This window comes from Cohnella cholangitidis (assembly GCF_014107495.1).
In the GTDB taxonomy this organism is placed as follows: Bacteria; Bacillota; Bacilli; order Paenibacillales; family Paenibacillaceae; genus Cohnella; species Cohnella cholangitidis.
The window spans coordinates 2,545,004-2,775,689 of sequence record NZ_CP041969.1; the positions used below are offsets into that span (position 1 = coordinate 2,545,004).

The 230,686-nt window shown below is 52.1% G+C and carries 197 protein-coding genes, 4 pseudogenes and 3 riboswitches (1 of these 204 only partly in view); of the genes and pseudogenes, 60 read left to right on the top strand and 141 right to left on the bottom strand.

Features of this window, described 5'->3' with window-relative positions; translation table 11 throughout:
- Positions 1–238, bottom strand: the start of a protein-coding gene (gene def / locus FPL14_RS12105; RefSeq protein WP_182303172.1) for a peptide deformylase. The gene continues 281 nt to the left of window position 1, outside the view; only the first 238 of its 519 coding nucleotides appear in the window; the start codon lies at positions 236–238; its stop codon lies beyond the left edge, outside the window.
- A 124-nt stretch (positions 239–362) separates the two neighbouring features.
- The gene (locus FPL14_RS12110) at positions 363–1,571 is read right to left on the bottom strand and encodes a helix-turn-helix domain-containing protein (RefSeq protein ID WP_182303173.1); all 1,209 of its coding nucleotides are present in this window, start codon (positions 1,569–1,571) and stop codon (positions 363–365) included.
- Between the two features lie 271 nt (positions 1,572–1,842).
- Here FPL14_RS12110 and FPL14_RS12115 point away from each other — a divergent pair, with 271 nt between their 5' ends.
- The 4 genes from FPL14_RS12115 to FPL14_RS12130 are packed head-to-tail and all read left to right on the top strand — an operon-like array spanning position 1,843 to position 5,675.
- Complete coding sequence (locus FPL14_RS12115) at positions 1,843–2,898, top strand: sulfonate ABC transporter substrate-binding protein (protein WP_182303174.1); 1,056 nt, start codon at positions 1,843–1,845, stop codon at positions 2,896–2,898.
- Positions 2,899–2,941: 43 nt separating this feature from the next.
- Positions 2,942–4,129: an FMNH2-dependent alkanesulfonate monooxygenase gene (ssuD, locus tag FPL14_RS12120; protein WP_182303175.1), complete on the top strand. Its 1,188-nt coding sequence runs from the start codon at positions 2,942–2,944 to the stop codon at positions 4,127–4,129.
- On the top strand, positions 4,101–4,880 hold the full coding sequence (ssuC, locus tag FPL14_RS12125) for an aliphatic sulfonate ABC transporter permease SsuC (RefSeq protein ID WP_182303176.1): 780 nt from the start codon (positions 4,101–4,103) through the stop codon (positions 4,878–4,880). Before ssuD ends, ssuC begins: the two co-directional genes overlap by 29 nt.
- A 21-nt stretch (positions 4,881–4,901) precedes the next feature.
- A complete protein-coding gene (locus FPL14_RS12130) occupies positions 4,902–5,675 on the top strand; it encodes an ATP-binding cassette domain-containing protein (RefSeq protein ID WP_182303177.1) in 774 nt (257 codons plus the stop codon).
- Between the two features lie 557 nt (positions 5,676–6,232).
- Here the strand turns inward: FPL14_RS12130 and FPL14_RS12135 are convergent.
- Positions 6,233–8,521 (bottom strand): ATP-dependent DNA helicase, encoded by a 2,289-nt coding sequence (locus FPL14_RS12135; protein WP_229263887.1) that lies wholly within the window; start codon positions 8,519–8,521, stop codon positions 6,233–6,235.
- A gap of 632 nt (positions 8,522–9,153) precedes the next feature.
- Between FPL14_RS12135 and FPL14_RS12140 the strand changes: the two genes are divergently transcribed.
- Both FPL14_RS12140 and FPL14_RS12145 read left to right on the top strand, forming a co-directional pair.
- On the top strand, positions 9,154–9,507 hold the full coding sequence (locus FPL14_RS12140; protein WP_182303178.1) for a hypothetical protein: 354 nt from the start codon (positions 9,154–9,156) through the stop codon (positions 9,505–9,507).
- A gap of 119 nt (positions 9,508–9,626) precedes the next feature.
- Positions 9,627–10,984 (top strand): IS1182 family transposase gene (locus FPL14_RS12145; protein WP_182299851.1). Its coding sequence is split into 2 segments (ribosomal slippage): positions 9,627–10,197 and positions 10,197–10,984, totalling 1,359 coding nucleotides; the frame shifts between segments, so codons are not numbered across the junction.
- Between the two features lie 117 nt (positions 10,985–11,101).
- Here FPL14_RS12145 and FPL14_RS12150 read toward each other — a convergent pair.
- Both FPL14_RS12150 and FPL14_RS12155 read right to left on the bottom strand, forming a co-directional pair.
- A complete protein-coding gene (locus tag FPL14_RS12150; protein ID WP_182303179.1) occupies positions 11,102–13,372 on the bottom strand; it encodes a glycoside hydrolase domain-containing protein in 2,271 nt (756 codons plus the stop codon).
- A 153-nt stretch (positions 13,373–13,525) separates the two neighbouring features.
- Positions 13,526–14,239 (bottom strand): hypothetical protein, encoded by a 714-nt coding sequence (locus FPL14_RS12155; RefSeq protein ID WP_182303180.1) that lies wholly within the window; start codon positions 14,237–14,239, stop codon positions 13,526–13,528.
- 267 nt (positions 14,240–14,506) lie between these two features.
- Here FPL14_RS12155 and FPL14_RS12160 point away from each other — a divergent pair, with 267 nt between their 5' ends.
- Positions 14,507–14,773, top strand: a complete 267-nt coding sequence (locus tag FPL14_RS12160) for a BhlA/UviB family holin-like peptide (protein WP_182303181.1) — start codon at positions 14,507–14,509, stop codon at positions 14,771–14,773.
- A 291-nt stretch (positions 14,774–15,064) separates the two neighbouring features.
- Here FPL14_RS12160 and FPL14_RS12165 read toward each other — a convergent pair whose 3' ends face one another.
- Entirely contained in the window at positions 15,065–15,469 is a 405-nt protein-coding gene (locus FPL14_RS12165) for a hypothetical protein (RefSeq protein ID WP_182303182.1), read from the bottom strand.
- Between the two features lie 148 nt (positions 15,470–15,617).
- Here FPL14_RS12165 and FPL14_RS12170 point away from each other — a divergent pair, with 148 nt between their 5' ends.
- Together FPL14_RS12170 and FPL14_RS12175 are read left to right on the top strand one after the other, a co-directional pair.
- Positions 15,618–16,169: a hypothetical protein gene (locus FPL14_RS12170; protein ID WP_182303183.1), complete on the top strand. Its 552-nt coding sequence runs from the start codon at positions 15,618–15,620 to the stop codon at positions 16,167–16,169.
- A 72-nt stretch (positions 16,170–16,241) separates the two neighbouring features.
- Positions 16,242–16,832, top strand: a complete 591-nt coding sequence (locus tag FPL14_RS12175) for a hypothetical protein (protein WP_182303184.1) — start codon at positions 16,242–16,244, stop codon at positions 16,830–16,832.
- A 406-nt stretch (positions 16,833–17,238) separates the two neighbouring features.
- On the opposite strand, the gene FPL14_RS12180 is transcribed toward FPL14_RS12175, so the two are convergent.
- The 6 genes from FPL14_RS12180 to FPL14_RS12205 form a co-directional block, all read right to left on the bottom strand.
- Positions 17,239–18,546, bottom strand: coding sequence for a 6-phospho-beta-glucosidase (locus FPL14_RS12180; RefSeq protein WP_182303185.1), 1,308 nt, complete (start codon positions 18,544–18,546; stop codon positions 17,239–17,241).
- 50 nt (positions 18,547–18,596) lie between these two features.
- Positions 18,597–19,571 (bottom strand): N-acetylglucosamine kinase, encoded by a 975-nt coding sequence (locus FPL14_RS12185; RefSeq protein WP_182303186.1) that lies wholly within the window; start codon positions 19,569–19,571, stop codon positions 18,597–18,599.
- A 28-nt stretch (positions 19,572–19,599) separates the two neighbouring features.
- Positions 19,600–20,592, bottom strand: a complete 993-nt coding sequence (locus FPL14_RS12190) for a LacI family DNA-binding transcriptional regulator (RefSeq protein ID WP_182303187.1) — start codon at positions 20,590–20,592, stop codon at positions 19,600–19,602.
- A 113-nt stretch (positions 20,593–20,705) separates the two neighbouring features.
- A complete protein-coding gene (locus FPL14_RS12195) occupies positions 20,706–22,049 on the bottom strand; it encodes an ABC transporter substrate-binding protein (protein ID WP_229263888.1) in 1,344 nt (447 codons plus the stop codon).
- 42 nt (positions 22,050–22,091) lie between these two features.
- The gene (locus FPL14_RS12200) at positions 22,092–22,973 is read right to left on the bottom strand and encodes a carbohydrate ABC transporter permease (protein ID WP_182303188.1); all 882 of its coding nucleotides are present in this window, start codon (positions 22,971–22,973) and stop codon (positions 22,092–22,094) included.
- Positions 22,970–23,866 carry a carbohydrate ABC transporter permease gene (locus FPL14_RS12205; RefSeq protein WP_229263889.1) on the bottom strand — a complete coding sequence of 299 codons (897 nt, stop codon included), beginning with the start codon at positions 23,864–23,866 and terminating at the stop codon, positions 22,970–22,972. The genes FPL14_RS12200 and FPL14_RS12205 overlap by 4 nt, the downstream gene beginning before the upstream one ends.
- 315 nt (positions 23,867–24,181) lie before the next feature.
- On the opposite strand from FPL14_RS12205, the gene FPL14_RS12210 reads away from it, so the two are divergent.
- From FPL14_RS12210 to FPL14_RS12220, 3 genes are all read left to right on the top strand, one after another.
- Positions 24,182–24,946: a DeoR/GlpR family DNA-binding transcription regulator gene (locus tag FPL14_RS12210; protein WP_182303189.1), complete on the top strand. Its 765-nt coding sequence runs from the start codon at positions 24,182–24,184 to the stop codon at positions 24,944–24,946.
- Between the two features lie 131 nt (positions 24,947–25,077).
- On the top strand, positions 25,078–25,860 hold the full coding sequence (locus tag FPL14_RS12215; RefSeq protein WP_182303190.1) for an HAD-IIA family hydrolase: 783 nt from the start codon (positions 25,078–25,080) through the stop codon (positions 25,858–25,860).
- Positions 25,861–25,881: 21 nt separating this feature from the next.
- On the top strand, positions 25,882–26,982 hold the full coding sequence (locus FPL14_RS12220) for a sn-glycerol-1-phosphate dehydrogenase (protein ID WP_182303191.1): 1,101 nt from the start codon (positions 25,882–25,884) through the stop codon (positions 26,980–26,982).
- Between the two features lie 391 nt (positions 26,983–27,373).
- On the opposite strand, the gene htpX is transcribed toward FPL14_RS12220, so the two are convergent.
- The 9 genes from htpX to FPL14_RS12265 form a co-directional block, all read right to left on the bottom strand.
- The gene (gene htpX / locus FPL14_RS12225; RefSeq protein WP_182303192.1) at positions 27,374–28,252 is read right to left on the bottom strand and encodes a protease HtpX; all 879 of its coding nucleotides are present in this window, start codon (positions 28,250–28,252) and stop codon (positions 27,374–27,376) included.
- Positions 28,253–28,436: 184 nt separating this feature from the next.
- Positions 28,437–28,892 (bottom strand): hypothetical protein, encoded by a 456-nt coding sequence (locus FPL14_RS12230; protein WP_182303193.1) that lies wholly within the window; start codon positions 28,890–28,892, stop codon positions 28,437–28,439.
- Positions 28,893–28,920: 28 nt separating this feature from the next.
- Entirely contained in the window at positions 28,921–29,610 is a 690-nt protein-coding gene (locus FPL14_RS12235; protein WP_182303194.1) for a TVP38/TMEM64 family protein, read from the bottom strand.
- Positions 29,611–29,776: 166 nt separating this feature from the next.
- Entirely contained in the window at positions 29,777–30,892 is a 1,116-nt protein-coding gene (locus tag FPL14_RS12240; RefSeq protein WP_182303195.1) for a glycoside hydrolase family 88/105 protein, read from the bottom strand.
- Between the two features lie 24 nt (positions 30,893–30,916).
- Positions 30,917–31,792: a carbohydrate ABC transporter permease gene (locus FPL14_RS12245; protein WP_182303196.1), complete on the bottom strand. Its 876-nt coding sequence runs from the start codon at positions 31,790–31,792 to the stop codon at positions 30,917–30,919.
- A 21-nt stretch (positions 31,793–31,813) separates the two neighbouring features.
- Positions 31,814–32,782: an ABC transporter permease gene (locus FPL14_RS12250; RefSeq protein WP_182303969.1), complete on the bottom strand. Its 969-nt coding sequence runs from the start codon at positions 32,780–32,782 to the stop codon at positions 31,814–31,816.
- A 113-nt stretch (positions 32,783–32,895) separates the two neighbouring features.
- A complete protein-coding gene (locus FPL14_RS12255) occupies positions 32,896–34,449 on the bottom strand; it encodes an extracellular solute-binding protein (protein ID WP_182303197.1) in 1,554 nt (517 codons plus the stop codon).
- Positions 34,450–34,680: 231 nt separating this feature from the next.
- Positions 34,681–35,757: a hypothetical protein gene (locus FPL14_RS12260; RefSeq protein ID WP_182303198.1), complete on the bottom strand. Its 1,077-nt coding sequence runs from the start codon at positions 35,755–35,757 to the stop codon at positions 34,681–34,683.
- Between the two features lie 101 nt (positions 35,758–35,858).
- Entirely contained in the window at positions 35,859–37,382 is a 1,524-nt protein-coding gene (locus tag FPL14_RS12265; RefSeq protein WP_182303200.1) for an extracellular solute-binding protein, read from the bottom strand.
- 133 nt (positions 37,383–37,515) lie between these two features.
- Here FPL14_RS12265 and FPL14_RS29895 point away from each other — a divergent pair, with 133 nt between their 5' ends.
- Positions 37,516–38,850, top strand: a complete 1,335-nt coding sequence (locus FPL14_RS29895; RefSeq protein WP_229263890.1) for a cache domain-containing protein — start codon at positions 37,516–37,518, stop codon at positions 38,848–38,850.
- On the top strand, positions 38,805–39,821 hold the full coding sequence (locus tag FPL14_RS29900; protein ID WP_229263891.1) for a helix-turn-helix transcriptional regulator: 1,017 nt from the start codon (positions 38,805–38,807) through the stop codon (positions 39,819–39,821). The genes FPL14_RS29895 and FPL14_RS29900 overlap by 46 nt, the downstream gene beginning before the upstream one ends.
- Positions 39,822–39,981: 160 nt before the next feature.
- On the opposite strand, the gene tnpC (FPL14_RS12275) is transcribed toward FPL14_RS29900, so the two are convergent.
- Positions 39,982–41,454: an IS66 family transposase gene (gene tnpC / locus FPL14_RS12275; protein WP_182303157.1), complete on the bottom strand. Its 1,473-nt coding sequence runs from the start codon at positions 41,452–41,454 to the stop codon at positions 39,982–39,984.
- A gap of 358 nt (positions 41,455–41,812) precedes the next feature.
- Positions 41,813–43,672, bottom strand: a complete 1,860-nt coding sequence (locus FPL14_RS12280; RefSeq protein ID WP_182303202.1) for an LTA synthase family protein — start codon at positions 43,670–43,672, stop codon at positions 41,813–41,815.
- A 245-nt stretch (positions 43,673–43,917) separates the two neighbouring features.
- On the opposite strand from FPL14_RS12280, the gene FPL14_RS12285 reads away from it, so the two are divergent.
- Positions 43,918–44,367, top strand: coding sequence for a MarR family transcriptional regulator (locus FPL14_RS12285; RefSeq protein WP_182303203.1), 450 nt, complete (start codon positions 43,918–43,920; stop codon positions 44,365–44,367).
- Positions 44,368–44,423: 56 nt separating this feature from the next.
- Here the strand turns inward: FPL14_RS12285 and FPL14_RS12290 are convergent, their stop codons facing one another.
- From FPL14_RS12290 to FPL14_RS12365, 16 genes and pseudogenes are all read right to left on the bottom strand, one after another.
- Positions 44,424–44,699: an alpha/beta-type small acid-soluble spore protein gene (locus FPL14_RS12290; RefSeq protein ID WP_182303970.1), complete on the bottom strand. Its 276-nt coding sequence runs from the start codon at positions 44,697–44,699 to the stop codon at positions 44,424–44,426.
- A 102-nt stretch (positions 44,700–44,801) separates the two neighbouring features.
- The gene (gene abc-f, locus FPL14_RS12295; protein WP_182303204.1) at positions 44,802–46,724 is read right to left on the bottom strand and encodes a ribosomal protection-like ABC-F family protein; all 1,923 of its coding nucleotides are present in this window, start codon (positions 46,722–46,724) and stop codon (positions 44,802–44,804) included.
- A gap of 99 nt (positions 46,725–46,823) precedes the next feature.
- Entirely contained in the window at positions 46,824–46,967 is a 144-nt protein-coding gene (locus FPL14_RS12300; protein WP_182303205.1) for a hypothetical protein, read from the bottom strand.
- Positions 46,968–47,168: 201 nt separating this feature from the next.
- Complete coding sequence (locus FPL14_RS12305) at positions 47,169–47,516, bottom strand: ArsR/SmtB family transcription factor (RefSeq protein WP_182303206.1); 348 nt, start codon at positions 47,514–47,516, stop codon at positions 47,169–47,171.
- Entirely contained in the window at positions 47,503–47,928 is a 426-nt protein-coding gene (locus FPL14_RS12310; RefSeq protein WP_182303207.1) for an SRPBCC family protein, read from the bottom strand. Before FPL14_RS12310 ends, FPL14_RS12305 begins: the two co-directional genes overlap by 14 nt.
- Before the next feature lie 64 nt (positions 47,929–47,992).
- A complete protein-coding gene (locus FPL14_RS12315) occupies positions 47,993–49,234 on the bottom strand; it encodes an MFS transporter (protein WP_182303208.1) in 1,242 nt (413 codons plus the stop codon).
- A gap of 128 nt (positions 49,235–49,362) precedes the next feature.
- Positions 49,363–49,974: a flavin reductase family protein gene (locus FPL14_RS12320; RefSeq protein ID WP_182303209.1), complete on the bottom strand. Its 612-nt coding sequence runs from the start codon at positions 49,972–49,974 to the stop codon at positions 49,363–49,365.
- Positions 49,971–50,591, bottom strand: coding sequence for an alpha/beta hydrolase (locus tag FPL14_RS12325; protein WP_182303211.1), 621 nt, complete (start codon positions 50,589–50,591; stop codon positions 49,971–49,973). The genes FPL14_RS12320 and FPL14_RS12325 overlap by 4 nt, the downstream gene beginning before the upstream one ends.
- Complete coding sequence (locus FPL14_RS12330; protein WP_182303213.1) at positions 50,588–51,538, bottom strand: ring-cleaving dioxygenase; 951 nt, start codon at positions 51,536–51,538, stop codon at positions 50,588–50,590. The genes FPL14_RS12325 and FPL14_RS12330 overlap by 4 nt, the downstream gene beginning before the upstream one ends.
- A gap of 28 nt (positions 51,539–51,566) precedes the next feature.
- A complete protein-coding gene (locus FPL14_RS12335; RefSeq protein WP_182303214.1) occupies positions 51,567–52,193 on the bottom strand; it encodes a nitroreductase family protein in 627 nt (208 codons plus the stop codon).
- Between the two features lie 117 nt (positions 52,194–52,310).
- A complete protein-coding gene (locus FPL14_RS12340) occupies positions 52,311–52,754 on the bottom strand; it encodes a MarR family winged helix-turn-helix transcriptional regulator (protein ID WP_182303216.1) in 444 nt (147 codons plus the stop codon).
- A gap of 155 nt (positions 52,755–52,909) precedes the next feature.
- Entirely contained in the window at positions 52,910–53,365 is a 456-nt protein-coding gene (locus tag FPL14_RS12345) for a Dps family protein (protein WP_182303218.1), read from the bottom strand.
- Between the two features lie 244 nt (positions 53,366–53,609).
- Positions 53,610–54,104, bottom strand: a complete 495-nt coding sequence (locus tag FPL14_RS12350) for a hypothetical protein (RefSeq protein WP_229263892.1) — start codon at positions 54,102–54,104, stop codon at positions 53,610–53,612.
- A 403-nt stretch (positions 54,105–54,507) separates the two neighbouring features.
- A complete protein-coding gene (locus tag FPL14_RS12355) occupies positions 54,508–55,665 on the bottom strand; it encodes a Ger(x)C family spore germination protein (protein WP_182303221.1) in 1,158 nt (385 codons plus the stop codon).
- Positions 55,649–56,763 (bottom strand): annotated as a pseudogene (locus tag FPL14_RS30755) (GerAB/ArcD/ProY family transporter). Before FPL14_RS30755 ends, FPL14_RS12355 begins: the two are co-directional and overlap by 17 nt.
- Positions 56,760–58,307, bottom strand: a complete 1,548-nt coding sequence (locus tag FPL14_RS12365) for a spore germination protein (RefSeq protein ID WP_182303223.1) — start codon at positions 58,305–58,307, stop codon at positions 56,760–56,762. Before FPL14_RS12365 ends, FPL14_RS30755 begins: the two are co-directional and overlap by 4 nt.
- A gap of 170 nt (positions 58,308–58,477) precedes the next feature.
- On the opposite strand from FPL14_RS12365, the gene FPL14_RS12370 reads away from it, so the two are divergent.
- The 10 genes from FPL14_RS12370 (at position 58,478) to pepT (ending at position 71,951) form a co-directional block, all read left to right on the top strand.
- Positions 58,478–60,778, top strand: a complete 2,301-nt coding sequence (locus FPL14_RS12370; protein WP_182303225.1) for a helix-turn-helix domain-containing protein — start codon at positions 58,478–58,480, stop codon at positions 60,776–60,778.
- A 214-nt stretch (positions 60,779–60,992) separates the two neighbouring features.
- The gene (locus FPL14_RS12375; protein WP_229263895.1) at positions 60,993–61,847 is read left to right on the top strand and encodes an ABC transporter permease; all 855 of its coding nucleotides are present in this window, start codon (positions 60,993–60,995) and stop codon (positions 61,845–61,847) included.
- Positions 61,848–61,861: 14 nt separating this feature from the next.
- A complete protein-coding gene (locus FPL14_RS12380) occupies positions 61,862–62,758 on the top strand; it encodes a carbohydrate ABC transporter permease (RefSeq protein WP_182303226.1) in 897 nt (298 codons plus the stop codon).
- A gap of 31 nt (positions 62,759–62,789) precedes the next feature.
- Entirely contained in the window at positions 62,790–64,466 is a 1,677-nt protein-coding gene (locus FPL14_RS12385; RefSeq protein ID WP_182303231.1) for an ABC transporter substrate-binding protein, read from the top strand.
- A gap of 87 nt (positions 64,467–64,553) precedes the next feature.
- Positions 64,554–65,831 (top strand): alpha-L-fucosidase, encoded by a 1,278-nt coding sequence (locus FPL14_RS12390; RefSeq protein ID WP_182303232.1) that lies wholly within the window; start codon positions 64,554–64,556, stop codon positions 65,829–65,831.
- A 14-nt stretch (positions 65,832–65,845) separates the two neighbouring features.
- A complete protein-coding gene (locus FPL14_RS12395; RefSeq protein WP_182303234.1) occupies positions 65,846–66,883 on the top strand; it encodes an asparaginase in 1,038 nt (345 codons plus the stop codon).
- Entirely contained in the window at positions 66,880–68,391 is a 1,512-nt protein-coding gene (gene pepV / locus FPL14_RS12400; protein WP_182303239.1) for a dipeptidase PepV, read from the top strand. Before FPL14_RS12395 ends, pepV begins: the two co-directional genes overlap by 4 nt.
- A 6-nt stretch (positions 68,392–68,397) precedes the next feature.
- Positions 68,398–69,894, top strand: coding sequence for a leucyl aminopeptidase family protein (locus FPL14_RS12405; RefSeq protein WP_182303241.1), 1,497 nt, complete (start codon positions 68,398–68,400; stop codon positions 69,892–69,894).
- The gene (locus tag FPL14_RS12410; protein ID WP_182303243.1) at positions 69,884–70,582 is read left to right on the top strand and encodes a copper homeostasis protein CutC; all 699 of its coding nucleotides are present in this window, start codon (positions 69,884–69,886) and stop codon (positions 70,580–70,582) included. Before FPL14_RS12405 ends, FPL14_RS12410 begins: the two co-directional genes overlap by 11 nt.
- Positions 70,583–70,718: 136 nt before the next feature.
- Positions 70,719–71,951: a peptidase T gene (gene pepT, locus FPL14_RS12415; protein ID WP_182303245.1), complete on the top strand. Its 1,233-nt coding sequence runs from the start codon at positions 70,719–70,721 to the stop codon at positions 71,949–71,951.
- Positions 71,952–71,955: 4 nt separating this feature from the next.
- Here pepT and FPL14_RS12420 read toward each other — a convergent pair whose 3' ends face one another.
- The 11 genes from FPL14_RS12420 to FPL14_RS12465 all read right to left on the bottom strand — a co-directional run bounded on the left by FPL14_RS12420 (position 71,956) and on the right by FPL14_RS12465 (position 81,574).
- Positions 71,956–72,261 carry an MGMT family protein gene (locus FPL14_RS12420; protein ID WP_182303247.1) on the bottom strand — a complete coding sequence of 102 codons (306 nt, stop codon included), beginning with the start codon at positions 72,259–72,261 and terminating at the stop codon, positions 71,956–71,958.
- A gap of 82 nt (positions 72,262–72,343) precedes the next feature.
- Entirely contained in the window at positions 72,344–73,294 is a 951-nt protein-coding gene (locus FPL14_RS12425; RefSeq protein WP_182303249.1) for a helix-turn-helix transcriptional regulator, read from the bottom strand.
- Positions 73,291–73,833, bottom strand: coding sequence for a DinB family protein (locus FPL14_RS12430; protein WP_182303250.1), 543 nt, complete (start codon positions 73,831–73,833; stop codon positions 73,291–73,293). Before FPL14_RS12430 ends, FPL14_RS12425 begins: the two co-directional genes overlap by 4 nt.
- Positions 73,834–73,920: 87 nt before the next feature.
- A complete protein-coding gene (locus FPL14_RS12435) occupies positions 73,921–74,493 on the bottom strand; it encodes a DJ-1/PfpI family protein (RefSeq protein ID WP_182303252.1) in 573 nt (190 codons plus the stop codon).
- A 65-nt stretch (positions 74,494–74,558) separates the two neighbouring features.
- Positions 74,559–74,637: riboswitch (ZMP/ZTP riboswitch) on the bottom strand.
- A 37-nt stretch (positions 74,638–74,674) separates the two neighbouring features.
- The gene (locus FPL14_RS12440; RefSeq protein WP_407644671.1) at positions 74,675–75,682 is read right to left on the bottom strand and encodes an MBL fold metallo-hydrolase; all 1,008 of its coding nucleotides are present in this window, start codon (positions 75,680–75,682) and stop codon (positions 74,675–74,677) included.
- A 245-nt stretch (positions 75,683–75,927) separates the two neighbouring features.
- Positions 75,928–77,199 (bottom strand): PD40 domain-containing protein, encoded by a 1,272-nt coding sequence (locus tag FPL14_RS12445; protein WP_182303256.1) that lies wholly within the window; start codon positions 77,197–77,199, stop codon positions 75,928–75,930.
- A gap of 169 nt (positions 77,200–77,368) precedes the next feature.
- The gene (locus FPL14_RS12450) at positions 77,369–78,385 is read right to left on the bottom strand and encodes an HD-GYP domain-containing protein (protein ID WP_229263896.1); all 1,017 of its coding nucleotides are present in this window, start codon (positions 78,383–78,385) and stop codon (positions 77,369–77,371) included.
- A 113-nt stretch (positions 78,386–78,498) separates the two neighbouring features.
- Positions 78,499–78,951, bottom strand: a complete 453-nt coding sequence (locus FPL14_RS30510; RefSeq protein WP_324617907.1) for a ChbG/HpnK family deacetylase — start codon at positions 78,949–78,951, stop codon at positions 78,499–78,501.
- Between the two features lie 20 nt (positions 78,952–78,971).
- Positions 78,972–79,415 (bottom strand): ChbG/HpnK family deacetylase, encoded by a 444-nt coding sequence (locus FPL14_RS30515; protein WP_324617908.1) that lies wholly within the window; start codon positions 79,413–79,415, stop codon positions 78,972–78,974.
- Positions 79,405–80,691 (bottom strand): MFS transporter, encoded by a 1,287-nt coding sequence (locus tag FPL14_RS12460; protein ID WP_182303260.1) that lies wholly within the window; start codon positions 80,689–80,691, stop codon positions 79,405–79,407. The genes FPL14_RS30515 and FPL14_RS12460 overlap by 11 nt, the downstream gene beginning before the upstream one ends.
- Before the next feature lie 169 nt (positions 80,692–80,860).
- Complete coding sequence (locus FPL14_RS12465) at positions 80,861–81,574, bottom strand: DNA alkylation repair protein (RefSeq protein WP_182303262.1); 714 nt, start codon at positions 81,572–81,574, stop codon at positions 80,861–80,863.
- A 175-nt stretch (positions 81,575–81,749) separates the two neighbouring features.
- On the opposite strand from FPL14_RS12465, the gene FPL14_RS12470 reads away from it, so the two are divergent.
- The gene (locus tag FPL14_RS12470) at positions 81,750–82,205 is read left to right on the top strand and encodes a hypothetical protein (protein WP_182303264.1); all 456 of its coding nucleotides are present in this window, start codon (positions 81,750–81,752) and stop codon (positions 82,203–82,205) included.
- A gap of 42 nt (positions 82,206–82,247) precedes the next feature.
- Here the strand turns inward: FPL14_RS12470 and FPL14_RS12475 are convergent, their stop codons facing one another.
- The gene (locus FPL14_RS12475; protein WP_182303266.1) at positions 82,248–83,411 is read right to left on the bottom strand and encodes an iron-containing alcohol dehydrogenase; all 1,164 of its coding nucleotides are present in this window, start codon (positions 83,409–83,411) and stop codon (positions 82,248–82,250) included.
- A 236-nt stretch (positions 83,412–83,647) separates the two neighbouring features.
- Positions 83,648–84,877: an MFS transporter gene (locus FPL14_RS12480; protein ID WP_182303267.1), complete on the bottom strand. Its 1,230-nt coding sequence runs from the start codon at positions 84,875–84,877 to the stop codon at positions 83,648–83,650.
- A 176-nt stretch (positions 84,878–85,053) separates the two neighbouring features.
- Here FPL14_RS12480 and FPL14_RS12485 point away from each other — a divergent pair, with 176 nt between their 5' ends.
- Positions 85,054–85,953, top strand: coding sequence for a LysR family transcriptional regulator (locus FPL14_RS12485; RefSeq protein WP_182303269.1), 900 nt, complete (start codon positions 85,054–85,056; stop codon positions 85,951–85,953).
- A 90-nt stretch (positions 85,954–86,043) separates the two neighbouring features.
- Here the strand turns inward: FPL14_RS12485 and FPL14_RS12490 are convergent, their stop codons facing one another.
- Both FPL14_RS12490 and FPL14_RS12495 read right to left on the bottom strand, forming a co-directional pair.
- Positions 86,044–87,801, bottom strand: coding sequence for an ABC transporter ATP-binding protein (locus FPL14_RS12490; RefSeq protein ID WP_182303271.1), 1,758 nt, complete (start codon positions 87,799–87,801; stop codon positions 86,044–86,046).
- Between the two features lie 47 nt (positions 87,802–87,848).
- Positions 87,849–89,591 (bottom strand): ABC transporter ATP-binding protein, encoded by a 1,743-nt coding sequence (locus FPL14_RS12495; protein WP_324617929.1) that lies wholly within the window; start codon positions 89,589–89,591, stop codon positions 87,849–87,851.
- A gap of 214 nt (positions 89,592–89,805) precedes the next feature.
- Here FPL14_RS12495 and FPL14_RS12500 point away from each other — a divergent pair, with 214 nt between their 5' ends.
- Entirely contained in the window at positions 89,806–90,897 is a 1,092-nt protein-coding gene (locus tag FPL14_RS12500; protein ID WP_182303280.1) for a lipocalin family protein, read from the top strand.
- A 60-nt stretch (positions 90,898–90,957) separates the two neighbouring features.
- Here the strand turns inward: FPL14_RS12500 and FPL14_RS12505 are convergent, their stop codons facing one another.
- From FPL14_RS12505 to FPL14_RS12535, 7 genes are all read right to left on the bottom strand, one after another.
- Positions 90,958–91,254: a DUF6509 family protein gene (locus FPL14_RS12505; RefSeq protein ID WP_182303282.1), complete on the bottom strand. Its 297-nt coding sequence runs from the start codon at positions 91,252–91,254 to the stop codon at positions 90,958–90,960.
- Between the two features lie 215 nt (positions 91,255–91,469).
- Positions 91,470–93,197 carry an S-layer homology domain-containing protein gene (locus FPL14_RS12510; protein WP_182303284.1) on the bottom strand — a complete coding sequence of 576 codons (1,728 nt, stop codon included), beginning with the start codon at positions 93,195–93,197 and terminating at the stop codon, positions 91,470–91,472.
- Positions 93,187–93,771, bottom strand: a complete 585-nt coding sequence (locus FPL14_RS12515) for a cadherin-like beta sandwich domain-containing protein (protein ID WP_182303286.1) — start codon at positions 93,769–93,771, stop codon at positions 93,187–93,189. Before FPL14_RS12515 ends, FPL14_RS12510 begins: the two co-directional genes overlap by 11 nt.
- Positions 93,768–95,543 carry a cadherin-like beta sandwich domain-containing protein gene (locus tag FPL14_RS12520; RefSeq protein WP_182303288.1) on the bottom strand — a complete coding sequence of 592 codons (1,776 nt, stop codon included), beginning with the start codon at positions 95,541–95,543 and terminating at the stop codon, positions 93,768–93,770. Before FPL14_RS12520 ends, FPL14_RS12515 begins: the two co-directional genes overlap by 4 nt.
- Positions 95,544–95,555: 12 nt before the next feature.
- Entirely contained in the window at positions 95,556–96,158 is a 603-nt protein-coding gene (locus tag FPL14_RS12525; RefSeq protein WP_182303290.1) for a TetR/AcrR family transcriptional regulator, read from the bottom strand.
- A 178-nt stretch (positions 96,159–96,336) separates the two neighbouring features.
- Positions 96,337–96,783, bottom strand: coding sequence for an NUDIX hydrolase (locus tag FPL14_RS12530; protein ID WP_182303291.1), 447 nt, complete (start codon positions 96,781–96,783; stop codon positions 96,337–96,339).
- 15 nt (positions 96,784–96,798) lie between these two features.
- The gene (locus tag FPL14_RS12535; protein ID WP_182303292.1) at positions 96,799–98,304 is read right to left on the bottom strand and encodes a DUF4153 domain-containing protein; all 1,506 of its coding nucleotides are present in this window, start codon (positions 98,302–98,304) and stop codon (positions 96,799–96,801) included.
- 112 nt (positions 98,305–98,416) lie between these two features.
- On the opposite strand from FPL14_RS12535, the gene FPL14_RS12540 reads away from it, so the two are divergent.
- Positions 98,417–100,102 carry an ABC transporter substrate-binding protein gene (locus FPL14_RS12540; protein ID WP_182303293.1) on the top strand — a complete coding sequence of 562 codons (1,686 nt, stop codon included), beginning with the start codon at positions 98,417–98,419 and terminating at the stop codon, positions 100,100–100,102.
- Positions 100,103–100,416: 314 nt separating this feature from the next.
- Positions 100,417–101,889 carry an IS66 family transposase gene (gene tnpC, locus FPL14_RS12545; RefSeq protein WP_182303157.1) on the top strand — a complete coding sequence of 491 codons (1,473 nt, stop codon included), beginning with the start codon at positions 100,417–100,419 and terminating at the stop codon, positions 101,887–101,889.
- Between the two features lie 169 nt (positions 101,890–102,058).
- Here tnpC (FPL14_RS12545) and FPL14_RS12550 read toward each other — a convergent pair whose 3' ends face one another.
- Both FPL14_RS12550 and FPL14_RS12555 read right to left on the bottom strand, forming a co-directional pair.
- Positions 102,059–102,967 (bottom strand): carbon-nitrogen hydrolase family protein, encoded by a 909-nt coding sequence (locus FPL14_RS12550; protein WP_182303294.1) that lies wholly within the window; start codon positions 102,965–102,967, stop codon positions 102,059–102,061.
- A gap of 16 nt (positions 102,968–102,983) precedes the next feature.
- Positions 102,984–104,522, bottom strand: a complete 1,539-nt coding sequence (locus tag FPL14_RS12555; RefSeq protein WP_182303295.1) for a bifunctional GNAT family N-acetyltransferase/carbon-nitrogen hydrolase family protein — start codon at positions 104,520–104,522, stop codon at positions 102,984–102,986.
- Between the two features lie 223 nt (positions 104,523–104,745).
- On the opposite strand from FPL14_RS12555, the gene FPL14_RS12560 reads away from it, so the two are divergent.
- Both FPL14_RS12560 and FPL14_RS12565 read left to right on the top strand, forming a co-directional pair.
- Positions 104,746–105,270: a MerR family transcriptional regulator gene (locus FPL14_RS12560; RefSeq protein ID WP_229263975.1), complete on the top strand. Its 525-nt coding sequence runs from the start codon at positions 104,746–104,748 to the stop codon at positions 105,268–105,270.
- 202 nt (positions 105,271–105,472) lie between these two features.
- Positions 105,473–106,354 (top strand): polysaccharide deacetylase family protein, encoded by an 882-nt coding sequence (locus tag FPL14_RS12565; RefSeq protein WP_182303297.1) that lies wholly within the window; start codon positions 105,473–105,475, stop codon positions 106,352–106,354.
- A 40-nt stretch (positions 106,355–106,394) separates the two neighbouring features.
- Here FPL14_RS12565 and FPL14_RS12570 read toward each other — a convergent pair whose 3' ends face one another.
- On the bottom strand, positions 106,395–106,991 hold the full coding sequence (locus FPL14_RS12570; protein WP_182303298.1) for a class I SAM-dependent methyltransferase: 597 nt from the start codon (positions 106,989–106,991) through the stop codon (positions 106,395–106,397).
- 39 nt (positions 106,992–107,030) lie between these two features.
- A complete protein-coding gene (locus tag FPL14_RS12575) occupies positions 107,031–107,759 on the bottom strand; it encodes an SDR family oxidoreductase (RefSeq protein WP_182303299.1) in 729 nt (242 codons plus the stop codon).
- A gap of 227 nt (positions 107,760–107,986) precedes the next feature.
- Between FPL14_RS12575 and FPL14_RS12580 the strand changes: the two genes are divergently transcribed.
- Entirely contained in the window at positions 107,987–109,003 is a 1,017-nt protein-coding gene (locus tag FPL14_RS12580) for a MerR family transcriptional regulator (RefSeq protein ID WP_182303300.1), read from the top strand.
- Entirely contained in the window at positions 108,996–109,682 is a 687-nt protein-coding gene (locus tag FPL14_RS12585) for a class I SAM-dependent methyltransferase (RefSeq protein WP_182303301.1), read from the top strand. The genes FPL14_RS12580 and FPL14_RS12585 overlap by 8 nt, the downstream gene beginning before the upstream one ends.
- A 302-nt stretch (positions 109,683–109,984) precedes the next feature.
- Here the strand turns inward: FPL14_RS12585 and FPL14_RS12590 are convergent, their stop codons facing one another.
- The 4 genes from FPL14_RS12590 to FPL14_RS12605 form a co-directional block, all read right to left on the bottom strand.
- Positions 109,985–112,081, bottom strand: coding sequence for a glycoside hydrolase family 36 protein (locus tag FPL14_RS12590; protein ID WP_182303302.1), 2,097 nt, complete (start codon positions 112,079–112,081; stop codon positions 109,985–109,987).
- Positions 112,082–112,177: 96 nt separating this feature from the next.
- Positions 112,178–113,500, bottom strand: a complete 1,323-nt coding sequence (locus FPL14_RS12595; RefSeq protein WP_182303303.1) for an ABC transporter substrate-binding protein — start codon at positions 113,498–113,500, stop codon at positions 112,178–112,180.
- A gap of 131 nt (positions 113,501–113,631) precedes the next feature.
- Positions 113,632–115,272 (bottom strand): response regulator transcription factor, encoded by a 1,641-nt coding sequence (locus FPL14_RS12600; RefSeq protein ID WP_182303304.1) that lies wholly within the window; start codon positions 115,270–115,272, stop codon positions 113,632–113,634.
- Entirely contained in the window at positions 115,265–117,103 is a 1,839-nt protein-coding gene (locus FPL14_RS12605) for a sensor histidine kinase (protein ID WP_182303305.1), read from the bottom strand. Before FPL14_RS12605 ends, FPL14_RS12600 begins: the two co-directional genes overlap by 8 nt.
- Before the next feature lie 172 nt (positions 117,104–117,275).
- Here FPL14_RS12605 and FPL14_RS12610 point away from each other — a divergent pair, with 172 nt between their 5' ends.
- Together FPL14_RS12610 and FPL14_RS12615 are read left to right on the top strand one after the other, a co-directional pair.
- Positions 117,276–118,166, top strand: a complete 891-nt coding sequence (locus FPL14_RS12610; RefSeq protein ID WP_182303306.1) for a carbohydrate ABC transporter permease — start codon at positions 117,276–117,278, stop codon at positions 118,164–118,166.
- Positions 118,166–118,996: a carbohydrate ABC transporter permease gene (locus FPL14_RS12615; protein ID WP_182303307.1), complete on the top strand. Its 831-nt coding sequence runs from the start codon at positions 118,166–118,168 to the stop codon at positions 118,994–118,996. The genes FPL14_RS12610 and FPL14_RS12615 overlap by 1 nt, the downstream gene beginning before the upstream one ends.
- Positions 118,997–119,065: 69 nt before the next feature.
- Here the strand turns inward: FPL14_RS12615 and FPL14_RS12620 are convergent, their stop codons facing one another.
- From FPL14_RS12620 to FPL14_RS12630, 3 genes are all read right to left on the bottom strand, one after another.
- Positions 119,066–120,073 (bottom strand): HD-GYP domain-containing protein, encoded by a 1,008-nt coding sequence (locus tag FPL14_RS12620; protein ID WP_182303308.1) that lies wholly within the window; start codon positions 120,071–120,073, stop codon positions 119,066–119,068.
- A 54-nt stretch (positions 120,074–120,127) separates the two neighbouring features.
- Entirely contained in the window at positions 120,128–121,966 is a 1,839-nt protein-coding gene (locus FPL14_RS12625) for a FapA family protein (RefSeq protein ID WP_182303309.1), read from the bottom strand.
- 77 nt (positions 121,967–122,043) lie between these two features.
- Positions 122,044–122,130, bottom strand: a riboswitch (cyclic di-GMP riboswitch).
- A gap of 158 nt (positions 122,131–122,288) precedes the next feature.
- Complete coding sequence (locus FPL14_RS12630) at positions 122,289–123,356, bottom strand: branched-chain amino acid aminotransferase (protein WP_182303310.1); 1,068 nt, start codon at positions 123,354–123,356, stop codon at positions 122,289–122,291.
- A 127-nt stretch (positions 123,357–123,483) separates the two neighbouring features.
- Between FPL14_RS12630 and FPL14_RS12635 the strand changes: the two genes are divergently transcribed.
- Positions 123,484–124,380 carry a LysR family transcriptional regulator gene (locus FPL14_RS12635; RefSeq protein ID WP_182303311.1) on the top strand — a complete coding sequence of 299 codons (897 nt, stop codon included), beginning with the start codon at positions 123,484–123,486 and terminating at the stop codon, positions 124,378–124,380.
- A gap of 3 nt (positions 124,381–124,383) precedes the next feature.
- Here the strand turns inward: FPL14_RS12635 and FPL14_RS12640 are convergent, their stop codons facing one another.
- The 9 genes and pseudogenes from FPL14_RS12640 to FPL14_RS12680 form a co-directional block, all read right to left on the bottom strand.
- Positions 124,384–125,235 (bottom strand): helix-turn-helix domain-containing protein, encoded by an 852-nt coding sequence (locus FPL14_RS12640; protein ID WP_182303312.1) that lies wholly within the window; start codon positions 125,233–125,235, stop codon positions 124,384–124,386.
- Between the two features lie 137 nt (positions 125,236–125,372).
- Positions 125,373–126,425, bottom strand: a complete 1,053-nt coding sequence (locus FPL14_RS12645; RefSeq protein ID WP_182303313.1) for a glycoside hydrolase family 53 protein — start codon at positions 126,423–126,425, stop codon at positions 125,373–125,375.
- A 34-nt stretch (positions 126,426–126,459) separates the two neighbouring features.
- On the bottom strand, positions 126,460–127,302 hold the full coding sequence (locus tag FPL14_RS12650; RefSeq protein WP_182303314.1) for a sugar ABC transporter permease: 843 nt from the start codon (positions 127,300–127,302) through the stop codon (positions 126,460–126,462).
- Positions 127,302–128,618, bottom strand: coding sequence for a carbohydrate ABC transporter permease (locus FPL14_RS12655; RefSeq protein ID WP_182303315.1), 1,317 nt, complete (start codon positions 128,616–128,618; stop codon positions 127,302–127,304). The genes FPL14_RS12650 and FPL14_RS12655 overlap by 1 nt, the downstream gene beginning before the upstream one ends.
- 50 nt (positions 128,619–128,668) lie before the next feature.
- Positions 128,669–129,942 (bottom strand): annotated as a pseudogene (locus FPL14_RS12660) (sugar ABC transporter substrate-binding protein).
- A gap of 165 nt (positions 129,943–130,107) precedes the next feature.
- Entirely contained in the window at positions 130,108–130,890 is a 783-nt protein-coding gene (locus FPL14_RS12665) for a CAP domain-containing protein (protein WP_182303316.1), read from the bottom strand.
- A 142-nt stretch (positions 130,891–131,032) separates the two neighbouring features.
- Positions 131,033–131,488, bottom strand: a complete 456-nt coding sequence (locus tag FPL14_RS12670; protein ID WP_182303317.1) for an SRPBCC family protein — start codon at positions 131,486–131,488, stop codon at positions 131,033–131,035.
- Positions 131,489–131,520: 32 nt separating this feature from the next.
- On the bottom strand, positions 131,521–133,164 hold the full coding sequence (locus FPL14_RS12675; protein ID WP_182303318.1) for an FAD-binding protein: 1,644 nt from the start codon (positions 133,162–133,164) through the stop codon (positions 131,521–131,523).
- A gap of 42 nt (positions 133,165–133,206) precedes the next feature.
- Entirely contained in the window at positions 133,207–133,959 is a 753-nt protein-coding gene (locus FPL14_RS12680; protein ID WP_182303319.1) for an SDR family NAD(P)-dependent oxidoreductase, read from the bottom strand.
- Between the two features lie 270 nt (positions 133,960–134,229).
- Here FPL14_RS12680 and FPL14_RS12685 point away from each other — a divergent pair, with 270 nt between their 5' ends.
- The gene (locus tag FPL14_RS12685; protein WP_182303320.1) at positions 134,230–134,883 is read left to right on the top strand and encodes a TetR/AcrR family transcriptional regulator; all 654 of its coding nucleotides are present in this window, start codon (positions 134,230–134,232) and stop codon (positions 134,881–134,883) included.
- 57 nt (positions 134,884–134,940) lie between these two features.
- Here the strand turns inward: FPL14_RS12685 and FPL14_RS12690 are convergent, their stop codons facing one another.
- The 8 genes from FPL14_RS12690 to FPL14_RS12725 form a co-directional block, all read right to left on the bottom strand.
- Positions 134,941–136,614, bottom strand: a complete 1,674-nt coding sequence (locus tag FPL14_RS12690) for an interleukin-like EMT inducer domain-containing protein (RefSeq protein WP_182303321.1) — start codon at positions 136,612–136,614, stop codon at positions 134,941–134,943.
- Entirely contained in the window at positions 136,604–137,545 is a 942-nt protein-coding gene (locus FPL14_RS12695) for an interleukin-like EMT inducer domain-containing protein (RefSeq protein WP_182303322.1), read from the bottom strand. The genes FPL14_RS12690 and FPL14_RS12695 overlap by 11 nt, the downstream gene beginning before the upstream one ends.
- Positions 137,542–140,220 (bottom strand): LTA synthase family protein, encoded by a 2,679-nt coding sequence (locus tag FPL14_RS12700; protein WP_182303323.1) that lies wholly within the window; start codon positions 140,218–140,220, stop codon positions 137,542–137,544. Before FPL14_RS12700 ends, FPL14_RS12695 begins: the two co-directional genes overlap by 4 nt.
- A gap of 14 nt (positions 140,221–140,234) precedes the next feature.
- Positions 140,235–142,973 carry a glycosyltransferase gene (locus FPL14_RS12705; protein ID WP_182303324.1) on the bottom strand — a complete coding sequence of 913 codons (2,739 nt, stop codon included), beginning with the start codon at positions 142,971–142,973 and terminating at the stop codon, positions 140,235–140,237.
- A gap of 4 nt (positions 142,974–142,977) precedes the next feature.
- Complete coding sequence (locus FPL14_RS12710) at positions 142,978–143,826, bottom strand: MerR family transcriptional regulator (protein ID WP_182303325.1); 849 nt, start codon at positions 143,824–143,826, stop codon at positions 142,978–142,980.
- 18 nt (positions 143,827–143,844) lie between these two features.
- The gene (locus FPL14_RS12715; protein WP_182303326.1) at positions 143,845–146,793 is read right to left on the bottom strand and encodes a glycosyltransferase family 2 protein; all 2,949 of its coding nucleotides are present in this window, start codon (positions 146,791–146,793) and stop codon (positions 143,845–143,847) included.
- 90 nt (positions 146,794–146,883) lie between these two features.
- Entirely contained in the window at positions 146,884–147,579 is a 696-nt protein-coding gene (locus tag FPL14_RS12720) for an S-layer homology domain-containing protein (protein WP_182303327.1), read from the bottom strand.
- 365 nt (positions 147,580–147,944) lie between these two features.
- Complete coding sequence (locus FPL14_RS12725; protein ID WP_182303328.1) at positions 147,945–149,936, bottom strand: outer membrane protein assembly factor BamB family protein; 1,992 nt, start codon at positions 149,934–149,936, stop codon at positions 147,945–147,947.
- A 278-nt stretch (positions 149,937–150,214) separates the two neighbouring features.
- On the opposite strand from FPL14_RS12725, the gene FPL14_RS12730 reads away from it, so the two are divergent.
- Positions 150,215–151,834 (top strand): helix-turn-helix domain-containing protein, encoded by a 1,620-nt coding sequence (locus tag FPL14_RS12730; protein WP_182303329.1) that lies wholly within the window; start codon positions 150,215–150,217, stop codon positions 151,832–151,834.
- Here the strand turns inward: FPL14_RS12730 and FPL14_RS12735 are convergent.
- Positions 151,820–153,147, bottom strand: a pseudogene (locus FPL14_RS12735) (MFS transporter). The gene FPL14_RS12730 and the pseudogene FPL14_RS12735 sit on opposite strands and share 15 nt — an antisense overlap.
- A 148-nt stretch (positions 153,148–153,295) precedes the next feature.
- Between FPL14_RS12735 and FPL14_RS12740 the strand changes: the two are divergent.
- Complete coding sequence (locus tag FPL14_RS12740; protein ID WP_182303330.1) at positions 153,296–154,831, top strand: copper amine oxidase N-terminal domain-containing protein; 1,536 nt, start codon at positions 153,296–153,298, stop codon at positions 154,829–154,831.
- 94 nt (positions 154,832–154,925) lie between these two features.
- Here the strand turns inward: FPL14_RS12740 and rpiA are convergent, their stop codons facing one another.
- The 4 genes from rpiA to FPL14_RS12760 all read right to left on the bottom strand — a co-directional run bounded on the left by rpiA (position 154,926) and on the right by FPL14_RS12760 (position 158,413).
- Positions 154,926–155,624, bottom strand: a complete 699-nt coding sequence (rpiA, locus tag FPL14_RS12745; protein ID WP_182303331.1) for a ribose 5-phosphate isomerase A — start codon at positions 155,622–155,624, stop codon at positions 154,926–154,928.
- Positions 155,625–155,799: 175 nt separating this feature from the next.
- On the bottom strand, positions 155,800–156,492 hold the full coding sequence (locus FPL14_RS12750) for a sensor histidine kinase (protein ID WP_182303332.1): 693 nt from the start codon (positions 156,490–156,492) through the stop codon (positions 155,800–155,802).
- A 637-nt stretch (positions 156,493–157,129) separates the two neighbouring features.
- Positions 157,130–157,618, bottom strand: a complete 489-nt coding sequence (locus FPL14_RS12755; protein ID WP_182303333.1) for a hypothetical protein — start codon at positions 157,616–157,618, stop codon at positions 157,130–157,132.
- A 132-nt stretch (positions 157,619–157,750) separates the two neighbouring features.
- Positions 157,751–158,413: an aspartate/glutamate racemase family protein gene (locus FPL14_RS12760; RefSeq protein ID WP_182303334.1), complete on the bottom strand. Its 663-nt coding sequence runs from the start codon at positions 158,411–158,413 to the stop codon at positions 157,751–157,753.
- A 129-nt stretch (positions 158,414–158,542) separates the two neighbouring features.
- Here FPL14_RS12760 and FPL14_RS12765 point away from each other — a divergent pair, with 129 nt between their 5' ends.
- Positions 158,543–159,073: a Crp/Fnr family transcriptional regulator gene (locus FPL14_RS12765; RefSeq protein WP_182303335.1), complete on the top strand. Its 531-nt coding sequence runs from the start codon at positions 158,543–158,545 to the stop codon at positions 159,071–159,073.
- Here the strand turns inward: FPL14_RS12765 and hmpA are convergent.
- Positions 159,031–160,254: an NO-inducible flavohemoprotein gene (hmpA, locus tag FPL14_RS12770; RefSeq protein WP_182303336.1), complete on the bottom strand. Its 1,224-nt coding sequence runs from the start codon at positions 160,252–160,254 to the stop codon at positions 159,031–159,033. The two genes, FPL14_RS12765 and hmpA, sit on opposite strands and share 43 nt — an antisense overlap.
- 164 nt (positions 160,255–160,418) lie before the next feature.
- The gene (locus FPL14_RS12775; protein WP_182303337.1) at positions 160,419–160,682 is read right to left on the bottom strand and encodes a hypothetical protein; all 264 of its coding nucleotides are present in this window, start codon (positions 160,680–160,682) and stop codon (positions 160,419–160,421) included.
- Between the two features lie 201 nt (positions 160,683–160,883).
- On the opposite strand from FPL14_RS12775, the gene FPL14_RS12780 reads away from it, so the two are divergent.
- Positions 160,884–161,765 (top strand): pirin family protein, encoded by an 882-nt coding sequence (locus FPL14_RS12780; protein WP_182303338.1) that lies wholly within the window; start codon positions 160,884–160,886, stop codon positions 161,763–161,765.
- 79 nt (positions 161,766–161,844) lie between these two features.
- On the opposite strand, the gene greA is transcribed toward FPL14_RS12780, so the two are convergent.
- From greA to pdxR, 3 genes are all read right to left on the bottom strand, one after another.
- Positions 161,845–162,330: a transcription elongation factor GreA gene (greA, locus tag FPL14_RS12785; RefSeq protein ID WP_182303339.1), complete on the bottom strand. Its 486-nt coding sequence runs from the start codon at positions 162,328–162,330 to the stop codon at positions 161,845–161,847.
- 95 nt (positions 162,331–162,425) lie between these two features.
- Positions 162,426–162,986 carry a pyridoxamine 5'-phosphate oxidase family protein gene (locus FPL14_RS12790; RefSeq protein ID WP_182303341.1) on the bottom strand — a complete coding sequence of 187 codons (561 nt, stop codon included), beginning with the start codon at positions 162,984–162,986 and terminating at the stop codon, positions 162,426–162,428.
- Positions 162,987–163,014: 28 nt separating this feature from the next.
- On the bottom strand, positions 163,015–164,430 hold the full coding sequence (gene pdxR / locus FPL14_RS12795) for a MocR-like pyridoxine biosynthesis transcription factor PdxR (RefSeq protein ID WP_182303343.1): 1,416 nt from the start codon (positions 164,428–164,430) through the stop codon (positions 163,015–163,017).
- Between the two features lie 115 nt (positions 164,431–164,545).
- On the opposite strand from pdxR, the gene FPL14_RS12800 reads away from it, so the two are divergent.
- A complete protein-coding gene (locus tag FPL14_RS12800; RefSeq protein WP_182303344.1) occupies positions 164,546–165,100 on the top strand; it encodes a pyridoxamine 5'-phosphate oxidase family protein in 555 nt (184 codons plus the stop codon).
- Between the two features lie 132 nt (positions 165,101–165,232).
- On the opposite strand, the gene FPL14_RS12805 is transcribed toward FPL14_RS12800, so the two are convergent.
- The 14 genes from FPL14_RS12805 to FPL14_RS12870 all read right to left on the bottom strand — a co-directional run bounded on the left by FPL14_RS12805 (position 165,233) and on the right by FPL14_RS12870 (position 182,209).
- Positions 165,233–167,221, bottom strand: coding sequence for a methyl-accepting chemotaxis protein (locus tag FPL14_RS12805; RefSeq protein ID WP_182303345.1), 1,989 nt, complete (start codon positions 167,219–167,221; stop codon positions 165,233–165,235).
- Positions 167,222–167,308: 87 nt separating this feature from the next.
- Complete coding sequence (locus FPL14_RS12810; protein ID WP_182303346.1) at positions 167,309–169,204, bottom strand: methyl-accepting chemotaxis protein; 1,896 nt, start codon at positions 169,202–169,204, stop codon at positions 167,309–167,311.
- A 118-nt stretch (positions 169,205–169,322) separates the two neighbouring features.
- On the bottom strand, positions 169,323–169,613 hold the full coding sequence (locus FPL14_RS12815; protein ID WP_182303347.1) for a response regulator transcription factor: 291 nt from the start codon (positions 169,611–169,613) through the stop codon (positions 169,323–169,325).
- A 163-nt stretch (positions 169,614–169,776) separates the two neighbouring features.
- The gene (locus FPL14_RS12820; protein WP_182303349.1) at positions 169,777–170,856 is read right to left on the bottom strand and encodes a protein-glutamate methylesterase/protein-glutamine glutaminase; all 1,080 of its coding nucleotides are present in this window, start codon (positions 170,854–170,856) and stop codon (positions 169,777–169,779) included.
- A 13-nt stretch (positions 170,857–170,869) separates the two neighbouring features.
- Complete coding sequence (locus FPL14_RS12825; RefSeq protein ID WP_229263899.1) at positions 170,870–171,661, bottom strand: CheR family methyltransferase; 792 nt, start codon at positions 171,659–171,661, stop codon at positions 170,870–170,872.
- Positions 171,658–173,664 (bottom strand): chemotaxis protein CheA, encoded by a 2,007-nt coding sequence (locus FPL14_RS12830; protein ID WP_182303351.1) that lies wholly within the window; start codon positions 173,662–173,664, stop codon positions 171,658–171,660. Before FPL14_RS12830 ends, FPL14_RS12825 begins: the two co-directional genes overlap by 4 nt.
- 8 nt (positions 173,665–173,672) lie before the next feature.
- Positions 173,673–174,107: a chemotaxis protein CheW gene (locus FPL14_RS12835; protein ID WP_182303353.1), complete on the bottom strand. Its 435-nt coding sequence runs from the start codon at positions 174,105–174,107 to the stop codon at positions 173,673–173,675.
- Positions 174,108–174,111: 4 nt separating this feature from the next.
- Positions 174,112–175,977 carry a methyl-accepting chemotaxis protein gene (locus FPL14_RS12840; RefSeq protein WP_182303355.1) on the bottom strand — a complete coding sequence of 622 codons (1,866 nt, stop codon included), beginning with the start codon at positions 175,975–175,977 and terminating at the stop codon, positions 174,112–174,114.
- 15 nt (positions 175,978–175,992) lie between these two features.
- A complete protein-coding gene (locus FPL14_RS12845; protein WP_182303357.1) occupies positions 175,993–177,591 on the bottom strand; it encodes a methyl-accepting chemotaxis protein in 1,599 nt (532 codons plus the stop codon).
- Positions 177,575–177,835: a hypothetical protein gene (locus FPL14_RS12850; protein ID WP_182303359.1), complete on the bottom strand. Its 261-nt coding sequence runs from the start codon at positions 177,833–177,835 to the stop codon at positions 177,575–177,577. The genes FPL14_RS12845 and FPL14_RS12850 overlap by 17 nt, the downstream gene beginning before the upstream one ends.
- Before the next feature lie 24 nt (positions 177,836–177,859).
- The gene (locus FPL14_RS12855; RefSeq protein WP_182303360.1) at positions 177,860–178,222 is read right to left on the bottom strand and encodes a response regulator; all 363 of its coding nucleotides are present in this window, start codon (positions 178,220–178,222) and stop codon (positions 177,860–177,862) included.
- 14 nt (positions 178,223–178,236) lie between these two features.
- Positions 178,237–178,689: a chemotaxis protein CheX gene (locus FPL14_RS12860; RefSeq protein ID WP_182303361.1), complete on the bottom strand. Its 453-nt coding sequence runs from the start codon at positions 178,687–178,689 to the stop codon at positions 178,237–178,239.
- A gap of 212 nt (positions 178,690–178,901) precedes the next feature.
- On the bottom strand, positions 178,902–179,561 hold the full coding sequence (locus tag FPL14_RS12865) for a response regulator transcription factor (protein WP_182303362.1): 660 nt from the start codon (positions 179,559–179,561) through the stop codon (positions 178,902–178,904).
- Between the two features lie 32 nt (positions 179,562–179,593).
- Entirely contained in the window at positions 179,594–182,209 is a 2,616-nt protein-coding gene (locus FPL14_RS12870; protein ID WP_182303363.1) for a PAS domain S-box protein, read from the bottom strand.
- A gap of 214 nt (positions 182,210–182,423) precedes the next feature.
- Positions 182,424–182,611, top strand: a riboswitch (cobalamin riboswitch).
- 140 nt (positions 182,612–182,751) lie between these two features.
- Between FPL14_RS12870 and FPL14_RS12875 the strand changes: the two genes are divergently transcribed.
- The 6 genes from FPL14_RS12875 to FPL14_RS12900 all read left to right on the top strand — a co-directional run bounded on the left by FPL14_RS12875 (position 182,752) and on the right by FPL14_RS12900 (position 187,312).
- Positions 182,752–183,519 carry an energy-coupling factor ABC transporter permease gene (locus tag FPL14_RS12875; RefSeq protein WP_182303364.1) on the top strand — a complete coding sequence of 256 codons (768 nt, stop codon included), beginning with the start codon at positions 182,752–182,754 and terminating at the stop codon, positions 183,517–183,519.
- Positions 183,516–183,818, top strand: a complete 303-nt coding sequence (locus tag FPL14_RS12880; protein ID WP_182303365.1) for an energy-coupling factor ABC transporter substrate-binding protein — start codon at positions 183,516–183,518, stop codon at positions 183,816–183,818. Before FPL14_RS12875 ends, FPL14_RS12880 begins: the two co-directional genes overlap by 4 nt.
- Positions 183,811–184,560 carry a cobalt ECF transporter T component CbiQ gene (gene cbiQ, locus FPL14_RS12885; RefSeq protein ID WP_182303366.1) on the top strand — a complete coding sequence of 250 codons (750 nt, stop codon included), beginning with the start codon at positions 183,811–183,813 and terminating at the stop codon, positions 184,558–184,560. Before FPL14_RS12880 ends, cbiQ begins: the two co-directional genes overlap by 8 nt.
- On the top strand, positions 184,542–185,390 hold the full coding sequence (locus tag FPL14_RS12890) for an energy-coupling factor ABC transporter ATP-binding protein (RefSeq protein WP_182303368.1): 849 nt from the start codon (positions 184,542–184,544) through the stop codon (positions 185,388–185,390). The genes cbiQ and FPL14_RS12890 overlap by 19 nt, the downstream gene beginning before the upstream one ends.
- A 267-nt stretch (positions 185,391–185,657) precedes the next feature.
- Positions 185,658–186,317, top strand: coding sequence for a response regulator transcription factor (locus FPL14_RS12895; RefSeq protein ID WP_324617930.1), 660 nt, complete (start codon positions 185,658–185,660; stop codon positions 186,315–186,317).
- Positions 186,314–187,312 (top strand): sensor histidine kinase, encoded by a 999-nt coding sequence (locus FPL14_RS12900; RefSeq protein WP_182303372.1) that lies wholly within the window; start codon positions 186,314–186,316, stop codon positions 187,310–187,312. The genes FPL14_RS12895 and FPL14_RS12900 overlap by 4 nt, the downstream gene beginning before the upstream one ends.
- 77 nt (positions 187,313–187,389) lie before the next feature.
- Here FPL14_RS12900 and FPL14_RS12905 read toward each other — a convergent pair whose 3' ends face one another.
- The 4 genes from FPL14_RS12905 to csaA all read right to left on the bottom strand — a co-directional run bounded on the left by FPL14_RS12905 (position 187,390) and on the right by csaA (position 191,586).
- Positions 187,390–189,357 (bottom strand): ABC transporter permease, encoded by a 1,968-nt coding sequence (locus FPL14_RS12905; RefSeq protein ID WP_182303374.1) that lies wholly within the window; start codon positions 189,355–189,357, stop codon positions 187,390–187,392.
- Positions 189,354–190,100, bottom strand: coding sequence for an ABC transporter ATP-binding protein (locus tag FPL14_RS12910; protein WP_182303376.1), 747 nt, complete (start codon positions 190,098–190,100; stop codon positions 189,354–189,356). Before FPL14_RS12910 ends, FPL14_RS12905 begins: the two co-directional genes overlap by 4 nt.
- Positions 190,101–190,251: 151 nt before the next feature.
- Positions 190,252–191,238 carry a TlpA family protein disulfide reductase gene (locus FPL14_RS12915; protein WP_182303378.1) on the bottom strand — a complete coding sequence of 329 codons (987 nt, stop codon included), beginning with the start codon at positions 191,236–191,238 and terminating at the stop codon, positions 190,252–190,254.
- Positions 191,239–191,256: 18 nt separating this feature from the next.
- Positions 191,257–191,586, bottom strand: a complete 330-nt coding sequence (gene csaA / locus FPL14_RS12920) for a chaperone CsaA (RefSeq protein ID WP_182303380.1) — start codon at positions 191,584–191,586, stop codon at positions 191,257–191,259.
- A gap of 83 nt (positions 191,587–191,669) precedes the next feature.
- Here csaA and FPL14_RS12925 point away from each other — a divergent pair, with 83 nt between their 5' ends.
- On the top strand, positions 191,670–192,332 hold the full coding sequence (locus FPL14_RS12925) for a lysoplasmalogenase (RefSeq protein WP_182303381.1): 663 nt from the start codon (positions 191,670–191,672) through the stop codon (positions 192,330–192,332).
- Between the two features lie 11 nt (positions 192,333–192,343).
- Here FPL14_RS12925 and FPL14_RS12930 read toward each other — a convergent pair whose 3' ends face one another.
- On the bottom strand, positions 192,344–193,318 hold the full coding sequence (locus FPL14_RS12930; RefSeq protein WP_182303383.1) for an aldo/keto reductase: 975 nt from the start codon (positions 193,316–193,318) through the stop codon (positions 192,344–192,346).
- Positions 193,319–193,320: 2 nt separating this feature from the next.
- Positions 193,321–194,394 (bottom strand): dual-specificity RNA methyltransferase RlmN, encoded by a 1,074-nt coding sequence (gene rlmN / locus FPL14_RS12935; RefSeq protein ID WP_182303385.1) that lies wholly within the window; start codon positions 194,392–194,394, stop codon positions 193,321–193,323.
- 337 nt (positions 194,395–194,731) lie between these two features.
- On the opposite strand from rlmN, the gene FPL14_RS12940 reads away from it, so the two are divergent.
- From FPL14_RS12940 to FPL14_RS12950, 3 genes are all read left to right on the top strand, one after another.
- On the top strand, positions 194,732–195,712 hold the full coding sequence (locus FPL14_RS12940; protein WP_182303386.1) for an iron-hydroxamate ABC transporter substrate-binding protein: 981 nt from the start codon (positions 194,732–194,734) through the stop codon (positions 195,710–195,712).
- A 70-nt stretch (positions 195,713–195,782) separates the two neighbouring features.
- Complete coding sequence (locus FPL14_RS12945; RefSeq protein WP_182303388.1) at positions 195,783–196,790, top strand: FecCD family ABC transporter permease; 1,008 nt, start codon at positions 195,783–195,785, stop codon at positions 196,788–196,790.
- A complete protein-coding gene (locus FPL14_RS12950; protein ID WP_182303390.1) occupies positions 196,787–197,794 on the top strand; it encodes a FecCD family ABC transporter permease in 1,008 nt (335 codons plus the stop codon). Before FPL14_RS12945 ends, FPL14_RS12950 begins: the two co-directional genes overlap by 4 nt.
- Before the next feature lie 59 nt (positions 197,795–197,853).
- On the opposite strand, the gene FPL14_RS12955 is transcribed toward FPL14_RS12950, so the two are convergent.
- Positions 197,854–198,507 carry an NADPH-dependent F420 reductase gene (locus FPL14_RS12955; protein WP_182303393.1) on the bottom strand — a complete coding sequence of 218 codons (654 nt, stop codon included), beginning with the start codon at positions 198,505–198,507 and terminating at the stop codon, positions 197,854–197,856.
- A gap of 165 nt (positions 198,508–198,672) precedes the next feature.
- Between FPL14_RS12955 and FPL14_RS12960 the strand changes: the two genes are divergently transcribed.
- The gene (locus tag FPL14_RS12960; RefSeq protein WP_182303394.1) at positions 198,673–199,539 is read left to right on the top strand and encodes a LysR family transcriptional regulator; all 867 of its coding nucleotides are present in this window, start codon (positions 198,673–198,675) and stop codon (positions 199,537–199,539) included.
- Between the two features lie 6 nt (positions 199,540–199,545).
- Here FPL14_RS12960 and FPL14_RS12965 read toward each other — a convergent pair whose 3' ends face one another.
- A complete protein-coding gene (locus FPL14_RS12965) occupies positions 199,546–200,280 on the bottom strand; it encodes an SDR family NAD(P)-dependent oxidoreductase (protein WP_182303973.1) in 735 nt (244 codons plus the stop codon).
- A gap of 128 nt (positions 200,281–200,408) precedes the next feature.
- Between FPL14_RS12965 and FPL14_RS12970 the strand changes: the two genes are divergently transcribed.
- A complete protein-coding gene (locus FPL14_RS12970) occupies positions 200,409–201,287 on the top strand; it encodes a LysR family transcriptional regulator (protein WP_182303395.1) in 879 nt (292 codons plus the stop codon).
- Positions 201,288–201,341: 54 nt separating this feature from the next.
- A complete protein-coding gene (locus FPL14_RS12975; protein ID WP_182303396.1) occupies positions 201,342–201,698 on the top strand; it encodes an SDR family NAD(P)-dependent oxidoreductase in 357 nt (118 codons plus the stop codon).
- On the opposite strand, the gene FPL14_RS12980 is transcribed toward FPL14_RS12975, so the two are convergent.
- The 4 genes from FPL14_RS12980 to FPL14_RS12995 form a co-directional block, all read right to left on the bottom strand.
- Positions 201,695–202,480: a hypothetical protein gene (locus tag FPL14_RS12980; RefSeq protein ID WP_182303397.1), complete on the bottom strand. Its 786-nt coding sequence runs from the start codon at positions 202,478–202,480 to the stop codon at positions 201,695–201,697. The genes FPL14_RS12975 and FPL14_RS12980 overlap by 4 nt on opposite strands.
- A 154-nt stretch (positions 202,481–202,634) precedes the next feature.
- Entirely contained in the window at positions 202,635–204,158 is a 1,524-nt protein-coding gene (locus FPL14_RS12985) for an MDR family MFS transporter (RefSeq protein WP_182303398.1), read from the bottom strand.
- Between the two features lie 188 nt (positions 204,159–204,346).
- A complete protein-coding gene (locus FPL14_RS12990; RefSeq protein WP_182303399.1) occupies positions 204,347–204,988 on the bottom strand; it encodes an NAD(P)-dependent oxidoreductase in 642 nt (213 codons plus the stop codon).
- 104 nt (positions 204,989–205,092) lie between these two features.
- Positions 205,093–205,530: an Rrf2 family transcriptional regulator gene (locus tag FPL14_RS12995; RefSeq protein WP_182303400.1), complete on the bottom strand. Its 438-nt coding sequence runs from the start codon at positions 205,528–205,530 to the stop codon at positions 205,093–205,095.
- Positions 205,531–205,709: 179 nt separating this feature from the next.
- On the opposite strand from FPL14_RS12995, the gene FPL14_RS13000 reads away from it, so the two are divergent.
- Complete coding sequence (locus tag FPL14_RS13000) at positions 205,710–207,653, top strand: sensor histidine kinase (RefSeq protein ID WP_182303401.1); 1,944 nt, start codon at positions 205,710–205,712, stop codon at positions 207,651–207,653.
- Here FPL14_RS13000 and FPL14_RS13005 read toward each other — a convergent pair.
- Complete coding sequence (locus tag FPL14_RS13005; RefSeq protein WP_182303402.1) at positions 207,630–207,866, bottom strand: NHLP leader peptide family RiPP precursor; 237 nt, start codon at positions 207,864–207,866, stop codon at positions 207,630–207,632. The genes FPL14_RS13000 and FPL14_RS13005 overlap by 24 nt on opposite strands.
- 69 nt (positions 207,867–207,935) lie before the next feature.
- The gene (locus tag FPL14_RS13010) at positions 207,936–208,895 is read right to left on the bottom strand and encodes a hypothetical protein (RefSeq protein WP_182303403.1); all 960 of its coding nucleotides are present in this window, start codon (positions 208,893–208,895) and stop codon (positions 207,936–207,938) included.
- Between the two features lie 217 nt (positions 208,896–209,112).
- Here FPL14_RS13010 and FPL14_RS13015 point away from each other — a divergent pair, with 217 nt between their 5' ends.
- Positions 209,113–210,891 (top strand): methyl-accepting chemotaxis protein, encoded by a 1,779-nt coding sequence (locus tag FPL14_RS13015; RefSeq protein ID WP_182303404.1) that lies wholly within the window; start codon positions 209,113–209,115, stop codon positions 210,889–210,891.
- A gap of 77 nt (positions 210,892–210,968) precedes the next feature.
- Here the strand turns inward: FPL14_RS13015 and FPL14_RS13020 are convergent, their stop codons facing one another.
- The 13 genes and pseudogenes from FPL14_RS13020 to FPL14_RS13075 all read right to left on the bottom strand — a co-directional run bounded on the left by FPL14_RS13020 (position 210,969) and on the right by FPL14_RS13075 (position 226,717).
- Positions 210,969–211,760, bottom strand: coding sequence for an ABC transporter permease (locus FPL14_RS13020; RefSeq protein ID WP_229263900.1), 792 nt, complete (start codon positions 211,758–211,760; stop codon positions 210,969–210,971).
- 22 nt (positions 211,761–211,782) lie between these two features.
- Positions 211,783–212,571 carry an ABC transporter permease gene (locus tag FPL14_RS13025; protein WP_182303405.1) on the bottom strand — a complete coding sequence of 263 codons (789 nt, stop codon included), beginning with the start codon at positions 212,569–212,571 and terminating at the stop codon, positions 211,783–211,785.
- A 3-nt stretch (positions 212,572–212,574) separates the two neighbouring features.
- Complete coding sequence (locus FPL14_RS13030) at positions 212,575–213,561, bottom strand: ABC transporter ATP-binding protein (protein WP_182303406.1); 987 nt, start codon at positions 213,559–213,561, stop codon at positions 212,575–212,577.
- 176 nt (positions 213,562–213,737) lie between these two features.
- A complete protein-coding gene (locus tag FPL14_RS29920; protein ID WP_229263976.1) occupies positions 213,738–214,148 on the bottom strand; it encodes a DUF5110 domain-containing protein in 411 nt (136 codons plus the stop codon).
- 27 nt (positions 214,149–214,175) lie between these two features.
- Positions 214,176–215,171, bottom strand: a pseudogene (locus tag FPL14_RS30325) (glycoside hydrolase family 31 protein); the annotation flags it as partial.
- Entirely contained in the window at positions 215,144–216,187 is a 1,044-nt protein-coding gene (locus FPL14_RS30330) for a TIM-barrel domain-containing protein (protein ID WP_267875419.1), read from the bottom strand. The pseudogene FPL14_RS30325 and the gene FPL14_RS30330, both read right to left, overlap by 28 nt.
- A 252-nt stretch (positions 216,188–216,439) precedes the next feature.
- Positions 216,440–216,994, bottom strand: coding sequence for a histidine phosphatase family protein (locus FPL14_RS13045; protein ID WP_182303408.1), 555 nt, complete (start codon positions 216,992–216,994; stop codon positions 216,440–216,442).
- Positions 216,995–217,006: 12 nt separating this feature from the next.
- Entirely contained in the window at positions 217,007–217,726 is a 720-nt protein-coding gene (locus FPL14_RS13050; protein WP_182303409.1) for an HAD family hydrolase, read from the bottom strand.
- 46 nt (positions 217,727–217,772) lie between these two features.
- Positions 217,773–220,844, bottom strand: a complete 3,072-nt coding sequence (locus FPL14_RS13055; RefSeq protein WP_182303410.1) for a hybrid sensor histidine kinase/response regulator — start codon at positions 220,842–220,844, stop codon at positions 217,773–217,775.
- A 194-nt stretch (positions 220,845–221,038) separates the two neighbouring features.
- Positions 221,039–223,480: a glycoside hydrolase family 31 protein gene (locus tag FPL14_RS13060; RefSeq protein ID WP_182303411.1), complete on the bottom strand. Its 2,442-nt coding sequence runs from the start codon at positions 223,478–223,480 to the stop codon at positions 221,039–221,041.
- A gap of 93 nt (positions 223,481–223,573) precedes the next feature.
- Positions 223,574–224,872: an ABC transporter substrate-binding protein gene (locus FPL14_RS13065; RefSeq protein WP_182303412.1), complete on the bottom strand. Its 1,299-nt coding sequence runs from the start codon at positions 224,870–224,872 to the stop codon at positions 223,574–223,576.
- A 127-nt stretch (positions 224,873–224,999) separates the two neighbouring features.
- Positions 225,000–225,836 carry a carbohydrate ABC transporter permease gene (locus FPL14_RS13070; protein ID WP_182303413.1) on the bottom strand — a complete coding sequence of 279 codons (837 nt, stop codon included), beginning with the start codon at positions 225,834–225,836 and terminating at the stop codon, positions 225,000–225,002.
- The gene (locus tag FPL14_RS13075; RefSeq protein WP_182303414.1) at positions 225,836–226,717 is read right to left on the bottom strand and encodes a carbohydrate ABC transporter permease; all 882 of its coding nucleotides are present in this window, start codon (positions 226,715–226,717) and stop codon (positions 225,836–225,838) included. The genes FPL14_RS13070 and FPL14_RS13075 overlap by 1 nt, the downstream gene beginning before the upstream one ends.
- A 138-nt stretch (positions 226,718–226,855) precedes the next feature.
- Here FPL14_RS13075 and FPL14_RS13080 point away from each other — a divergent pair, with 138 nt between their 5' ends.
- A complete protein-coding gene (locus tag FPL14_RS13080; protein ID WP_182303415.1) occupies positions 226,856–228,646 on the top strand; it encodes a cache domain-containing sensor histidine kinase in 1,791 nt (596 codons plus the stop codon).
- Positions 228,643–230,256 (top strand): response regulator transcription factor, encoded by a 1,614-nt coding sequence (locus FPL14_RS13085; protein WP_182303416.1) that lies wholly within the window; start codon positions 228,643–228,645, stop codon positions 230,254–230,256. The genes FPL14_RS13080 and FPL14_RS13085 overlap by 4 nt, the downstream gene beginning before the upstream one ends.
- Positions 230,257–230,287: 31 nt before the next feature.
- Here the strand turns inward: FPL14_RS13085 and FPL14_RS13090 are convergent, their stop codons facing one another.
- The gene (locus tag FPL14_RS13090) at positions 230,288–230,644 is read right to left on the bottom strand and encodes a nucleotide excision repair endonuclease (RefSeq protein ID WP_182303417.1); all 357 of its coding nucleotides are present in this window, start codon (positions 230,642–230,644) and stop codon (positions 230,288–230,290) included.
- Positions 230,645–230,686 lie beyond the last annotated feature (42 nt).

The window sequence follows — 230,686 nt, forward strand, 5'->3', positions numbered from 1 at the left end:
TCAATTCCACGATTTCCGGATTTATTAGCTCTATCAATCCAGTGCCGCAATCCATCACGATTACCCGGCGCAAGATGCCTACTTGAGGCGAGGCCAGACCGGCACGACCTTCGGACGCGTAGAGCGTCTCCGCCATATCGTCCAACAGCTTAACGATTTTCGGCGTAATCTCCTCGACGGGTTTAGCTTTCTTACGCAAGATGGATTCTCCGAAAGGTACGATATTCAATACGGACATTTGGCGTATATGCCCCTTTCCCCTGTAGCATGCCCCGAAATTGCAATTCCGCGCCTACTATAACATATTTTCGAATCCTGCCTCAATGACTTTTCCTGAATAAAAGCGGACTTGGAGAGCAACTCTAATAGATCATGTCCCTCGACCAATCTCCCTGCAAGGGCGTATCGGGAAGGATAGGAAGCTTCAGTTCTTCGACCGCGGTCTGCAAATATTGTTTGCCAAAAGCAAACCCATCCCCTTGCCGCTCCGGCTTAGCCGCCGCGGGCAATTGCCCGGATTGCTGTTCGCTCAAGCGATTTAACGTCTGAAGGTCCCTTTGGTACAATGAAGCATCCCACCGAATTTGCGACAATACGCCCGCCACGATCGCTACCGGGAAACCGCTCGCTTCGGAGACGACGGCGGCCGCCCTGTCAGGCTGATTGCGGATGAATTCATGCGCTCTTAAGTGGGCTTTCAAATAAGCAATCACGACCTCCTCATTGCCTTGAACCCAATTTCCGTCGGCCAACAATCCGGTCAGATAGTCTCCGCCCACCCCTTCGGAGAGAACAGGTACGCCTGCCCCTATGGACTGCACCCAGCTTAGGTAAGGCTCCCACAGTACGCTTGCCGCTACATCCCCTTCTATGATTCCGTTCAAGCAATCTCCCATCGTCCGATGGACGACCGGAGCCGATTCCAGCCCGAAAGTGCTCGACCAATCCTGCAGCCGGTACGAAGCGCTCGAATTGCCGACGGTCGAGATCGCGGCGCCGTTCAAATCCTCCGGTCGATGGATAACGCTGCCGGTCGGAACGACCAGCGAGATGCCGCCCCCATTGCGCGTCTTGCCGTCGAAAGCCAGAAACAACGGTTTGAACCGCGGCAAAACGTGGCTGAGCGCCCGGCTGGCCATGATCGGATAATCCCCGATGGACGCGATATGCAGGTTGCCGCCGATCAGTTCCTCCACGAGCTCCATCCCGTTGGGAGCATTGACCCACTTTACCTTGTAGTCCGCCGAAGGAGCTATTCCGCGAAGCTCCTCTTCGAATAAGCCTAGCCTCTTGATCACTAGGGTGCTCCACAATAACGCCGCTCCGCTCTGGTAACCGACCGTAATGACCCGCGAGGAGGAGGAGATTTTAACCGTTCCTTCTTGTTCTTGAGCGCGGGCGTGCAGATGGACCCAAGCTTGCAATTTATTTTTATCGATCCAGATTTCTTTCCCGATCTTAATATGAGGCAGCTTCTTGTCTTTGCGCCAACGGTCGATGGTCGCCCGGCTAACGCCCAATATATCCATCGCTTCCTGCAAGTTTAACAAATCGAAACGTTCGTTGGGCATTCTCATCACACCTCCGCGGCAAACGTTTAATTCAAACTATTATTATAGGAATTATAAGTTATTCTTATCTTAATCGAATCGCGCGCAAACTTCAACGAAAATGGAAGTTTATGGGTTGCTTCCTCATTCCTCCTCATTGCTCCTCATATCTCCGCTATGTATTGACACTTATTAAGCAGGGTGATAATTTCTTGTTAATAAATTCATAGTAAGTTTATTGGAATTATTAGTTTTTCTAAAAAATATTATTAGTCGAGGGGTAGTGAAGAGAATGAAAAACACGATTCAGAAAAACAACAAACTGGTTAGCGGGGTTATCGTCCTAGCATTGGTATTCGCATTGACGCTGCTGTCGGCGTGCGGTTCCAAAAACAACGAAGCTGGTTCTCCGAGCGCGAAAGCAAGCTCAGCCAGTCCGAGCGCGGCATCAAGCCCGAGCGAAGAAGCGGCTAGTCCTTCCGTAGAAGCGAATAAAACGATTCGCATCGGATATCAGAAGTACGCTTCCATCAATATTTTGAAGGAAAAAGGCGGCTTGGAAGACAAGCTGAAAGAAATCGGCTACAAAGTGGAATGGACGCAGTTCCCGGGCGGTCCGCAGTTGCTGGAAGCCGTGAACGTAGGTAGCATCGACTTCGGCAACGTCGGCGAAGCGCCTCCGATCTTCGCGCAAGCAGCCGGTACGCCTCTCGTCTACCTGGGCCACTCGCCTGCCAGCCCGAAGGCGGAAGCCATTCTCGTTCCGGAGAACTCCCCGATCAAGACGGGAGCCGATCTGAAAGGTAAAAAAGTCGCCTTAAACAAAGGCTCCAACGTCCACTATCTGCTCGTGAAGTATTTGGAAAAGGAAGGCTTGAAATATTCCGACATCGAAGTCGTGTTCCTTCCTCCGGCGGACGCAAGAGCCGCATTCGAGAGCGGCAACGTCGATGCTTGGGTCATCTGGGAGCCGTTCTACTCCGCCGCCCAATTGGCAACGAAAGCGCGCGTGCTGGCCGACGGCGAAGGGCTTGTCGACAACTATGAATATTATTTGAGCACTCGGAAGTTCGCGGAGAACGATAAAGCAGCCGTCGACGTGCTGCTCGAACAATTAAACGAATCCGACAAGTGGGCCAAGGAAAATCAATCCGAGGTGGCCAAACTGCTCGCACCCGCGCTCGGGCTCGACATCCCGTCCTTGGAGCAAGCTCTGTCCCACCGCGGTTTCGGCGTAGAGCCGATTACCGACGACATCATTGCGGCGCAACAGAAAATCGCCGACGTCTTCTTCGAGCTCAAATTGATCCCGACCGCTATCGATATCAATGACGCCATTCTGAAATAAAAGATCCAAACCATACCCTGCACGGGATTGAGGAGACAAACATATGGAATTATTCTGGTTCATCCCACTGCACGGCGATGGCAGATATTTAGGAACCTCGGAGGGAGCAAGGGCAGTCGATTTCGACTACACCCGGCAAATCGCCCAAGCGGCGGATCGGCTAGGCTATCACGGCGTACTCGTGCCGACGGGCAAAGCCTGCGAGGACGCGTGGATCGCGGCCTCCTCCCTGATCTCCGCGACTAGCAAGCTTAAATTTCTGGTCGCCGTTCGGCCGGGGCTTATGTCTCCATCCACCGCGGCGCGAATGGCTTCGACGCTCGATCGTTTCTCTAACGGCAGACTGCTGGTCAACATCGTTACGGGAGGGGATCCCCATGAGCTAGCCGGGGACGGAATTTTCCTCTCTCACAAGGAAAGATACGAACAGACCGACGAGTTCATGACGATCTGGCGACGCCTCATGCAAGGGGAGCAGGTCACTTACAACGGCAAATACTTGCGGACGGAGGAAGGGCAACTGCTCTTCCCTCCTCTGCAGAAGCCGTATCCTCCGGTTTATTTCGGAGGCTCGTCTCCGGCGGCGCAACGGATCGCTGCGGATCATGTCGATTTCTACTTGACTTGGGGCGAGCCTCCGGAAGAAGTCGCCAAGAAAATCGCCGAAGTACGCAAGCTTGCGGAAGCAAGCGGCAGAACGGTTCGATTCGGCATTCGGCTTCACGTGATCGTCCGGGAGACGAACGAAGAGGCTTGGGCGGCGGCCGACCAACTGATCCGTTATGTGGATGAGGATACTATCGCCGAGGCGCAGAGCATTCTTGCGCGATACGATTCCGTCGGACAGAAACGGATGGCCGACCTGCACAAGGGCGACAGATCCTCGCTCGTCATCGGGCCTAATCTATGGGCGGGAATCGGGCTCGTCCGCGGCGGCGCGGGAACCGCGCTGGTCGGCGATCCGCAATCGGTGGCGGCCCGGATTAAGGAGTACTACGAGCTTGGCATCGAGACGTTCGTTTTCTCCGGGTATCCGCACCTGGAGGAAGCCTATCGGGCAGCGGAATTGCTATTCCCGCTGCTTCCGTTGAAAGCCCGGAGCGCGCTGGATCAATCATCGGCCATCGAAGCTTACGGAGAACTTGTAGCCTACAACAAACGCCCGGGTAAAGTGACGGGCCCGCAAGGTGGAGGAACGACGCATGAACTTGTTCAACAAACTCGTCAATAACCGGTTCGCGCCGGCCTACGTGCCTATTCTCGTCATTGCCGTATGGCAGCTGCTGGGCCAGCTCGGATATATTTCCACCCGTACATTGCCGACTCCGCTCAAAGTAGCGGAAGCCGGCGTTTCTCTCGTGAAGTCGGGGGAGATTTTCAACTATACGCTCGACAGTACCCGGAGAGCTTTTATCGGTCTTGGCATCGGCGGAGGAATCGGCTTCTTGCTAGGGCTGCTTAACGGGATGTCCCATTCCGCCAATCGGCTGTTAGACAGTACGTTGCAGATGGTTAGGAACGTCCCCCATCTGGCCTTGATCCCTCTAGTCATCATTTGGTTCGGGATCGACGAGAAAGCGAAAATTTTCCTGGTCGTTCTCGGCGTCTTCTTCCCGATCTACATGAACACGCTGCACGGCATCCGTTCGATCGACCCCGGTCTGATCGAGATGGCAAAGGTATACGGCCTTAGAGGTTTCGCGCTGTATCGCGAGGTCGTCTTGCCGGGAGCTTTATCCTCCATCCTTGTCGGCCTGCGGTATGCTTTGGGCTTCATGTGGCTGACGCTCATCGTCGCCGAGACGATCTCCGCCAACTCCGGCATCGGCTACATGGCCATGAACGCCCGGGAGTTCATGCGAATAGATATCGTCGTCTTCGCCATTATTATCTATGCCGTTCTTGGAAAGTTGTCGGACTCCGCGGCCAAATGGATGGAGCACAAGCTGCTTCAGTGGAATCCGAATTATGCCAAACGCTAGCGAGAAGAGAGGAACCTGTTCATGAGTAAAATAGTAGATAAAGGGGCCCGCCTTCTCGTTCGCGGCGCATCCAAGGGGTTCGGGGACAAGTCGGTATTGAAAGGCGTAGAACTCGATATCCCCGCCGGCCAATTCGTTGCCATCGTCGGTCGAAGCGGCTGCGGCAAAAGCACCTTGCTGAGGTTGATAGCCGGGCTCGATCGCCCGACGGAAGGCACGCTATCCGTTGACGGAGCGGAGATTCAAGGGATTCGCGAGGATACGAGAATGCTATTCCAAGACGCGCGGTTATTGCCGTGGAAGAGAGCCGTTTCGAACGTGCAGGTAGGCATCAAATCGAGGGACAAGGAGCAAGCGCTGGAGGCGCTCGCGCAAGTCGGACTAGCCGATCGCGCCAACGAATGGCCCGGCGTATTATCCGGCGGACAGCGCCAACGCGTCGCTTTGGCCCGGGCGCTCGCCGGTTCTCCGAGGCTTCTGCTGCTCGACGAACCGCTGGGCGCGCTGGACGCCCTTACCCGCATCGATATGCAGGAGCTGATCGAGAGTTTGTGGGCGGAGCAGCAATTCACCGCCGTGCTCGTCACCCACGACGTCAGCGAAGCGGTTGCGCTCGCCGATCGCGTTATCCTGATCGAGAAAGGGCGCATCGCCTTGGACGTGAACATCACCCTCGATCGGCCGCGCGAACGGGACAGCGGCTTCGCCCATTTCGAGAAGCTGATCCTCGATCGGATTCTAGAGCGCAACGAAAGCGACTATACTCGGAATAAGAAGTTGTCCTATTCGATATAGGCCGGGGCTCGCCATAGTCGCTTTTTGCGACGATGAGAGCGAGTTTCGCGGACCGCGGCTCGCCATAGTCGCTTTTTGCGACGATGAGAGCGAGTTTCGCGGGGTGGGGCTCGCCATAGTCGCTTTTTGCGACGATGGGAGCGAGTTTCCGGGACCGGGGCTCGCCATAGTCGCTTTTTGCGACGATGGGAGCGAGTTTCCGGGACCGGGGCTCGCCATAGTCGCTTTTTGCGACGATGGGAGCGAGTTTCCGGGACCGGGGCTCGCCATAGTCGCTTTTTGCGACGATGGGAGCGAGTTTCCGGGACCGGGGCTCGCCATAGTCGCTTTTTGCGACGATGGGAGCGAGTTTCCGCGGACCGCGGCGCTCGCCATAGTCGCTTTTTGCGACGATGGGAGCGAGTTTCCGGGACCGGGGCTCGCCATAGTCGCTTTTTGCGACGATGGGAGCGAGTTTCCGCGGACCGCGGCTCGCCATAGTCGCTTTTTGCGACGATGGGAGCGCGTTTCGCGGGGTGGGGCTCGCCATAGTCGCTTTTTGCGACGATGAGAGCGGATCAGCCCAGCCACTCCTCCGGCAGCAAGCGCGCATACTGAGGCTGTAAGTAGCGGTCGTCAACGAGCATAAGCGCTCCCCGGTCCCGTTCCGAACGGATCAACCTTCCGCCCGCCTGCAGCACTTTGTTCATGCCGGGGTAAACGTACGCGTAGTCGAAACCGTTGCGCCCTTCGTCGTCAAAATAGCTCTTGATCAGATTTCTTTCCAACCCGATCTGCGGCATGCCTACTCCGATGACCGCGACTCCGCTCAGGCGGTCGCCCGCCAGGTCGATGCCCTCGGAGAATATGCCGCCCATGACCGCGAATCCGACCAGCGTCCGAGTATTTCCCGCGTCGAATGCGGCCAAGAAGCTTTCCCGCTCTTCCTCCGGCATATCGGACGTCTGCAGTAAGGTGCGAATATCCCCCTCGGCCGCGACGAAATCCCCATATACTCCGTTCATGTATTCGTAGGATGGGAAAAAAAACAGATAATTGCCCGGACGTCCTCGCACCAACTCCAATAGCGTACTGACGAGCCGGGGCTTCGTCCGTTCCCGGTCCGCGTACCTCGTAGAAAGCGGAACGATAGAGACCTCCCATTGCTCCCTCGCAAAAGGAGAGCCAAGCGTAACCGAATAGTCCTCCTCGTCCGCGCCCAGCATGTCCATAAAGTAATTAAGGGGAGACAGCGTAGCCGAGAAAAACACATGCGCGCGATACCCTTTCCCCATCTGCCTAAGCAAATGCGACGGATTCAAGCAGAACATTTTCAACCGCACGTCGTTCCGAACGACTTCCGAATAGGTAATGTATCTCTCATCGTACAGCTTCCCGATTCGAATGAAGCTGACCGCTCGGAAGTAAACCTCCAGCAGCTTCGCGCTGCCCGATCCCGAACCGCCTCCGGCAAGCACTCTCTCTGCCTCGGAGACGAAAGCTTCCACCATTTCCATTAGATCGGCCGGTCGGTCCTTCGTCATCGTTGCTTGTCCGTCCGATCGCTTCTTCCGCTCGATGAACCACTTATTCACCGCTTTGGCAGCGGAATGAATATCCGCCTGAACTCCCTTGAACTCCCGCTCCAGTTCGAGAAAATCCCTTTTCTCCAATTCGGCCGAATACATCTCTCGGGCCCGATCGATCAAATTATGCGCCTCGTCCGCCAACAATACGGTTTGATGCTTCTGTTCCCCCGTCATCCTTTTCAAGGAAACGCGCGGATCGAAAATATAATTGTAATCGCAAACGACCGCGTCCGCTCCGTATGCCGCATCGAGGGACATTTCGAAGGGACAAACCCTATGTTTCCGGGCATACCTCTCGACGACCTCGCGATTCATCAACGTTTCGTTGCCCAGCATATCCAGAATCGCGCCGTTTATCCGATCATAGTATCCATCCGCGTACGGACATTTGTCTCCCCGGCAATCGACTTCCTCTTGAAAACAAATCTTGTCCTTAGCCGTTACCGTAACCGAACGAAGGTTTAGCCCGTGGGCTTTCATAAGGGACAACGTATCCTCGGCCGCCGTCCGCGTGATCGTTCGGGCCGTCAAGTAGAACAGATGCTGGATCTTCCCGAGGCCGATCGCCTTGATTGCGGGATACAACGTCGAGATCGTTTTGCCTATGCCGGTCGGAGCTTTGGCGAACAATTTCCGCCCTTCGTCGATCGACTTATAGACGGCGCCTACGAGCTTCCGCTGCCCTTCCCGATAATCCGCGAACGGAAATGCCAAACCCGCGATGCTCTCGTCCCGGGCGCGTTTGTTGCGATGAAGCAGACGCGCATAAGGAGCATAACGTTCCACGACTTCCCGCACGAACGCCTCTAGCTCCTCCAAGGAGACTTCCTGCTCGAAACGCTTCTGTTCCTCCGTGTCCACTTGAACATAGGTTAAGCGAACGCGCATTTGCCGCATGCCGTTGTCCACGGCGTACATGTACGCATAGAACTTCGCTTGCGCCCAATGGACGGGCTGCGAGTCCTCCTCCGTCATCGCCCCGATGTCCCTCGACGTCGATTTGATTTCGTCTACCGTAACGCCGCCATCCTCGGCAAGAAGAAGACCGTCGCAACGTCCGTCCACGGAGAAAAGGAGATCCTCATGGAGAACCTCCGCGCTTACGTACACTTCCTTCTTGTCTTGCTCGCCGTATTGCTTCTGGATTTTCTGATGGGCTTTCGTCCCTTCGGACAGCGCGCTTACCGCCCGGAAACCGGAATCGATGCTCCCGCTTAGGTAAACATATTCGACTAGCGCTCTCACCGACAGGGCAATCTTATCCGGCAACGGCAACATGAACAACCCTCCGACCACAGAACGTTTGTTCTATTGTAGCACATACTACCGGATAAAGCCTGCTGAAGGTCGGTATCGAGGTTGCTTCTCAATTCAGATCATAGAGAGAAGAAGCGGCTTTCTTCGCAATTTGTCGCTCGACTCCCCGGCATTTGCATTCATATCAGCAACGTATCACGAAGAAGCTAGCCTTTACGCTTACCATATCGCCCGATAGCGGTACCGACGCCCCGTTCCCGACCGCCAACCCCCGTTAACCCCCACATTCGGCTCTATAAGCGACTGCCGTCCCGAATACTTTCTTGCTTATATATTAAAATTTGTTTTATGATCTAGGTAAATTATGAAGTTATTGGATATAACCAAGAATGCGGGGATGTAGATTGAAAATTATAATTAAGCAGATGAATAGCGTAAAGCCTTACGAGAAATACCTATTAGTTGGTATAATCCTCTTCTATACGATTGCACGATTATTTATTGGTTATCTGAATGGTTATAGAAATGAACATATCTTTATTTATACTTTATCAGATCATTTTTTCATCTCATTCATGCATGTTTTCTTAATTGGTATTACGATCCTGATTCTAATCAACATTATGACCTCTCAAAGATTTGGGGGGCTGTTTATGCTGATTGTCATTTCTCCCTTTTTGTTGATTGCCTCCATTTTTCTTGCATGGAAGATCCATTTGTCCGACGGAGATTTCAACTATTATCTTCTGAAACGTCAGACCCAATTACAGTTTGTTGCAACTCTTCACAATAATCAAAAGGAAGCAATACCTCGATCCATCACATTTTTTGAACAAAGATATCCATTCATTTACCGCAAGTTAAATACCGTTTCAATCAATGACCAAGATAAATATATAGCGAGCAATTTATCAAACGGTGCATATAGATTGGAGCCATCAGCTGATAATAAAGAAGTGCTTTTAACCTTAAATGAGGGAGGAGCTTATAAGATTCTAAGGGAGTAATGTGAGATCTTTTTTATTACTTAAAGTCTCGACAGCTTTTATTATATCTAAATAGTTTAATACGACACCGCGTTAATTTGGTATAATAGATTTAACTATACCGAACGGATGGTGTTTCCATGCTTCGTTCTAATCGCGATAAACAACAGAACTATGAATTTGTTTCCATCGAAGATCTTGTTCCCGCCGATCACATGCTTCGAAAGATCGATAAATATATCGACTTCTCTTTCATCGATGATAAGGTACGCCCACTTTATTGCGAAGACAATGGTCGTCCCGCTGTTGATCCGGTCGTACTCTTTAAGATGATTTTTCTGGGCTACTTCTATGGCATTCGGTCCGAACGGCAGTTGGAGCGAGAAATCCAGACTAATCTTGCTTATCGCTGGTTCCTCGGCCTCGGATTGACTGACCGCGTGCCGGATCATACGACGATTAGCTGGAATAGAAGAACACGGTTTAAGGATACAACTGTATTTCAAGATATCTTTGATGAAATCGTCTTACAAGCGATCTCACACCGGATGGTCGGCGGAAGAGTCCTTATTTCCGACTCGACTCACATCAAGTCCAGCGCCAATAAACATAAGTACACCAAAGAACAAGTACAGCAAAATACGAAGGCGTATGTGGACGAGCTGAACGCCGCTGTTGAAGCTGATCGGAAGGCGCATGGAAAAAAGCCCTGAAACCTAGAGAGGAGGTGAACGAAGACAAGGAAGTGAAGGTTAGTACCACCGATCCCGATAGCGGGTATATGGTTCGGGACGGCAAGCCGGAAGGCTTCTTTTATCTGGACCACCGCACGGTTGATATGAAGTACAATCTCATTACCGATGTCTTTGTCACGCCAGGTAACGTACATGATTCGATGCCCTATCTCGAACGATTGGACCGTCAACGCGAAAGATTCGGTTTTCAGGTAGAAGCAGTAGCATTGGATTCAGGTTACCTCACAGCACCGATCTGTAAGGGGTTGGACACGCGGAAAATCTTTGGCGTTATTGCTCACCGCAGATTCCATCCTACACAAGGCCTGTACCACAAACATGAATTTAAGTATGATGACGAGCGAGATCTTTATATTTGTCCGCAAAAGCAGGAGTTACCGTACAAAACGACAGACCGACATGGTTACCGACACTATGCTTCTGATCCGCAGCAATGCGCGTCATGTCCGATGTTAAACAAGTGTACCCGGTCACAGAACCGCCGAAAAGTCGTGACTCGGCACGTGTGGGAAGAGAGCAAAGAGCGCGTGCGACTTAACCGGCTGAGCAAGTCGGGCAAGAAGCTATACCGCAAACGAAAAGAAACGATTGAGCGAAGCTTTGCGGACGCCAAAGAGCTCCACGGGTTTCGCTATTGCCGTTTGCGAGGACTGCGAAATGTGACCGAGCAAGCGCTTATGACTGCTGCTGTACAGAATATGAAGAAGATTGCCCTCCATCTGGACAGGAGGGAAATGGGGTAATAATCTCCCCAGATCCCCCCTCTTCCAGGCACCTAAATAAAAAAAGAAACCCAATGTCTAAAAAGACGTGGGTTTCTCGACGATCTGAGAGGGGTATCCCCCTCTATTTTTATTTTTTTAGATCTTCGATTCGATGATCTCGCGGTATGCTTGTGCAATTTCTGCTGCCTGACTGTTACTATAATTTACAACGTTGAAGGCTGGTTTGAAAATCAAGTCTCTTACATTAGCATATGCTAAAGGGATTTCGGTTGTAAGAAGATAGTAGGCGTTCTCCTCAAGCTGATTAAGATGCCCGTAGCGGAGCGTAAAGTTAGCGAATCTGTTTTTGTAATGATTTATGTCAGTATAATAGGTCTTGAAAATTTCTGGTAATTTGCGGCTGTAATTACTGTTCATCATAACAGATACAAGGTACGCATCAATGTCTGAAAGTAAATCGGAATTACTGAAGGTGCTTATACCTACTTCAGAATTAATGAGAGCCTTCGCTGCTAGATAAACTGAGGGATATAGACCATTATTATAGGCTTTCACTGAATCTCCGGCACAAGTGATTAAATCTCCAATCGCCCCGGATAGTTCAGCCCATACAACATCATCAAGGAGGTAAGTATAACTATTTGCTGTAGCTGCCCAATGCGGAATATCGATTTCAATTCCGGTTTCAGGATCATAAAACGTTTCCAATGGAGGGTTATTCATAGTTGTTTTGACATGATTGATAAAATTATCATCAGTATTACCCGCAACAGTATCCCAAAGAAGTCCATCATAGTTAACATGGCGCAAATAGTGCAAGGTCTTCTGATTAGCCATGTAAATGTCGTTATTTGTATAATCCATTGCTAACTGATGGATATCTTGAAGATGAGATATAAATACTTCGTTTTGCATTTCTTTGCTCAAAGGCGGCTCATATCCTGTATCAACCTCATTTACAGCTGGATCTCGTCCGGAAGCAATATTTTTGTCAATTTCAATTAATCCATCCCCTGACCCAACTGAAATTGTGGTGATTTGATCGAAAGCCCAGTTACTAGGAAGAGGATAGCCCATATTTCCGCTAAATCCTGACGACATATCGCTCACAAAGCTTGTAACTGCCAGTCCCTCGTTCGATACGCGAGTACATACGTTTCTTGGCCCGTATATTCCGATTTTATACTTTGCGCCTCCACTTACCATAGTGTTAGATAAGGCTCGGAAGTAAGGTAGAATATTCGATGTAACTTGCCCATCTGAACAATCAAAATCGACAGCAAAGTAGATAATGGCATTTGTCTTAAATCCATATGACGAGGCAGCATTTTTAGCCGCTACCGCATCTCTTGCACCTTGGTAGGCTGTGAAGTAATTAACACTGCTTCCTGACGATTGATAGATCGGAAATACTTTCAGCCCAGCATTGAATATCGTTTCCAGCTCACCTGGCTTGATTTTTTTCCAATCACCAACGATATATCGGCCAATAATTCTATACCCGCTCGAAAATAAGGTTTGCGCTCTCGCCGGTGTAATGGTGGTTACGCAGTCACATGCAGTCCCCGCTCTATTTTTATCACCATAACTGATAAATAAGGAGGCTAATGTTTGTTTTCCCGCTATTCCATCAGCTGTTAACTTAACGAAACTTTGAAAGTTTTTAACTATGCCTTTCAATGCAGCATCAAAGACTCCAGTAAAATAGTACGGATAGAAGTTGTTAAGGAATAGCCCATATCGAAGTAGCTTAATAAAGTCTGCCTTCGTGCTACCCTCAGATAGCGTAGGTAAAAGGGATAAGGTTTGAGGTCCAAACGTACCATTGGGAACCGGAATCCCTTCTTCGACCTGTACGCCATATATAAGAGCTTTAGCTAAAGTTCTTGAGCGCAATCCATCACAAGGAACAAGCCCAATATCCGGACCAAATACGATGCCATATTTGCGATTAAGATTTTGTTGAATTGTCCGAAGTTCGGAATCTCCGAGATTCACAAATGCATCCATCGTAAGTAGAGCTTTCATAAATAAAGGAGTAGTAACGCCATCAGGATTTTCGAAACCGGCATCGGACTGAAATGACTCTATTGCCGCCTTTGTTCCATTTCCATAAGTGCCAGTAAAACCTGTCGGATTGTAGCCTTTACAGAAGAGTGCCCCTTGGACAATCTTCACAAGATTAATATTCGTGGATAACTCGGATATTGTAGGACATAAACTAAAAGTTTGCGGTCCGAAGGACCCGTTGGGTGCAGAAACTCCGATCTCGATCTGTAATGCAGTAATAAGGCCTCTAATTGTTCCCCAACCTGTAATTCCATCTTCAGCGACCGGGGTGAAATTTGAGTTGTTTTCATATGTGTCATTCAACCAACCTTGAACGGCATGTACCATTTGATCCATCGTAATTCCTTCTTTCTTTTTATTTTTTCAAAAATAGAGCTTCATGTATATCGACCAGGCGATCCTCCCTTAAATGGAAAGTATCTATGTTAAAACTGTGGCCAACTTATTAAGCACAGTTATTACCCCGTTCCGATTGCATAAAATTCGAATCTATTTGTTTTTTTCGTCGATATAGTTAAGGAAATACGCTTTAGAGCGTTGTACTAATTTGCGAACCTTGTTATTGTAATTTCCCTCACCGAGAGCATGAGCAAGTTCATTATTACTTGTTCCACGATCAAGTAACGAAACCACATTTGCGTATCGCGAGTTAACTTTCCTGAACTCAGCTAATAAATTCTGAACTTCAATTTTTTCGAAATATTCTTGTTCTGCTGATGGTGAATGAGGAAGAACTGCCTCTCCAAGGGTTATTCCCTCATCATCAAATGCAATTTTTCGATCAAGAGAATCAAGTTGTGCCTTGTAGTATCGAATACCTCCCCGATCTTGATCATTACATTTTGTTTGATATGAACGCCAAACATCAGCTTCTCGGAGTTTAAGATAACTTTGAAAGCGAGGCATGAAATCACCAATCGCGAGATCATAACCAATCGTAGATTGATATAATGCTTGTCCAAAATGGGATTCAAAGTCCTCTTGTGGTATATAAATCCCCCATTGCAGAGCTTTTGCACTTGATCGAACAGCCCAAAAATGCAGAAATGGATATATTTCAAAAAAAAGATCTCTAAAAGTTGTCTGATTTCTTGTTAGTGAGAATTCGTAAGCTAAATCATTAATTTTTTTCCATTTATTTTGATCGCCATGTTTATATTCTCCTCTCTCCGTTCTGTTTATCTTTATGTCGAATAGGAACATATGTTCGTGACATAGTAAAAAAATATCATTACCAAGGTTAATTATCAATGAATTATTTATAATTTTTGGATTAAAACCCAGATCATAACATGTTTATCGCATCTAGCACCTCATACTTCGCACAAAAAACGTATCCAAATTTTGGATTATTAGGAATCCCGCTACGATCAATCAGACCACTCATTAATAAGAACATGGACAAGTCACGGATAAATGACCTCTTACGACATAATAGTTTGAGTCTAATTAAAGGAGGGGATTGTATTCATGGAACAATCGATGATTGAAAGTGCAACCCAACAGGGTATTTGGGCGGTCTTATTTATCTCTTTATATCTCTATCAACTGCGTGAGGGTAAGCGAAGAGAGTCAGAAAGCAAAACGCGTGAAGAAAAACTTACCGACTTTATTAGTGAAATGTTGAAGCAATTCGAGGGGTTATCGAGACAATATGAAAACATATCTGACGATGTGCAAGAAATAAAAAGTGAACTCATAGGAAAAAGTAAGAAAGCGGTGGTACATCGGTCCTGAGTTCTGACGGATTTATCTCTTTTATTTATTCAGAACAAGAATCCCCCGACTTAAAACACTATCCAAAAAAAGAAAGAGAAACCCACGTCAAAAAAACGACGTGGGTTTCTCGATCAAAAACCTTCTCTTCATGTATTATTTTATTCCCACCAAAGGTCGAAGGCAGTAGTAGTCATGAGCCTAATAGAAGTCATAGTACGTAAGGTGTAGCAACACCCCCTGAAGAGCCGAAACAAGGGATTCGGGATGAGCGATCTCTTCTTATAGTAGAAAGTAAATTCAGCAAAAGCTTTATAAATCTGGAGGCGTTAGCGGTAGTTCCCGGAAATGCGCGATAACTTGGATTAGAACGTCGTAGGCTTCTTGAAGTGTTTTTACCCCCGCTCCGTCGTTGAATTTCGTGATGAGTTCGGCGGCATATCGCAGGTCGTTCGCGGTACCGTAATCGGGCGCGTCTGCGGCTGCGTCTGTGTAAATTTGCGGATTAAAATCGGTGGTAATTACTTGGAGTGGCGATAATGAAGTGTAATTATCTAAAAACGTGCCTAAGCGTTCGGTGGAATCGACTATATTCATATAGGACTTAACCGGTCCAACCTTAACCGTCGCATTTACCCAATTTGCGCTGAAGACAATTCCCAAAACAATTACTATTAGAACCAGCGCGGTGACATCACGTTTTAAGTTGTTGGTCATTGGAAGAACCTCCCAAAAAAATCTAATTATATATCATGATAATACTTTGCATCACGAGTCACAACCTAAAAATAAAAACGACATACCTAAGCGTAAGGTAATGGCGGATGAGGCGTCAACCTTAACAAAACTACTAGGAGGAATTTGAATGCCAGTTATTGGGTATATCGGTCCAGGCGACGCTTTTATTATGGAGGTTATGAACCAAGATACGGCACCATTGGCTTATTGGGTAAGTACCTATCCTTTAGGAGACGTTCCCGTTTATAGCACACTTGGTGGAGACCCTAGCGGATTCGCAGTGGACTTTGTTAGATTTCGTCAGGATAACGGTACTTGGGGTACTGGTTATATCGACTATGAGTCAAACGACAATAATCTGTGGAGACTAGAAGAAAAATCTGATTTAGGTAGTCTTACTATTGGAGGTAATTCTTGTCGGATTGCAGGGGTTAGGCGTGCTGCGAAAGTCGTTAATGAATTAGGTACAACAGTATTTGCTTCGTTGACTACGTCTAAAGTAGCTTTTGCCACTGAAGCATTCAGACATGATACGCTTTACAATTACGTACAAATTGCGTACTACTACGACGATACGAATAGCACTTGGAAAAGCATTTCGGGTCACGATATGTACATTGATACGCAGATTCTAGCGAGCGGCGACGGGAAAAGCGTATTTAACATCAAGCACAATTAAGGAACCTTTTTCTTGGGGCGTAGGTTTTTTCCTGCCCCCAAGTTTTTACTAAAACAAATAGGGGGAATCTAAATGGCAGGATCATGGGTTTATGTATATGGTGGGGAAACTGGATATATTAAAGATACTGCGGGCGGTTTTAATATATGGATGGTAAAGGGGCAACTAATTTTTGTCGAAGGTATTACAATGCGTACGTATACAACGGCGGGACAATGGCTTTACCCTGCGAATACCTCTCTCGGTACGGATTACATGTACGAGGTTGTACGTCAAGGTTCGGGCGGTACAAATGAATACGTAAACATTTACCGGTTGAACTATTTCAACTGCAAAAAATACGGTTCTAGCTTTTGTCACTTGCCCGGAAACGGCTCTGTATACTCGTTAAGAAATTCCGTAAATATTTATAACTCTACCCAAACAAGTATTATTTACACGATCCCAACTACGGAAAAAATCGTTTTCGACCCTGGAGTTTCCGAACCAAATGTGTATGGATTCACCAGAGGTTCTAACGTTTTCCAAACTTATGATTTCCGTTTTATTCGTGTATGGGGCGTTAAGAAAGCAGATGGAACATATACGCAATTTTCACAACCTGCCTATGTTGATTTCGATATTATTAAAAATCCTTCTAACTACGATATTAACACGATCTAAATATAATCGCCCTCCCCTTCGGGGTCGGGCGTTTTCCATAGCAAAAATTTATCTTAGAATGGTTACTTTACAAAAAATTAAAGAGCATCCCTTTCAGTTCGTACAATGTATACTTCACGATACCTTCAACGAGGGATGGCATAGTCCCGTTCTCCGCACAGTGCCGGAGGAATTCGAAGGGGCAGGGTAGATCAACACAGTGGAACTCATCCAATTGGTGTTGTTGATCTCCAAACCGCAACAAAGCACCAACTTACCAGAATCAAATGACCGACGATCGGACCGATCATCCTGCTGTATCCGATGCTCCGGCGTTATTTCGTCAAAGGGCTAACTATCGGTTCGGTTAAGGGGAAAGGACAAAAAAAGCAGAGCCTCTCGGCTCTGCTTTTTCGATGACTGCGACTTATTTGAAGAAAGCGGGAAGGTACGGCTTATTCTGCTCCAGCATCTCGTCCAGCAGCGCTTTGGCTACTTTCACCGAAGGCACGAGCGGATGGCTCGCCATCGCTTGCAAGGCAATCGCCCTATCGCCCGTAATCGCCGCTTCGATCGTTAATCTTTCGTACGTTTTGACCGCGTGGATCAAACCTTTCGCTTGCTCCGGCACGTTAGTGACCGGGAGCGGGATCGGACCCTTGCCGGTAACGACGCAATTGACCTCGATAGCGGCATCCTCCGGAAGAAAGTCGAGAATTTTGCCGTTCGTCACGTTCAGCGTCTGGATATCGCGCTTGTCGTTATACAACGATACCATAAGGTTAACCGCAGCTTCGGAATAGTAGGCGCCGCCGCGTTGCTCCAATTGTTTCGGCTTTTCTTGCAAATCCGGGTCCCGATACAGTTCGAACAATTCGTCTTCTACCCGTTTCACGACTTCCGCTCGCGTTCCGTTCGCTTTCAACGATTCCAACTGCTCTTCCAGCATAACGTCGGTTAAATAGAAATATTTCAAATAGTAGGACGGGAACCCTCCGAGACCGCGCAGGAAATCAAGATCCCACTCCGTCGCCGGTACGTTCTTGCCGGAATACTCTTCCCGTTTATCGAGCAGTTCCGTCAATTTGTCCTCGCCTTCTACTTCGATCCGCGTTACCCAGTGCAAATGGTTAAGCCCGACGAACTCGGTGTAAATATGGTCGGACGTCGTATCGTATTTCTTGCTCAGCCATTTATGCAGACCGATCGGGGCATTGCACAGACCGATGCTCTTCACCTTGGAATGGCGCGCGATCGCCTCGGTGACCATCCCCGCCGGATTCGTGAAGTTAAGCAGCCAAGCATTCGGAGCCAGCTCTTCGATATCCTTGCAAATATCGAGCAGGACCGGAATCGTGCGAAGAGCCTTCATCATGCCTCCGGGACCCGTCGTCTCTTGGCCGATGACGCCGTATTTGTTCGGAATGTGCTCATCGTATTTGCGCGCTTCAAGCAAACCGACCCGCATTTGCGTCGACACGAAATCCGCTCCCGCGATCGCCTTCCGACGGTCTAAAGTGAGATGCACGTCGATCGGCAGCCCGGATTTGGCGACCATCCTCTTGGCAAGCTCCCCTACGATCTCTAGCTTATGCTTGCCCGCCTCGATATCGACGAGCCATAGTTCCCTGATCGGCAATTGCTCATAACTTTTAATGAAGCCTTCCACGATTTCCGGAGTGTACGACGAACCTCCGCCAATGACCGCGATTTTCAAACCTTGTGCCTTTGTCATCCCTTGTCCATCTCCTTGGTAAGTCATGTATGTTTAAGATAGCATCCAAATTAAACCGAGCTATATTCGGAAACCGTGCGTAATCGATCATAAATGAGTTCCGGGAGCGGGATCCCGCTCGCTTCCACGGCGAGCCATACCGCGCCGACTACCGGCTCCACCTGCAGCTTGACGACCTTCGCTCCGGGAGCGGCTTCTTTCACGGCTTGCCTGATAGAGGCATGCACGAAATCTCCCTCGCCGCGGGTAACGATGCTTCCCGCCAGGACGACGTCGAAACTATCGTTCTCCATGCACAGACGTCTGATGACGGCTTTGGCGGAGCGGCCAAGCTCCTCGCCCTGGTGACGAAGAATGGCTTGGGCAACCTCGTCTCCCTCGCCCGCGGCTTGGAACAATAGCTTCGCGACGCGAATCGGCGGCACCTTGTTGTGATCCAGGTAATCGTCGAACATCGCCTGCACGTTGTCGTAACCGAGATCGTCCAGCAGCAGCCGCGTTAACATCGTCGGCCGCTCGCGGCCATCCCAAGCCCGGATGACCGAGCGGAATACCTCCACGCACAACGAGCCTCCTCCGCCGAAGTCACCGTACAAATAAGTGAATCCTCCGCATTGAAAGAACTGCCCCTTCGCGTTAACTCCCGCGCTATTGGAGCCCGTGCCGCAGATCAGCACGACGCCGTACGGGCGGTCGGTCCCCGCTCTTAGCGCGATCATCGTATCGCAATTGATCTCATGCCTTGGAAAACCGAGCTCCGCGATCATAGGACGCAAGATCCTGTAGTCGATCTCCCTGTCCGCGCCCGCAAGTCCGAAATAGGCGAACTCGATATCTTCGCGCTTCAACCCCGCTTCCGCCAAAGCCATCTCCACGGATTCGCGGATGTTCCGCTTGGCCGTTTCGTATCCGGTTTGATGATTCCCGTTGCCGCTATTTCCTTTGCCGACTATCGTTCCAAGTTCATCGACGATTAGCGTATAAGTCTTGCTGCCGCCTCCGTCTACGCCCAAATAGTACTTCATTTGACTCACCTCGTAGTTATGCCGAATCTTATGTTTTACGAGCGGTGGACTCCCTGATAATCAATTCGGGTTCAACCTGCATCGTTACGTTCCGTTTGGCCGAATCGTTAATCGCGGCTAACATGAGCTCGACGCCCGCCGCTCCGATTTTATCCGCAGGCTGCCTAACCGTTGTAAGCATCGGACGAAACTCCGTCGCGAATATTTGATCGTCGAAGCCGACGATCGACAGGTCGCGAGGGATGCTTATCCCTTCCTGCAAACAGGCATTAATAACGCCAAGCGCAATATAGTCATCCGCCGCGAATATCGCCGACGGCAGTTTTCCGGTACGGATCCACTGCATAGCAATGTCATACCCCGAGGCGATATCGAAAAAACCCCGTTCTATGCAGTAAGGCTTCAATCCGGCTTCCTCCAACGCGGCCGCGAATCCCCGCTCCCTCTCCCTGCTGCTCAGATAGGCGAGCGGGCCGGCAATATGCGCGATTTCCGTATGTCCGAGTTCGATCAGATGCTTAGCCGCTTCGTATCCTCCCTTAAAATTGTCCACGATGATGGACGTGACGGAAGGGTTCTTCTTCGAATTATCGATCAAAATAAACGGAATTTTCTTCTTCTTGAGCTCCATGACGTATTCATCCTCGTCCACCGGCGACAGCAGGATGACGCCGTCGACGCGGTCTTCTTGGAACAAGGAACGATGGAAGGCATCCTCATAGCTCTTGGAGATCGATAACGCCAAGAAATAACCATGCTCCGCGAGCCGATCGTTAATCTCCTTTACGACCGTGTCGAAGAAAGAGTCATGCAACGTCGTAATCGTTAAGCCGATAATTCCTGTTTTGCCGCGTGCCAGGCTCCGAGCGGAGGCATTCGGATGATAGTCCAGCTCCTTCATGGCCTGCAGCACTTTTTCTCTATTCTTATGACGCACGGAAGAGGAATTGTTCAACACCCTCGACACCGTAACCACGGACAAGCCCGATTTTCTCGCTACATCAAAGATACTAACCTTCATCGCCTAACGCCCCTGTACGATAAAATGATATGTCATTAACGTACCATAGTTGGCGCAATATTCATTGCCGGAGGGGCAGTGGAGTTCCGCCTCCCCACTGCCCCGGCGACTCTTTACTTGTTCACCCGTTCGAGCAGGCTCTTCAGCTTCTCCTCGATGCCGGGAAGCGCTTCTTCTACCTTCTTGTCGCCGTTCTCGACGCTTGCGAGCTCATTGATGAACAATTCGTTAATCTGCGAATAGTTGGAGATCAGATGGTTGTAAGATTCGAAGCCGTATTTGTACGCTCCCTCGAACACTTGCTTGATTTGCTCGGGATCGATGCCCTCGAAGTTGCTGTAATATTTCTCAGCGGCCTTCTGGTTTACCGGCGGATTGCCCCCGCTCAGCTCGATCGATTTCTCTTGCACCTCGGTCGTGATCAAATACTTAATCCATTCCAAAGCTTCTTTGGGATGCTTGGAGTCCTTCAGCACGAAGAGCGGATCGACGTACAGAACGCTTCTGACCTTCTCGTTCGGGCCTTGCGGAACCGCGGCTACGCCGACGTTAAAGCTGAAGTCGCTCGATGCGGCCAAGCTCCATGAACCGACGACGGACATGGCGATCTTGCCGGAAAGGAACGGATCCCCGAACTGTCCCGATACGGACTTGGAGAACGCCGGCGTAGGAGAAACCTTCTGATCGTAGATGAGTCCATAGATTTTCTTGTACGCCTCTACGACTTCCGGCTTGTTCAGATTGATCTCGGAAGGCTTGCCGCCATTGGTCCACGTGTCATCGGAATAGACGTCGGCGCCGAAATATTGCGGACGTTGATCCCGTTCGCCGAAACCGAAGTCGACGCCATACTGCGCTTCCGCCAGGTCCGTGGAATCTACCGTCATTTTTTTCGCGTAATCCACCATCTTATCGAACGTCCAGCTCTTGTCTTCGTAGTCCGTCGGAGGATACTCGAGTTCGGCTTTATCGAAAAGATCTTTGTTATAGAGCATAACCGTAACGTAGCTGTTCAGCGGGATGCCGTAAGTTTTGCCATCTACCTTATAGATGTTCATGACATCTTCGGGGATGTTGTAATCGGCACCGCTGAAGCCGTCAAGATAAGGAGTCAAGTCCGCCAGCATGCCCTTGTTGTAGTACTCCATAAATCCGCCGTATCCCCAATGGGACGTGACATCCGGCGCGTTCTTGGCGGCGATGGAGGACTGGAGCTTGGAATCGAATTGCTCGTAAGGCGCCTTTGTAACCTTGATCTTGATGTTCGGATGCTTAGCTTCGAAATCCGGGATGAGCTTCTCGACGAACGTGCGATCCGGCGAATCGATGGTATAATGCGTGATCGTGACCGTTTCCCCTTCTTTCCCTTCCTTGCCTCCTCCGCTTGAACATGCCGTCGCGACCAATCCGAATGCCACCGTTAAGGCGAAAGCCAACTTACCCTTCTTCATCCTCATGTTTATCCCCCTTAATATTGTTGGTACGGAATATGTGAGCGATTACTTGATGCCGGTAAGAACGATGCCTTGGACGAATCGCTTTTGCGCGATCGCGAAAAGGACGACGATCGGAAGGACGGACAGCAGAGAAGCCGCCATCATTAAGTTCCAAGGAGCGATCCGAAACTTGGAGCTCAGCATCGCCGCCATCCCGATCGGAAGGGTAAAGTTTTCTTGCGAATCCAGATAGAGAACGGGCGCAAGCAGATCATTCCAGCTCCAGATGAAGGAGAAGATCGCCACGGTCGCGAGCACCGGACCGGACAGGGGCAAGGTCAAGCTCCAATACAAACGCACTTCCCTGCAACCGTCCATCCTTCCGGCATCGTATAACTCGTTCGGTATCGTGGCGAAAAACTGCTTTAGCAAAAAGATCATGTAAGCCGACGCGAAAAAGGAAGGCAGAATGAGCGGCAGCAAAGAATCATGAAGGCCTAGCTTCGTGAAGAGAAGAAACTGCGGAATCATGATTGCCGGATAAGGCAGCATCAGCGTACTGAGCACGAGCACGAACAATAACTGGCTCCCTCTCGCCCGATACCGGGCGAAGCCGAACGCGACGAACGAGGAGGAGAACACCGTTCCGATGACCGTCGCGATCGCGACGATCAAGCTGTTCATGTATTGCCGGCCGAATTTGATCTCCGAGTTGACGAACAATTCCTTGAAATTCTCCCAAGCGAAATGCTCCGGTATGACCGTTGGCGGGAATACGAGCATCTCCTTGGTCGTCTTGAGTGATGTCGATAACATAAAACCTAGAGGCATAATCATAGCTACCGTTACGATCAACAAAACGAGAAACCCGATGATCCGAGCAAGCTCTATCTTCGCCTTTTTCCGTTTGACGGGTTGTTGCTTCGCAAGCGCGACTTGACTCATCTCTCACGCCCTCCTTCGTAGTACACGTAACGATTGGACATCTTCATAATGATGAAGGTGATGATCGTGACCGCGATCAGGAGGATCCAAGACATAGCCGAGGCATACCCGTACCGGAAATTCTTGAACGCATTAATGTAAATGTTGTACACGTAGAACCATGTCGAGTAATTGGGCCCGCCCTGAGTAATCGTGTAGGCCTGCGTGAAGACTTGGAACGATTCGATCAATCCGATGATCAACTGAAAAAGGAACACCGGGGAGATGAGCGGAAACGTAACGTTCCAGAAGGTACGAAGCCGTCCGGCGCCGTCCAGCTTAGCGGCCTCCAGCAAATGAGCCGGAACGCCCTGCAATCCCGCCAGGAAAATCAACATCCCTCCGCCCAGCCCCCAGAACGACATAACGATGAGCGCCCACATCGCGTATTTCTCGTCCAGGAACCAGTGGATCGGATCGATTCCGAATAGCGAAAGCCCGTAATTGAACAGCCCCGCCTGAGGGTTGAATACCCAGAACCATAACAACGCCATCGACACGCCCGAGATCATGCTCGGAAAATACATCGCCGTCCGGAAGAATCCCCTGAGCGGAATTTTCTGATTGATCAGGATCGCGAAGACCAAAGACAGGAACAGCGTCAACGGAACGCTAATGAACGTGTACTTCAGCGTGACTTGAATGGAATTCCAGAACTGCTCATCGCGGAATAGCTCGTTGTAGTTGCCGAATCCGATAAATTCGGGCGCATGGATGATGTCGTACTCCGTGAAGCTGTAATACAAGGAAGCCATTACCGGAAATAATGCGAATACGATAAATCCTATTAGCCACGGAGACACGAAAAAATAGAACAATCTCCCTTCGCGGCGGCTTTCCCTTGTCGACTTCAATCCATGGTCCCCCTTCGTTGACGGGTAGGCTATGATTCCACTTCCAAAAGTTAAACCGCTTAAACTTTTTAGATAAAAAATTTAGCATAATAGCATTGCGAGCATAATTATGCCAGGTCCTGATTGCTATTCAATTTTCAAAAGTTAAAGCGATTAAACTTTATACAATGATTATAGTATGGGATGAAAGCGATGACAAGATTATTTTTTTCGGGATGATCCCTTCATCGTTAAGCTCCAATAATTCCATCGATAATTGTTGTTTGTCATCGTTTTGTATAAAATGACGATAAACGAAGGGGGAGATCGCAGACCATGTTCGCTTCTCATAGGAGAGACCAGATATTAGAGTTGCTGCATCGCGACAAGCAAGTATTGGTGAAGGACTTGGCGCGATTATTTAACGTTTCCGAAGGGACGCTGCGCATCGACTTGAGAATACTCGAAGACGAGGGATTGCTGGAGAGAACTCACGGGGGCGCCGTGCCCGTGAGGAACCCGGCCTCCGTGCGCGATTCGCGCGATCCGTCCCGCAGCGGGGTGAATTACGAAGAGAAGCGCATGATTGGACGGAAAGCAGCCCATCTAGTGACGGCGGGACAGTGCATCATCTTGGATGCAAGCTCTACCGCGCTGGAGCTGGCCAAAACTTTAACCGAGCATAACTATTTAACGGTCGTCACGAACGGCTTGGAGGCCGCAATGACTCTGAATCAGAATCCGCGCAACAACGTCATTCTGATCGGGGGCGTGCTGCGGGTAGGTTCGAAAACCGTCGAAGGCGTGCTGGGCAAAGACATCCTGGCGGGAATCCACGCGGATCTGTTTTTCACTTCCGCGGAAGGAGTCAGCTTTCAAGAAGGGATGACGGACTTCAGTTTGTACGAGGCGGAATTGAAGAAGCTGATGGCGGGCAATGCCCGCAGAACGGTCGCATTGGCCGATCACACCAAGCTCGGACGCAGATCGATCGCGACTTCCGTTCCTTTCGACGAAATCCATACTCTGATTACCGACAAACAAGCGGATAAAGATTTCCTGAAGCAGATCAAAGGTACGGAACTGCTCATTGCCGATTGAATAACGCAACAAACGAACGTTCATCTGCAAATGAATACGAACGCCGACATACGCATTCAATTGTTGACAAACAAACGCAAACGAACGGACAATTAAAGAGAGGATAGATGCGGCAGGAGGATAGCGACAACATGTTATTAGACACAATAGACGGCTTCATTATCGATTTGGACGGTACCGTATACCGAGGAGCGACGGCTATCGAAGGTGCCCGCGAGACGCTTAGCTATATCCGTTCACGCGGCAAAAAAGTCGTATTCCTCACCAATCGGGGAAACTACTCCAGGAGGATGTGCCGGGAGAAGCTTAACGCAATGGGGATTCAAGCCGCGGAGGATGAGATTATTCTGACTTCCACTGTCACGGCTGATTACCTAAGGAACGCAGCGCCCGCCAGTAAATGTTGGCTGCTCGGGGACGAGGGCTTGCGCGAGGAGTTGTCCGCTCACGGCATCGGGCTTGCGACGACGCCTGAAGAAGCAGAGTGGCTAGTCATCACGCTTCACGAGAAACTTACCTATGCGGAACTCAATTCGGCATTCCGCGCCGTTCGCAACGGCGCCCGAATCATCGCCACGAACGAAGATAAAACATTCCCCGGCGACGATGGGGAATCCATCGACGTAGGAGGTTTGATCAGCGCCATCGTGAGCACGACGGGGCAAGAAGTGTCCGTGGTCATCGGCAAACCTTCCGCGTATATGTCGAACGCGGCATTACGTTCATTGGACCTCCCTCCCGAGCGCTGCCTCGTGATAGGAGATAGCCTTAACTCGGACATTCGGCTGGGCAAGCAAGCCGGCATTCGTTCCGCGCTCGTGCTAAGCGGTTCGACAACTCGGGCAATCGGGGAAGCCTCGGAGATCAAGCCGGATTATATATGGGAATCGATCGCCGATCTACAACATTTTTAGGACAACAGGGAGGAATAGCAGATGTCATTCAACGGTCCAGTTCGGATTGAACCGGGAGCGATTCAAGGCGTCGTTCCGTATTTGAAGGAAAACGGTTATCGCAAAGCGGCCATCGTCGCGGATGACCGCACCTACGAAGTCGCAGGCAAACGTATCGGCGATGCCGCCAATTCTGCCGGGATTAGCGTTACAACAACGCTAATCTTACCGGATCGGCAAGGCGACGTGATCGCCGACGAGGCTTCCCTCATTCAACTGATTCTCGAGCTGCGCCAAGAAGCCTCCGAGATCGTGATCGCCGTTGGTTCAGGCACGCTGCACGACATCGCCAGATTCTCGGCCTACGCGGTCGGAATCCCGTTCGTATCCGTTCCTACCGCGCCATCGGTGGACGGGTTCAACTCCGTGGGCGCCCCGCTGATCCTCCGCGGAGAGAAGAAAACGATTGGCGCGATAGGGCCTTCCGCCATCTTCGCGGATCTCGATATTCTCACCAAAGCTCCAAGCGAGATGATCGCGGCCGGATTCGGCGACATGCTCGGCAAATACACTTCCTTGTTCGATTGGAAGTTCGGCAGCCTCGCGGGCGGCGAGCCTTACTCGGAGGAAGTAGCCGACCGCACGAGACGCGCCTTGCAGCAATGCGTCGATCACTGCGACGAGATCGGCAGCAGAAGCTTGCAAGGCATTGAAATCCTGACTCGCGCGCTGATCGAATCCGGGTTCGCCATGCTGCAATTCGGACAATCGCATCCCGCTTCCGGCGCCGAGCATCACCTCTCCCATTATTGGGAGATGGAGCTGTTGCGCTCCGGACGAAGGCAAGTGTTGCACGGAGCCAAAGTCGGCATCTCTTGCGGGGTCATCTCGGACCTCTATCATAGGTTGGCCGAGGAAGAGCCTTCTTTGTTTCCGGTCGAGCATCGCGAAACGATTTTGAAAGCCATCCGGGACATTCCCGACGGCAATCGGCTTCGCGAGCTGTTAGCGAAAGTCGGGGGACCGACAGAGCCCGATCGGTTAGGCATCGAACCGGAACTGTTGGAGAGAAGCCTTCGGGAAGCTCACCATATTCGCCCGAACCGTTTCACTTTGCTTAGAGCTTATAACGAACGCCGTTAGCACTGAATGCCCCGCCACAGAATTATGGACGGTCTTCATACGAAAGCACCCCGCCATAGTCCCTGTTTCCGACCTTGGCGAGGTGTTTTTGCGTTTTTTCGCCATACCCGATCAAATAACGTTACGCCATCACCTTATAGCCCTATTTACGCACGTCCCCCCTCGCTTAGCGCTATGCCATCACCTTATTCCCTTCTCACACCGCAAAATCCAAGCAATTCGGAACAAATAGCGTTATCCCGTCACCTTATCCGCCTCGCCCTGCTCGCTCCCCCATCATTTAACACTTCGCCGTCACCTTATTCGCAAAACAGACCCGTCGACCGATGAATAAAAAAGCCGTCCCTTAAGCCAGCAAATCGTCGGCTTTAGGGACGGCTTTTTATTCGAATTAGCTGGCTTGCAAACGACGAATTCTCTCTTCCAAATCCGGGTGGGTCGAGAATAGCCCGCTGCGTTTTTTGCCGCTGATCTGCAACGTAGAGATAGCGGTTTGCTCGCTGCCTCTCATTCTGTCTTGGTAAGCCTGCAGCCCGCGCAAAGCATGAATCATCTTGTCTTTACCTGCCAAGTGCGCTCCGCCCGCGTCGGCGTGGAACTCGCGATATCTCGAATACGCGAGGACGACCATGCTGCCGAGAATGGAGAATACGATTTGAAAGACGATAACCGCGATAAAATGAACGATCGGCGCAATCTCTTCTTTCACGAAACGGGATACCGCCCAAGCCGCGATACGGGAAAGGAATACGACGAACGTATTCACAACGCCTTGGAGCAACGTCATCGTCACCATATCGCCGTTGACGATATGAGCCACCTCATGGCCGATAATGGCTTCTACCGCGTCTTCGTCCAACTCGTTCAGCAAGCCGGTGGATACCGCGACGAGCGAACGTTTCTTCGAAGGTCCCGTAGCGAAAGCGTTGACCTCGTGGGAATCATAGATCCCGACTTCCGGCATGTGCATGAGACCTGCCGCGCGGGACAGCCGATGAACCATCTCGACGATTTGACGCTCGCCTTGCGAGAGGTGATCGTTCGGCTTCAAGACGCGAACGCCCATCATCCACTTGGCCATCATGCGGGACATCGCCAGCGAGATGAACGCTCCCGTGAAACCGACGATCGCGCTGAAGATCAACAGCGACATCATATCGATTCCGCCGGATTCGTTAATGTAAGAGCCCACTCCGAACACGGTGAGGATAATGCCGATGGTCAGCATGACCAATAAGTTGGTTAAGATAAACAACAAAATACGTTTCATTGTTTTCCTCCTAAATTTCAATAGAGTAGGATACCTTTATCTTCCTACGCCTATTTTAGCTTGATCTTACTCTAGAATCTACGGAAGGAATAAACAATTCGTTTCAGTAAATTTACGGAAATCGAAAAAAAGGCCAAGCCTGCGACGGCTCGCCCCTCTTATCGACGGTTTGACGCTCTGATTTTTACAGCCGATTGAAACCCTCTTCGCTTAGGTAGTCCCTTGCTTCGTCATAGGTTTCGAAAGCCATCTCGAGATTGAGACCGGAGAAAATGTACCACATCTCGTCCTCGAACTTGAGAACAAGAATGTTGCGATCGGAGTCGAACCACTTCTCCTCCTGCCCTTCCTCCCAGGAAGAATCCCCCGTCAACGATTGAATCGACCGCTCGACGAGAGAACGAAGCTCCTCCGCGCCGTAATCCCGCACGTTAACGAAGCCTTTTTCATCCGTCTCGACGCCTTCAATTTCCCCTGCGAAAATATAGCCGTTGCCGTTCGGGTGAAAATGAAAGCCGACGTTCTTCTTCTCGATAACGCTTCGGTCATAATGAAAATTTACGCGCCCCAGGGATACGTCTCTCCGCTCTAGTTGGGGAAAAGACTCCATAATCGCGATCTTCTCAGTGAAACTTAACATAGGTTTATCCGCCTCTCGTTTTATCCGTTTATTCCGCTTTGCGTCCGGTTGTCGTACTGCTATCCAAGCTTAACTGGTCACCTCGGTCAGGCTGCGCAAGCGATTGCGGTTGCGGCACGCCCTTCGCGTCGCGCGTAAAGCGAGACTCGATTTTTTTGCTCACCCACAACGACGCGCCTACGAAGAGGACGACGTAAATCAACTCGAGCGGGCGCTCGATGAACCGGCCGAAATCGTGACCGATGATCGATACCGACATGACCATGATCGCCTTGCCGAATACGATCGCGATGAAAAAAGAACGCAGCCGCATCTGCGCGATGGCCGCGGCCATGTTAATGACCACGAACGGCCCGACCGGAAAAATGCTGAGCAGGAACACATAACTGAACGCGTTGCGCCGTACCCATACTAAGCTCTTCTGCACCTTCGGCTTCTTCGCCCAGCGCAGGAAGTACGGATGCCCGGCGACTTTCCGCACGACCATGAACGTCACGAGGCATCCGCTCACGATTCCTAACCAGGAATAGAGGAACCCGAGCCATAAGCCGTAGACCGCGGCGTTCACTCCGACGATCAGGATCGTCGGCAACGGCGGCACGAACGACTTCATGAACGTCAACGCAATGCCGGGAAAAGGACCGAAAGCCCGGTATTGCTCCAACAAACTTTTCAAATTTTCCTCTGTCACGTTGGACAGAATATCCGATATGCTCATCGTTTACTCCTGCACCTGTTCCCGCATGGTCTGCTATTTACATCATTATAGCATTAGTTCGAGTCCTCTTCCCGTTTAGGCCAAATTGCGAACAAACTAAAGAAGCGACGAATCAGAGACCTCATCTCTGCCCGTCGCTTTAACTCCGTACCGTTACTGCCCGAATTCAGCGTCCCGCTTCCAACGAACCCAAATCATTGATCGCCACGCATGCCATGACGAAGGCTCCGACCCCGTGCAGGTCATTGCTGCTCGTCGGCCGAGTCACGTAATTCTCGTAATCGCCCGCGGACGTTCCGATGCAAATGTCCGGAAGCACGATTCCCCCGGCGGCGTCGAATTCGAGCCTTCCGATCAAGCCCTCGTATCCTTTAACCGCCGCTCCAACGCAGTCCCGCTCCACGACTCCTTGTTTGACCGCCTTCGCGATCGCATAGACGAACAAGCTCGTGCAAGACGTCTCCAGCCAATTATCCGCGAGATGCCCCTTGTCGACCACTTGATACCACAGTCCGCTTTCCCGGTCCTGATAACGGATAAGCGCATGGATGAACTCCTTCTGTACTTCCGCCAGTTCCGAACGCTCCGGACTTCCTTGAGGCAACAAGTCCAGGAATTCCGCCAACGCTAGTCCGTACCAGCCAAGCGATCTGCCCCACAACTCCGGCGAGCAGCCCGTCTCGGCATCCGCCCACGGCATCTTCCGCAACTCGTCCCATGCATGGAACAATAGCCCCGTGCGGTCGTCCTTCATATATTTACGCATCAATCGCTCCTGATGCAGCGCCAACCCGATTAAGCCGTCGTCCCCGTAGGCGGCCGCATATTTCAGAGCGAAGACGCCTCCCATATACAGCCCGTCTAGCCACATTTGACCGGGATACTTGTCCTTGTGCCAGAAGCCGCCCTCGGAAGTCCTGTTCAAGGTGTCGAACAACGACCGCAATTTATCGGCCGCTATCCGGTATTTGCGCTTCCCGGTAAGCTTGTCGAGCCGAAACAGCAACAGCCCAGCCTGTATCGCATCGAGCTCATCCCTGGCGAAATAAAAGTTGCCGTGCCCGTCGACCAAGCCATCAACGTAATCCTGAATATAGCGCTCGTATCTTCGGTTCTTGCCCGCTTCCAGCAGCAGCTCCATTCCGCATAGGAATACGCCCTGATGATAGTGCCAGCGATGAGCCGGAGGAAGCTCTCCCGCGGCGTAGGCATCCATCAAAGTATCGCAAGCAGCCGCGGCCCACTCCAAAGGCGCGCGGGAGATCGTGTTCGATATCAGCATGTAATCCCCTCTCCTCTCTTTCTTTTACCCTTTGATCGAGCCTAGCAAAGCGCCTTTGGCAAAATGCTTCTGCAAGAACGGGTAGACGATCATGATCGGAAGCGTCGCCACGACGATAACGGCCATCTTCACCGTCTGATCCGGCGGAGGCACTTCGCCGTCCAGGCTGGAGCCGTACTCGATTCCGCTGGCCAGCACGACGATCTGTCTTAGCAGCACTTGAATAGGCCACTTATCGCTGCTGTCCAGATACAGAATGGCGTTCAAATAAGTGTTCCAGTACGTTACGGCGTAGAACAGGGAAATCGTCGCCAGCACGGGCATGGAGAGCGGAAGCACGATCCGGAAAAAGATCCCGAAATCCGTGCACCCGTCGATCTTCGCCGATTCCTCCAGCCCTTCCGGGATGTTCTGAAAGAAGTTCTTGAGAATGATCAGATTAAACGCGCTGATCGCGATCGGCAATATAAGCGCGGCGTAGCTGTCGATTAAATTCAGTTCTTTCACGACGAGGAAAGTCGGAATAAGCCCTCCGTTGAATAGCATCGTAAAGACGACGCTGAACATAATCGCCTTCCTGCCGTCCAAGTCTTTCCGCGACAAGCCGTAGGCCATCATCGAAGAGATGAGCATGCTGAATAACGTTCCGATCAGCGTCACGAGAACGGATACCGACATCGCCTTAAATATCGTATTGGTTGAAAAAATAAACCGATAAGCGTCCAAGCTCCAGATCTTCGGAACGATCACGAACTTGTTGACGGCCAGTTCCGCGCTCGTCGTGAACGAGCCTGCAAGCACATGAATGAAAGGCAGGAACGATACCAGGGCAAAAGCGAACAGTATCGAATAATTGAAAACCGAGAATATTCTTCCGCCTAACGTACGATCCTCTACCATCTGTTGTCCTCCTCCCGCCGATTAATAAACGCCGTCTTCCCCCATTTTACGAGCGAGCCTATTGGCAGCCATAACCAGCACGATTCCGATGAACGATTTGAAAAATCCGATCGCGGCGCTATAGCTGAACTGGCCTTGTCTTAACCCGGCCGTAAACACGTAAGTATCGATAATTTCGGCTACGTCGCGGTTCATCGAATTGAGTAGCAAGTATACATGCTCGAATCCTAACTCCAGCACGTCGCCGATCTTCAGGATCAACAGCACGATAATAACGCTTCGGATAGCCGGCAGCGTAATATTCCAAATTTGTCTAAGCCGATTCGCCCCGTCCATTCGGGCGGCTTCGTACTGTTCAACGTCTATCGAGGCAATCGCCGCCAAATAAATAATCGTTCCCCAGCCCGCTTCGCGCCAGATGACCTGAATGATGTAAGTCGGTCTGAACCACTCCACGTTGAGCAGAAAATTAATTTTCTCGAACCCCAAATAAGCGATTAACTCGTTGATAATGCCGCCATCCTCCGTCAACATTACGAAGCTGATGGAAGCGATAATGACCCACGACATGAAATGCGGAATGTAGATCAGGGTCTGCACCGTTTTCTTGAACGCGGAAATCCGAACTTCATTGAGCAGCAACGCCAGAATGATCGGAACAGGGAAGAAAAACAACAAGTTCATGCCGAACAAAATAAGCGTATTGCTTAGGATTTGAAGGAAATCCGGTTCGTTGAACAACCTCTCGAAGTGTTTAAAGCCCACCCATTCGCTGCCGGCGATGCCTTTGAACGGTTTAAAGTCCTGGAACGAGATGACAAGCCCGTACATGGGCGCATACTTGAAAATCAAGAAATACAAGAGACCGGGGAAAATCATCACATAAAGCCACTTATTCCTCTTTAGGCGCCTGCTTAATTCGCTGCTTCGCTGCTTGCGTATCGGCGACGGCAAAGCTGCCTTGCCTTGTTGAACGCCCGCTTCCTGCATAACATGCATCCTTTCCCGCGAAAGTCGAAGTTGGAACATTGGAAGGGCTCCCCCGCCCATGCGGGCGAGGGTAAGCCGCTATTAAAACCTGATTCGGGTATCGGGCCGGTCCGTTATTTCTTAGCCGCCGCGTTGATTTCCTCGATGATTTTATCCCCGCCGCGCGACTTCCAGTCGTCCACCATCTTCTTGAACCCTGCCAAATCGATGCTGCCGTACATGTACTTGTAAGTCGCGTCTTTAATGATCTCTTGCAACTGCACGCCTTGCGCCGTGTTGGTAGCGGAATCCAATGCGGCCGCCGGATCGGCGATCGCGATCTTCGCGTTCTCGATCGTGAATTGCTCCGCGCGAATTCTAGCTTCCAAAGTGTGGTAAGCTTCCAACTGGCCGTTCGTTTCCGGTTCTCCGATGAGGCTGTCTTTGAAGCCCTTGACTTCGCGTTCGATTTTTTCCTTGTCGTCGAGCTCCTTCGCTTTGCCGTCGACTACCTCGTAGTGGGTGCCCTCGATTCCCCAGAACAGCGTGTTGGCCACTTCGGGAGTCATCATTTTGTCGTAGAAAGCGAGAATTTTCTTCAGCTCGGCTTCGTCTTTGACAGCGGTTTTCGGGAACAGCAAGACGTTGTTATAACCCGGGATCGACCATGAGGTCGCTTGCCCGCTCGGTCCTTTGATAAGGGCTTGCGTATCGACTACGGCTTCCGGTACGTTTTTGACCAAGTCGCGCTGCAGTTGATTCACATCCGACATCGCGCCGATATAGATACCCGCTTCGCCGCTCGTGAACAGGCTGACTTGGTCGGTTTTGCTAGTGGCCGCGAAGTCTTTGTTCATATATCCGCCGTCGCGGAACTTCTTGATGTAGTCCATCGTGTCGATGTACTGCTGGAACATGAACTCAGGTTGCAGCTGGCCGTCTTGCTCGCCCCAGTTATTCGGAGTGCCGAACCAGGAAGCGACCGTTTTGAAGGCTCCGTAGATCAGATCGTTCCGATCCGCGAGCCCGATCGTGTCGTCCTTTTTGTCGCCGTCCGGGTCTTTCTCCGTGAATTGCTTAGCCATCTCGAGCAGATCGTCCACGGTTTCCGGCGCTTTCAGCCCCAGCTTATCCGCCCAGTCTTTCCGGTATATAATCCCTTGGCGGGCGAGCGGCCTACCGATGTACAGCGTATACAGCTTGCCGTCGACTTTCGTATTGTTAAGGGTAAACTCTTTTAACTTGCTTAAGTTCGGGAACTCGCCGAGATAAGGTCCGATCTCCCAGAACTGTCCGTCTCTGATCGCATCCTTCATCAGCAGGAACGTCGCTTGGTTCTTCAAATAAGTGACCTGAGGCAACGAGCCCGTCGCGAACGAAGCGTTTAATTTCTCTTCATACGTGTCTGCCGGGAAAAACTGATACGTCAGTTCGGTGTTCGTCAATCTTTCGATTTCCTTCTCTACCGTATCCGGCGGGGTTTCGGCAATGTTAAGAGGCAGCATGATCGTAATCTTCGTCGGTCCCTCCGCCTCCGGCGCTTTCGACTCCGCGGCCTTAGACGCGCTAGGGCTGCTATTCGAGGATGATGCCGCAGGCTCTTCCTTGTTTTTGCTTGCGCATGCCGCAAGCGCTAAGCTAAATACCAACACCAGGCTAAGCAGGACCGATACGCTTTTTCTCTTCATACCGCTATGACCTCCAAAAGGGATTTGTGTGCTACAACTCCGACTTTAGAGGCAGCCCGAAATTACGTATACAATCATTTGCTCACTTCGCCGCGCTCCCGGGCGGCATCTAACATAATGATTATTTTTCGGCCGGATGACACGACAACCGGGAATACGAAAGGCCCATGCGAATGCGCACGGGCCTCGAAGATAATCCTTTGCAAAACTATTTTGCCGGAAATCCGCCCTCTACTCCGAAACCGTTATCCGCAATTCCTCTTCCACGTCCGTCTTATAGTCGTGTTTCGCGTAGACGAGTTCGGAATCGTTGTTCCATTGTACGGGAGAATAGTCCGTATGATCGTCGGCTTGAATCAACTTACGTTCGGTGAAATCGGACAAATCCATTACCCATAGCTCTAGCGTTTCGCCGACTTCGTAGTCGTTCTTCTGTTCCGAGCTTATTCCGCTCGTTCGCGCGTACGCGACCCGCTTGGAATTCGGAGAAATCAACGCCTCGTTCGCGTAGCCGAAATACTCGCTTAGCTTTCCCGAAGCTACCTGATACAGTTGTCCGCCCCTTAAGACGCTTGTACCCGAATCGAGCAGCAAAACCTTCGAATCGGAAGCCCATTGAAAGTAGTAGGTGTCCGGTTCCACGGGAATCTCGACCGCGGATTCGTCGCTTGCTTTCCAAGCGTAAACTTTAGATTCATACTCGATTCCTTGGCAGTACGCAATGGTTTGATAGTCCGGCGACCACTCGATATTATAAACATTCTCTAGAGCATACAGCTTTCGCTCCAACCCATTCATTTGCTTCAGTCGCGCCGGATCGACGGGATCGCCGGGCGGCGCCTCAGTAGCCGCAGGATAGGTCGCGGAGTCAAACACGTTATAATAGAGGACCTGACCGTCCTCTCCGTTCACGTATACGTCCCCGGTTTCGTAATCGTAATAACGATAGTCGCGGGCATAATCGTCCGAAGGCAACGGAGTATAATAAATGATCCGCTTGCTATCCGCCAATTCCCCGTCGTACGCCCCTCCTTGAAACCCTTCGATCTCGCGAATAAGCGCCAGAACCGGATAAGGCGTCGGCTTGTCGCCTTTTTTCAATTCATCCAACGGATTCTCCCCGCCCGGAGCCGCTTCGCCTGACGGTCGTACCGTCTCCGATGGCGATGCGGCCTCGCTCGTCTCGACCGCGGTTGCGACGGCGAGGCCGCCGGAGTCGACGATGGCGTCTCCGTTGACGCGGTCGCCGCATCCGATCAATGCAATAAGCAAGACCACTATCACGGTTAAAGCAATCCAGTGTTTCAACTTCGTCCCCCCCATTGCCAAAAATATCCTATATGCAAACCATAATACCACACGGCGCGAATAGAGCTCCCCCTCTCCATAAAAAAACAGCAACGCAGGAGTTACCCCGCGTCGCCGTTGCCGAAATAATCTTGCGTATACTCTTGAATGACCTTGCTGCCTCCGCTTCTTTTCCACCGTTCGATTTCTTGCCGGTAACCGGCTTCGTCCAGATGACCGAGCATGTAATTGTATGTCGCGTCCGATATGATTTTATACAACTCTACGTTTTTCTCGTCATAGGTTTTCGATTTCAAACCCTCAGTCGGATCGCGCACGATAAACTTCTCGTTATCCTCGCTCAATCGTTCGGCCGTCTCGGTTAGGCTGTCTTGCTTAGCTACTTTCATGATGTTCGGGTTACTCAAATCGGCGATCATCAGAGTATAGAGGACGCTCAACTCGTTCGCCCTCAGCTCTTGGCTATCTTCCGGCAACACGACCTGATTACCTTCGAGCTTATAGTGGCGTCCCTCGAAACCATACTTCATCAGATTGGCAACGTCCTTCTCCATCGACCGATCGAAAAATTCCAAAGTTTGCAACAGTTCCTCTTCGGTCTTAATCGCTTTCTTGGAAAAGAGATATAACCCGTTGAAATTGGGGATCGACCATATTCGATAGCCGAGCGGACCCTCTATTCGGTTGACCAGCGCAAAGCGCGCCTCCGGATTCACGAGCTCTGCCGCATCCGCTAGCCGCTGGACATCCAGCATGCTTCCGATATAGACGCCCACTTGCCCGCGAATGAACAGATTTCTCTGAACCTCCTTGCTGGTGACGGCGAAGTCCTGATTGATGATACGCTGCTCATACAATTTCCGCATGAAGTTCATCGTATCCATGTATTGCGGAGTCGCGAATTCCGGAATAAGTTCATGTCCGGAAACGAGCCAGTTGTTCGGAGTCCCGAAATAAGAGCTTAGCGTCTTGAATACCCCGAAAATCAGATCGTTGCGGTCCGCCAATCCGAACGTATCCGCCTTGCCGTTGCCGTCGGGATCCTCGTAAGTAAACGCCTTCATCACCTCGTACAGCTCGTCGATCGTCCGCGGCTTGCCCAGCTTCAACCGTTCGAGCCAATCCTCCCGGATAATAATCCCTTGCCTGGAGGAAAGCCTCTCCGTATATAATCCGTAAATCTTGCCATCCAACGCGGATTGATTAAGAATATCCTCGTCCAGTTGCCTTAGGTTCGGGAATCGGTCCAAATACGGCCCGATCTCCCAGAAGGCGCCCGAGCGTACCGAATTTTTCACCAAATTGTAATCCGTATATTTAACGAACGTCGCTTTCTTCAATGAGTTGGTCATCAAGGACGTATTCATTTTGTCCGAGTAGATGCCGTCAGGCACCCATTCGATGTCCAATCTCGTATTCGTCAGCTTCTCTATTTCGTCGATAATGGCAGGATCTGGAGCATGAGGAAAATGCAATGGAGCCATGATGCTGACGACGGGACGGTCATCGAGGTCCCCTGCGGCCTCCTTCCGACCCATGCACGAAGATAACAACAGAGTCGCTAACAACAAACCGAGCAACGAGCGAGTTTTTCTGGAGAAGCCTTTCGGATCGCCGGATATCATCGTAAACCCCCTTCAGCTAGCCTGATTACGCGTAATTCTAAGAAGATGATTATAGACGAGCGAGATGATTATTGTCCCGATCGGATCGGAAGATTACAATTAAGCTATCTTCGAAGATAAGGTGTTGGCTCTTATGCGCTCATTCAGTTTCCTGACCAAAATGACTATCTTCGGATTTTTGTTAAGTACGCTTCCGGTTCTTTTCATCGGTATTTTTTCCTATGCGACTTCTTCCAGCGAAATTCAAAATCATGTAAACAAAGGAAAATTGCAACTCCTCTATCAAATCAATGCCAATGTAGAACAAATTCTAACGACTGTCAACCATACGTTAAACCAGACGATCAACTCCACCGTGCTCAAAAAAGCGATGGGCAACCCGTTAACCGTAAACGATTTCATGATCTACGACAACATTCGGACCGAGCTTCGTCACATGCAATCGTTCGATACGAAGGTCGAGGACGTGATTCTCGTCAACGAGCGTCAAAATTGGATGATTAAAAACTCCGGACTATACGCGTTCGACCAATACGAGCATTACGACGCTTTGAGCGAGCTAGCGCAAATAAACGACATGAGCAATTGGACGCTTAACCCGACTCGCTGGTTCTACAGCGAGGAGAACTCGGCCAACGTCATCTGCGAGTATAGCATCAGCTTGATCAAGAAGCTTCCGTTGACCGGCTTAGAGAAACATGGGTTAGCGATCGCCAACATTCCGACTTGCGGCCTTCAGGATTTGTTGAACAACGACCCGGAGCAAGAAGACCGGATCATGATCGCGGACGAGAATTATCGCGTTCTCATCCATCCCGACCAATCCTTAATCGGCAAACCGCTCACGGCGACAGGCTTCCAATCCGCGGATGAACTGAAGAACCCTTCCGGGCAGTTCACGACGAAGATCGATCAAAGCTCTTATTCCGTCGCCTATTACCGCTCCCCGTTTAACGGTTGGATCTACCTATCGTTCACTTCGATCGCCAGCCTGACGCAGGAGTCCAACAAAATCGGCATGTATACGCTGATCGTCTGCGTATTCATGCTGCTTGTGACGATGTTGCTTGCCTGGCTCGGCTCCCGTCGCATGTATTCTCCGATCCAAGTTCTGCTCCAGCAGATCGATAACGGACTTCCGGGCATCCGCAAGCGCAAATCGAATGAATTCCAAGTGATCGGGGAACAAATGCAGCATTTATTCCAATCCAAGTCCCGACTCGAGAAGGAAGTCCATCAACATATCGACCAAGTTCGAACCTTCTTTCTCATCAAAGCGTTCCAAGACAACGTTAAGCGCGGCGACTTGCCGGAGCAATTGCAGCGGTTCGGATACGGCAACCAGCTTCGGGAATGGAGAACGATGGTCGCGCTCGCGCTGCAGATGACACGTTGGAGGGCACCCGATACGAGAAAAGGGACATGGACCTTCTGCTCTTCGCCATTCACAACATCATCGAGGAGATGATTCCTGCCGCCCGAAGATTATCGCCCGTCACGATCGATTACACGGTCGTTACCTTGCTAGGCAGCTCGTCCGACGATTCCGGGGAGTTCAACGACTGGTTGTATTCGATCACCGAGCGGTTGCAGCAAAATATCCAGAGCTATCTCGGCCTGCAAGTCAGCATCGGGATGAGCCTTACGTTCCATTCCTTCTCCAGCCTTGCCATCGCTTACCGGGAAGGCTTGGAAGCCTTGAAACACCGGCTTAAGCTGGGCAAAGGCATCATCATCCAGTACGAGAACATCAATTCCGGCAATCATTACTTGAACATGAACTACCCTAACCATCTCGAGAACGAATTAATAGACGCGATCAAACTGGCGGAAAAGGATAAAGCCAAGGAGCTGCTCGGGCAATTCCTGCTGCCCGTGTTTTCGGCGGAAATGTCGCCGCAGGAATACCAGCTCCCGTTGGCGCGGCTGCTGAATAACCTGCTGATCGTCATGCAGGAATCCGGCATCAGCCTTAATCAAATCCATCCGGCCAAAGGCTCTTTGTACGAAGAATTGTTGGATCTGAACACGGTACCCGAAATTCAGGACTGGTTCTGGACGAATGTCATCTATCCGATGGTCCGGGTATTCCGGGACAGGCAGGAAGCGCAGTATCATAATATTTCCGAGAAGGTCATCGACCTTGTCCAACATTATTACGATACCGATCTGACGCTGGAGGATTGCGCGTCGCGGCTGCACTACAACGCCAATTATTTAAGCAGCGTATTCCGTAAGGAAACCCAGATTTCCTTTACCGAATACTTAACCTCCTACCGGTTCAACATGGCTAAGAAATGGCTGGCCGAAACCGACATGCCGATCAAGGACATCGCTTCCCGGCTCCGGTACAACAACCCGCAGAACTTCATTCGCTCCTTCCGCAAGCAAGAAGGAATGACTCCCGGCCAGTATCGGGATCGGAAGCTGAACGGCTAGAAGCTTCGTCGCCAATCGACCGCACACTCACTTTATAACGGCACGACGTGCCGTTATTTCCATCAATCTACCGCCCGCTCGCCCAATAACGGCACCCCGTGCCGTTAATTCCATCAATCTACCGCCCGCTCGCCCAATAACGGCACCCCGTGGTTACTACTTAGGTAGTCCTAAACCGAAACTGTCCACGAAGAACGGATATGAGTGAATCATGCAAAGGAAGAGATTGTTTCAGAAGTGTGGAAATAAACCCGCGAATACTGGCAAACTGCTTTCCGCCAAGAGCCGTCCGAAAGCATCCGGATATTTTCTGTTTCACTTTGGACATGCGAATATCGCGTTCTGCCTGGTTGTTATCGAAAGGAATACGCACATCATAAAGAAAGCGAAGAATCGCCCCTTTGTGTTTTATGAACCGATGTCCAAGATTTGCCGCTTTGCTCTTGCATTTTCGTCCGCGAGGCCCTGTTTTCTCAGGCACCAGATCTTTGGCCCATTCCGTTTTCCCTAACGCCAAAATGTCGTCGTATTGCTGGTCGATCTCGGCGAGGACTTTATCCGACAAAGGGATACCAGCAATTCGTGCCTCTTTGGCCAACCCCCAGCTTCGACGAAGCAGCTCTTTCATGTCGACGGGCCACTGGTGCTTATCGTGATCAGCAATCCCCTGGCATTCCCGCATGAGATGCGCGTTACACAAAGCGTGGGAATACTTGAAGTCTGATTTGAAATAGGCCGTGCAACAGTCATGAACCACAATTCCGGTGTAAGTGGGCAATACACCCATTTCTACGATTGCTGGCCCGCATCGCTTCTCGTTCATATGCAGCAACGTCCATTTGGCGCTCGAATGCGTATGAAGATGCTGCTGTTTCCCATTCAAACGCATGGGCGTTTCATCGCAATGGATGAAAGGCTCGTTGCGAAGATGCGCTTGAATCAACGGCTCCTGTTCTGCTATACAGTTTGCCATGCTCTTCAGTTGTTCAAGCAAGGTCTTTTGGCTAGGGCGATACCCGGTCAGATCGAAAAAGAATTGTGTAATGCGTTGCAAGGGCAGCAATTGATAGCCGCTCAAATAAGCCGTCCATGCTGCGAAGCTATCCCCATACTGTACAGGTGCCTTCACCGCAGCAGGAAACTCGGCCCGTTGCAACGTGTGGCAGCACGGGCAGCGCTTTTCTTCTACGCGATGTTCGGTGGTAACAAGCGGAGTGAGAGGTAAGTCAAGTACTTGTCTTTTGATCCAGCCTTGCACAGGCACATCCGCTAAGGAGAGCTTGCAGTTCTTGCAAGCAGGCAAAGCATGAACGATGACTTCGTCAGGCACCAGGCTAAAACGAAGCGTGTGGCCTTCGTGCCCCTTGGGCGCTCCTTTGTTACCCCCAGGCTGACGCAGATTGTTCTTTTTTCGCAGTCCGTCACTCGATGGCGGTTTGCTGCTGTTATTGCTATTTTGACCAAGCTGTCGTTCTAACTCGTGCACACGCTTCTCTAATTTATTAATTTGAACAGCTTGTGTTTCTACCATTTCGGTCAGTTTCTCATTTTGTGCCAGAAGCGCAGAGATGAAGCCTGCAATCTCGGTATCCCCTTTACTCACATGTAATACCTGTTGCGGAGTTAGCTTCATTGTTCTTGCTCCCTTCACAGATTCTATATAAGAAATACTTCTACATGCAGCACCAAAAATCCTTTAAAACAGAAAAAAAGTCTCCTTTGGATTAAGGAGACCTAAGTAGTAACCACCGCGTGCCGCTATTCCACGTTCATCCACCCAAAACCCTGAAATAACGGCACCGCGTGCCGCTATTCCACGTAATCTACCGCCCGCTCGCCTAATAACGGCACCCCGTGCCGTTATTTCCGCCAATCTACTGCCCGCTCGCCGCTGAACTTCTCCCTATGTTCTGCCAACCCGCTCCACAAATAAAAAAGCTACCCACCGGTCGCATAGACCGAATGGGTAGTCCCTAGTAACTGCGCTATGGTTATTGTTTATCCTTATCCGGAAGCTGCTTAACGTAACTGTCGGATAGATTAAGCAGTTTTAGCGCATGATCATACTGCTCCTGCGTTGCCCCGCCCGGCGCGTCCGCTTGAGGATCAAACGGGTAATTCGTTCCATCGTCGTACGCGATTCCCGGAACGAATACTTCGCGATCCGTCACGATCGATCCCGACGGAAGGAAGTGCCTCATCGGCAATACGTTCGCGGTTTGATTCAACAGGTCTTGCCCGAAATGAATCTGGTTCGCGATCGACACGCCCGTCAAGTTGGCCACCGTCGGCAAAATATCGATCTGCCCGCCCGTCTTCTCGATCACCGCAGGAAAAGTGACTCCCGGCGCGTGCATGACCAGAGGGATATTGAACATATCGGCATAGCCATAGTCGTGGCCGAGAAGCTTCTTCATCGCTTCATGCTCGTTGTCATCCAACGAGTACACGGGAAGACCTTGATGGTCCCCGTATAGCAGGACGATGCTGTCCTCCCATAGCCCGCTCTGTTTCAAGTTGTCGATGAATACTCCCAACGCCTTATCAGAGTAATTCTGAGCTTGGATATACCGTCCGACCAAAGTGTCCTCCAGATTGTCGGGAAGCTTGAAGCTTACTTTATCTGCCGGAATGTTATACGGATGGTGCGAGCTCATGCTAATAACCTGGGCGTAGAACGGGCGACCGCTCGCGCTGATGTTTTTCAGCTCCTCGAACGTTTTCGCGTATAGAATCTCGTCCGACGCTCCGAATGCGACATGGTCTCCGTCGCCGAAGAAGCTTTTGTCGTAGTACCGTTCCCAGCCGACCGCATCGTACAGCTCGCGGCGGTTCCAGAACTCGACCTCGTTCGTGTGGAACGTAGCCGTCGTATACCCCGCTTCGCCCAGCAGCTTAGGCAAGCTAGGCAAATCTTTTTTCACGTTGTCCTTAGTCGCAGGTTCATGTTTAGGTACGTATAACGACGTATTCACCACGTATTCCGCATCGGACGTCGTGCCTTGGCCGACCATGGTGTAGAAATGATTATAATGGAAGTTTTCGTTAGCCAGCTTGTTCATGTTCGGAGTCACTTCTTGACCGTCAACCTTCAGGCCGATCAGGAAATTCTGGAACGACTCCATCTGAATGATGATGACGTTTTTCCCTTTGTTCGCTCCGAAAAACTGCGGATTAGACACGCCGTTAACGCCTTTGAGTTCATCGATGGCAGGCTGCGTAATATCCTCCATCTCCACCATTTCCGCATCATCCGTGCTGTCGGCGAATATGGTGTACACCTCGTAATTCAGTATACCCATTTCCTCCGCTTGCTTGATCTCGTTCATGCTCGCCCGATTCGGCCAAATGCTGAAGAAGCACAGCGCGACCGATACGATGAAGAGCACGGACAGCGCGGTTCTGCTGATCGGCTTCAAGCTCATTTGGATTTTTTTGGATTTCTTGTTCATCCACAAAGGAATGGCTATGAGGACGATAACGTCCACGAAAATCAGCAAGTAATAGGGGTCCATGAGCGAATAAGTACTGTTGCCGACCTTGGTCACTTTATCGGCTTGGCTGAGCGCATGGTAAGTGACGATTACGCCATAATATTTGTAATACATAAGTACCGTAAAATAGAGAAGCGTGAATAGTAGATTAGCAATCGTATAATAAAGAAGCTTCCTCTTCTTGGCGAACCATTCGATCATGCAGAATACGAGCCAGAAAAACGGGATCTCCGTCAGCATCGTCTCCCAGGACGGTCCGTCTTCGAATACGACGAACCACGCTAAACTACACTTAAATAGTAGAAGCAAAGTAAAAAGCATAAACCGCCGATTACCTAGCTTGATCAATAAGCCCATTGTTTCATCCCTTTCCGTGAACCGTCACCTTACTCTATAATCTACTAAAAATATACGCCGGAGTTCCTAAAGATTTTCTTAAAAACGACAAACAATCCGCGATTTATTCGCGGAAGCGGGCCGTAAACGATTCGTATTCGCATATTAGTTATATAATCATAACAATTATATGTCAATATCTATTCTCGAACGACCCATGTTATACTTAACCTAACCACTACACCAAGGTAACAGAGGGTGAGCGTATGAGAACGGAATTGCTGGACACGGTATCCGAATGTTTTATGACCGCAGTTCCTTTGATCAAGAAGAAACTGTTTCGATCTTTTTCCCTGGATAACATCCCCTTTCAATTATCCCGTTCGAATTTGGAAGTATTGTTATCCTTATATGAATTGCGCAGCGCAAGCGTAACCGAGCTATGTAACCAATTGCGCATTTCGCGTCCGAACATGACTCCCTTGATCGATAAGCTGGTGTATCACGAACTCGCCGAGCGAACGACGAGCACGGAAGACCGCAGAGTCGTGAAGATCGCGATCACGTCCGGCGGGGATCAATTATGCAAGGACTTGCAAAAGAGGCTTACCGAACAAATCAGATTAAAGTTGGATTCATTGAATGACGACGACCTGCTTGAATTGAGGAAGTGCATGGCCTCTCTGCAGTCCATCGCTTCCAAAATACAATGGTGACCGTCCCCGACGACAAAGAAGCGAAGAGCCTGTGAACCTTGGCCCTTCGCTCCTTGTCATTCCCGCTTGGCCAGCTTCTCCTGCGCCAGCCTGATCATCTCGCGCACCATCGCGCCCCCGATCGTTCCGCCCACCTGCCCGGCTTCTTCGGTCGTCAATTGGCCGTTGCGGCCTCGTTGCAACGGGACGCCCAGCTCCTCGGCGACTTCGTATTTCACGTCGTCCGGTCTTGCCGGATTAACGGAGTAGCCTTCCTTGCTCATCACTTCCGCCTTGAAAGCACTCACTCCTTCTTCGGCGCCCGGCACTACTAGCTTCCGTCTTCTTGCCATCATCCAGCCTCCTCATCCGTTCGGATCATCGTCGGGATTACTTCGCGTTTCGATCCTATCGTACCCGGATATGCCGGAAATATTCGATTTTGCTCGTACGCCCTAATCTCCGTATTCCGTTACCCACTTCTCGTACATCAGGTCGAGCTCGGCTAGGATAACTTCGCGCTCCGCCCATTTTCTCTCAAGCTCCATCGAATCTTGTTGTTCCGCCAACTCGCTCAACCGGACTTCCAAATGAATCAAGCGCTGTTCCAAAGCGGCGATCTCTTTTTCCAGCATCGGTTGTCCCGGCTCGGAGTTTTTCTCGTTGTCGCGTGACGATTTCTTCCGGAAGGAAGTTTTCTTCGAGGGCGAACTCGTTTCCCTCGACAGTTTCCCTTCCGTTGCGTCCTTCCGCCTGCTCTTGGCTTTATAATCATCGAAATTGCCCAAATACAGGTTGATGCGCCCTTGATCGAGCTCCCAGATTGTCCGGGACAACCGGTTAACCAAGTAACGGTCGTGGGTAATCGCCACTATCGTTCCCGGAAATTCCTCCAGCGCTTCTTCCAAAGCTTCCCTGGACGCGATATCCATATGATTCGTCGGTTCGTCCAAGATCAAGAGGTTCGGCTTGCGAATGACGATAAGCGCTAGCCTAAGCCGCGTCCACTCTCCCCCGGACAATAAGCTCAGCGGTTTAAAGACTTCAGCGCCGTAGAAAAGGTAGGCTGCAAGCCGCGATCTCGCTTCCCCCTCTTCCATGCCGGCCTCCTGACGGAAAAATTCCAGCACGGACAGTTTCGGATCGTCCGGGTATTGCTGCTGGGCAAGATAACCGATTTGGACCCGCGCTCCTAACTCCACTTGCCCCTCATCCGCTTTTTCTTGGCCTAGAATAATTTTAAGCAGCGTCGACTTGCCCGAGCCGTTGCGCCCGATCAGCATCACTCTTTCTCCATATTCCACGCTGCCGGATACCTGATCCAGCACCGTGGAATTCCCGAACCTTTTGCTGACCGACTCGAACTCGATCACGCGCTTCCCCGACCGATCTAGCGGCTGCAGCCCGAACTCGGCTTCCTTGCGGTCGATAGCCGGGCGCTTCAATTTCTCTATCCGATCCAACGCTTTCTGCATGGAAGCCGCCCTGCGGAAAAATTTCTCGTTGCCGCCGACCTTCCCCCATTCCATCAACTGCTTAATCGTTTCCCTCATCTTCTTAAGCTTCTTTTGCTGTTCTTGATAATCGGCGAATTCCTGCAGCAATCGGACTTCCTTTTCCTTTACGTATTTCGTATAGTTCGCATGGTAGACGGAGGATACCCCGTCCTCCAGCTCGAGGATCTTCGTAACGACCCGATCCAGGAAATAACGATCGTGCGATACGATCAAGCAAGCTCCTTCGTATTTGGCCAGAAACTCCTCCAGCCATTCGACTCCGTCCAGATCCAAATGGTTCGTCGGCTCGTCGAGAAGCAGCAAGTCGGGTTTGCCGATCAACTGCGAAGCTAAGCCGACCTTCGTCTTCTCTCCTCCGGACAAGGAGCGATACTCTCGCGCATACCAATCCCGCTCGATTCCCAAGCCGTTAGCTACTTGCTCGATACGCGCGTCCAACTCATAGCCGCCCTCACGCTCGAACAATTCCTGAAGCGCCGAGTATTGTACCAGCAACGCCTCCAACCTTTCCGGTTGGGTCGCGGCTTCCGGTTCCGACATTTTCCCCTCTATTACGGTCATCTCGGAGCGGCAATCAAGAAGCTCCCGATAGCTTAGCGCCAATACGTCATAGACGGTCCTGTCGGCCGCTTCCGCAGGGATCTGCTCCAGATAGCCGATTCGGGCGTCTTTCCGGACGGTCAGCATCCCGGCATCGGGAGTATCCAACTTAGACACCATGCGCAGCAGAGTCGATTTACCGCTTCCGTTGCGGCCGACGAGCCCTATCTTCTCTCCATAGCGAAGCTCGAAAGTCACGTTCTCCAAAATAAGCTGCGCGCCGTTGTATTTTTTTACGTTTTGACAATTTATCGTTAACATGATGGAACCTCCAATATTGGAAAGGACCCACCTACCTGCAAGCACAACAAAAAGGACGCAGGGAAAATTCCCTACGCCCGTTCGGATTATCCGCTCTGGTTAAGGTAGGAGCCTTTTCTCGAGTTGTGAAATCGTATGGTTGGCAGCGGACAGACTTCTCCCGTCTTTGAGCAAACCATGAACGATGCCAGCCATCGCGATGGGCAGCCGGCTAACTTGGTTATTCACGAACTCTCGATTCATCCTACCTTCACCTCCTTAAAAGTCATTACCCCGAGGATACCATTTAACGCTTATATATCGCAAGTCCGCAGCTCTAATATCATTAAATCTTTATATGATTATGTTACGATTTACATCCTTATAAATGAAGCTGTCCGGTGTGGGAAGAGCCGGTCCAGAGCGGACGTACTCGCGCATTTATGAGGGAGAGGAGAGAGGATGTTAAGGCGTCGGATCATCGGACTCCACGTAACGTTTAAGAGCATCCAGCTTATTCTCCCAATACCGCTCGTAGAAAGCGAGCCAGCGCTTCAGTTCGAGAAGAGGGTCCGCATCCAACCGGTATCTCGTTTCCCTGCCGACCTTCCTTTCCTTCACGAGCCCCGCGTCGGCCAGAATACGCAGATGCTTGGATACCGCGGTACGGGTCATCGGAAAATGGCCGCTGATGGCGGTCACCGGCATCTCCTGATCGACGAGCAAACGGAGCAGCCCCCGACGAGTAGGATCGGCGATCGCTTGGAAAACGTCATGCTTCTGCGGAGATACCGCCGCGTTATTGTTGGACATATGCTCCCAGCTTTTGCACCAAGCCGACCCAGCCCTGATTCATCCGATCGCGAACGACGTCGTGCGGTTCTCCGAATTCCGTTGCCCCTTCCGCGGACCAACCGCCATGGATCAACGTGAATTCCGTTTGTCCTCCCCGTTCGATCAATTCGAACGTAAGCGTCCAATCTTTGCCCCAGTTAAAAGAAAGACGGTTAGGCGGATCGATTAAAGTCACTTTGCAAGGCGATTTGCCGAACGGACCTGCGTTGATATGAAATTCATGGCCCAGGACAGGCTCGAAGTCGTTCGGCATGAACCAGGCCGCAATTCCTTCCGCGGTGGCGACGGCTGCCCATACCTTCTGAATAGGAGCATTGAACAATTGGGTTTGATGGATATCGGGTAATGGATTCTGCGTGGTATCGGACATTTTGTTTACCTCCCATTATAGGAAACCTTTTGGTTTCGTATTGATTATATGACACCGTTTGGTTTCACGTCAACCTTCGCCTATTCCCGACTCGCGCGAACACATGACGCATGAACAACCAACTCAACAACGGCGAACTGCCTACGAAGAGCAACAGCACGTTCATGACTAACGGCTCTCGGCTTATATAGATCGTACACATAAAGATCGCCATTCCCGTCATTCTGCCCAAGTTCAGCGCCAACTCCCTGACAACGACGTACTCGACCCGCTGCCGGACGCTGTCGTCGTCTTGTCCGATGAGATCGAATGCCGTAGAGGTCATCGGAAGCATATAGAGCGGCAAGAACAGCGCGGCGCCCACTCCGAATATAAGCAGCGTCGTAAAACTGATACCGAAGAAAAGAGGGAAAATAGCGGCAATCAGAGCTATCGCGCCTATCCTCATTCCTTGATTGCGCCAAGCGGGCTTCAACCATTTCCCTACCGCGAAGAAACTAACGAACGACACGACGGACGTGATCAACGCGAAATTCCCTAGCTGCATTTCGCTTCCCGTTTGAACGTAGACGAGAATTCCGATCATGATCCCGAAGACGCTCTCCCGTATTCCCTGGCTGGCAAGCGCTCCTAAAGCAGGTCGCCATACCGTATTCAGATTACGCAGGAGACGATACGGCCATTCCCAGTCGTATTGTCCTTCCGTCTTCCGATTGCGGAGAAAGAAGCTTACCGCGATCCCTACCACGAAGATGCAGAACGAGAGGATGAATATTGCTCTATAACCGCTTTCTCCCCCCATGCGCGAGATCAAGTAACCGGAGCTCCAGGGAACGATCATGCCGACGAGTGCTCCAATTACGCCCGACAGTCCGTTAAACCTGTCCCTGTTGCCGGCATCCGTGATTTCGAAATAAACGACGTTAAAAGCGAGCCAGAACATCCCGTTCGCTACCCCCTGAAGCATTCCGAGCAGCCATACGTAGTGGATGGCCTGACTTCCGAGCAGCAGCACCGAAGCATAGAACACGGCCGAAAACCCGATTCCCAGCCTCAACACGATCATTTTGTTGCCTTCTTTCACGCTGTTGCCGGCGATCCAGAACGTCAATCCCATGAAGAGATGGCTGAACAGCGAAAACCAACCGATCCTTAGAAAATCATTAGCCGCTTTCCATATGTATACTCCGAAGTAAGTGCCGGATAATGCGCTAGCCGTAATGAAGAGACCGTTGACCGCAAGCAGCAGCAGCGTCTGTCGATCTAATTTTCCGGAACGGCTAGCCGAACGTCGTGCTTTAACCATATGCGCCTCCTCTGTCCCAACGGCTTCGTGCCACCGTAATAACCTACCCAAAAAAGCCGCAAAAAAACAACCAAGGAGGATGCCGTATCAAAAGGCATAACCTTGGTTGTTCTCGATTAATCGCGATTTCATTCGGGACGTTCGATGGCGAAAACATCGCCTAGCTTGGCGTAGGAGCTGCCGGCAAGCCGGCTGACCGGCGCTAGCTTACCGGGGTCGATATGCCCTCTATCGTATAATGTGTCATCTACGTGAAAACATACGATCCGACCGATCAGCAGGTCGCATGCCGGAGATCGTCCGTCGCCGCCGAGCGGAATAGCTTGCTCCAGTATGCATTCCATGCGGATTCTGGCTTCCGCAACTCCCGGAACGGTTATTTTCTCGCTGGCAACCGGCGTCAGTCCGGCTAGCGAAACCTCGCTCTCTTCCGGGGGAAGATTGGCTGCCGTAACATTGATCTGACTAACATAAGACTCATCCGAGATATGAACGACAAATTCGCCAGTCTCGATTGCATTTCTCGAAGTATCCTTGCGTTCCCCGTTTTTCCTCTGTACGGATATGGATACCATGGGCGGATTAGCCGTCACGATATTGAAATAGCTGTAAGGAGCCGCGTTCAATACGCCATCGGACGACAAGGTGGTAACGAAGGCGATCGGCCTAGGGATGATGCTTCCGATCATAAGCTTGTAATTGTCCCGTTCGCTCTGGTCGGCGGGATCGATCGTTATCATGACTGCTCCTCCTCGAACCGCGTTCGGAACCAAGCAGCGGCTGCATCTACTTCGGTAGAGGTTAACCGGTGACCGAACTTCTCCCAATGAACGGTGACGTCCGCTCCGGCACCGTTCAGTAACGCTTTGAGCTCGCGCGTCTCTTGAGGCGAGCAGATCGGGTCGTTGTCTCCCGCGCCGATGAAGATAGGAACCCCCGTAAGATCCGGCAGCTTCATGCCCCTGATAGGGACCATAGGGTGATGAAGAATCGCGCCTTGCAACGCCCCTTTGTAATGGAACAGAAGACTTCCAGCAATATTAGCTCCGTTGGAATAACCGACGGCCACTAGGCGATGACGGTCGAACCCGTATTCAGCCGCGGCTTGATCCAGGAAGTCGTTAAGCTCCTTCGTTCGGAAGACGAGATCCTCGATATCGAACACTCCCTCGGCCAATCTCCGGAAATAACGCGGCATGCCGTTCTCCAGCACGTTGCCTCTCACGCTCAGAACCGAAGACTCCGGCGATATCGCATCTCCTAATTGGAGCAGGTCATGCTCCGTACCGCCCGTTCCGTGCAATAGAACGAGCGTCGGCGCATTCGGGTTAACGCCTTGCTTGAAGATGTGCTTCACCGTTGATCAGCCTCCAATACGCGTACTTGAATAGGGGGCAGCCCTTGCTCGATCTGTTCGCGATGGGCCTCGAACCATTCGGGCAGCATCAACTTCTCGCCCATCGTCTCTGCCGGCTCATCCCGCGCGAATCCCGGAGGATCGGTTGCGATCTCGAACAATATTCCGCCTTCTTCGCGGAAATAGATCGCGTTGAAGTACTGCCTGTCAATGAACGGCGTCGGATGGAACCCGCCCTCTTCTACGACGCTTCTCCAGCGCGCGTGATCCTCGTCGTCTTTCGCCCGCCAAGCGATATGGTGAACCGTACCCGCCCCTCCGATTCCCTGCGCCATCGGGGACACGTTAACGTCGATGATATTGCCTAAATCTCCGGTCGCTTGGAATCTTGCAAAGTCGCCTTCCTCGGCGATTTTCTCCAATCCCATAACCTGTTCCAGCACCGCTGCCGTCCGCGCCGGAGCCGTACTGAACAATACCGCTCCGCCGAAGCCTTTAATCGCTTTGTCGGCAGGCACCCCTCCGAATGCCCATTTGCTTGCCGGACCTTGATCCCGCTCAACGATCTCGATCCGCAATCCGTCCGGGTCGCTCAATTGAACAAGCTGTTCGCCGAATCTCGTCGTTAACGTTACCGGAATATTCAACTTCTCGAAACGCGCTTTCCAGAAATCCAAGCTTCCCGCGGGTACGACGTAAGAAGTGATCCCTACCTGCCCGCCTCCTATGCGTCCTTGGCGCGACGTCGGCCACGGGAAGAACGTAATAACCGTCCCAGGGCTCCCCGCATCATTGCCAAAATACAGGTGGTACACTTCCGGCGCATCGAAATTGATCGTTTTTTTCACGAGCCGCAGTCCGAGTACGCCCGAATAGAAATCTACTGTCTCCTGAGCATTCCTTACGAATGCCGTTACATGGTGAATTCCTGATGTTTGTTGTCTCATTTTTATCGTCTCCTTTAATGATATCGGTTCAAAACGCGTTATAGCTTACGAATTCGCCAACGGGCTTGCGATAGCCGCGCGGTCTTTGATTCGTCGTGTCTTCCTTGCCTATCGTAATCATCATAGCCGGCACGTAAGCGTCGGGAATATTCAACTCCGCGCTAACGGCGGCAGGGTCGAAGCCGATCATCGGGCAAGTATCCCAACCCTTCTCTTTGGCGACCAGCATGAACAGCATCGCCGACAGGCTGGCATTGCGAACGGCTTCGTCCCGCTTGAACGTATCGCCTCTCGATTCGTAAAAGCCGAGCACCGATTCGACGGTCATGTCGTACTCCTGCTTGCTCATTACGCCTAAGTTCAACAAACCTTCATTAATCGGGCCAACGTCCAGATAGGCGTTAGTATTGCCCAGTACAAGGATGACCGCGGATGCCGTCTGCACTTTATATTGCTTATTAGCCGCTTCATACAGCTTGCTTTTCTTTTCGGGATCTGTGACCACGACATAATGGGCGTGCTGCAAGTTAAACGCCGAGGGAGCGTATTTGGTCAGATTGAACATTTCGTTCAGCTCTTGTTCCGGGATTTCTATGTTCGGCACGAACTTCATCGCCGATCTGCGTGACTTCAGAAGGGGTATAAAATCGCTCATGGTTGTGTCTCCTCTTTCTATATTTTACATTAAATTAAAGAATCTCAAAATTAAGATATATGGGATGAGATTAGCGGTTGCGTATGACCGAACCAGCTTGCTTGCCACCGCAACTCGCTATCTGAAACCTTCTTGCGCGTATTTACCCAGCTTCTTGAGCAACAGATTGGCGACTTCCTTCTCCTCGTCCGACAATCCGTTTACGGCTTGATGAATGACTTCGGCATGTTGAGGGAATACGTCGTCGATCAGCTTTTGGCCGTCTTCGGTTAAGTCGGCGTAGATGAGTCGCCGATCTTCCGAGCATGACCTGCGTTGCACGAAACCCTTCTGCTCCAGCTTATCCACGACGTAGGTGATATTGCCGCTGCTCATAAGCACCTTGCCGCCGATCTGCTGCAGAGGCTGGGATCCCTTATGGTAAAGCAACTCGAGAACGCCGAATTCGGTCCGGTTCAGTCCATAGCGCTTAATGTCCCGATCCGCGTGAGCGTTCACCCATTGGCTCGCCCGGCTTAAGGCAATATAGAGATCGAGCGAAACATCGCGTTTGCTTTCCATCCCGTTCGCCTCCTTTCTAAGTTAGCCGTTCTCTCAATTTCATTTATCTTAAATTTAAGATAATACAATTTAAAGGGAATGTCAATACCTTAATAAAAAAAGAAAAGGAGTCCTCGAGAATTCCAGGCTCCTTATCTTCGACGCGTGATACGGGATTATTGTCCAACAAAGGCGTTAAGCATCCAGATATGTTTCTCCAATCCCGTCTTAATGCCGAGCAATAGATCCGCGGTATCCTCGTCGTCCAGCGATTCCGCGATCTTGATGCCTTGCCGAAGTTCTCCAACCAGATGCGAGAAGTCTTCCGCAACCGCGGAAGCCATCCGTTCCGCCGATTCCTCGCCCGTCGCTTCCTTAACGGTCGACAAGCGAAGGCTGTCCGCGTGAGTCGCTACCGGATGGCCGCCAACGGCAAGCAACCTTTCGGCTAACACATCTATATGCCCGGCAGCCTCGGTGTACAGTTCCTCGAATTTCGCATGAAGCGTAAAAAATTGCGGCCCTTTCACGTACCAATGGAAATTATGAAGCTTCATATGAAGAACGTTCCAGTTGGCAATCTGTTGGTTCAAGACGGCGCTTATCGTGATCGTGTTTGTGTTGGTGGTCATGTGAATTGTGAATCCCTCCGCTTAATTTATACTTAATTTATACTTAATCTAAATATAAATTAATGATAACATGGGAACGGAATCCCTTCATGAACTTACCATGAAGGTTCGATGAAGATTCGATGAAGGTCCGGACAAGCCGTAAAGCGCCTTATAGGCACCTCTGTAGGTTTCCCGGGTTTTCGCCGCCCCATACAGATGCGCGATCTGAATCAGTATCGCAAGCGCGAAGGGAGCCTGTCTATTAGTTGAAGTAGCCGACCTCGCATCGATAACCGAGCGGTATGATCTCGGACACGTATCTGCGGATAAGCTCTCTCTCGATTTCCGTAAGGACGGTTCTCGTATGAACGTTGAAATGCAATATCCCCGTATTTAAGTCGTACCTGCTGAAAGCCATCCCGCCGCTCGCGAGCATCGTGTTAATGATCGCCACGATTCCGTATTGATCCAACTCCCGCGTCATTGCCGTCTGCACGATGCTCTCCGGCAGTTCATACGCTTGCGGAACCCGATCCTCTTGAATCTTGGAATATTCCTTGACCTGGTAGCAAACGTATGATGACAAGTAACCCGACGCAAACGACTTCAGCGAGGCGGACTCCTGCTCGGACAGCTTCAAATCATCGTTCCATGCATATATCGTGGCCATGTTTTTCCCGCTTGTATGGGCTCTTACGTATCTCAGCTGCGGATTATGCTTTTTAATCAAGTACTCGGACATCAAACGCGTTCCCATCGCCATCTCTCCTTATTGATCGGGATTAGGAATCTTTCCTCGCGGCATGTTTGCGCTTTCATTTTAAGTGTCGCCTTATATATGTATTCGCCTATTCGAACTTTCAGACAATACTCCGCAGGATTTCAGGTTCCTCTTTTACAATGACCTCGCGGGCTTGCAGAAGCACGTTACCCTATGCGAGACGGCGAAGCCGATACTCGGCTAACGGCGGCGGATCGGAATAAAGCTTGCCCACATCCTCAGCCGCCACCTATCACTTCTTTTTCCAAGGAGGATCCCCTTGTCGATGCAGTGCCTGATTAATACTATAGATGCCCCATGGAACTATAGCGGACAAAACCGCAAGGAGCAAGAGCGATAAGGAAGGCATCCTGCCCGCCAACATTTCCCACAACTATGGTCACCTCTTTGGCTGCGAGTTCTCGATAGAACCGATGATTCTGAGCTTCGTTTTGACGTGAATATTGACCCGCGCACGCGAGAAGAGATTCTCCCCGTGATCCCAATTGTCGTGGATTTTCATCCACGCGCGGTGATGGTTTTCGTTGAGATGCTCTCCCAGCCCAAGAATATCGGACCGGTACTCCTTCTGCGCCTTGTTCAGAACGTCATCCATCGCTTCGGCGATTTTCGCGCTCACTTTGGCCTCGATATCGGCCATGATCTTCGGTTTGAGCAAATCCGCCTGCGTATAGGATTCTCCTACATTGCCGCTGACGGCGACATGGATATCGAATACCGGATGTTCGGGATCGGATACGCTCGCCTTCATTTTGCGACTGGCGCTCTTCAATTCGAACGCGACAAGCTGATTCTCGACGACGATTTCCACGGTCGCCGTCTTGACCGTACCTCTGAAAAAATTTCTCCCCGAAGTCAGATCCGCGCTCAGAAATCCCCTCAGCCTATTGTCGTATCCGTTAAATACGGCAGCGCCGCTAACCTTTATTTTAGTGCCTTCGGCAGAAATCTTGGGCAAGGCATAGCTGTATTCCTCCAGCAAAAACCTGTGCACTTCTCCGATCTTTGTCGGCGGAGTAATCGATTCGCTCTTCTTGGGGTTCTCCGCGGTGGCGTTAATATAGAGGACGGGCAATTTCTCGATTCTGGGCTTTAACTCCAGCAGTTTTCTCGCTTCGCCTTCCGCGATCATAACCTTAGCCGCCCTTCTCATCTCATGATCCCTCAAGAACAGATCCAGCACTTCCTCCAATTTCCCTTCTTTAGCCAATCTTTCCGACACGAGGATGATCTTATTATGCTCCAGATAGGGGGAACGGCTCGATTCGTTGGACATCTTTCTTGCTGCCCGGAACAGCGTGCGGCCTTGTTCCATAACGTTAAGAAATGCCTCCCCCTTCTTCCCGTCCATGTCCGACCCCCCGGTGAAAGCGCTAGGAACCGCATATTGAAAAGTAAGAACGAATTGATTGTTGGCCGCGGCATCGATGGCCGTTCCGATCACGAAGCCCCTCTCCTCGATCTCCACTCTATCCCAGCATCCCGTCAGGATCGCTAAACCGAACAGCCAGCTTATTCCCTTACACGTTCTGCCCATCGCCCTTAACCCCCCGTAGTTTGGCCAGCAACAGCAAGAGGATCGGGAAGCCCCATCCGATCACGATTCCCGCATAACTAATCCACTGCCCGAAAATTTCGAGTTCCTTTACGTTCCGCGGCTGCATAGACAAGAGATAAATAACCGGGCAGAGAAAGACAATCCAGGTTATCCGCTGCGTCTTGGGGAAGACGGAACGCGCGGCCACGATCGTCACGTCGAAGGCCATCGCCGCCGTATTGAATAGGGTCATGACCCATATCGTGAAAAAAATCGATTCGAATCGTTCGAAAAACCCGCCCGGAATTTCCACCTGCTTGGCCAATTCCGCCGTAGGATACAACGTATTCTGCGTAACCGAAGACCCGAAAATGCCAATGACGCTAATAAACACGACGATGTATAAGACAAGCGGGAGCAGCAAACCGGACATAACCGCCCTCACCGTTCGATTCGGCTTGTTGATCCAGATGTTATAGAACAATACGATTTCAAAGCCCAGAAAAGAGAACACGGTACCTTGAGTCGCGAATAAGATATCCTTCCAATCCGTTATGAACATAGGCTTCAGATTATGAAAATTGAAAGCGCCGATATTCATGCCGAATACGACGAGCACCATCAACAGCACGGCCGGCAGGAACAGAAGATTCAAGCGCAGCAAAGAAGCGCTCGAACCTATGACGCCGTAAGCAAGAACCCATAAAAAAACAAACTTATCGCTTCCACGGGCGTTCTGTCGAACAAATACAGCTTCGAGATACTGGCGACGCCTCTCGCCTCGTAGCTGACGAAGAGCATCATATATATCGCGAAAAGCAACGTCGTCATATTCGCGACGGTCTTGTTCGTTACGGCCGCGGCCATATCCCGAAAGCCCTGTTTGGGAAACCGGGTGGTCAGCTTAGCGATCGCCCACCCCATGAACAGCGCGACCGCACCGCCCAGAACGATAGACATCCAGCCGTCCGAGGATTGCGTCATATTGGCCATCGTACGCGGAAGAGTCAGTACGCCGAAGCCGATAACCATGTTGCTTACCCCGAAGGAAACCTCCCTCGTTCCGATCTCGCCATCCCCGTATTCAAAGGATTTCATGATCCGTTCCCTCTTTTGTTAGCGCGGTTAACGTTCTTGGTTTGCATATATTCGGGTCGTTTGGTTAAGAAGGTAATCGGCGCCCGGATGAGCAAGTCTCTCCAGTCATGGGCAAACAACGGAGCGAACGGCGCGGAATAGGGAATGCCGAAGCTCGTCAACCTCACGAGATGAAGGCTGATCATGATAAAAGCGAGAATGATCCCGAAGAGACCCAGAACGCTCGCCGCCAGAATGATCCCGAAACGCAGAATACGAAAAGCAATGCCGGCGCTGTATGAAGGAATTGCAAACGACGCGATAGCCGTAACGGCAACGACGATGACCATGATCGGGCTGACTACCCCCGCTTTTACGGCCGCTTCTCCTATAACCAATCCCCCGACGATACCGATCGTTTGGCCGATCGGCTTAGGCAAGCGTACCCCGGCTTCGCGAAGCAGCTCCAGGGTACCTTCCATGAGCAAGGCTTCGATTAACGCCGGAAAAGGAACCCCCTCCCGCGCGGCGGCGATGGAAAATGCAAGTTTAAATGGGATCATCCCTTGATGAAAAGAAACCAACGCCACATACAACGCCGGGAAAAACAAAGAGATGAACACGGCCAAATATCTAAGCAAACGGATGAGCGAGCCGATGATCCAGCGCTCGTAATAGTCTTCCGGAGACTGAATGAGCGACACGAACGTCGTAGGCAAGAGGAGCACGAAGGGAGTGCCGTCCAGAAGGATCGCCGCTTTGCCTTGTAACAACGCGGCCCGTACTTTATCCGGCCGCTCCGTATGCAGAATTTGCGGGAACGGGGACAGAAAACTGTCCTCGATCCACTGCTCGACCGTCCCGGACTCGGGCGCATCGTCTATGTCCAATGACGCTAATCTTCTCTTCACTTCCTCGACCAAATCGGGATGCATTACCCCTTGAATATAGGCGAGGACAAGGGATTTGCGAGAACGCCTTCCGATCGTGTAGGTATCGAAGAGAAGGTTAATATCCCGAATCCCTTTGCGGACGAGCGCGATATTCGTAGCGATCTCCTCCGTGAAGCCTTCGCGAGGTCCGCGGACCAACGCCTCGGTCGGCGGTTCTTCGACGGACCGTCCCGCCCACATCTGCGTTCCGATAAGCAGCGCGCGATCCTCGCCTTCTATAAATAGAACGGTGTTGCCGGACAGCACGCCATCGATAATCTCATGCCACTTCTCGGTCCGGCTGATTTGATGCGCCGCCAGAATCCCCTTCGACAACTCGGTAAGAATATCTGACTTCTCTCCCGAATCCGTAGTCTGTTCCCGAATCGTCTCCCTATCATGCTGGAGGTTATAGATAATCTGTTCGTGAATGAATTGTTTGTCCGATAATCCGTCGATGCAGATGACCGCGCACATGCGCGGCCCGCCTCCGACCGTCAACACTCTCGTAACGAGATCGCTAGGCGTATGCAGCATGCGTTGCAGGTATCCGATGTTTTCTTGTAAATTGTCGAAAACAAAAGGTTGTGGCCCCGATTTGATCTCGTTCTCGCCGCTCGTCCTGTCGCTCATGCCGAACCCTCTTCCTTACTCTAGGATGCATCTCCTTATCTATGTCCAAAAGCTTTCGCAATAAACGCTAACATCCTGACATATCCATACCGAATCCGTGCTTTTTTTGTTATGATCGAGTAAGCGTTTCCAGATTGCCAACCAGATTCAAACATCAAGGAGTGTTTAGCATGCCAAGAGAAGGCCGAGGAAGCATCAAGGTCTGGATCCACTTTTTCATCCCCTATGCGATATTGCTGGCGGGTTTTCTAACCGTCGGCTTATACGCTTACGATAAAACTTCTTCCTTGGTAGAGAACCATACTAAAGAAACGGCTTATGCCGTAATGGAACAAACTAAGGAGATCATGGACCGGCGCTTCGAGGAGCTGGAGACGATCGCGGAGCAGGTCGCCAACGGCACGAAGGTTCAGTCTTTTCAATTCGTGGACAAACCCTTCTTCGGGACGAATCCGATTCGAATTCTCGAGTTGAAGAAGGATCTGTTCGACTATTCGCTGTTCAACCACTTTATTCTGGACTACTACGTCGTGTACCCTCGGAGCGAAGTAGTCATTTCCCCCCGCAGTTCTTACTCGCTGCGCCAATTTTACGATCTGGAGTTCCGTTACGACGGGCAATCCTACGAGGAATGGCTCGACGAGCTGACGAATCGGCCAAGCGCGAAGACGTTCTCGCCCGGTCAACCCGCCGTCTATAAAGGCAAAAACCATTCCGTCATCTCCTATATGCAATCTTTCGGTAAACAAGGTCGCTCCGGAATGGTTCTCATGCTTATCGACAATACCCAGATTCACAGCTTGCTTCGCAAGCTGGATTCGAGCAACGGCGGCTTCGCATTCGTTACGGACGACAAGGGTCAGATCATCAGCCGTACCGGAACCAAAACCGATATCGCATGGGCGGCCGACCTGAAAGACGGATTCACTCCGCTCGATATCGACGGCAATCGCATGCTCGTTACGAAAACGACTTCCCACTTCAACGGATGGACTTATTTGTCCGCCCAACCGGAAGCGTACGTGCTGGAGAAGGTACAATACTTCAAGCAACTCATTCTCACGATTATTCTGCTCAGCCTCGCTATCGGTCTGCTGGCAGCCTTGCTATTCTCTTATCGCAACAGCCGTCCGCTGTGGATGCTGCTTCGCGTACTGCCTTCCCAACGCGCGAACGCGGAAGCGGCTCCGAACCGCAAGGTGTGGGATTACGTGCGCTCGTCCGTTACGAACCTGATTCATAGCCATGATTTTCTGTCGGAGAAAATGGAGCAGCAAGTTCCGCTCATTCGGAGCGGATTCTACGATCGCCTGCTTAGAGGTCACTACTTGTCCAATAAAGATATCGCGGTCGCCATGGAGCATTCCCGCCAAGCGTGGGAAGGCGACTATTTCGCCGTCGGCATTCTAGTCATTGCGGGTTATGACGGCACCTACAACGAGGAGATGCTGACCGAACTCGATTTCCGCAAAATCGCCATTCGGGACGTCATCTCCAAAGCTTACGGCAGAACGATCTCGACGCATGATCTCGGAGAGAACCAGATCGGCCTGCTCATTAACGGAGATTCGGAATCGACGTCTACGTTCTTGGAGGATATTCGCCATACGCTCAAGGAGCTTCACGGCCGGCTTGCCCACTCGCTGAACGTGCTCACGTACATGCCTGTCGGCGGCTGCTACCTGCAAATGACGGAAATCAGCCGCTCCTATGAAGAAGCTCGTTTGCTGTTGCATAGAGAAAGCTGGTCCGAAGACCGTCCTATTATTTTTCACGACGACGAGAGCTCCGCTCTCCCCGCGTACTATTATCCGCCGGACGTCGAGCTTCGGTTGATCAATCTGGTGAAATCGGGAAGCTTGCCGGAAACCGAGGCGTTGTTGGAGCAAATCCGGGACAATAACCTGCATCAGAATAACCTGCCGACCGCCGTGTACAAAATTCTCGTTAACGAAATCACCGGAACGCTCCTGAAATGCTGCGAGCAATCCGGCGGCGATTCCGACAGGCAGAGCGAGGAGGTCGAAGCGGCGCTGCTCGCTTCCGAATCCGGACGCTCTCCGAAAGCGGCGTTCGAGCAATTAACCGCCGCCTTCCTGCAACTGTGCCGCAAGCAGCATGACCGGAAGAAAAGCCATAACAAACAATTAAAGGACGATCTCATTCGTCATTTGGAAGAACAATATATGCAAACCGACTTAAGCCTAACGACGCTTGCCGACCGGTTCAACACTTCGGAAGCGTATATTTCCTATTTTTTCAAGGAACAGACCGGGGTCAATTTCTCGGAGTACCTGGAGAACGTCCGAATGACTCACGCCAAACGCATGCTGACCGAGAGCGACATGCCTGTCAACGAAATTTCCGCATGGGTCGGATATTATTCCTTAAACTCGTTCAGCCGCGCTTTCAAAAGAGCCAACGGCCTTAGTGCCACGGAGTTTCGCAGAAATTCGCGCAGCGGAATCTAAACAAATGAATAGCATCTGAATACGGAATAAAAGCGCTTACATGTCATTCTAAAATTGTGAATAGTCCTTGAATCTGTCTGATTTACGAAAACGCTTACACCCCCTATACTTCGAATCACCGGCCGGATACACCAAGTCATACGCCGAGGGGGGATCGCAGCTGAAAACTTTAAACGATGTACGGAAAGGTTGGCAGTTATATGCGCTGTTCGCGTTGCCGCTTCTGTATATCATCTTATTCAAGTACGTGCCGATGTTCGGAAGCGTAATCGCGTTCAAGCAATTCACTGTCACGAAAGGCATGTTCGGAAGCCCGTGGGTAGGATTCGCGCACTTCGAGCGCTTCTTCAATTCCTATGAGTTCTGGCGGTTGCTGAAGAACACGTTGTCCATCAGCTTCTACACGTTGGCCGCCAGCTTCCCGTTTCCGATCCTGCTTGCTCTAGGATTGAATTACGTGAAGAACGAGCGATTCAAGAAAACGGTACAGATGGTCACTTACGCGCCTTATTTCATCTCTCTAGTCGTCGTGGTCGGGTTGCTGTTCCAGTTCCTTGACCCTCGGACAGGCATCGTGAACACGGTGCTCGGATGGTTCGGAGTAGACGCGATCAATTTCATGGGAGAAGCGTCGATGTTTCAATCCATCTACGTCTGGTCCCACGTCTGGCAGAATGTCGGCTTCGCCTGCATTATCTATTTGGCCGCGCTTGCCGGCATAGACCCGTCGCTTCACGAAGCGGCCGTCATGGACGGCGCGAACAAGATCCAACGGATGCGGCACATCGATATTCCGGGCATCATGCCTATCGCCGTTATTCTATTGATCCTCAATACGGGTCAAATCATGGAGACGGGATTCGAGAAAATCCTGATCATGCAGAACGCCCTGAACCTGCGGGCATCCGAGGTTATAGACACTTACGTCTATAAAGTCGGACTGGTTTCCCAAGCCCTTAACTTCTCTTATGCGACTGCCATCGGCCTGTTCAAAGCCGCCATCGGATTCATCCTGCTCATCATCGTGAACCAGACGGCCAAGAAAGTCGGGCAGGAAAGCCTATGGTAAGGGGGACGAAAACCATGAACAAGTCCGTTATTCGGGAGTCGGGCAGCGACCGCGCGTTCAACATCGCGAACTACATCCTGCTCTCGATCACGCTGATCGTCGTTCTGTATCCGCTCATCTATGTCGTCAGCGCTTCGTTCAGCTCAAGCTACGCGGTGCTATCGGGCAAAGTATGGCTATGGCCGGTAGATCCGTCGTTAGACGGCTACAAGGCCGTGTTCAAAAACAAAAACATTCTTACCGGATTTCAGAACACGATCTTCTATACGCTGGCGGGTACGCTGATTAACGTCATCATGACGATCATGGCCGCTTATCCGATGTCGCGGGGAGATTTCCGGGGACGCAACGCGTTCATGCTGCTCTTCGTCTTCACGATGATGTTCAGCGGCGGCCTCATCCCGACGTACTTCGTCGTGAAAGACCTGCATTTGATCGACACCGTCTGGGCGATGCTCATTCCGACCGCGCTCTCCGTATGGAACGTCATCATTATGAGGACCTATTTCCAAACGACCATCCCTCACGAGCTATTGGAAGCTTCGCAGCTGGACGGCTGCAACGATTTCCGCTTCCTGCTCCGGATCGTCATCCCGTTATCGGGACCGATTATCGCCGTCATCGCGCTATTCTACGCGGTCGGCCACTGGAATCAATATTTTAACGCGATGATCTACTTGAAGGACCCGCACTTATATCCATTGCAGTTGATTCTAAGGGACATTCTTGTCCAGAACGAAGTGAAGATCGACATGCTGGGCGACGTCAAATCGGCCGCTGCCCGCCAAGGGCTTCGCGAGCTGTTGAAGTATTCCCTTATCGTCGTATCGTCCGTGCCTTTGCTTCTGATCTATCCGTTCGTTCAGAAGTTTTTCGTGAAAGGCGTCATGATTGGATCCATTAAAGGTTAACCCACTTCGCAACCACTATTGGAGGGTCTATATGAAAAAATCATGGTTCACCCTAATCGCGGCAATCCTCATGCTTTCGGCGGTATTATCCGCTTGCTCCAGCTCGGACAACGGGAATAACGCCGCTTCCAGCGCTCCGGCGGGAAGCGCCAGCGCCGAGAACGGCCTGCTGACCGAGCCGGGAACTTATCCGATTACCAAGGAAAAAGTAACGCTTAAAGTCATGGTCCGCGGCAACCCGCTCGTAGAGGATTTCTCCACCAACGAATTCACCAAATGGTATGAAGAGAAAACGAACGTCCATATCGAATGGGAAGTCGTTCCCGAGCAAAGCATGCAGGAGAAGCTGAATCTCGTGCTGGCGAGCGAAGATTATCCGGACGTGATTTTCGGAATGAACGTGTCTCCGGCTCAAGAGATGATCTACGGTTCCCAAGGCGTATTCCTGCCGCTCAACGATCTGATCGAGAAGCAAGGCACGCAGACGAAGAAGCTGTTCGCCGATCGTCCGGACATCCAAGACGCGATTACGGCGCCGGGCGGCAACATTTACTCCCTGCCTGAAGTCAACGAATGTTACCACTGTTCCCAGAGCCAGAAGATGTGGATCTACAAGCCATGGCTCGATAAGCTGAACCTGAAAATGCCTACGACGACCGAGGAACTGTACAACGTGCTGAAAGCCTTCAAGACGCAAGATCCTAACGGCAACGGCAAAGCGGACGAAATTCCGCTGTCCATCTCTCCGAAATCGTGGAGATCTTCCATCGACGCTTTCTTAATGAACTCCTTCGTCTACAACCCGGTATACGGCACGACCAAGCATCTGTACGTTCAAGACGGCAAGCTTGACGTTTCCTTCACGAAGCCGGAGTGGAAAGAAGGCTTGAAATACTTGAATAAAATGTACGCCGAAGGCCTTATTTCTCCGGAATCGTTCACGCAAGACGACAACCAGCTCATTCAAGTCGGGGAAAATCCGGACACCGTTCTTCTCGGCGCATCCACCGGAGGACATCAAGGCGTATTCACTCAATTGCTCGGAGAAAGCGGACGTTGGAGCGAATACGTAACCGTTCCCGCATTGAAAGGCCCTTCCGGCGTTCAATACGCGCCGACCGACGCGACGAGCTTGACGACCGGTTCCTTTCTCATCACGAACAAAGCCAAAAATCCGGAAGTCGCGCTTCGTTGGGCGGACGGATTGTACGAATACGAACATACGCTTCGCAGCAACTACGGCCGTCCCGACCAAGAATGGCGCAACGCGACCGACGGCGAAGTCGGCATTAACGGACAACCGGCGAAATGGTCGGAGCTCAAATCGTTCGGAGAAGTCCAGAACGTGAACTGGGCGCAAACGGGTCCCGCCCTTCGATCCAACGACTTCCGCCTGAGCGCGGTCAGCAAAGGCGCAGACGATCTCGAAGTCATTCTGTACAACGAAACGAAAAACAACTACGAGCCTTACAAAGCGACGAACATCGCTACCGTTCCTCCGCTTTTCATGACGAACGAGCAAGCGACCGAAGTCGCCGATCTTTCCAAAACCGTTAACGACTACGTAGACGAGATGCTTGCCCGTTTCGTCATCGGAGACGCGGACGTCGAGAAAGAATGGGATACGTACGTGAAGACGCTTGATAGCATGAACCTCAAGCATCTGCTAGAGATTTACCAAGAAGCTTACGACGCGCAAACCAAATAAATAGGTCGAGGGGGACTCGTGACATGGGCGACATGGACGGGTCCCTCCGATTCATCACGAGCTTAATCACTTGGGAGGCTGCTAGTTATGAGTACAAGAGAAGAGAGAACGCGGTTATTCTTGCAAGATCGGTTCGGCATGTTCATCCATTGGGGATTATACTCGATTCCGGCCCGGGGAGAATGGATTCGGGGCAACGAGAAAATGACGTTCGAGCAATATAAAGTGTATTTCGACGAATTCGACGCGGCCCGGTACGATCCTCGGGCTTGGGCGCGGGCGGCGAAGGCAGCCGGGCAGAAATACGCGGTGTTGACGACGAAGCACCACGACGGCTTCTGCTTGTTCGATAGCCAGCTTACCGATTTCAAGGCGACGAACACGCCGGCGAGCCGCGACCTCATTCGCGAATACGTGGACGCGTTCCGCGAGGAAGGCATTAGCGTGGGACTCTACTATTCGATCATCGACTGGAACCATCCCGATTATCCGGGGTACGGCGACCGGATTCACCCGGATCGCGACAACGAAGCGGCCAAAGACAAGCCGATCGACTTCGATCGTTATTTGGAATACATGCACGGACAAGTCCGCGAGTTGCTGACGAACTACGGCAAGATCGACATTATGTGGTTCGACTTCTCCTACGACAACATGACCGGGGAGAAATGGAAGGCGACCGAGCTCATTCGCATGATCCGCTCCATTCAGCCGGACATCATCATCGACAACCGTCTGGGCGGCGACATCCGCGCGGCGGAGCCGGAAGTATACGCCGGAGACTTCTATTCGCCGGAACAGATTATCCCGCCGGGCGGCATCGTGGACGTGAACGGCGTTTCCATACCATGGGAAGCCTGCATTACGTTGAACGACAACTGGGGCTACCACTCGGGCGACCGCGAATATAAATCGGCGGCGCAAGTCATTCGCACGCTCGTCGAATGCGTCAGCAAGAACGGCAACCTGTTGCTTAACGTCGGACCGGACGCCAAAGGCGAGATTACCCGCGAGTCCTTGGACGTATTGGCCGAGGTCGGCGAATGGCTGCGGTTGAACGGCGACAGCATCTATGGATGCGGAGCTTCCGGGCTGGCGAAGCCGGAATGGGGACGTTACACGCAAAGAGGCAACAAGCTGTACGCGCACGTATTCGACCGCGGCATCGGACCGATCTATTTCGCGGGCTTGAAAGGCAAGATCAAGCGGGCGCGCTTGTTGAAAGACGGCACGGAGCTTAAAGTGGAGCTGCCATGGATGGCCGAGCAATACTCGGACATCGACAGCGGCGCTTTCATTACCCTCAAAGGCGCGAAGCTGGCCGACGAACGCGACACGGTAATCGAATTGGAGCTGCTCCCATGACGAGGGGAGGCACTATGCGCGGGAACGAGTCGACGGGCGGCGCTGAGCCTCTCGTTCTAGAATATCGAGGCGGCTATCTAGAGAACGTGCATTATGGACATGTATGCGGCGTCGACGAAACGGGCGGTATCGCTTATCGCTCCGGCGATCCGGAATGGGTCACGTTCATGCGGTCCGCGGCCAAACCGATCCAAGCAATCCCCTTCTTCTTGGAAGGGTTCGACGATCGGTTCGGCTTCACTCCCGAGGAGCAAGCGATTATGATGGCCTCGCACCGGGCGCTCCCCTATCACGTGGAGGCGCTCGAAGGGATGCTGAGCAAGCTGGGCTTGGACGAGCGATCGCTCGTCTGCAAGCCTACTTATCCTCTGGACGCGGATGCAAGAGACGCCCTGGTCGCGGAGCATAAGCCGCAACGGCGGATCTACCACAATTGCTCGGGCAAACACCTCGGCGTCCTCTCCTACTGCATCGGAATGGGGTATTCGCTGGAAGATTACTATTCCGCGGACCATCCCGCGCAGAAGCGAATCGCCGCGATCGCGGCCGAGCTCTCGGAATGTCCCGTGGAGGATATCCGTATCGGAACGGACGGCTGCGGCTTCCCGGTATTCGGCATGCCGCTTCGGAACATGGCGATCGCCTTCCTGAAGCTCGCCTGTCCCGATCTCATTCCGGACGAGCGGCTGCGGCAAGCCGTCGTGAAGATCACGTCGCTCATGAATGCTTATCCGAAGATGATTTCCGCGGATTATTTAATCTGCCCGAACCTATTGATGGACGACAATATCGTCGCCAAGGGCGGCGCCAAAGGCATCTACTGCTTCGCGCTCAAGAAGGAACGGTTGGCGTTCGCTCTGAAGGTAACGGACGGTTCCGAGGACGAATGGCCGATCGCCGTCGCCTCCATCCTTGAGCAGATCGGTTACGGCAATCAACAAACGATCGACCGGATGTACCGAATCGGTTCCCCGAATATTCGCAACGATAACGGTCTCGTGATCGGCGAGAATCGCAGCATATTTACGTTGCGTCAGGAGAAGATGGGATGAACGACATCGACTGGAACTACGAAGTCCGGCGACGGCAAGAAGCGCTTCTGCGCGACTTGTCGTCGCTTCTTGCCATTCCGAGCGTGAAGGATGCCGGAACGGCGGCCCCCGGAATGCCGCTCGGAATCGAATCGGCCAAAGCGCTCGCCTATGTACTGGATATCGCCGGTCGGGAAGGGCTGCGGACCGTGAGTCTCGACGGGATTGTCGGTTACGCCGAGTACGACGGCTATGGGCGGGCGGCGAAGGTGAACGACAATGAGGATACGAACGATTACATTGCGATTCTGTGCCATGCGGACGTCGTTCCCGCCAGCGGAAGCTGGACGACTCCGCCCTTCGAGCCGACTATAAGGGACGGACGTCTTTACGCCCGCGGCGCGCTCGACGACAAAGGGCCGGCGATCGCGGCGTTATACGGGTTGCTTATCGTCAAGGAGCTGGGCTTGCCGCTCCGCCACAGGGTTCGTTTCATCGTCGGGACGGACGAGGAAACCGGAATGAACTGCATGGACGCCTATAATCGCCATGAAAGGCCGCCTATAGCGGGCTTTACGCCGGACGCGGATTTCCCGATCGTCCATGCGGAGAAGGGACAAGTCAATTCCCGGATGACCCTCCGTTGGACCGAAAAGATGGAAGCCCGCGAGGAAGTCGGGCCGGAACCGTTCAAACTGCGGAGCTTCATCTCCGGAACCGCCGCGAACATGGTTCCCGATTCCGCGGAAGCGATCGTCCAAGGGAGCCCGGACCGGCTTGGGGCGCTCATCTCCGGTTTTTGGTCTTACTGCGCTAAAAAAGCTCTGGCGGGCGAGATCGCCTCCGATTTGACCGCGGACAACGGCGTCGCGGTATTCCGGTTAACGGGCCGATCCGCTCACGGCATGGCGCCGGAAACCGGAAACAACGCGGGCTTGCGCCTTTTGGAGTTTCTATATACCCATCCTTTCGCGGGAAACGATGAGCGATTTATTAAGGGAGCGGTCGAGTGCCTCGCGGGAGACACCGCCGGAGAGGCGCTTGGCATCGCCTGCCGCGACGAGATAACGGGTCCATTAACGGTCAACGTAGGCTTGCTCCGATACGAACCGCATTTAGCCGAAGCATATTTCCATCTGAACATTCGCTTTCCGGCATGCACGAGCGGAGATGCCATCGTGTCGAAGCTCGAATCGAAGATCGGAAAGTACGGCTTCGAGCTGACTCCGCCGATCGTCAAAGCGCCGCATCAAGTACCAGCGGATCATCCGATGATTACGAAGCTCCAAGCGCTATATATGGAGCAGACCGGACAAGAAGCGACTCTCCTCTCCACCGGCGGAGGGACTTATGCCTGCAAGCTGGCCAACTGCGTTGCCTTCGGGCCGCTGTTTCCCGGAGAAGCCGATACCGCCCATCAACCGGACGAGTCGATTTCTATCGATAGCCTGCTTAAGGCAACCGCTCTGTACGCACAAGCCATATACGAGCTTGCTAATTTGGATTACTCGGATCGGAAGGCAAGGTGAGCTGACATGGAAGTTAAGATTATAGGTCGCAAGGATAACGCCGCCGAAGAGGCCGATTTGCTGCTCTATCTCGCGTTCGCGGGAGATGAGGCAGCGACCGGGCTGGAGATTGACCTAATGCCAACTATGACTGCGGGGGGAAAAGTTACGTTTTTGTACGGCGCCCGCGGCAGCAGGCACCGGGCGCTCGTCGGCCTGGGATCCCAGGATCGTCTCGATACGGAACAATTGCGACGGGCTGCCGGCTGCGCTTCGCGCGCCATTGGCCGAGAAGGCTATCGCTCCGTCGCCGTAGCGTTAGATGCTTCGGCGTCGCGGCTGACGGCCTTGGGCTTAAACGCGAAGTCTATCGCGGAATCTTGGGTGGAAGGTTGGCTGCTCGGGGCGTATACTTTCGATAAGTACAAACAAAATCGACGGCCATCCTCGATCGAGAAGTTGTCTCTCGTTCTCGGAACCGAAGAAGCTACGGATTGGCCGCATGTGATTGGACGGGCGCGCCTCCGCGCGGAATGCGCGTCGCTGGCAAGGGACTGGTGCAACGAGCCGGCCAACGTCATGACTCCGGAACGGCTGGTCGCGCAAGTTGAAACGTTGTTTGCCGGGCGGACGAGCGTCGGTATCAAGATCTACCGGGGGGCTGAGCTGGAGAGGCACGGAATGAACGGCCTTCTGGCCGTCGGTCAAGGCAGCCGGCATAGTCCTTCGCTGGTCGAGCTGACTTACGCGCCGGATCCATCGCGTCCCCTGCTCGCATTGGTCGGCAAAGGGATGACCTTCGATATGGGCGGCATGAACGTGAAGACCGGACGCGACTTAAGCGAAGCCCGATACGATATGGGCGGCGCTTGCGCGGTCATTGGCGCGTTCGACTACCTTGTCCGCAGCGAGGCTGACGTCAATGTCGCGGCGCTAATCGCCGTTGCCGATAACGTTCCCGGAGCCGGAGCTCTTCTGCCCTCTTCCATCATACGATATCCGAACGGATTAACCGTTCAAGTCGGCAACACCGATGCGGAAGGCAGGCTGATTCTCGCCGATGCGTTGCTCCACGCTCAGCGCTTGGGCGCGGAAGAAATCATCGATATCGCAACTTTAACCGGGAGCGTCGGCCATGCGCTAGGGCTGCGGGTAGCGGGCGTATGGGGAGATAAGGATAGCGCGGAGCTTCTGCGAAGTCTTGGGCAACAATGCGGCGAGCGGATATGGCCGATGCCCTTGGTCGACGATGACGAGGAACTGTTGCATAGCGAGTATGCCGATCTTAACAACATCAGCTCCAGCCCCTATGGCGGAGCTAATGCCGCCGCGTTGTTCTTGCGGCGTTTTGTCGGAAGGGACATTCGCTGGTCGCACATCGACATGGCCAATACCGTCCAAGCGCCTGCCGACCGCGGATATGAAGCGGCGGGCGCTACGGGATTCGGAGTCCGCTTGTTAGCCGATTACGCCATGCAACAAAGCCACAACCTGCACAAGGGAGGGTCTAGTCATGATTCTTGAAGTCATCGCGATTAATGCGGCCGATGTCAAAGCAGCGGCACGGCTCGGGGCCGACAGGATCGAGCTGGTGACGGGCATCGCCGAAGGAGGGTTGACCCCGAGCGTCGGCTTGATCGAAGCGGCGGTAGCTGCCGCGAATATTCCCGTGAACGTCATGGTACGTCCGCACAGCCAGTCGTTCTGCTATAGCGACGAAGATCTTGGCGTTATGCTGCGGGACATCGAAGCGATCCGGCGCGCCGGTGCCGCGGGTATCGTGCTTGGCGCGCTTACTTCCGCCGGGGGCATCCATTTCCCCGCGCTGGAGAAGCTTCTCGCCGCCGCGGAAGGTTTGGACGTCACGTTCCATCGCGCGTTCGACGAAGTGCGGGACCAGTTAGGGGCTTTGCAAGCGCTCACCGCCTATTCGCCTATCAGCCGAATCCTCACCTCCGGCGGACGAGCTCCCGCTCCGCGGGCGATCGCTCGCCTTCGCGAGTTGAACGAGTCGGCGCGGCATACGAACCTGCGCATTCTAGCCGGCCATGGTCTGACCCCGGATACGCTGGATGAAGTGCTTAGGGAAACCGGCGTCCCGGAAGTTCACTTCGGTTCCGCCATCCGCGAGGACAATACGTTCGCTAGTCCGATCTCCGCTGTTAAAATGCAGGTTGTCCGGAAGATCATCGATTCTCACACCAGCGCTTGAGTCGATTTTTGCCGCTATCCCGCTCGCTCAGGCGGGCTTGTCCGAAGAATTCTGAGCAAACGGGATAACGCGGGCGGCCGAAGTTTCATACTCGCTCAGAACTTTGGTAAAATAGGTTCAAGGAGTTGAGCGAAACGTGAAAAACGAAATCATAGCGAGATTTAAAACCTACGTGCAAGTGGATACGCAGTCCGACGAGAGCAGCCAATCATGCCCCACGACGGAAGGCCAGTTAACACTTGGGCGGATGCTGGTGAAGGAATTGAAGGGGATCGGCATGCAGGATGCGACGATCGACGGCAACGGCTACGTCATGGCGACTTTGCCCGCGAACACGGACAAGGAAGTGCCGACGATCGGCTTCCTCGCTCACATCGATACGGCGACCGATTTTACCGGCAAAGGCGTTAACCCCCGGATCGTCGAGAACTACGACGGTAACGACATCGTACTGAACGAAGCGCAGCGAATCGTCTTATCTCCTCGGGATTTCCCCGAGCTTGCGGGCTACAAGGGCCAAACCTTGATCACGACCGACGGGACGACATTGCTGGGCGCCGACGACAAAGCCGGCATGACGGAGATTATGACCGCGATGGCTTACTTGATTCAGCACCCGGAAATTAAACATGGACGCATCAGAGTCGCTTTCACGCCGGACGAGGAAATCGGAAGAGGACCTCACCGTTTCGACGTCGCCGCATTCGACGCGAGTTACGCCTATACGATGGACGGCGGACCGTTAGGCGAGCTGCAGTACGAGAGCTTTAACGCCGCCGTGGCACGGATTACTTGCACGGGGAAAATCGTTCATCCCGGCACGGCCAAAGGGAAGATGGTCAACTCCGCGAAGATCGCGATGGAGATTAACCGCCGGCTGCCCGCGGAAGAAGCGCCGGAGCATACCGAAGGCTACGAAGGCTTCTTTCACCTGATCTCCATCCAAGGCGACGTAGAAGAAACCAAGCTGCACTACATCCTTAGAGACTTCGATAGGGAACGGTTCATCGGGAGAAAAGAGCAGTTAACTAGCATCGTGGAGGATCTGAAGGCGATTTACGGGGAAGAGCGAATCGTGCTGGAAATCAAAGATCAATATTTCAACATGCGCGAGAAGATCGAACCGGTAAAAGAAATCGTCGATATCGCCCACCAAGCGATGGTCAATCTTGGCATCGAGCCGATCGTGCGACCGATTCGCGGCGGGACCGACGGCTCCCAGCTCTCTTATATGGGCTTGCCTACCCCTAATATTTTCACGGGCGGCGAGAATTACCATGGGCGGTACGAATACGTTTCGGTGGATACGATGATCAAGGCCACTAACGTGATTATTGAGATCGCTAAGCTCTTCGAGCAGAGGGCATAGCAGCCTACGGGTTATAGCGATAGACTTCGAGGTCGATGACATCGTTCAAGCCGAACTCGACTCCTTCGTTAGCCAGATAGTGCTTCTGCATATACTTAGACTCGCCCTCCTGAATCGCGATTTCACCTTTCGCGTTCACGACTCTATGCCAAGGCAGGTCATGCTTCGCGGTAAGCGAATGCAGAATCCTAACGACCTGTCTGGCCCCTCTCGGGCTTCCCGCGTTAGCCGCGATTTGTCCGTAAGTCATGACATATCCTTCCGGAATTCCTCTAATAATCTCGATTACCCTTGCGGTAAAAGGCTGCATGCTTCCCCATCCTTCCCTATATACGTAAGCCAATTGTAGCACATTATTTTGCCGGGAAACTCGTTCCTACGCCCCGTCTTCTTTAGCATCGCTCAAGCATTCTCATGGCTTCTTCCCGTATTTGGCTCCGAAGGCTCTCGGGCTCGAGCACCTTGGCTTCCGCTCCCCAGCCCAGCACCCAATGAAGTACGTCCTCGGGATCCCTTACGCGCAGAGTAACGAGCACCCCCTCGGGCACCTCCTCCATCGACGCAACGAAATAAAATTTCGATTCCTTCACCCGATCCGCGATCGCCGGACTCGCCAGAACGCGCACCTCAATCGAGCGATCGTTCGCGGGAACATATTTGCTCATGCTAAAATCCGGAGGCAACGAGAACGTTACCTCCAGATCCTGTAATTCCGTCATCCGGGAAAGCCGAAAATGCCGAATCTCTTGGCGAAGCTCGCAGTACCCTACCAACAACCATGAACCGAGGATGAACGATAACCCGTACGGCCGAACGGTACGAACGCTTCGCCGATCGTCCACCGTTCCCGCTGCCGCTTTAAGATAACCGAAGGCGACTTTGCGTCGTTCCAATATCGCCCGTCGAAGCCGCGCTACGCTCGCTCTCTCCGCCTCATCGACGATTTTTTCCCTGGCCATAACGAGAAGCTTCATCGTTTCCCTAACCAGCTCCGCTTCCTTGCGGACATCCGAGGGAAGGACGCCTTCGATCTTCTCGCGGGCGGTTCGCGCCCGCTCCCCGTATTCCCGATCGAATCGCTGTTCGATGAAATCCGCGCCGATCATCAGCGCCACGGCTTCGTCGGCCGAGAAGCTTACGGGAGGCAGAAAGTACCCTTCCATCAGCGAATATCCCGTGCCCGGGGCGCCGAAAATCGGGACGCCCGCTTCGCTAAGCGCTTGAACGTCCCGGTAGATCGTCCTCACGCTCGTCTCGAAAGTGGTCGCCAAGTCCTCGGCGCGTTGAATGCCCTTGCGCTGGATTTCCAGAATAATGGCTAGCATTCGGTCTGTTTTGTTCATGAAGCTCCTATTCCCGCAAACTGCTGCAATCTATGCAGTTGCTTCAGATGATGGCGGAAATGCATTTCGACGAGCTGAAACCATTCCTTGGCGGTAAGCGCTCCGAGACGGGGATGGTTCGCCGCATTCTCGGGCGATATTTCTCGCAACGTCGGCTCGATGTCTCGCATCTGCCGGACGATGCCAAGCAACCCTTCGGACAACTCTTCTTTGCCGTTCGGTTGCCGAGGCGTGTACTGCGGCGACGGAGGTACGGAGATCTTCGCATCGGGAAAACCGCCGTTCCGAAAAACCGCCTCCCCCGCTTCCGATTTGGCGCCGCCGACGACAATCGTTTCCTTATCCCCTTCCCGGCAAAGTCCGATATTGCGCAAGCTCATATACTGAGTCGCGCCGATCAGATGGTTGTACAATTGGCCAAGCGACCATTCTTCTTCGCTTGGCCGGAGGCTCAACTGCTCCTCGCCGATCCGTTGTAATTGCTCCAAATAATAAGAGACCGTTTCTTCCAATGCGCTCAAGCTTGCCTGCGTGTTCATTGACCGTTCACCTAACCTTCCGTTGAATTATTTTAACTATAAACGAACGCTACTGACAACAGTATGTCAGTAGCGTTCGGGCTTTTTTTATTTCTCCTGACGATAGTAAGGATAATCCATCTTCTTCTGCACTTCCCTGGCAACGTCCGCGTTCGTAAGAGACTCGATCAGGAACAGACCCAAATCGATAGAGGCCGATACCCCGCCGCCGGTAAATACGTTGCCGTCGCGTACGTAACGCTCTTTTACTACCTCCGAGCAGTAGGGCGCCAAGAGATCATAAGCCGATGGGTTCGTCGTAGCTTTTTTTCCGTCTAGAAATCCGGCCGCGCCAAGGATCAACGCCCCTGTGCACACGGATACCTTAATCTCAACCTCCAGGGAAGTTCGAATCCATGAAATAAACCCGGTATCGTATCTAAGCTGTCTCGTGGAGAAACCTCCGGGGATAAAAACCAAGTCGTAAACCGATAAATCCGGATTCACGCGATCGATATGAATCGACAACCCCCGATCGTCCGTAATCCTGTCTTTGTTGGAGCAGAAGTCCCAAGAAACATTTTCCTTTACGCCGAGGATCCCCATCCATGTCACCGCTTCGTAAAACCCGGTAAAATCCAAAATCGTCATCCCGTCAAACAGAATAAATGCCATTTTCATCGCGCGACACCTAACCTCTCTTGGGTTATTCGGATAAACAAAAAAGCGCTCGATCCAATGATCAAGCACTTTGCCCAGGCGTACGGCCGATATCTGCCCGCTCCCTCATGGTTATCCATGTTTACGCCAGTAACGCGCAGTTTAGTTATTGCTAAAATATTACATCCGTTGCCGCGCACGGTCAAGATTGATTTATCGCATTCCTCCACCAAGCATCGGAAGGGCGATCCGGCGCGCCAATGGAGACGACCTCGCCGATTCTGGGCGTCGCTAGAGCGACATCGCGTTCTTTCGCCGCTTTCGACGCGCGCTCGATGGGGTCGGTCCAATCGTGAAGAGCAAGCGTGAACGCTCCCCAATGGATCGGGATCAGGACGTTCCCCTTTACGTCGATATGCGCTTGGACGGTCTCTTCCGGCAGCATGTGGATCGCGGACCATCTCTTGTCGTATTGGCCGCACTCCATGAAGGTAAGATCGAATGGTCCGTACTTCTCGCCGATTTGCGCGAAATGCGGCCCGTAGCCGCTGTCGCCGCTGAAAAAGATTTTAGCTTGCTTGCCCATAATGACCCATGAGCACCACAACGAGAAGTTTCGGTCGCCTATGCTCCTGCCGGAGAAATGGCGCGCCGGAGCGGTAGCTAGCTTAAGCCCTTCGAACTCGAATTCCTCCCACCAACCATGCTCGGTAATTTTCCCCGGTTCTACTCCCCATCTCTTCAGATGCCCCGCGACGCCGAGCGGTACGACAAATCGCTTCACCTTGTGCTTCAATTTGCGTATCGTGCCGTAATCCAGATGGTCGTAATGGTCATGCGAGAGAATGACCGCGTCGATAGCAGGCAGGTCGTCTATTTCTATCGGCAATTGCCGGCTGTATCTTTTACCTCCGAATATGGGAACGGGTGAAGGCGTCCTCCCCAGCATCGGGTCGATGAAAATGGTTTTGCCGTCTAATCGCACAAGTACCGCCGAGTGGCCAAACCAAGTAACCTTGGCATGCCGCCCATCGGATTGAAGCTGCTCGGCAGTTAGCCGAACGATTGGAATCGGAGTCCGGGGCTTCCCTTTCGGGTTTCCTTTCACGAAATCGATCAGTACTTTGCCCGACTCTCTCATGCTCATGCCCATATCCGTCGGAATTTCATTAAGAAACTTCCCTTTGGAACGATTCTGAGACTCCTCCATCCGCCGTATGCTCTCCGGCGAAGCTTTCCCCCCAAGCGGAGGATAATAATTCAAAGCCAGATAAGCTATTGCGATGATAACGATAATAACCCCTATTGTAATCCACATGCGCTCTCCCTCATCTCCCGGCGATAAACGTTCTCTTGGATTACTGCGTAATCCTATACGGCTTATCGTATACCGTTTTTGGGAAGAAATCCAATTCAAGCCGGTTCAGCGGGCGATGCGCGGGGGCATTCTCATTATCACCTTGTCGTTCTGTCGTAGAAGCTAAGCACCTCGCTCCATTTCCACTGCTCGTAGAAGTTAGCGCCGGCATCGATGTTCTTAATCCAGACGAGAGGGTGCTTGCCGCCTCTACCAGCCACCAGCACATCGGAACGGGTTCGGTCCGACCTCACCCAGCCCAGTTGGTTCGCGTACGCTAGAAACTGAGGATTGAAATCGCCATACTTCGCGGGAGGCTGAGTTAACGGCTTGAAGCGCGGTCCCTGCAGCTTGATCTCCACGAGATTCGGAAGCGGTTTATTGGCTGTACCCGATCCGCCGGCAGAACCTTTCCATTCCTTCGTTCTCGATACTACGACGCGCTGTTCGCCTTCCCACGTGAAGCTTTGGTCAACGTAACCAGCAGGGGTATAGGATGCCGCTTTGCCGTCGGGAGCTTCTAACACTTTAAGCTGTTTGTTGCTCGTAGCCTCCCGCCCGACGCCTCCGATATACGCGAGCTTATCGCCCCGGTCCGCCCAATTAAACCACTCGTTATTGTTCGCCATTTGATCGACCTTCTTGAATACGGAGCCGTCCGATGATAATAAACATAATGTGTTGCCGTCAGCAGACAGCGACGCGGTAGGCGTCGCTAAGAACGCGATCCATTTCCCGGAAGACGAGAATTTGAAAATGCTCGTTCCAACGGCAAAAAAATCGTTCGATTGCTTCGGCAACACGAACAGGGTTTTGACTTTGCTCGGATCTCCCTGCCCTGCCAACGGAATTTCTACGATCTTAACAGGAGTCCACCCGTCAGGCAGAAGCTCGGCCGCGGACGACGCGATAAATCCTTTTCCGTCGGGGAGCCAAGAGTAATTGCCGATTCCGTCCGATACCTCCGTCTGCCGGTCTGGCTTATTAACGGAGACCCATACCAGCTTCTGCCCTTGCAGGAAGGCTAAGCGATTATGATCGGGAGACCATTGAAAGTTGTTTCCTCCCGTGCTGGCTACTAGCTGACTTTTACCGGTCGAAACCTCCAATAGCTTAAGCTCCTGTTGGCCTTCGCCGGACGAATAGGCGATCCACTCTCCGTCGAATGACCATTTCGGATTCCGGACGGCTTCTCCTTTGGTCAATTGCCGTTCGTCTTTGCCTGCTTTCGCCCATAGATCGCCGCCTCGGACGAACGCCGCTTTCAAGGAATCTTTCGGCTTCGCCTCCGCGATCGCCGGATAGCCAAGCCCCGCCAACAGGGCAACCGCCACCATTATCCAACCTAGTTTACGAATCAAACGCATCATCCGTCACCTCTGGGATTTGATGTGAACAACCATTTCCAACCGTTCTACTTTGTCCCTTAGCTGGGGAAATATACTGCCGAAACGCAAAAAAAATCCCCCAATATGCCAACGGTCGGCATTCCCTTGGAGGATTTTTCTCCTACAATAGTGGATTGTTCGGATTTCGTCCTTATATGACGATTTCTTGAATATGGATATGACGCTCTTGGCTCAGATCGAGGAACGTTTCCTCTACTCGAATCAAAGGATTCGTATCGTCGTGAGGGTTAATGTATACGACTTCTCCCCAGCGCCCGTCGGTCAGCTTCACCCGGCTTCCTACGAGATGCCTGATCATCATTGTCAGAAACACGGACACGACCTCGGGATCAAGCTCGCCGAAAGAGCCTTTTCGCATCTCGTTAACGACCTCGTGGAAAGGCAACGGTTCATGGTATGGACGTTTCGACGACATCGCATGGAACACATCGGCGACGGCAACGATTCTGCTTAGAGGGTCAACCTGGTCCTCTCGAAGCCCGTGAGGATAACCCCTTGCATCCGCCCTCTCGTGGTGCTGCAACGCAACGAGGGCCACGCGCGGATGCAGCTCCGGCGTGTTCTTAAGAATGTCGTAGCCATAGGTCGTATGCCGTTTGATCTCCTCGAATTCCTCCGCGGTCAGCTTGCCGGGCTTCAACAGAATGTCGTCCGTAATGTGTACTTTGCCGATATCATGCAGCGTAGCCGCCATAGTCAGAATAGATAGGTCCTCTTCGTTCAGCCCCATCCACCTGCCGATCAACGTGGACAATACGCCAACGCCGATATTGTGCTGGTGGGTGTACTCGTCCTTGGCCTTCACGGACTCGAAAAGCTGGAACACGTCGGGGTGCGAGGATACCTGATCCACAAGGGGAAGCAGTTCGTTGTTGATGTCGTCCAGCGGGAGCTTCTTCGTTGTTCGGACTTCGTCGAATAAGTCTTTAGAGAATCGGGATGCTTCCTTCACTAATTCCCTCGGGTTAGGCGCGGAGCGGATGGCCTCTTCGTCAAGGAGCATAATCTCGTATGGATGGATATGGTGCTGTTCGAGCAGACGAATATAACCTTCGTCTATCGTTACCCGGGCAGGTACAAGCAGCAACCCTACCGAGTTCAAGACGTCGTGTTTGGATTTTTTGCCTAACAACTCATCTAAGTTCACTTGTATCGTCATCCCCGCTCAGTCAGACTTTCGAAATCAACCTTCTTTTACAAAATATACCTGAACATTCGATTTTTTTCTACATATTATTCCATTGTACGCGCTATGTCTCATCATTTTCTGAACAATGCCCTAGCCAACGTCAGAGCGGAACCTGCCCTCGATGCTTTGCCGTGCTTGCGGATATATTCGTAATCGGTCAATACGACTCCCGCATCTCGAATCGCATAGGCGAAATCGGCATCCAGCATGAGCTTGTATTCCCACACTCGCTTCTCCCAGTCCGGAACTTCGGCCAGCATGCGCGAATCTTCCACCGCCGGATGGATATAAGTTTCGCTAATCCCTTCCGGCAGATCGTACATCTTTGCGATCATGGATTGCTTGAAGCTGTCGTAAGTCTCGCCTTCTAGGATATGAAAAGGGTGGGACAGCAAGTAGTCGGGTATCGCCACCCCCAGCACGCCCGCAAGCGCAGAAGCTTTAACCGCCGCCTGTTCAACGCCGGGTATCGAAGCCAGCAACGAATCCGACGGATGGACTTTCCGGAATAGGCGGAACGGCAATTTCCATTTGGCGCATTGTTTCAGAACATGGGGGATATGCTTCGGCCCGTAGCCGTGCCGTACAAGCTGCCCATATGATTATCGGCATGCGTCGGGTGGATGCCGAATGTTCGGAGGGCCTCATACTGAGCGGTCAGCTCCTTCATTACCGCGCCGGTATCGGCATGGCGTTCGAACGCTTCCACCGTCTTATGCATATAGCCGCTCTCGTCATGAAGCGAAGTATGCCCCGTCAGGCTCTTCCATCGGATCGCGTCGAACTCGCTTGTGAGCGTGAGGTGCAGCCCGACGTTCTTCTGCCCTTTGCGCCTGCACCAATCCGCCGCCTTATCGAATCCGGGAGCCGTGGCCATCAACGTCGCCGATGAGACTTTGCGTTCCTCGAGCAAATGCATGATGGCTTCGTTCATCGGCGGACTTTGGCCGAAATCGTCGCAATTGATAATGAGATGTTTAAGACTCATCTGCAGCTTTCCTCTCGATTCTCACGAATAGCGATATGATAATAGAAATGATAAGCAGGCCAAGAGGAACTGCGCTAATGAGATAGCGGAACGTCGCTTCCGGATCCGGCCCCGGATTGTCCCCGCTCTCGTAGCCGAAGATCGCGCCGACGATGAGAAAAGCAACCGCGGAGATCAGTCCGCTGGAACGAACGATAAAACCGCTAACCGCGGTATAGATCCCTTCTCGTCTGCTGCCCGTCTTGGCAAAATCCTGATCGATAATAGAACTATTGACCATCGCCGGCGATACGAGGAAACCCGCCAACCCGAACCCGACGAGAACGCCGGCGATAATCCCGGTGACGAGGTTCGAACCGAACCATAACGGGATCACCGATAACGCGTAGGCGACGAACGACAACCTCCAGCCCCTGACCGGATCCATCTTGCGAAGCAGCCAATACCACACCCCTACGAGAGGAATAACGGAGACGAAGACGGACGCGAGTAAAACAGTATGCTGATCGTCCGGTATCCCGAGCACGTATTTCGCGTAAAACGGCAACGTCGCGCTTAGTAAACCGTTCACGGTCTGGGCGAACGAATTCGCGATGTTGACCAGCCAGAACGTCTTATTTTTCAACGTTTCCTTGAATGCCTTCTTGAACCCGAGCTGAGGCAATTTCCTGGCTTCTTCGTCTTCCTTGATGAAACGCAAACACAGGAGCATAAGCAGGGCGAACACGATAGCATAAATGATCGACATGTTGCTGAACCCCAAGGCATCGTATATCAACGGCGTTAATGCCGTACCGATGAGCAGGGCGACGATCTGAAAGCCTTGTTGTACGGCCGACGCCTTGGTGCGAAGGCGATCCCCCTTGAATAACTCGGGGAATAACGCGCCGTAGTTGACCCAGATGACGGTGGCTACCGCTTCGTACAACACGAGAGCAATGAGAAACCACGTGAACAGCCCCATCTCCGACAGATCGCTCGGAGGAGAGAATACCATGATGAACGTTAGCATGAAGAGCGGTATCGCGCCGAATAGCCATGGACGCCTGCGGCCGTATTTGGTCTGCGTCCTATCCGACCAATAGCCGAATAAAGGTTGATTGACCGCGTCCCAGACGAGGAATATCGTGCGGGCAAGAGTAGCCAAACCGAGCCCTAGTCCCAATTTATCCACGTAATAATAGCTGTAAAAAGTGCTGAACGCTTGGCTCGGAATCATCATGGCCAGCATCCCGAAGGCATACATCATTGGAGAATTCATATACCTTTGTCTCATGGAACACCCTCCGCCGCTCTATGGATTGTAAACGCCTTCATAAAAGGTTTGCTCTAAACAATTCTCTTCCGAATTCAGCTTTCCTTCCCTATATATTCATCCCTTGCCGTAATATCCGTCATTTTTCGAAGCGACGGCTAAAATCCGCGGCGGCGGGGCTGATTTCCCCTTAACAAATACAAGTTTTTTTCTTGTTTCCGACCCGGCCCATGCGAACGATTTTATCGATATAGTCCGAAGCTAGCGGTACTTTGCAAGCCGTCTCTCCCACGTTCACGTGCACCTTGCCGATCTTGCTCGCGATCCTGACCGCTTCTTCATGAAGCTGCGCTACGTAAGCCCCCGCGACGATAACGAAATTATTCATGTTATAGCGGACTCTGTTCCTCTCCTCGTGAATCCCTGTCTCGATCCGCCGCAACAACGATCCGATCTCATCCATATCCAGCCGTTCGTCCGGGGTAATCGAGATATAGTTCGCGTACGTGCTCCATCCGCAGGTCGCGATTTGTTCGTCGGGCGATTCGATCCATTCTCTGGCTAGCTCTACCGCATAAGGGCTTTCGGCCGCGACGCCCGCGACCGTGTACTCGGCGATCATATACCAGTAGGCTTGCTTAACCCATTCCTGCAGCAGCTCTTTCGTAGCCGTTTTCGGATTGACGGTCAAGCCTGCCAAATACATGGCATCGCTGTTCCCCGTAGCATATAAGGCGCGGGCGACGTCTTGATTCTTCTTGACGTCCTTTACCAGCTTCTTCAAATCTCCGACGCGCACCCCGAAGAAAGGCTCCTTCGCTCCGTGGCGAATGAGCGTGCCCTTCGTCTGTTCCGTACCCATCCGCTCCAGCTTGTTCATCACATCGTCTACAGTTAGGGTCATATCCGCTCTGCTCCATTCTTAGTTCGTCTAAGTCGGCTGTAATCGTTTCCTTGTATTCTATCATGAATAGTATCGGACAATCTCTATAGACTAGCAACTTTCCACGGTGAAGCCGGGTTATATCCCATTAGCGGCACGCCGTGCCGTTATTCGGCTCTCGGAGCCCGGGGGCTCCTTGATAGCGGCACGCCGTGCCGTTACTTTGGCTCTCGGAGCCCGGGGGCTCCTTGATAGCGGCACGCCGTGCCGTTATTTGGCTCTCGGAGCCCGGGGGCTCCTTGATAGCGGCACGCCGTGCCGTTATTTGGCTCTCGGAGCCCGGGGGCTCCTTGATAGCGGCACGCCGTGCCGTTATTCGGCTCTCGGAGCCCGGGGGCTCCTTGATAGCGGCACGCCGTGCCGTTATTCGGCTCTCGGAGCCCGGGGCTCCTTGATAGCGGCACGCCGTGCCGTTATTCGGCTCTCGGAGCCCGGGGGCTCCTTGATAGCGGCACGCCGTGCCGTTATTCGGCTCTCGGAGCCCGGGGGCTCCTTGATAGCGGCACGCCGTGCCGTTATTTCAACATGCGCTCCCCGATGGCATGAAATACTCTATTTCGGCGGAACAGCGCAGAAAAAAACCGTCACCTAAGTGACGGTTAGAACGCGTTTTTTTCGTACATTTCCCGGGAGCTTACAGACTAGCCGCCAGAATACTGACTACGTCGTCCTTCGTCAGCTGCTTGAACGAACCGATCGGGCCGAATTGCGTCGCTTCCTCGGCCATCCGTTCCAGATGCTCGTCGTTAATGCCGAGCTCTCCAAGCGTCGCGGGAGCCCCGATCCGCGTAAAATACGCACGGGTCGCCTCGATGCCGGCAAGCGCGATCTCGTCGTCGCTCTTCCCGTTCGGATCGACGTTCCATACCCGCACCGCGTATTGCACGAACTTGCCTATCCGCTCCTTGTAAACGTACTTCATCCAATTCGGGAAAATAATCGCCAATCCCGCGCCATGGGCAATGTCGTAGATCGCGCTGACTTCATGCTCGATCCCGTGCGTCGCCCAATCGGTCGTAACGCCGTTAGGCAAAGTTCCGTTCAAGGCATAGGTGCCCGCGAGAAGAAGATTGGCCCGGGCATCGTAGTCGGAGCCGTTCGCGATCGCTTTTTCCCCGTTCTCGATAACGGTGAGCAAGATCGATTCCGCGAATCTCTCTTGCAGCGGAATGTCCGTCGTCAGGCTGAAGTACTGCTCGAATACGTGCGACATAATATCGACGATGCCGTTCACCGTTTGATTCGACGGCACGGTGTATGTCAGCTTAGGATCAAGAATCGAGAATTTCGGATAGACGAATTTGCTGCCCAAACCCCGCTTCTGCTTGGTCTCCCAATTGGAGATGACGGCATTGCCGTTCATTTCCGATCCGGTCGCCGCGAGCGTCAGCACGGTGCCGAGCGGCAACGCCTCTTTGATAACCGCCTTATGTATCGTGAAGTCCCAGACGTCCCCGTCGTACAGGGCACCGGCCGCGATCGCTTTAGCCGCGTCTAGCACGCTGCCGCCCCCGACCGCGAGAACGAATTCGATTTTCTCCTTGCGGCAAATTTCTATCCCTTTATTCACCGTTGATAAACGAGGGTTCGGTTCAATGCCTGACAACTCGTGTACGACCGCGTTGATCCCATTCAATTGGAATAACACGTCGTCGTAAAGTCCCGATGCCTTGATGCTTCCGCCGCCGTATACGAGCAAGATCCGCTTGCCGTATGGTTCAACTAATTCGCCCAACCGGTTAACCTTATCCGCGCCGAAGACCAGCTTCGTCGGATTGTATAACTCGAATGCGTTCATGCTCTGTATTCCCTCCCAGGCTAATTAGTTAAAGGTACCTACACCCTAGTGTACCATTATCGCGGGCAACAAGCACACATGCCTGAGCGAGTCTGCCGACTTTTCGCTTCGCTCGTCCATGTCCCGACAAACGACCCGGCCTCTTGACTCCTTCCACGAAAATGTACCATCTACAATAAAACCCGGCCAACCTCCATTCAAGGAGAGCCGACCGGGTCCATGGGAATGTATTTTCGTTAGTGGGCAGAGCCCGCATTGTCGATATGCTTCAGATGCCTACGGTTAATAAGGATAAAACCGACCGATACGAGGACAAATGCGCCGCCTACGTAGAAAGGAACGTGCGGATTGTACCATTCCGCCAGCTTGCCCGCGAAGAACGGCGCCGCCGCTCCTCCGAGGAACCGCAAGAAGCTGTAGGACGCGGAAGCGGTCGCCCTCTCGATCGGCGCGGCCTGCATGACCGCCGTCGTGATCAACGTGTTGTTATTGCCCAAGAACGCGCCGGCGAGAATGACGGATACGATAATCACTTCCTTCGTCGACGTCCAGATTCCCATCGCGATCAAAGTCATCGCGAACAAAACGAGCATCAGGCACATGGACTTGATCGTTCCCATCCTTCTCTGCAGACGCGGAGCCATATAGACCGAAGTGATTGCCAATAGAATACCCCAACCTAAGAAAACGTAACCTAACCCGCGTTCTTCCAGGTGCATCACGAACGGCGAGTAAGCAAGCAAAGTGAAAAACCCGAAATTGTATAACAGCGCCGTAATTCCGAGAACCAGAATCGCCGGGTACTTCATCGCGCGGAACGGATCCAAGATGGATGCTTTCGGTTTCTTGGCAGCCAATGACGGGGCAGCCGCCGTAGACAACCCGTTGTTCTTCGTGCTAGGCATCATTATGAGCAGCATGAAGAATGCGAATACCATGAGGCCGGCGACGCCGTAGAAAGGACCTCTCCAAGAGATGGAGCCCAATTCGCCGCCCAGCAGCGGTCCGACCGATATCCCGAGTCCGATGGCCGCTTCATATAGAATGATGGCTTGAGCCACGCCGGATCTGGAGAAAGACACGATAGCCGATAACGCGGTGGCGACGAACAACGCATTGCCTAACCCCCATCCTCCGCGCAGCCAGACAAGCTCCCAGATTCCTCCGGAGTTTCCTCCGAGCGCTGCGAATAGAGCGATAATGATAATTCCGCACAGCAACGTCCATTTGATCCCTAACCTAGACGATACGACTCCAGTGATTAACATGGCGACCGCCATGACCAAGTTATAGCTGGTGAATAGCAACGTAACGTCGCTTGCCGAAGCTTGCAGCTTATGCGCGATCGCCGGAAGGATGGGATCGACTAAACCCAAGCCCATGAAGGCGATAATACATGCAAATCCGACAGCCCAGACCGCTTTAGGCTGATCGAGTAACCTGCCTTGTCCTCTGCTCTTATCCATGATGACTGCTTCTCTCCTCTATTTCGATGCCTTTTTTGTTGCTGGAATATCGCACATTAGCCTTCGTGACTTTCCATCCCTTATTATAAAAACCCCGTTAGATAATGTATAATACATAAATCATTATAAAATCATGTATTCAAAGCTATCATAAATCCGCAAGGAGGAAATCCCCGGTGGAAATGCTTCAGCTCAAATACTTTCAAACCGTCGCTCGCTTGGAGCACATGACCAAAGCGGCGGAACAGCTTCAGATCGCGCAGCCCTCTTTAAGCAAGACGATAGCCCGGCTGGAGGAAACCGTCGGCGTGCCTCTGTTCGACCGCCAAGGACGGCAAATTCGGCTGAATCAGTTCGGCAGAACGTTCCTTGAACGCGTCGACCGAGCGTTCCGGGAGCTTGAGGAAGGCGGACGGGAAATCCGGGACATGGCGGGCTTGCACCGGGGAAGCGTGAAGCTCGGGGTGTCGATCACGAGCGTGCTTCCCGAATTGATCGGAGCGTTCGTGAAACAATATCCGCAAGTCCATTTTCGCCAGACGTTGGGCACGACGTCCGCGATGAAACGGCAGCTCGAAGAAGGCGAGATCGACCTATGCATCTCGTCGATCCCGATCATTAGTCCCGAGCTCGAGTGGAAAGAGCTGATGACGGAGGAAATCTTCATCGCCGTTTCGCCGGAGCATGCCCTGGCAGATCGCGAAAGCATCCATTTGCATGAGCTCGGACAAGAGTCCTTCATCAGCATGAACGTCGGATTTGCCTTCCGGGATTTGACGGACCAGCTTTGTTCGCAAACCGGCTTTAAGCCCGCCATCACCTTCGAGGTCGACGAACCTGAAGGTATCGTACGCCTCGTCGGACAGGGGCTTGGCATCGCGTTCCTGCCCGCGCTCGGATTGAAAGCGCGAGCCCGCCACCATCTGAAGAGAATCCGAATCCTGAATCCGAATTTCTACCGGACTACAGGGCTTGCCTGGTCCAAGAAGCATTACTTGTCGCTCGCCGCGCAAAAATTCAGCGAGTATCTGATCTCCGGCTACGAGCGAATGCAGGATGAGCTGAGTAACGGTTAACAACGATAAACGGCCGCCCCCGGAACGTCATCAAGACGTTGCCGGAATGCAGCCGTTTATTCGCGTTTTCCCTATCGCTTCATTTCGTCTTTACACGGGCAGGGAAGCTTTTTCTCCCTTTTGCAACTGATACATTTTATAATAACGCCCCTCTAGCGCCATAAGTTGGTCGTGGGTTCCGCGTTCGACGATCTCGCCCCGATGGAGCACGAGAATCTGATTGGCGTCACGGATCGTAGACAGCCGATGCGCGATCACCAACGTTGTCCTGCCTTCGCTGACGACTTTGAGCGCGCGTTGGATCAAGCCCTCCGTCTCGCTATCGATGCTAGCCGTCGCTTCATCCAGGATGAGAATCGACGGATCGAACGCTAGGGCTCTGGCGAAGGAGATGAGCTGCCGTTGGCCGGACGAAAGCGTGCTGCCCCGTTCCACCACCTGCTCGTCGTAACCATTCGGAAGCTGCTCCACGAATGCCGCGGCCCCAACGTCCGCAATCGCTTTTTTGACCCGTTCCAGCGATATTCCTTCATTATACAAGCTCACGTTGAACTTGATATCCCCGGCGAACAGGTAAGGGTCTTGAAGCACGATCCCCATATGCTTGCGCAGAGCTTGCTTGGATAAAGTAGAGATATCCGCGCCGTCAATGGTGATCTTGCCCTTGCCTGGCTCGTAGAAACCTAGCAGCAGATTGATGATCGAGCTCTTGCCAGAGCCCGTATGCCCGACTAACGCAACCGTCTCGCCCTTGCGCGCCTCGAAGGTGATCCCCTTCAACACATTATCTTCGCCGTTATAAGCGAACGTAACATCCTCGAACTTCACTACGCCTTCCGGCCGTTCGGCATGCTCGGCATCCTCGATTTCCTTGCCTTCCATGTCCATGATAGCGAACACTTTATCGGCGGACACGAACGCTCTCTGGGCATTGGTAAGCTGGTCGAAGATTCCGATGATCGGATTAAATATGCGCCCCAAATAGTCTATGAAGGCGTAGAATACTCCGAACGAAAGAGCCGCGTTCTCGATAGAGGCCCGCCCGAAATACCAAATGACGAATGCCGTGACAAGACTGCCGATGGTGCCGACGATGTTCCGCGACGATAGCGAGAATACGCGGAATTGTTTCACCTGGTTCACGTAGCGATCCTCGTTCAGCTCCGTGAACTCTTCGATCGTCGCTTTCTCCCGGCGGAAAGCCTGTATGATCGGCATAACGATGATCGACTCGTTAAGCATCGCGTTCATATCGCTGAGCCGCGCGCGCATGATCGCGATGTACTTCTGCGAATATTTCAGGTGAACGTACATGATAAGCGCGAACAGAGGAGGCAGCAGCAAGGTAAACAGGGCAAGCCGCGCATCCAAAATAAAGAGGGCGACGAAAATACCCGCCAGTTGAATGAAGCTAACGACGAAGGTCGCCATGAAGCTCATGAACAGATCCCGAATAGCTTCCGTGTCGTTCGCTACGCGCGACACGACCTGCCCGACCGGCGTATTGTCGAAGTAACGGAGCGGAATGCGTTGGATATGGCGCATCACGTCCATTCGCATGTTCTTGATAATTCGCAGAGCGGTAGATTGCAAAATGTAGGATTGCGTAAAATTGCTGATTCCGGCAAGCAAGAGAAGTCCGATATAGAAAGCCAGCAGCGCGAGTACGGGACCTAACTCATCCGTCCGCACGGACAAATGCTTGTCGATGATCGTCTTGATAATATAGGGGCCGCCCAGTTCTGCCCCTACCGCGAAGCATAGGATGACTATCGCCGCGAATATCCGGTACTTATAGACGAGAGCGTAGGCAAAAAGCCTTCTCGCCGTAGAACGTTTGGGGTTCATTAGGGCCTCCTTCTATAGGGTGGGCATCTATTTCATCAGTTATCGCATTACTCTTCTAAGCTAGCTTCCATTTGCTGACGATCCCACTGCTCCTTGTACCACCCTCCGTGCAGCATGAGCTGCTCATGGGTGCCTTCTTCCCGAATCCGTCCTTCGTCGAGCACGACGATCCAGTTCGCATGGCTGACCGCGGACAATCGATGCGTCGTGATGAGCGTCGTTTTGCCGGCGCGTTCTTTGCGGATTTGTCCGACGATCCGGCTTTCCGTTCGGGCATCCACCGCCGACAGCGAGTCGTCCAGCAGCAAAATTTCCGAATCGATCAACAGAGCCCGCGCGATGGCGAGCCGTTGCTTCTGTCCGCCGGACAGCATAACGCCGTTCTCTCCGACGATCGTGCCCAATCCTTCCGGCATCTGGGCGATATCCTGCGTGAAGGATGCCATCTCGATCGCGCGGGCGATTTCTTCCTCCGTTGCATCCGGTTTGCCGAGGGCGATGTTGTCGCGGATCGATTTCGATAAGAGCAGGTGCTCTTGCGGGACGTAAGCAATCCATCGCTTCATCTGCTCCAGCGAGATCTGTTCGACCGGAATATGGGATACGAAGAGCATCTCCCGACTTAGAGGATACTGCCTTAGCAATTGCTTGAGCAGCGTGCTTTTCCCGCTTCCGGTTTTGCCGACGATGCCCAACGTCTCCCCCCGCTCCAGCCGGAATGAAATGTTGTCCAAGCTTGGGGACGAGGCGGACGGGTATTTGAAGGTAAGATCTTTCATCTCGATAACCGTCGGAGCTTCTAACTCGATCGGGTCTTCCGCTTCTTGGATGTCCGCTTGTTCGGCCAATACCGTTTCGAGCCGGTCAGCCGAAGCGCTCCCCCGCTGCAGCACGTTAATGAACTCGCCGAAAGCGATCATAGGCCATATGAGCATCCCTAAATAAATGTTGAAGGATACAAGCTGCCCGAGCGTAATTTCATCGTGAAAAACCAAATAAGAGCCATAACCGATTCCGATGCAATAGCTTGCGCCGACGATAAGCGAGATCGATGGCTGGAATAACGCGTTCAAGATCGACACCCGTCTGTTCTTGTCCATGACCTCCGTCGTAATTCGATCGAAAGCTCCCAGATCGCGCTCCTCTTGGACGTAGGAACGAATGACCCTGATGCCGGATACCGATTCCAGCACGTGTTCGTTCATTCGGCCGAACGATTCCTGCGCGGCAAGGAACCGGACGCGTACCTTGGCTCCCAGCTTGCTAATGACCAGCACGAGCAGCGGCAGCGGGATAAGCGCGGCGATCATGAGCTTGACGCTGATAAAAGAAAACATCATCACGATTACGACCGACGCGCCGACAAGCGTATTCACGAGCGTCATGACGCCGTATCCGGCAGTCTGTCCGATCGCCAAAATATCGTTCGTCGCAAGCGCCATCAGTTGCCCCGTGCTGTTCCGTTGGAAGAAGGACGGCGCCATTCTAGTCAGATGCTTGAGCAGCCGCGCCCTGAGCAGCTTTTCTATCAGGATGGAATTGCCGAACAAGGTCGTAATCCATATGTATACCATTACGTATACGAGCAAGGAGAGTCCGACAAGCCATGCGACGGTTTGATTCAACTCGCCGGACGTCAGCGTCCCTTGCTTGATGACGTCGATCATGTTTCCGATCAGCTTGGGCGGGATCATGGATAGTAGGCTAACCGCCGTCATTAACCCGATCGCAATAGCGTAAGTCCCCCATCTTGCCTTAAAAAACCACTTGAGACGACTAACGAAAGACATCATTTTCCCCCTCCCGTCATTTCCATTTTTTACACATGCTTCGATCTTAACGTTTCGTACGGATGAAGTCTACGCGAACGCTTCATTTTTCTTTATACGATTTAACGGTCTTCCCAAGTCGCCATTTCCGCGGCCCATACATACTTTATACTTACGATCCGCCTAGAGAGAAGCCTTCCGAGAGTCGGCTTAGACGAAAGAAGGGATTACGCCTATGAACGATCAACGAGCAGCCCTGTCCATTCCGAAAGACGCTGCGCCCCATCCCGAGTCCAATCTGGAATGGTGGTATTGTTACGCTTATATCGACGGAAGCGGAGGAAGGCGTTACGCGCTCATGATCTCGTTCTTCCGCGTCGGAGAGCTGCCTCGGCTTAAAGGGCATTATTTGATCTATTCTCTTATCCGGTTAGACCAACCGGGGTTCATTGCCCGATCTTGCTTGGACCGTGCGCTAGTCTACCAAATGGCCGGACTGTATCTTCCTTCATATTTTCTGATCAAGCCGAACGATAAGCATACTTGGGAGCAGTACGGCACGCTGCTCAAAGGCAAGCTTCCTTCTCCGCACTCGTGGATGAAGGACGTATCCGTTCGCTCGCGCCCGACCAGACTGGATTACGGCGAGGCTTCGATAATATTTAAGGACGAAGAGAGCCAACGGTTTACGCTGCATATCCAAGACCGGGAAGCACGAATTGAACTGGAATTCGAGCCTTGCAAACGGTTGACCGCCATCGACGAGCAAGGTACGTTAAACGGCTTCTACTATTATTCGTCTACCCGTAATTCCGTTAAAGGACGTATCTACGATGAGGAAGGCTCGGAGCAAGTGTCCGGGGAAGGCTGGTTCGACCATCAGTGGGGGAGAAACTACGAACTGCTTAAAGGCGAAGGCTGGAACTGGTTTGGGCTTCAGCTCGACGACGGCCGGGAACTGCTCATCAGCCAGCTTCACGCGGCGGACCCCGCAAGCCCTCCCGCTTCCCCTACCGCCATCTTCATCCTAAACGATCGTGCTTCCATGTCGGTCAACAACATCAAGCTCCAACCGCTTCGGTTCTGGAAAAGCTTCCGATCGGGAATGACCTATCCGATCGAGTGGCGCATCCTCCTTCCCGATTACCGGCTCGAGCTGCGCGTCGCTCCCCTGATCGATAATCAGGAGATGCCGATTATCGGTCCGATTCGAGCCATATGGGAAGGAGTCTGCCTCGTAACCGGCGTCGACCACGAGTGCCGCAAGCCGATCAGGGGAAAAGGATTCGTCGAGTTGGCCGGGTACGCCAAATACGCTAAACTTTAAGCGATAACAAAACCCTCCGCAATCGGTGCTCGTTGCCGCTCGGAGGGTCTTGTTCGCTGCTTATTCTTCGCCTTCCCGGTAATGCTCCTTGCAGAAATCGGACAGAGCCGCTTCCTCTTCGTCTTCAAGCTCGGCATCGACGAAACGGTCCGTCGTTTTCTCGTACAGCTTGTAGCTCACGACGCGCCCCTGCTCCCCGTCGATCTTATACACGGCTTTAACATATATTCCGTTCGCGGAGTAAAGTTCGTCGTCTTCGTCCAGCTCAAGATCGATCAGAAACTCGTAGCGTTTCCCCGCTAAAATTTGAAAAGGATCCTTGACCAGCTCCACGCTGTATTCCGTTACTGTAAGCATTCTCTCATCCTTCCATTGGCTATGATCCCATTATACACCTTCGGCATGCCGAAACGGGAAGTGTAGCGCAACGACGAATTTGCGAGAAAATCGTTCGTCGTTCTTTCGCTCTCCGCAGCGTGTTTTTTTGAGTCCGTTATTCTATTTAAAAACATTCACGCAGCCTTCTCAGGCTGCGTGAATTGTTTTTTTGGGGGGCGGTATCACTCCCCCATTTAATCAATCGAACCAAGCGCTTGCAGCGTACGTATTAACACGGCCGCCGCTTGAGCGCGCGTCGTTTCTCCCTTCGGGCCGAACGTATTCGCGGATGTTCCCGTCATGATCTTAAGCTTGATCATCAGGCGTACGTCGTCCAAATGCGCCGCATTCGCGTTTCCGATATCTTTGAAGCCGTCCAAGCTCGCGGCGCTCCGCTCGGTCGTCGGTTTCTCAAGCTTGATCGCTGCCGCCAGCATGCTCGCCATTTCCTCTCGGGTCAGCGGTTGATCGGGCAAGAAGCGCTCTCCGCTCCCGAAGTCGATCAGGCCAAGCTCTTTCGCCGTGGCTACAGCGCCGAAGTACCAAGCACCGGGCTTCACGTCGTCATAAGGCGCTGAACCGCCGGATATCGTGCCTCTACCCAATGACCGAATCAGCACGGCCGCGAATTCCGCTCTCGTCACGGATTGGTTCGGCGCGTATTTCCCGCCGCCGACGCCTTCGACGAGTCCTTTCGCCGCGGCGAGCTCCACGAACGGCCGGCTCCACTGCTTGACCGTATCGTTAAAGCTAACCTTGTTGTCCGCAACGACGTACACGCTGTTGGAAGCCGAAGCGATCGTCGCGTACAGGATGCCGTCGATCTTCACTGCCTTAGCGGGAACGAACTCGAACTTCTTGGCCGCTGCGTTATAGCGGAACGCGCCCCATTGCTCAGGCATGCCGGTTATGCTCTTCGGCATCGGGATCAGCCTTGCGATCGCTTGGCTGAATCGATCCGCCGATCCGATCGCCAAGCCCGTTTTCGTATTCACGATATCCATATGGAAATCCACGATTGCTCCCAGCGCGATTCCGTTCGGCAGGCCGCCGGCGAACGCGGATCGAATCTCTTTATCCCCCGATTTGTCGGTCAGGGAAATTTTGAAGCTGATCTCGTCGGCTTTAAGGCCGTTCTTGGCAAGCAGATCCTTCAGCCCCGGGATAAGCGACGCCAGATTGACCGGCACCCGATAACTGCCGTAAGGCGTTTTGATTTCGATGAAAAACGCCGCGTTCTCGCCGGCAAGGCTGGTTAAGGCTCCGGCCGGAAAGCTGACGTAAGCCGTACCGTTCTTCGGCGTCGTTTCAACGACGAAGAACGGCTTCGAGGCGTCGATCGCGTCCGGGTTCAGCTTCGTGCCGTTCACGTCGATGAACGGAACTTCAACCGTTGGCGTCGAGCTGCCGCTGCCGCCTCCGCCCGTCGAAGGCAGAGACGCACGCGTTACCGTTACGGTGTACGTCTTCGTTGCGCCGTTCTGGGCGGTCACGACGATCGTAATCGGGTTGCTCCCTACGTTCAGGCCGACCGACGCCGCTCCGGCCGTCAATGTTTGGCCGTTCACCGTCACCGTCGCCGTAACGTTGGCCATCGTCGGCATAATCGCGATGCTGTACACGCTATTGGTCACGCTGGCCGTGTAACTCGTCGTACCTGGCGCGAACGCCGGACTCAGCGTACCGCTCGACAGCGTTAACCCGCTCAAGTTCGCGTCTCCGCTCGCCTCTCTCGCCACCGTCACCGTATACGTATTCGTCGTGCCGTTCTGGGCGGTCACGACGATCGTAATCGGGTTACTCCCTACATTCAGGTCGACCGACACCGCTCCGGCCATCAACGATTGGCCGTTCACCGTCACCGTCGCCGTAACGTCAGCCACTATCGGCGTCACCGATACGCTGCTCACGCTAATGGTCACGCTGCCGTGTAACTCGTCGTACCTGGCGCGAACACCGGCTCAGCGTGCCGCTCGACAGCGTCAACCCGCTCAAATTCGCATCGTCGCTCGCCGCTCGCGTCACCGTCACCGTATACGTCTTCGTCGTGCCGTTCTGGGCGGTCACGACTATCGTAATCGTGTTGCTCCCTACATTCAGATCGACCGACACCGCTCCGGCCGTCAATGTTTGGCCGTTCACCGTCACCGTCGCCGTAACGTTGGCCATCGTCGGCATAATCGCGATGCTGTACACGCTATTGGTCACGCTGGCCGTGTAACTCGTCGTACCTGGCGCGAACGCCGGACTCAGCGTACCGCTCGACAGCGTTAACCCGCTCAAGTTCGCGTCTCCGCTCGCCTCTCTCGCCACCGTCACCGTATACGTATTCGTCGTGCCGTTCTGGGCGGTCACGACGATCGTAATCGGGTTACTCCCTACATTCAGGTCGACCGACACCGCTCCGGCCATCAACGATTGGCCGTTCACCGTCACCGTCGCCGTAACGTCAGCCACTATCGGCGTCACCGATACGCTGCTCACGCTAATGGTCACGCTGGCCGTGTAACCCGTCCTGCCGCCGCGAAAGTCGGGCTCAACGTGCCGCTCGACAGCGTCAAGCCGCTCAAGTTGGCGTTCGCCGACGCCGCCCGCGTGACGGCGACCGTGTACTCCTTGCTCGTGACGCCGTCTTCGGCCGTAACGAGTATCGTGATCGTCTTCGTTCCGACCGGAAGCGAGATCGGATTGGAGAAATTACCGCTAAGCGTCGGCGTTCCGTCTACAGTGATCGTTGCCCGGTTGTTATTGACCGGCTTTAAGTAAATCTCCGTGAGGCCGTTTCCCACGTTAACGGTGTAAGCGGTCGTTCCGGGCGCGAACGGTTCGTTAAAATAATCGGAGCTTAGCGCGAGCCCGCTAAGCGTCGCATCCGTAAAGGGAGCCCGCGTGATCGTGATCGTATAAGTCCTCGTCATGCCGTTAAAAGCCGTAACCACGACCGGTATAATATTGTCGCCTTTTAGTAACGGAATCGGTAAAGATGGGCTGCCGCCGGCCGCGCCGACGCCGCCGACGGTGACGCTGGCATTGTTGCTGCTGGCGCTGAGCACCGGCGTAACCGTCGTCGAGGTCACGTTGTTTGGTACGCTAAGCGAATAATTCAGAACGCCCGGCAAGAACGGCATCATTGCGCCCGCGCTGACCGTTAGATCGGATAACTGATTATCGCCGGTAATCTTCCGCACCGCGTTATCCGAAGCATTCACTTGCGACACAAGAGAGAGATACATCGAGCCGGCATCGTCGAACGTAATATCGGTTGCGAGTTGACCATACGGGCTGTCCCCGGCCAAAGCGGTAACGACGTCCAAGTTCGCGTCAAGCCTTAAAACGGTGGACGAACCGTTTCTAATGGCCACGAAGAGGTTGCCGCCATAGCCGACTTCGATTCCCTTGGGGGAATTGAACGTTTTGCTCGCCAATACCGTCGGCGTGCTTCCGCTAACGGTTGCTTTTATGATTTTGCCGCCATTCAAATAATCGCTTTGATCGCCGATATAGAGCGTCGAGCCATCGAAAGCAAGTCCAAAGGGACTCCTGATAGTCGCGTCTAGCGGCCCGGGATCGAGATCCCCGGACCAAACGTCCGGGCTGCTCGCCGGACCGAAAGAGGAAACGTCGAACCTCAGAACGCGGCCGTTATTGGTATCCGCGACGATCAGATCGTTGCCGTTCACGGCGATGCCTTGCGGGTATCTTAGCGTTCCGACCGAAGGCGTAACGCCGCTGCCGTCCCATTTGATCATATCGCTAAGGCTATAGGCAGAACCCGAGTAGCTGACATTAAACCGATAGAGAGCCCTTCTGTCGGTCACATATACTCGTCCGTTTCCATCGAAACGTATGGCCATCGGCTCCGAGAAAGTGACAGGCAACGGCGCCACTAGCTCTTGCGTCACTTGACCGTCCGGATTCATCACGAGGATTTTGCCATTCCCTGAATCCGTTGCGAACAGATATCCGTTGACCGGTTCGATATCCGCTCCGTACAACGCTATACCTGTACCGGAAAGAGCGGGAGGATGGCCGGGTCCGCCTCCCGTCGTCCAATCTCCGGCCGCGGCCGCAGGCTTAACGTACACGAGCATGGCTATCAGCAACGCGGCGGCGATCGCCGCGACTAGCCATGCTTGTCGCCATTTCGTCGGCTGACGCATGGCGGGGTTGAGGGGATTAGCTCCTGAGTTCATTAGGTTCATCGGCTCGATATTCAATCCTTTCATAATAAAATAGGGACTTTCCGCAGCGAAAAACGGTTTGTCCATAAGCCGCGCCATTTAAGTCATCAGCTTAACCAAACCTTGTATAAGCGCTTTCGTATCCGTTTCTCCGAACAGCTTGGAGAACACGGTAAATCCTTCGTTGAACGCGATCACTTGCTTAGCCGTCAGAATCGGATCCTTGTCCTTCGAAATCCATCCATGCGTCTGCAAGACCCGGATAAACTGCTCGATTCCAAATACCCAATCCTGGTATTTCTCTCTGAGCAAGCCTTGGATTTCCGGTTTTTCTTTCGTATATTGGTAGAAATCGGCCAGTACGACAATCCAGTTATCGACGCCTTGAAGCATTTCGGCGAGCCGCGTCAGCGTAATCGTAACGACTTCCTCCAGCGTCGTATCCGTCGGGCTGTATGCCTTCGGAACGTCGGTCCAGCCGCTCGTAATTTGCATCTGATACTCCAGTACCTGCAGGAATAACTGTTCTTTCGTCTTAAAATGAACATAGAACGCGCCGTTCGTATGGCCGGTCTGCGCTACGATATCTCCAATCGTCGTTGAGGCGAACCCCTTAGCCGAGAAGCATTTCATTCCGGCTTCCAAGAGCTGTCGATAGGTCGCTTCTCTCTTTAATTGAAACTTGTTTTTGATCATTTGCATCGCTCCAAGTCCTCTTTCGACAACCGTCACCGAAACTATTAATTACATTCATGAATGTATCTATTTTATTAGTAGAAATTACCATCCGTCAATCGAGAATTTTCGACTTTAAAAAATAAAAAAGCACCGGGATTTCCCGGTGCCCTCTCGCGTCGGCCGATCGAACGGTTACCCTTTGCTAGAGATATCCCGTTTTCCTCAAGACCAGCTCCGTAAAAGGATTCAATTCCGGCGGCGGTTCGCGAAGCGAAAAGTAACGAAGCTCCAGCCCCTCGTCGTCGTTGACTTTGGGTACGCCTCCGACGTTAATCGCTTCGTACACGGCCATCACGTTATAGACTTCATCCCCGTTCGGATACTTGTAATACATGTCTTTCCCCGACAGCAAAGCAATGAATCGATAATCCTCGGCCGTTAACCCCGCTTCTTCATAGAGCTCTCTCCCGGCCGCCTCCTCCAACGATTCTCCCAGCTCCAGCGCGCCTCCGATCGTTCCCCAATCGTAACTATCGGAGCGCCGTTGCAGCAACAGACGGCCTCTCTCGTCAAAGACGAGCACGCACGCCCCGGGCATGAGCAGCGGCCGCGCGCCCACCGTTTTTCTCAGATCCGATATGTACCCCATAACTCTCTTCTCCCCCTAATCTTGCAGCTCGTTCAGCACCTTCTCGGCGCGGTAGATCGATAAATTGAACGAAGGCCACGCGCGATCCTCGTCCGCGATCGCTATCCTCTTATTTTCCAAATACCGCTTCATGTCCGGGAACTCCCGTTCAGCGAACTTGGCAAGCGTCGGAACGGCATCCGCCGACAAGCCGCCCAAGTAAACAAAATCGATCTCCCCGCTGGTCTTGAACCTCTCGATGTTTTTCTCGGCGATAATCCTATCCATGCCTACGTAATTAACGAATACATATGCGGCCAGGCCGATAACGATGTAAATCTTCGTCAGAGGAATCATCGGAGTTCTAATCCGGAGCGCCGCTATAATCAGCAGAATCGCCAAAAAGATCATGAACGCGTGCACCAGGAAACGAATATACGTGTAACCGTATGCTTCTTCATACAGGACAAGCCTCATATAAGCGGAATACAGCATCACTCCCGAGCAGGCCACCAGCACGTAGAGCAGTAACGCGTTCATTTTTTTGGCTGCCTGTCCGGCCTCGCCGCCTTCAAAGACGAGAGTGGCCATTAGGATGGCAAAATTAATGACCGAGACGGCGACGAGCTCGACGAACCCGCTTCTTGCGTACTCTGCGTAAGTTTTGCCGTCCGGCACGACACCGTCCCATGCCCCGAACAAATACGAGAACTGAACGGCCACGAACAGCACGTAAACGATATTTACCGAGATAAGCAGCGTAGCGAGAATAACGGGGTCGATCCGGAAGCCGGCCGCTTGAGACGATCTCTCTTCGTCCATGCTCGCCTTCCCTTTCTGCCGAGGAGCTCGCTTCGGTCTCACGAATCCCCAGAAGTAACAGAAGAACAGGACGCCGAATACGAATATCCATATCCCCCGCGCGAAGCTTTCTCCGAGCGAAAGGCTGTTCCACCATCCGGGAAGTCCCGTCAGCACCCGATTGAAAACTCCATCCGCGGAAGCGAGCAGTTGAACGACGACGATCAACACCGGCAAAGCGATAGCAAGACCGATAAGCACTTTGCCGAGCGCGCTCTTCTGCTTCGAGCCCATTTTTCGTCCGGCAGAGATCTTCGCTATGCGAAATAGGGTACCGATATGGCGCAAGCTCTGCGGAACGAGGTGGTCGAGCGCTTCCCAAACGATTCGAATATCCCACCAAGCGATTTGCTTAGCGCCCCTTATGTAAGCAAGATGAACGAAGATGAGCGGCGGGACGATAAGCAAGTTCAAACTGCGCAGTATCGGATTATCGAACAGCGCGAACGTCGAAGAGAGCAGCAGGATCACCACGAACAGAAACCAAGCGAACCCCGTAATTTCCCGCAGCCGGTCTTTCCAATCGTGGAAAAGGTACAGGTATAACAGAATGACAAACAGCGGGTAGGATATTCCAGGCACGTTGCCATAGAACAAATATTGATGGACAATAGCGAGCAGGAACGCTCCGATCAGACCGGCCAGCGCTCTTCCCGTAACGGCTTTACGATTCGAATTCACGACAGAACCCTCCGCTTCCTGACTTTCTAATGCCTATTGTAGATGGTAAAATAGGAAAATAAATAGAAATAACTGAACTGGAAATTTCCTATTTTAAGAGGCGGAGTATCGTATGAAAATCCATCAACAATTCCTGCAGCTTCATTCGCGTTTCGGGGGCGTGGACTCCGTCGAGACCACTTTGGACGAGATAGGAAAGCTGCTCGACTGTACCCCTCGCAACGCGACGAATATCCTTCGCGCCATGTGCGCTAACGGCTGGGCCGCGTGGGATTCCTCCCGCGGACGGGGTCGCCGTTCGTCGTTGCGGTTCCTCGTTCAACCCGAAGAAATCGCGGTTCAGTCCATGCTGCAAGCGATAAACCGCAAGGATATCGCACGCGCGATCGATCAGATTAGAGCCCATCGAAGCTCGTCCACGCTGCAGGAGCATTTGCAAGGCTGGCTGCTTACCTACTTCGGCCATCATACCGAGATGAGGAGCGACAGGCAGATCGACACGCTGCGCATTCCGATTCGTCAACCGCTTCACACGGTCGACCCTTTGTATATGAATTTGTTGGCGGAATCCTTCGTATCCAGCCACGTTTTCGACGGTCTCGTGCGCAGAAACGACGATCGCCGCGACGAAATCGCACCGAGCATCGCCCATGCCTGGGAAGCGGATTCCAGCCGTACGGAATGGACCTTCTACCTGCACAAGGAAGTCCTCTTCCACCACGGCAAAGTGATGACCGCCGAGGATGTCGTCTACTCGTTCGAACGATTGATCCGCTCGTCGCGCAGGACGTTGTATAGTTTTATTTTCAAGCAAATCAAAGCCGTGCGCGCCCTCAATCCGACGACCGTAAGATTCGAGCTGGAAGAGCCTAACGAGCTGTTCCTCCCTTTCTTGTGCACGAGCCGCGCGGCTATCGTTCCGAAGGACCTCCATCAGCTGGGCAGCCTGCGATTCGGCACGGCTCCGCTCGGCACCGGTCCGTTCAAGGTAAACGAGATGAACGAAGGGATTTGCGTATTGGAAGCGTTCGCTCCTTATTTTCAAGGCAGGGCCCATCTCGATCGGGTGGAGATCGTTCACGTCCCGTGGGCGACGGAAGAGACGGGAAGCGGAGGACAATCGGACAACCTCTCGCCCTTCCACGTCATCCCTAACGCCGCGGCCGCCGAACAAAACTGGAGCCACATCCACTCGGATACGACCGTCAGAAAATTCGTCACCTGCAACACGCAAAAGGCCGGACCGTTAACCGATCCGACCGCTCGCGCTTATTTATTCGATTGTCTCGGGGAGTTGCCGCCGGCTTCCGGCGGGGATAGTCCTGTGCCCATCCCAATTCAAATCGCGACGATTCCGCCCTACAGACCGGATGCCTACGCGCTGGCGGACCGTCTCGGAAGGCGCGGCTTCGCGTGCAACGTCGTCTCCGTATCCCCGGAAGAATTCAAGGGATCGGTCCGGCTGGAATCGGATTTGATCCTGTTCTCCTTGTTCCGCGACCAAGACGAGCAGCTCCGGCTGTTCGATCTCTATCTGACGATGGCCGAGCACGTCGATTCCCACACCCGGATCGATATCGAGACGACGCTGAACCGCGTTATCCGGCAATCCGATCCTATGCTTCGCGCAAGCGAGCTAGGCAAAATCGAGCAACTGCTCATGAAGGAGCATCAGCTGTTCATTCTATCGGAGAAACCTTTGCCGACGACCTATCTGCCTTCCGTACGGGGAGTCACTTTCAACTCGCAAGGCTGGGTCAACCTTCGCACCATCTGGTTTCCTCCCACGCTAACTTAACGGACACGGATCTCGCTCCCGCAGCTATAGAAATAACGGCACCGCGTGCCGCTAATTCACTCATTTCCGTACCCGAACACCAAATAACGGCACCGCGTGCCGCTATTTCACTTACTTCTGTACCCGAACACCAAATAACGGCACCACGTGCCTCTATTTCACTCAATTCCGTACCCGAACGCCGAATAGCGGCACCGCGTGGTTACTACTTAGGTCTCCTTAATCCAAAGGAGACTTTTTTTCTGTTTTAAAGGATTTTTGGTGCTGCATGTAGAAGTATTTCCTATACAGAATCTGTGAAGGGAGCAAGAACAATGAAGCTAACTCCGCAACAGGTATTACATGTGAGTAAAGGGGATACCGAGATTGCAGGCTTCATCTCTGCGCTTCTGGCACAAAATGAGAAACTGACCGAAATGGTAGAAACACAAGCTGTTCAAATTAATAAATTAGAGAAGCGTGTGCACGAGTTAGAACGACAGCTTGGTCAAAATAGCAATAACAGCAGCAAACCGCCATCGAGTGACGGACTGCGAAAAAAGAACAATCTGCGTCAGCCTGGGGGTAACAAAGGAGCGCCCAAGGGGCACGAAGGCCACACGCTTCGTTTTAGCCTGGTGCCTGACGAAGTCATCGTTCATGCTTTGCCTGCTTGCAAGAACTGCAAGCTCTCCTTAGCGGATGTGCCTGTGCAAGGCTGGATCAAAAGACAAGTACTTGACTTACCTCTCACTCCGCTTGTTACCACCGAACATCGCGTAGAAGAAAAGCGCTGCCCGTGCTGCCACACGTTGCAACGGGCCGAGTTTCCTGCTGCGGTGAAGGCACCTGTACAGTATGGGGATAGCTTCGCAGCATGGACGGCTTATTTGAGCGGCTATCAATTGCTGCCCTTGCAACGCATTACACAATTCTTTTTCGATCTGACCGGGTATCGCCCTAGCCAAAAGACCTTGCTTGAACAACTGAAGAGCATGGCAAACTGTATAGCAGAACAGGAGCCGTTGATTCAAGCGCATCTTCGCAACGAGCCTTTCATCCATTGCGATGAAACGCCCATGCGTTTGAATGGGAAACAGCAGCATCTTCATACGCATTCGAGCGCCAAATGGACGTTGCTGCATATGAACGAGAAGCGATGCGGGCCAGCAATCGTAGAAATGGGTGTATTGCCCACTTACACCGGAATTGTGGTTCATGACTGTTGCACGGCCTATTTCAAATCAGACTTCAAGTATTCCCACGCTTTGTGTAACGCGCATCTCATGCGGGAATGCCAGGGGATTGCTGATCACGATAAGCACCAGTGGCCCGTCGACATGAAAGAGCTGCTTCGTCGAAGCTGGGGGTTGGCCAAAGAGGCACGAATTGCTGGTATCCCTTTGTCGGATAAAGTCCTCGCCGAGATCGACCAGCAATACGACGACATTTTGGCGTTAGGGAAAACGGAATGGGCCAAAGATCTGGTGCCTGAGAAAACAGGGCCTCGCGGACGAAAATGCAAGAGCAAAGCGGCAAATCTTGGACATCGGTTCATAAAACACAAAGGGGCGATTCTTCGCTTTCTTTATGATGTGCGTATTCCTTTCGATAACAACCAGGCAGAACGCGATATTCGCATGTCCAAAGTGAAACAGAAAATATCCGGATGCTTTCGGACGGCTCTTGGCGGAAAGCAGTTTGCCAGTATTCGCGGGTTTATTTCCACACTTCTGAAACAATCTCTTCCTTTGCATGATTCACTCATATCCGTTCTTCGTGGACAGTTTCGGTTTAGGACTACCTAAGTAGTAACCACCGCGTGCCGCTATTTCACTTGCTTCCGTACCCGAACACCAAATAACGGCACCGCGTGCCGCTATTTCACTTACTTCCACACCCGAACACCAAATAGCGGCACCGCGTGCCGCTATGGGCATAGCCTACAAAACCTTACGCAAGGTGGAGAACGCAACTTTAGTGCTCCGTCTTCCGGTGCTCGTTCTCGTACAGATCCGGCCGGCGGTCGAAGAACGGCGCCACCGCGCCGTGCGCGCGATTCTCGCGAAGGTCGCGGAAATCAACCTCCGCCAGCACGGTCATGTCGAGATTCGTCTCGCCGATCTGAAGGATGCCGTCCGGCTCGAACGGCAAGTCGCACGGCGTGAACACGCCGGCTTGGCTAAAGCCCGTGTCTACCTGCGGACGTTCTTCGGACAAAGCTCCCACCAGTCCGCTTAGCACGACGTACAGCTGGTTCTCCACCGCTCTCGCCTGGCAGCAAAACCGTACGCGATGGTAACCGAACGAGCTATCGGTATAGGAAGGACAAAGGATCATCTCAACGCCGCGTAGAGCCGCGGCCCGCGCCAGCTCCGGGAACTCGATGTCGTAGCAGGTCAGGATCGCCATCTTGCCCCATTCCGTCTCGAACACGTTCAAGTCGTCCCCCGCGACTAGAGGCCAACGGATCTGCTCCTCCGGCGTCAGATGGACTTTGCTTTGCGTCTCGATCCGGCCGTCCGGGAAGAAGAGGAACGCCTTGTTCACGTATTCTTCCGCCTCAACGCCTGTTCCCGCCGGCCTTTCCTCCGCCTTGCAGATATGAGTTCCCGCGAGAATCGCGATCCCCTCGGCCTGGCTCAACCGCCGGAAAAACCCCATGTACTCCTCCGTCTTCCGATCCAGAAAGTAGCAGGCTTCATCGTGCAGCATCGACGGCTGAAGGCTCAGCAAATGCGCGGTTAAATATTCGGGAAATACGATCATCGCCGCGCCCTGTTCGGCCGCGTCGCGTACTTTCTCTTCGATTCCGTTCCAAAATTGTTTTTCCGTAAGGATGTCCGTAAGTCCGTATTGTGTCGTTGCGATCGTTAGCTTCTTCATGGCCACCTCGATAATGTTAAGTGCGAAATTGCAAGGAATACATATCCGTCCGGCGATCCCGGAACGACAAGGCATCCTTGGATTTACGATACCTCTCCAGCGTTTCCATGTCTACCTCGGCCATAATGACCGTCTCGGTATTTTCGCTGCATTCTCCCGCGATGCCGTCGCGGGGGAACGAGAAATCCGCCGGCGTGTAAATGCCGGATTGCGCATACTGCACGTCCACGTTGTCGACGTGGGTTAAGTTCCCTACCGTCCCCGAAGTGACGATGAACACTTGGTTCTCGATCGCCCGGGCTTGCGCGCAATATTTGACCCGAAGGAACGTCTGCCGGTCTTCCGCGCAAAAAGGCACGAAAATAATCTGGGCCCCTTCCTCCGCCACGATCCGCGACACTTCCGGGTACTCGATGTCGCTGCTGAGCTGGATCGATATTTTGCCGCAGTCCGTATCGAATACTTCCAGGCGGGAGCCTCCGTTGATCCCCCACCACTTGCGCTCGTTCGGAGATATATGAAGCTTGTATTGCTGCTCGATCGTACCGTCCCTGCGGAACAAATGGGCCACGTTGTAGATTCGGTTGTTGTTCTCTATGAAATGGGAGCCGCCCACGATATTGACGTTGTATTTGACCGCGAGCTCGGAGAACAGCTCCACGTACTGGCTCGTGTAGGTGCTCAGCTTCCTCACTGCAAGGCTGGGAGAGCGCTCATCCAAGAAAGACAGCAGCTGCATCGTGAAATTTTCCGGAAACACGGCGAAATCCGACTTGTAGTCCGAGGCAACGTCGACATAGTGCTCGCATTGGGTGGCGAACTCGTCGAAGGAATCGATTTTCTTCATCATATACTGAATGACGCAGATTCGGACGGGGAAAGACACTTTGTAATGAAGCTTGTTGATGCTCGGCTTGTATTCGATGTTATTCCATTCTAGCAATGCCGCGTAATTCTTGGAATCGGCGTCGTCGGACAAATAGTTCGTAATGATCCGCTTCAAAGTAAAGCCGTTCATCATCTGGAAGGTAAGTACGGGGTCGTAAATATTTTGCTGCAACACTTCCTCCGCGTACTCTCTCGGCGACATTTTGTCGCTATAGTGGTGATACCCCGGAATGCGTCCGCCTACGATGATACTCTTCAGATTCAATTGCTCCGCCAACCGCTTGCGCGCTTCATAGAGCCTTCTGCCGATTTTCATTCGCCGGAATTCCGGATGCACCATCACTTCCATCCCGTACAGATTGCCGCCTCTTGGATTATGGTTGCGGATATAGCCTTTGTCCGTAATTTCCGAATACGTGTGCTGCTCCAAATAATCGTCGAAGTTCACGATCAAGCTGGAACAGGAACCGATGATCTCGCCGTCCAGCTCGACGCAGATTTGCCCCTCGGGGAATATCCGGACGTGGCTTTCCAACTGATCGATTTTCCAGGGATCCATATTCGGGAAACAAATATTTTGCAGTTCGATGATTTTACCGAAATCCTCGCGTTCGATGTTACGGATGATGACCTTCTTCTCAAATTGGGAGATTTGATCGGCTGACATAGAGAACAGACTCCTTTAACTCTTTTTGAACTTCCGTTAAATGCGCATATATCTTTATTGTACCCTAAAGTTTCATCCCCCTATTATCTCGTTGTAGCGATTATGTAATTTTTTCACTTTGTTTAGCGAATCGGCACTACCTTTGTCACCCGTACAGGGAGTCGTCCATTCATCTCGAATTAACTAAGCAAAGCTTGCGAATGGAGGGATTACCTTGAGTACGATGAAAACGAAGGATGCGGCGGTGCTGCTGGACGTCAGCCAAACGACGGTTAAACGGTGGGCTTCCCAGTTTCCTGCGGATTTTCAGAAAGACCATCTCGGTCACTACGTGTTCACCGGACCGCAAATCAACCTGCTGCTCTATATCAAAGACCGGATCGAACAGGGGACGACCCTGGATCAAATAAAGCTGCCCGTCAGTCCGAAAGCCGATTCCGATTCCGCGAACAAAGCCGTTGCCGTCCCATTCCCCAAGGATGAAAAAGAATTAATGGCCAGAGTGCGGGAAGTCGAGCGCTCGCTGCAACAGAAGGCCGACGAAGTCGTGTCCGCGCAGGTGCTTCAGCATCGCGCGGAGCTGGACGAGCTTCGGCAAATGGTCGCTCAACTGGCCGCCGCCGTGGAGAACTTGCAAGACAAAAGCGCCAAGCCCGTTGCCCGGCAGGAGGAGCCTTGGGCTCCCGTCCCCACCGTCGCCGCCATTCCTCCTTCGAAGAAACGGGGATTTTTCCGGACCTTCTTTTAAATATGATAATTTAACAAGAAATATTAATATTCGACCCTATTTTCCCCTAACTTTTCTTCCCTTCGCTGCGTCTAATTAGATAACCAAAAAGAACAGAAAGCGAAATCGGTTCGCGCAGGCGGGGATGGGGATCCCTCTTGCTCGGGCTATCCCCAAGCGCCTCTCGTTACTGGCTGGAAAGAGAACAGTGGAGGAACGGGCAATGCGGGGACAACATTCATACAGCGGGCGTACTCTATCGAGGATGCTTATTTTCGTGACGCTAGCGATAGCGTTAAGCGGGTGCTCCTTCCTGCAATGGGAGAACACCGAAATCATGGGACAAGGAATAGCCATCGCCGCCACTCCGACGGAGTCGGCCGCGACGGAGACGACTGTCCCTGCGGAAACGACGACGCCGGCCGAAACGGCGACGTTGCCTCCGGCTAAGAATCAACCTTCCCCCGCAGAGAAGGAAAGCGAAATCCATAAAAACCGCAAGCTCGTGGCCTTAACGTTCGATGACGGACCCGACGGCAAATATACGGCTCGGATTCTCGATATTTTGCGGGAACGCGATGTGAAAGCGACCTTCTTCCTCGTCGGCTTGCAGGTCGACAAGTACCCCGGCGTCGCTAAACGCATCGTCGATGAGGGCCATTCGATCGGCAACCACTCCTGGTCGCATGCCGACTTGACTAAGTTATCCGCTAAATCCCGGGACAAGGAAATCGAGAAAACCCAGCAGGCCATCCTAGACGCCACGGGCGTCGCTCCGAAGCTCATGCGGGCTCCCTACGGAGCGATCTCCGATTCCGTGTTGAAATCGATTCGCGGGCGCGATATGAAGCATGTATACTGGACCGTCGATACGAAAGACTGGGCGGGTACGCCCATCGCGGATATGCATAAGAACGTAATGGCCAACACCGGCAAAGGCGGAATCGTGCTCATGCACAGCTTCGGCGGACGCAAGCACGCGATCGAGCATACGATCAAGCTTCTGCCCGTCATCATCGAAGATTTGCAAGCAAAAGGGTACGAGTTCGTAACGGTCGACGAATTGATCGCGTCGGGGCAGTATCGCGCTTCCGTTATTAAATAAACAACAGCTAGTCATTCCCATGCAACGGCAAGGGAGGTGACTAGCTGTTTGTTTTATACACGTAGACTTTGGTCCGATAAAGGTCGTTGCACGTAATGACGCGGACCGGCTGCCAATCGGGTATCGCGAAGCAGACGCTGATCACGCTCGCTCCCGGCGCCAGTTGATCGCGGAAAATCGAGCTCAAACGCTTCATTGCTCCGGGATACAGATAACAGATGACGAGATCCGCTGCCGCGTAAGGGACCTTATAGATGTTGCCTCTACGGAAGGAAACCGAAGGACCGGATAATGACGACCGCGCCGCTCGCGGCTTCGGCCGAACGCCGAAGGCGAGCCACGCCGCCACTTGGGATACCCGTAAAGGAATCGGGGAATTCTCGATTCCGACTACCCGGCTTTCCTTGCAGCTCTTCGCCACTTCGATCCCCAGCGTGCCCCACCCCGATCCGGCCTCCACGATCAGACCGGGCGCGGCGAGCCGCTGCGCCTCGGCGGCCACGACTCGCCTAACTTGCCGCGAAGAAGGCATTGGCGAAATCCCGTTCCTCCAGCTTACTCCTACGATAGAAAGGAGCGCGGACAGAACGATCACGACGATCAACAACGTCAATGTTTCCCGAAAGCCTAAATCCATGCCTGCCCCCTGCCCGGTACCGGTCCTGCTCGCTATGCCTTACCAGGCTAATTTCCCGTTATCGTTATAGAACCCTCCCGTGCTCTCGTCATCCGGCAAGGTGGCCAGACGAACCGCCGTCTGCGCCCCTTCCTGCGGAGATCGGGACCCGGAGAAGTTCGTCATGCTTGTCGAACAATAGCCGGGATCCGCCGAGCTGACTTTTATGGAAGTGTCCTTTAACTCGTTCGCGAAAAAAACCGTAAGCGCGTTAACCGCCGTTTTGGAGGAATTATAGCCTAATAGCAGAAAGGATGCCAGCTCGAAATTCGGATCGCTGTTCAAGCTGAGCGAGCCGAGCGAGCTGGACATATTGACGATTCTGCCGCTCGCGGATCTGCGAAGCAACGGCAGCATCGCCTTCGTCACCCTGAACACGCCGAAGACGTTCGTCTCGTAAACCTCTTTCATCGTCTCTATGTCCAAGTCGCTCGGAGCGCCTTCCGGCAAAAAGATACCCGCGTTATTAACCAAAATATCCAACCGGCCGTAAGTAGTCAGAATATGAGAGAACGCTTGGTCTATCGTCGGCTGATCGGTAACGTCCAGCTTAACGAAATGAGCATCGATGCCTTGCGCGACGAGCTTGTCCGCGGCCTCCTTCCCCTTTCGGTCATCCCTCGCCCCTACCAGTACCGTAATTCCTCTTTCCCCTAGCTGACGGCAAATCTCGAAACCGATTCCTTTGTTCGCTCCCGTGACGAGCGCGATTTTAACGTTTGTGTCCATCCGAATTTCATTCCTCCATTTTTTACATTTTATTCTACTCTTTCATTATATTTTTGGGTTATTCCGACTCAAAGTGAGCCGCGTCACTTGTTTGGTAACGGGAAAAATGACAAAAAAGCATGACTTGTTGCCTTGCGTCTTCTCCCGTTCGCACAGCAAATCTTCCATTCCCCCCTTTACATTGACGCAACGACACAGTTTACAATGGGTCTACGGGGGTGCACGACGTGCAAATCAAAGAAGTCGCGGACAAGCTGGGAATTACGCCTAGGGCGGTACGTTTTTACGAGCTGAAGGGTCTCCTCTCTCCTTCCAAGCAACCGGGCAATCGCTATCGTATCTTCACGGAACAAGATGTGTGGAGATTGCAGACTATCGTTTCTCTTAGAGAAGCCGGAATGTCATTGGCGGATATCGGGCAGGCGTTGGTGAAATGGGAAGAGAACGATAAGGAAGAGCTTCAATATTACCTTGAGCTTCAGCGGTCGGTCATGATGTCCGAATGGTTGCAGATCAAACAAGTGGTCGAAACGACCGACCATATGATCGGTTTGCTGAAATCCGAGCAAACCTTGCCTCTCGGCCATATTTTCCAGCTAGCGAAAGCATCCAGGCAATTGAGGGAACAGCGGACGAACTGGAAGGACACATGGGATTTCAATCGGCTGGCGCCGACCCACGACGAGCGGGTGGCCGCCAATGCGGGCCAATATGCGGATTACGATCAAGCATTGGACTTCATCGTGCAACGCGTCGCTCCTGAGCAAGAAGAGCGGGGATTGGATATCGGAACGGGGACGGGCAATCTCGCCTCGCGATTGATGGAACGGGGAGCCTCCATGTCGGGCGTCGACCAGTCGAAGGAAATGCTTCGCCTGTGCCAAAGAAAGTACCCCGGTCTGGACACAAGAATCGGCAACTTCCTCGCGCTTCCTTTTCTGGAAGAACAGTTTGACTTTGTCGTTACTAGCTTTGCGTTCCACCATCTCGCCGACGAACAGCAGTTGCTAGCTTTGGAAGAAATGTGCCGAGTGCTCAAGCCCGGAGGACGCATCTGTATCGCCGATCTTATGGACTCGGACACCATTAAGGTTAGCCGCGCGAACGCTAAATCCGAACGATATCCATCCGTTCTAACGCTGAGCGACTGGTTCGACAAACGCGGTTACCGTACGACGATCCACCCCATGAACGATTGGCTTCATATCATATATGCCTTTAAGGAGGACGGTCCTCATGCCTGATCACGACAGTATCTACAAGCAAGAAGCTTCGCAATATCATGAATTAATCGCCAGCCAACCGAGTTTATTAGACGTCATCGAACGGATTAAGCCCGTGGAGGGCCTAGACATCGTGGACATGGGCGCCGGGACGGGAAGGCTGACGGCGGAACTCGCGCCATCGGCCAAGTCCATCGTGGCGCTCGATGCCGCCGAGGCTATGCTCCATGTAACGGCCGACCGCCTGCGAGAAGCAGGGTTGACCAATTGGACGACGCAAGTGGCCGACCATCGCCGGCTGCCGCTCGCCGACCGAAGCGCGGACCTCATAGTCTCGGGCTGGAGTATCTGTTATCTAACCAACGCGGACGCGGAGCGCTGGGACGACAATTTGGACGAGATCATCGCGGAAATGAAACGCGTTCTCCGCCCGGGCGGCACGATCATTCTTTTCGAAACTTTAGGCACAGGCCACGAGACTCCTTCCGCCCCGGACTTTTTGCAGCCTTACTATGCCAAATTAGTAGATACTTACGGCTTCTCCCATCGCTGGATCAGAACCGACTATACCTTCGCCGATCTGCGGCAGGCCGAGCGTTTGACCCGTTTCTTCTTCGGGGACGAATTGGCCGACAGGGTCGTCGAACGGCAGCTTGTCCGCCTGCCCGAATGCGCCGGCGTCTGGTGGCTTCAACTGTAATCTCAGGCGAACGCGAGAAGGAGCCTCCCGCTGACAATTAACGGGAAGCTCCTTGTACATCTTGATAGCCTTTCAAGTGCTTTGGCTCAACCAAGGCACTTTTTTGGCCTTCGTGCTTCAAGTACGGCTGCTTTGGCTTTGGCTTAAGCATTGAAAAGAAAAAAACTATATTTATCCCTTTATTTCGCACCGATCGCCCATCCAGCAAGCTTGTCCTGCCCTGCCGGTTGTTTGCCGACTGCCCAGGCTAGCCCGTTGCCGGTTGCCGGTTGCCGGTTGCCGGTCGCGACCGCCACTCCCGCTTACTTCGCGACAAACTCGAACAACCGCGCAGTCTTCGCCGCGGGAAGACGGACCGTCAGCTCCCCGCGCTCGTCGTCCCAACTCCACTCGGTATCCACGGCTTGCGGATACGCGCACTGAATCTCCACGCCTCGTTCCTTCAGTTCCGCGAGCGGCAGCCTAACCTCGTCTCCGTCCCCGCCGACTCTCCACACGGCCAAGTAAACGCGCTTATCGCGGCGAAGTCCGAAGCTGACCCAGTCATCCTGTTGCGTAGGCAACCCGAGCGGCCAGAATGGCAACGCCTCGCGGATATCCCGGCGAATCGTCTTGTAATAATCGAGCGCTTCCTTGACGAGCTCTCTTCTCCTCGGGCTTAGTTCCGCCAAGTGACCGCTTTGGTGCACGCGAAGGAGCAGCGCGTTCACCATATTGAAGACGACTTCTTCGTCATCTCCCTCCCGCAGCGGATAAGACCAAATGGCCGATTGCTCCGGCGTCAGCGCGGCCGGCGAGCTCGCGGCGATAGCCGCATAGTTCGCGTAATTTTCTTGGTCGCTGGTCGACTGTATGCTATGCCGGCTCAGCATGGCGTAGTCCATGCGCATGCCTCCGCTCGAACAGTTCTCGATGACGAGCTCGGGATAACGCGCGAAGATTTCGTCGAGCCAAGCCAAGTAAGCGCGATTGTGCTGCAACAACCCGTCTCCGTAGCTATCGGACGCAGTCTCGGTTCCGATGCCGGCATTGATGTTGTAATCCATCTTGATATAGCCGACTCCGTAATCCTCGACCAACCTCCGAATGACCTCGTTCGAATGGGCAATAACCGCCGGGTTACGATAATCCAGCTGGTAGCGGCTGCGATCCTTAACCCTCGCTCCATGCCGCATGAAGAACCAGCTATCATCGGCATCCGCGAGCTTCGGACTGTTAATGCCCATCACTTCAAGCTCCAGCCATAAGCCCGGAATCATTCCTTTGCCGCGAATATAATCGAGGACGTATTTGATTCCTTCCGGGAATCTTTCCGACGACGGCATCCATTCGCCTACGCCGTCCCACCATTCTCCCGCCGCGTACCAGCCCGCATCGATACAGAAATATTCGCAGCCTACCTCTGCCGCCGCATCGATCAAGGGCAGCAGCTTAGCCGTAGTCGGAGATCCCCATAAGCAATTCATGTAATCGTTGAAAATAACCCGAAGCTCGCGATTATCGGCATTTTCTCTGCGAATTCGGCGCCTGTATGTCGTCAACTGCGCAATGGCTTGTTCGAATCCTCCGCTTACCGCGCCGACCGCTGCCGGAACGGAGACGAACTCCTCTCCCGGCTGCAGCTTTTTCCACCAGTGGTTGTCATGCTCGGTTGGCCCGCTGATCAGCAAGGTGAGCAAATCGACTTGATCGATGATTTCCCAATGCCACGAGCCGTTGTGCTCGATTTGCCAGAATAGGCTCGTGCCCGCTTCCTTGTTCTCCAGCACGGCCATCGGAATATGTTCCGAAGCGGACCATGAGCCGGTATTACTGCAGCTTACTCGTTTGGATCCTCTGTCGATGACATGGGATAGCCCCAACTCGGGAAGCTTGTATGTTCTCCATTGCAGCTCGCTTTGCCAACCGTTGTGGGCAATGGAAAGCTCCATTTTCTCATCGCGATCCATTGTCCCCTCCTTGTCCAAGCCGGTCAAGGCAAAGGAGGAAACATATTCTACGCCCACCGTCTCCGCGCCCGTATTCTTGAGCACGGTCCAACAACGAACCGTCTGTACCCCGTCATAGAACTGATAATGCTGCGCCGCTTGCAGCCCGGTTACCGGATCTTTCAGGAACAGCTCGAACTTGCGCCCTGTCTCGTTGCGCGTATCGATATGCCATTCATAAACCATGCGCAAGCCCGGGTAAGTAGCCCGGTGCGTCCGCCCATGATACTCCGCGCGATCTTCCCCGGTTAACTGCAGCTCCATGAGGCGGAACCCCGCTTTCCGGCTCTCCTCGATTCCTCCCGTTCCCATTGGCCGAGCCCCGAAGTGCAGCAGCCTGACATCCCCCGAATCCGTGATCTCGAAGTTCAAGTGCAGCCCGTTCTCCGTCACGTCTATTCGTTTACTCATCGATCCTACACGCCCTTTCCCTTTATGGAACGCCATAATTATAAATAAAGCCTCCAACCCCACGGTTAGGTGGCATTGGAGGCTGGGTCGTACTGCTTATTGCGCGGAACCGAATTGAATCCATGCTTTTTGAATTTCGTCGACGGTTTGATCCTTCGATTTGCTTCCGCCGATATAAGCTTGCATCAATTCGCCGAACTTCTGGTGGAACGTATCGAGCGAGTAGTTAACCGACAGGTCTCCGGATTTTTCCGTTTTCAGGATTTCTTCCATTTGCTTAGGCATATCCAGATTCGGCATCGGAGCATCCTTGATCGGAGGAATAACTTTCGCTACGTTGGAGAACCACGATTTGCCGTAGTCCGAAGTGTACAGCCAGTTGAAAAATTCGATCGTTTCTTTCGCGACTTTGGAATCCTTGTTGATGCGCAGCGCCTGATCGGCACCCGTGATGATCTGGGATTGCTCGGCTTTGTCGCTGACCGGGTAGCCCATGATTCCCAATTGGAAGTCGGGAGTGATTTTCTTGATCGCTTCTTCGTCCCATGCGCCTTTACCTGTCATGAACGCCGCTTTGCCGGAAGCGAAGTCGCTTACTTCTGCGTTGCTGTCGCGCTCAAGCGGCTTGTCCGTACCGTGTTTCACCGTTTGATCGATGAAATTGAAGAAGTTGTTGTACAGAACAGGGTGGTCTTTGAACGTCGTGTCGCCCGCGATGAATTGATCGACAAGCTCTTTCGGGCTGATGTTGGCGTCTTGGGCGGCCGCGTCTACGAAATGCTGCGCGATATGCTTCCATACCCACCATTCTTTGTACGCGTTCGCGAACGGCGTGATGCCTTTGGCTTCGAGCTTCGTGATCGCGTCGGCAAGCTCGGCCGTCGTTTTCGGAGGGTTTGCGATGCCTGCGTCGGCAAGCAATTTCTTGTTGTACATCAAGACGAACAGGTTGCCTTTGACCGGAAGGCCGAGGACTTTGCCGTCGGAAGAGCTCATGTTCGAGCGAACCGCATCGGTCATGGCCGCCGCGAGAGGCTCGTTCGTCAAGTCGGCGCTGTATTCCGCGAACGTGTCGATATCTCCGCCTGCCGTCGTTTGGAATACGTCCGGCGTAGTGCCGGCAGCGATTCTCGATTTGAGAACCGTGTTGTAATCGGCTTGCATGATTTCGAGATTGATGGTTACGTTAGGCTTTACTTTTTTGTACTCCGCGATATAAGCGTTGAAAGCATCTGTATATTCCGGAGAGGCAGTGAACATGTTGATCGTAACCGGTTCGTTCGAAGTACCGCCCTCAGCCGTGCCGGTAGCGGTCGGGCTTGCCGTGCCGTTGTTGGCCTCGTTGTTGCCGCCGCATGCAGCGAGTATTCCGGCCATCAGCACTAAGCTCATGGACAGTGAGCCAAATCTTTTTAACATTGTGTTGCCCCCGTTTCGTTAGTTGAATAATCGACTACGATGCCTATTCTAAAGAATAAGCGGAAGGATAAGAATGTACATAAGTGATGTGTTAAGGGTAAAAAAGTGGTGGGATGCGTCCTGTTCACTTTTTAACCGTTCGTGTGTCCTTCCCGGTACTCCGTCGGCGATACGGAGTAATAATTGCGGAAAGCTTTGCTGAAATAATTCTTATCCTTGTAGCCGAGCATGGCCGAGATGTCTTGGATTTTCAGGGTGGGATCGTCCAACAGCTGCTTGGCCTTATCCATTCTCACCTTCTGTACGTATTCGTGAATGCCGACTCCGAATTGCTGCTTGAAGAGCTTCATCAAGTATTCCCTGCTTAGATAATATTTCTCCGTAAATAGCGAAATTTTAATGTCCTCGAAGTAATGATTGTCGATATAAGCCTTGATATCCCCTACCTCGAAAGGCCGGTTGGCCGTCAAAGAGCCTCGTATCTCGTTCCCGTAATATTCAAGCAAGCGCATCAGTAACTGCTCGTACTGATCGAATGTCGCGAAGTCCGCTCCGATTCCGATTCCCCTTAGCGCGTTCTGTCCGTTGATCGGCAATCGTTCGGGAGCTACTTTCAGCTCAATGGCCGCGTCATTCATCAGAATGACGAATTCCTGCAGGGCCCGGTCCGCTTCGCCGATGCCGAACTTCTCCCCCGTCCGCCATTTCCCGACGTAATCGAACAGGATGCTCTTCGCATGGGACAGGCTCCCGCTCTCCAAAGCGCTCCGAATGAGCGGGATACGACCGACAAGCGAGTGACTATCCGAGCCCGAGGGCAGCTCCGTAACGGAATTCACGACGACCGCCTTATTCAGCGTTAACAAATCGATCCCGTTGATGAACGATTTGGCGGACTCGTACGATGCCCAAAGCCTCATCACGTCGTCGCATATTTCGCCGATCCCCACGGCGACGAGCGTGCCGAACAACTCGGCCAATTTCGCCGCGACTTTCTTCATCTGGTGAACGGACCGGTAAACCATATCTTCCCGATACCCGCCATTCATCGTAACGATGGTGATGATCTCCCGCTCCCGCTTCGGGTTGGCGAAGCTAAAGCATTGAAATTGATCGCCCGCGATCTCGTTGATGACGTTGGCGATGGCGAAATGCAGCAAGTCCACGTCCTTATGGAACCGGCTGTCGCTGATCTCTTCCAGATTCAGCACCCGGATGACGACCGAGGAGAAACGATTGGCCGGATTATCGGCTCCGATCAGAGGAAGCATGGCTTCGCTTAGCGGATTGTTGTTGCTTCGTTCGATAATCGAGACATAGATCTTTTCCTTCAGTTTCGGCAATGACATATTCAGCGTGATGTTCTTGCTAATGGACTCGTTCTCCATCTTCCGCTTCGCTTCGAGCACATTGACCGCTTTCACGAGCGCCTGGTTCAAATCGCCCCTATTGACCGGCTTCAGCAAGTAGTCGACGACCTTGGAGCGTATCGCCTGCCTCGTATATTCGAAGTCGTTGTAACCGCTAATGACGATCGTCAATAGATCGGGATAGTCCCTCTCGATGATTTGCAGCAGTTCCGTTCCGTTCATGACGGGCATCTTCATATCGACGATAGCGAGATCGATCTTGTGCTCCGCCAGCATCTTCAGACCCATCTGCCCGTCCGTAGCCTCCAACACCTGTTCGACGCCCAATCCTTCCCAATCTCCCAATATGCGAATGGCTTCGCGCAAAGGTTCTTCGTCATCGATAATCAGTACGTTAACCATTATGTCCACTCCCCCGCGGTAACCGCATTTCCATTTCCGTCCCCGATCCATCGGTGCGAATGCGCAACTCCGCGCTTTCCCCGTAAAGCAGCTTCAAACGGGTGTTCAAATTGACCAGTCCGATGCTCTCGTTATGCTGATCGCGCTCGCCCCAGCCTCCTTGGAACGATTGCAGCACTTCTTCGAGCTTGCCGTCCGCGAATCCCGGCCCGTCGTCCTGCACGCTGATGACGAAATGGTTGGGTTCCATCCTGGCCCTTATCGTAATGGTTACCGTGCTCGCCACCTTCTCCAAGGCATGCTTGATGGCGTTCTCGACGAGCGTCTGGATGGACAGCTTCGGAAGCTGCAGCTCCATCAGCGTTTCGTCCCAATCGTACGCGACCTGAAGCCGGTTGCCGAAGCGAGCCTTCTGCAGCCCCAAATAACGTTCGATATGCTTCAGCTCTTCCCTCGCGTACACGATGTCTTTGCCGCTGATGCAATATCGGAGCGTCATCGCCAACGCATCGACCATATCCGCGATATCGTAACGATCGTTTTTCAGCGCTTTGGTGGATATCGCCTGAAGCGCATTGTAGAGAAAATGAGGATTAATCTCGGCTTCCAGCGCTTTGAGAATCGCGTTTTTCTCCACCAGCTTCATTTTGTACCGCTCGTTGATCAAATCGTTCGTTCTTTTCACCATTTGGTTGAAGTGACGGGAAAGATAGGCAATTTCGTCCCGCCCCTGCACCTTCGCTTCCGCGTCGAAGTCCCCGGAGCTGAAGCGGCTCATCTGGTGGGACAGCTTTTTAAGCGGCCTGGTAATCGCATTCGAAGTGAAGGTGACGAGAACGACCGACAGCAGCAGGAACAGCAGCCCGATCATGAAACTTAAATTCCGCGTTGTCGTCGCCGCTTCGTATATTTGCTTATAGGGGACCGGTTTGATCAGCTTCCACCCCATCGCCTCGCCTACGTTGTAGACGACGAGATCTTTACGATCCCCTTGCTCCCATGTCACGCGGCCGGTCGGCGCGGGCGGCAATCGTTCGATGTATCCGGCGTTCTTAACTTTGGAGTAATAATCGAGATCGTCCGTGTAGTACACCTCGTCGTCCGGACTTAAGAACAACAAATGCTGTCCCTCGTTGAACGGAACATCTTTCAGGATATCGTTTACGGCGGATTTATTGAAATAGAAGGAAAGGATCGCTTGCGGTTGCCGGGTCACGATCGTCCGCAGAACCCGATGATACGCCATGAAGCTCTTGCTCGTATCGATCGCGTAGCCGGTCGCCGATGCCGGGCCGACGAACGATTGAAAGATGCTGTTGGAGGGGCTGTCCAATGACTGCTTATACCACGGCATGTCGGCGATGACCGGAATCGAGCCTGTACGTACCGTAATGTTATAATTCTCCTTCGTAATGGAATAATACTTCTGCCGATCGACCAGATAGAGCGAGATCGTTTCGAGATCCTTCCGGGAATAATAAAGCTCGCGCAAATAGTCCTCCAAATAAATTCTCGAAGCATAGTCCGTATCCTCATGCACCAAGGCGGAGGTCAGTTCGTCATACCGGATTTGCGGCAATGACAGCTGTTCGATCCCGTTCAGGTAACCCTCCAGGTTCCGATTTACCAAGAGCAAATTGTTCGTCGTGCTGGAGATGCTATTGTCGACGGACTCCTTTTGCAGAATCTGATACGAGATGATCGTTAAGGACGCAACAACAAGGATGATGATCGAGGTAAACAACAGGATTAGCTTGTTTACCAGTCTCCGCGAGATCCGCTCGATCAGGGAGGACCCCGTTCTGAAAAGCCGTTTAATCACATTGCCCATATGTAAATCGCCACCTCATTCCGTTCACCTTTTTACCCTTAAATGATTTCTTAAATCCATTTTTGCGGCAAAAGGGCTGTTTTATAATACACAGTATAGTTGAGATCATACCGTCATGTCCTATTCGGACGATATAGCTATTTTGTGACATAGGACAAAGAGAGGTGCTTATATGTTCAAATCGTTGGGAAGAAAATGGAGCGAAAAGCTGGAATTCGGGATATTCACGTTGCCGGTACTTATCTGTATTGCCGTTGCCTTCTATATTCCGTTTGCCATGACGATTCGATACTCCTTGTTGAAATGGAACGGGATATCCAAGAATCCGAAATTCATCGGACTGGATAACTTCAAGCAAATTTTCATGGGCGATGCCAACTTTACGAGTTCGGCTTGGTTCACGGTCAAATACGCGATTCTCTACATCGTGCTCGTTAACGTGCTGGCGATCCTGCTGGCCGTCATACTGGACATGAAGCTCAAGAGCTCCACTTGGTTGAGAACGGCTTTCTTCATTCCGTACATCCTTAGTCTCGTTATCGTCGGATTCATCTGGAAGTTCATTTTCATGCAAGGCTTCGAGTCTCTGGGGGCCAGCACGGGGTGGGGAATCTTCAAGCTCAGCTGGCTAGGGGAACCGGGGCTCGCCTTCATCTCCATCGTGCTCGTCTCCATCTGGCAATCGATCGGATTCTACATGGTCATCTACATCGCCGGCTTGCAGTCGATCCCGGAAGACCTGAAGGAAGCCGCAACCGTAGACGGTGCCGGTCCGTTCCGCAGATTCATCAGCATCACGCTGCCGTTGCTTGCGCCATCGATTACGATATCCGTGTTCATGGCTTTGACCAACTCCATCAAAGTATTCGACGTCATCCTTTCCCTTACGGGCGGAGGCCCCGGCGGAACCACTTACAGTATCGCGTTCGATATCTATAGAGATACTTTCCAGAACAATATGTTCGGATACGGTACGGCCAAAGCGCTTATCCTGTTCGTAGCCGTTCTGATCGTAACCTTGATTCAACTGACTCTGTTCAAGAGACGGGAGGTTGAAGCCTGATGAAAACCAACAAAGCGGGACGCATCGTGCTGGAAATCGTTATGGTGCTCCTCTCCCTTGTATTCCTGTATCCGTTGTTCTTGGCGATCAACAACTCGCTCAAGAGCTTCAGCGAAGTCATGAGCGACGTGGTCGCTCTTCCGAAACAACTCGCGTTCGACAACTATTCCTACGTGTGGTCGTTCATTAACTACCCGCGGTTGTTCCTGAACAATACGATCATTACGGTCGTCGGGCTTGTCGGCATTATCTTGGTATCGTCTATCGCCGCTTACAAGCTGTCCAGGACGAAAAGCCGCTTTAGCGCGGTTCTATACATCATCTGCATCATGCCGATGTTGATTCCGTTCCAATCGATCATGTTGACGGTGCTGCGTCTGTCGCAAGATATCCATCTCAACAACAGCACATGGGGACTCGGCGTGCTCTACTGGGGCTTCGGCGCTCCTCTGGCGGTATTCATCTACCACGGCTTCGTGAAGGGGATTCCGAAAGAGATCGACGAGAGCGCGACGATCGACGGAGCATCGGGCTTCCGCTTGTTCTTCAGCGTGATCTTCCCGTTGCTGAAGTCCGTTACGACGACGATCATTATCATCGACGTCATGTGGATCTGGAACGACTTCCTGCTCCCGCTCTTGATGGTCAACGGCTCGCCGTCCACCAAGACGCTGACGCTTGCGGCTTACACGTTCGTCGGCCAATATACGTCCGACTGGCAATACGCGATGACCGCCATGGTCATGGCCGTGCTGCCGTCCATCATCGTGTTCATCTTCCTGCAGAAGTTCATCGTTAAAGGCGTCGTCGCCGGCGCCGTAAAAGGCTAAAACAAAACCAGGCCGCATCCAAGGGAAACCCTCCCCCGATGCGGCCTGGTTTTTGCATATGCGCTCGAGCTACTCGGAAACGATTTTGTCCAGCTTAATATCCCGGCGCTTGCTCAGATCGATGTATTCGCCTTCGACCTCCACGATCGGCCGAACGGGATCCTGAGCGCTCACCATGAGGATTTTCCCCTCTCTGCCATCCGACAACACCACCTCGTTGCCGATCAACATATCCATGATTCTCTTGAGAAAGCTTAGCGTAATGGCCGGTTCCAGCGTTCCGTAGACATTGTCCGACAACTCCTTCAGAACTTGATAGAGCGGCAGCGAACTTTTATATACCCTATTGGACACCATCGCGTGAAACACGTCGGCTACGGCGACAATCTTGCTATATACGTCGATCTGATCCGCCTTCAGGCCGAACGGATAGCCGCTCCCGTCTTCCCGCTCATGGTGCTGAAGCGCTACGTAAGCATGGCGCTCGGGCAAGCCCTCCGAGTTTTTCAATATCTCGAAGCCGTGCAGCGTATGCTCCTTCACGATGGCGAACTCTTCGTCCGTCAACTTGCCCGGCTTGTTCAGAATGGCGCTAGGAACGCGGGATTTCCCGATATCGTGGAGGAAACCCGCGGTCATTAGCTCCAGCGTCTGCTGATCGCCGAAGCCTCGCGCCTTGCCGATCAGCTTAGACAGCAGGGCCACGGCAATGCTATGCCGATAGACATACTCGTCATGAACTTCAAGGTAGAATAAAATCTGATTCAGATTCGGGTGAGTGCTCATGGACAAGATGATGGGCATGATCTTGCTCTGCACGTCTTCATAGGGAATCCGATCCGTCTGCTTGGCGAAAGCGAACAATTCGCGAACTTCCCGAATCGTGGATTCAATGAGATAGGCCAGCCGAACCGGCTCGACATCCTGATCGGACAACGTCACTCCCTGCCGAGTAAGCAATTGAACTTCCTTATGCGTAAGCACCCGCATGTTCGGGACGATTAGAGTGCCTTGGTCGTTATAAATATTTTTGTTAACCCGCATTCCTATGTATACTTTCTGTCGCGAAAGCGGCATATTCACCCCACCAAGCATTTTTCTTTATATGAAATTTGTTCTCGACATGAGCCTTTATCCATTTCTTTTCAGCATCTGAATGTCGAAGGTAACCTGATCAATGGGCTCGAAATAATCCTTGCAGTATTTCCCGATGCACACTCTGCCTGAATACATTTTCCGCACTTGCACTTTACGTTTCGCTTTCAGGACGGAGATGGCTCCCGTCTGCCCGCCGATGATCTTCGCCAGAATACTGTCGCCGGCTTCGAGCCGAGAGCCTCTGCAGATCGAATGGCTGGAATGAAAAACGATATTTCTCGCCGAGAATAGCTCGCATAGCAACACGCCATCGCGATGGACCACGATATCCCCGTTCGACTTCAATTCGCTGTTCTGGCTCTGGCTAATGCTGATCTCCACGTTCTCTTCCTGCATCCTGGCCACTTCTTTGTGGGTATCCTGCAGCAAAGCGAGGAAGCTCCGTACGTATTCGTAAGTCGCCGACTCGATTAGTTTGGTAGGCTGCGAGAAAATATCCGACAGTTCCTTCAGCTTCTCGTATTCCGACTGCTTAATGTGCTGAATATTGGAGATGACTGCGTGAAGCTCTTTAATAGTCGGTATGATCTCTTTCATCTTCGTTTCCAAGAGAAGCTGGACGATCTGCCCGTAGCGCACGCTTTGCCTCTTGGCCTCCAAAGCTTGCTCTAGCATTCTGGAAGCCGATAGCAGCTTCTCGATATAGTCGCAAAGCAGCTTCGAAGTATGGTAGAGACGGTTGAACAACACGCCGAAATAACCCGAATACAGTTTGCTGGCAACAACGTTGCCCCTCGCGTTGATGCTTCCCGTGGCCGTAATCGTCGAATTAAACACGTTGCCGTATATGTAAACGTTGCCTAACGACTCGATGATCATATTGTCCGTCACGTCGCCGTAGACGACGACATCGCCCGAGAAAACGATATTCCCGGTCGCGATATCCACGTTGCCGGAAACGACGTACGCGGTCGACACGTCGAACGTTTTGATTTTGCCGCCGGTCACTCTCGGTCTTCCTTGCGCTTTGGCGATGACGAATCCGTCGGACGTCAATTCCACGTTCGGCTTTCCCATGATGAAGATATCTTTCGGCGGAGTGGGCAGCGTTAGATTCCCGAGCACGTCGTAGCCGGCCACGCCCTCCTGCATCGGGATTTTCCGCGCCATGACCTCGCCCTTCTGCACGGTGGGAATCCGCAGGTGGTTCCGATAATCGATCAAACCGTCTACTTCGAAAAACTCGCTCGTTACCTGCTGAGGGAAATAGATTTCGAGCATGGCATCCTGTCCCTCTACCGGCTCCTTGCCGCTGGCTACGACAATCGGTTTATACGTTGGATCCAGCAGTTCTCGCTGGATGGCGGCGAATTCGATTCTGGCTTTAATCGACTTCGCCTCAAGCTCGGTAACAACGTCTGCGAGTTGCACCGTCTTCAGCACGAGTTTCTCGTCGTCCTGCGCCCTTACGATAACGCGCTGAGCGGGACCCGCATCGACGAGCGTGGTCGCATAGCGCTCTTTCGCATGTACGAGCAAGTAAGCGAACATCTTGTCTTCGCTTATCGTTATCTCGAACAAAGGCAGCTCTTCGACCTTCCATGTCACCCGATCGGCGGCTTTGACCGGAGACTCCCAGACGACCTCCTCGTCGTTGACGTACAGCTTGACCGGACTCATCGGATAGATGACGGCGCGCTCGCCGCCTCCAGTCGGGTCCTGGACGGAAATCTGTTGATTGCGAATGCGGATCGTGCCGTCCTGCTTAGTCGGCGGGTCAGGCAGTTCCCCCTCCGGGAACTCGTTGTCGCGATCGATGTTCAATTGATGGATCAGCGTTCTTAACTCTGACTCGGTGATCTGTTTCTTCAAAATCTACACCTCTCGAAAGCATACTCCTGCAACCAAATAAAAAAGACACCTTCCGAATGGAAGATGCCTAACGCCCATTCGGCAGCTTGGCGACCATAGAACTTCAGTTCCTTAGGCCCATAGCTTTGCGTCCCTCTCTTTCAAAAGGTTTGCCTTTTCGTGTATGCGTGTCGTCGATGTATGAATCATGTTGTTATTTATGTGAAAAACTGTGTCTTTATACACAAACGATTCAATTCAATTATAAGACTATAGTCTCACTTTTATCAAGGAGTTTATCGATAACTTTCATTTTCTCTACCCTATGTCCGATTAATGGATGCTACAGCTTCACGATCCAACCAAACGGATCTTCGACCGTTCCGCGTTGCACGCCGGTCATGAAATCGTACACTCGCGAGGACAGCGGCCCGGTGTTCCCGCCGTTCAGCGTCAGTTTGTCGCCTTGCCAATTCAGTTCCCCGATCGGCGAAATGACGGCAGCCGTACCCGTGCCGAACGCTTCCTCCAACGTTCCCTTCTGGTAAGCTTCGACGAGCTCGTCGATGGAGATCGTCTTCTCCTCAACTTCAATGTTCCAGTGCTTGAGCACCCGGATGACCGAATCCCGGGTTACGCCGTCCAAAATGCTTCCGTTAAGCGCCGGCGTGATCACTTTGCCCCCGACCTTGAAGAACACGTTCATGCTCCCGACTTCCTCGATGTACTTCCGATGAACGCCGTCCAGCCATAGCACTTGCGAGTACCCTTTTTCGGTAGCTTCTTGCTGCGCTTTAAGCCCCGCCGCGTAATTCCCTCCGGTCTTGGCATTGCCGACGCCGCCGGTAACGGCCCGGACATATTCGGATTCCACGTATATGCTAACCGGATTGATTCCTTCTTCGTAATAGGAACCGACCGGCGACAAAATAATCATGAAGTAATATTTCTCCGACGGAGCCACGCCCAACGTCGCTTGCGTGGAGATCACGAACGGACGGATGTACAGCGAAGTTCCTTGCTCGGAAGGAATCCAATCCTCATCCGCCTTGATCAGCTGCTTCAGCGCCTCCATGACCAGATCCTCGTCGAGGGACGGGATGCTTAGACGGGCATTGGAGCGATTAAGACGCTGCAGGTTTTTGAAAGGACGGAACATCAGAACCGGTCCTTCCGGCGTTTTATACGCTTTCATTCCTTCGAACACGGTTTGTCCATAATGAAACACTTTAGCCGCCGGATCGAGCGAGATCGGCTGATAAGGGACGATACGAGGATCATGCCAGCCTATGCCGGCATCGTATTCCATGATGAACATATGATCCGTGAAATACTTTCCGAAGCCGAGTTTTGAAGTTTCAGGCTTTTGCTTGGGAGCGGAAGTACGCTCTACCGTTATCTTGAGGCCCATTCGAACATCTTCTCCTTAACTTTGTGTCTTATAGTAGAATGATATCAGAGCAATAGGTATATTGATAATATCTGTTTTATCGGTTATCCATACCTTTAAGGTATGGAAGCGAAAGGAGCATCATCCCATGGATATGCGGCAGCTGCGTTATTTCCTGGCTATCGCCAACGAGGGACAAATTACTCGCGCGGCTAAGCAACTGAATATGGAGCAGCCTCCGTTGAGCCGCCAGCTTAAGCTGATGGAGCAAGAGCTCGGCGTGGTGCTGTTCGATCGCAACGGGAAGCAACTACAGCTTACCCAGGCAGGAGAGCTTCTGCGCCAGAGAGCGATCGCTCTTCTGAATCAATTCGACGAGACCCTCACCTACGTGCAAGAGCTCGGCGAAGGCGTGCAAGGCGTGCTCTCGATCGGAGCGGTCGTGTCCTGCATCTCCTTATTGCCCCCCGCCATCCGGCAATTCACGGAAAAATATCCGCAAGTAACCTTCAAAATCCAAGAAGGAGACCATTTCCTGCTGGGAGAACTGCTAGAGAACCGCGACCTTGAGCTTATCGTCACCCGCCTGCCCTTTCAATCGGATTTCCAATCGCAGCATTATTCCGTATTGCCGCTCCCTTCGGATCCGTTCGTCGCCTTGCTTCCGAGCGAGTGGTCCGGGCAGGAAGACCGAGACCGGCAAACGATGACTCTTCAGGAACTGGCCCGCTTTCCGTTCCTGACGCTCAAGACCGAACGGACGACGGGAATGCACAACCGGGTGTTCGATGAATTCAAGCGGCATGGCTTGGAGCCGCGAATCATTAGCGAATGCTCCAGCGTTGCGATTACGGCTTCGCTTGTCGCCTCGGGGATCGGCGTGGCGATTTTGCCGAAATCGGTCATGAGCTCCTTTGCTTCCCCGCGCATTAAGCAGGTGGCGATCTCGAACGCCGATTTCCAAAGCGACGTCGGCATCATCTGGCTGCGGGATCGTCATCTATCGAAGACCGCCCGTCATTTTATGGACATGTTCATTGGATAGGGCTTAAGGGATTTCCCCTTCCGAAGTCAGGAACAGGTTCCGATACTTGGCGGGCGTAACTCCTTCTTTCTTCCGGAAGGTCGCGACAAAGTGGCTTACGTCGTTGAAGCCCGTCCGCGCGGCAACTTCCTTCAGGGGGACGTTCGGATGCGAGATGAGAAAATGTTTGGCTTCCCGGATTCTTAATTGAATCAAGAAGGAATAAGGGCTCATTCCGAACGCTTGCTGGAATAGCTCGCTTAAATAAGAAATGCTCATCCCCGCATGCTCTGCCGTCTCCGTCAAACCGATGTTATTCGAATAGTTTCTTTTTAACCATTGGACGACCGGACGTACCTTATCGAAGGTTTGGGACAACGACGGCTGATCGTTGCGCATGCCGAATTTCTTGAGCAAAATAAGGAAATGGTACAGGTCTTTGGACGACTCGAGCCTGGAAAACTCGGAATCCGCGTCGACTTTCTGCAGCATAAGCCCTATTAAGTTGGAAATCGAAAGCTGCGCATCGGTATATACGCCGGACACGTTCATGTCCAAGGAATCCACGATCGCGTCGACCGCCGCGCCGCCGAACGTAATATAGACCGTCGACCACTGATCCGATACTGGAAAATAAGAATGCGGCGTGAACGGCGTGAGCAACACCCCTTTGCCCGGAGTCAACGCGATACGCTCTCCCGAATGCAGGAACATCCCTTCTCCTCTTACCGTCTGAAGCCAATGAAAGTAAGGATACCCCTCCGGCCTTGTAAATATTAATTCCCATGCGCTGTAGCCGATGCTTTCTATGTACAGGGGAAGAGAACGCTCCAGAGAGGTAAACACGAATCTCTTATTCTCGTTGTCCCAGTTCATCCCGTCCCTCTTTCCGTCGATCGGATTGTCCTGCTCACCTCATTATAATGATCTTGACGACGGTTGAACATTCGCCAGGCGCCTACATTACGGAAAGAAGCCTCCGTATAGGAAGCTTCCGAACGAACCCTATTCTATTAGTCCTTGAAAACGCGAAGCGAATCTAATTTGTTCCCCTTATAATCAAACATCGTCAGATTGGACCAGTTGTTCTCGTGTTCCACCGACCATTGCGGCTTGGACGGTATCCAGCACGACTCCCAGTAATAGATGCCGATACCCCGATTGTCTGGCGTAGATTTAATCGTATCCATAAGCGTTCGAAGGAACGCCTCCTGCCCTTCCGGCGTAGCCGGATAACCCGGGTACAGCCAGTCCTCCGTATTGAAGATCAGAGGTTGATCGTCGGGAGGAGTCATTGTCCAAGGATATGCCGCTTCCACGACTACGATGTCCTTGCCGTATCGGTTAGCCAGATCATCAAGGTTGGCCTTCAATTGATCTAGCGTACCGTGCCACCAAGAATAGTAAGAAAGTCCGATGATATCGAAGCCGACGCCTTGCCGGATTAGACGATCATAGAAGTACCGGCTACCTTCATTGTCCGCGCCCCGGTCGACATGGATCATGACCGGAACCTTCTCCCCCTCGTCCAACGCTTCGTTCAGCCCGTCGATTCCGGCTTGAACCAAGTCCGCGAGATTCCGCCATTGCCGTTCCGTGTTCCATTCTCCGTCCACGCGTCCATCGGTCCAGATCATTCCGTTCGTGATTTCATTGCCGATCTGCACCATGTCCGGCAGCGTCCCCTGCTCCTTCAATTCCGCGATCGCGTTCCGCGTGAACTGTCTGACGGCTTGCGCGAGCTCCGGGAAAGACAGCCCCTCCCAAGCCTTCGGCTTGAATTGCTTGCTTGGATCCGCCCAATAGTCGGAATAGTGGAAATCGAGCAGGAAGTGCATTCCCTTCTCCTTGATCCGCTTCGCCATCTCTTTCGTCTTCTTCAAATTCACGTAATCATGCTTCGGTTCATTCCATAGACGCAATCTTGCCGAGTTCACGCCGTTATCCTTCAGAATGTCGAGCACGTCCCGCTTCCGCCCGTTATCGTAATAAGCTCCGCCCTCGGTCTCGATCTCGTCCACGAACGAGATGTCCATGCCTTTAAGAAAAGTCGTGTCTACCGTCATGTTTCTCTCTCCCACTCTTGTTGTGAATAGTTATTTATCCTTTGGTACCGCCAGCCGTCAGACCGGAAATGAAAAAGCGTTGCAGGAATAAATAGATCAGCGCTACCGGAACGGCAACGAGGATCGCCCCCGCCGTGAATCGCGTGAAATTGTTCGAATACTTCTCGGATACGAAATGATAAAGCCCTACCGCGATCGTATAGTTATCCGGATTATGCAGGATAATGGACGGAAGCACGAAGTCGAAGATCGGCATCATGAAGTTGGTCAGCGCCACGATCGCTAGAATCGGCGTGATCAAAGGCAGCAGGATACGCATGAAAATTCTCAGCGGTCCGGCCCCGTCGATCTTGGCGGCATCGTCCAGTTCGCGCGGAACCGTATCCAGATACCCTTTCACTAACCAGACGTTAAACGGGATTTGCCCGCCCAAGTAGATCAGAATCAAACCCGCCAGCGTATCCAATAACCCGATCAGATTCAGGAAAATGTAGATCGCGACCATCGCCATCAAGACGGGGAACATCTGAAGAAGCAGGAAAGTATACAAGCCGCTTTTACGCCCCACGAAATCGAACCTTGAGAAGGCATACGCCATTAACGAGGTCAGGACGACCGCGCACGCGCTCGTGCACGCAGAAACGATGAGCGTATTCTTATACCAAGTTACGTATTGGCTGTCCGCTCCCGTGAACAACCATTTGTAATGCTCCAGAGAAGGATGGGTCGGGATTAAAGTCGCCGAATAGATGCTCGTCCCCGAATTAAAGGAGATTCCTAACGCCCATACGAGCGGGTAAAAAATAGCGGCGGCCACGACCGCCAGAATCAAGTAGATCCCGGCGACTTCCATCATCGATTTTACTTTTCCGTGCATTAGGTATTCCGCTCCTCTCTGAAGGAACTGGACCGACGGAACTGCAGGAATGCGAACACGATGACGATGAGGCCGATGATAAGCGAGATCGCCGCGGCCATGCTGTAGTTGTTGTTCGTGAACGTCAGCTTGTACACCCAGGAAATCAGGATGTCCGTGCCGCCGGCCGTCTGCCCTCTAACCGCGGGACCCCCGCCGTTAAACAAATAAATAACGTTGAAGTTATTGAAGTTCGAGGTATATTGAATAATCAATAACGGACCCGTGGCGAACAAGACATGAGGAAGCGTGATGTTCCTGAACTTCTGCCAACGGGTCGCTCCGTCCACCTCGGCGGCCTCGTACCATTCTTTCGATATGCTGGTCAGCACGCCGGTGAAGAGAGCGAACAAGAACGGGAACCCTAACCACGCTTGAATCGCCAGCAGCGCCAGCTTCGTGTAGACAGGGTCGGTCATCCACGGCAGCCCCGCGCTTCCGAAGAATCCGGCAATGCTCCGGTTGATCGCCCCGAATTGATCGTTGAACAGTGCCGCGAAGATCAGGATCGACACGAAATTCGGAACCGCCCAAGGCAAGATCAGAATCGTACGAATCAGCTTCTTCGCGCGAATCCGCTTATCGTTCACGATCAAGGCCAACAACAAGCCGAGACCGATCTGCAGCGTCGTGGATACGATCGTCCACACCACCGTCCAAGAAAACACGCTGACGAACGAATTGTTCCAGATGGGAACGGTAGCTAACTGTACGAAGTTTTCGAACCCTACCCAATCCACCAGATTTTTCGGCGGCGAATGGTACAGATTATAGTTAGTGAACGCTAGGGAAATCGCGAATAGCAACGGGAAAACGACGATAAAGATCAGCATCAGAAATCCCGGAACCGTGATCAGGTACGGAAACGTGCGCTGGTACCCTTCTTTGATCGATTCGCTTAACGAAGGCCTTTTCCAACCGTCCCTGATCTTGATCGCTTGCTTGCGCGCATCCTTTACGTTGATGACGTAGAGAGTGAGCGCGATCGCAAGCAACAGAATAGAGATAATCCCGTATACGAGCAGGAAAATGGAATGATCCACCTTCGGAATCGTGCCGAGCGTGGCGATCCCCCACAAACCCAAATTGATGAAATCCAAGAACGTAATCAGGAACGCCGCCTCGACGACGATAAAGACGATCCCTTTGATGAAGCTTCTGTTATACAACTGCCCCAAACCGGCGAATACGATCGACAGGACAAGCGCTACCGTAGGATTATGTCCGGACCGGCTTCGCTGCTCCTCGCGGGGAGGCTGTTCATTCGTTAGTAGCATGGTGATCCTCCTAAAATCAAAGAGCAGGGGAACGTCCCCCCGCACTTGATTTATTTACCGGAAGCGGCGATTTGCTGATTAATCTTATCGACGGATTCGTCCAGTATCGATTTCACTTCTCCGCCTTTAATGATGAAGTCGAGAGCGTTATCCATCTCCCAGACCGCCGACATCTCCGGAATATTCGGCATCGGAATGCCGCTATTGATCTGTTCGATGAAACCTTGATATAGCGGATCGTTCACTTGATCCATTACCGCCGTGCGCGCCGGAATCTCGCCTGTTTTCTCATAGTAGAGTTTCGCGCCGTCGTCGTTCGTCAGGTAGCCGGCCAAGTCCGCAGCCCAATCGAAGCTTTCCGAGTACGAGGAAATAAACCACGATTTCACGCCGACGAAGGAGGGAGATGCTTTGCCGTTAACGGTAGGAAGCGGAGCCGTGCCGAGCTTGTCCCCGTATTGATCTCCGTATTTCTTCATGGCCCATAGGCCGTTAACGACCATACCCGCTTTACCCTCCATGAAGAGCGAATCCATGATGTCGATCGTCAACGTTTCGGGTATGGCGTTTTGTTGGTAGGATTGCTGGAACCGGGTTAATCCCTCTACTGCTCCGTCGTTGTTCAGCCCGATATCGGATGCGGTATAGTTGCCCGGTTCTCCTCCGAAAATATAACCGCCGTAATTCGAGATGAACGGAATGGAATAATAGAAGTCCGGTACGACCAAGAAGCCGTACTTGTCGCCCTTCGGATCCAATATCGCTTGTCCGGCCTTCGTTGCGTCTTCCATCGTCGCCGGCTGATTCGGCACCAAGTTTTTGTTGTAGTATAACGCGTAAGTCTCGATGGAGATCGGCGCGCCGTAAACCTTGCCCTCATAACGAACCGCGTCGATCGCGGCTTTGCTATAGCCCGCCAACGCCGCGTCGTCCCATGCCAGCGGTTGACCAAACCTTGCGTCACTAGATCCCCAAGCCTGTCTTGCGGCTGGTAGAACAGATCCGGGCCTTTGCCGGAAGGAGCCGCAAGCGCCAGCTTCTGGACTTGCTCGGCGCCGCTTACGCGTTCGATCACGACTTCGATGCCTTTCTCTTCCGTATATTTTTTGGCGATCTGCTCCACGGCCGCCAGTTGGTTAGCATCGTCGTTAGCCCACACGACCAATTGCTTCGGCTTCTTCGCCTCTTGGCTGGATGCAGTGGCGGACGCGACCGATTCCGCAGGCGAGCTTGCTTCTTCCCTATTGGGTGCGCATGCCGAGACAACGATCATCAGAGCTGCCAACATCGTAAGCGTCCACGGCTTTCTTTTTCCGGTAAACATTTGTATTTCCTCCCCGATTGATTATGTAGCCATAGTAGCGATACTTTGAAGTATAGAGCAGCCGAAAAAGATTTTATATATAACAAAACCCTAGCGGAGATATAAGAATATTATGCCGCCATAAAATGGAGCCACCCCTTATGGGATGGCTCTCGAGTTTTGCCGCTATTTGCCGATAAACTGCTGAGTCCAGTAAGGTTTGCCGTTCTGCACGACGTACCCGACGCCCAAGTGCGTGAAGGAGCCGTTCAGAATGTTCTTGCGATGGCCCGGCGAATTCATCCAAGCTTGAACGACCTCTGCCGGGGTCGGCTGGCCCATGGCGATATTCTCGCCCGCGGATTGATACTGCACGCCGAAATTCCGCATCATCGCGAAGGGGTCTCCGTAAGTAGGAGATTGGTGCGAGAAGTAGTTGTTGTTCGCCATGTCTTGGGATTTGGCTCTGGCCGATCGATTCAGGTTGGCATCCGTTCCCGCGCATGCGGATAGTCCTGCCTTCTGCCTTTCCTGATTCGTCAGCGCCAGCACCTGCTCCTCGTAACCGGCCATATTGTCATTAGCCGGAAGCGTGACCGTCTGGTTATTAGGAATCGGTTCTTTCAGCGAATCGTTCGGAACTTGGACCTGGCCGTTATTCGAATTCGGATTGCCGCCGATCTGCCGCGCCAATCCCGGATTCAGACGCAGGAATTCGTTAATATCCACATGATAACGTTCCGCGATGTCCGATATGGACTCGTTATTCTGTACATTATGCTTATTGACCGGAAGATTGGTCTCTACGGAGCTTACGTGCAATTGCGGCTGGGTTTTCATCTGCGCGTTCATTTGCGGCTTTATGTGCTGGGTTTGCTCTCTAACAGGGGCTGCCTGTCTGTTCTGAGTTCCACAGGCTGCCAGGAGCACGACCAAAACCAAACTGAATACCATAACTATTCGTTTCATGGAATGCCCTCCTTTTCTTCGTTTAATAATTTCCCCCTTTCGCTCGAAAACATCCCAGCAACAAAAAAACGGGCGGGCAAAAGAAAGAAGCCTCGTCCGCTCGGCAAGAGCATCGGAGGCTTCTCGTATTTCTCGTATGCGATTATGCTTTGACTTTCTCGATTTCCGCGATTTTACCTGCGATAGCTTCGGACAGCTCCTGCGCGGTTTTCGGAACGAACGACTTCAGAATCGTGTTGATCATCGGACCCATCGCGCCTTTCGCCGTGATGTCCAAGTAACCCGTCATCTTCGTTGCGTTATCTCCGAGCGATTCCGCTTCGAAATATCCATTGCCGACGAAATTATCCGAAACGCCCTTCAGATCGAAAGTGACCTTGCTCGGTTCGGTCCAATTCGTGATGTCGATCTTCAGCTTCACCGTTTTCTTCATAAATCCGAGATCGCCTTTGAAGGACCAAGTCGATTGACGATCGTTCAAAATTTCGTGCTCGATATATCCGGGAACAAGGGGAGCCCATTTGTTCATGTCGCTCACGAAGTTCCAAATTTTATTGATGGATACGGGAAGATCAATCGTATGAGATCCATTAGGCATAAGTCTTCCACTTCCTTTTCATTTTCAATATCTTAAATCGTGCGGCCGTTGGACTTGCCTGCCGCGATACCTGCCAAATAACCCATCGTCATGCCCGGCCCTAACGTGCCGCCAGCGCTCACGTAAGCTTGGCCCATGATTCCCATGGACGCGTTGCCCGCCGCATAGAGACCCGAGATCGGCTTGCCGCGCAAGCTGATAACCTGCCCGTCCGCATTGATTCTCGGACCGCCGTTCGTGCCGAGCGTTCCGGCGTAGATCGGCAGCGCATAGAACGGAGCTTGCTCGATCGTACCCAGGTTCGCTTCCGCGCTTCCGCCGCCGCCAGTCAGGTTCTCGAACCAAGTCGTCCCTCTTCCGAAGTCCGGATCGACGCCTTTTCCAACGTTCTCGTTCCACCGCGCCACCGTCTGCTCCAATCCGTCCGGATCGACGCCGATCTTAAGCGCCAGATCGCGAAGATTGTCCGCCTGGTCGACCCAATCCGGCGTGTCTTCACCCGGCATCATCGTTATGATCATCGTACGGTCCTTGAGCTGTTGGTCGAAAATCATCCAAACCGGAGCCTCGTTAGGCCATTCCTGCGCAACCGGATCGAACTCATAGAAAGACTTCGGCATATCGTTGTAGGTCACGCCTTCGTGCACGAAACGCTTGCCGTGACGGTTCACGACAATGCTGTTCGGTCCCTGGCGTCCGCCGCCCAGCTGGTTCATCACGCGATCCTCGTATTCGAAAGTCGGATCCTGCATCGTCGGATACCACCAAGCTTCGCTCATGTTGCCGAGCGCCGCCCCGGCTTCCATCGCCATGATCAGTCCATCTCCGTCGTTACCAGCCGGAGAGAGAGGATGGGTCACTTCCGCTTTCAGGAACGTTTTCACGAGCTCCTTATTCCATTCGAAGCCGCCGGAAGCCAGAATGACGCCTTTGCGAGCGCCGATATATAATGGCTTGTCGCCTTGTTCGGCGACGAGCCCGATAACCTCGCCCTCGTCATTCAGGACGAGCTCCTTGCCCGGTGTCCCCGTGAGCGTCTCGATTCCGCGGTCAAGTATCCCTTTGAAGAGAGAGGCGATCAGCGAGCGGCCCATCGTGACGATATTGTTCTCCATCCGTTCCGCAATCTTCGTGAAGTCGATTCCGCCTACCGCTCCGCCTTCTTCCAAAGTAAGCGGCGGAAATACGGGATTGTTGCGAACCTTGAAGCCCCATTCTCCGATCTGGTTCATGTCGAACGGCATCGGGTCGAGGGAACGTCCCCCAGTCTTCTTACCGCCCGGAAGCGTTGCGTAATATTCCGAATACCCCTTCGGAACCAAGAATCGTAATGGAGTATTCTCGTGAAGGTAATCGATCATTTTATAACCGTTATCGATGAACACTTCGACAAGCGCCGGATCCGGCTCCTTGCCTCCCGTCAGACGCTTGGCGTAAGTCAGCGCTTCTTCTCTCGAATCGGCGATGCCCGCTTCCTTCATATAACGATTCATCGGAATCCACGGCACGCCTCCGGAAAACGCGGTCGTTCCGCCGATCTGTTCCGCTTTCTCGATGATCAGTACTTTCGCTCCCTGGTCATGGGCCATGATGGCCGACACGAGCGCCGCTCCGCCTGTCCCCATAACGACTACGTCTACTTCGCGATCCCATTGCGCCGGTTTCTTTGCTGGCATATCGACCTCTCCGTTTCTCCGTATAAGTGATTTGATTCGAACTTACTTCGCGGTAACGCCGCCATCGACCGGCAATTCAATACCGGTGAGGTACGATGAAGCATCGGACGCCAGGAACAATACCGCTTCCGCCACTTCGGACGCGCGTCCGACTCTAGGCAGCGCGGTTTGGGAGAGGAACCATTGAAGCATCTGTTCGTTATTGACGAATTCCGCGCTCATCGGCGTTTCGATGAACCCCGGGTGTACCGAGTTAACCCGAATGTTGTCTTTGCCAAAATCGACCGCGGCCGCTTTGGACAGCATGCGGACGCCTCCTTTGGATGCCGTATAAGCACCGGCTCCGCTGCCTCCCGTCAAACCCGCGATGGACGAGATGTTCACGATCGAACCGCCCTTGTTGTCGCGCATATGCGGGATGACATGCTTCATTCCGAGGAATACGCTGGTCAGGTTAATGTTCATCACTTTATTCCATTGCTCGACGGTCGTTTCGAGCAAACCGGCCGCGTGCGAAATGCCCGCATTGTTGACCAGGATATCTAATTTGCCGTACTTCCCGATCGTACCGTCAACGACCTTGACCCACTCGTCCTCGGAAGCGACGTTGTGCGCGATGGCGATTGCCTCTCCGCCTGCTGACTCGATTTCCTTCACGATAGCTTGAACGGCAGCTTCGTTGATGTCTGTAGCGACGACCTTTGCTCCTTCTTTAGCGAACAATAGCGCCTCCTCGCGTCCCATTCCGCTTCCCGCTCCAGTAACGATCGCGACTTTGCCCGTTAACATTGCCATGTGATAGCCTCCTTGGATAAAACGCATTTTGTACAGTCTTATAGAATGAACTAACGAATCGAAAATCATGAATAATACGTTGCGTTCCTAAGCCGTCGTTCTACAATCGCCTCCCTGTAGATAATTCGACTTATTGCTTGTGATAGCGTTACTATCATTACGATATTTATTATATCACCATTAATTTCGATTTCAAATCCAACTTGTGGACGGTGGACGGCGAAGGCTATAATACTCCTAACTTAGTCGTGCAGGAAAGGTTCGAACGCCATGGATCCGAAAGAAAGATATCAACAGGAGCGCAACGATAGCAAGCAACAACGTTTATTGCATATTCTTGCCTCCGCCGAAACCGTCTTTATTATAAAAGGCATAGAAAAAACAACGATGCAGGATGTCGCGAAGGAAGCGAACATCGGCATCGCGACGCTGTTCCGGTACTTCCCGAAGAAGGAGAAGTTGATCGTTACCGTCGCCACCAGACGAATCGAACCGATCCACGAGACGTTCCGAACCATTGCCGGAATGCCCGGCACCTGCCTGGAGAAGATCGAACGATTGTTAGACCACTTCATCTCCCAACTCAAGCAGCCTGACAACGCGAGCATCAAGTTCATGGAGGATTTCGAGAGCTATGCCGCCCACTCTCCCGAGCCGTTGGAAGACATCGAGAGCTTCAACGCGTTGTACCGAACCATATCTCGCGAGTTTCATAAGATCATAGAGCAAGGAATCGCGGACGGATCGGTTAGATCCGATCTGTCGATTCCCGAGACGTTAACGACCGTCATCAACGTATTCGGGATATTCTCCAGGAAGCTTTCGCTGCACAATAACATCCTAACGTTCGTATCCGATCTCGAATCCGATCAACAGCTTGCTATCTTGAAGAAGATTGTGCTGGAGTATTTAAAGGCAAAATAAAAATAAGCCCCTTATCTACAGGAAATGTAGAATAAGGGGCTTGCTTTATGCGAACCGCTACTTCAATACCGAATAAACCTCTTCCAACGTCGAAGCTTGAAATAATCGCTCGCCCGCAATCGCTAGCTCTCTCAAACTTACCGAAGCTAGTGCATTCCATGCCTCGTCCATGGAAACCCTGAAACGAATCACAAGGAAATCGCATAACATTTCCCGCCGTGTATCCAGTTCAACCCGATAGGCGAGAAACTCTTGCTCTATTTCAGCCGAAGTTAGCGCATCCGTATAAAATCCATCCGCTTCTTCGCGTATATACTCCCGTACGACGTCTAGATCATTAATCGTATGGATAAAAACCGATGAGCCTAGACTTTTGAGCCGTTTGCCTAACTCCTTGCTGTAGCGTTCCTGAGAAGCCGTTACGAACCTGATTTTCTTATCTTTGACGAAACGGATAACCTCTTCATCCGTTGCCTTGGTTTGGTATAGCTTGAACGCGTAACGGGGAAAGGGAAATACCTTCTCGATCGAGTCGTACATCTCTTCGTTATATACCTGCGGTATGATTCGATGCATAAAATTGCAATTAAAAGAGGTTGTTAACTCTACGAGCTTAGTGAATTGTTGCTCTATACGCTTAGAATCCGTAGATTGGGTATGGGTTATCACTTGCACGTCAGGATAGGTTATTAAGAACTGAAACAAATCGACAACCGTCATTGGAGTATACTGTTGCTTGATTTTCAGGTCCAGGAATTGTTCTAGGGCGAGCGGTTCGGCTTCATGAATCCCTTCCGGTTGTTGCTGTTGAAGATGACGGTATAAGTACGCGTTCCAACCGTCCCTAAGCACTAATTCCCCGTCCGAAGTCATTTCCAAATCAGCCTCGAATACCCGATGGCCCCTGTGCGTATAACTATGCTCGAATGCCTCCTTGCAATTGGAGCCGTTTATTCCGTCGATTCGTCCCCCCGCGTGGCCGATCGTTGTATGCAAACGAACCTTGGGCCTTGGAGAGCTAGCACGAAATAAACTTCCCTCAGCGTGCAGCGTCGCAAAAGTATCAAAGGAGATGGAATCCAATCGTAAATTCGGACCGCAGGTGACAATATTAAATCCCCGTTGTTTCAAACTCCACTCTACGCCGTTTACTTGAATGCTGCTTTGATTCGTAGCGAGAGCCCCTCCGCTCGCAACGATGACCGGTACCTCCCCTATATTCCCTTCCCAGCGCAATTCCTCGGCCGAGCATGCTTCATAGAGAACCTCGTATCCCGCACCTTCTTGTTTATGGGCGATCCAGATAAAGCTATGACGGAGCTTGGACTTATCTATCTGCGTAATTCCAAACTGTTGTAATTGCTCAACGATCTCGGGCGTAATCTTCTGACTGCCCTCATCCTTTACGGAGATCATGACAAAGGAACCCTCAGCAACCGTACTAAGATAGTCGACCAAATAACATCCCTCTACGACTTCGACTTTATAGCCCTGATTGGTAAGGTAAGGGATATATTTACTCGTATGAAAATAGATTGGCTTGTCGTTCTTATCCAGGACAATATCTGCGAACGGCTGAATCCATACCCCATAACGCCGATACAGAGTCGCGCAATAAGCAGCATAGACCTTACGTTCCTGGCCGTTCTTTTTCTCTATTGAGATACTTGAAGAAGGGATGTAGATACTCTCTTCCTCCAGCAAACCCAGATCATGCATCTTAGGAAGCATAGTTCTCCCCCTCGATCGGACGAGCGCGGTAAATCGTTGTATCTTCATACATCGTCATAAACGTATCCACTCTGTGAACCCCTTCAACCTTCGAGTCGATAACATCATACACCGCGATATTCATCCCTCGCAGATTCGGAGAATATTCCCGCCCATTAATTTTGATGCTTGAGCGATTGCCTGAGTTTAATCCGCCGCTTGCAACTTCCAAATGTACCGGAAATTTAAATTCATTTACGAAATCCCCTTCCGAATACTGCTTAGACAAAGGCCCTTCCGAACATTCTTCATATAAACTTACATATAAGCTCTCATACTTTTTCCAGATAATATTGATGTAACTATATCTCAGATATTCTCTAGTCAAGGAACGAATACCGCAATCAGCCAATTTCTCTTGCCAATCATGACTCAAAGCCTGGGAGCCGTCATCTTTTACGGAAATGATAATCATGGAGAAGGGACTCGCTTCTTTCAACAGATTCAGCAGGCTCTTCCCTTCCACCAGATGAATACTGTAATTCTGTTCCCATAGGTATGGCATGAGAGTGCAATCGTCAAAGTGAACGACGGACTGTCCGTCAAGCCAACTTGAATCGTTTCTGTTCACGATAGATATGTTCTTTTGTGCGCATTGCTCTTTAAAGTTCCCGTACGCTTCCGAAGCTTGGTCCCATAACGGATTTTCGATCACGACTCTGCACGATTCTTCCTCTTTCGCCCACAAACCCTCCCATCCTGCAAAGGTGTATTCCGGCACGCCAGTTAATTGTACCGTTTGTTCAGGCTGATCATGGATTACCGTATCCGTTTTCGCTTCCGCAAGCGGAGAATTCGACCGTACCGGCTTCAGTTTCCCCATCGCAAGAAGAATCATCACCCAGCAGACAAGCAAAGAGACCGCGGAAACCTGCAACCAAATTACGCTCACAGCTTCATCACCTCCTGCGGCTCCGCTTCTCTAATTGCCCGATACATACCGTTTGCGATAGTAGTGGTTACGCAAGTATCTGCCACGAACATATCGATGACCTTGCCTGAGTTCATGTCCACCACGGCGAAATTCAAGCCTCTTTGGTTTTTGCTGCACGAGAAGCCGTTTACCTTGATCTCGGACATATTGCCTACACGTGCGCCTTTGCTGGCGGCTTGCAGATGGAAAGGCAAAGCTATTCCGTTCAATATCGTTCCGCATTCCCAATCCATCTCGATCGGAAGCTCCGATACTTCCTCGAACAAGGAAACATACCCTTTATTTTTGTAAATCAGATTCATATAGCTATGGCGATATTTCTTTTTGTTCAATCTATGAATCCCGTACTCTACCATTTCCTCGGCAAATTGGGGATCGAATTTATTCGCTCCATCGTCTTTTACCACAGAAACAATCAGCGAGTGATCCGGTAAGCCGGCCATATATTGCGGCAATGCAACGGGTTGAACGAGTTCCACTTTGTATCCGTTATTGATGAAAATCTTAGAATATTGAGGGTCTCCGAAGTAAACCGTTGTATCGTTTGCCTCTAAATCGAGTGTAGAAAAAAAACGGATGTTCTTTTTCCTCGTTTCCTTATAGTAAGCCTCTAATCGTTTCATTTTATCGGCATCGTTTTTTTGGCCTTTCAGATAGACCTGATCCAATGCTAGCGTAAGAGGGAGGATAATGGACTCTTCTTCCGCTATCGATAGAATCCTTTCAATATTCGGCATGAAGGTCGCCGCCTCAACCGTGGAGGGGCCGACTTTATTCGATTGATCCTCGGTTACCAACAAATCGTTAACGATCAAATATTCCGAACGGCTGATCTGCTGTCTGCTGTAATCGAACTGATCCTTGTTGGTTCCCGAAACAGGCAGAATCAATTTTTCCTTTTTACGGTCATAGATCACGCTTTTCACATAGTCGCCGGAGGCGGGAGCATAACAAATCAAATCATGAGTAGCATAGGAGCCCAAAGGGTATTGGGACAACGGGACGACTCTTTCATCCGGGGCGGTAAATAAGTTCATACCCGACCCATAGCCGATTTTGGGAATGCCCAATAAATGCAGCAGAGTCTGTCCAACGTCCAATGTGCTGCCGACTTTGTCCGACATTAACGTCAGTTTTCGTTCCGGGTCTCCGCTCGCAATGATAAACGGGACCTGCGCCATGCTCATCCGATTGCTGATCTTAAGGTGATTCGATAGGTTCATCCCCAATTCTTCGCACAAACTTGGGAAGTGCTCGGTGGTTACTCCTTCATGATCTCCATAACAAGCTAACACCGTATTGTCCAGCAACCCTTCCCTCTCCATGCATTCATAGAAATGTTGCAGCGCGCGGTCGGTATAATTGACGCATTGGTAATAGTGGGCGAGAAATTCAGGAACTTCTTTGCTAAGGTTGAGCTTCCAGTGCCTTTCTTCCAATTTAAAAGGAAAATGAGAGGTTAGACTTATCATAAAGGCAAAAAAGGGCTGCCTCATCCCTTTGATCTTCTCGACCGATTGCTCGAAGAACGAAAAGTCGGACATCCAACCGCAAGCCCGATCCGTAGTCATGTAATCCTCTTCAGAGACAAACGACTCGAATCCATGCGTCTTCATCATCATTCGGCGATTATAGAAATCGCCCTTGTATCCGTGATAGGCCATCGCTTGATAACCGTGATTTCGCATAATACTCGGCAATCCATAATATTTCTTATCATAGTGGTTGTAGTTCACGACTTCCTGCTTCAAAGGATATAACGAATGCAGAACCGCCAGTTCGGCATCGGAGGTGTGACCTTGCCCGTATTGGCTGAAAATATCCGTAAACGCGATATGTTCGTTCGCCATCCGATTCAAGAAGGGCGTAACTTCCTGTCCCTCGACCTTGTGATTCAGCAAGTACCTCTGAAAGGATTCCAATTGGATGAGAACGACGTTCATCCCTTTGAACTTGCCGAACCATTCGTCGTCCGGCGTATGTTCGCTCTCCGTTTCATCCTGCGCCTCTATAAGCTGCGCCGCCAATTCATCGTGAAGATTTGCCTGCTCCGATCGCCTTCTTCTCTCCAACAACCATGAAAAATAATAGGAGATGAACATGCCGAAATCTCGGCTGGAAACCGCGCCCCGCCTCAGGCTCCGGTATTGCCTGATTGTCGCAGCAATTAACAGAAGCAGCAGTCCGTTCAAAGCCCACCACTTCCACAAAGGCTCATCCGGATGATGGGTTCCGATAAATAAGCTTACGATCGCCTCCGACAACAGGATGACAAAATAAGCATCCCCCCACTTGACGAGCCGGCCCGCAGCCTGGAATAACATTTCGCCCGACGCGGAAGCCGTATTCTTGGAGATTAGAAACTGCTTGATTTGGGAAATCGCGATAAGCTCTCCGAAAAATCGAATATGGATTAAATTAATATAGTAGGCTAGACTCCCAATCACCGCGAGGGTAATCGCCAGCCAGGGGCTCCAACCGGCGAGGGATTGGAGGATCATTCCCGTAATCAGGGATACCAGAACTTGTTCGGCGGAGACCCACTGTAGCCCTCGGGATTTATTGAGTATCATGTTCCACGTCAGATGCCATACAAAAAAGCTAAGGATAATCAATGCGGCAGAGCTATGCATATACGATCTTCCTTTCAGTCAAAACATATCTTCTCCGGTTGAAAGTACAGTTCCGCCTCTTTGGAAACCCACTGCAGCCTGCCGAAGCTGGATTCGGGCTTCTGGCTATCGTCTCCGCGAATAAACACGGCCATTCCTTTCTTAAGGCAGCTAACCGCTACCGGCATCCAATCCTCTTGTCTCGCGTTAGAACCCAAGCAGAATTCAATGTCTCTCCTTAGGGAACCCGCATTCCTCTGCCCCATCGAGCGGCTTGAAAGCACATCCCGGATAACGCCTTTCCAACGTTCCTTCCAATAGGTTTTATTGAACGACTTGGATACTTCATATGCATTCTTTCCTAACCTTTGACTTAATTCCGGGTTGTCCAAGCATTCTATAATCGCTTCCTTCAGCGACTTGCTGTTCGGGCTGATCAGAAGTCCGTTGAACCGATCGATGATAATATCCGTTAAGCCGCCCACTCTCGTTGCGATAACGGTATTGCCGGTCGCGCACGCCTCCAAGCAAGACAGGCTGGTGCCTTCGCTATACAGGGTCGGAATCAGAACGATATCCGCTTCTTTGTACACCAAATGCATGTCATCAGGCTCTCGGTGATAGCAGAAGATGCGGTCCGGCCAACGTTTCATCGCCTTTTTGACCTGATTGACGTCTTCCTCGAACCCTTTGCCGACAAAATGGAATTCGACTTGACTGTAATTAGCCAAAATCGAATCCGCTACGGCCAACGTAATGTATAAGCCTCTTGCTTCATAGAGCCTTCGGGGATAGACGATTCTGATTTTCCCGTCGTTGCGCTTAGGTATCGGAAAAAACTCGTTCGGATCGACGTAATTCGGAATCGTCTCCATGCGCTGGCTGGCATGATAAGAGACCGTCTGAAACCAATTAGCCGTATTGGTATCCACGGAAACCATCTTCTGAACTTGTTCCGCGCCTTGGATGAATCGTTCGTTATGATTCCAAAATTGTTCCCCGTTCGCATGCGAGCATGCCGAATTGTCCCAAGCTACCCCATGACTGATCCCGATGCTAGGATGCGCCGCGCTCGGATAAGCTTGGAAAAACGCCGAGTAAAAATTCAGAGCGGACTTGCCCTCCGCGGCATACAAATACCTCCGATTAAACGCAACAACGTTATCCATGCTGAACTCCCGCATGTTCAACTCTTCATGTCCCAGACTATAGACGTCGATGTCTTTGTACTTGCGATACCAGGAATAATTGCCGTATTGGTAAATATCCAGTCTTAACCCAAGATCGCGGCATATTTCGTGGAGGTCCACAAGATATCTTTCGGCCCCTCCCGTATAATAGTTCGTTCCATCAAAGTCAAAGAAGGTAGCCGTAAATACGCTGACGTGAGGATCAATAGACCGATTGGCCAATACCTTAAGATAAAAAGGTCTTGATTCAAGCTCCTTCTCGATTTCGTCGGCTCTATTCGACCATTGATGGTTTCGGGCAATGGATTGCAAGTGTGTTTTCGCTTGTGTGGTTACCTCCCAGAACGAAGCGGTTGGTCGGAAGGAATCGCCTGGATCGACGAATGTAATTCCCGGTCCGGCAAAGGGGACTACCTCGGCGCTCGGAGCCGCTAGAATCGGTTTGCCGATCGCGCAATATTCGAACAATTTCACTATCGAATCCGCGTTCGTTACCGGATTCGTGATGAAGGGGATCAGTAGCGCATCGAAGTAAGCAATATATTCTTTTAGTCGGGAATTCGATTCGGGTTCTAGAAGATACACATTGTCTAAGAAAGACTCCCGCGAGATGCTGCAATGTCCAACCAGTACGATTTCGACCTCGGATCCGCTAGCTAGGCCGCTAACCAGTTTGATATCGAACCCTTCGTCAATCGCTCCGAAATAACCGATAATCTTTTTATTTTTTTTGAGAATGGGTTCGAGATCCCGAGGCACCGTGGGGATTGAGTTGGATTCATAACGGAATTCGTCCGACCTTGCCGCGCAAGGCAAATAGATCGCGTCATTCCTGTCCTCGACGTATTCCATTAGTTGCTTGGCTGAATAAGTCACGATATCCGCTTCGTGCAGAACCTGATAATGCTTGGCCAGCATATGCCTGTCGTATTGATCGAAATTGTCGACTCGGTCAAGAACGTCATACCATAACGATTTGTGAGGAAGGTTGTCTATCCATGCGTTCTGAATTAGATACGAGTTCAACACCAGCACGTGAGAGGTTTGTAAAGCTTGAAGAAGATGCTCCTGCTTCGAAACGACGAATAACCCTTTTTCGATTTTCTTCAATTCGAATTGATCGCCGGAATCGCAGAAAAAACATAAATAATCTTTCCGCGCGAATTCTATCATGAGCTGCTGCGGACGCTGAAGCGACTCCCAATGCAAGGCATCCGGATACACGATGATTCCCCGAAAATCTCCTACTCGCATAAGCTCAACGATCTGTTTCGCTTCTTCGGTTAAAGGCCCTTCCACGAACTGTTTGTAATACTGCAGTAGATTTTCGTAATTGGGATAAAAAAGAAGATCCGCTTCAGCCAATTTCGACTCTTGCTTCGCGATCTCCTCGCGAAGCCGAAGCATCGTCGCCTCATGGGCGTTTTCTTCTATTCTTAACTCCTCGATCCTCTGCTTATAACCCTCTGCTGCGCCTAATTGATCCTCGATCAGATGATCGATTTGACGCAATGCGTTTTCCAACGCTTCCGACTCTCGCCGGACTGCCGTTTTGGCATGGGGGACAGTCAATCTGTTTAACAAGCGTTCACACCTCCAAACATGCGCTAACGCGGGAGACCGCAGCTATATCGGATCCCGATTCAAGTTCTATCGCGTCTTGCCTTGCCGCAACGTATTTTTTCCAGTTCCTATTCGAGAAAGTCACTATGCTGGCATCCTTCAGCAAACCGTAATGTTTAAGCCTCGAAGTGGCATCCATTCCCCATAGAACGTCCTCATGGTCGCACAAGTCGTACCAGATCGTTTTATTCGGCAATAAATCAAACCAGGCCGACTGCAGCACCCAAGTGCATAGAATCGTTGGCGCGATTTTTTGTTTCGTCAGCCAGCTAAGCAGCAAAGCCTCATCCTTGTATTCATAGAAACCGTCAGCGCCGCGTTCGATAACTTCGTTAAGGTCGACATTGAAGGAAAAGCAAAGATACCCGTCGTCCGCCAACCCCTTCAACAAACCCGATATGCGATCGCTCTGAAACCGGAGTCCGTCGGGTGCGACGATCACTCCTTTGCAAGAGTTCCGCTTCGCGCGAGCAACGTCCGGAAACAGCTTAGCGTCTGCTCGTTCCGACTCTTGAATATAGTAGCGCTGCCTCTGCTCGTATTCGGATTCGTAGGAAGCCAGTTGCTTCTTGTGCTCCAGCAATTGAGACATGCGTTGCATGTGCTGCTCCAACGCAACGGCCTGCAGTTCCTTCGCCTTCACGGCGTCGGACAATTCTTTGACGGATTGCCCGAGAGTTCTCGCGTCTCTCCTGCGTTCGTTCAGTTCAATCAGCTTTGCGCCATGTACCCTTCTCAGAGCATCTAATTGGACTTCTTGATGGCCCTGCTCGAGAAGAGCCAGGCTATCCGCGTAAAGTCGTTGCCGATTCATATCCCCACTCCTAGTCCTTTATACAAAGCTTAAATACAGCCACTTTCGTTTTAACTTTGCGTGCAATTCGGACCAACCTCCCATGGAGCCCGCATCGATTCGGGAGGATAAACTCTCATCGTGGATGCGGTAATAGTAGAGAGGTTCTTGCAGTTGAACGATACGGCCGACCAGAGCAAGCCGAACGGTAAAGTCCCGGTCTTCTATGCCGAATAACGATTCGTCGAACCCTCCGGATTTGCGAAGGGAAGATGCCCTCCATAGGAGAGAAGGTCCCCCGTTCTGCAGTCCGTTTAAGTTATACGCCGGCATTCGTTTGGTTTCGATTACGAGCCCGTTCGGGTCGATGTGATAATAATCGGAGTAAACAGCGCTTGCTTCGGGTCGGGCGGAGATCGTCTCGACCATCCGTTCCAACCAACGCGGATGAACCATGTTATCGGCCGACGTCCAACCCATCAGGGAGCCGCTCGCTTTGGAAATGCCGGTATTCAGCGCATTCGGAAGGCCGCGATTGGTTTCCGTTCTGTAATATTTAAGTCTGCTATCGTGCTCGAAACGCCGAACGATCGCACCCACGCCCCCATCCGACCCGTCGTCCACTACGATTAATTCTAAGCCCAGATAGGTTTGGGACAGAATGCTGCGAATACTTTCGAATAAATAGTCCGTATCGTTGTAGATCGGCATAATTATGCTGACTAACGGCGATTCCGCCCCCTTGGCTTCGCTTGATTCGCGGGGCTGCATAAAAAGAACGGCCCATTCCTGCATGTTCAAGTAACAATAGATCGGATACAGAAGGGATTGCGCTTGGGGCGATTGAACGTTAAAAACTTCCAGAATGGCGCGGGATACTTTGTCCAGCCCTTCCGGCTTGTACTCCTCGTATATCGCTTCGGCCAGCCGATAAGCGCATCCTTCGTTCGTATACGCGGAGCTCTCCAATCCATGTCGCCAGGATACGAGGGCCGACTTGCGCTCTCCCAGCCTCCATTGAAGCTCCGCTATCAATGCCAACCAATCGGATTCGGTCGTCAATACGTGTTTTGTCTCGATCAGAGGGTTGGAATCCAACGTATTTCCCAATAAGGCAATCGCTTCCCGCTTCATTTCGTCGATATCGGCGTTTAGGGCTAACTTCCCGTAGAGATAGATGAAATGCAGCATTTCTTGCTCGCTAATATCCGCTTCCATCGCGTTATATATTTTTTCCGAAGCTTCTTCCATCAAGCCCAAATTAATAGAGGCAAGAATCTTATAAAATTGAAAAATCGCCCAATCCGCGGATCCATCCGGGGGTTGACGCATGGCCAGAACTTCGTTGTATTGGTGGCACGAGAAGGCAACCAACAATCTCTGAAGCGGCTCCTCATTCTTATACATAGTCATGTAGGCATCCTTTTTATCTGCGGGTATAAGGAAAGGCCTCTCTACGACTAGACCTTCGTAAGCGAAGAGCGACGGATCGAGCTCCTTATCGGAATCGACGGCTAGCCTTTGCACGAAACGGTTACCCTTCTCGCCTCCCGACCGACAAAGCCGGATTCGCCGCTCGGCCCACTGACCGCCTAATCGTTCCGAATAAGCTTTAACCGACACCATCCCATTCCGGGCTAATGCTTCCAGTACGATGTCTTCGTTCCATTCCGACCGCAGACGTTCGTTCGCGTGCCATACCAACAGAATATCCGCGTTGCAGGATGCGGCAAAGCTGGATCCTGCCTGCTCGAGCTCCTTTCCTTCAACCAATCTCACGTTGCTTTGTTTCAGCCAGAGCTTAACGTCCTGCTCGTCCTTGTCGAGGGGCTGCTTGGACCACAAGCCGATTTCATAGGCCATTCCTGCAAATTTGGCCGATACATGTTCAAGCAACTCCTCGCGATCGGTTTCTAACTGCGGATGGACAATTAATATAGCTGCTTTCATCTCTTGAACCTCTTTTCTAAGTACGTCCTTGATTTCGATGCTCTTGCTCGCCGCAATCCATTTATGTCGCCGGAATGCATCACCTAGGGAAATACAATGGTTCGGCATTAAACCGGTTTGTTGCTCGGTCTTACGCTCCCATTCGTTATACCGGGCAAAAGCCTCTTCCCAGCGTCGATCGCGATAATCGATTTCAGCCGCGATTCCATAAGGATCCGCGTAATGCGGAAATTCTTGAAGGCATGACTTAACGGCCAGTTCGGCCTCCGTCTCGTTCTTCAAGCGCAATAAAGACATCATCATATAATAATGCGCTTGCGCCCTGCTGTACGTTTCCGTCTTGGAGAGCAAGCTAAGCGCAGATTGTGCGTATCGAATACTATCTCTATATTGACCCGCGTTATAAAATTCAGTAGATAAATAGCGGTGTGTTAATCCGTCGGAAGGATTCCGTTTCAATTCTTTCAACAAAAGCTTCCTGTTCCTGGAGCTCTTCCGTTCATGGAATTCGGAGGAATATCCGAAGTGGCGGAACGAGGCGCGCGGGCATAACTCCACCCGTTTGGTATTATTGTCGTTAGTTGGGATCAAGCGTTCGTGAATGCTTCCTTCATAATTAAAAAGCGAGGGATCGAAAAAGCGTTCGGCATGGGTAACGGACAATAACCGGGAATCGGACGTTTCATAATGGAGGCATTCAAAAGCATATACCGTTTGCCTTGTCCGGAGCGCGGCCGCCCATTCCCGCAGGCTTGGTCTTCCCTCCCACATAAACTGTTCGTCCGAGTCGATAACCAGCACCCAGTCGGATTCTCGCGCGCGTTTCAGCGCAAAGTTTCTTGCTTCCGAGAAATCGTCGCTCCACGGATAAAAATAAACTTGGGCGCCGAGCTCATTAGCCAGTTGAACGCTTGAGTCCGTGGAACCCGTGTCGATTACGACAATCTCATCCACATGAGGCCGCACGCTTCGTATGCAGCGGGCCAACGTAGATTCGTTATTTCTCATCAGAATGCAGCACGTTATTCGCATATTCATGTTTTCCTTCTGCTTCCGCCTCATAATGAAGGGTCGTTATCCGGCTCGGTTAAAAGCGAGATAACGACCCTCTGAAAATAATTGAAAAGATTACGCAGCCGGATCGCTATTGGAGATTTTCTTGCCTTCCTCAAGCAGTTTATTGATCTCGTCTTTGTACTGGTCGAACTTCTCGCTCTTCATAAAAGCAGCCGTCAATACGGCGACTTCTTTGCGATTCACCTGGCTCTTCGGAGCGAAGTTTCCGTTCTGAACCGGAATGAATCCCGCTTCGATCGCGGCTTGCACGTAGCCTTTCGCCCAGTCGCTGACTTCATGGGCATCGTTAATCTGCAGGTTTTTCCCTTTGCCTACAATATTGGTCTGAGTAATACGGACCAAGATGACGGCTAACTCTTCCTTGGTTAGAATAGCATTCGGACGGAAGCTGCCGTTCGCGCCGGTCATTACCCCGAGATTGTCCATAATGCTGATGTATTTCAATCCCCAGTGATCGCTGCTCACGTCCTTGAAGATCGAACTCGGCAATTTGGACGTGTCCAAGTTTAAAGATCTAGCCAAAATACCGGCAACTTGAGCACGGGTCAATTTCCCCTCTAAGTTAAGGTCCCCGTTCTCATCGCCCGACATAATGGCTTTGTCGATTAATTCCTTTATCGCCGCTTGCGCCATATCGGGGCTTTGCGATTCGTTCGCCGCGAACACCGCTACCGGCGCGGCTAACGCATTGACTAACATCGCCGACGAAACCGCGTATCTCGTTATTTTTACCTTTTTGTTATTCAAATTTCCGTCCTCCGTTTTATTTGAAATAGAGAATAGCTGTAAATGAGCGATCGCCCTTCATCGCATTCCTAGGAAGTGCAACTTCAGGATAGCAGAATATGGGTTTATAGGTAGTTACAGCCGTCACCCATTTTGTCATGAATTGTCGAGTCTTCGACAAAACTCAACACATTACATGTCATGTGATATTAAGGACGTTATCCCTACTCAATTAGCCCTATACGCTTAGCCATTCCGCGCCCTCGCCCTTGGACAACAAAAAGCACATACTCCTCGATATCCTCATCGGAGTACGTGCTGATGGCATGATTTCAGAATAATTCGGCAACATCGACAACATGACTAGTCACGTGACCATGCCCCGCTCAACTGCCGGATCGGACGGCATGGAGGCCGCCATCGAAGCTCGTGTAGTAGATGACCCCGTCGGCTACGACGGGCGTCGTCTGTATTTTATCCGTGTCGATCTGCCAAGCCAATTGTCCCGTGCGGGCATCGACGACATACAAATGCTCGTCTTTGCCGCCGTTCGAATACGCATAGCCGGATCCGAACACTAGCTGTCCGTTCTCGTACGCCGGAGCGGCCAATACGTTGCTGCTCGTCTCGAATCGCCACTTCTCCATGCCTGTCTTCGGGTCTACCGCGGCGACGAAATACCCGTTGGAATTGCCTACGTATAACGTGTCGTCTTCATCATGATCTTGATAGATCGGCGAGGCGACCCAAGCTGGGGCCGCTTGTTCCCACAACGTCTTGCCGCTATCCGAATCGATCGCATAGAGCTTAAAGTTGCGCGAACCCACGTAAAGGACGCCGTCATGGAGCACGGGAGTGGACTGAATCGCTTTGTGCCGATCGTACGGGTCCGCTCTGAACGACCAGCGAAGCTTGCCGTTGCTCTTGTCCAAAGCATAAATATAACCATCCCAGTCGCCGAAGTAGACGGAAGCTTCATCATGAACCGGGGAGCTCTTGACGGGAGCGTTGGCTTGGTACTCCCACAGCCGCTCTCCCGTATCCGCATTCAAAGCTAGCAGCTCGGCATTCGCGCTTCCGACATATAAGGCGTCTTCGTCGATGGAAGCGGAAGAGTCGTAATAATCCCATTCATCTTGTTCCCCGCCTACGATCGGCTTGGAGGCTGGCACGCTCCATTGCGGTTTCCCCGTGTCGGCATCAAGACGATAGACCGTGCCCGAATGGCTCTGGAATATAATCGACTCCCCATCCAGCTTCGGGTTCGAGCGAATCGGGCTGTCCGCCGCGAAGCTCCATTCCTGCTTCCCGGAATCGATATCGACCGCATATAGATTATGATCGTCGCTGCCGAAATAAACCTTTCCTGCGGCTAATAGCGGCGAAGAGGTGATTCTGTCTCCGGTTTGGAACTTCCACAGCTCCCGATGAGGAGTTTCGGAAGGTGCCGCGCCGCCCGCCGGTATCCCCGCGTAGAACAACAGATAATTTTCCAACTGCCCCGTCCAATAGGAGGAATCGTGCCCGCCGGGATTCGGAACCCACTGAACATCGACGCCTTTGGCTTCCAGAAGCTTGTATAGGCTATGGTCCTTCTCCGCCAATCCATCCCCGGTGCCGGCATCCAAATACACTTGGACATCGCCCAAACCGATCGTCTCCGCCAGCTTGAACGGATCTCTCGCCATCCGAAGCTCTTCGTTCGGGTAGAGCCAATCCCGTTGGCTAATGAACTGGTCCGTCGACGTGTAGGTCCAGAGAGCCGCGCTATGCGCGCCGATCTTGCCGAACAGATCCTGCGTAAATCCGAGAACTAGCGCCGCATAGCCGCCCATGGATGCTCCGCCGACGAATCTGCTTTCCCGGTCGGTTCGGGTATTGTAATGCTTATCGACATAGGATACGACATCCCGTGCGAGATAGTCCCCATAATTCCCCTCGTCCACTCCCCCGGGATCGACTCCTTCCCCCGGTTTCGTGTTGACTCCGAAGCTATTCCCGTAATTCGGGCAGACGATGATCAAAGGCTCGATCTTGTTTTGCTCGATCAACCGATCGGCAACTTCGTGAATACGAAGGTAATTAAACCAGGCGTCCCGGTCTCCTCCATACCCGTATAACAAATACAGCACGGGATACTTACGCTCCGCGTCGTCCGGGTCGTAACCCGGGGGAACGTAAATGGACAATCCCATCTCCCTGTCGAGGGCATCGCTATGCAAATCGGCGTGAACGACTTGCGACCCGGCGGACTTCACGAGCTTGGCATTCTGAGAAGGTACGGTTTGAACGCTTAAGCTTGCGTTGTCGGAAGTGCATCCCGCAATAATAAAAAAGCTCAAACAAGCGATAATCGTAACGAGAAAAGAGACTCTCACTAAACCCCCGCCTTATTCTGAAAATGGTGCGAACGTCTTGCCCTGCTCGATTGCACATAAATAACCGTCGTCAGACCCGACGAACAGCACTCCCTCGTTCGACCGCGTAAACATGATCATCGTTGCTTCCAAAACATACGATATGGTCGACGATAACCGGAGAAGACCGGACCGCGTCTTCGATCTTGAAGTGAGTATAGCAAGGATTAATCCGAGTCGGATCAGGACAGGACAACATTGTCCTCGACAATATGCTAGAATGAACAAGGGGTGGTAAAATGATCCAGAAGGAGACGTTCGGGGTTCAATTAAAGGAACTGCTGACGATTCGGGGATGGTCTGCCGCACAGCTAGCCAAAGCCTTAAACATAGACGCCTCTTACGTACGAAGATGGATCAGAGGCAATCGAACGCCGGCGCTCAATTCGAACTACGTCGAACAGATCGCGGACGCCCTCTGCAACGGCTTGGACAATGAATACCGCAAGGCTGCGGTCTCGGCCTTAAAGACTGCCATCGAGGAGAAACTGGCTCTAAACGAAGAAGAGAATTCCATTCGAGCGGGGGTGACCCGGCTTCTTCGGGAGGCGCAGATTCATACTCTATCGCTGGATGGCGAATCTCGGATTAACCGCAGGCAGGCAGGATCCCAGAGCGAAGTATCGGAATTACTGATGCTATCCCATCGCGACGCTGACCCGGCATCCGCCATTTCCGTTTCATCCAACCCGTCGGATACCATGAACTTCCTGAAGCGCATTCCGAGAGTCATTTCCGGCAGGCGAACGATCCTTGCGGCGGCGATATCGATGCTGCAATCGGCTCTGGATGACGGGCGCTTCGCGCGGGGCGGGGAAATCACGCTTACCTTTCAGAGCGAGAGGGAAATCTTCGAAGGTTATCCCGAGCTTCATCACGAGTGGCAGCACACGATCGTTCGAGCGTTGAGCCGTGGCTGGTCCGTACGCCATCTGTGCAGATTAAACAAAAACGTGCAACGGTCGCTCCGGCTCGTCAATCAGATTCTCGATTGGACGAATTACTCCGGCGCGTATTCGTTGTACTACTTCGATAAATACGGCATCGACTCCCCTCCTTACGAGATCATTCTCGTTAACGGGATGGGAGCTATTCTGGGCTTTGCCGCCGATAATCACAAGGAGATCGATGCAGGCCTCTACCTGGACGAGATCGACGCGGTTAGCATGATAGAGAGATACGTGGGGCAAATGTTCCTGAATATCGAGCCCCTGATCAAGATCCTTAGTCAGGAAGAGTACTTCGAGCTGAACCCGGCCAAAGACAGGAAGTCGGGAAACCACTTGTTGAGCATGCAGGACCTTTCTTTCCTAACCGTCCCTTATCCGTTGATGGAGAAGTATTTGCGGATTTCCATCCCGGACGAGGCGGAACGCCGTATCCACCTTAGACGCATAGCGGACACCGTTCAGTCGTTCCACAGAGACATTAAGCATTATAAGATGAGACACATCTACCCCATTAGAGCTTTCGAGGAGCTTGTCACGAACGGTCGCTACTACAGCAATTTTTACTACCGCCCCGCCGGCGAAGACGTACGGGAACATCTGTTGCACGTGCTTGAACTGTTGGAGACGTATGAGAAGTTCGAGATCGCCCTCGTCGACGAGAACAAATACAAGCCTCTGAGCAAGGCTCAATTCGATATTAAAGGCGACCACACGATCCTCATCGGGGTCATGCCCAAGCGCGAAACGGACCATAAGGTCGAGCTGATCTCCATCACGGAGGGAACGATCGTCAACGCGTTCCAGCAGTACTTCGACGATTGGTGGGAACGGATTAACCCCGTGCATCGGGATAAGGCGTTCGTCATTTCCTGGATCAAGGACAAGCTCGATTCCCTAGGGTCGGCTTAGAGCCCGGGCCCGCGAAGATTTGCGATAGCTCAACAGCAATACGATCGAGCAGAGACAGATCGCGAGCAATAGCTCGTATACATGCCGGAATGCCTCGGATAACGGTATCGATGACTGGTATTCGAGCAGAAGCCCGCATACCGCCACCGAAATCGAACCTCCGAAAAACTGGACGAGCTGCATAAGCCCCATTCCGGAGCCGATCTTATTATTCGATAGGCGATGGGAGGTTTCATTGTTCAAAGAAGACAGCGTTGCCGAGAGCGCGGGCGAGAACAACAGGTATCCGCACAGAATAACCAACGGGGAGACGACGGCTTCCATAGAATAGAGCGCCAGTACGGCGGCAAGCGCGGCGTGCCCGATAAGCAAGAAACGGACGTTGCCGTAACGATCGATCCATCGCCCTACGAATCGGGTCATGAATGCCGATAGGATCGCCCCCGGAGCAATCATTAATCCGATGCTCATCGCGGATTTATCGAACAACTGCGCCAGCACGAGAGGCATGAGGAACAGATTTCCCAGATTAACGATCAAGACGCAGAAGCCGATAGCCAGAAGCTTCCTGTATCCGTGCACCTTCAACAGTCCCGGGTCGATAAAAGGTTCTTTGGCTTTCCGCAAATACCAGAAATGCACCGCAAAAGAGACGACGCTGACCGCAAACCACGCCATCGACTGTTGGGTAACCGCAACGAGCAGCGAAGCCGCGTTGACGACCGTGAAGAGCGCCCCCATCATATCGAATCGTCCGCGGGTCGGCTTCTCCCGGGGAAGCAACCGAAGAAGCACGGGGAGAACGACGAGAACCAGGCAAGTAACCGCGAACAATCCGTTCCATCCCAAGTATTCGCTGATGACTCCTCCGACTATCGGCCCGAGCCCGAATGCCATCGCGCTGCCCGCCGAGATCATGGCGATCGCCTGCCGCGCCTTTCCGCCGGTACGTAACGGCTAGCGAGCACGAGCCCCAGACCCGCCATCGCACCCGCTCCGGCCGACTGCAAAATCCTTGCCGCGAGCAAAGCACGGAATTCATGCGCGAAAATTCCTATAATCGAGGACAGCCCCAATATAATCAATCCCGCGGCCAATAGCCTGCGAATCGGAACGATGTCCGAAAGCCTGCTATAGATAACCGTCGACAAAGCGTAACCGATGGAATAGCTGGAAATAATCCATGATCCAAGATCCGCGGTAATATGAAGATCCGTAATAATGCTCGGAATCGATACGTTAAACATCGTCGTATTCATTACGACGATAAACAAACCGATCGACCAGATCGGCAAAACGATTTTGTCATTCATAGTTGTCTCAACCTCAACTTCCGCTCATTTCGAAATTTTGCCCTTTTTTATGCGCAAAAATCCATTTCTTGTTCGACACGTTCAACCTTTAACTGCACTCCCGATCTGCTAGAGTTCTATGTAACTACGATTAAGGGAGAGAAATGGAATGAGAAACGGGATACGATTAGCCCTGTCCATGAAGCTCTGCGTATTGTTGATTATCGCCCCCTTGTCCTCTAGCGCCATAGCCGCCCCTTACCTCGATCAAGCTGCCTCCGTCGCCGTTCAGAATGAACCGGAAGAGGAGGCAGCGTATCCGACCTTCGAGTTCGAAGAAGGCAACGTCGCCATCGAATGGGTTCCCGAACTCAAAGCGACGGCATGGAAAGTCTACCGTTCCGAAAACAACGTGGATTACCTCTTGCTTCATGATTCATTCATCGAAGAGCCCGACTATATCGATCAAACCGCCCGCGCAGGCAAAGTGTACTATTACGTCGTGGAAGGCTTTAACGACGAGGAACAGCTTCTCTATTACACGCCCCCGATGAAAGCCATCATAAAAGCCGCTCAACCCCTGCCCGCTTCCGAAGTGAACATGACCATTACATTGACAATCGGCAGCAAATCCGCCAAGGTAAACGGCAAAGCGATTTCTCTGTCGACTCCCCCAACCGTTATCGACAATACGACGATGGTTCCCCTTCGTTTCATAGCCGAGGCGCTAGACGCGGACATTCAGTGGGAGAACAAGGAACGGAAGATCACCATCCTCTTGCACGGTAACCGGATCGAGCTCTGGTTAGACGAAGAGATCGCCAAAGTAAACGGCAGCCCGGTAGCCCTAAGCGTGCCCGCTAAACATATCAACGGTTCTACCTTAGTGCCCGTCCGCTTCGTCAGCCAGAATCTGAAGCTTAAGGTCGCCTTTAATAACCAATCTCGCACCCTAACGATCAGCGGAGCCGGAGCCTCCGACTCTCCCTCATCCCCCGCCGAGGCGGACAAGTTGATTGCCTTGTTTAAATCGGGTAAAACGAACTCCGGCCGCTCTCTCCGGAAGGGACACTTATACGGCGACCAGTTCCACATCTCTTTCCAAGACTATAATGAACAAACGGGCGAATTCGGAGGAAAGCTGGAGTGGATGGGAACCGGCGAGATCGATACCCTAACGGGCAAAGCGGACGGCAACAAACTCGTTATGCGTCAAGTGAGCAGACATAACCCCCTCCGCGAGAGTACGAAGAAAATCGACGGCCTAATTACCGTCAGCGTAACGGACGTCAATCGCCTAAGCGGGACATGGAGCATTCCCGGCAGTTCCCTTGACGGCACGATCCGATTTACCATCGATCCCGATGACGTGTCCGCGTTCTTTCATACTTACCAAGTCTATGTCCCTAGCTCATCCGCCACTCTAGAGACGGAAGAGCATTACCAAACCCTCACGGGCGTCGGCTCGCTTAACGGAGGACTGCTGATCCGAAACGACGGCACCTATGAATGGAACAGCTCGGTTGACGGCAAAGTCATTAAAGGCAAATGGGCGAAAACGGGAGATGCCGATTGGCCGCTTAAGCTGTTAATAGGCGAGCTAGGCCATGACTGGAGCGTTGCCGAAGCGATTCATGAAACGGGTGCCTCCATCTATCTATGGGACGGTACCAGCACGCAATATGCTAGGCTGGTCAAGAAATAGACGACAAACAAGGTGAGCGCCGCCAACGGGTGCTCACCTTATTTCAATCGGCTACGGGCACTTGATTAAAGCGCCCACTGGCCGGTATTAGATTCTACGTCGTCAGAATTTCAACGTTGTAGTTAATGAACAATCCGGATTCGATAACTCCCGGAATGGATTTGATTTCCTTCTCGTAGTCGGAAGTGATTTTGTTAAACCGAACATCGAGGATTAAATTGCCCGCTTCCGTAATGACGGGACCATCCTTCGACACGGCCAATCTAAGGTTGATCTCGTTCGCGCCAAGCTTCAGCAATTCGTCTTCGACCAAGTTCACCGCTCTAGGATCCACTTCGATCGGCGCCGCGAACTTCTCCCCTAAGTAAGTAACGAATTTAGAGGAATCCACGAGAATATAGTTCTCCGGCGAGCTCTTCATGACCAGCTTCTCCGCGAACATTGCGCCGCCTCTTCCTTTGATCAGGCTCTTCTGCGGATCCACCTCGTCCGCTCCGTCGAACGACCAATCCGGTCTGGCGTTAAGCAAAGTCGATGTATTCAAACCAAGAATCGAACAGGTTAGCGACACTTCATGCGACGTCGGAATGGCGAGAACGCTCAGATTCTGCTCTTTGACCTTCTTGCTGATCGCCAGCAACGCCAAGAAAGACGTCGAGCCCGAGCCCACGCCGATGACGTCGCCGTTCTTCACGCGCTCGGCGATTTTGTCGGCCACCTTTTCCTTTTGCTCTTTATTTGAAATTTCTCTCGACCATTGCAGTGTGGTCGCAATTTTATTCTCCCAAATCATGAACAAACCTCGCTTCGATTAGTGTGTACGTTCCCGTAACCTGTCATTTATTATAGCATGTTTGCCCGTTCCCGTTGCAATCCCGACCTGTCCGATCGAACCGAGTTTTTTGCAACGCCGCAAGGCTAAAATAGCCGATAAAAGGAAGACGAGGTACGGGTAAGGTCATCTTAATCTACGAAGCGCAATATGGTCGAAATAGCGGAAGCAGAATATGAAGCCGACAGCCTTCCCCCGTTGACGTTAGGGTCATCGTTCCGCCGAGTGACGCGATACGGCCTTGCATCGTCGTTAGCCCGAACCCCGGAGCGCATTGGACGTAAGGTTTGCCCTTATTGCTCAGGACGAGCTCGAGATTGCCGCTATTACAGAGCATAGATAGAGTAAACCGGGTGCTGTTACCGTGGCGGATCCCGTTCGTTAACCCTTCTTGGACCGTATAGTAAATCACTTTCTTCTGGTACGCGTTAAGGCACTCCGTAGGCGCGGACAGCTCGAGTCGCACGTTCGCTCCCGTCGCAGCCTTAGTCGTCTCCGCTAACCGGGACAACTCTGCCGCCAGATCGAAATCGACGTTGCCTTCCTTTAAGGACCTCACCGATTTCCTGATCTCCTCCAGTCCGGTACGCACAGCCTCCTGCAGCAGATTCAGCTTCTGAACGCCCGCGTCCGGGTTCTGCTCCAGCAACCGGCGAATCGCATCGATCTGGACGATCGCCGTTGTCAGGGTATACCCTACTATATCATGAAGATCTCCGGCCAGACGTTGCCTCTCTTCCATTAGCAGCAATTCGATGAGCGCAGCATGCTCTGGAGCCGGATAACCGCTTTCCGTGCCCGCGTGCGCAGCGTTCGGGTAGTTCAACACAGTAACCAGCTCCTTTCCCTCCGATATGTTCATATTAAACGCCGCAGTCCGTACCCGGTATCGGTAACATTACGTATTCCCTTTCGAGCCTTCCGCTTTCTCCCCGATCAAGATTAATTTCTCGTGGCCAGAGATATCACCCTCTCCAATGGAAGCGTACTATCCGTAAAGCGAAATCGCTATTATACTCCGGTATAAATTTCCGCAGCCGTATTCCGATCGTTCTGCTGACTGCGAGAGAGATGGAGAAAGATGGAGGCAGCGTAAAGAGAATAGCGGCACGCGGTGCCGTTATTGGGCGCTCCGGCGCTGTTTGGGGCAGAATTGCGGCACGCCGTGCCGTTATTGAGTGCTCCGCCGCTGTTTTGGGCGGAATAGCGGCACGCCGTGCCGTTATTGGGCGCCGGCGCTGTTTGCGGAATAGCGGCACGCCGTGCCGTTATTGAGTGCTCCGCCGCTGTTTTGGGCGGAATAGCGGCACGCGGTGCAGTTATTGAGCGCTCCGGCGCTGTTTTGGGCGGAATAGCGGCACGCGGTGCCGTTATTGGGCGCTCCGGCGCTGGCATCGCAGGGAGCTTTCCGTACATTCTGATAAGTTAAAAAGACACCCCGACGGGTGTCTTAATTGTAAATGCGGCTATGCGGCTTTCTCGGACTCCACTTGAGCGGCGGTTCCCTTAACCAGGAACGGCAGCGAAGACCATCTGCTCTCGATTTGATGGACGACATACAGCGTAATCAGCAATCCTAGCAGCGCTCCGCAAACCGACAGCGGAATCGCCCATATGAACGTCGGCTGCACGAAGAACGGAACGAAGGAAACCGCCAGAATCGGAGGCGCGTTCCATTTCAGCTTCGTAATAAGCGTTATGACGATAATCGTATTAATGAACAAAGAGATCACGCCCGGATGCACGGATACGATAACCGTTCCGATCACCGAGCTTACGATGGCTCCGAACGCGATTTTGCTCAACTCCGTCTTGCTGAACGGCTTCGAGATAAACAGCAGGCTGAACGCCCCTATCGTCGGAAAAAATAGCGAATGCAACGAAGGAATGTGCGTGGAAATCCAGTAAACGACTACGATATATAAACAGATTGCGATCGTTTTTAAGTTCATCATAAACTCAACTCACCCAATGAGCTATTTTATTCCCCTTTTCCGATCAAGTCAATGGGTTATTGTGAGATTTGTCACAAAAAAGGAAATCAAGAACTGTCGTTTTCTTATCTAAAACCTCCATATCGTTATTTGTTACTTGAACAAAGCGTTTTCCACGTATGGCGCCAAAGCGTCCAACGGGTTGCCTATCGCAACGCCCGTCTCTTCCGATACCGATCTTGCCGCTTCCGTCATCGACAATTGGGCGACGGAAATCGCCTTCCCTTGGTCCGCGGCCAGAAGCTCGCGAATAGATGCGGCCAGAACGTTCTTGTACTGTTCTCTATTCCCCTGCATGAACAGCTCGAACGTATCGGGAATGACCCTAACCTCAATGTCCGGCCGCCTGCCTATCGCCGAAGCGTATTCCTGCAACCGTCCCATGGTCCCTTCGACGGTAGCCGGATTCGTAAAGAGCAGAATCTGATTTCCTTCCCGATGGCTTACAAGGTCGAAGAAGGGCTCATCAATTTTGATGACGGGGACGGTGACCGCGAGCTGATCATCTTGAAGGAGCGCCACGTAATTCGTGCACGTAATCAGGATAGCGTCGACGCGGGCTTGAGCGATCCACTCTATCTGCTCCTTCACCTTGCGCTCGGCATCGGGCAAGCTGAACGAATCGTCCGACGACACCCGGTACACCAAGGCGGGATCGACGAAATGCAGAAGCTCCGCCTCAACCTTGGAGAAAGCCTGCTCTATGTACTCAATGTTGGCGTAATGGGCATGCAAGCAACCGATCCTTCTTTTCAAGACGACCACCGCTTTCGTTTTACCTGCTATTCTAACATAACTCCTAATCGTTCGATGATGATGCTACAATGGTAAACGAAAGAGCGAACGCCGACAGGTCGGCATTCGCTCCAGCTAGGAGGTCTATCTATGTTGCTGCATAAAGGCGAAGTTCTCTTTCGCCAAGGAGAATCGGGTTCCCTGTATCATCTTAAGAGCGGTCTCCTGAAGATCGTGCGCATTCACGAAGACGGCACCCCCGTCATGGTGAATGTTATCGTTCCGAACGAAATCATTCCCCACCATTCGTTAATCAGCCCCAATCCGAATTACGGAACGGCTATCGCGCTAGTAACCTGCGAAGTCGACGTCCTGCCTGCCAAGGAATGGTACCAGGATCTCGAACGCAACCCGGACAAATGCCGCGATATCGCGCTGCTCCTTCAAGATAAGCTGCGAATGATGCAGAAGCGGATCGACCAACTGACGGAGGTGGCGCCCGCGGACAAGCTACGTAAACTCCAAGCTTGGTTTCAGTCCTTTTTCAAGGATATCGACTTAACGGAACTGCTCACTCAAGACGAAATCGCCCAATTCATCGGCGTCCGCCGGGAAACGGTGAACCGGCTGCTTCGTTCTCAAACCAGTTCCAAGTTGCCCGCAGGACCGAAGAACTCGTAATGAACGTCCGTCGCGGGGACTCCCCATTCCTTCAATGCACGATAGATGGTCTTCATGAACGGCACGGGGCCGCAGAAATAGAAGCTGGCGTCTCGAGTCGGAACTACGGCTTGCAGCCAAGGCAGGTCCACATAACCTTCCTTGTGGTAAGAATGCTCGTCTCGGTCTTGTTCCGTCGGCTTCTCGTAGCACCAATAAGCTTGAAGCTGGGAATGCTTGCCGACAAGCTCTTCAACTTGCCCCTTCATAGCGTGCAACTTCCCGTTCTGAGCGGCATGGATAAACGTCACTTGACGCTTAGGCTGAGAGTCGGCCAACGTCTTGAGCATGCTGAACATCGGGGTTAAGCCTACACCTCCGCTAACGAGCACGACCGGACGTTGGTCTTGCGCGTTCAGCGTGAAGTCTCCAGCCGGAGCGGAAAGGAACAGCACATCGTTCTCGCCGACCTGCTCATGCAAGTAGTTAGACACTTTGCCCGCCGGGCGATCCTCCACCGCGTCTTCCCGCTTAACGGTAATCCGGTAGTAAGGCTTTCCGGACGCGTCCGAAAGGCTGTACTGGCGGATATGCGTATTTTTCTCTCCCGGAATCTCGACCTTAACGCTTATATATTGTCCCGCTTCATATGCGGCAATGCCCTTGCCGTCCTGCGGAACGAGATAGAACGAAGTGATGACGTCGCTTTCCTTCGCTTTCCTAGCCACCTTGAACGCTCTGAAGTCCGCCCAGCCGCCCTCCTGCTCCTCGGATTGTTTGTACATTTCCGCCTCTACGCTAATGAAGGCATCCGCAATGATTCCGTATGCTTCCGCCCACGCCTGCAAAATCTCCTCCGTTGCCGCATCCCCTAGCACGTCTTTGATGGCCGCCAGCAAATTCTGTCCCACGATCGGATAATGTTCGGCTTTGATTCCTAAGCTCCTATGCTTGTGTCCGATCTGCTTCACTACCGGAAGGATCGCTTCCAGCTTATCGATATTCGCGGCCGCGGCGTACACCGCGTTCGCAAGCGCGGTTTGCTGTCTGCCCTGCTTCTGATTGGCGTGATTGAATATATTCAACAATTCGGGGTGTTTGGTGAACAACATTTCATAGAACCGCTTCGTAATCGCCGTCCCATGCACCTCCAGAACCGGTACCGTCGACTTGATCACTTCAATGCTTTTTACGCTTAACATGCCGTTTCTCGCCCCTTCTCAAATCGGAATGTCCTAAGTATAGGTTAGGGTAACTCGCGTACCTGTGATTTCAGTCACACCAAAATAGGACAAAGTATGGCGATAGGTTACCCGGGCGAGCGCAAAATAAAAGCACTAAAGCAGTTGGCTTTAGCGCTCATCCATTAAATATCTACCGCGAGATGGGGTTTGCTGTAATGGCTCGTGCCTCCGCCGCCGACCAGTACTCTTCCCCCTTTATTGAACGTTAGCAATTTAGAAGTGCCGTTATTCAGCAACACCCTGACCTCCGCGCGACTAGCCGTTGCGACATAGATGACATACCCGCTTCTGGACACGATCGTTCTCCACTTTCCATCGAATTCGGAACGGAGCACCCGATTGGAATACACCTGGTTTTCGATGGCTTTGACATTGGCTTTCCTCATGGCTCGCCTCCCTCCAACCGGCAAACTTAACGACGGTTCATAATCATTTTATTCGGGAAACCCGCAATGGAGTGGACAGCTTGGCCAGTATATTTTGCTGCTTGGTCCCTTGCCAAGAGGTTGACTAAATCCGATTTTTATATTATCTTAAATTTAAGATTTATAGTTTTAAGATATACGAATTGAAAGGGGAACGTTAAAATGACTACATTTCGCCCAATAGAGGGAACGTATGCGGGAGCGCCATTCCATATGGTCGGGGACGGTTTTCGAGTGTCCAACTACTTTCCGTCGGGAAATGACTTCGGCGAGCGTTTTAGCCCTTTTATCTTGATGGACTATAATGCTCCGTTTACTTTCCCGCCATCTGCCTCCGTGAAGGGAGTCGGAGCGCATCCGCATAGAGGTTTCGAGACGGTGACGATTGCTTACGAGGGTTATATCGAACACCATGACAACCATGGCAACCACGGGATCATCGGCCCGGGCGACGTGCAATGGATGACGGCCGGCTCCGGCTTATTGCACAAGGAATATCATGAACCCGAATTTTCCAAGCGCGGCGGCCTCTTTCAAATGATCCAATTGTGGGTGAACCTGCCTCGCGAGCATAAAATGCATCCGCCTAAGTATCAAGAGCTGCTAAAGAACGACATGGGTAAAATCGACCTTCCCGACGAGGGCGGAACCGTTAGGGTGATCGCCGGCGACTACAACGGAGTGAAGGGTCCGGCCCAAACCTTCACCCCGATCCACCTGTTCGATCTTGCTCTTAAAGCGGGCGGTAAATCCCGGTTCGAGCTGCCTTCCTCCTACAATACGGCGGCTCTGGTGCTGCGGGGGACCGCAACGATTAACGGCGCCGAAGCTGCGAACGAAGGGGATTTCATTTTGTTCGCGAACGCTCCCGGGGAAATTCTCGTCGAAGGGCAAACCGATGATACGCTTGTTATCGTGTTGAGCGGCGAACCGCTGAACGAGCCGGTCTTCCAGCACGGCCCGTTCGTCATGAACAGCCGCGAGGAATTAATCGAAGCCTTCAAGGACTTCCAAGCGGGGAAAATGGGCAACGCCGATTTCTGATCTATGGCAGCATCATGGCGTGACCTAATGAAAGAGCTGTTCCCGTAGGCCAATCGCCTATTGGAACAGCTCTCTTCGGTTATATGCCCTTAATCTGTAGTACCTCGTATTTAACGACTCCCACAGGCGCTTCGACGCTAACGACATCTCCGACCTTTTTGCCGACCAGCGCTTTGCCCAGCGGGCTTTCGTAAGAGATTTTGTTCTCCATGACGTCCGCCTCCGCAGGGCCGACAATCTGGTACTCCATCTCCTCGGCGAATTCGATGTCGTTCAAGACGACGACCGCGCCCACCTGAATGGTCGAATGATCCAAATCGTCGGAATCGACGACTTTGGCTTTATTCAACATTTTCTCCAGCACGATAATTCTCGTTTCCATGAACGATTGGTCGTTCTTGGCCGAATGGTATTCGCTATTTTCTTTAAGATCGCCATAGCTGATCGCCAACTTAATCCGGGCGGCGAGTTCCTTGCGCTTTACGTATTTAAGATCATCAAGCTCCGCTTGCAGCTTGGCTAAGCCTTCTTTGGTCAATATGACTTCATCGTTCGCATTAGACATGATGCGCAGCTCCCATTCGCTTTCTTCTGTACTCCATTCTAACCTATATTCCCGGCAAGTACACTTTAATCAACGACATCGCGAATGATTCCGTCTCAATCGCCGATCGCTTCCCCGATAGGAGTCGGCAATCCATCGATGCTCGTCGTATTTTTGTCCTTCCAATACTGCTTAAGCCCATCTTCGCCCTTCTGATCGGCCCACCGGCTCAGCGTCTCCCGCTCTCCCGAATAGTCCATGAAGGGAATGGAGTAGCCGCAAGACGTCTGAACGATGTCGAAATCAAGGATAATGATCTGTCTTGCTCCGGGAATCGGCGAAAACTTCGGATATAATTCATTCCATTCCGGCGATCCCGGCAGGACGACCGTCCCCGTTCCGTACAGCCTCAGAATATTCGGCGGGCCTTCGAAGGCGCAGAACATCACCGTAACTCTTCCGTTCTCTCGGATGTGGGCGCTGGTTTCGTTTCCGCTCCCGGTCATGTCCAAGTAAGCTACTCTATTGGCGGACAGAACCCGCAAAGTGTCGTAGCCTTTAGGAGAAATATTCACGTGGCCGTCTTCGGACAGCGGCGCTGATCCCACGAAAAAGATGCGTTGTTTCGCAATGAATTCCTCATGTACGGGCAGCAATGCGGTAAATTGTTTTCCCATCTCGTTTCCCCCTCTGCTTAAGGCAGCTCTATGAATTGCCAAACCAAGCTTGCTTCATTCGGATAATCCCTTCTTCGATTTGGCTTTCGCTCAAACCTCCGAATCCTAGCATCAAGTAGGAAGGCGGACATTGCGCCGGATCCGTCCAATGGCTGCTTGGCGCGTATACCTTGACGCCATGCTCCGATGCAAGTTTGATTAATTCCCTATTATTACGATTATAAACGTCGAGCAGCAGATGCAGTCCCGCTTTTTGCCCGATGACCTCGACCCGTTCCCCGAAGTGCCGATGGATCGCTTTCAGCAACGTACGATGCTTGCCCTGGTACAGCTTCCTCATTTTGCGAACGTGTCTCTCGTAGTGTCCTCCCCGCATGAAAATCAGCATCGCTCTCTGAAGCAAAGGCGATACCGATTGGCTATACGGAGCGATTCCTTGACGGAAACCGGCCGCCAGCCTGTCGGGCAACACGATATAACTAATACGCACGGCGGGGAGGAAAGATTTCGAGAACGTCCCCATGTACGCCACCCGATCCCCGACGTCCATCGCCTTCAAAGCCGGGATAGGCTGACCCTGGTAACGGAATTCGCTATCGTAATCGTCCTCGATAATCAATCCGTCGCTCTCGTACGCCCATTGCAGCAGCTTGCTTCGCTTCTGGACGGGGAGCACGCTTCCTAGCGGGAATTGATGCGACGGCGTCACGTATATGGCGCGAACGGCTTGTTGTCCCAACTCGTCCAAGCTCAAACCATCGGACTCCAATCGAATCGGCACGATCTCTCGGCCGTGATTGGCGAGCACCGTTCGGACGCCATCGTATCCCGGATCTTCCATCGCCACCCGGTCCGGTAACGGCAGCACCTGGCATAGCAAACTAATGGACGTCTGCGTGCCCGAGCAGAGAAATACTTGCTCCGGCGAACAGGAGACTCCGCGGGCTTGATAGAGGTATTGCGCGATTTCCGCGCGGAGGCCGAAGTCGCCCTGCGGATCGCCGTAACCGAGAACCCCGTAACCCTCGGAATCCAGCGCTTCCAGCAAGCACTTTCTCCATGTTTTTATCGGGAACTTCCCTAGCTCGACGTCGCCATAGTGAAAATCGCACAAAATCTTCCGCTCACACGAACTCCCGGCATACCTGACTTTTTCGTCGCTTGTAGGGACGGCGCCGTTCATCGGCTTGATGCGCTCCAGCGGAAGGACGTGAAGCCCGCTTCGGGGTTTGCTATGGACGTAACCTTCGGCAAGCAGTTGCTGGTATGCCGTTTCCACCGTATTTTTGCTTAGCATTAAGTGCGCGGATAATTGCCGAATGGAGGGCAATCGGTTATTTTCCGGCAACGCGCCGCTTTCGATCTCCTGCTTAATATAATCATATAGCTGCTTATAGATCGGTATTTCGCTATGTTTATCTAGAATCGGGGATAATCCTATCATTACGCTTGCCAGCCTCCGACTGTCCCTCTGATTTAGATAGAATCTGTCACTTTTAACTAGGACAGACTACGTCTAAAATGATTTTACCACAGGAACGAGAGAGGATGGAATAATAATGAATCCCCTTCGAATGTACAAAAGAGAATGTACCGATCCCTACAAAATCAACGGTTTTCTCGAACAAGCCAGAACGGGTTTCCTCGGATTAAGTTCGGAAGATGCCCCTTACGTTATTCCGTTGAACTACGTATGGAGGAACGGGACTATCTATTTCCACGGCGCTTCCGAGGGAAGAAAAATCACGATGTTGCAGAGCAACTCCCGGGCCTGCTTCACCGTATGCGAAGATCAAGGCACGATTACCGACGTCGTACCGGCCAATACGGATACCGCTTTTATGAGCGTCATGCTATTCGGTACCGTGGCTTTAGTCGCAGAGCTCGAGGAAGCGACCGCGGCCATGCAAAGCATGCTGGACAAATACGTTCCGGGCTATTACGACCATCCATTGGCCAAGAGCCACGTCGAGAAATACGTTTCCTCGCTCGGAAGCAAAACCGCCGTATACAAGCTCGTCCCTGCCGAGATTACCGCCAAAGAAAGCGGTGCCCAAGAGGGCCGTATGTTCTACGCGGGCAAAACTCAGCGCGACGAGCCGAGTCATGCCTGACGTAGCTGATGAAGTTGTTGGGGCATGGCAATTGGCGGGGTTTCCGCGCGTGGACGAACTTCCCGCTTCACGGAAAAGCCCCCTCGGACATTACCGCGCGGAAGGCGGAGTCCAAGAGGGCCATAGGTTAAATTAATAAGTAAATTTATTGATCAGTTGCTTAAGCTCCTCCGACAAGGAAGACAGCGATTGCGCCGACGATGAGATCTCTTGCATCGAAGCCAACTGTTCCTCGGTTGAGGCGGCGACTTCCTCGGACGTCGCCGCGTTTCCTTTGGCAATCATCGCGAGCTCGTTCGCCACGGCAACGATTTCTTGAACGCCGGCGGAAATTTGTTGCGTAATCGCCGATACTTCATCGATATGCGGCGTGGTTTCTCTCATGCTGGTCAAGATTTGTTCGAACTTGAAGATCGTATCGTTAGAAACTTCCAATCCGTTACCGACGTCATGAGTGACTTTTTCCATCGTTTCCACGGATTGTTTGGTTTCTTTTTGGATCTCGATAATGAGTTCGGATATTTGCTGCGCGGACGCCTGGGATTGCTCGGCCAGCTTGCGAACCTCGGCAGCGACTACCGCGAATCCTTTTCCGTGCTCGCCCGCTCTTGCCGCTTCAATGGCGGCATTCAAAGCAAGCAGGTTCGTCTGCTGCGCAATCCCGCCGATGACGTCGGAGATCGTGCCGATTTCCTTGGAACGCTCGTATAACGATTTAATCATTTGGTCCGATTGCCCGACCGATTCATGAATGGAGTTCATTTGATTGACGACCTGGATAACGGACTCCCCGCCCTCTTCCGCTTGCACGATCGTATGTCTCGACAGATCGGACAGGACGGTCACGCTATCGACGATTCGGCCTACGCCCGTCGAGATATCATTCATGGCATGCAGGTTGAGGTCGATTCCGTTAGTCTGCTTCTCCGCATTGCTCGCTACCTCTTGTACGGCCAATGCGACCTGTTCCGTCGCGGCGCTTGTCTGCTGCGCGCTCGCCGTCAACTGCTCGGCGGAGGAGGAGACTTGCCCGGCTCTGCCTTCTACGTCTTGGATCAACGAACGGAGATTATGTTGCATTTCGGCGAACGCGCGGCCCAATTCGCCGATCTCATCGTTCGATCGCAAATGCAAGCTTTCCGTTAAGTTGCCTTTGCTTACTTGAATAGCGTGCGCTTTAAGGCCAACAATCGGCTTAAGTATCGATCTCAGGATGAAATAGATTACGACTCCGCCAATCGCTAGGCAAATCAGAACGGTAATAAACGTATTGTAGAAAATCGATTTCGTCGCATCCTCGACTTCCCAGAGATGCATGGCTCCGGCTACCTTCCACCCTGTCACGGCGTTGGTCGTAAAATACATTCGTTTATCTTTTTCTTGATAATAATATTCGAATTGTCCCGAGTCCTCTTGATACAGGTTATCGAAGAAGGCTTCCTTGGCCTCCGTCCCGGGCTTGTTGGTCGGGTGAACGACGAATTTCCTGGCGCCGTCCAGTATGAGAACGTATCCTTCCTGACCGATCTTGACCGATTCGGCCAGCTTCTTGATCTCTTCGATCCCGAGCGTAACCGCTATGACGCCGCTTTGGTCTGCCGTCGCCTGGGCGACCGTCATGACGATCTCCCCGGTTACGGAAGAAATATAGGGCGCGGTAATAATCGCGTTCCCTCTGCTCGCCATTGCGCTTATATACCAATCTCTTGTTCTGGGGTCGAAGTCCGCCTTCACTTCTTGCTTAGGCGATCTTACGTAAAGCCCCTCTTCGGTTCCAAGGCTTATGCTGGCTACTTCCGGGTGCATATCCATATACATATCGAACATTTTTCTAACCGCGGGGCTCTCTTCCCCTTCATACATGCTCGCATTAATGTTTTTGCCGAAATAATCCGCATCCGTCTTCTTCGATTCCATCGAGCTGCTAATGATGGAGTCGACTAGTTTGACGTTCTCTTCCGCGCTGCTCATGATCTGGTTTTCAATCTCGCTCTTCGAAGTTCCGTAAGCAAATACCCCCACGGATATGGAAGGAATGATTAGAATCAACACGAATGCGGAAATCAGCTTCGTTTTAAAATTGTGCCTGAACCATCTGTACAGCTTTGCCTTCAACGTCATTCAGCCCCTCGTCTTATGTAATGTAAATTTCGATTCAGCCAGAACAATCGGCAACCCCGAAAGGGTTGCCGATGCAGGGAATGCCGATCATTTAATCTTGAACATCTCCACCGACTCGTATAATCGTTCGGCCAGCTTGGACAGCTCCTGCGAGGCTGCCGCCGTCTCTTCCGCCGCGGCGGCGGCTTCTTCGCTGATCGAGGCTACCGACTCTATCGTTAACAGCACTTCGGACGCCTTGGTCGTCTGATCGATGCTGGACTCGGCGATATCGCCGACCTTATGCGAGGTTTCGTTGACTTTGCGCACGATCCCTTCGAACGAATCTCTCGTCAACGCGAATTGGGACACCCCTTCGCTAACCGCCGCCACGCACTTGGACGTACTGCTCTGCATGCCGTTAATGATCGCGGTAATCCGCTTCGTCGCGTCGCCGCTGCGCTCCGCCAGCTTGCGGACTTCATCGGCCACGACCGCGAAGCCGCGCCCTTGTTCCCCTGCCCGCGCCGCTTCGATGGCCGCGTTCAGAGCGAGCAGGTTCGTCTGCTCGGCGATTCCGTCGATCACTTCGATAATGTCGCCGATCTGTTTGGAGTCCTTCTCGAGCAGTTCCATCCGCTCGTTGACCTGTCCCATCTTGCCGATGGAACGATTGATAATATCGGTCCCTTCTTCCGCGATATTCACGGCTTCTTGGGAATAATCCTTAGCTAGATTAGCGTTGGAAGCCACGAACTGAATCGAGGACTCCAAGCTTTCGAACAGCTCGGCCATCGCGCGGGCGCGATCGGCTTGGTCTACGCTTCCTCTTGCGACTTCGTCCGTGCTTGCCGATATTTGCTCGGCCGACGAAGCCACGCTGCCGGATGCGGAGTTTACTTGCTCGATGGTACTGGACAGCGACTCCAGCATTTCGTTCATATTGTCCGCCAGATCCCCGAGCTCGTCATTGGACTTCACTTGCAGGCGCGGCCTTAAGTCGCCTTGCGCCAATACCTTCACTATGTTCGTTATGTATACGATAGGCTTGACGATATTCTTCGCGAACAAGTATGTGACCGCTAGCGTAACCAACGTAACGATCAAAGCCGTAAAGATAGTCGTCCACATCAACCTTGTAATGGGCGCCATCAGCTCTTTTTCCGGAACGGACAGTTGAATGACGTATCCGGATTCGGTCCCGCTGGAATAGCCGATTTTCTTGATGCCGTTATAGGTGTATGCGAAGTTGGAGTTCTCGCCCTTCTTCGACGATTCGAACGCGTTCTCCACTTCGGGAATCTTCATGTCGTATACCGTCTTCTTCATGACCAGCGAAGGGTCGGGGTGGCTGGCGACGTTCCCCGTGCTGTCCATCAGAATCGCATATCCCGTATCGCCGATCTTCGCTTGCGCGACGCTCTTGGTCGCCTCTTCTATCGAATAACTCGTCGCGTAGAAGCCGTAAGGCTGGCCGTCCTTCATCAACGGAGCCGCGAACACCACGACTAACTTGGAAGGATCAAGCGCGGACATCACGGGATCGGAGATAGCGGACTTCCCTTGCGCGACGATCTTGACGTAAGCCCGGCTGGACAAGTCTATCTTGTCTCCGGTATCGGAAGTTCCCTCTTTGCCGGTGAGATCGAACGAGAACACCAAACCTCCGAAGCCGGGATTATCCGCTATGAACGCGGAGGCTAACGCCAAATGCTTCTCTTCGTCCATGCCGTAACTGTTGCCGATTCCCGCTACCGTCTCAAGCTTCGTAAGCTTGTCCTGCAGCACCTCGTCCATCAACGCGGCGACCGCGTTCGTCCTCAGCTCCAGCTCGCCGTTAATCTGCTTCTTGAAGAGCGCCGAGTTCGGGATGAAGAGCGCGAGAGACATCGATGCGATAATGACGAGCGCAATAATCAGGGTCGATATCAGCAGCCGGGTCGATAACTTGCGAATGGTAAATTTCCGTAACCTTTTGTGTCTGGTCGTCGTTGGCGAGTGCATCGAATATAGCTCCTTTAGTTCTTAATTACCATTAAGTCTAAAGGATAGGTATTAGCAACTATATTCATTAACATTTAAGAACCGATTAGCTTCACTCATACTTCCTTAATACTTTGCTTTATAGAGCAATGGCCACGGTTTCTTCTTCGAACTTCAAATGATGCATAATAGATTGGGAGACAACCATGGACAGCAATTCTCTCGTGGAGCAGGTTTTCGTTTTTTCCTGGATTTTGGCGATATGGTTTTTGACCGTTTTCTCCGTTATGAACAGTTCGTTCGCCAACAGCCTGTTGCTATACCCGTATCTCGAAAGGCAGTAGACGATTTCTCTTTCTCTTTCGGTTAAACCAAAACTCTTGGCAAAGTTAGCAACGACGTCCGATAAATAGGATGATTCGTGCTGCATTCAATCAGACACCTCAATTTATACTTTATTTCCTCCGGATGAACTCCCCGCAATTCACAATGATAATATAAAAATGTTAACTAACTATTTGTTCAATATGGATATTGTTTGTCGCAAAGGGGGATTTCACCAGAAAGAAACGGATCTCCATTCAACGGGCGCGTTAGGGCTGTTTTGCCGGCCAACCCGTGACTTCCAAGATTTTCGGCGCGATTAGGTGCAACGGGATCCTATAGTCCACGCAATCTAGCTCAACCGCCGCTCTTGGCATGCCGTACACGATGCACGTTTCTTGCGATTCCGCGATCGTCGTCCGGGCTCCCGTTTGTTTGGCGTTCAGCATCCCTCTTGCCCCGTCGCTCCCCATTCCGGTCATGAGCACGAAGTGTTTCTTTAGGTTTTTTAATTGCGATACCGAGTCGAACAGCTCATCGACGGAAGGCCTGTGACCGTTACGGACCGGCTGCTGATGAAGCTGTATCCTGAACTCTCGGTTCGCTTGCACGACATTCATATGATAATCGCCGGGAGCGATGTAGACCGTACCTCCCAACACCGGTTGGTTGTTCTCGGCTTCTACTACCCGTACGTTCGATAAGCGATTCAGCCTTTCGGCCAATGATTTGGTAAACTTAGGCGGCATGTGTTGAACGATTAGCACCGGGAAGGGGAAGCTTGCGGGCAACGCCGTTATCACGGTTTCAAGCGCCTTAGGCCCTCCCGTGGAAGTACCCAAAGCTACGATCTGGTCGAATTCCTTCGTCAGTCCGAGCTTATCTCGGACCGGCTGCCCCGCGCCATTCCGGGAAACGGCCTTCCTAGTGGAAACCAAAGATCTAAGCGGCATCTGCGAGGCTTGTTTGATCTTGGAGATCAGCTCGTCTTTCACTTTGAAGAGATCCGTCGAGACCGAACCCGACGGCTTGAACACGAAATCCACGGCCCCGCCTTGCAGCGCCGCGATCGTGGCGTCCGCGCCTTCTTGCGTAAGCGAGCTTAGCATAAGAATAGGCGTCGGGCGCCTCTCCATGATTTTATCCAGAGCTTCCAGCCCGTCCATCTCCGGCATCTCGATATCCAATGTCACGACATCGGGCTTATGCTCCATGACCATGCCGATCGCTTCCAATCCGTTGCGCGCCGTTCCGATAACCTGTATGGCCTCGTCCTCTTCGATCAAGCGCGGAATCAGCTTGCGCATAAACGTCGAATCGTCTACAACAAGCACTTTTATTTTCGGCAATGAATCTCTTCCCTTATTGTTTTCTATAAAAAAAGGTATCCATTGGCTCAAGACCGTACCTTTGCGGGTGAACGATTTGTTCGCTGCCCCCGATGAAGAGATAACCGCCCTTCTTCAGGGATTTGCCGAACTTCTCGAACAAAGTTTCCTTTGCTTCGTCCGTAAAATAGATAAGGACGTTGCGGCATAGGATCAGATCGAAGTTGCTCTCGTACGGATCGGCCAGCAAGTTATGCTGTTTGAACCGGACGCAGCGTTTGATCTCTTCGGATACCGCATAACGGCGGTCCCGCAAGGTGAAATATTGGTCGAGATACGGCTTGGGCACCTCTTTCACGGAATCCGCTTGGTATACTCCCTCTCTTGCCTTCTCCAGCACGCTTTTGTCGATGTCCGTCGCCAACACTTGAATATCCTTCACGCTTAGGAAAGCCGTAAGCATAAGCGCCAGACTGTAGGGCTCTTCTCCCGTGGAACACGCGGCGCTCCAGCATTTGATTCGTCCGTTGTTCTGAAGCACGCTGGGAATAACCCGTTTCTCCATGATGCTCCAACGCTGGGCGTTGCGATAAAATTCCGACACGTTTATCGTCATATGTTCCAGCATCTCGTCGAGCAGCTCGGCGCTTCTCTCCATCGCATAATAGAAATCGACGAACGTGCCGAAGCCTCTTTTATCCTTGAGGTTGGCGAGCCGGCGCTTCATTTGATTTTCTTTGTACAACGCAAGATCGATGCCCGTTCGTTTCTTGAAGAGCCCCATGAACTGGACGAAATCCTGATCCATTGCCGGGGAAGGCCTCATACGATCGTCCTCCGGGCCGCATGATTGATAATTCCCGGCACCTCTAGGATAAGCGCTACTTTCCCGTCGCCCAATATCGTCGAACCGGCGATGCAGTCCACTTTGCCCACGTAGGAACCGAGCGATTTAATGACGACCTCCTGGTTGCCGATAAGCTCGTCTACGGCAAGCGCCATTCTTTTCTCCGCGGAGCCCACGATCACAAGCTGAATATGGCTCTTCGCCCGTTCCACTCTCGGAATCTGGAAATGAACGTGAAGCCAGACGATTGGAATGACCTGGTTGCGCAGCAAGACCACTTGCTGTCCTCGTACCGTTCGTATGTCTTCATAGGGAATTCTAACGATCTCGGCGATATTGCTCATCGGAATGATAAAGGTTTGCTGGTGCAGCTTTACGAGCAGCCCGACGATAATCGCCAACGTTAACGGGAGCTTGATCTTAAAGCAAGTGCCCTTGCCCAATGCCGTCTCGATATCGATCATGCCGTTCAGCTTCTCGATATGGCTTCTGACGATATCCATTCCGACGCCGCGTCCGGAAACGTCGCTTACGATGCTGGCCGTAGAGAACCCCGGACGGAAAATCAGGTCGATCGCCTCCCGGTCGCTTAACGCTTCCGCCTCCTCCGAGGTAATGATCCCCTTGTTCCGCGCGGACTCTCTCATCTTGGCCGGATTGATGCCGGAACCGTCGTCTTCTACGTAAATGACGACCTGATTGTCTTCGTGCGCCGCTCTGATCCGCAGAGTGCCCTTACGATTCTTGCCGGCCGATTCTCTTGCCTCCGGCTTCTCGATTCCGTGATCTATGGCGTTGCGAATTAAATGAATTAGCGGGTCCGCGATTTCCTCGATCAGCGTTCGATCCAATTCCGTCTCTTTGCCCTCCATCGCAAGATCGATTTCCTTGCCCAAATCCCGTGACAAGTCGCGAATCATGCGGGGAAACCGGTTGAAGAGCTGTTCGATCGGCAGCATTCTGGCTTTCATGACGCTTTCCTGCAAATCCCCGATGATTCGGGAAAGATGGTCGGAAATTTGCCCGAGCTCGTTCACGGTATCATCGGAGAATCTCCGTCTCTGCGTACGCTCCACTTGATGGATGCGCGTGTGGTCGATCACAAGCTCGCCGACGAGATTCATGAGATGATCCAGCCGCTCCACGTTTACGCGGACCGATTGGGATCTGGACTTGCCCGTTGGCGGTTCTCCGGCGCTTGCGTTGCTTGCTTGCGTCTCTGCCTCGTTGCTGACGTATAGAACCTCGTTCGCGACGGACTCCACGTTCACGCCGGCAACATCCGATAAGGAGGCGACAAGCTGTTCCAGCTCTTGAAGCTCTTGACTCCCCGCATAGAGAAATTGGAACTCGAAGGGAACCTCGCTATGCTCGCCGATTCCCTCTATTTCCGGATCGGAATGAAGAATCTCTCCCCAGTTGCTTAGGTTGGAGTGAATGACATAGAACCTCGCGCCTCGAATCACGCACTCAGGGGAAATTTGCAAGCCGATCCAATAAACCTTCAGCCCGAGATCTTGGGCCTCCTGCATTCTTAGCGCGACGTCCATGCTTAATGCCGGCCGCTTCGATTCCGCGCCTCTTGGCGGGCCCGAAGAACGGCAGGAATCCTTCACGAAGGAATGAAGCGCCCTAACGCATTCGGAAATGTCGGTAACCGATCCATCGTTGCGCAGGATATCTTTTCTCAACTCTTTCAGACAGTCCAACGATTGGAAGAGCCGGTCGATTAGCGAACCGGACACCTCAAGCTGCTTGCTTCTTACCAAATCCAGTAAATGCTCCATTTCGTGGGTTAGCTGCTTCATTTCCTCGTAACCCATTGCCGCGGATGAGCCTTTCAACGTATGGGCGGCCCGGAACAGGCTTTGCACGTCCCGTTCGGTCCCGCCCCTCTGCTCTAGTTGCAAAATAACATCGTCCATGAGTTGCAGTTGCTCGTCCAGCTCTTCGAGAAAAACCTCTCTATATTCGGCTAGCATCTACTCGTTCACTCCTGTTCGCGAAGCAAGACTTCGTCCAGCTTCAAGATCCCGACGAGACCGTTATTCGTTATGCCGATCCCTACGAAGTAGTTACCGTCTACGCCTCCTACCCGCTCGGGCGGAAGTTGAACGTCCGAGAACGTCGTGACTTGATTTACGCGATCAACGATAATTCCTACGGTATCCTCCATATGATGGACAACGATGATCCGCGTCGTTCGGGAATATTCCTTCTCTTGAAACCCGAACATATTCCGCAGGCTGATGACCGGCACGATCTTGCCTCTGAGGTTAATAACCCCTTTGACGTAGGGCGTGACGTTAGGAATCGGCGTGATGTCCTGAATTTTGATGATCTCATGAATATCTCTGATTCGAATGGCGTACTGCTCTTTCTCTATATCGAATTCGATATATTGCTCATATTGTGCCGCCTGCATGATCTCACCCTTGTTCTCGTGATGAATTGACTTTGAAAATGGAGATCGACTTGTTCAAACCTTCTGCCAGCAAGGCAAGCGATTGCGAGGTCGCGGCCGTTTCTTCCGATGCCGCCGCGGCCTCTTGACTCGCGGAGGAGATGCTTTCGATCGATTGCATCACTTCGTCCGCCTGCGCCGCTTGTTGTTCGCTGGCGGCGGCGATTTCATTCACTTTATGTTCCGTCTCGTTAATCATCCCGACGATTTCCTCAAAGGCTTGTCCGGTCTGCCTGGACTGGCTAACGCCGTTGGAAACCGCGGTTACGCTCTTGTGGGTGTTCGCCTGCATCTCCTTAATGATCGAAGTGATCTGCGTAGTGGCCTCTCCGCTGCGCTCGGCCAGCTTCCGCACCTCGTCCGCGACGACCGCGAAGCCTCTCCCCTGCTCGCCGGCACGCGCGGCTTCAATGGCCGCGTTCAAGGCCAGCAGATTCGTTTGTTCCGAAATGTCGTCGATGACCTCGATAATTTCCCCGATCTTAACGGAGTCTTTCTCCAACTGCTCCATCCGCGAGCTTACTTGACCCATGCTTTCTACGGAGAGCCTAACGATTTCGCCGCCTTTGCGAGCAATTACGGTCGTATTGGCCGCTAATTGCGACGCTTCCTCCGCGCTGACCGCAACGGCATTAATAGCGTGCGAGAGCTGGCTGAACTGCTCGTGCATGTATTGAGAAGCTTGGGCTTGCACGGAGCTGCCTTTCGCGATTTCCTCCGTCGTCGCCGAGATTTGCTCGGAGGCTGCCGCGACATTGTGCGACGCGCTTAACACTCCGCCGATTAAATCGCGCAGCTTATGGCTCATGTCGTTCACGGAGACCGATAACCGGCCGATCTCGTCCTTGGAACGCACGGCGATTTCCTGGGTCAAATCCCCGTCCGCGATTGTCGCGGTCGCGCCTATCAAGCGCTGAAGAGGCGAGGTAATCGAACGGATAATCGCGATCACGAGCAACGCGCCCAGCAATACGGCAACAACGATGACCGCTACCGTCGTATATAGGATACTTCTCGTGGCACTAGTAATCTCGGACTTTTCCAAGGCGCCGACAATCTTCCAACCGGTCAATTCGTTCGTCATGAATACCGCTCTTTTGCTTTTTCCGTTAAATTCGTAATCGATTGTTCCGGCGTCCGATTCGTAGAATCGGGAAACGAAAGCCTCCTTGGCCTCTGTGCCCGGTTCAATTGTCGGATGAATCAAATAGCTCGGAGTTTCCCCCAGAATCGTGACATAACCCTTTTCCCCGACTCTGATTTGATTCACGGTTTCGGCTATCTTCGAAATATCCAGATTGCCCCCGACAACGCCGCGCCCATCGCTAATCGCCTTGGAGGGAACCACGACGATCTGCCCGGACGTGGCGGATACGTGAGGATCGTTAATGATCGCTTTCCCTTTGTTGTCCATTGCGCTCGTATACCAGGGTCTCTCTCTTGGATCGTACCCCTCGACGTACTGCTCGGGAGAGCGGATAATAAGCCCGTCTTCGTTGCCGTAGAACACCGTTTGAAATTGAGGGTGAACGGCTTTATACGGATCCAGAACCGCCCGGATTTGCCCGCTCTCTTCGCCGTCGGCCATCTCGTCGCGAAGCTGTCCGGCCAGATAATCCATATCCGAGGTTACGGAGGCAAAGAAATCCGTAATCTGGCTATCCGTGATTTGCACGCCCTGCCTCGCATTCGCAAGAATCTCGTTTTCCACTTGCGTTGCCGCTTTCTGATAGGAGAACCAACCGATCGCGACGCATGGCAAGATAAGGATCGCGAGGAAAGCGACGATCAACCGGGACTTAATCGAAAGATTAACTTTTACTCTCCGCACGTAGGTTCCTCCAGCCTATATCTTGAAGATGGATACCGAGCTATTTAATTCTTCCGCTAGTTGCGCAAGGGATTGGGCGGTCGAAGCGGTTTCCTCGCTGCTGGCCGCCGCTTCTTCCGTGGCCGCCGATATGCTCTCGATGGAACCGAGCACTTCCGAGGATTGAGCGGCCTGCTGCTCGCTCGCCGCGGCGATCTCGGTCACTTTGTGGGCCGTCTCGTTCACCATGGCCATAATATGCTCGAAAGCTTCGCCGGTTTTTTGCGAGGCAACGACTCCGTCTTCCACCGCTTTGACGCTTTGGGCGGTGTTGTCCTGCATACCCTTAATGATTTTCGTAATCTGCTTGGTCGCCTCGCCGCTGCGTTCGGCTAATTTTCTTACTTCGTCGGCGACTACCGCGAATCCGCGTCCTTGATCTCCCGCACGGGCCGCTTCAATAGCGGCATTCAGCGCAAGAAGATTGGTCTGTTCCGCGATATCGTCGATCACTTCGATGATTTCCCCGATTTTGTTCGAATCCTCTTCGAGCTTGGACATCTGTTCGTTCACGCGGGTCATCCCGTTAATGGACGTTTGAACGACCTTGCCCCCCTCTTGAGCGATACTCATCGTTTGGTTGGACAGATCCGATGCTTGTTCCGCGCTCCGGGCGACGGAATTGATGGCCATCGAGAGCTCCCGGAATAGCTCGTTCATCGTTTGCGCGGCGTTCGCTTGGCTCATGCTTCCGCTGGCGATTTCCTCCGTGCTCGCCGAGATCTGCTGGGAAGCCGCGGAGACGCTTTCCGCCGATACCAGAATCCCGCCCACGGTTCCCCTTAAATTCAGAACCATATCGTTAACGGACGTCGCCAGTATTCCGATTTCGTCCTTCGTATGGATATCCGAAGTTTCGCTTAGATCTCCTTTGGCTACTTGGCCGACAAGCTTGACCATACGGTTTAGCGGACTGGCGACCATTCGGGAAATGACGTATCCGAATCCGATGCTAATGAGCACCGCCGCAATCATAATTCCGAAAGTTACGGATCTGGAGGACTTATAAATCTTGTCGGATTCCGCTCGCGCTTCATCCGCTACGTCAAGGTTGAAAAGAACCAGCCTTGTGACGATCTCGCCCAGCTTATCGTTTGTTTCTTTCAGGCCGTCCGTCAGCAAATGTTTCGTGAATTCCTCGGAGCTTATATTTTCGCTATTCAGTTCAATAGCCTTGTCCAATAGTTCGTTATATTGCTTCCATACTGGGGCAAGCAGCTTCAAGTCGTCTTTCTCCGTTTGGCTCAACGTGGCCAACTGGCTGAATTTATTGATTCTAGTTTCGATTTCTTTCGCGCTCGCCAATATTTTTTCCTTGTACTCGTTGTTCTCCGCTTCGGTTCTGGCAAAGATGTTCATGTCCCGAAGATCGACGTTGATCGTCTGGTAGAGAGTCTGAATATAACTCAGATCGTTGACGGGCACTAAGTTGGTCTCGTACATATCCACGACCTGTTTATCCATCTTCCCCAGATTGGTTAACCCGGAATATCCGATAAACACCAATAAAATCGTAGTAACCGTAAACGCGGTCGCAAGCTTCACGGCCGTCCGTAAATTACTGAACCATCTCACGAGCCAACACTCCATTCATCGCCAAAGTTGGTTGTCCGATCTGCGCTTGCAAATAATCCACGATTTCTTTCGCTTGCTCGGGCTCGAGCAGCGGCTTCATGGAGAGGGCCGTCAGATAATACCTGATAAACAGCATTTCCTTGTAGAGATGTATGAGCTCCGGTCGATCCATCGTCTGCAAATATAATTTAAAATCCTCGAGCAGTCCCTCGAATTCCGTTTCGACGCCTTTATTCATTCGCATCGTTACCCACTCCCCCAGGATGGACTAATTGGCTATCGCTCTCTCAATCGATTCCAGTACGCGATCCGGTTGGAACGGTTTGACGATAAAATCTTTGGCCCCCGCTTGTATCGCTTGTACGACCATCCCTTGCTGTCCCATTGCCGAGCACATGATGATTCTGGCTTTCGGATCCGCTTCCTTGATCAGTTTGACGGCCTCTATTCCTTCCATCACCGGCATCGTAATGTCCATCGTGACCAAGTCCGGTCCCAGTTCCTTATATCTCGCGATTGCTTCGCTGCCGTTCGCGGCCTCTCCAACGACCGTATGTCCGTTCTTCTGCAAAATGTCTTTGAGCATCATCCGCATGAAAGCGGCATCATCCACGACCAGAATGTTTGCCATATTAAAGCCACTCCTTATTTCTGTAAAAGTAAAATCATATTCACTTCGCCAACGTTGGCGATATGTATAGGGACCGAAATTCCCTGCTCGAATCCGAACATCTGAAATGTCCCGACCACGACGGTCGGAGGCGTAATATCGATTTTTCGTCCTTTTTGAGACAGAATAGATGATGTTGTTCCCGCGATCATATTCGCGATTTCGCCTACGAAGCTGTGAAGCATTTCGCCTTGCAGGGGCATCCCGAACATCGATTCGCCTAAACTGCTGAAGGTAGGACCTTCTCCCTCAAGCACCACGCGCCCAGATACGTCTCCGGTAATGCCGACCAGCACGCTCATGTGGCTCTGAAGAGTCGTTTGCTGAAAGGCTTTAGGCGGATAAACCTCCGTTGCCGCCGGAATAACCTGGCTCACGGATTCAATCGCGCTGTTTAACAAATCCTTAACGCCTGCTTGATTATCCATCTGTACCCTCCTTACTAGCTAAGAATCGACCCCTGATTCTAAAGGACTAGATTGATCATAAGCGGGCTAAAGTTATTGGTAACCGAAAATGTATGGCGCGACCGCGCAAATCTTTTTCGGAATCTCGCATGGGCGCGCAATAAAAAAAAATCCCATCACGCGACGGCGTGAATGGGACCGTTATGGCTAACGATGTATTCCGTTATACAAGTTCATTGGATAAAGTCCGCGTCCGTCAAAAAACCCATTTGTTTCGCCTTGATCGCCGCTTCGACCCGCGATTTGACGTTGAGCTTGCTGAAGAGATTCGTTAAACAATATTCCAGCGAACGCTGGCTCATCAGCACGATCTCGGAAATGTCTTTGTTGCTTCTTCCTTTGGCGATTTCTTTCAGGATTTCATATTCCTTATTGCTGATCGCAAGAGCCGATTGCTTCCAATCCTTCGTCTCCAACGCTTGCAACGTCGTTCTGCGCAATTGCCTAACCAAGGAGATCGGCAAGACCGCTTCTCCGCGCAACGCGCACCGTACGGCCGTTACGAGCTGTTCCCGATTCGAGGTCTTGAGGATAAAGCCGCTTATCCCCGCTTCGATCATTAAGTTGAAATGGTTATTAAATTCAAAGCCGGTATAGATTAAAATAATCGCGTCGGGTTTCATCGTTAATACTTGCTTGGCTAGATCGATTCCGTTAATCTCCGCGATATGAAGATCGAATAGCATAATATCGTAGTGCCGCGCGTTGACTTGCTCTAGCGCGGCATTCGCGCTATTCGCTATCGCAACCTTCATGTCTCCTTCCTGCTCCAGAATCATTCTGGTCCCTTCCATGACCGATGGGTGGTCGTCCACTAATAGAATATGTATCATGCTGTCGCACCTCGGAAGTTAATCATTCTACGTTATCCATTCGCGGGAATCGTAATGGAGACCGCGAGCCCGTTACTCTTCGACGAGCCGAATTCGATAAGTCCGTTCATGCTGCGTACCCGTTCCTTCATGCCGTGGATGCCCATTCGATTATACGAATCCTTCATCGTTCCAAAGTCCATTCCGACTCCGTTGTCTTCATACGTCAAGCGAATATGATCGGATCCGCTGGACAACGCGATCCGCACCACCGTTGCCCGCGAATGCTTCGTGGCATTAGCCAACAGCTCCTGCACGATACGATAGAGGCCGATTAATAGGACATCGCTTATCGTATGATCGTAGTCGGCCGCATCGAACTGGATGCAATAGTTCGTACGCAATTGGGTAAAGTCGAACAGCGCCTCCAGGGAAGTCGTCAATCCTTCCTCCGTTAACAGAGGTGGCCTTAATTCGTTGCAAGTGATCCGGATCTGGTGGATAACGTCCAACAGTCCCTCCGCGATTTGTCCCAATTGTTCCCGGACATCCCCGGTAATCGACTCGTCCATCATGAGAAGATCAAGCTTGCGATACCAGATGATCTGTTCTTGAAGCGCCGCGTCGTGCAGATCCTGCGATAAGCGCTTCCTCTCGTTCTCGGAGATGTTGAACAACAGCCGGAGGAGCCAAGTCGGACCGACTTGCTGGGCCGCGCTCTGTTCCAGTTCCCTGCTTAAGTCTTCTATTAACAAGAAGTTATCGAATAGAACGCTGACGTATCGGGCAATCGTCTGAAGCCATACCCTCTGGGTCGTAATCTGCAAGGAGGCGGGCTTCTCATCGATGCAGAGCAAATAGCTTCTGCCTCTGATCTCGCCGATCTTAAGATGATACCCCTCGTCCGTCTCGATGATCTCGCATAATCGATCCTCGTTGTGTTCGACCTCTTGCAAGCTCACCCGGTTGGATTTAATAACCTCCCGTACTTCTCTCACCAGGCGCCTCTCCAACTGGCTCACTTTCATGACGCCGAAGAGGTCGCGGGAAAATCGGTCCAAGCTGGTCAACAGGCGATAATGCCGAAATTCGCTCTCGATCAGTTTCCGTTGCGATTGTTTCCTGACCGTAATATCCTCGAACATCAATTGGATGGAGGAAGATTTAGAGTCGTAGATAGAGAGCATAGAGATGTCGATGACTTGGCCGTCCGTGCGGATAATCTGGAATTCGCCCGGAGCGGTGAACCCGGTAAGCAACGTATTCTCCATCCGCTCGGTCGCGTACTTCTGGTAAGCGGGATGAACCCAGTCTTTGATAATATCCGTTTCGATCTTATCGCCGTGGAATTCCTTTCCGACCATCTTCATCCCGGACGGATTGATATAAGTGATCTTACCATCCTTATAGGTGGCGATCGCTACAGGGGACAACTCCACCAATCTTCGGTAACGTTCCTCGCTTTGCCGATAGCGTTCTTCGCTTTCGATAAGCGCCTTCTCGATTTTTACTTTTTCCGTAATGTCCCTTCCCAGTGCTATGATACTTCGAACGTTTCCGCCATCGCAGAATACCGGGGTACCCATGCATTCGAGATGGAGCACGGCACCGTCCGCGTGAAGAATCCGGTATCGCATCAGTCTGTCTCTTTTCGTCTCGATCAACATAGCTATTTCGCGTCGCAACGTGTCTTTATCTTCCGGATGCAAGTAATCGATCAGTTTTTTGCCGCGAAAAGACTCTTCCGCCAATCCTAGCACCTTGCCGCAGGAAGGAGTGGCGAACAGGATGTTGCCCTCCAGGTCAAGCATGCCCAACATGTCCGTCATATTGTCGGCGATCATCCGATATTGCGTCTCGCGATCCTTTAGCGCCTTCTCGATGCTCTTCTTGGCGGTAATGTCTTTGCAGATGACGAAAGCGCCCGTGATCTGGTGATTCACGTAGATCGGAACCGGTTTCATTTCCCAATGGAACACGTTGCCGCTCTTGTGCCGCGACGTCATCTCGAACGTTAGGGACACTCCCTGCAAAGCTAACTGGAAATACTCCGTCATGAGTTGGATATTGTCCTTCCCGAATACGTCGTCCATCGAGAAGTTCGCGTCCGCCCCCAGCAACCGCTCGCCCGTTATTTTCTCCGCGGTCGGATTAATATCCATGACGTTCCCGTTCAGATCCAGCTCGCATATGACGTCCGAATTGTATTCGAACAGCGATTTGTAGCGTTGCTCGCTCTTGTGCAGCTCGTCTTCCATCTTTTTTCTATCCGTAATATCGATGATGACTCCATCGAATTGAGTCACTTCTCCATCCGCGTTAAGACTGGGCATAATCCCGACTTGAAGCCAGCGAATCTCTCCGTTCGCATGCCATATCCGGTATTCGCGCTGATCGGGAATGCCTTGCCTGATGTTGGCCGATAATTTCTTGAATATCGGGATATCCTCCGGATACACCGTCGTTATCCAATCGTTGACGTCCATGAATTTCTTCAGCGGATATCCGGTAATTCTAGTCAACGCCTCCGAAGCGAAGTTGATCTTATTCGCAAGCAAATCATACGACCAGATCGCCGCGTCTATCATGCTTATCATTTGTTCAAGCAGTCGGTTTTTATTGGCTAGTTGCTCCCGAGTGGCGGTATCTAAGCTGTTGAATGAACTCATCCTGCGGCCATCTTCTCCTTATGTCCGAACCTTGATGTAAGTCTTCATGCTCTCGTAATCGCTGTTTACATAGTTCGACTAAATCTTCTAATTTCCTTCACTGAAAGAACAGTGCTAATAGAGCCTTGAACCCCATATCTTTAGATTAGGTTCAACATAGATCAAATAGATTACAAATAGTAGAGGTTATCTGTTAGAATAAGCTTTAGTAAAAATCATATGTTATCGATGAGGTGCCCTTGTCTTATCAAGGGGTAACAGGGAATCGGGTGCAAATCCCGAGCGGTCCCGCCACTGTAATCGGGGAGTTCCCTCCACTATGTCACTCGGCGTTTAAGCCGGGGAAGACGGAGGCAATGCCGATCCGAGAGCCAGGAGACCTACCTAATCGATTACACCCTATTCCTTCGCGGAGAGGAGAGGTGTGCGTATATCCAACTGACAACGGCATGGCTGTGTTGTCTTTTGCTACGTACTCCTAGACCTATCCTGACGGATCGGTCTTTTTTTGTTGCGCATTTATTATTAAGGAGGAAATTCGTATGAGAGTAAGTCGTAGCGTTCGATTATTGCTTGCCGTTCTGGGGCTCGTTGGGTATTTTCTAATCAATGAACCTCAATCGGCCTATGCCATGCACATTATGGAGGGTTTCCTCCCCGTCGGCTGGGCCGTGTTCTGGTGGGCGGCATTCATCCCGTTCTTCGTATTCGGTTTAAGAGCGCTCAGGAAGATCACCAAAGAAACTCCCGAGCTTAAGCTGATGCTGGGATTGGCCGCGGCTTTTACCTTCGTGCTATCCGCGTTGAAGATCCCTTCCGTTACCGGCAGCAGCTCCCACCCGACCGGGACGGGCCTCGGATCGGTCATGTTCGGTCCGCTTCCGATGAGCGTGCTGGGCTCCATCGTCCTTCTGTTCCAAGCCGTTCTGCTTGCCCATGGCGGAATTACGACGCTCGGCGCCAACGCCTTCTCCATGGCCGTCTGCGGTCCGATCATCGGCTACTTCGCGTACAAATGGCTGATGAAAGCTTCCGGCAAGCAGAATCTCGCGATCTTCTGCGCCGCGGCGCTGGCTAACCTATCCACCTATGTCGTGACCTCCGCGCAGCTTGCGCTTGCTTTCCCTTCCGAGAGCGGCGGTTTCATCGCCTCGTTCTTGAAGTTCGGCGGAATCTTCGCCGTGACGCAAGTTCCTCTCGCCATTAGCGAAGGATTGCTCACCGTTCTGATCTGGGGCTGGCTCAAATCGCACAGCACGGACGAGTTATCGATTCTCCAACGCAAAATGAAAGGGGTAAAACACGCATGAGACTAGCTACAAGAAACATTCTCCTATTGACCGCCGTCATTCTGCTTGCCGTTCTGCCCTTGCTTCTGATCAACGGCGAATTCGGGGGAGCCGACGATGCCGCCGAAGCCTTGATCCAAGAAATCCACCCTGCTTACGAACCATGGTTCTCCTCGTTCTTCGAGCTTCCTTCCGAGACCGAGAGCATGCTGTTCGCCCTGCAAGCCGCGATAGGCGCGGGAGTGATCGGCTATGTAATCGGTTATTTCAAAGGGAAATCCAAGGACAAATCCAAGGACAAATCCAAGCACGATGCTTAAGCTTATCGACTCGCTTTCCTACGGGAACGCGCTGCGTGCCGCATCTCCCTTGTGGAAATGCGGCTTCGCGGCGATTTTGTTCCTGCTCGCTTACGTATCGCAACCTCCCGTACAACTGTTGATCGTCGCCTGGATGCTCTTTTGGATTATCGGACACGCGAAAATACCCGCCGTGCATGGATTGTTGCTGCTCGGAGGCTCCTGTCTGTTCTTCCTCGCCAGTCTCCCGGCGCTCGTCTTGGATTTACAAATGGGGAGCATTGCCTTGTCCGAGAAGGGCATAGCCTCAGCGGGCTTCTTATTCTGCCGGATGCTTGCCTGCCTATCCGTGATGTTCTTCCTTATCCTAACGACGCCCTTTCAGCAATTGTTACAGGTGATGGCTAAGCTGAGGATCCCTTCTCTCGTGCTGGAGCTGATGCTGATTACGTATCGGTTTCTGTTTCTCTTCATGGACACCGCGCACGATATGTATGTGGCCCAGAAGGCGCGAGGGGGGCACTACGGATTCAAAAACAAGCTTAACGACATGGCGATCTTAATCGTTAGATTGTTTGTCAAGACGATGCACCGCTACAAGGGTTTATCGAACGGTTTGATCTCTAGAGGCTTTACCGACGAGATCCGCATGGCTCCCTACGAGGCCGAGCCGGTAACCTATCGTTATCGGCTCGAAACCGGAATCGGGCTTACTATTTTATTGCTGGCGGAATGTTGGCTGCGATGGAGGGAATATCAATAAATCCCATACTGGAAGTAGATCAGGTACGCTATAGCTACCCCGGCACGAAAAAAGAAGCGCTGAGGGGTTTGAGCTTAGTCGTGCCCGAAGGCAGAAGAACCGCGATTTGCGGTCATAACGGCTCAGGCAAATCGACTCTATTCCTGCACGCCATCGGAATTCATCGTCCGGCCATCGGCAAGGTCAGTTGGAAAGGCCAACCGCTAGAGTATTCCTCAGGCCGGCTTCGCGAGCTGCGAAGGAAGATCGGGCTTGTGTTCCAGGACCCCGAGCAGCAATTGATTCTGAACACGCCGTATGAGGACATCTCCTACGGATTGCGCAATGCGGGGATTGCGGAGCCGGACATTCGGCGTCGTACCGAGCATATGCTATCCGCGATGGGTCTTGAGCAATGGGCGCAAACCCCCATGCATCAGCTGAGCCTCGGCATGAAGAAACGGATCGCCCTTGCCGGCGTGTTGGTACTGGAGCCCGAATTGCTCTTGCTAGACGAGCCGACCGCGTATTTGGATCGTCAATCCGAGCTTCAGCTCGTCGAAGAATTAAATCGGATCCATGCGCAAGGGATTACCGTCGCGATGGCTACCCACGACATGAACTTAGCCTATTCTTGGGCAGATTGGATACTCGTCCTCGACGGAGGCCGCTGCGTCATGGAAGGGACGCCTAACGAAGTGTTCGCGCAAGAACGAAGAATTCGATCGCTTGGGTTGGATTTGCCCATACTCTACGAGGTTTGGCATTCCCTGCCGGCATCTATCCGCCGGGATGCGACGCCTCCGCGGACGATTGATTCGCTTAAACGGCATTTGAGCTCCTTCTCGTAAGAGGCTGTCTCTCGAGGTCTTGCCTTGCCAGGACCCGAGGGGCAGCTTCTTTCAATTGCCCCTTGAGGAACGAAGGCACTTTTTTGGCCTTCGTTCTTCATGCGAGGCTGTTGCGGCTAGTAGCAACTACTAATCCAGTTATATTAATCCCATTCGCTTCTTCCTTGTCTAAAATTGCTTCCCTACGCTATGATCATAGTACAACGCTTACGGATAAAGACCAAGAGTGCTGCCGCAACGAATGGAGGCTTGTCTTTGTTCCGCATTATGATCGTCGAAGACGATGAGAGAATACGTTCGATCGTAGCCGATACGCTCCGCAAATGGCAGTTCAACGTCGCCGAAGTGACGGCATTCGATCAAGTGCTTGCCGAGTTCGAGCAAGCTCAGCCCCACTTGGTGCTGCTAGACATTAATCTGCCGGTATTCGACGGATATCATTGGTGCCAGCGAATCCGCGCCGTGTCCAAGGTACCGATTATTTTCCTATCCTCCCGAAATCAGAACATGGACGTCATCATGGCCATCAACATGGGCGGCGACGATTTCGTGCAGAAGCCGTTCGACTTGGACGTTCTCGTCGCCAAGGTCAACGCGCTCTTGCGCCGCAATTACACATACCAAGACGAGAATTTGCAGCTTGCTCACCGCGAGCTCGTCTTTAACTTGTCTAACTCCTCCGTGCAATACGGTTCTCGGACAACCGAGCTATCCCGCAATGAGTTTATCCTGCTGCAAGTCATGATGCGCAATATCGGCAAGATCATCTCCCGCGACGATCTCATGCAAGCCCTCTGGAACGATGAGCAATTCGTCGACGACAACACGTTAACCGTGAACGTCAATCGCCTGCGCCGCAAAATCGCCGCGCTCGGATACGAAGACTTTATCGCGACGCGCAAAGGAATGGGGTACTTAATCGAATGAGATGGTGGCGCTTCCTAAAGTACGAGAAACCCTACCTCCTTCTGTTCCTGGCGGGTTTCCTTATCGTCATGGCCACGTTCTATACGGATCCCGCGATCGCATGGCAATGGGAAACCTTTTTCTATGCTCTAGTCCTAGTTCTAATCCTGCTGGCCGGATTCGTCATTCTCCGTTATTGGCGGAATCTCCAGGCCATTCGCCACATGCACCGCGAGGACGCCGAGAACCTTTCTCTCGAAGCCCATCATTATCACCGTATCTTGGAAGAGATGAGACAAGAGCATATTCGCGCCCTTAACGAGGTTCAAGCCAAGCAGAACGAGTATTACAACTTCATCGTAACGTGGTTTCACGAGATCAAAACTCCGATAGCCGTGCTGCGATTAATGCAGCAAACGGAAATGGATCGCAAAAGCCTGGACGAAGAAGTGTCCCGGATCGAACACTACGTGGATCAAGCGCTCTATTACGCCAAGCTGGATAGCTTCAATCAAGATTATGAAATCCGAAACTGCGATTTGGAGCCGCTCGTCAAAAATCTCGTAAAGAGCCATTCCAAGACGTTCATCTCCCGTAAAATCCGCATCCAGTTGGACTTGAAGTCCACGATCGTGCAAAGCGATTCCAAATGGCTGAATTATATCGTGAACCAGATTCTAACGAATAGCTTGAAATATACGGGAGACGACGGAGAAGTATCTATCGCGACCCGCGTCACTCCGCAAGAGAAATCGCTCGTCATACGGGACAACGGAATCGGAATCGATCCGAAGGATTTGCCGAGGATCTTCAATCGCGGATTCACGGGAACGAACGGGCGGTCCCATACGAAATCTACGGGAATGGGGTTGTATCTCGCGCAGGAACTATCGAACAAATTGGGACATTACATCACGTGCGAATCGGAAGTCGGGCAGTATACGGAGATGACCGTGCATTTTCCGAAAAACCACGATCCGTATATGAGCACGGTGAAGCCTTTTAAGGAACTTTGACAAAGAACCCCCTTGTCATAGTCGCTTTTTGCGGCCATGACAAGGGGGTTTCGTAAACTGACGGGCGGTCCGACGCGTTATTGCCTTTGGTTAACGATCTTATAGTAAAGGTTCGCCGAGGACAGATAAAACAAGAAGTAAATTAAGAAATACACGATCATGATTCCCCATACCAGATCGTCTAAGCCGGGGAAATCCTGAACGGAATCCAATATGTAATACTTGATGATAAACCAACTATGCAGAATTCCGAGCAATAGAGGCGGAGAGAACACGAACAAAAGCTTCTTGCGAATGACTCGTTTCATTAACCGGCCATCCACGCCTATTTTCCCTAAGATAGCGTATTGCTGTTGTTCATCCGTCGCTTCCCGCAATTGCTTGAAGTAGATGACGCTAGCTAATGCGAAGACGGCGATCAGGGCAAGAAATCCGCTGGCGAACAGCAACAAGGAAGAACTTTCGATTTGAACCGAGTACACGTCCGCGAATGAAGAATAATAAGCGTCCGGCGTCTGGGCGACCAATCCATGAATTTCCTTGGATAACGATTCGGCGTTCTTGGCGTCGTCGATCTGATAGAGCTCGTAGGATCTCGTTGCGGCTTGCTCGTTTAATCTTTGATACGTTTCGTCCGAGATGATCAGGATGGCAGGCTTAATGATCATCGAATTAACGGGGTCGGTTCTCCAGCCCAACAGCGCGTAATCTTTTTTCTCCACCAATTGGAACGTCGTCGTTTCCGTAACCGTCTTCACCGTTATGTTAGGTTGAGCTCCGGACTCATACGGCTTAGCAAGGTCCGATCCTTGCGCCAGGGAAACGGCCTCCGTCCCTTGCAGATCGACCTGCTGATCGGCGCCGCGGTAGATGACCATATCGTTATACGCTTTTTCCGCGACCAAGAGAAGCTCGGGACTATAATAGGCCGGGTTTTCGAAAGCTTCGGCCAGCTCCGTCCGGGTATTTCCAACCAACGCTTCCAATGTACGATGATCGTCTACCTTATGCCCGGAGCCCCGGATTAAACCATCGATCTTCTCGTTCATCGCGGGATCAAGAGATTCATAGGCAATATCATTAGGTAAATTCCGCCCTACGGCCTCGAACTGAACCTTGTAGTTAATGGCGACAAAACACGTTAATAAAATAATGACGGCGCTGAATAGCGAGATAAAAGTGAGATTGAGAGTATTTCCTCTTACTTGAAACCGCAGCGAGGACGTCCATAACACCATGTTTCCTTCGTGATACTTTTTGCGCCGACTCATCATCTGCAGCAGCCAGCCCGTAAATTGACGGAAGAACAAATACGTTCCGCCTATAATCCCTATTGTGACCGCAATCATGCTCGAAGTGGCGTAATCCTGCCATAATACGGACTCTCTTCCGCGACTGATCACGACAAAGGCTGCGCTAAGCAACAGGATCGCCAAGATGGCCAACGCGCTAGACGGTTTGAACGCCTTCTCCGCCTTCATCTTCGCATGAAACAATTCAACGAGCTGCACGCGCCGAATCATGAAATGGCTATGGACGCTAATAATGACTGCGAGCAGCAAGAATAAGCCAATGGTAGAACCGATCGCTTCTATCGGGAAAGAGAGCGAGATCGGCTGTTCATACTGCATCAGATTAATGAGTAACATGCCGAATAGCTTCGATAACAGTCCCCCGAGCAGAATGCCCGCAACAAGCGAGATTGCGCCGATAAACAACGTTTCATAAAAAACCATCAACGTAATTTGCCGTTCTTTCAACCCGAGCAGCAAGTACATTCCGAACTCTTTTTTCCTTTGCCTCATGAAGAACGAATTCGCGTAAAGAATGAAAAAGATAATGAACAGAAAGACGACGATAGACGCGATAATTACGCCATTCTGGAAATTCTGGCGGTTCTTGAGCGCATCCAGCAGATCCTCGTTGTACATAAGGGACGAGAACGTAAAGTGAATGATAACGCCCGTAATCATGGAGAACAAATAAATCGTATAGAGCCGGAAGTTACGCTGGACATTCCTTACCGTGAGATCGAGCAGGCTCATCGCGATTGGCCTCCCATGATGCTCTGGGTTTCCAAGATGCGGTCGTAGAACGCCTTCTGGCTCTGCTCTCCGGCATAGAGCTCGTTCACGATTCCTCCGTCGCGAAGGAAAATAACCCGCTTGCAGTAGCTAGCCGCGTAAATATCGTGAGTCACCATCAAGATCGTCGTCCGGAAAAGTTCGTTCAACTGAACCAATTGCTCCAACAACTGCGTCGCCGATCGCGAATCCAACGCGCCCGTCGGCTCGTCCGCGAAGACGATCGCCGGCTTGGTGACGATCGCGCGCGCCGACGCGGTCCGTTGCTTCTGACCGCCCGATATTTCGCTCGGGTATTTATCGAGCAGCTCTTCGATATTGAGCGACTGCACGATCGGCAGCAACCGCCGCTCCATCTCTTCCGTCGCGAACTTGCGCAACGAGAGCGGCAGCAGAATGTTCTCCTTCACGGTTAACGTGTCCAGCAGGTTGTAGTCTTGGAAAATGAAGCCCATACGCTCTTGGCGAAATTGCCTTAGCGAACTTTTCTTCAAGTCCAGCAACGACTTCCCGTCCAGCCATACTTCTCCGCCAGACAACTGATCGATCGTGGACAACACGTTCATCAGCGTGGATTTACCGGAGCCCGAAGGCCCCATGATCGCCGTAAATTCGCCCTCTGCAACCGTTAGATCGATATTTTTCAATATTAGCGTTTTCCCGTAGTTTTTGGATAAATTTTTCGTTTGAATGACCGTTTGCATCGAATGACCTCCTCTTCATGTTACCTACTATAGAACGGTTATCCATATCTAACCATCGAAGTAACGCGAAGTTGGGTGACGGTTTTGTCACATACGCCGTACATAAAATAACAAAAAACGTGTTAACTCTCCAGTTAACACGTTTGTATTCTCATTGCCGCAAAGCCTTCTTCATACTCTCGTAGCTAATAGCCCCTAGATAACGTTCTTGAATGTTGCCCGAGGGATCGATGATGTAGGTGGTCGGATAAGCGGTGACCTTGTATTGCTTCAACACGTCGCCGGCTTCGTCCAATACGATAGGGAAGCTGTAATCCATCTCGTCCGCGTACTGTTTCACGCGCTGACTGTTCCTCTCTTGGCTGGTCGCGTTAACGGATAGAATGACGACGTCTTGGTCTTTATATTTCTGATAGAGCTTCTCCACGTGCGGCATCTCCGTCCGGCATACCCGGCACCAAGTCGCCCAGAAGTTCATCAGCACGGTTTTGCCCCGGTAATCGGACAAGCTTACCGCGTTTCCGTTAAGATCGGTTAGGCGGAAATCCGGAGCAGCCTGATTGTCGCGGATACTCTTATTGTCGGCAGGATCGAGCACGGTATACGCGATCATCGTCACGACAAGAGCGAGACCGAGTACCTGCCCGGCCCGCTTCAGCGAAGGACTCAGCAGCACGATCAATGCGGCAAGCGAAACGAAAAGACCTAACAGGAGAAGTCCACCAGCGGAATCGGCAAAAAAGACATTCGCCGCGAGGATTCCCGTCGCCATGGCCGCCATCCAAGTAGCCGTAACCTCGACGCTCTGACGTATGCCTAGCCTTCTGTATTGGCGCAACCCGATATAAGCGCACGCGGCCACGGAAGCCAGATACATCCCTTTCGTCTCCCCGCTGAAGAACAGAAGGGACAGAGGGTGATCGATTACGCTTGCCGGATCAAAGAGAAAAAGACTGCCTTTCCAGACGGCCAACCAGACGAACACCGCGCTCCATGCGTCGGAAACGGTAGATTCCCGCTCCGGATGCCGCCTCTGACGGTACCTTACCGCAATAACGCCGATCATGCCTGCGACGATGAACTCCAGCAACTCCATGTTCAGCACGAAAGTGCCTACCTGAAGATTCGGCATAGCCATCGGAACCCTCTCCTTTACTTACGCGATAGGCGTCCCGTTGTCCACCGGCGATTCCGGCTGCAGCAGCACGACATCTCCCTCTTCCGGAACGGCGCCGAGAACCAGCACTTCGGATTTGAATCCCGCGATGCGCCTCGGAGGAAAATTGACCACGGCCGCCACTTGCTTGCCAATCAAGGACTCGGGCGAGTATCTATTCGTAATCTGCGCGGATGAAGCGAGAATCCCGAGCGGCCCGAAATCGATCGAGAGCTTTATCGCGGGTTTCCTGGCTTCCGGGAACGGTTCGGCTTCCACGATCGTACCGATACGAATATCCAAAGCGGAAAAATCGTCTATCGTTGCCATACTAATCTCCTTAATTTGCGGTATCGCATGTATAATATAGAAAAGCCTCTATCGGGCAACAGTGAAGAATGGAGATCCTTCTCATGAAAAAATACGTCTTGCCGTCGCTCATCCTGTTCACGGGCTTATTGTATATTTTCGTCATTCCCGCAGAGCCTCATGGCGTTAAGCTGCTGTTCAAGCTTATTCCCATGGCCTTGATTATCGCTTACGCCTATCTTCGGATTCCGGCTTCTAGTAAGCGCTATCATTGGGTCGTTCTGGCCGGATTGTTCTTCTGCATGATGGGAGACGGATTGCTGGGCTGGTTTATTATCGGTTTATCCGCCTTCCTCGTCGGACATCTGTTCTATATGACCGCCTTTTTCGGCAGGTGGCGGTTCTCGCTCTTGCGGTTCGCAACAATCCTGCCGATCGCCGCGTATGCCGTATTCATGAGCAATCGGCTTGTGGAAGCCTTAACGAACGATGACCAAACCCATTTCATTATCCCCGTTCTGGTGTATGTCACCGTCATCTCGTTAATGGCATGGTCCGCCATCATGTCCGGGAATAGGCTGGCGATCGCCGGAAGCCTGCTGTTCGTCGTCTCGGATTCGGTCTTGTCTTGGAACATGTTCGTATCCGACGTGACCTACGCCGGACCGATCATCATGCTGACTTATTATTCCGCCCAATATTTAATCGCGCGCAGCCTTCAGACGGCTCCTAAGCCAACGGCTGCTCCCGCGACTATAGCGCAATAGCCTCTGTTCGATTAGGGCAATCGGTATATGGCGAACGGCTTGCCGTAACGGAACGGTTCGCTTATCCCGTTCAACGCACCGGCGGTTTGCGAATCCAGTTCAAGATCTACGCTGCGTAAATTCTCGTCCAACTGCTCGGTGCGCGTAGCGCCCACGATAACGGTCGATACCGCCGGTCTGTCCATGAGCCAAGCCAACGAGAGAGCGCTAGGGGTAACGTTCCGCTCCGCCGCAAGCTTGCCGACTTGCTCGGATAGCTCCAGATACCGATCTTCCAGAAATCTGCCGAAGCTCGGGTCCGTGTTCGCTCTCGAACCTATCGGCTCCTTGTTCGACGCGCTATATTTGCCGCTTAAGATCCCGCCCGCAAGCGGAAAGTAAGGGATGATTCCCACCCCTTGATCCAGGCAAAGCGGGACAAGCTCGGCCTCCGGCGTGCGATCGGCCAGGGAATAGCTCGCTTGGGTAGCCGCATAACGGGCGAAACCTCTAAGCTCGCTGATCCCAAGCGCCTTCATTAACTCCCACGCGGCATAGTTGGATGCCCCGATGTAGCGGACCTTCCCCGAGCTGACCATATCATCCAAAGCTCGCAAAGTCTCCTCAAGCGGAGTATAGGGATCGAAGGTATGAATTTGATACAAGTCGACGTGATCCGTATTCAACCGTTTAAGGCTCGCTTCCAGTTCCTGCTGCAGATGGTAGCGGGATGAGCCCCGCTCGTTGGGTCCTTTGCCCCGAGGCAGCCCCGCCTTGGTCGCCAATACCGCTTCGTGCCGCCTGCCGGCCAGAGCCAGTCCGATGATCCTCTCCGACTCGGTCCCCGCGTAAATATTAGCCGTATCTATAAAGTTAATCCCGTTATCCAAGGCATGATGAACGATTCGAATGGACACGTCTTGATCTGCCCTTTTCCCGAATGCGTTGGTGCCCAAGCCTAATGCCGAGACTTCCAGCCCGCTGTTGCCGAGACGGCGATATCTCATGCTTATCCGCTCCTCTGCGCTTCAAGCTTGATTTGCTTGCTTCTGAGCTGTCCGCAAGCGGCATCGATGTCTACCCCATGCTCCAGGCGAACGCTGCAGCTTACCGATTGCTTCTTAAGCGTGTCATAGAACGCGCTCACCGTCGAACGTTCCGGTCTTTGATATTGGCTGTGCTCGTCAACGGGATTATAAGGAATCAAGTTGACGTTCACTAACGGCCGTCTATCTCCGATCAATTCGGCAAGCTCCAATGCATGCTCCCGCTGATCGTTGACATCCTTCAGCATAATGTATTCGAACGTGATTCTCCGATTCGTTTTGTCCAAATAGTAGTCGATCGCCTTCAATAGCTTCTCGATCGGGATCGCCTTGTTAATCTTCATGATCTGCGTCCGCAGCTCATTGTTCGGCGCATGAAGGGAAATCGCCAGATTGACCCTGAGGTCGGCATCTGTGAAATCGTAGATTTTGTCGGCAAGCCCGCTTGTCGATACGGTAATATGCCGAGCGGCAATCGCCAGCCCCTTCTGGTCTTTGACGGTCAATATGAAATCCACCAAGTTCTCGAAATTATCGAACGGCTCGCCGATTCCCATGACGACGATGTGGCTGACGAGCTCGCCCTTGACCGCCGAATCGAGATGATGTTGAACCTTCATCAACTGTTCCACGATCTCGCCGCTGGATAGATCGCGGCTCTTCTTGATCAGGCCGCTCGCGCAGAAGCTGCAGCCGATATTGCAGCCGACCTGCGTCGTCACGCAGACGGACAAGCCGAACTTATGCCTCATGAGCACCGTTTCGATCAAGTTGCCGTCCTTAAGCTTGAACAGAAACTTAATCGTTCCGTCCACCGATTCTTGCTTCAAATGCTCGCTAAGCGTATGGATGACGAAATGGTCCGCCAACAATTGAACGCAATCCTTGTTCACGTCGGTCATCTCGGCGAACTCTTTGACCCGTTTCCGATACAGCCAATCCCACACTTGCGAGGCGCGGGACTTCTTATGCCCTCTCTCCGCCAGCCATGAGACCAGCTGGTCGAACGTTAGTCCGTATATAGATTCAAGATTCATTCGTAACCCTCATTTCGATAAGTAGCCGGAGCTTGCATATGCTTGATAACATTGTCCCAGAAATGTTTCGGATAAACAAGCTTGCGGCGCCTTGCCGCTTATCGAATGGCGGCTAATTCCCTCGTTGAGGGAGTTTTTTTATTTGATAAAAACTGAATTAATGCTGAAAGCCGCAAAAACTATTGACAGCTCCTCTCGCAAGGCTATAGAATGTGCAATGTAGTGATTATGATAATCATTCTCATTAGGTGAATGAGACTACCCCAACCTCAATGAGAAATCACCTACATATTCCATACAAAGACAGCATTCATTTGCTGAAGGAGAGAATCATTCCATGAAAAAAGCGTTAATCCCGTTTGTTCTTATTCTCGTGCTAATCCTTAGCGCGTGCGGCGGCAAAGCCGTCAATAACGACAGCAGCCCGGCTCAGTCCGAGCAAGCCAGCCCTTCCGCTTCCGCTCCGGCCGCCACGGCCTCGGAATCGGCGTCGGCCGAAACCGCCTCGGGCACGATCGTCTATCAATCCCAGACCGGTCCGATCGACGTACCGGCCAATCCGCAGCGCGTCATCGTGCTCTCGTCCTTCTCGGGTAACGTGATGGCGCTCGGAGTACCGCTTGTCGGCGTAGACGACTGGTCCAAGATGAATCCGAAATTCGAGGAGAAGCTGAAGGACGTTCAATCCGTAACGGACGAAAGCTTGGAAAAGATCATTGAGCTGGAGCCCGACCTGATCATCGGTTTAGACAATATCAAGAACGTCGATAAATTAAAACAAATCGCCCCTACGGTCACGTTCACTTACGGCAAAGTCGATTACCTGACCCAGCACTTGGAAATCGGCAAGCTGCTCAACAAAGAAAAAGAAGCCCAAGCTTGGATCGACGATTTCAAAGCCCGCGCTCAGAAAGCCGGCGAGGACATTAAAGCGAAGATCGGCGCGGACAAAACGTTCTCCGTCATCGAGAGCTTCGATAAGCAGTTGTACGTCTTCGGCGACAACTGGGGCCGCGGCACGGAAATCCTGTACCAAGAAATGAAGCTGGCCATGCCCGAGAAAGTCAAAGAGATGGCACTGAAAGACGGTTACTACGCCTTATCCGCGGAAGTTCTTCCCGAGTACGCCGGCGACTACGTCATCTTCAGCAAAAATCCGGACGCGGACAACTCGTTCCAAAATACGGATACGTACAAGAACATCCCGGCGGTTAAAGATAACCATGTGTTCGAAGTCAATGCCAGAGAGTTCTATTTCAACGATCCGCTGACGCTGGACTATCAGCTAGACTTCTTCATTAAGAGCCTGCTTGGCTAAGATTGCCCCGAGGAGGAATTCTTGCTTCAAGAATTCCTCCCTTATTCTATGAAGAGAAGATGAGAGACCGATGACGAATAAAAAAAGCGCCATTCCCTTCACGTATAAGCTCATTGCGGGGCTTGTTGTATTTATTGGCATGTTTATCGTATCCATGGTGTTCGGCGCGAAGGACACCTCGATTCATGACTTATGGCTGGCGATAGCCTCTAACAAGACTAGCGATAAAATACTGGTACTCCGGGAGCTTCGGATTCCGCGCGAGATCGCGGCCATTCTCGTCGGGGCCGCTTTTGCCGTATCCGGCTCGATCATGCAAGGCGTAACCCGCAACCCGCTGGCCGATCCCGGATTGCTCGGTCTAACTTCAGGCGCCAATATGGCGCTTGCGCTCGCGTTGGTATTGATCCCCGGGCTAGATTACTTCGGCATCATGATTGCTTGCTTTATCGGATCCGCCTTGGGAGCAAGCCTCGTTCTTCTCTTAAGCGCAGTGCGCAAAGGCAGCCTGTCTCCTATTCGCATCGTACTTGCCGGAGCCGCCGTGTCCGCGTTCCTCTACGCGATCTCGGACGGCGTCAGCATTGTTTTCAAAATTTCCAAGGACGTCAACATGTGGACCGCGGGCGGGCTTATCGGAACGACGTGGGGCCAGCTCCAAACGATCGGTCCGGTCATTATCATCGGCGTGCTGATCGCCATCTTCCTAGCGAACCAGGTCACGATCCTTAGCCTAAGCGATGAAGTCGCCGTCGGTTTGGGTCAGAAGCTGGTACAGATCAAAGCAGCGCTATTCGTCCTTATCGTCGTGTTGACGGGCGCTTCGGTCGCGCTAGTCGGGAATTTGGCTTTCGTGGGCTTGATGATTCCCCACATCGTACGCCCTATCGTAGGAACCGACTATCGTTATATTATCCCGTTCTCCGCCGTTATCGGAGGTTCGTTCATGCTGCTCGCGGATACGATCGGGCGTACCATTAACTTGCCTTACGAAACGCCGGTCGCAGCCGTCGTGGCGATGCTGGGCTTGCCGTTCTTCCTATTAGTCGTTCGTAAAGGAGGCAAAGCTCTGTCATGATCTTATCTCATCTTATCCGCAAACAAAGGTTGATCGTTCTGGCCTGTTTAGGTTTGATAGCGGCGACCGCCGTGATCGGCATGGGGTTGGGCTACTCCTCCTTGTCGTATGACAGGCTGCTCCCGGTCCTATTCGGGCACGGAACGTTCAAAGAAGACTTCGTCTTATATTCCGTCCGGTTACCGCGAATCATGATCACGGTGCTGTCCGGCATGGCTCTCGCCTTATCCGGTTCGATACTGCAAAGCGTCACGCGCAACGATCTCGCCGATCCGGGCATTATCGGCATTAACTCGGGCGCGGGCGTGGCGATCGCCGTATTTTTCCTGTACTTTCCGATCGATGTCGGTTCATTTGCTTACACGCTTCCGCTCGTCGCTTTCGTCGGCGCGTTAATTACGGCTTGTCTGATCTATATCTTCTCGTATAGCCGAACCAAAGGCCTGAATCCGATTCGGCTAGTGCTGATCGGGGTTGGTTTCTCGATGGCGCTGTCCGGCATGATGATCGTCATCATCTCCTCGACCGAACGGCAGAAAGTCGATTTTATCGCCAAATGGATAGCCGGCAACATCTGGGGCACGGACTGGCCCTTCGTATGGGCTCTTGCTCCTTGGCTGATCCTGCTCATTCCGTTTGCGTTATTCAAGGCTACCCGATTGAACATCCTCGGATTAAGCGAAGCCACCGCCGTCGGCGTCGGATTGAAGGTGGAACGGGAGCGCGTCGTATTGCTGCTGGCTGCCGTCGCCGCTGCCGCTGCCGCCGTGTCCGTCACCGGGGGAATCGCGTTCATCGGACTGATGGCACCGCATATTGCCAAAGCTTTGGTGGGACCCCGCAACCAGCTGTTCATTCCCGTCGCGGTTCTATTGGGCGGATGGCTGCTGTTGGTCGCGGATACGATCGGGCGCAATATCGTCGGTCCCGATGGAATCCCCGCGGGGATCATGGTTTCGTTAATCGGCGTTCCTTATTTCGCGTACCTGTTGTTGAAAAAATAAAGATAAGCCGGCAGGCGGGTCCTGTCGGCTTTTTTGCTATGGGAATCGTTTCAGCAGCCTTAACCGCCCCTGCCGCCGTTCAATCCGAACAGCCGGAAAGACGCATAAGGATAAGTTCCGTAGCGGATTGCCAGTTCCCGTTCGAACAACGTCATCCGTTCGATGATCCGGTTATTGCCCAAGGCGCCTCCATCCAACACGCGAAAAGGAATGCCCCCGAGCAGCTGCAACACCGCCGCCTTAGCCGCAACGTCATCGGAAGTGACGTATACGTCGCTCCATTGACCGTCGTGTACGGGGTTCTCCAGCACTTTGAAAAAGGTGTTCTTGAACGCTCCGACTACTTTCGTCCCGGGAATCCGATTTTGCAATTGCTCGGCAGCCGAAGTACCCCATTCCGTCGTAAAATCCTTGAAATCCTCCGTGAACGGATTGGCGATGTCGACGAGAATTTTGCCTCTAAGTTCCTCCTTAAGGTCTTCCGCCCAAGGCAACAAATCCCGGAACCAGAGAGCGGCGAAAATGACGTCCGCTTGCAAAGCCTCGTTCATGCCGACCGGAACAACGGAATCGAGCTTCGCTTCCCGCAGCAGTTCCCTTGTCTTGTCCGGCGAACGGGAAGCCCACGTCAACTCGGCGTTATTCAAAGCCGAAGCCAGCATGCCGATTAGCCCTCTACCCATTCGTCCCGTTCCTATGACGCTTACTCTCATTTTGCATCCCCTCCCTAAGTGGCTAGGGACATCATACACGGCTCGCGCGAGGCCGGGAATTTCCATTTCCTTTCATGGCTAACGCCAAAAGTTGCACCCTATTCACGCAATATCCGTTTTGGTATTCTAAGCTATAATTACATACAGACATAGCGGGTGAACAACGTGAATATCGCATACCTCGAAAGTTTTCTGGAGACGGCCAAGCAGAGAAGCATATCCAAAGCTAGCGAAAGACTGCAGATGACGCATCCTGCCTTAAGCAAGCAGCTTCGCAGCGTAGAAACCTATTTCGGCGCCACTTTGTTCAAGCGTTCCCCCGCCGGCGTGGAATTAACGGAAGCCGGTAAAGCCTTGTACGCGCGTATCGGTCCCTTATTTAAAGAAATATCGGCTTTGCGGGCGGAGCTGTCCGCCATGCGGCATTCCCGCAAAATCCGCTTAGGCGCGCTTCCGAGTCTCGCAGCTTACTACCTGCCAGAGAAAGTATTCGAGCTGAACTCTCGGAATATCGAAGCCGAGCTTGTCGTGGCGAATACGTCGGCCGAGCTGCATGACATGCTCCAATCGGGCGCAATCGACGCCGCCGTATGCGGACATATTCCGATTCATCCATCGTTATGGAGCACGGTCCTGTTCGAAGAACCGTTCTATGCCGTCGTCTATTCCTCTCACCCTCTAGCAAGCCGAACCGAAGCGTCCCTAAAGGAGTTATCCGAGGAACCGTTTATTCTCCATCCTCCGGTTTGCCAAATCAGACAATTGCTGACTACCCTGATGGAGCAGCATGGCCATCGGCCCGTTCTTAAGGCGGAAGTAGGCTTCGGGGAGTTCATTCTCGGTTACGTGGCGACGGGGGCAGGCATCGGCTTCGTTCCCCGGATCGTGGCAGTCAACGCTTCCAACCCTAAATTGCGTTCCTTTCCCATAACCAACGATGGAGCTAGACGCACGGTCAGTCTCTTCACTCTGGAGGAAGACCTGGGCAAACAACTTTTCCCTTTGTTAAAAGAAGGCCGCGCTGCGCCTTAGAGTCGGTTACAGCGTTTGTCCCCCGTCCACCGTAATGATTTGACCGGTCATCGCTTCTAGCTCCAGGGTTGCGCATATCGATTGGGCAATGTCCTCCGGAGCTGCGAGATGCTGCAATAGCAGCTTAGGAGCCAACTTCTTCATTTGTTCTTCCCTCCCGGCCCACCATCTCGTCGGGACCGCTCCCGGCACGATGCAGTTGACCCTAATATGCGGGGCTAGCGCCCTCGCCAACGACTTGGTCAATCCGTGGACCGCCGCTTTGGATACGGCATAGGGAAGCGACGAGCCGGATCCCGTGGAGCCTGCGATGCTTCCTAAATTAACGATGGCTCCTCGTCCGTTCTTCCTCATAATCGGGGCAACCGCTCTAGCGCAGTAAAACATGCCTTTAACGTTTACGCCGAACAGTTCGTCCCAAACTTCCTCGGTCGCGGCCTCCAAATCCTCCAGAGGGAGATGACGGGTAATGCTTGCGTTATTCACAAGCCAATCGACGGTTCCGAATTGCTCCTCCAGTCGATTGACCATTCCTCTAACTTCATTGTCCCTAGAAACATCGGCTTGTATGGCAATCGCCCGTCCGCCGCTCCGACGAATGAGCTGCGCCACTTCTTCCGCTTCGGCTCTAGAGCGAGAATAGTTCACCGCGACGGTAACCCCCCGCTCGGCAAGCGCTAAGCATGTCGCCCTGCCGATTCCGGTGCCTCCTCCGGTAACGATAGCGATTGTATGTGGCATCCCCAATCCAGATCCCCTCCCTTATGTTCGTAACCCAATTGTATTCCCCAAGTATTGTTTTGTATAATTGAACTTATTGAACCAATAATTCAAAATTACTGAATGTAGAAGCAATTAGGAGCGCTCTCATGGATCTCAAAACTTTAAGAACGTTTCACTTGATCGTGAAGCACGGGAGTTTTATTCAAGCAGCGGAGGAATTGAATTACGCCCAATCGACGGTAACGATGCAAATTCAAAAGCTCGAAGCCGATTTAGGGGTTCAACTCATGGAACGAGGAAAAAAAATCCGATTAACGGAAGCAGGAAGGCTATTTTACGAGCAAAGCCTGGATATCGTACAGCGCATGGAACAGGTACAAAAGAATATATCGGATCTGTCTATCGGAGAAACGGGAACGGTCCGGATCGGCGTAACGGAACCGACCGCCAGTTGCAGATTGCCTCGGCTATTGCAACGGTTCATGGCTCAATACCCGAGAATCCGCATAGCGTTGGAAATCTCCAGCACGCCTGCCTTAACGGAATCCTTAATGCAAGGAAACATCGATTTTGCCCTATGCTCCACGCCGGATGTTGGCAGCGAGCTCTATTTTCAACCGCTGTTTCAGGAGCGGTTCGTGGTTTTACTGCCGGATGAACACCCGCTTTCCCGGAAAGAGATCATTGAGCCAAGCGATTTACAAGATTACCGCCTATTGATAACGTCAGCAAACTGTCCTTATCGCAAGAAGCTCGAAACGGTTCTTCAACAATCGGGCCATATCTCGCTAGAAACAATGGAGATCGGCAGTATGACCGCTTTGAAAAATTATGTCGAATACGGCTTCGGGATCGCGCTGGTACCCGAAATCGTCTTAAACCCCCTGCCGGCAAAGACAACGGTACGTTCAATAAGCGGCTCATCCATCGATATGCTTACCGGACTGGTCCGCAAAACCTCTTCGTTACAGTCTGCCAGCGCGAAGTTATACCAGTATATTTTGCAAGAAATTAACCTAGGTTAAGGAACTCCCCCTTTTCCTGCTTTATATTGAGCATAAGAACAGGGGGAATCAAACATGAAGCAATCCGGTCATACCGTACTCATCACGGGCGGCGCTTCGGGCATCGGGCTCGCTTTGGCGGAACGGTTTATCCAGAACGGCAATAAGGTCATCGTTATCGGCCGTAATGAGATTAAGCTAGATCAAAAGAAAGATAAGCATCCCGGCATCTCGACCTATTGTTGCGATCTGGCGAGCGGAGAGCAATTGGACGCGCTTGTTCAACTGCTCTCCGCCGAACGGCTTGTTACGGAGTTTTGGGCTTCTTATCGGAACAATCGGCTCGAAATCCGCGTCGGCAAAGTTAAGCTGCTCAAGCTTGTTCAACGTTGGTTTCCTTCGCTCGCGGACAAAATATTGAAAAATAGCTAATCTTGAAGTTTAGCCGCCAACCGCCGAATCTCGTCGCTTAACCTGCGATTGACGGGATACGCCTCTTCCAAGAAGCTTAAGATGCGAAGCGCCGATTGCGGAACGCGATCGTACCCCTGGACCATCTCTCCAACGGCCTTCGCGAAAAGAGGAAATCTCGCTTCAAGCCTGCGCTCGTTGCCGAAAGGGTCGGGAAAATAGCTCACTTCCGGCTCTAACAAATGCAATACGGACAGAATGCTGTCCACCGCATAGTTTTGAACAAACCGTTGCGCGGACAGCTTCTCCCCTCTGGCATAGCGCCCCAGCCCCACGTACAGATTCGTTAGCGCCTCGTTCAAGGGGAAGTCGAGGGAATCCTTTCTCAGGCTGGCTACTTTTCCGGATACGCTGAAGTTTTCTCCATTCGCATACGAGGGAGATTTCCATACGATTCTCCCTCCGGTAAAGAAGGCGCTCTTCATTTCCTCTTCTTCGAAAATGGCATACTCGCCGTAAATCCCGTCTTCGAATAGAATTTTGCAGCCGACATCCGAATTTTTAAATTGGTAGGCCAAGGGGTGAACATCCTCCAGCCAATCCAGATGATCGATAAATCTTGTCTTAAAGCCCTGCTTCACGATGACGAAAAAATCCAAATCCGAGTATTCGTCCAACCGATCCAGTTCGCTGCCGACGGAACCAAGTCCTAATAATAACAAGGCTCCTTCTTTGGTTTCCAGATTGCTGCCGATTCCGTCGAGCCGTTGCAGCAGCCGTTGTTTAAATGCCGTTTTGTCCATGTGAATCCTCCTTTTGATAGGTCAACGCAAAAAGGGCCCAACCCCCTTCTCAGCGAGGTTGAACCCATAGGTTACATTGCCTTTATGTTATTAAGTTGAACTTAACACCGCTTGCCTTTGCTGTCAATAGGTTTGCTATCCTCTGCGCTGCGGCTTAATGAGCTGCGGCATAAGACTCCATCTCCGCCTTCGGGTCATGCTTCTCGCTGCTCATCATGCAAGCGGCGAACACGGCCAGAATCGCCGGGATCAGTCCCCATACGAAAGTATCGGATATCGAGGAAGACAGCCCCCTGGCAACGGAATCCAAGGTCGGCTCCGGGATGATGGCGCGGGCAGCCGGATTCATAAGAACGTACGGGTCTTTGAAATCGATATTAGGAGCCGGAGCGCCTCCCGCAAAGATATCGGTCAACTTACGCGTCATGGCATGGCTCTGAAGAATACCGAAGATCGTAATACCGAGCATCATTCCGAGCGAGCGCAGGAAATTCAACGTTGCGGTTGCCGATCCGCGCTGATTAATCGGTAAAGAATGCATGGCGGCGTTCGTCAAGATCGAGAACGAAGCCCCGATTCCAAGCCCGACCAGGATCATATACAAAGTAATGACAAGACGGGAAGTGTCTGCCGATATCGTCGTCAATAAGCCGATTCCCACCGCGAGCAAGATCAAAGTCGAAGCCAAGATCGATCGGTAAGACAGTTTGTTCATTACGAACCCGGCCCCGGTTGCGGTTACGACCGTGCCCAGCATCATCGGCAGCAGCACGTAGCCGGAGTTCGTGGCGGACCCCCCTAGGACGCCTTGAACGAAGATCGGAATATATACCGAAGCCACGATGAATGCCGCTCCGCTTAAGATGGCGATCATATTGCTCGTCGCGTACAACCGGTCCTTGAACATCCGGAACGAAATGATCGGTTCTTCGGCGCGCGTCTCCGCCCATAGGAACGAGATTGCCAGAACCGCGAATCCCGCGAATAAGCCGATAATCTGCATCGAGTTCCAAGCAAACATTTTACCGCCCAGCTCCAATGCGAAAATGAGACAGACGATCGCGCCGACGAGCGTAGCCGCTCCTAGCCAATCGATACGCTGCTTCGCGTGCTCGAGCGATTCTTTGTAATATCTGGCGATAAGGTATAACGAGACTAATCCGATCGGCAGGTTGATGTAGAAAATCCATTCCCAGCTAATGTAGTCCGTAATATAAGCTCCGAGCAACGGTCCGAAAATACTCGACATGCCGAACACGGCGCCGAACAATCCCATGAGCTTGCCGCGCTTATCCGGCGAAACCGAGTCGAACATGATCGTAAAAGCGATCGGAATCAAAGCTCCTCCGCCAATTCCCTGAACGGCGCGATAAATGCTGAGTTCGACGATGGAGCCTGCCGTTCCGCATAGGACGGAACCGAGCATGAACATGACGATTCCGAATAGGAAAAATCTTTTGCGCCCATACATATCCGACAGTTTGCCGAAGATCGGCATTCCCGCCATCTCCGCCACCATGTAGGCGGAAGTAACCCAGACGAACTTGTCGAGCCCTCCCAGCTCGCCTACGATCGTTCCCATAGCCGTAGCCACGATCGTATTATCCATTGAAGCCATGAGAATCGACAGCAGCAGCCCGGCTACGATCATCCCCATTTTGTTTTGACGCATTGTCATTTCTTATCTTCCTTTCGAGGTCATTTGCGATTTCTAACCCCATCATAAGCAAAGAACACTGACAACTTAGTGTCAGTGTTCCGGAGTGCTTGAAAAAAATCTATAAAGTTTGGCATAGCAACGTCTCGGAAGGCCGCCGTACATCGGTCGGGTAAATTGAAGAGCGAATCCCGCAGCCTCTTTATGCCTTACTCCGATTCCGACACGACCGTGAAACGGGAATTGATGTGCTTAGCGTTCTCGATTTCGTCCACGACCGCAATCGCGTAATCCGCGTAGCTGACATGGCTTTCTCCCTTGGAATTGACGATTAAGTTATCCTGACCCGTCACGTAGGATCCCGTACGTTTGCCTTCCGGATTGAAGAACGCCGCCGGGCTGAGGAACGTCCACTTGATACCGGTCGAATTGCGCAAGTCTTCTAGATTCTTACCTTGATTAGACGCGGTCGGTTTATAGATATCCGGGAATTCCGGCGTATCGATCAGGCGGACCGTCTTCGCTTCGTCCACGAAGAGGCTTCCCGCCCCTCCCACTACGATGACCCGCGTATCGGGAGCGCCTTGCAATGCGGCGATTAAAGCTCTGCCGGCTTCGACATGCAGATGTTCTTGGCCGAACGGAGCGCCGAACGCGTTGACGACTGCTTCGAATGCCCCGACATCCTGCGCGGTTAACTCAAAAACGTCTTTCTGAACAACCTTCGCTTTAGGTTCGTTGATCTTCGAAGCATCACGAACGATAGCCGTCACTTCGTGCCCTCTTGCCACGGCTTCCTTCAAGATTTCCGCACCCGCCTTGCCGCTTGCTCCAATAATTCCGATTTTCATCTTTAAACGCCTCCTATAGTAGTATTGAATATTATATTCTTTCGTTGTAACTATTATAGTTACAACAAGGGCAAAAAAGTAGCGTAACCTTCCTTACGAACAGTTTAAGCTTTGGACTTGATTTGTTCGGCAAGAACGGTAACCAATTCTTCCATCGTAATACCCGCTAGGATGTTCTCCATCGCTTCCTGCGCACGGGCGAGCAACAGTTGCAAGACGGCTTGAATATTGGCTCCGACCTGGCATTGCGGATTCGGCTCCTCATGAATGTGGAACAGTTTCCCCTCTTCCACGACATCGACAGCGCGATAAACTTCCAGCAAATCGATCCCGTCCAAGCTTTTGGCTAGGAACGCTCCGCCGCTGCCCGCGCGAACCGTTACCAACCCAGCTTTCTTAAGTTGCCCCAAGATCCTGCGAATAATTACGGGATTCGTTCCGACGCTGCCGGCGATCCATTCGGAGGTACAGTGGGTGCTGGGCGAAATCGCAAGCAACGATAAGATGTGTACGGCTATAGAGAATCGGCTGCTGATTTTCATGCTTAACGCCCTCCGTTGTAATCATTATAGTTACATCATTCCGCATTGTCAACCGAACGTAATATTTTCATCCTATTGCATTTCTATTTCCAAAGTAGGAGGAAATGGTAGAATATTGTCGAATTTCATCTTTTATTGCACTTAAATCCATCTCTTCCAACCGAGAAGAACGAGTAACAGTGAGGGATTCGATGAAGCTGGCGAATTGGCCGACGGTTCTGCGACTTTTTACCCTGCTCATTTCGCTTTTTATATTACTTCCTCAGCTTGCCCTGGCAGAGAGCCAGAGCCGTCCGATCGTTATCCGCGATTGGCAAATCCAGTGGATTCCCGCTCCTGCCTCATCCGACGCCCTCCCTTCCGCCCCTTCGGCTTCGGGACCATGGGAGCAAACAAGCGTCGACAACCCTTTAACGGTTATTCCTAACGGAATGCAAGGGATGTGGGCGCGTATTTCCGTACCTCCGACGGACGAATGGCAACGGCCGGGCTTGCTAGTCGACCGGTTGTACGGTCTTGAGTTATCCGTATATCAGGACGGTCAACTCGTATTTGAATCCAAACGAGATTTCAAATTCGACAGGAACAAGCTTCTGCTTCCCATTCGCAGTGCTTCCGTGCCGACGGTTTACGATATCCGCATCGATACGACGAGCGACCGCATAGGATTAGCCAGCGATATTCGCATCGACGATTTCGATAAGCTATCCCATCGCTTCGTTCTCAAGGACTTGCCCGATCTATTGCTCGGATCGTCGATCGCCGCACTGGCGCTGATCATGCTGATATGCTCGGGATACTTGCGTCGCCAACAGCGAAGTTCATGGATTTCTCTGTGCCTAATCGCCTTAACGACCGGAACTTTAATCATAGTCTACTCCCCGCTGCCCTACATTTATCTCAACGAATATGGGGACTTGCTGTTGATCTTATTCGATGTGTCCTTGTTTGTGCTTGTTCCTTCGTTAAATTATTATATTGACCAAGTTTTCGAAGGGCAATTCTCCTTCTTCACCAAACTCCGGCATTTGCAGACGGGATACTCCATCATCTGCTTGCTCGCCCTGCTTATCTACACGGCTACGGGAGAACAACATTATGAAATTTCTTATTTGATTCTAAATGTCATTATGGGCGTTCTCATTCTGGTGCAGCTTCCTCTCATTATCGTCTTGTCTATTCTGAACGCCAAGAAAGGCAACAAGAATGCCATCATCTTATCGATCGGTTTTATCCTATTCGCTTTGTTATGCACGGTCGATATGTTGTTGTATTACTGGAGCAACAAAATCTACGTATTGTTCCTATGGAAATTCGGAGTCGCGATCATGATCCTTTCTTTGGTTATCATTCTCGCCAGGCGCATCTCCGCCGATTACGACAAACTTTTCGCCTACTCCAAAGAACTGGAATTATTCAATCATAGCCTGCAACGTACGGAGAAAATGAAGATCATTAGCGATCTCGCCGCCTCCGTAGCGCATGAAGTCCGCAACCCGCTGCAGGTCACGCGAGGATTTCTGCAGCTGCTTGCCGTGAAAACCGACGATAAAAGCAAATCGTATTTTGATCTGGCCGTTAACGAATTGGACAGGGCTTCCGATATCATTACCGACTTTCTAACCTTTGCCAAGCCTGACATCGAGAAGATTACGATCCTTAATTTATCGCAAGAGATTAAGAGCCTTGGAGCGATCATGATGCCTCTGGCGGCGATGAACGGCGGAGTTCTTAACTGCAATGTGCAGGATAACCAGTATATTTACGGCAATTCCTCGAAATTAAAGCAGGCTCTCATCAACATCGTCAAGAATAGCATCGAAGCGATCGGAAGCGAAGGAGTCATTACGATCGGGGTGGCCGCCGAGGAGGGCGAGGCCGTTGTCCGGCTCGCCGACAATGGAGAAGGAATGGAGGAAGAAGAAGTCGCCAAGCTGGGAGAACCGTTCTTCTCAACGAAAACCAAAGGTACCGGCCTTGGCTTAATGGTAACCTTCCGAATCATCGAGGTTATGAAAGGTACCATTACGATTCGCAGCACCAAAGGAAAAGGAACCGAATTTATCATCCGGTTCCCTCTAGTCGCTAACGATAACCTTTTACCAGGGAAATCTCACGTTTGATTCCCCATCCGCAACGTCCTCCGGATTGGGAGGAAGGACGAGATAGGCCAAGGAAGGGCTCTCTTCAACCACTTTCACTTCGATCTCCGCTGGAACTTCTACGCCGAATGCTTCTTTAACGGCTTTCTTAGGATCGCTTAGCAGGCTTTTCTTGAAAGCCGGATCTGCCCAAGCCTTTTTGATAATCTGCACCTTCAAGGATTCCAATGACATGCGGACACGACCTTTCCAATATGTGGTTGAATTCCCTCTCATCATATCACGAGGCCGGGACAAAATCTCTCATTTTTTTGATATTTTCGACAAAAAGTAGGACAAAGATCCTCCCGATGCCAGTTCAAAAGTCATCTCTTCCGCCAGTCGGGCATCCCGTCTTATTTCTTCGGTTAAAGTTTGTTGAAAATCTACCAGACTTAAGGGAACGTCCGATATCTCTACTAGACGTCTCCCATATCCCTCAGAAATCTCCAATAGATGATCGAGCGCATTAGCCCGATAAATCCCTTGCTTCACCTTCCGCTCATCGAGAGGCTGATCGGGAGGCAAGGAAATTCGTTGCCTAACAAGCGTAAGAAACGCATTGCAGCTCTCCTCCGCAAGATCGTCCCGCCAATCCTTCCAATCGTCGGCCAACTGCAACGTTGCCAGCACGAGATCGATTGCCGCTTCCAGCTCCGGCAAGCTCTCCCTTCTCCCGGCCGATAGAAGCATGGCCGCTGCGCATAGCTTAACCGGGGCCGACTTAGCCGCAAGCCTTCCGGGATCGTACGGGTTCGTCGACTGCTTGTTTTCCTGGGACACGGCTACTCCCCAGACTTCCATATAACGCCTGTAATCCTGCCACACAGGGGATTCCGCCGCAAAATGCCGCCCGTAGCGTTGCTGAAATAAGACTTGATAGAGCTGACCGAGCACAAGGGCTTCCCGAACCCCTACCTTGTTGTTCGACTCGGCTCCCAAATCCATGACGTCGTCCATTAAGAAGTAATGAAGCATGGCAAAGATGTTGCCGATGGCGAGATCCCTGCACAGGATATCCGATGACTCGGCAATCCGTTCTTTAAGCCAATAAGGCAAGAGAAAGGTAATGTAGTTCGTGCCTGCGCTGTTATCCTGCGGATTGGCCTTGGCGAGCAATGCAAGCCCGATCTCGTTAAAGGGCTCGGGAAACCGCGCGGTCTCCGCAGCCGCTTCGGCGAATAGGAATGCCAACTCTTTCTCGTAGCGATCGCGCCATTTCATAGACTCGGCTCCTATCCCATTCCTTGTATTTATCCATTTTTCTTATTTTCTACCATTATACCAGCGAGTCCGCTTCTCCGGTTCCCTAAATAGTTCGAAAGCTTCTTGCTTTTTCTTAATTTTTACAATGCAAACGTTTGCACCAAACGAAAAACTGAGTTAAAATTGTGAACATAGTTCATATATCGCTATCCGAAAAACAGAAAGGGCGGCTACTATGAAACAGATAAACGCAAACGGGGTCAAAGTTAAATCCAGCGTTATGTCTAAATTCGGCTTCAGATTGTCGCAACTGAAAGTCACTCACCGCATGATCCTGCTCTTGGTGATGTTGACCGTCGTTAACATCGGGGCCGGCGGTTTCGTACTCTATCAGAATAACATCGTCCAGACGGAAATGGACAAATCGGACAAGCTTCAGAAGGTTCAAGAACAATACAGCTTGATTTCCAAGAAACTAGAAATGACTACGATAACGTTCGTCGAAATTCTGGAAACCTATACCGCATCGAAAAAAGATACCGTACGAACCAACTTGGAAGAGGTATCCGTCTCGCTCCCGCAATTAGACAGCGATCTGAAAGAACTGGACGTCGAGTTCCCGGCGAAAGATTTCCGCGATTCGTTCGCCTCGTTGGCAGCCAGATTAACGCTGGGATATAACGCTTTGAAAAAACAACACGACGCCTACGAGATGATCATGGAGAAAGCAGTCAAAGATAAAATGCGCCTGGATGTCCTTACTTCTTACTCGGATGTTCTAAGCAAAACCGACATTGATGCCCAGGCGAGATTCGCCAAGGCGTCGGAATCGCGGGACCAAGCGCTCTCCGAGGCCATCTCCTCATCGAATACAACCGTGCTGGTCAACATCATCGTCCTTGCGCTGTTGCCCGCTCTAGCGATGACGGGATTAATCTATCAGATCAGAAGAAGCCTAAGCGCCATTACAAAGCACATCGAAGCCTACAAGAACAGCGATTTTACATACGACCGCGTTCTAACGTCGAAAGACGAATTCGGCATGATCGACCGTTCGCTAACGGATATGGGGCAGGAATTGCGCGGCACCCTTGCTTCTACGGTGTCGGTCAGCGAACAGGTTCTCGCCGTAGCCGAGCTGATGTCCTCCAGTCTCGCCGATAATAAACAAGCTTCTCAAGCGGCCAGACAAGAGGTCGCCGTCAGTCAGACGCTCGTCTCTTCGCAGAGCCAATCGAATGCTTCCATATCGGCCGTCACGGAAGAAGTATCCGCCAGCTCCGAGCAAATATCCGCATCCAGCGAATCGATCAATAACGATATGAAGAGAATGCGCCAATCTTCCTACGACGGCAAAGAGAAAATGAACGAGATCGCCCATCTCGTTACCGAAACGTCTAAAGAATTCGATCAGTTGTCCTCCATCCTTCATCTCATGACCGAACGTTACGGCAAAGTTACGCAATTGCTCTCCGGAATTAGCAATATTACTTATCAGACGAACTTGTTGTCGCTTAACGCCTCCATCGAGGCATCCAGGGCAGGCGCGCACGGCAGCGGATTCGCCGTCGTAGCGGGCGAGATCCGCAAGCTCTCCGGACAGACGGACGGATTATCCAAAGCCATCGCCGTGGACCTTAAACAGATTCATGCCGATCTGAAGCAATGCGAGAGCAGCCTGGATTCGTTCGCCGCTTTGATCGAGAAGACGAAATCGATTTCCGAGGCCTCCAATACTACGTTCGATCGGTTGGAAAATCAAAGCGGCGAATTAGCCATAAGAATGGACGAGATCACCCTCGCGATCCAGGAGATCGCATTGGGCATGACAACGATCGTCGAGTCGGTAGAAACGCTGAACGAATCGTCCATCGACATTGACGGCAGAATGGATCAGGTAGCAACTCTATCGGAGGAGCAACTTCGAATTTCCGATAAACTTCTCGAAATGGCCGGCAGCCTGAAAGACGCTTCCCGGTCGCTTCGCGAGAAGACATCCTCCTTCAAGCTCTAGCCGTGGCAACAAATAAACGCCCTTCCGCGAGCCTTGGCTGCTCATGGAAGGGCGTTCTTTTTTCCCTGCTTCGTCTTCTAATTCCCCGTGCTCGAGAACGCCCGCAGACCTCTGTTCCAGAATAAGTAGGCGATCGTCAGGCTTAACGCGGCGACCAGTGGAGTTAGCAACGCGAATTGGCGGAATCCGGACGGATCGATAAAGACGGCCGCCGGATAGAACGCGGTGAACCCGTACGGAATGATCCAAGTGAGCACGAATTGAATTCCTTTGCCGTAGATTCCCATCGGGTATCTGGCGAAGTCGCTTGTTCCTTGCACCGCCACCATGACGGGCAAGCTGTCTAGCATCCAGAACGAGAAGGTGGCGAAGAACAAGTTAACGGCCAAGAAAATAGCCGCGCTGGATACAATCATAAGAATCAGCAACAGGACATCGGTTATCGCCCAGTCCACTCCTAAGTGAGGCACTGCAGTGAATAGGACGATCAGGCCGATAAGAAAGCTGCCAACCCCATCCTGCTGCACCCGGTCCGCGATCAAGTGAAACAATACGTTCACCGGACGAATCATCAGTCTATCGAAATTCCCGGGGCGAATATATTGCCAACCTACCGTCCATAAGTTATCGAAAAAGATATGCTCGATCGATCTGCCCAGAAGCGCGATCGCATAGATAAACAGAATTTGATGGAACGTCCAGCCGTGCAACGAATCGATCTGCTGGAACACGATGCTGACGAACAGAATCGCGGTTCCCTGAATTAGAAACACGGAGAGAACGCCGATGAAGAAGTCGGCCCGATATTCCATCATGACCTTCAAACGCGCCTTGAAAAACTGCCAATAGAGCTTGCTGTAATGCCTCACGACGAGTTCCTCCTCTCTGTAATTAACCCCCGAATATCGTCACCTTGCGGATAGCGACAGACCATGCCAAACGAATGGCCGCGAAAATTCCGCACAGCCACAGCAATTGAATGAGAATCGCGTAAAAAATATCCGATCCCGCTATCTGCCCCGTGTAGATGGATACGGGAACGTAAACCATGGACTGGAACGGCAGGAACCGGCTTAGCGTTTGGAGCCATTGCGGGAACATCGTAATAGGCAGCAGCCCGCCGGAGAAGAACAGAAAGATCGCATTGCGAAGGACGCGCATCCCCCAAATATTAATAAGCCAGAAAGCCATAATTCCGACGACCAGATCAAGCTGAGCTCCGATAAGAATTCCGAGAAGGGCGCTGAGTAAGAAGATGGGGAAATCAATCCATTGGCTCGGTGCGTTGATTCCAATGAAGAAGTACGCGATAAGCATCAAGGGAAGCGCCTCCCGAACCGTCCCCGTGATTTTGTTGCCTAGATCAAGAGCCACTAATTTATCAAGCAGATTATAGGGGCGCATGAGCTCTATCGCCACGCTGCCGTCGCGAACGTTATTCGCCAATTGCGTGCCCACCCCCGCAGTGTAATTGCTAAGCGCGGCGGCCAGAATCACGTATGTGATCATCATATCCAGCGGCATCCCGTCGAGCGTAGTCCGATTCTCGTACACCGCATGCCAAAAGGCATAGATAATCAGCATCCGCAGGATCATCGATGCCGTCCCCGCCCAATACCAAGCCGTATACGCGGTATCGATCTTAATCTGAGACTTCGTCATTTCCCAGTATTTTCTCATCGTCTATATACCCCGCTCGTATATTTCCTGCACGATCGTTTCGATCTTCGGATCGGCGATCGTCAGATCGCGGATCCGGTAATTTTTCATCATCTCGGTAATGACGTCGGCCGCCGTTATCTCGGTATTGTTAAAGGAAACGCTAATGATGCCTTGTTCATCGCTGCTGGAATCCGCTATGCTCGAGAGCGAGCCGGGAAGTTCGAATTGCCCCTCCAAGTCCAGCTCGAAGTGAATGACCCGCTTATGCCCGAATTGATCCTTAATCGACTGCAAGCTTCCGTCATAGAGAACTTTGCCCTCGTCGATGATAATAATCCGATTGCAGATTTCCTCGATGTCCTGCATGTCGTGGGTCGTCAGAATGACCGTCGTTCCCTTGGCCTGATTCATCTTTCTGATAAACTCACGTATTTTCGCTTTGACCGCAACGTCCAATCCGATCGTCGGTTCGTCGAGGAACACGACGGCGGGATTGTGCAGGAACGCCGCGGCCAACTCGCAACGCATCTTCTGCCCCAGCGATAGCTGCCTAACCGGCACGCCCAGCAGCGGCTCTAGCTGGAGAACCTCCGTGAACGTCTTGATCGTCTCTTGATATTCATCCTCCGGAATCTGATAGATATGCTTCAGCAGGTCGTAGGATTCACGCACGGCAATGTCCCAGAAGAGCTGCGAACGCTGCCCGAATACGGCTCCGATATTTTGGGCGTTTCGCTTCCGCTCCTTGTAAGGGATTACGCCGTTCACCATTACGTCGCCGCCGCTCGGGGTGAGAATTCCGCATAACATTTTGATCGTAGTCGACTTACCCGCTCCGTTGGCGCCGATATAACCGACCATTTCCCCTGGACGAATTCGCAAGTCGATCCCGTCCACCGCCTTCTTAACCTCATACTCCCGCCGGAAAAGCCCCTGGATTGCCCCCGTTAAACCAGGCTTTTTCTTGGCAATCCGATAATGCTTCGTCAATCCGCTAACTTCGATCATGGCGTTGGTAATCCCCCTCTGTAGGTAAAAAAATAAAAAAACCCCCGACTTCTCTATACAGAGAAATCGGGGTTGATAACAAACCGACAAATCGGTTCGCCATACATTGCCCTTAATTTGTATAAACGGATTGTAAATGGTAACGGTTACCACGTCAATCCTTAATCTTATATCTGTTATTTTACGATTACGTTCCTCTCGGCTCCCGATTTGATCTTTATATAAGTAACGTCCCCATACTGGTCCGTGCCGCGCGACCACTCTTCGCCCGACTGGCTTACGAGCGTATCGAGGTTCTTGGTTTCGGCTGATGCCTTTCCATTGACGGTGACGCTCCGTCCTGCGCGACCGTGAAGCTTAACCAAGTAATCTCTCACGTCCGGCACGAAATTTCCCTCGACGGAAGAAGCCGCGAACACGGATTCCCCGTCCTTATCTTGCAAGGATAAGCGTTGCTTGAAATATTGCCCGTTCTCGTAGCCGTAAGATGACCCATCGTCATCATAATAATTAAACGATGTCTCCGTAACATCCGGGAAGACGTCGAGGGTTACGAGCTCGACCTTCTTCTCCCCGACATAGTTCATAACCGGCTGCGTGGGAATGATCGCTCCCTTCTTGATAAACAAGGGAATATCGGACCAATTGTCCAAATCGACCTTATGGGGTACGGATTGCCCGCCCTCATGCACGCTGCCGTCCGCGTAATCTATCCATGTGCCTTGCGGCAAATAAATCGACTTGGTCGCTTCCTCCCCGTTCACCACCGGAGATACGAGCAGCCAATCCCCGAACATCCAGGAGTCGACGTTGTTCTCGACTTGCGGATCTTGCGGATAATCGAACACCAGCGGCCGGACAAGTCCGATTCCCGTCTCGTACGCATTCCTTTCATAAGAGTAAATGTACGGAAGAAGCCGATAGCGCAGTTCGATCGCCGCTTTCGCCGCAGCCTCGGCTTTGTCTCCGAATACCCATGGCTGGCGCTGTTCATCCATTTTGGCGTGTACCCGGAAGATCGGAGTAAAAGCGCTGAATTGCATCCACCGCGCGTAGTTGTCGGGCTCCGGGTTGCCGTGGAAACCGCCCGTATCCATCCCCCACTTGAACTGCCCTACGTTAATCGAGGACAGCATGCGTTCCCGCTGGCTTGCCATCGTATCGAATCCGGAGTTGATATCCCCCGACCATAATCCGTAAGCGTATTTCTGCGCGCCAAGATAATAATTCCGGTTAATCGACCAGACTCTCTGCTCGGTGTTGCTGCGCTGACCCTCATAGAGTCCCTTCTGCATGTTAATGAACTGCATGGTCGTATAACCTTCATCCGCTTCATCATTCCAATACCCGACGATTCCCGTGTCGAAGGCTTGCTTCGTATGTTCATAGTACCATTTGCGAACTTCCTCGCTGCCGAAGTCGAGATCGTTAACGGGAAGTCCCGAAAAATAATCCAAATAAACCTTTTTACCCGGCCACCAGAAACCGTGCTCCGTCGCATAGCGCCCTTGCTCCGTATCGACATGGAGGCGCGGCTTAAAAATGCCCGTTAACTTGATCCCCGCCTGATCCATCTTTCGTTTCAACTGTCCGGAAGCTCCGCTCGGGAACTTCTCCTCATTCCACCGGAACTCGCCGTAGTTGTCTTGGCTCCACGCCTTCCAATCGAAATCGAGCGTGAAGCGTCGATCGGAATTTGTTTCTCCCGGTAGGTGCTGACATGCTGCAGCAGTTCCTTCTCGTCGATTCCCCACTCGCTGTTCATGAAGCCCATCGACCATTTGGGAAACAGAGGCGGTTTGCCGCTTATATCGGCCACGGTTGCCATCATGTCCGCCGGACTGCCGACCAAGATAAAATACTGGGGACTCTTCTTCGATGTATTCGTAAAGGAAACGATTCCTTTGCTATTGTAGAACCTTGCGTTAATCGTATCCACCAACAAGCCGTATCCCGTGCTGCTCCATGCTAACGGCGCTCCCGGATGGCCTTGCTTCCCGCCCTGAACGAATTCCGCCGTGCCCAAGAGAATGCCATCCGCCGAATTTTCCGACGCCTCGTACCCTCCGATGCCGTAGAACCGATCATCCTCGTCATGTTTAAATTCAATCTCGTCTTGTAACGTATTGAGCAGATCAGGCTGTTCCAGCAAAAGCTTCTTCTTTGCATCATAGACCGTGAGGCTGCGCTTGTTTAGATCAATCGCCGCTTCCATCCGGTCCGTAGTGATTCGAACAAGGTTTCCCGTCGCATCGATTGTCGCTCCCGCCGGATCGAACTCCGTGAACGCAATAACCTCCGTATCCGGCTCTGCCGCTCCGTTCGGGTTCACTCGTACTCTAATCGCATCCGATTGAATAACGTCGAGTATAATGGCCGTCGTACCCGACTTCAGCTCCAGATGATCCCCTTCGGATTTTACGACGACGAACGGCTCCCCATCGGATACTCGCTTAGCCGCCGCCTCGGAAGTTTGCCGAGCCGTCGAGGAGGGGGCGGCGGCTTCGGTATCCTCGGCAGAGTCCTTGCTGAGAAGCGCGTTCCCACCCAGTATGATTAAGGCGACAATGACTAAAGTTATTCCGTACAACGCCCAGCTTTTCTTCTTCGATTGCGGCAATTCCATTCCCCCATTGAATAGGTTCGAGCGATCCTTTCCTGCTCTTCTATTTTTTGCCACCTATTTTATCAAGCGGGGGCGGCAACCGAACACCTAAATCATTAACCTGTTTGGTGTTAAATATTGTTGTTCAGGTTTCGCTTAGATTTCCTATTGTACCGGGAAACAGGGCACTTTTTTGGCCTTCATTCTTCATGTGCCGCTGTTTCCGCTCAACGAAGCCGCTGCTTGATCCGTTCGGAACAACAAACAACCCCGCTAGCGATTAGCGGGGTTGACTTCGTTCTCGTAAATATGCAGAACGCCGTTTTTCGGAATTTTGAACTTGGGGCCTCGAAATCCCCTTCGCACCAGTTCTTTGCGCATATAGATCATCATTGCCGCATGGCTGACGATCAGTACGTTGTCCCCATCCGAAGATTGGGCATCATCCAGCACTTTCTTAATTCGTTCCTTCGCTTCGGCAATATCTTGTCGGGCTTGTCGGTTGAATAGCCATGAGGTGCGAATCAGAATAGCCCACGCTAGGAACGGGAGCTTAAGGCCGGTAGTGAACGTAGGGGCCGGAATTTCCCTTAACTCCGATTTGGCGTGAACGGTTCCTTCGTAGATCAGCTCGGCGGTTCGTCTCGCTCTGGCCATATCGCTGGCAAGGCAACGATTCCACTCCGTGTCCCCTAGTTCGGTCGTTCCCGGTTCGATATCGGCGAGATCGTATTCCCGAAACCATTGAGCTACCTCTGCCGCGCTGTAGCGACTTCCCTTGGGATACTCCTTCTTCACCTTAAAGTGTCTAACCAATCCGATTTTCAAAACCTTCACCCTTTACGTAACGTTAAGCAGTTCCGCCACCCGGCGGAATCGTCCGTCCCAAATTTGATATTTGCAATCGACCTTATCCGCTTCGGGCGAGCTATTGGAGTGGATATAACAACCGTCGATCCCGGCACGGCGTGCGCCCTCGATATCGGTGGTCGAATCGTTGCCGATCATGATGGCCGAGGAAAGATCAGCCCCATACTCCTGGGCGAGGTACTCGTAAAACAACTTGTCCGGCTTGCAGATGCCCGCTTCCGAGGAAATCGCGATCCCATCGAAATAATCGTATATGCCTAATAACCGAAGCTCCCCTTCTATGAAGGTTTTCTGTCCGTTGGAGAGCAAATACACTTTTTTGCGGTTAGCTTTCAACCTCTTCAGCAAATCTTCTACGCCGTCATACAATGCCAATCTTCTGATAGATAATAACCGGAACCACTTTACCGTTTCTTCCGCCCAGGCTGGCGTTGCCTTAATCCCTCTTCTGCGTGCCATCTCCGCGAAGGTCTCGTGCATGTCGAAGTCGGGATGCTCGCATTCGATTCGAGGAGCAGCCATCTGACGCTTAATCTCCTCCCCGAAATCTTTCGCCAGCTCCTCGGGCTCGGCCGGCATTCCGCTATATCGGAAATGCAAGCTAAGCCGATTCCAGAGCTCTGGCGAATCCTCATCCGTATGGATATCGATCAATGTTCCGTATAAATCGAATATGTAAGTATCGTACATCTCCTGCTTCTCTCCTTCGTGATTAAGTCGTTCATCGAGCGCAAAGCTATCTTCTCACGACAAAGGAAACGAGAGTTCCTTGGCCGGGAGAGCTGACCACCCGAAGTCCTTGACCGTATAACTGTCTTAAGCGGCGATCCGTGTTAGCGAGGCCGATTCCCGATCCGCGTCCGGCCTCCGGTTGTTTCCGGAGCACTTGATTCAACGTATCTCCGTCCATGCCTACGCCGTCATCTTGAACGGAAATCTCCGCATACTCATCGAATTCGCCAACTCGTATTTGAATTTTACCCCCGCGTGCGCGCTTTAACAAGCCGTGTCTAACGGCATTCTCCACAAGCGGCTGAATAGATAGCGGAGGGATATTCAACTGCAGGCCTTCCTCTATGTCCCAAACGACTTGAATCCGATCTTCGAAACGTTCCTGTTCGATGAAGAGATAAGCGCGAACGAGCTCCAGCTCTCTATGCAACGGAACAATCCGATCCGAATTGTCGAAATCGAAGCTCGCTCTTAAATAATCTCCGAATACCCGCAGCAAATTTCTCATTCTTACGATATCGATTTCACTGAGCGCGGCCAAGGAATTCAGCGTGTTAAATAGAAAATGCGGCTGGATCTGCGCCTGAAGCCATGCGGATTCCATTCTCGTCTGCTCGCGAACGGCACGGGTCACTTGCGTTAATGCCCCTACGCGCGACCTTAGTTCTAACGCATCTACCGGTTTGGTCACATAATCGTTAGCCCCGGACTTAAATCCGGCTTCGATATCTTCCGCGCGGCTGCGTGCCGTAAGGAGCAGAATAGGCAGTTCCGAATGAGAGAATCGGGCCCTCACGGCTTGGGCGACTTCATAACCGGACATGCGGGGCATCATGACGTCGACGATGAGTAAATCCCACATTCTGGAGTCTAACAAGGATAAGGCTTCCGCCCCGCTCGTGGCCGTCACGATATCATAGTTGTTCGGAGAGAGCACGCTTGCCAATACGCTCAGATTTACCGGATCGTCATCAATGGCCAGAATGCTTGGCCTATCTACGGTAACATGATCGGCAATCGCGATCGTCGCTGCAGCCGCTTCGTCGGCGGCGGTCGTCTCTGGAAGGAAGAGGGGAACGACCGGCTCTGCCGCAGCTCCGTCCGCGAGCGATTCGCCCAAAGCGGATATCGGCATGGAAAAGGCGAACACGGATCCTTGGTCTGGGATGGAGCGAACCGTAAGCGTGCCGTCATGGAGCTCCACCAGACGTTTGGTAATGGTTAATCCGAGCCCGAGGCCCGAAGCGGACGAATAAACGTCGCCTTGTTCGTAGGGCTCGAATATTCGGCTCTGCGTTTCTTCGTCCATTCCGATTCCCGTATCCGAGATTTGAATAATGGCTTTGCCGTCCTTGACGTACGCATCGATCTTGATCTGACCTTCATCCGTGAATTTCGCCGCGTTATGAAGAAGATTGAATAGGATTTGAATAAGCCGATTCTCGTCCGCTCGGATCGGTGGAAACGAACTGGGGATATTCACGATAAGCCGGATCGGCTTCCCTTCCGTCATGAACCGGATCATATCCAACACTCCGGATACCACCGTCTGGATGCGGAGGTTCACCGGGTGCAATCTTATGCGATTATCCTTAAACCGGGCGAGATCCAGCAGGTCGTCCAGTAAATGCGACATTCTCTTGCCGACGGATACGAGCAGCTTCATGCGGGTTTCGTTTCGGTCTTGGTCATACGGGCCATCGCTGTCTATTACGGTTTGCGCGATATTCAGAATGCCGTGCAGCGGATTTCTCAATTCATGGGACGTATTCACCAAGAACTCGTCTTTAAGCTTGTCCGCCGCTTGCAATTTCTCCGCGAGCCTAGCCGATTCGGCAGAGGCCCGGAAGTAACGTTTAAACCAATACAAGGCAAATGCAATGAAAGCCGCGAGCATATCAAAGGGGTAATAACCGCCCGTGATCGTACCCGAGTTCTTGATGATCCCCCAGATTACGTTCATGATAATGGCTGTCGTCCCGAGCAGTAAATAAATGACGTCATGGCTTCCTCTTCGGACAGCCAGAACGGACAGCACGGGAACGATTACAAACGGAATTACCGTCAAAAGCGTATGAAAGAGGTCGGAATAACTCAATATTTTAATCGGCAAGATCAAGACGAATAGGGCGTAGAGACCGCATACGGCCAAGTACCAACGAGATTTACGCAAGATGGAGAACGGAGGAAGCAGGCCCTTAAAATATTGCAAGTTAAATGCCGCGATACCCAAAAAAGAAAGATAATACAGTTTATAGGTCCATTCGTAGTTAACCGGAAACCATGCCGGCAAAATACGGTCGTCATCGATAATAATCGTGACCGTCCCGCAGACGAACATGAGCGAGAAGTAAAGAAGCGACTTATGGCGGGCTCCGATAACATACAGAATAATCGTGTAAACGGCATGCATCAGCAAGAGGAGACAAACTCCCAGCTGGTTACCTATCGAGAACCAAGTCGCACGCGTAACGGCAGCCTCCGTACCGAATTTGATCGGCTGCATCATTCCGCCCATCACCCGATCATCGTAATTCGCGACGTGAACGACAATGTCGATGACGCTCCGGTCGGTCGTGAACGAAGCGGAATACGGTACGTTCGAAGCCGTATACTCCTCCGCGTTCTCGGCCGGTTGACCCGATTGGGCAAGCAGTTGCCCATTCACGAATACCGCGGAGGAAGACGAGATACCCGGTATGCGAATGCTATAAGATTGCGTGCTATTAGGTTCGATTAAGATCCGCAAACGATAGGAGCCATAGCCGAAGGTCGAATCCCGTTCCGAGGACAAATCCCGTTTCCAGTCGCTCGGGAGCGACACGATCTTGGCGTCGCCGTCCCACGCGTCCCCGTTTTTCGGGCTTTGCATGATCAGCTTGTACGGGAAAAACTCCCACTCGCCATTGAGTGAGAGAACGGAATCGGAGGATGAATCCCAACTTCGCAAATCCAGTTGGCCATTGTCGGCTTTGACGTCACTCGGAGAGTTTTGATTTTGAATCCATACTAGCCGAATTCCTGTCAGAACCAGCATGAACAAAATGATAATCGCGGCGATTTTTCTTTTCTGCATAATGAGCTATAAATTCGACAAAAAAAGCGGGAATCCTTTATCTTCCTTTTTCGTCCTGGTAGATATCCATCCGGTTTCTCGTCCGGTTAGCTGGCGGATTCCTAAATGATCAATTATCGCCGTTTCTTGCGCAATCGCCTATGAACGGAGAAAAAAACCACACTCCGGTAAGAGTGTGGTTCGCCTTGCAAGGATTATATCGTAATCACGAGCTTGCCGCCTTCGGCCCGATCGGCGACTTGAATCAGAAGCTCGTCCGTAGACGGATTATGCAACCAGCCTTCCGCACCGGCGGCTAACTCTTCAGCCGTAAGGCGTTGCAAGCCCTCAACTTGGCTCGCCGCGAAGCTGGCGCGACGGAACGAGAACCGAAGCTGCTTGCGCGCCTGCTTAAACCCGTTCGCCGCATCATAACTCCAATTCAACTCGACGGTTTTCAGGCCTCCAACCACATTCAGGGATAATTCGGAATACGAACCCTGGCGATAGTCGAAGCTGACGCCGTCATCTTCATATAACGTATAAGCGGACTCGAAACCGGTCGACGCCGCGGCTCCGTATACGTGGAACGTTACCGGCTCCTCGGATACGTCGTCCGCGCTTTGCGCAAGCGGACCTTCGGCGAGAATCGCCCCTGCCCGAACGTACATCGGCATAATTTCCAAAGGCGCATGCGCAAGAATCGTGCGGCCTCCCTCGCGAACTTCCCCCGTCCAATAATCGATCCATGTTCCCGCAGGCAAATAGACGGAGCGGTGATCGGTATCCGGGCGGTACACGGGAGCGATCAAGAGATCTTTCCCCAGCAGGAACTGATCGCATAGGTTCGTGACTTTCGGGTCGGACGGATACTCGAGCAGCAGCGGACGCATGATCGGCAGGCCGGTCGTTGCGGCTTCCCGGAACAAATTATAGAGATAAGGCATAAAGCGATAGCGCAATCCGATGTAGTCGCGCACGATTTCCTCCGCCTTGTCGCCGAACGACCACGGCTCCTGGCGAACGGTTCCGATCGCGGAGTGGTTGCGGCAATACGGGAAGAACGCGCCCATCTGCGTCCAACGCACAAGCAATTCACCGGAAGCGTGATGCGCGAATCCGCCGATATCCGGCCCGGCGAACGGTATGCCGGACAAGCCCATGTTCAGCACCATCGGCATGGCCATCGCCATATGCTCCCAGAAGCTGCGGTTATCGCCCGTCCACACCGCGGCATAACGTTGAATTCCGGAATAGCCGGCACGCGTAAGCACGAACGGACGCTGTCCGTCCAAATGACGGCTAAGACCCTCATAGGTAGCCTTGGACATTAGCATCCCGTAAAGATTATGCAATTCTTCGTGGGTTCTCGGCTTGCCGTTGTTCCCATGCATCGCGTCGAGATCCATCGTCTTGCTCTCGTTGAACAGAGCCGGCTCGTTCATATCGTTCCAGATGCCTTGAATACCGAGTTCCGTGTAGTAACGATGTAAATCTCCCCACCATTCCGAAGTCCGGTCTTCCGTGAAATCCGGGAACGCGCTTATGCCCGGCCATACTTCGCCCAAGACGATATCGCCTTCCAGCTTCTTAACGAAGTGGTTGTCCCGAACGCCCTCTTGATACGCTTTATATTTCGGATCCTTCTTCACGCCCGGATCGACGATAGGGATAATTCGCATGCCGAGCGACTTCAGCTCCGCCATCATTCCCTCGGGATCGGGGAAACGCACCGGATCGAAAGTAAACACGCGGTATTCGTCCATATAATGAATGTCCAAGTAGATGACGTCGCAAGGGATTTTTTTCGCGCGGAATGACCGAGCCAATTCAAGAACCTCTTGCTGATTCATATAGCTGTAACGGGACTGATGGTACCCGATAGCCCATTTCGGAGGAAGATCGATCCGTCCGGTCAGTACCGTATACCGGGAAACGACGTCCTTTAATCGAGGACCGTTAATAAAGTAGATGTCGTAGGCTCCCGTTGCGCAAGAAATCGAGAAAGTCGTTTCCGACGACCTCATATCGAAATCGGAGCGTCCCGGGTTATCCAAGAACAACCCGTAGCTGTGCTCCCCGTGCATATGAATCAATAGAGGGATCGATTGATAGAGAGCTTCGATCTCCGGCACGTGAGGCGCGTATACGTCTGTATTCCAGTTCGTGTACCGCTCGCCGCGCTTGTCCAAGAACCCGGTCTTCTCGCCCAAGCCGTAGAAATGGGATTCCTTAGGCATCTCGTACGTGGCGCTTAATTGTCCGCGCGCATCCCAACTAACCGGATTTTGCTGCGCAATCGTTTGCGCTTTGAGATCTTCGATCAAGAAGCCGCAATTGCTCTTGTCTATGATCAAGCGAATCGTGGACGTAACGAAGATGAATTGCGCGTCGTTCTCTTGCGTTTTAACTTCCGCTTCGCTTACTTGCGGCAATACCCCTGGCGTCGTGGAGAGATCCGCATGCGTACCTTGAAAAATTTTAATCCGAAACACATCGTCCGTCAGGAACACGATGGCCGCGTTGCCTTTGTTGCCTCGGCAAATATACGCGTCGCCTTCCTTCTCGAGCGACTTGAAGAACCCAATGCTTTTGCGTAACGCTTGCTCGCCTTCGATCCCGTATTGCTCGGGACGAATCGCCGCGCTTCCCTCCATACTCTTTCCCTCCATCATTTCATGGAAAGAGGCGTCTACCGATAACCCGGCGCGCGCCCCTTTCCATAGTTTGCTATATTTGATTATACTTCTTTATTTTGTTTTTAGGCTATCCCAAGCTTTTTGCAATCCGTCGAACAGTGCCGTTTTATCGGATTTTCCCGCAATATAGGCTTGAATTTGATTCCCGAACTCGTTCATTCCGCCATCCGGGAATTTATTGAAGTTCCAGCTGAGCGCTTTGCCCTCTTGGCTGTATTTCACGACCTCGGCGCCCAGATCTCCCAGATCCTCGCTAGTCGCTTCGATGCTCTTGAACGCCGGGATGAATTTGAATTCCTTCGCGATATATTTTTTGCCGATATCGGAAGTCACGAGCCAGTTCAAAAATTCCTTCGCTTCGGGCTTCACCTTGGAGTTCTTGTTCACGACCCAGTTGTTCGGTACGCCGACGTACAGTTTATCGTTCTCTTCCGCATTGTCGTTGATCGGCATTGGCAAGATTCCAATATTCAGGTTCGGGTTAATGCCGTCGATTTGAACTTGCGTCCAGTTGCCTTGTTGCGTCATGGCCGCTTCGCCGTTGGCGAACAACGTCATTTCGGTATTGTAGTCCGTCGTCAAAGGATTTTTGTTGCCGTATTTCAGCGTCAGGTCAACGAGCTTAGTCCATTCTTCGAAAACAGCGTTGCCCGGGATTTTCTCGGTGCCCTCGTTCAATCCTTTAACGAAAGCATCGGGGTCCTTCTGATGAGCGAAAGCCACGTTCAGCGTGTGGTTCCCCAGAACCCACAGCTCTTGGTATCCGTTCGCGAACGGCGTAACGCCGATGGCCTGCAATTTCTTAGCCGCTTCTTCAAGCTGAGCCAGCGTCTTCGGAGTTTCCGTAATGCCGGCTTTGGCGAACAGATCTTTGTTATAGACGAAACCGTACCCTTCGAGGTTCATCGGTTGGCCGTAAATTTTACCGTCCTTCGTCATCGGCTCTTTCGCAACGTCGACCGTATCCGCTACCCAAGGCTGATCGGACAGATCCTCGAGCTTGTCGAACCAGGTTCCGAGGTCTCTGTAACCGCCGTTGTTGAAAATATCCGGTTCTTCGCCGGAAGCGAATTTCGCTTTCAACGCCGCGCCGTAGTCCGCGCCGCCTCCGACCGTTTGAATATCGAGCTTGATGCCCGGGTGAGTGCTTTCATACTCTGCTTTAAGCCTGTTAAGCGCTTCGGCGATCTCGACTTTGAATTGGAAAATCTTGATCGTTTTCGTTGCCGCCGCGCCGCCGGATTCGGCATTATTGCCTTTGTTGTTGTCGGCTTCCTTCGATCCGCAAGCGGATAAAATCATCGAGAACGCGAGCATCATCACTAGTGTAAGCTTGGTGTATCTTTTCATGGTGGAGCCTCCCTATTCATCTGTATATTTGCTTTTCTGAAATCGTTTACTTCTTCATTGTAGAGAGTCTCAATCCGCAATTGTAGGCAGGATATTGATCAAACAGGTAGACGGAAGTGACCTCCTCTTAACCCTTCACCGCGCCAGCCGTAATGCCTTCGATGATATATCTTTGCATGAACAAGAAGAAGACGATGATCGGCAGAATCCCCATGACGAGCGCCGGCAGAGCCAGATCCCATTGCTTCGTATATTGTCCGAAGAAAGCGAAAGTAGCGATCGGAATCGTGCGTAGCTCTCCGGATTGCAGAATAAGCGACGGCAACAAATAATCGTTCCAGATCCATAGCGTGTTCAGAATGAACACCGTAACGAGCATCGGCTTCATGAGCGGGAACACGACCCGGTAGAAGACGCCGTAGGCATTCGAGCCATCTACCGTCGCCGCTTCCTCGATCTCGAGCGGAATCGATTTGACGAATCCGTGGAACAGGAAGACGGACATCGGCACGCCGAATCCCAGATAACAGACGATCAACCCGGGGATGCTGTCCATGAGCCCAAGAGTGCTAGTAACCTTAACCAGCGGAATCATGATCGATTGGAAAGGAACGACCATCGCGGCTACGAATACGACGAACAGAAATCGATTGAATCGGCTGTTATTCCGCACCATGTAATACGCGGCCATCGCGCAAATGACGACTAACAAGACGTTGCTGACCACCGTAATCAGAACGGAATTCCATAGCGCGGTCGGAAAATTCGTAATATCGAAAGCGCGGGAATAGTTGCCCCATTCCAAGGATTTCGGCAAGGCGGCCGCGCTGGTGAGCAATTCCCCGAACGACTTCACCGAGTTCACGAACAGAAAGTAAAACGGAACCAAGAAGAGGATTCCCAGCACGACCATGATGATTTCCGTCACGATCGTTCCCCCGCGATAGCGTTTCGTGATGTCCATTAAGCTTCAACCTCCTTGCTTTTCGTAAACTTCACTTGAAGGCTCGTAATAACGGCGACGATGACGAAGAAAATAATCGCTTTCGCCGTTCCCAGACCGTATCTGTTTCTCGAGAAAGCTTCATTGTAGATGTTCATCGCCACCGATTCGGTGGAACCGAAAGGTCCGCCTTTGGTTAAGGACAAGTTCAGATCGAACATCTTGAACGACCAAGAGATCGCCAGGAACAAGCAGACCGTGGCAGCCGGCATGATGAGAGGAACAATGATCGAACGCAATACCTGCAACCGGCTGGCGCCGTCGATCTCGGCCGCTTCCAGTACGTCTTGGGGCACATTGTTAAGCGACGAAATATAGATGACCATCAGATAACCGGCCGTCTGCCAGACGAAGACGATGACAAGCGCCCAGAAAGCCGTGTTCTCCGTTCCGAGCCAAGGGAGATTAAAAAAAGAAATTCCCGTCGCGCTCCCGATGGCGGAGAAACCTTTAACGAAAATAAACTGCCAGATAAAACCGAGCAATAACCCCCCGATTACGTTCGGCATGAAGAAAACCGTCCGCAGGAAATTCCGGGTCTTGAGCGGTTTCGTTAGAAAATACGCCAAGAAGAAGCCCGCTACGTTCGTAATCACGACGCCGAGGATCGTAAACTTGGCCGTAAACCAGAACGAGTCGCGGAACGCGCTGTCATGCATGAAAATTTGTTTATAGTTATCGAATCCGACTCCGGATGCCTTGCCCGATATTCCGTCCCAATCCGTGAAGGAATAATACAATCCCAATACGAACGGAATGGCGATGATCAGGATGAAGAATAGGATAGCCGGACCCACGAACACGATCTGCTGCGTCAGACGCGAAGTTTTTTTGCGATTCATCCCGTTTTTCCCCTTTGCTCATTTCGTTTTTTGCTTATAATAAGTATGCTTGAAAGGATTACCCCAAAAAACGGACGATCGTGAACCAATAGGAGTACGATATTGATCTATCACGAGCGAGATACGAGTTGATAACCGATGAAATCCCATAGCATACGTCAAAGACTGATCAAATTCATGCTTATTATTACGGTGGTCCCGTTAGTGCTCTCCTTGGTCATCACGCTGATCCATACCCGTGAATCCGTCAAAGAGCAATCCGTAAACGAGAATGCCCGCCTTATCTTTCAAGGGAAAACGAATCTCGTCAACTATTTGGGCAACATTAACCGCGCGTCAATCGTTGTTTACTCCGATCCGCATTTCCTAAATAATTTGTCCAAAAGCTTGGACGATTACCAAGCCGTCGCCGAAATCTATACGACGTTGCAGAATCTTCAAGGTTCGCTGCCGGATATCCAGCAGGTGTATTTGCATTCCCGTCAGACAAACCAATCCACGTTGATAACGAACAGCATTCCAAGACGTGGATATCGCGACGCGCCTTATGCCAGCACGCTCCGATACGACACCGCGACGGCAAGCATCGAACCGCCGCATCCGGTTCACAGCTATGGATTCCCGCCCTCTCCGAACGATTATAAGGACAGGCAGGTGTTCACGTTCTACCGTCCGATCGTCCGCATTCCGTCCACGGCTCAGCTTGCGATTATGGCCATCGACGTGAATCTGGACGGCATTGCGGCGATCTGTAACCAGCTCTACGAGGCTGACGACGAACAGTTGTACCTGGTGGACAAGAATGGCACGGTCATCTACAGCGGGAACCCCGAAGAGATCGGCCGACCGCTTGCCAGCGGGGATATCGCAGCTAGCGCAACGAATAACCAGTCGGGTTATATTGACGGCAAGAACGCCATCCAAGTCTACGAGCAGCTTGAAGTTCCTTTCGCGGAATGGACCTTGGTCAAACGGATTCCCCATAGCGTCCTCTACCGCGCGTCGACCGAACTGATCACGATTAACGCCATCATCGCCGCGCTTGCGCTTCTTGCGGTTATCTTAGGCACGCTCTTTATTTCCTTCCGAATCACGAAACCGATCAAGCAGCTCGCCGCTTACATGAACCAAATTCAGACCGGACGCTTGAATGTCGATATCGAGGTGGACAGTCAAGACGAGATCGGTACGCTGTCGCGAAGATTCCGGCAAATGATGGATACGATCAACAATCTGATCCTACGCAAGTACCGGCTTGAATTAGCGAATAAGAACAATCAGCTTCGGGCCTTGCAAGCGCAAATCGACCCCCATTTTCTATATAACGCTCTTCAATCGATAGGTACGGTAGCTCTGCAGAATGACGGGCGTCGAGTCTATAATCTTCTCGCTTCGCTGTCCGATATGATGCGTTACAAAATGCGCAGCGGCGAAGCGATGGTAACCCTGCAGGAGGAAATAGACCATCTTAAGCTCTACCTGGATTTACAGAAAGAACGGTTCGACGAGCAGTTCGATTTCGCATTGGACCTGGATCCGAACAGTTTGTCCGCGGCGATTCCCAAGATGACGCTTCAGCCCCTTATCGAGAACTATTTCAAACATGGACTGGAACCTAAGCTCGGCAAGGGGCAACTGTCCGTTCGCAGCCGGGTCCTTCCTTTCAATCGTCTCGTCATCGAGGTTGAAAACAACGGGACATCTATTCCGGAAACGGAGCTTCGGCAATTGCAAGAGGAGTTATCGACGTTGAAAGACGAGCTCGAGGAAAACGGCATCCGGGAGCACTCTTCGATCGGCTTGTACAACGTGCTTATGAGACTACAGCTATACTCCGCGGACACGGCCCGTCTCTTCATTGAGAACGTAGAACCGCACGGCGTGAGAATCACCTTAGAATACGCATGGGAATGGAGCGATCCAACATGAAGGTCTTAATCGTGGACGATGAGAAGCACGTACGGAACGCCATTCATATGCTTGCGGATTGGGATCGGCATGGCATCACCGAAATTTTGCAGGCGGCGGACGGGGAAGACGCGGTCGCCCTCGTTCGGGAACAGGCGCCTCAGATCGTCCTTACCGATATGCGGATGCCCCGCAAAGACGGAGCCGAGCTGTTATCTTGGCTGCATACCCATGCTCCGCACATTAAAGTGATCGTAATCAGCGGGTACGACGACTTTGAATTGGTCCGGCATGCGGTCCGTCACGGCGGAATGGACTATATTCTGAAGCCGGTCAAGGCCGATGCCTTAAACGAAGCGTTGGGCAAAGCAGCGGAATACTGGCGCAGGGAGGAAGAAAGCCGGCGGAAATTCACGCGGAAGAGCATCGAAGTGAACGAAATGAAGCCGCACTATGCGGACAAGCTGCTGACCGAGTTTATTTCGGGACAAGGCCGAAGCGAGCTTCTCCATCAACTGCGCGAAGAGTTTCATTTTCCGTTATCCCTCTCTTCCTGCTCGATAGCCGTACTCTCGGTATCGCATCTGGACCGCCAACTGCTAGCCAAATTCAACAATCAGCTTCAGCTGGTCTTCTTCTCGCTGTGCAATATTTGCAACGAAGTGCTTAACTCGAAGGGAATCTCTTTCCGACACCTGAACAGCGCCGGGGAAATCGTCATCCTCTGCTGGGACGAGCGCAGTCCGTTCGCTGCCCTGCTAGAGGAAATCAATAAGGGAATTTACATGACGCTTCATCGTCATGTTCATTTTGGCCTAGCCGCCAACCGGGATTTTCCGATTGACATGCCGCGCGCCTATCTCGAGGCGTCTAAGGCGCTGTGGAAACGGAATTTGCTCGACTCCCGGCGATTGCATCCTTATCTTGAAGAGGGAAACCCATCGACTCGCCAGCTTCGTCTTGCCGCCATAGAAGAACGGCTTCGCCTTACCGCCCTCAGCGGCAAGCGCGAGCAGATCGAGTCTATCGCCAAGCAGTGGCTCGAAGACGTCAGACGGTCGGGATCGGTAACCCCGGAACAGCTCGTTCAATGGGATAAAGAGTGGGATTGGATGCAAACGCGATGGATCGAAGGCGATGCGGATTCGGGGGGAACTGCCGAAGAGAAAGAACAATCCTATATGGAGATGCCCATGCGCATGCCATTGAACGAGGAGGGGCTGCTGGCTTGGGAAGAGCTTGGGACGGAGATGGTGCAACGGTTGGAAGCCGTCTCCAAAGTTCTGATCCAGCAGCATTCCAAAGATCATTTCTTCATTCATGACATCGCCAAGTACATAGAGGCTCATTATCAAGACGAGATATCGCTGCAAGATATCGCGGCCCGCTTCTTCCTAAGCCGGGAATACATCGCGCGCAAGTTCAAGCAGGAGTACGGCGTCACCTTGCTCGACTATTTAAGCCGCATACGGATCGACAAAGCCAAGCTGTTGCTCCATAATCCCCATCTGCGGATTGCGCAAGTATCGGAGATGGTCGGATACCAGGACGAGAAATATTTCAGCCGTGTGTTCAAGAAGCTGGAAGGGATCAATCCCGGCGAATATCGCAAAGAGCAGACGCTTGGTTAATCGGCTTAGCGTCCGCTCTTTGTATTCGTATTTACCGGAACAATACTTTATCTACGTTATACTTAGCCTTGAATTCGTTAATGATGTAGGTCTCATAGATCTCTCTATGCACGGGATCCTCGACAACGCACACCTCGATTTTCGCGACTTCGTCCCGGTGCGCTTTGATCGGGGATACCGAATCCTCGAAATGCTTCTTGATCCTAGGTCTCAACTTTCTTGCTTTGCCTACGAACAACAGCTCGTCCTTGACGTTGTAGAACATGAAGATGCCGCCTAGTTCCCTGGTTATCAGGTGAAACTCCGTAAACCCGTAAATATTGCTTTCCTTAGGGTCGATTTTCTTAGTAATGCTCACGTCCGGCGCGGGGATCGTGATATTGATCATGACTACTCACTTCCTCTTCGTGTAAACGTTAATACGTGTATA

Coding starts and splice junctions, on each gene's coding strand:
- FPL14_RS12855 (WP_182303360.1), bottom strand. CDS start 178,222: ATGGCAAACATTCTGGTCGTGGATGATGCCGCTTTCATGCGGATGATG.
- FPL14_RS12170 (WP_182303183.1), top strand. CDS start 15,618: ATGCCAGTTATTGGGTATATCGGTCCAGGCGACGCTTTTATTATGGAG.
- FPL14_RS12395 (WP_182303234.1), top strand. CDS start 65,846: ATGCGCGGGAACGAGTCGACGGGCGGCGCTGAGCCTCTCGTTCTAGAA.
- FPL14_RS12500 (WP_182303280.1), top strand. CDS start 89,806: ATGAACGATCAACGAGCAGCCCTGTCCATTCCGAAAGACGCTGCGCCC.
- FPL14_RS13085 (WP_182303416.1), top strand. CDS start 228,643: ATGAAGGTCTTAATCGTGGACGATGAGAAGCACGTACGGAACGCCATT.
- FPL14_RS13010 (WP_182303403.1), bottom strand. CDS start 208,895: ATGAAATGGCGCGATCGCTACGAGAAAGAGTTGGCATTCCTATTCGCC.
- greA (WP_182303339.1), bottom strand. CDS start 162,330: ATGTCTAATGCGAACGATGAAGTCATATTGACCAAAGAAGGCTTAGCC.
- FPL14_RS13015 (WP_182303404.1), top strand. CDS start 209,113: ATGAAACAGATAAACGCAAACGGGGTCAAAGTTAAATCCAGCGTTATG.
- FPL14_RS12910 (WP_182303376.1), bottom strand. CDS start 190,100: ATGCAAACGGTCATTCAAACGAAAAATTTATCCAAAAACTACGGGAAA.
- FPL14_RS12235 (WP_182303194.1), bottom strand. CDS start 29,610: ATGAGCATATCGGATATTCTGTCCAACGTGACAGAGGAAAATTTGAAA.
- FPL14_RS12895 (WP_324617930.1), top strand. CDS start 185,658: ATGATCGTCGAAGACGATGAGAGAATACGTTCGATCGTAGCCGATACG.
- tnpC (WP_182303157.1), bottom strand. CDS start 41,454: ATGAAGCTAACTCCGCAACAGGTATTACATGTGAGTAAAGGGGATACC.
- FPL14_RS12130 (WP_182303177.1), top strand. CDS start 4,902: ATGAGTAAAATAGTAGATAAAGGGGCCCGCCTTCTCGTTCGCGGCGCA.
- FPL14_RS12305 (WP_182303206.1), bottom strand. CDS start 47,516: ATGTCCAACAATAACGCGGCGGTATCTCCGCAGAAGCATGACGTTTTC.
- FPL14_RS12585 (WP_182303301.1), top strand. CDS start 108,996: ATGCCTGATCACGACAGTATCTACAAGCAAGAAGCTTCGCAATATCAT.
- FPL14_RS12680 (WP_182303319.1), bottom strand. CDS start 133,959: ATGGCAATGTTAACGGGCAAAGTCGCGATCGTTACTGGAGCGGGAAGC.
- ssuD (WP_182303175.1), top strand. CDS start 2,942: ATGGAATTATTCTGGTTCATCCCACTGCACGGCGATGGCAGATATTTA.
- FPL14_RS12640 (WP_182303312.1), bottom strand. CDS start 125,235: ATGAACTGGGACAACGAGAATAAGAGATTCGTGTTTACCTCTCTGGAG.
- FPL14_RS12390 (WP_182303232.1), top strand. CDS start 64,554: ATGAGTACAAGAGAAGAGAGAACGCGGTTATTCTTGCAAGATCGGTTC.
- FPL14_RS12590 (WP_182303302.1), bottom strand. CDS start 112,081: ATGAGTAAACGAATAGACGTGACGGAGAACGGGCTGCACTTGAACTTC.
- FPL14_RS12650 (WP_182303314.1), bottom strand. CDS start 127,302: ATGCACGGAAAAGTAAAATCGATGATGGAAGTCGCCGGGATCTACTTG.
- FPL14_RS12300 (WP_182303205.1), bottom strand. CDS start 46,967: ATGAATCGAGAGTTCGTGAATAACCAAGTTAGCCGGCTGCCCATCGCG.
- FPL14_RS12190 (WP_182303187.1), bottom strand. CDS start 20,592: ATGAAGGTTAGTATCTTTGATGTAGCGAGAAAATCGGGCTTGTCCGTG.
- FPL14_RS12220 (WP_182303191.1), top strand. CDS start 25,882: ATGTCATTCAACGGTCCAGTTCGGATTGAACCGGGAGCGATTCAAGGC.
- FPL14_RS13005 (WP_182303402.1), bottom strand. CDS start 207,866: ATGTCATTGGAATCCTTGAAGGTGCAGATTATCAAAAAGGCTTGGGCA.
- FPL14_RS12160 (WP_182303181.1), top strand. CDS start 14,507: ATGGAACAATCGATGATTGAAAGTGCAACCCAACAGGGTATTTGGGCG.
- FPL14_RS12425 (WP_182303249.1), bottom strand. CDS start 73,294: ATGAACAAAACAGACCGAATGCTAGCCATTATTCTGGAAATCCAGCGC.
- FPL14_RS12330 (WP_182303213.1), bottom strand. CDS start 51,538: ATGAGACAACAAACATCAGGAATTCACCATGTAACGGCATTCGTAAGG.
- FPL14_RS12565 (WP_182303297.1), top strand. CDS start 105,473: ATGCGGGGACAACATTCATACAGCGGGCGTACTCTATCGAGGATGCTT.
- FPL14_RS12540 (WP_182303293.1), top strand. CDS start 98,417: ATGAAAATCCATCAACAATTCCTGCAGCTTCATTCGCGTTTCGGGGGC.
- FPL14_RS13030 (WP_182303406.1), bottom strand. CDS start 213,561: ATGATCGAAGTTAGCGGATTGACGAAGCATTATCGGATTGCCAAGAAA.
- FPL14_RS12690 (WP_182303321.1), bottom strand. CDS start 136,614: ATGCTTCCTAAGATGCATGATCTGGGTTTGCTGGAGGAAGAGAGTATC.
- FPL14_RS12250 (WP_182303969.1), bottom strand. CDS start 32,782: ATGCAGGAAGCGGGCGTTCAACAAGGCAAGGCAGCTTTGCCGTCGCCG.
- FPL14_RS13080 (WP_182303415.1), top strand. CDS start 226,856: ATGAAATCCCATAGCATACGTCAAAGACTGATCAAATTCATGCTTATT.
- FPL14_RS12925 (WP_182303381.1), top strand. CDS start 191,670: ATGAAAAAATACGTCTTGCCGTCGCTCATCCTGTTCACGGGCTTATTG.
- FPL14_RS12665 (WP_182303316.1), bottom strand. CDS start 130,890: ATGAAACGAATAGTTATGGTATTCAGTTTGGTTTTGGTCGTGCTCCTG.
- FPL14_RS12420 (WP_182303247.1), bottom strand. CDS start 72,261: ATGCAGCCTTTTACCGCAAGGGTAATCGAGATTATTAGAGGAATTCCG.
- FPL14_RS12815 (WP_182303347.1), bottom strand. CDS start 169,613: ATGCAGCACGAATCATCCTATTTATCGGACGTCGTTGCTAACTTTGCC.
- FPL14_RS12290 (WP_182303970.1), bottom strand. CDS start 44,699: ATGGCAAGAAGACGGAAGCTAGTAGTGCCGGGCGCCGAAGAAGGAGTG.
- FPL14_RS12715 (WP_182303326.1), bottom strand. CDS start 146,793: ATGAATATGCGAATAACGTGCTGCATTCTGATGAGAAATAACGAATCT.
- FPL14_RS13050 (WP_182303409.1), bottom strand. CDS start 217,726: ATGTACGATACTTACATATTCGATTTATACGGAACATTGATCGATATC.
- FPL14_RS12860 (WP_182303361.1), bottom strand. CDS start 178,689: ATGGATAATCAAGCAGGCGTTAAGGATTTGTTAAACAGCGCGATTGAA.
- FPL14_RS12280 (WP_182303202.1), bottom strand. CDS start 43,672: ATGGGCTTATTGATCAAGCTAGGTAATCGGCGGTTTATGCTTTTTACT.
- FPL14_RS12825 (WP_229263899.1), bottom strand. CDS start 171,661: ATGAGGCCTTCCCCGGCAATGGATCAGGATTTCGTCCAGTTCATGGGG.
- FPL14_RS12165 (WP_182303182.1), bottom strand. CDS start 15,469: ATGACCAACAACTTAAAACGTGATGTCACCGCGCTGGTTCTAATAGTA.
- FPL14_RS12645 (WP_182303313.1), bottom strand. CDS start 126,425: ATGACGGTAGACACGACTTTTCTTAAAGGCATGGACATCTCGTTCGTG.
- FPL14_RS12550 (WP_182303294.1), bottom strand. CDS start 102,967: ATGAAGAAGCTAACGATCGCAACGACACAATACGGACTTACGGACATC.
- FPL14_RS12480 (WP_182303267.1), bottom strand. CDS start 84,877: ATGGATAAGAGCAGAGGACAAGGCAGGTTACTCGATCAGCCTAAAGCG.
- FPL14_RS12730 (WP_182303329.1), top strand. CDS start 150,215: ATGATCCAGAAGGAGACGTTCGGGGTTCAATTAAAGGAACTGCTGACG.
- FPL14_RS12780 (WP_182303338.1), top strand. CDS start 160,884: ATGACTACATTTCGCCCAATAGAGGGAACGTATGCGGGAGCGCCATTC.
- FPL14_RS12410 (WP_182303243.1), top strand. CDS start 69,884: ATGATTCTTGAAGTCATCGCGATTAATGCGGCCGATGTCAAAGCAGCG.
- FPL14_RS12600 (WP_182303304.1), bottom strand. CDS start 115,272: ATGGTTAACGTACTGATTATCGATGACGAAGAACCTTTGCGCGAAGCC.
- FPL14_RS12255 (WP_182303197.1), bottom strand. CDS start 34,449: ATGAAGAGAAAAAGCGTATCGGTCCTGCTTAGCCTGGTGTTGGTATTT.
- FPL14_RS12385 (WP_182303231.1), top strand. CDS start 62,790: ATGAAAAAATCATGGTTCACCCTAATCGCGGCAATCCTCATGCTTTCG.
- FPL14_RS12975 (WP_182303396.1), top strand. CDS start 201,342: ATGAAGCAATCCGGTCATACCGTACTCATCACGGGCGGCGCTTCGGGC.
- FPL14_RS12310 (WP_182303207.1), bottom strand. CDS start 47,928: ATGTCCGATACCACGCAGAATCCATTACCCGATATCCATCAAACCCAA.
- FPL14_RS12315 (WP_182303208.1), bottom strand. CDS start 49,234: ATGGTTAAAGCACGACGTTCGGCTAGCCGTTCCGGAAAATTAGATCGA.
- FPL14_RS12570 (WP_182303298.1), bottom strand. CDS start 106,991: ATGGATTTAGGCTTTCGGGAAACATTGACGTTGTTGATCGTCGTGATC.
- rlmN (WP_182303385.1), bottom strand. CDS start 194,394: ATGAATCTTGAATCTATATACGGACTAACGTTCGACCAGCTGGTCTCA.
- cbiQ (WP_182303366.1), top strand. CDS start 183,811: ATGCTTAAGCTTATCGACTCGCTTTCCTACGGGAACGCGCTGCGTGCC.
- FPL14_RS30330 (WP_267875419.1), bottom strand. CDS start 216,187: ATGGAATTGCCGCAATCGAAGAAGAAAAGCTGGGCGTTGTACGGAATA.
- FPL14_RS12675 (WP_182303318.1), bottom strand. CDS start 133,164: ATGCCAGCAAAGAAACCGGCGCAATGGGATCGCGAAGTAGACGTAGTC.
- FPL14_RS12635 (WP_182303311.1), top strand. CDS start 123,484: ATGGATATGCGGCAGCTGCGTTATTTCCTGGCTATCGCCAACGAGGGA.
- FPL14_RS12700 (WP_182303323.1), bottom strand. CDS start 140,220: ATGCATAGCTCTGCCGCATTGATTATCCTTAGCTTTTTTGTATGGCAT.
- FPL14_RS12405 (WP_182303241.1), top strand. CDS start 68,398: ATGGAAGTTAAGATTATAGGTCGCAAGGATAACGCCGCCGAAGAGGCC.
- FPL14_RS12710 (WP_182303325.1), bottom strand. CDS start 143,826: ATGAATCGGCAACGACTTTACGCGGATAGCCTGGCTCTTCTCGAGCAG.
- FPL14_RS12530 (WP_182303291.1), bottom strand. CDS start 96,783: ATGGGGTACATATCGGATCTGAGAAAAACGGTGGGCGCGCGGCCGCTG.
- FPL14_RS12810 (WP_182303346.1), bottom strand. CDS start 169,204: ATGCACTCGCCAACGACGACCAGACACAAAAGGTTACGGAAATTTACC.
- FPL14_RS12210 (WP_182303189.1), top strand. CDS start 24,182: ATGTTCGCTTCTCATAGGAGAGACCAGATATTAGAGTTGCTGCATCGC.
- FPL14_RS12465 (WP_182303262.1), bottom strand. CDS start 81,574: ATGACCCTAACTGTAGACGATGTGATGAACAAGCTGGAGCGGATGGGT.
- FPL14_RS12175 (WP_182303184.1), top strand. CDS start 16,242: ATGGCAGGATCATGGGTTTATGTATATGGTGGGGAAACTGGATATATT.
- FPL14_RS12615 (WP_182303307.1), top strand. CDS start 118,166: ATGAAAACCAACAAAGCGGGACGCATCGTGCTGGAAATCGTTATGGTG.
- FPL14_RS29900 (WP_229263891.1), top strand. CDS start 38,805: ATGGACCTTCTGCTCTTCGCCATTCACAACATCATCGAGGAGATGATT.
- FPL14_RS29920 (WP_229263976.1), bottom strand. CDS start 214,148: ATGAACTATGTCGGGGAGAAGAAGGTCGAGCTCGTAACCCTCGACGTC.
- FPL14_RS12440 (WP_407644671.1), bottom strand. CDS start 75,682: ATGGAGGAGTCTCAGAATCGTTCCAAAGGGAAGTTTCTTAATGAAATT.
- FPL14_RS12200 (WP_182303188.1), bottom strand. CDS start 22,973: ATGAGTCAAGTCGCGCTTGCGAAGCAACAACCCGTCAAACGGAAAAAG.
- FPL14_RS12775 (WP_182303337.1), bottom strand. CDS start 160,682: ATGAGGAAAGCCAATGTCAAAGCCATCGAAAACCAGGTGTATTCCAAT.
- FPL14_RS12555 (WP_182303295.1), bottom strand. CDS start 104,522: ATGTCAGCCGATCAAATCTCCCAATTTGAGAAGAAGGTCATCATCCGT.
- FPL14_RS12335 (WP_182303214.1), bottom strand. CDS start 52,193: ATGAGCGATTTTATACCCCTTCTGAAGTCACGCAGATCGGCGATGAAG.
- FPL14_RS13065 (WP_182303412.1), bottom strand. CDS start 224,872: ATGAAAAGATACACCAAGCTTACACTAGTGATGATGCTCGCGTTCTCG.
- FPL14_RS12990 (WP_182303399.1), bottom strand. CDS start 204,988: ATGAAAATCGGAATTATTGGAGCAAGCGGCAAGGCGGGTGCGGAAATC.
- FPL14_RS12430 (WP_182303250.1), bottom strand. CDS start 73,833: ATGAACACGCAGGCAAGCTTGAGCGCATTGGAAGAAACGGTCTCTTAT.
- FPL14_RS13055 (WP_182303410.1), bottom strand. CDS start 220,844: ATGCAGAAAAGAAAAATCGCCGCGATTATCATTTTGTTCATGCTGGTT.
- FPL14_RS12340 (WP_182303216.1), bottom strand. CDS start 52,754: ATGGAAAGCAAACGCGATGTTTCGCTCGATCTCTATATTGCCTTAAGC.
- FPL14_RS12740 (WP_182303330.1), top strand. CDS start 153,296: ATGAGAAACGGGATACGATTAGCCCTGTCCATGAAGCTCTGCGTATTG.
- FPL14_RS12525 (WP_182303290.1), bottom strand. CDS start 96,158: ATGCAAATGATCAAAAACAAGTTTCAATTAAAGAGAGAAGCGACCTAT.
- FPL14_RS12805 (WP_182303345.1), bottom strand. CDS start 167,221: ATGACGTTGAAGGCAAAGCTGTACAGATGGTTCAGGCACAATTTTAAA.
- FPL14_RS12755 (WP_182303333.1), bottom strand. CDS start 157,618: ATGATGAACTTAAAAACGATCGCAATCTGTTTATATATCGTAGTCGTT.
- FPL14_RS12520 (WP_182303288.1), bottom strand. CDS start 95,543: ATGGACAAACCGTTTTTCGCTGCGGAAAGTCCCTATTTTATTATGAAA.
- FPL14_RS12890 (WP_182303368.1), top strand. CDS start 184,542: ATGGAGGGAATATCAATAAATCCCATACTGGAAGTAGATCAGGTACGC.
- FPL14_RS12870 (WP_182303363.1), bottom strand. CDS start 182,209: ATGAGTTCATTCAACAGCTTAGATACCGCCACTCGGGAGCAACTAGCC.
- FPL14_RS12670 (WP_182303317.1), bottom strand. CDS start 131,488: ATGCCTAATGGATCTCATACGATTGATCTTCCCGTATCCATCAATAAA.
- FPL14_RS12850 (WP_182303359.1), bottom strand. CDS start 177,835: ATGCGAATGAATAAAGGCGTCGAAACGGAATTCGAGGGACTGCTCGAG.
- FPL14_RS13070 (WP_182303413.1), bottom strand. CDS start 225,836: ATGGACATCACGAAACGCTATCGCGGGGGAACGATCGTGACGGAAATC.
- FPL14_RS12155 (WP_182303180.1), bottom strand. CDS start 14,239: ATGTTCCTATTCGACATAAAGATAAACAGAACGGAGAGAGGAGAATAT.
- FPL14_RS12475 (WP_182303266.1), bottom strand. CDS start 83,411: ATGAACGCATTCGAGTTATACAATCCGACGAAGCTGGTCTTCGGCGCG.
- FPL14_RS12945 (WP_182303388.1), top strand. CDS start 195,783: ATGACGAATAAAAAAAGCGCCATTCCCTTCACGTATAAGCTCATTGCG.
- FPL14_RS13075 (WP_182303414.1), bottom strand. CDS start 226,717: ATGAATCGCAAAAAAACTTCGCGTCTGACGCAGCAGATCGTGTTCGTG.
- csaA (WP_182303380.1), bottom strand. CDS start 191,586: ATGGCAACGATAGACGATTTTTCCGCTTTGGATATTCGTATCGGTACG.
- FPL14_RS12800 (WP_182303344.1), top strand. CDS start 164,546: ATGAATCCCCTTCGAATGTACAAAAGAGAATGTACCGATCCCTACAAA.
- FPL14_RS12495 (WP_324617929.1), bottom strand. CDS start 89,591: ATGTCTTTCGTTAGTCGTCTCAAGTGGTTTTTTAAGGCAAGATGGGGG.
- FPL14_RS12900 (WP_182303372.1), top strand. CDS start 186,314: ATGAGATGGTGGCGCTTCCTAAAGTACGAGAAACCCTACCTCCTTCTG.
- FPL14_RS12460 (WP_182303260.1), bottom strand. CDS start 80,691: ATGAGACAAAGGTATATGAATTCTCCAATGATGTATGCCTTCGGGATG.
- FPL14_RS12605 (WP_182303305.1), bottom strand. CDS start 117,103: ATGGGCAATGTGATTAAACGGCTTTTCAGAACGGGGTCCTCCCTGATC.
- FPL14_RS12835 (WP_182303353.1), bottom strand. CDS start 174,107: ATGCAGGCGGCACAATATGAGCAATATATCGAATTCGATATAGAGAAA.
- FPL14_RS12345 (WP_182303218.1), bottom strand. CDS start 53,365: ATGACCACCAACACAAACACGATCACGATAAGCGCCGTCTTGAACCAA.
- FPL14_RS30515 (WP_324617908.1), bottom strand. CDS start 79,415: ATGAGTCTTAAACATCTCATTATCAATTGCGACGATTTCGGCCAAAGT.
- FPL14_RS12965 (WP_182303973.1), bottom strand. CDS start 200,280: ATGCCACATACAATCGCTATCGTTACCGGAGGAGGCACCGGAATCGGC.
- FPL14_RS12195 (WP_229263888.1), bottom strand. CDS start 22,049: ATGAGGATGAAGAAGGGTAAGTTGGCTTTCGCCTTAACGGTGGCATTC.
- FPL14_RS12505 (WP_182303282.1), bottom strand. CDS start 91,254: ATGCTTACAGTAACGGAATACAGCGTGGAGCTGGTCAAGGATCCTTTT.
- FPL14_RS12940 (WP_182303386.1), top strand. CDS start 194,732: ATGAAAAAAGCGTTAATCCCGTTTGTTCTTATTCTCGTGCTAATCCTT.
- FPL14_RS12185 (WP_182303186.1), bottom strand. CDS start 19,571: ATGAAGTACTATTTGGGCGTAGACGGAGGCGGCAGCAAGACTTATACG.
- FPL14_RS12970 (WP_182303395.1), top strand. CDS start 200,409: ATGGATCTCAAAACTTTAAGAACGTTTCACTTGATCGTGAAGCACGGG.
- FPL14_RS12955 (WP_182303393.1), bottom strand. CDS start 198,507: ATGAGAGTAAGCGTCATAGGAACGGGACGAATGGGTAGAGGGCTAATC.
- FPL14_RS12595 (WP_182303303.1), bottom strand. CDS start 113,500: ATGTTAAAAAGATTTGGCTCACTGTCCATGAGCTTAGTGCTGATGGCC.
- FPL14_RS12985 (WP_182303398.1), bottom strand. CDS start 204,158: ATGACAATGCGTCAAAACAAAATGGGGATGATCGTAGCCGGGCTGCTG.
- FPL14_RS12610 (WP_182303306.1), top strand. CDS start 117,276: ATGTTCAAATCGTTGGGAAGAAAATGGAGCGAAAAGCTGGAATTCGGG.
- FPL14_RS12215 (WP_182303190.1), top strand. CDS start 25,078: ATGTTATTAGACACAATAGACGGCTTCATTATCGATTTGGACGGTACC.
- FPL14_RS12875 (WP_182303364.1), top strand. CDS start 182,752: ATGAGAGTAAGTCGTAGCGTTCGATTATTGCTTGCCGTTCTGGGGCTC.
- FPL14_RS12995 (WP_182303400.1), bottom strand. CDS start 205,530: ATGAAAATCAGCAGCCGATTCTCTATAGCCGTACACATCTTATCGTTG.
- FPL14_RS12490 (WP_182303271.1), bottom strand. CDS start 87,801: ATGAACCCCAAACGTTCTACGGCGAGAAGGCTTTTTGCCTACGCTCTC.
- pdxR (WP_182303343.1), bottom strand. CDS start 164,430: ATGATAGGATTATCCCCGATTCTAGATAAACATAGCGAAATACCGATC.
- FPL14_RS12230 (WP_182303193.1), bottom strand. CDS start 28,892: ATGTTAAGTTTCACTGAGAAGATCGCGATTATGGAGTCTTTTCCCCAA.
- FPL14_RS12765 (WP_182303335.1), top strand. CDS start 158,543: ATGTTGCTGCATAAAGGCGAAGTTCTCTTTCGCCAAGGAGAATCGGGT.
- tnpC (WP_182303157.1), top strand. CDS start 100,417: ATGAAGCTAACTCCGCAACAGGTATTACATGTGAGTAAAGGGGATACC.
- FPL14_RS12880 (WP_182303365.1), top strand. CDS start 183,516: ATGAGACTAGCTACAAGAAACATTCTCCTATTGACCGCCGTCATTCTG.
- pepV (WP_182303239.1), top strand. CDS start 66,880: ATGAACGACATCGACTGGAACTACGAAGTCCGGCGACGGCAAGAAGCG.
- FPL14_RS12380 (WP_182303226.1), top strand. CDS start 61,862: ATGAACAAGTCCGTTATTCGGGAGTCGGGCAGCGACCGCGCGTTCAAC.
- FPL14_RS12180 (WP_182303185.1), bottom strand. CDS start 18,546: ATGACAAAGGCACAAGGTTTGAAAATCGCGGTCATTGGCGGAGGTTCG.
- FPL14_RS13090 (WP_182303417.1), bottom strand. CDS start 230,644: ATGATCAATATCACGATCCCCGCGCCGGACGTGAGCATTACTAAGAAA.
- FPL14_RS12980 (WP_182303397.1), bottom strand. CDS start 202,480: ATGGACAAAACGGCATTTAAACAACGGCTGCTGCAACGGCTCGACGGA.
- FPL14_RS12135 (WP_229263887.1), bottom strand. CDS start 8,521: ATGTTGCCGTTGCCGGATAAGATTGCCCTGTCGGTGAGAGCGCTAGTC.
- FPL14_RS12320 (WP_182303209.1), bottom strand. CDS start 49,974: ATGATAACGATCGATCCCGCCGACCAGAGCGAACGGGACAATTACAAG.
- FPL14_RS12790 (WP_182303341.1), bottom strand. CDS start 162,986: ATGGGAAAACAATTTACCGCATTGCTGCCCGTACATGAGGAATTCATT.
- FPL14_RS12245 (WP_182303196.1), bottom strand. CDS start 31,792: ATGGTAGAGGATCGTACGTTAGGCGGAAGAATATTCTCGGTTTTCAAT.
- FPL14_RS12115 (WP_182303174.1), top strand. CDS start 1,843: ATGAAAAACACGATTCAGAAAAACAACAAACTGGTTAGCGGGGTTATC.
- rpiA (WP_182303331.1), bottom strand. CDS start 155,624: ATGATTTGGGAGAATAAAATTGCGACCACACTGCAATGGTCGAGAGAA.
- FPL14_RS13060 (WP_182303411.1), bottom strand. CDS start 223,480: ATGGAGGGAAGCGCGGCGATTCGTCCCGAGCAATACGGGATCGAAGGC.
- FPL14_RS12830 (WP_182303351.1), bottom strand. CDS start 173,664: ATGCTAGCCGAATATAGAGAGGTTTTTCTCGAAGAGCTGGACGAGCAA.
- FPL14_RS12930 (WP_182303383.1), bottom strand. CDS start 193,318: ATGAGATATCGCCGTCTCGGCAACAGCGGGCTGGAAGTCTCGGCATTA.
- FPL14_RS12365 (WP_182303223.1), bottom strand. CDS start 58,307: ATGAGCGACAGGACGAGCGGCGAGAACGAGATCAAATCGGGGCCACAA.
- FPL14_RS12150 (WP_182303179.1), bottom strand. CDS start 13,372: ATGGATCAAATGGTACATGCCGTTCAAGGTTGGTTGAATGACACATAT.
- FPL14_RS12435 (WP_182303252.1), bottom strand. CDS start 74,493: ATGAAAATGGCATTTATTCTGTTTGACGGGATGACGATTTTGGATTTT.
- hmpA (WP_182303336.1), bottom strand. CDS start 160,254: ATGTTAAGCGTAAAAAGCATTGAAGTGATCAAGTCGACGGTACCGGTT.
- FPL14_RS29895 (WP_229263890.1), top strand. CDS start 37,516: ATGCGCTCATTCAGTTTCCTGACCAAAATGACTATCTTCGGATTTTTG.
- FPL14_RS12905 (WP_182303374.1), bottom strand. CDS start 189,357: ATGAGCCTGCTCGATCTCACGGTAAGGAATGTCCAGCGTAACTTCCGG.
- FPL14_RS12620 (WP_182303308.1), bottom strand. CDS start 120,073: ATGCCGCTTTCGCGACAGAAAGTATACATAGGAATGCGGGTTAACAAA.
- FPL14_RS12575 (WP_182303299.1), bottom strand. CDS start 107,759: ATGGACACAAACGTTAAAATCGCGCTCGTCACGGGAGCGAACAAAGGA.
- ssuC (WP_182303176.1), top strand. CDS start 4,101: ATGAACTTGTTCAACAAACTCGTCAATAACCGGTTCGCGCCGGCCTAC.
- FPL14_RS12560 (WP_229263975.1), top strand. CDS start 104,746: ATGAAAACGAAGGATGCGGCGGTGCTGCTGGACGTCAGCCAAACGACG.
- FPL14_RS12350 (WP_229263892.1), bottom strand. CDS start 54,104: ATGGGAACGCGTTTGATGTCCGAGTACTTGATTAAAAAGCATAATCCG.
- abc-f (WP_182303204.1), bottom strand. CDS start 46,724: ATGTTAACGATAAATTGTCAAAACGTAAAAAAATACAACGGCGCGCAG.
- FPL14_RS12950 (WP_182303390.1), top strand. CDS start 196,787: ATGATCTTATCTCATCTTATCCGCAAACAAAGGTTGATCGTTCTGGCC.
- FPL14_RS12370 (WP_182303225.1), top strand. CDS start 58,478: ATGCCAAGAGAAGGCCGAGGAAGCATCAAGGTCTGGATCCACTTTTTC.
- FPL14_RS12865 (WP_182303362.1), bottom strand. CDS start 179,561: ATGATACATATTCTATTAGTGGACGACCACCCATCGGTCATGGAAGGG.
- FPL14_RS12285 (WP_182303203.1), top strand. CDS start 43,918: ATGAGAACGGAATTGCTGGACACGGTATCCGAATGTTTTATGACCGCA.
- FPL14_RS12110 (WP_182303173.1), bottom strand. CDS start 1,571: ATGCCCAACGAACGTTTCGATTTGTTAAACTTGCAGGAAGCGATGGAT.
- FPL14_RS13025 (WP_182303405.1), bottom strand. CDS start 212,571: ATGAGAAAATACTGGGAAATGACGAAGTCTCAGATTAAGATCGATACC.
- FPL14_RS12915 (WP_182303378.1), bottom strand. CDS start 191,238: ATGGCTATGCCGAATCTTCAGGTAGGCACTTTCGTGCTGAACATGGAG.
- FPL14_RS12240 (WP_182303195.1), bottom strand. CDS start 30,892: ATGCTGATATCGAACACGATCTCCCGCGCGCCTTTGGAGTGGGCCGCG.
- FPL14_RS12685 (WP_182303320.1), top strand. CDS start 134,230: ATGGATCCGAAAGAAAGATATCAACAGGAGCGCAACGATAGCAAGCAA.
- FPL14_RS12355 (WP_182303221.1), bottom strand. CDS start 55,665: ATGGGCAGAACGTGTAAGGGAATAAGCTGGCTGTTCGGTTTAGCGATC.
- FPL14_RS12140 (WP_182303178.1), top strand. CDS start 9,154: ATGCTGATTGTCATTTCTCCCTTTTTGTTGATTGCCTCCATTTTTCTT.
- FPL14_RS12655 (WP_182303315.1), bottom strand. CDS start 128,618: ATGCTACTAACGAATGAACAGCCTCCCCGCGAGGAGCAGCGAAGCCGG.
- htpX (WP_182303192.1), bottom strand. CDS start 28,252: ATGAAACGTATTTTGTTGTTTATCTTAACCAACTTATTGGTCATGCTG.
- FPL14_RS12445 (WP_182303256.1), bottom strand. CDS start 77,199: ATGATGCGTTTGATTCGTAAACTAGGTTGGATAATGGTGGCGGTTGCC.
- FPL14_RS12265 (WP_182303200.1), bottom strand. CDS start 37,382: ATGATATCCGGCGATCCGAAAGGCTTCTCCAGAAAAACTCGCTCGTTG.
- FPL14_RS12630 (WP_182303310.1), bottom strand. CDS start 123,356: ATGGGCCTCAAGATAACGGTAGAGCGTACTTCCGCTCCCAAGCAAAAG.